Origin of the sequence: Labrenzia sp. CP4 (genome assembly GCF_001579905.1) — a bacterium.
GTDB classification, from domain to species: Bacteria; Pseudomonadota; Alphaproteobacteria; order Rhizobiales; family Stappiaceae; genus Roseibium; species Roseibium algicola.
This window is the reverse complement of record NZ_CP011927.1, coordinates 2201005-2427724: the sequence shown is the minus strand read 5'-3', so window position 1 is coordinate 2427724 and position 226720 is coordinate 2201005. Positions and strand designations below refer to the sequence as shown.

Below are 226720 nucleotides of genomic sequence, written 5' to 3'. Positions count from 1 at the left end.
CTCTGCGCCGGCAGGATGGAGGATTTTGCAAGGTGGTCATCACCGGCCAAGGCAAGCACCCCGCCGTTGCGGTCGGTGCCCGAAGCGTTGGCCTGGCGCAGCACATCGCCGGCACGGTCGACGCCCGGCGCCTTGCCGTACCAGATGCCGAAGACACCGTCGTAAGAGGTCGCCCGTCCAACACCGCCCTCGCCGCGCAGCTTCTGGCTGCCCCACACTGCGGTCGCGCCCAGCTCTTCGTTGACGCCCGGCTTGAAGACGACGTCATACCCCTTGAGGTGGCGATGAGCCCGCATCAGCTCTGTATCGTAACCGGCAAGCGGCGATCCCCGGTAGCCGGAAATGAAGCCGCCCGTTTTCAGGCCGGCCAACTGGTCCATGCGCGCCCGATCGAGCGCCAGCCGGACAAGCGCCTGTATGCCTGTCAGATAGACCCGTCCTTCCGTGGCGACGTATTTGTCCTCCAGGGTAACGGTTGGCATGTGCACGTTCATCCGAATTCCTCCTCAACCGACATCTGGGGCAATGTCCCCCGGCGGCAACCTCACATAATAGGTAATATCATCCTTTTCTCAGGCAATTTCTGTGCTATCGTCACGGCCAATCACCCAGAGGCAGAATAAAAATTCCTAAAATATCCAATGACAGATAAATATCTTCTCGACCCGTCGGACATACGTGTTCTGCGTGTACTGCAACGGGATGCGTCGCTCTCCATTGCCGAGGTGGCAAAGGAAGCGGGCATGAGCCAGACGCCTTGCTGGCGCCGGATCAAGCGCCTCAAGGAACAGGGAATCATCCGCCAGATCACTGCCATCATCGACCGCGAATCCGTGGGTCTTGGCTTCGTGGCCTACTCGTTCGTCAAGCTTGCGGTTCCCAGCCGCGAGAACATGGAAACCTTCGACAAGCTGGTCCACCATTGGCCCGAGGTCGTGACGTGCGAGCGCATCACCGGTGCCGTCGACTATCTTATCAAGGTTGTGACGGATGATATCAAAACCTACGACAATTTTCTGCGTTTGAAGCTGCTGGACAATACGCTCGTGTCCGATGTGCAGTCTCGCATCGTCGTCAATACGGTGAAGGATACCGTCGCCCTGCCTTTGCGCGAGAGCTGACATCCGACCTTGATCGGCCACCAGGTTAGACGCTCAGGTGGCGAACCGCAACGCAGACAGCCCCGCCGGGTCCAGGAAAGGCTGCTTGCCCGCAATCATGCTGGCCAGTAGCCGTCCCGTCACCGGCCCGAGCGTGAAACCGTCATGGGCATGGCCGAAGTTGAGCCACAGGCCCGGGATCTTTGCAGACGGACCAACCACGGGCAGCGAATCCGGCAAACATGGCCTGCTTCCCATCCACGGCTGTTCCTGTAACGCCCGTCCAAGCGGAAAAATTTCCTCGGCCCGTCGTTTCGCCAGCTTGACGATCGCCGGATTGGGCGGGGCATCGCGCTCGGCCAGTTCGACGCCAGTGGTCAGGCGAATGCCATTATCCGTCGGTGTCAGGGCGAAGCCGTTTTCGACATCCACAACCGGTCGTGACAGGGACGCCCCGGACAACGGACGATAATGCATGTGGTAGCCACGCTTGACCGCAAGCGGATAGGTTTCTCCAAGACGTGCCAGCAGATCCGCGGACCAGGCGCCGAGGGCAACCACTGCCTGGCGGGAAAACAATGTGCCGCGTTCCCCCTCGATTTGCCAGCCGCCACGCTCCTGCTTCAGCTTCATCGCATCGGCGCGGAAATACCCGCCCCCGTCATGCACGAATCCTCGCCAGAAAGCATCGACCACGGCACCGGGATTGGACACCGAACAACTTTCCGGCCAATGAACGCCCCTCAGCCCCTGCGCCGTCAGGCCCGGCTCCAGCGTTCCGATCTCGCCAGCCGACATTTCCCGATAGGAAACGCCAAACACCCGCGCGTATTGTCGTTCGCTCTCGCTTGCGTGGAAGGCAGTCTCCGAGCGGTAAAGATGCAGCCAGCCGCCCTGGCGGTAAAAGCGGTTGGCATTGGTCGCATGCGCCAGGTCCAGATGCTCCTCGACGGCAAAGGCTCTCAACGGAGCAATCGCCCGCGAATAGGCCTCAACCCCGCGGGCGTTGCCTGCTGCGTGGAACTGGCGCAGCCACGGCAACATCCGCAGTACGGTGGCCATGTCCAGCGAAACGGCACTGGAGCGGCCGAAAAGGATCCCCAGAAGCGTGAGCGGATGCGTCGGCACCGCATGCGGTACGAAGCCGTTGCGCTGGACAATCCCGGCATTGCCGAAGGAAGCTTCCTCGCCCGGGTGCTTGCGGTCGATCAGCGCAACGGACAGGCCCAGCCGCTGCAGATGCAGTGCCGTCGACACGCCGACGATACCGGCGCCGAGCACCATCACGTCGAAGGATTGCGTTTGCCTGGTTTTTGCTGTCATGCCTGTTCCGGACGGTGCCCTAATACTGGCGTCCGAGGTCCGGATCCTTTAAGAGGCGCGGAAGTGCCTGCCACAACTCGCGGTTCAAAGGACAACTTAAGATGATTCGATGGTGTGGTGCAGGCTTGGCATGGATCGGGCGCAACGGAACGGCCGCCCTTGCTGTGAGTATCTTCATCGGCATGGCCTTGCCGGCGCTGTCCGCCTATCTACGGCCCTACCTGACCGTTGCTGTCTTCAGCCTGTTGACCCTGGCTTTTCTGCGGGTCGACACCTTCGCGATCCGCATGCGCCTGCGTCGCCCCACGCTTCTGATTGCCGCCCTCCTGTGGATGATGCTCGGCGCCCCCCTGCTGACGTGGCTGCTGATCGATCTTTCCGGCCTGAAGGCTCTTGGCCCCGATGTGATGTTGGCCCTCTTCATCGCAACCGCCGCTCCCCCAGTGATGGCGGCTCCTGCCTTCATCTATTTGCTCGGCCTTGATGGCACCCTCAGTCTCGCGCTTTCTGTTGCCGCTCTGATCATCACCCCGCTGACGGCCCCCTTCATCGGCGAGTTGATGCTCGGGCCTGCCCTGCCGCTCAGCGTCGGTGGGCTAGCCATCCAGCTCTCCCTGCTGCTTGCAGGCGCCTTTGCGGTCTCGATTGCCTTTCGCAAGCTGGCCGGTGAAGAGCGCCTGGCTCGCTCCTCCCACCACATCAGCGGTCTCAATGTGCTGCTGCTGCTGGTCTTTGCCATAGCTGCCATGGACGGTGTCGCCGCAAGCTTTGCCGCAAAACCACTGTTCACGCTGGGCCTTACCGCCATCACCTTCTGCCTCGCACTGGTACAGATTGCGCTCAGCCTGTTGCTGTTCTCACCGGCGACCCGAGAAGACGCCTATGCAATCGCCCATACCTGTGGCACCAGAAACATGGGACTGATGGTCGCCGCCTTCGGTGGCACCCTGCCGGAATTCACCTGGCTCTGGTTCGCTGTCGGCCAGTTTCCGATCTACATCCTGCCCCTGTTCCTGAAACCGTTTGTACGAGTGTTCTGCCGTCTGAACGTGAAAACTGTGACGTAGCACACCTGACAGGCGAACGTGCTAGGCTTACCACTTGCCAGGTCAAACACTTCGCGTGAGGAAAGTGCCGTGTCCGTTCTGCCATCCACCGTCAAATCCCTGTGCTCATCGGCGGGCCGCAGTCTTCTGTGTGCCGCAACGCTCCTGCTTGCCGGCGCGAGCCTTGTCCCGGCCGCAATGGCTGGAGACACCGCAGAGCTTCAGCTTCTCGGCTTTTCCAGGAACGGCGATTTCTTCGCCTTTGAGCAGTTCGGCGTCCAGGACGGATCCGGCTTCCCCTATTCTGAGATCTTCGTTGTCGACGTGATCGGCGATACCTGGGTGCCGCCGTCCCCCTTCCGCCTGCGCAAGGATGTTGACCCGGGTCCGGGCGATGCAGCCGACAACGCCCTGTCGGAGACCAGGGCGGAGAACCGTCTTGCCGCCCAGCCGCTGCTTCAGGACAAGGCCATTGCCGGTAAAGGCCAGACGGTCGGTTTCAATCCTCGCACGGAATTGACATCCGATCCCCACAAGATGCTGGTTGCCACCCGTACCGCCTTCCTGTCCGGTGACGATCCAATCGACCTCACCCTGTCGGAATACCCCCTGCCGAATGCCCAGTGTCAGAGCTACGGTGCCGAGACCAAGGGGTTCCGCCTGACCATGGTCCACAATGGCGTCACCCGCATCCTCAACGAGGACAACAGCGTGCCTGAAAGCCGCCGTTGCCCGCTGGCTTACCGGATCGAGCGCATCGTCACCCATTTCCCCGATGAAGCCCCGCCCGTCTTTGCCGTGCTAATCCAGATGGACAGCCTCGGCTTCGAAGGACCGGACCGCAGATATCTGGCGATAACGGGACGTCTTTGAGCTTCTAAACCGATTGAGGCCGGCTCGGGTATCTTGCCCAGTCGCATCAGAAGTGCTAGCGCGGCGGCAACATCAGAAAACGGGACGATAACGGCCCGTCTGGCCTGTCCGGGAGTTTGCCATGCCGCGCGACGTCAAGATTGCCCCCTCCATCCTCGCCTCCGATTTTTCCAAACTCGGCCAGGAAGTCCGCGACGTGGTGGAAGCGGGAGCCGACTGGATCCATCTCGACGTCATGGACGGCCACTTCGTGCCGAACATCACCTTCGGCCCGGATGTCATCGCCAAGCTGCGCCCGCACACGGACAAGATCTTCGACACCCACCTGATGATCGCTCCCTGCGATCCCTACCTGGAAGCCTTTGCAAAGGCAGGATCCGACATCATTACGGTTCATGCCGAGGCCGGCCCGCATCTCGACCGGTCTCTGCAGGCAATCCGCAATCTGGGCAAGAAGGCCGGTGTCTCTCTGAACCCGTCGACCCCGGAAAGCGTCATTGAATATGTTCTCGACCGGCTGGATCTCATTCTGGTGATGACGGTCAACCCGGGTTTCGGCGGTCAGAAATTCATCCAGTCGCAGGTCGAAAAGACCCGCCGCATCCGCCAGATGATCGGTGACCGTCCGATCGACCTCCAAATCGACGGTGGCGTCACCCCCGAAACCGCCCCCCTCGTTGCAGCGGCTGGTGCCAATGTGCTGGTGGCAGGGTCCGCAGTCTTCAAGGGCGGCACGGTGGAAAGCTATGCCGGCAATGTCTCCGCGATCCGCAAGGCCGCGGAAGAGGCTTGAAGGCGGCGCTAGCTCTTATCGAGTGCCCGGGTCATACGTCGTGGACTAGGCATCCTAAAGGCAACCGTTTTTATAGAGGAAACGCCACCACAGGCTGAGCAAGCGGCCCATCCTTCGAGACAGGCCTTTGGCCTTCCTCAGGATGGGGTGGAGGGAGGCATCAAGGCTGGGAGGCTGGGAGGCTGGGAGGCTGGGAGGCATCTTGCACCTCAGACTTCCCACACAAACACCCTCATCTTGAGGAGGACCGCCAGGTCCGTCTCGAAAGATGGGCCACACCCCCAACCGGCCCGACCACTATTTGTCCAAGCCATGATATCCAGCATCGATGAAGGTTACTTTCTATATCCTCAGATGTTCGAACGGCAGCTATTACACAGGCGTCACGCGAAAGGATCTCGCGAGCCGAGTTAGTGAACATCAGCAAGGCACGTACGACGGTTACACAGCGCGCTACCGACCGGTTGAACTGGTTTTCAATTGCGAGTTCGAGCAGCTTACAGACGCGATTGCCTGCGAACGCCAGGTAAAAGGATGGCGGCGTAACAAGAAAGAAGCCTTGATCAAAGGTGAGTTCGACCTGCTTCCCGCATTATCGAAACGGGGTGAAACCGCATCAAAAAATTGAGCAAGCGGCCCATCCTTCGAGACAGCGCTTCGCGCTTCCTCAGGATGAGGTGGTGGGAGGCTCTGATGGGCTGAAGCTCTGAAGCTCTGAAGCTCTGAAAGTAATTTCACCTCAGACTTCCCACACAAACACCCTCATCTTGAGGAGGACCGTCAGGTCCGTCTCGAAAGATGGGCTACAGGTACCCGTTTCACCCACGACTTCCGGTCGCGAAGCAATTACTTCCGCAACGCGTCTTTCCGTCGAGACATTCCCTCGGTTAAGCTCTCCCCGTTAAAGACTGGGGGAATCGTCTTGGCGCATATGCAACGCAGTATCGGTCTGCTGAGCCTCACCTTTGTGGCGATCAGCGGAATTCTCGGATCTGGCTGGCTGTTCGCGCCCTTGATGGCTGCGCAAGCTGCCGGGCCGTCATCACTCATCGCCTGGATGATTGGCGGCTTCGCGATGCTGCTTCTTGCCGCGACCTTCGCCGAGATCGCGGCGATCCTGCCGGTTGCAGGCGGCATCGGCCGTGTGCCTCATTTTTCCCACGGGTCGGTCGTCTCCATGACAATGGGCTGGACGGCCTGGGTTGGCTACAACACCACCGCCACCATCGAGGTGGAGGCAGTACTGCGCTACTCCAAGAGCCTTGCCCCCTGGCTTTACGGGTCAGACGGACTTCTCAGCCCTGCCGGTCTGGCGGTTGCCTGCGTCCTGCTGGCGGTCTTCACGGTACTCAATGCCTTTGGCGTCCGCTTCTTTGCCCGTCTCAACACGGCGCTCACCTGGGTCAAGATCCTTGTTCCGGCCGGACTGGCCGCCGTTATCCTCACCTCCGAGTTCCGATACGCCAATTTCAGCGAATACGGTGGCTTTGCCCCCGAGGGGTTGAAGGGCATCCTGTCGGCGATCTCAACCGGCGGCGTGATCTTCGCCCTGATCGGCTTCCGCCACGTGATCGATATGGCCGGGGAAGCCCGCAATCCGAAGGTGAACGTGCCGCTGGCGCTGGTGATCAGCCTGGTCGTCTGCCTACTGATCTACGGCGGCCTGCAGCTCGCCTTCCTGGGCGCCCTTGATCAGTCACAGCTCAAGCAAGGCTGGGCGGCGCTCAGCTTCCCGGGCGAGCTGGGCCCCATGGCGGCCCTTGCGACCGCCGTCGGCGCACTCTGGATCGTCAGCATTCTGGACAGCAGTGCCCGCATCTCCAGCTTTGCCTCGGCGCTTGTGTCCGTCGGCTCGAACGCCCGCCTCGGCCTTGCCATGGCCCAGAACGGTCTCTTTCCGAAGTTCATGGAAACGCTTTCGGCGCGCGGCGTGCCGCTGTTCGCTTTGCTGATCAACTTCGTTGTCTCGGCTCTGTTCTTCTTCATTCTGCCATTCAACGAAGTGCTCGCCCTCAACACGTCATCCATCGTATTGTCTTTCGTCGTCGGCCCTGTCGCCGTGCTGGCCTTCCGCCAGCTGATGGCCGACGCCCCGCGAGCCTTCGTGCTGCCCGCTGCGCCTGTCACCGGGTGTCTTGCCTTCGTCGTCGCCAGCCTGATCATCTACTGGAGCGGCTGGGACACCATGCTGCATCTGGGCGTCTGCCTGCTCATCGGTTTCCTGCTGATGATCTACCGCAACAGCAGAGGCGGCTTCGACAGCCTGGACTGGCGCGAGGCGGCCTGGCTTGCTCCCTATCTTGCAGGTCTTGTGCTCATTTCCTGGCTTGGTTCCTTCGGCGGCGGCGCGGGCTACCTGCCGGTTGGACCGGATATCGCCGTGGTTTCTGCTCTCGCAGTTGCGGTCTACATCCTTGCGGTGCGCCTTCGCCTTCGCCAGGACAAGTTCGATCTCTACATGGCCGAGGAAAAGGCTGACGAGCGGATGGAATACGGCGACGGCGCGTGAGGCCTTTCAGGATCCAGCCTAGCTGAAACGGCGGCCCGGCGCGGGTTTCCCCGCCTGCCCTGGCAGCTTGTCCTTCAAACCGGAGGGATAGAGCTCAAGCCCCTTGGCGGCCAGTTCGTCAAGCGTGATCCAGCGTGCCGTCCCGACCGTGTCATCATTCACCTCGTAAACGATGGTATCGGTCCGGTAGTAGCTGTTGTCGGTAAAATGGGCGTGGCACAGAAAAACGATCTCATGGCCTGCGACGCCATGATGATCGTAAATGTTCTCCATGACGATATACTCGTCCAGCAGAGTGATCCTTGCTCCCAGCTCTTCCAGGAACTCGCGCTGGAGGGTATCGCGCCAGGGCTCGCCAAACTCCACGGTGCCGCCGAGCGGCCGCATGCCGGTGATACGTCCCGTATCGTTCCGCACGTCTGACAGAAGCAGCGCGTCATCCTGCCAGATCAAGGCAAGAGCCTTGACCGCAATCGTGTTAGCCGGCCGCCAGATTGTCATTCGTGTCTCCTCAAAGACAGTCGCATCGCGCTCGTGTGCACCGTAAAATTCACATTCGGGCACTTTGCTGCAAGCAAAAACCGCGTCTCCGCATTGAAGGGGCAGCGCCCCTCTGCTATTCCGCAGCCAGATTTTCCACATACGAGGTCCATTCGCCGATGATCCCGCGCTATTCCCGTCCCGACATGGTTGCCATCTGGTCGCCGGAATCGAAGTTCCGCATCTGGTTCGAGATCGAGGCCCATGCCTGCGACGCACTGGCCGAGCTCGGGGTCATTCCGAAAGAAGCGGCCAAGACCATTTGGGAAAAGGGCGGCAGCGCCACGTTCGACATCGACCGCATCGACGAGATCGAGCGCGAGACCAAACACGACGTCATCGCCTTCCTGACCCATCTGGCGGAAATCGTTGGCCCGGATGCCCGTTTCGTGCACCAGGGCATGACCTCGTCCGATGTGCTCGACACCTGCTTCAACGTCCAGCTGGTCAAGGCAACCGACATGCTGTTGGCCGACATGGACGCCCTGCTTGCCGCGATCAAGCGCCGGGCAATGGAACACAAGGATACCGTCTGCATCGGCCGCTCCCACGGCATCCATGCCGAACCGGTAACCTTTGGCCTGAAGATGGCCGAAGCCTATGCCGAGTTCGACCGCTGCAAGAAGCGCCTGCTGGCAGCTCGTGAGGAAATTGCCACCTGCGCCATTTCCGGTGCGGTCGGCACGTTCGCAAACATCGACCCGGCCGTGGAAGAACACGTCGCCAAGGCCATGGGCCTCCAGGCCGAACCGGTCTCCACCCAGGTGATCCCGCGTGACCGTCACGCGATGTATTTCGCAACCCTCGGCGTGATCGCCTCCTCCATCGAGCGCGTGGCAACGGAAGTCCGCCACCTGCAGCGTACCGAGGTTCTGGAAGCGGAAGAATTCTTCTCCAAGGGCCAGAAGGGCTCGTCGGCAATGCCGCACAAGCGCAACCCCGTCCTGACCGAAAACCTGACCGGTCTTGCCCGTATCGTCCGCGGCTTCTCCATTCCCGCAATGGAAAACGTGGCTCTCTGGCACGAGCGCGACATTTCGCATTCTTCCGTCGAGCGCATGATCGGCCCGGACGCGACCATCACCCTGGATTTCGCTCTGGCCCGCCTGACCGGTGTCATCGACAAGCTGCTGGTTTATCCGGAGCGCATGATCGGCAACATGGACCGTCTCGGTGGCCTCGTGCATTCCCAGCGTATCCTGCTCGCTCTCACCCAGGCTGGTTCGTCGCGCGAGGACGCATACCGTCTGGTCCAGCGCAACGCCATGAAGGTCTGGGACAGCTACCAGGTGGCAGGGGCCGCCTCGGTCGACTTCCTGACCGAACTTCTGAACGACGCGGATGTGCGCAAATATCTGTCCGAAGAAGAAATCCGCGACCGCTTCGACCTCGGCTACCACACCAAGAATGTCGATGTGATCTTCGAACGGGTGTTCGGCGAAGCATAAGTCTTCCGCCATTTGGCGGCGTAAATTTGCTTTCCGTCGTCATCCCGGCCAAGCGAAGCGCGAGCCGGGACCGGGGAGCCACAGAATTTTGTATTCGCACAGGAAGTTTGACCGATAGACCTCGGCTCCCCGATCCCGGATCTCCGCTTCGCTGCGTCCGGGATGACGATCCGAGGTCTGTAGTCGGGCTTCGGGGAGGCATCGGCCTCCCCTTCTCTTTCCGCGGAAGGTAAAGCGATGTCCGGCGAAAAATCCCTTGTTGCCTGGCAGCGCATCGAAGCGCTTTTTATCCTGATTGCTTCATTGGTCCTCTATTTCTGGACAGGGGCACCGTGGCTGACGTTTGTCATCCTCATTCTGGTGCCCGACCTGTCGATGCTGGGCTACTTGGCCAATCCACGCGTTGGCGCCCTGATCTACAATCTCTTTCACACCTACATCGGCCCGGCCCTCCTGATGGGGCTTGGCGTCCTGCTCACGGATTATGATCTGGATCCCTACGCCTTCTGGGATTTTGCTCCGATCGCGATCATCTGGACCGCCCACATTGCGTTCGACCGGGTTCTGGGCTACGGCCTGAAGAGCCCTGAAGGGTTCAAGATCACTCACCTTGGCCGGATCGGCCGTCAGGATAGCTGAATCATGAAAATCGCCGTCGTCTCGGACATTCACGGCAATGTCCTGGCCCTTGAAGCCGTGCTTGCAGACCTGAAACTGGAAGCACCGGACCTGATCGTCAATCTGGGTGACTGCATTTCCGGTCCGCTCTGGCCGGAGGAAACTGCCGCCATCCTGCGTGAGACTGCCTGGCCGACCGTTCGCGGCAACCATGACCGCATCGTCCTGGACGATCCGATCGACAAAATGGGACCGACCGACGTCTTTGCCGCTGAGCGTCTTTCCCGGGCAAGCCGCGACTGGCTGGCAACAAGCCAGCCGACCATACGCCTGACGGACGAGATTTTCCTGTGCCACGGCACCCCGGATAACGACGACCGCTACCTGACTGAAAAGGTGGACGGGCCGAAGGGACACCTGCCGGACGAACAGACCTTGCTGGACGAGTTGAAGGGCGAAACCGCTCCCGTCATCTGCTGCGGTCACACGCACATTCCCAGGGCCATCCGCCTCCAGAAAACCGGGCAGATCCTGCTCAATCCGGGCAGCGTCGGCTTGCCGTCCTACGAAGACGACCATCCGCACCGGCATGTCATGGAAGCCGGCAGTCCGCATGCCCGCTATGCCCTGATGACAAACAATCACGGAGCATGGAACTTTCAGGAAAAGATCCTGACATACGATTGGGACACAGCCTCCGCCGAGGCGGAAAAGAACGGGCGTTCGGGTTGGGCCCGGGCCCTGAAACACGGTTTTTACGGCCCACTTTCCTGAGATCTTCGCGATCACAAATGACGGAGCATGACCATTTCGGGGAACGAAGCCGGGCGCTCCACGTTTTATGTCCATGATTAGCATGGAGTATGTGATGTCGATCTGGAAATCCGTTTTAAGTCACGCCGCCATCGGTGGTCTTGCCGTGAGCCTGGCTTTGCCGGCCTTCGCCGCTCCACTGCCACTGCTCAAGACCGCGCCGGTGCCGGTTCAGACGCATTCGGAAGCGCCGGCGAACGTCCTCAAGGTTGACCACAGAAGAGGTCATAACCCGCATCGCGGCTACAACAATCGTAACGGACGCCACTATTACAACGGGCACCGGGGTTACCGGAAATATCGCCAAGGCTATCGCCAGTATAACGGCTGGTGGTTCCCGCCGGCAGCTTTTGCCTTCGGCTTCGGCGTTGCTCCCGGCCCCCGCTATGCGGCCCCACCACGCTACGCAGCTCCCCCGCGCTACGCCGCCCCGCCTCGCTACGGCCGTGGCTACAGCCCCGCGCACTATCAGTGGTGTGGTCAGCGTTATCGGTCTTACCGCCCTGGCGACAACAGCTTCCAGCCCTATCACGGACCACGCCGTGTATGCGTCTCGCCCTATGGGCCGTGATTTAAGCTGACGGCGACAAACATCGAGCCGGTCCTTTGGGCCGGCTCCTTTCATTTGCCTCAGCCGTCACCTCGAAGGCTTTGAACGCAAACGGCGCTGAGGTCCGAAGGCCGGTAGCTTGCCGGTTCCTTTTTCCAGCCTTCCGAACATCCGGCACATTCCTTGCCGCGATTGACAAGTGCCCGGAAAAACTGCGAGACAGCGGCACATCTTCGACAGCCACGCAAAAGGTGTAGCCCGTGAAAATTTCAGACACCGATATTCTGCTTGTTCCAGGTTACGGTCAGACGCTGCCGGGCCATTGGCTGTTGCGCTGGCGCGACAAGATGCCTACAGCCCGGGTCGTGAAACAGGCAGAGCTGCATCGTCCGAACAAGAAGGAATGGCTGGAAACGCTGGTGAAAGCGGTTGATGCCGCCGAACGGCCCGTTGTGCTTGTCGCACATTCGCTTGGCTGCATCCTGGTTGCCCACGGTGCTCATGCGCTGAAGGACAAGATTGCCGGCGCCTATCTCGTTGCTCCTTCCGACTGGGACCGCGAGGGGCTGGTGGCGGAATTCGATGGCGGGGACTTCAAGCCCATTCCCGAACATCCGTTGCCCTTCCCCGCGCACCTTGTCGCCAGCCGGGACGACCCATATTGCGACTACGCCCGTGCCGAGCATTTCGCCAAGGTCTGGGGCACCACCTTCCAGGACGCCGGAGCCGCCGGTCACATCAACCTGGAAAGCGGCCACGGTCCTTGGCCGGAAGGCATGATGTCCTTTGCCCATTTCATGAAGAAGCTCGGCTGACGGCTGTCAGGTCCGTGCAGAGGAAGCGTCCATCAACGCTCCGAGGCGCGTGGCCACCCAATAGCTCACCGGAATGGCGATCGCGGCGCCTGTCGCCGCACCGCCGACCAGCAGCAGAGCATTGAATGTGCCGACACCGTAGATCGATAACGGAACCAGTGCACCAAGGCCGGCAAGCGTCGGGCCGATGATGATGAACAGGATCATTGCCAGTTTCCACATGAGGATCTCCCATCGGGAAAGCGGCGGTTCTCCGTCCTGAGCTACAGCGGCAACAGTGGTTGATTATGAGACATAATCAACTTTGCCGTTGAAGCTCAGAACCGTCGCGGTTTCGATATCTGAATACTTTCGCAATATCGAAACTATGACATTGACCCAGGTCAAGCTTCCGCAAGAAGAGCAAATCAATATCCGGCTGCGGGTCCTGTGCCCTGCTCCGCCAGCCAGGCCACTTCCTTGAGCGCAGCCCTGGCGGAATGATCAAGAAAGAGCGTATCGACGCCGTGTGACATCAACCGGAACCCCTGATTATAGGCTTCCTCGACCTTGTCGGCGTTGAGGCAGAAAATCCCGGCAAGTTTCCCGGCCGCGAGCGCCTTTTCCGCAATCTCACCGGCAACTTCGCCGGTATGTGCCCCGTTCGGATCGAGCGAAGCGCCTTTCGACAGCGCAAGGGAAAGATCGCTCGGACCGACAAACACGCCATCAAGACTGTCGACGCTCAGGATCTCGTCCAGCGCGTCGATCGCGTCCTGGGTTTCGATCATGGCAAAGGCAAGGGTCTGTGCATTGGCGTTTTCGAGATACTGGTCCCGCGTCTGGCCGCTCAGCATGGCTGCCCGGAACGGCGACCAGCTGCGGTCGCCGATCGGCGGATACTTGACAGCCCGCGCGAAGGTTTCCGCGTCCCGAAGGGAATTGATCATCGGCGCGATGATGCAATCGGCCCCCATGTCGATCAGCCGTCCCGCAAGGGCGTTGTCACCGACGGGAATGCGGGCAATGCGGTGCGCCCCGGCAAGAGCAATGGCTGCCATCGCCTCGCACGCCGATGCAAAATCATACATGCCGTGCTGAAGATCGAGCGTAACCGCCTCGTATCCCGAGCGCGCAAACAACTCCGGAACCATGGGCGCGGACAATTGGGACCAGCCGGTAATAACGGCTTTTCCGGAACGCAACTTGTCGGCAAGAAAGGCATTATCTGACACGGGTCGTCTCCTCCGATAGAGGAGGTATCAAATCCGTCCGCCGACACAACCGCAAGCGCTGTTTTTGCAATTCTGGGAGCTTGGTTGACGCAAAGGGAGATGGGGATTTTCTTCTTCCAGGCCGGAAAAGCCCCAACTTGCCAATCATGATGCCCGTCAAAACAAAAACGCCCACCGTTTCCGGCGGGCGTTTGAAACTGACAATCGAAGAAAGCTTCGATCAGCCTTCTTTCTGCAACTGGTCGACAGCCGTGTGCATCAGTTCGTCCATGGTGCGACGAATCTGATGATCGGACTGCTCGACCTTGTTTGCGTCGAAATCTTCGCGAAGCTTGCGGAAAACGTCTTCCTCGCCCGGCTCTTCGAAATCGGCCCGGACAACTTCCTTGGCGTATTCGTCGGCCTTCTCGCCTTCAAAGCCCAGAAGACCTGCCGCCCACAAACCCAGCAACTTGTTGCGGCGTGCGGTTGCCTTGAACCGCAGCTCCTCGTCATGCGCAAACTTGTTTTCAAACCCCTGCTCGCGCTTGTCGAATGTGCTCATACTCATCGTCTCCTGAACTGCGCTGATGCACTTCCCCCCATATGGGGCTGATTTGGTCTCTTGCATATCCCCGCAAGCCGATCAAATCAACGCAGTACGTACACTCATGCGTCAAAAGCATAACCGCCCTGCGAACTCTCCGGAAACATAAGATTGTACTTTTGCCCGGCTTCGGTTAAGTTCCGCGCCGCAAAACAGGGCCTGCTGCCTTCAAGCATCGGCCGGTTGACGACAAACGTCCCGGTGGATTTTCAGACAAGGTAAGCATGTTCCGTCAAAGGTTTCTCTAAAAGACACGGTATAGCCTATGAACCGCCGCCGGCGCATTTACGAAGGTAAGGGCAAGATCCTTTACGAAGGTCCGGAACCGGGAACCCTGGTTCAGCACTTCAAGGACGACGCGACTGCCTTCAACAACAAGAAACACGAGATTGTTGACGGCAAAGGCGTGCTCAACAACCGGATTTCCGAATATATCTTCAATCATCTGAATGCCATCGGCATCCCGACTCACTTCATTCGCCGCCTCAACATGCGCGAACAGCTGATCCGGGAAGTCGAGATCATTCCGCTGGAAGTGGTCGTGCGCAACGTCGCCGCCGGTTCCATCGCCACCCGTCTGGGCCTGGAAGAAGGCACGCAGCTGCCGCGCTCCATCATCGAGTTCTACTACAAGAACGATGAGCTCAACGACCCGATGGTCGCCGAAGAACACATCACCGCATTTGGCTGGGCCACCCCGCAGGAACTGGACGACATGATGGCGCTTGCCATCCGCGTTAACGATTTCCTGTGCGGCCTGTTCCTGGGCGTCGGCATCCGTCTTGTCGATTTCAAGATCGAATGTGGCCGTCTGTTCGAAGGCGACATGATGCGCATCGTCGTCGCCGACGAGATTTCCCCGGACAGCTGCCGCCTGTGGGACATCGAGACCAACGACAAGATGGACAAGGACCGCTTCCGCCGCGACATGGGCGGCATGCTGGAAGCCTACCAGGAAGTTGCCAAGCGGCTGGGGATCATGATCACCAGCGAACGTCCGGCAGGCTCCGGACCAACCCTGGTCAAGTAAGACGCGCTGCTGATGCAGTATTGACACAGGCCGGCGCAATCGCCGCTAACGGCCCTAACGTCAGTATTGCAACCAAAGGTATTGCAAACTATGACGCCCCCTTGTTCAACGAGGGGGCGTTATGTCTTTTAGATTTTCTTTCATTTTCAAGGCCGTATCGATTGCACTTCTGTGCGGCTTTCTTGCAGCCTGTCAAACCACGGGCCTGAAGCCCGGCAGCATTTCCTCCAGCTTTGCACCCAAGGGTTGGGCCAGCAAGCAAAACGGCAACAAGGCCGTCTATGTTTGTCTGCCATCCACCTGCAAATCGCCTGAAGTTGTCGTTGTGGGTCCGATCGAGGTCAAGGGCGACACGGAAACAGCCATCCGGCAAAACCTGATCTCTGCCGAATTGATGAATGCCGTCGGCAACATTGCGAACGTGGCCTCGAAGGGGCAGGTCCGTCTCAAAACCAATCGCCGTGTCGTCACCAAATCCTATTCCGGCTTCGACATGACTGCCAGGTACCGGACGGACAAAGGCAACGTCTATGTTGCCGCACGCATCATCATTCAAAACGACCGCGGCAGCACCGTTGCCTCCTTTGCGACATCAAGCTCCAGGGCAAAGACAAATCTCGACCGCTTCCTGAAGCAGACAACGATCAAACGCCTACCATAAATCGCAGGTTTTCTGCACACAGGCCTTTCGCAAATGGGGCTCCTCGTGTATGGGGAGCCCCAAAGTCATTCAACTGCAGAATCTGCAGTCTGCTGCGGGGATCCCAATCATGAAAGCACGTGTGATCGTCACCCTGAAAAACGGTGTTCTCGATCCTCAGGGAAAAGCCATCGAAGGCGCGCTCGGCGGCCTCGGCTTCGGCGACGTCGGCTCCGTTCGTCAGGGCAAGGTGTTCGATGTCGAACTGACCGGCACCGACAAGGACGCCGCCAAGGCTGAACTGGAGCAGATGTGCGAAAAGCTGCTCGCCAACACTGTCATCGAGAACTACGCGATCGAGATCTCCTGACCGAAACTTCGACACCGGGGCACCACCGATGGATGACGATACCCGCACGGCCCTGATCTTCATGGCCACCAAAGCGGCGATATTCATCCTGGTGCCCGCAATCGCGGCATTGATAGCCGTACTTGTTCTGCTCTGAACCGACTGGATTGCCCACATGAAAACCGCAGTCATCGTTTTCCCCGGCTCCAACCGCGACCGTGACATGTTCCACGCACTGGAACTGATCACCGGCACCAGGCCGCAGAGCGTCTGGCACACGGAAAGCACCCTGCCGGATGTGGATCTTGTGGTTGTTCCCGGCGGCTTTTCCTACGGCGACTATCTGCGCTCCGGTGCAATTGCAGCCCGCTCCCCGATCCTCAAGGACCTTGTTGCCAAGGCCGAAAGCGGCGTCGCCGTCCTTGGCGTTTGCAACGGCTTCCAGATCCTGACCGAGGCAGGCCTGCTTCCCGGCGCCCTGATGCGCAACGCCGGCCTCACCTTCGTCTGCCGCGAAGTCCTGATGGAAACGGTCAACACCGCGACGAGGTTTTCCTCGAAGTTCGAAAAAGGCCAGGTCTGGCGTTGCCCGGTTGCCCATCACGACGGCAACTACTTCGCCGACGCTGACACGCTGAAGCAGATCGAAGACAACGGCCAGGTCGTTTTCCGCTATGCGGGCGACACCAACCCGAACGGCTCCATCAACAACATTGCCGGCATCATGAATGCCAAAGGCAACGTTCTGGGCATGATGCCGCACCCGGAAAACCTGATCGAGCCGCTCAATGGCGGCCTCGACGGGCGCCTCCTGTTCGAAAGCCTGCTGGAAGCAGCCTGAAACCATCCGGGAGGCGGATATGACGGACCTGACACTCGACAAGGACGCCAGAACCCGCCTCGCCTCCGAGATCAAGCATTATCTCGAAACAGACCTGGACATCGACATCGGCAACATGGATGCCGAATTGCTGATCGATTTCCTGACGCCATCCCTCGGGGCCAGGTTCTACAACCTCGGCCTCAAGGACGCCCAGGCGCTGCTCGCCCGCAAGGTCGACGACATCAACGACGAACTCTACGCCCTGGAAAAACCGGTTCAGGATCGCGGTTGAGCTGCACTGGGCGACGTGGCGTGGTTAGTGCCATCCACATCGACTTCCGCTGCGCCGGGCGACCCTGCCCCAACCTCCTTGTCATCCCCGCGCAGGCGGGGATCCAGTAACCGGCTGCCTAGACCGCTTTGCCCATCCCTTCAACTCTGAAGGCTACTGGATCCCGGTCCTGGCGCTTTGCGCCAAACCGGGATGACAAGCGGGTTGGGAAAGTTGCTGTAGCCTGATCATCGATCAGAGAATGCGGTACCCTCTCGCGCTCCAATCCGCCAGCGCCTCACGAACCAAAGCCGCCCTCACCTTCCTTGTCATCCCCGCGAAGGCGGGGATCCAGTAACCGGCTACCTCGGTCACATCGCATTATCTTGCCAGCTCCCGCGACTACTGGATCCCGGTCTTGGCGCTGCGCACCAAACCGGGATGACAAGCGGGTTGGGAATGTCGCTGTAGCCTGAACATCGATGAATGAATGCGGTCCCCACTCGCGCACCAATCTGCCAGCACCTCACGAACCCGAGCCGCCCTCACCTTCCTTGTCATCCCCACGAAGGCGGGGATCCAGTAACCGGCTGCCTCGGTCACATCGCATTATCCTGCCAGCTCCCGCGATTACTGGATCCCGGTCTTGGTGCTACGCACCAAACCGGGATGACAAGCAGGTTGGTAAAGACGCAGTTGCCTGAACATCGAAGTGTGAATGCGGTACACTCTCGCGCTTCAATCTGCCAGCGCCTCACCAACCAAAACCGCCCTCACCTTCCTTGTCATCCCCGCGTAGGCGGGGATCCAGTAACCGGCTACCTCGGTCACATCGCATTATCTTGCCAGCTCCCGCGACTACTGGATCCCGGTCTTGGCGCTGCGCACCAAACCGGGATGACAAGCGGGTTGGGAATGTCGCTGTAGCCTGACCATCGAAGTGTGAACGCGGTACACTCTCGCGCTTCAATCTGCCAGCACCTCACGAAACCGAGCCGCCCTCCACCTCCCTTGTCATCCCCGCGAAGGCGGGGATCCAGTAATCGGCTGCCTGGACCGCTTTGCCCATTCGTTCAGGCCTGAAAGCTACTGGATCCCGGTCTTGGCGCTTTGCGCCAAACCGGGATGACAAAAACGGGGGCTAGTGAGGTTCAGCGAACAAACGGTTCAGGCCGCCTGGCTGCGCTTTTGTTTGGGGGAATAGCCGAAACGGCGGGAGAAGGCCCTGGAAAAGGCCGCCGGACTTGCGAAGCCGCAGAGGCTCGCGACGGCCTTGACCTGCCTGCCTGTTTCCAGTTCCGAGCGGGCAATATCCAACCGCCAGTTCGAGAGATAACCCATGGGTGTCGTCCCGACGAGTTCCTTGAACGTCACCGCGAACTGGGTGCGCGACATGCCGGCGGTCTCGGCCAGTTTTTCCAGCGTCCAGTGTTCTCCGGGCACCTCGTGGATTGCCACCAGGGCGGCTGCGATCCGCGGGTTTGCAAGACCGTTCAGGAGGCCGGTATCGGCCTTGCCCTCTTCCATGGCATGACGCAGCAGGCGGATCACCACCACTTCGCACAAACGCTGGAAGGCAGCCTGCCCACCGCACCTGGGCATTGTCGCCTCCTCGATCAGCGGCGTCACGACAGCGGTGAGATATGGATCTTCCGACATCGGCACGGAAATGCATTCCGGCAAGGCACTGACCAGCTGCCTGCCGACACCTGATATCGTGATCCGGGCAGCGACAAGCGACGTTTCGTCGGGGGCTGCTTCCATGCCGGCAAGCACGGCAGATCCGTCCCGCTCCGGGCAGAAAACCAGTCTCTGCCCTCTCTCAGGACTGTCATAGACCCTCAGGTTGGCATCGCTTTCGCTCCCGTCCGCTGCCAGTGAAATGTCCACCTGAACGCGGAGCCGGTCGATGAGCGAAGACAGCCGGTCCAGCCTTCCATTAAAGGACGTGCGATATGGGACCGACATTTCCGTACTCCTGAGCATATTTTTTGAATGTTTATAGCGCTTGCGTTCACTACCTTACAGCCATCCGCAGGGAAAAGTGAAGCCTTGCCTAGCCAAATGAGGAAAACATGCTCGTTCCACGCCAACCGGTACCCGGCCTCACGGTCGAAACCCTGAGCTCCGGCACCTTTGATCTGTCCAAGGATAACGCCGACTTTGCAACGCTGGTAGTGTTCTACCGCGGCCTTCATTGTCCGATCTGCGCCACTTACCTTAAGGAACTCGGCCGTCTGACCGCCGACTTCGCGGCCAAGGGCGTAAAGACGATCGCTATTTCGTCGGACGACAAGGACCGTGCGGAAAAGATGGCGGAAAAGGTCGGCCACGCGGATCTGCGCTTTGGCTACGGCCTGCCGCTGAGTGTTGCGAGGGAATGGGGACTTTATGTTTCAACCAGCCGCGGCACCACCTCGATCGGCATCGAGGAGCCTGCGCTGTTTTCCGAGCCTGGTGTCTTTCTTGTCAGACCGGACGGCACGCTCTATTTCGCCTCCGTCCAGACCATGCCTTTCGTGCGTCCGCACTTCCAGGAAATGGTCGGTGCACTCGATTTCGTTCAGAAGAACGACTATCCGGCACGCGGCGAATATACCGGTGCGGTCTGACAGCACCTTGATACGGAATTGAAAACAAGGATGCCGGACACGGGCTGCATCGTGTCCGGCATCAACAAAGACTCGCCAGGGGTAGCAGGTCCTTGTTTGGTGGGATCGCCAAAGATCTCCGCATCAATACCGGCCCTTGCGCCGGCTTTCGGTATCCCAGAAGGGGCGCATTGCCTCGGCAAGCGCAGCTTCCCGGGTCAGTCCGAGGTCCTCAAGGGCCGCGTCTGACAATTCCAGAAGTTCCAGGCGGGTCCGGCGCCTGACAAACCAAACCTTCAGATAGCTGAAAGCCGTTTTGGTAAAACCGCCGGGAATCCGGAGCCGCGATATCGGGCGCCCGGATATTGTTTCGATTGAACTCATTTGAGACATCTCCAGGGTGACAATTGCATCAATTGGGCGCATTGTTGCGCTACAATCATATGAATTGACTCCATTCGGGATGCAATATATTAAATTGTCACCATGACAAATTGGCACCCAGAGATTCCCGAGGGCCAAGGGCCCCTCTACATCCGGCTGGCGGACCGCATCGCCGAGGATATTGCCACTGGCGCGCTTGGTGCCGGTTCCAAACTGCCGCCGCAGCGCGACCTTGCGTATGATCTGGGTGTCACTGTCGGCACCATAGGACGCGCCTACGCCCTGATCCGTCAGCGTGGCCTCGTCAGTGGCGAAGTCGGGCGCGGCACATTCGTGCTCGGCAGCACCTATGAACCGTCACTCGAAGAAGACACCAAACCGGACCTTGACCGGCCGACACAGCAGACCAACGGCTCAGCCGCGCATGACATGGCCGCCTCTTCCTGGACGCAAGGCGCGATGCACATGCCTAAGGATGTCGCCTTTGGCGGCACCAGGGTCATGGTGCCTTCGCCGGAGGCAATCCGCTTCGACAGCACATCCGCACCCGAGATCGGCCAGGCCGGCGTCATTGGACGGCTGACGGCAGACATCACCCGTGATGCGCCGTACGAAATTGCCAGCTACACCCGCTCCGTGCCCGAAAGCTGGCGCCAGGCCGGGCGGATCTGGCTGTCCCGTACCGGCTGGCAGCCGCCGGAAGGCAGCATCGTGCCGACGACAGGCGCCCAGGCGGCAATCATGGCAATCATCGCGGCAACGACCGCGCCTGGCGATCAGGTCGCCTTCGAGGAACTGACCTACAGCTCGATCGCCCGTGGCGCGGCTCTCTCCGGCCGCAGGCCGGTGCAGATCGCGCGGGACGACGAAGGTCCCCTGCCCGAAGATCTCGCAAGGGTCTGCGCGCAGAAACACCCGAAGCTGCTGTTCGTGATGCCGACCATGCATAATCCGACCCTCGGCATGATGGGTGAACAGCGCCGTGCGGACATTGTAACCATCGCCCGCCAGTACAATCTCTGGATCATTGAGGACGAGGTCTACGGTTCCTTGCGCGAAACCTCGCCGCCCCCGCTCGCCGCACTGGCACCGGAGCGTACCTTTCATGTCGGCTCGCTGTCCAAGTCCGTGACGGCAGGCGTACGCGGTGGCTGGGTTTCCAGCCCGCTGTCTCACGCACAGCGGATCTACACCGCCCACAAGATGCTGACCGGCGGCATATCCTTTCTCCTGTCGGAATTGTCATCCCGGCTGGTTCTATCTGGCGCTGCCGACGAATTCCGTCAGAAAATCCTCGCGGAAGTCTCCGCCCGTTTCGAACTGGTGCAGAAATATCTCGGTGCCTACGACATGTTTGCCGCCGCCGACGCGCCGTTTCTCTGGCTGAAGCTTCCCGAACCCTGGCTCTCCGGCACTTTCAAGGCGGCAGCCGCCGCCACCAATGTGCTGATCGACGATGAAGACGAGTTCAAAACCGGCCGATCCGGCAAGGTCTATCACCGCGTTCGTATCGGCATCACCAACCCGATGACCCGGCAGGAAACCGCGAAGGGTCTGCTGATCCTGCAAAATTTGCTGGAGGACAGCGGCGCCTGCTACGACAGTTTCGAATAGCGACCCTTTGAAGGCGGAGAAACATGTCTGAAACCAGCTTGCTCTTCTTGATCCTGCCAGCCTTCGCAGTCGTCTTCGCCCTGTTCTGGTCGCTGATCGTCTTTGTCATTGCCCATACAGGTGGCTGGGCGGGACTGGCAAAAGCCTACCCGGCAACCCGGAAGCCGGAAGGCCGCACCTGGAACTGGCGCACCATCCGCTTCGGTCTCTTCGGCAACTACCGCAACAGCGTGGATGTGACCCTGTCCGATGCAGGGCTCCACATGTACCCGATCTTTGTCTTCAGGATCGGCCACAAGCCGATACTCATCCCCTGGACCGCAGTCTCGGACGCATATCGCCGCGATCTCTGGTTTGCGCCAACGCTGACACTTTCAGTTCCTGTGACGGGAAACGACAATGAAAGACGGGTGTCCTTTTACGGTGCGGAGTTCGTCGAGGCGATCGAGGACTGTCTGAGGCGCAATGGCAACGGCAACGCTCTCCGCAAGTAAGCAAACCGCCGGTTTGCCTGCCTCACATCGCTCGATACCGGAAACACGTTTTCCTTGTTCTGCACCGGCGCTGCTGACAATGTGAACTGACTACCGGGAGGTTGTGATGACAGGGTCTGTGCCTTTGTGGGTGAAACTGGCCGGCGTGGCAGCGGCTGTCTATTGCATCGCAGTCTTCGGAACCGTCTACCGCTACAATCAGTCCATCCTGGAAAGCGCCAGCTTCGCCGAAATCACCGGCGGAGGCTTCATCTACAACTACCGTATCGCCGACATTCGGGCGGGCATTACGGTTGGCCTCGTAAAACCCCTGCCCCTTGGCACCCGGCTCATTGCCGAGTTTGAAAGCCCGCAAGGTGGCAAGATCGAGGTCGAAAAGGCCGTTTCCCACGCCAAGCGCAACTACAGCTTCGAAACACCGTCCCTCAGCGATGTTGAAGCCGAACGCACCTATGCGGCAGTTCTTCATGTCATCGACGCAAAGACGGGCGAGGAAATAGAGCGCCACGAAAAGGGTCTCAAATCCAGTGTCGCGCCGAAGGCGATGCCGGCAAAACCGCTTACCATCGGCCCTGGGTATCACGTCAATCCGGATGTCCGGCCGGCGCCAAAGGGCTAGACCGATAGCCGCCACGGGAAGTCCTTTTGCTATCGCGCGAAAAAAGTGTGCGCGGCACCTCAAGAGCCATTGTGCGGTGCAATCCGGCACACCATCTGCCAGCGACGTGTCCTCGGGATCTCCAAAATGACTGTCTTTGAAATTGCGCTCGGCCTGGTTCTCCTCGTGGCCGGTGGTGACGTGCTTGTGCGCGGTTCTGTCGGCCTTGCAAAGCGCTTCGGCATCTCCGAACTTCTGATCGGCCTGGTCCTTGTGGGCTTCGGCACGTCGACACCGGAACTGATGACGAGCGTGCTGGCGGCACTCAACGGGTCTGCCGGCCTTGCGGTCGGCAACGTCGCCGGCTCGAACATCGCCAATATCCTGCTCATTCTGGGGCTGACGGCCGTCATCTCACCGTTGTTGGTCGACCCCAAAGCGTTGCTGCGCGATGGTCCGGCCAACGCTCTGGCAGCCCTCGCTTTCACGGCCCTTGCATTGTCCGGCTTGATTGGACGGGAAGCGGGCCTGGTCCTGATACTCGCCCTGGCGGTCTATCTTGTTGTCACCTACCGGATGGAAAAAGGCACGCAAACGCCTTCGGCAGAACTGCACAGGGGTGAAATCCAGCTGGTCGCTCCCAAAGCCGGACAGCTGAACCTGCTACTCAATCTGGCGATGGCATTTGGCGGGCTGGTAATGATCCTGGGTGGAGCACACTTTCTGGTGTCCGGGGCGACCAGCCTTGCGCAGGCAGCGGGCATCAGCGACGCGGTTATCGGCGTCACCATCGTCGCGGTCGGCACGTCCCTGCCTGAGCTGGTCACCTCGGTGATCGCAGCTCTCAAGCGTCAGACAGATATTGCTCTTGGCAACATCCTTGGCTCCAACCTCTTCAATATCCTGGGCATTCTGGGCATTACCGCGGTTATCACCCCCCTCCAGGTCCCGCAGGAAATCATGAGCTTCGACATCTGGGTTTTGTTGGGGGCTACAGTGATCCTTCTGGTCTTTGCCATGACGGGGGGCCGTATCTGTCGGCGCGAGGGCGCCATCATGCTCCTGGCCTATGCCGGCTATACAGGTTCCGTCCTCCGCAACGCCCTCGGATGAACCTCCTCAGAAAAGTCGGACCTAGCGCAAAGGGGAGATCTTCTCCTGCCTGCCCAAACCGGCGGAGACTTTACTCCGCCGGCCAGAAGGACAGTTTCAGCGATTGCTTCTGACGGGGACCGCAATCGGGCGGATCGGCGAGCCGGTGGCGCCACGCAGTTTCAGCGGCGAGGTAATGAAGGCAAATTCATGCACCTCGTCCCTTGCCAGGTCTTCCAGCCACAAGAGCTCAATAAACGAGATTCCCTTTTGCGCCAGCAGATAGGAATGAACAGGTGCGAAATTGTCCGGGTTGGTGGACGGGAAACTTTCCAGACCCAGGTTATCCGCGCCCAGCACCATCGCCTTTTGCTCCTCGGCCAGCCACCTTGCGGCATCAAGGCCAAGCCCTGACTGGCTGAACAGCACCAGTTTCGACTTGTCCGGCCAATGCTGCATCTGGCCGGTACGGATGAGCACCACATCACCTTCCTGCAAGCTGGTTCCCTGCGCATCCAGCGCGGTTTTCAGATCATCCACCGTAATGGCGTAGGACGCCGGCAGCACATCCACACCCTTGGCCTTCGCAACGTCGATCAGCACGCCGCGCGCAATGATGGGTGGATACTTGTCCGCACCCGATTTCGCCCACCCGCGCGCGCCCTGCGCCTCGTCGGCGCTAACGTTGTTCCAGATTTTCCCGTGAAGTCCGAAGTGACTGAGCGTGTCGATATGGGTTCCCGTGTGGGTATTCATCGAAATCGCTTCGCTGGAATGCGAAAGGAGCTCCTTGCTGCCATCCCCGCGCGCCGGCGTATCAAGCATCATCATCTGGTAAGTCGGATCTCCAAAGGCGGCACTGCAACAATCTGGCATGCCGACAAAGAGATCCACACCGAGATCATAAATCCTGCCGGCATCGATGCGCTGCAAGATCTCCAACCGGGAGGCATCGCTCATCATGTTGAGCGTGCCGATCTCGTCTTCCGGTCCCCATGGACTTTCACCCACCTGATCGCCTTCCGCGAAAACCGGTGAACCGGCAAGGGTCGCGGCCATGAGTGTGGCGGCAAAAAGCTTTCGGGTCTGATTCATCAAGTCTTGCACCAGTGGAATTCCTTCCTCTCAAAACCCCGTGCATGCAGGAACGACCGGCAAGGCGATTCCGTTCGTGGAGGATTGCTCCTCCACGTTTCAGCAGGACGGATTGCCTGACAGGGTTTTCGGTTTTCAGAACAGGCGCATTCGAACACGCCCGGCATGATTAGGACAATTGCCCTAAAATCCAATTAGGACAATCGTCCAAATCTGTCAAGACCGCACCCAAATGCACTGAAACACCCGCATTGCAGCCATCTCCGCTTTGCCGGTGAGACTTTTACGAACCGTATTTGGCCTTGATTCCGGGCTTGAATTCGAACTTGTGCCGGTTGGAATGCACTGCGCTGTCAGGTGGAAGAACGTCTGCAAGGCCAATCGCGTCGCCCGCGATCAAATTTGTCGAATTTCTTTGCACCGCAAGGCTCCCAAATTGGGGGACAATCTGCTAAACGGCGGCATCATCGTCTGCCCGTGCCGTCGCGGCCCCACCCATTGGCCAGAAACACTGGCCAAAAACAGTGAAACGTCATGATCCCGAACGACATCAAGATCACGCCCGACCTGATTGCTTCCCACGGTCTGAAGCCGGATGAATATGAGCGCATCCTGGAACTGATCGGCCGCGAGCCGACCTTCACCGAGCTGGGCATCTTTTCAGCCATGTGGAACGAGCACTGCTCGTACAAATCCTCCAAGAAATGGCTGAAGACCCTGCCGACGGAAGGTCCGCGCGTGCTTCAGGGCCCGGGTGAAAACGCGGGTGTGGTCGATATCGGCGATGGCCAGGCCGTGGTCTTCAAGATGGAGAGCCACAACCACCCGTCCTACATCGAGCCTTATCAGGGCGCTGCGACCGGTGTCGGCGGCATCCTGCGTGACGTCTTCACCATGGGCGCGCGACCGGTTGCGGCGATGAATGCCCTGCGCTTCGGCGAACCCGATCATCCGCGCACCCGTCACCTCGTTTCCGGCGTCGTTTCCGGTGTTGGCGGCTACGGCAACTCCTTCGGCGTTCCGACAGTCGGCGGCGAAGTCGAGTTCCACGCCCGCTACAACGGCAACTGCCTGGTCAACGCCTTTGCGGCAGGCCTTGCAAAATCGGATGCGATCTTCCTGGCCAAGGCCGAAGGCGTCGGCCTGCCGGTCGTCTATCTCGGCGCCAAGACCGGCCGTGACGGCGTCGGCGGCGCGACCATGGCTTCGGCGGAATTCGACGATACGATCGAAGAAAAGCGCCCCACCGTTCAGGTTGGCGATCCCTTCACCGAAAAATGCCTGCTGGAAGCGTGCCTTGAGCTCATGGAAACCGGCGCGGTCATCGCCATCCAGGACATGGGTGCGGCCGGTCTTACCTGTTCTGCCGTCGAGATGGGCGCCAGCGGCGACCTCGGCATCGAGCTGGACCTCGACAAGGTGCCGGTGCGCGAAGAACAGATGAGCGCCTACGAAATGATGCTTTCGGAAAGCCAGGAGCGCATGCTCATGGTTCTGCGTCCGGAAAAGGAACACGAAGCCGAAGCCATCTTCAAGAAATGGGGCCTCGACTTCGCCATCGTCGGCAAGACCACCGACACGCTGCGCTTCATCGTCAAGCACCAGGGCGAAGTCGTCGCCGATCTGCCGATCAAGGAACTCGGTGACGAAGCTCCCGAATATGACCGTCCCTGGGTCGAGCCGAAAAAGCGCCCCGTTCTGTCCGCGTCCGAAATCGAGGAACCGGCGGACTATGCCGAAGCTCTCAAGACCCTGGTCGGCAACGCCAACGGCTCGTCCCGCCGCTGGGTCTATGAACAATACGACACGCTGATCCAGGGCAATTCGGCCGCGACGCCGGGCGGTGATGCCGGTGTCATCCGCGTGGAAGGCACCCGCAAGGGCCTGTCCTTCTCCGTTGACGTGACACCGCGCTATTGCGAGGCGGACCCGTTTGAAGGCGGCAAGCAGGCCGTTGCCGAAGTGTGGCGCAACCTGACCGCCGTCGGCTCCGAACCGCTGGCTGCAACCGACAACCTGAATTTCGGCAACCCGGAAAAGCCGGAAATCATGGGCCAGTTCGTCGGCTGCATCAAAGGCATCGGCGAAGCCTGCCGGGAACTCGAGTTCCCGATCGTTTCCGGCAACGTGTCACTGTACAACGAGACCCATGGCGAAGCGATCCTGCCGACCCCGGCCATTGGCGGTGTCGGACTGCTTCCGGACGTCACGGTGCGCGCAGGTGCGGCCTTCGTAAACGAAGGTGACGCAATCCTGCTCATCGGTGGCAAGGGCACCCATCTGGGCGCATCCCAGTATCTCGCGGATATTCTGGGTCGTGAGGAAGGCGCTCCGCCGCCGGTCGACCTGGCGGCAGAAAAGCGCCGCGGCACGCTGGTTCGCCAGCTCATCGGTGCGGCTCGTCTGACGGCTGTACACGATATTTCTTCCGGCGGCCTGGGTGTCGCTCTCGCCGAGATGGCGATGTCCAGTGGCATCGGCGCAACGGTCAAGATCGATGGGCCGGCCCATGCCGCGCTCTTCGGTGAAGACCAGGGACGCTACGTCGTCACCGTTTCCCAGGACAAGGTGGAAGCCGTTCTGGAAGACATTCTGGACGGCGGTATCGACGTTCAACAAATCGGCACCACCGGTGGCACGGATTTGACTGTTGAGGGCATTCTCACCATATCCGTTGCAAACTTGAAAAAAGCGCACGAAGATTGGTTCCCGAATTACATGGCAACGGCATAAGCCGTTTGACCTTCAGGAACTTAACAACAGGACGGACGCACGATGCCGATGAACGCAAATGAGATCGAGACCCTGATCAAGGCGGCTTTGCCCGATGCTCAGGTCGAGATCCGGGATTTGGCTGGAGACGGCGATCACTATGCAGCGAATGTTGTCTCGGAATCCTTCCGGGGCAAGAGCCGCGTGCAGCAGCATCAGCTGGTTTACGAGGCACTGAAAGGCAACATGGGCGGCGCTTTGCACGCCCTCGCCCTTCAGACCAAGGCACCGGATTGAGTTGACACATTGCCGCGCAGGCAGCGCGAGCACTTGAATCTGCCGCCGGATCTCGCCAGATAGGCGGCAAAGAGACAAAGGACGGACCCATGAGCATCCAGGACTGGATCAAGAACGAAGTCGACACCAACGACGTTGTGCTTTTCATGAAAGGCACGCCGAACTTCCCGCAGTGCGGTTTTTCCGGTCAGGTCGTACAGATCCTTGACTATGTTGGCGCTCCTTACAAAGGCATCAACGTTCTGGAAGACGACGATCTGCGCCAGGGCATCAAGGAATTCACCAACTGGCCGACTATTCCGCAGCTCTACGTGAAGGGTGAATTCGTCGGCGGCTGTGACATCATCCGCGAAATGTTCCAGAATCAGGAACTGCAGGGCCTTCTCACCGAAAAAGGCATCGAGACCACTCAGCAGACCGCCTGAGCCGGCTGCAGGTTCCGATCGAGGCTTTCAAGGGGCGGTTCTACCGCCCCTTTTTCGTGTCTCAGGGTGCTGCAATGGTAGTAATCCGGAAATGGAGAGCCGGGTTGCGGCATGAAACGACCGGGATCCCTGACCGCAGGTGGCTCTCCGATCCCGGCTCGCGCTTCGCTTGTCCGGGATGACGATGGTGAGGGAGAGAGCCGGGCGACGGTTCAAGATGCGCTTTTTGGTGTGTTGAGTTGCGCCTCACCTTCCCGTCATTCCGGACAAGTGAGGCAACGCCGAACGCCGATCCGGAATCCAGACATTTTTCGCGCCCGAGGCGCGGCCTTCCATTGAAATAAAGAGTTCGCTTTGCTCACGATGACATCTGGTTTCCGGATCGGCGCGCAGCTTCGCCGGACTTGTCCGGAATGACGGGTGCCATAAGGCACTCCGGAACCATTCGCCGGGTAAATCAGAATGATGCCAATCGGGCTCAAACCCCGTCAAAACCACTTGGACTTGCACTTTATCCAATGTTAACCGGAATCGGTTGCGGTCGAATGCAGGCACCATCTCGGCAAAAATTGCCGAATCACCTAAGCTGAACGCAAGGTGAATGCGGATTTCAGGGTGAGTATAGGTGCGTTCCGCCATTCTCCGACCATATCGCAGGGCTCTATCAAACAACGGAGCCGGGAAATGGGACCGGGGACAATGAACAAGATTGCAGTTGCTGCCACCTCCACTTTCGTTCTGGCACTTGTCGGAGCCGGCATCGTCATGTCCGGTGGCGTAAAGACCGACGGCGAACTGCGCCGCGTCGACTGCCAGGCGCTCACCATGTTTACTCCAGCCAAAGCCAAGAGTGCTGAAGAACTTTGCGCCAACTACGGCGGTGTTGCACTGAAGGATGCCGAGCCCAGCAAGGAAGGCCTCGTAATCCTTGTCCGCAACCAGCCGATGGGCGGATTTGACGGAGAACACACCGTCCGCTGAATTCCGGCGCGCTTCAGGCTGAGCGTTCGCTCGCTCAGCACTTGGCAGATGGTGACAGGCATCCCCCAAAACGGGGCCGCATCCCTAATAGATCTGTGAAACAAGAGCGGAAAACGACTTTGTAAGCTGGCCGACTTGAAGAATTCAGGTCTTTTGCTCAGTCATCCCGCGTCGTGACCGCATGCGCTGCCACAGGCCCGGCGACATTGTGCAGGTCGACCGATCCGAGCGGGATCGACGGCAGCCCTGCTTCCAGGGCCACTTCGGCCGTCGCAACGATCTCCTGCCCGATAACCTTGCCGTAATCCCCAAGTCGTGCCGCGATGTTGGCTGCATGGCCAATTACCGTGAAATCAAGCCGCTCCCTTGATCCGACGTTGCCGTAGGTGACCTCACCAAAGGCGATGCCGATGGCACAGTGCATGGAGATGCCCTGTGTGTCCGGGTCTGGCACCTTCAGACGGCGAACGATCTCCTCGGCACTGGCAACTGCTTGCCGGCAGGCCTCTTCCAGGCCGACGCCCGCTGGGAAAATCGCCAGCACTGCATCGCCGATAAATTTCAGGACCTCGCCTTCATGCGCGTTGACGATGTCGGTCGTGACTTCGAAGAAACGGTTGAGTTCACCGACATAGGCTTGCCGGCCAAGCTCCGTTTCGAGCCGAGTGGAATGCCTGAGGTCGCAGAACAGGATCGCCGCGTCGATGACATCGCCGTCCCCACGCCGGATATCGCCGCCCAGAACCCGCGCGCCTGTCCGCTTGCCCAGATAGGTTTCCAGAAGGGATGTCGCGTTCGATGTCAGAGCAAATACCTCGAAAAGCCGGCTGATAAGGGCCGAACATTCGAACACCAGTCCGAGGTTTGCCGTGGTGAAACCGGCAGGATGATCCGAAGCGAGGGTCATCACATTGATCCGCCCGTCGGAAAAAGGCAGCGGCATGGCGACATAGTCGGTTACGCCCTGCTGCCTCAGGTCTTCCATGATCGGGAAATTGAACTCGTCGGGGTTCGAATCGATCTTTTGCCGAATGCCTCCCAAACCGTCGGCCACATGCTGAAGCGGGCTCAGGCGAAAGGCCGGGCTCTCCAGTGTCTCGTAGGACGGAGCAAAGCTCTGCACGGTATCGTCGTCGCGCGTCCACACATAATGACGGCCGGCAATCATCGGGTGCAGTGACCAGATCAGGATGCTGATTCGGCAGACGGCTATCCCGTCCTCCACCAGTTTCCGGCCAAGGGCGGCTGTAAGTTCTTCCGGCGTTTTCGCGGCCCAGGCTTCGCGCAGCAGCCAATCGACCGTAGGCCCTGTAATGTTCCCGACAGGCAACGGATCAATCGGGGCGCCCTGAAAATCGACCCGGCTCGCCACTCCCGGCATAAAGGCCACAAGGCCATCAACAGCCTTACCTTCCGGCAACGCATTGAGATAACTCCAGGCGCCGTTCTCCAGCGTTTCGTTGCCGACCCGGACGTGGCTGTAGCTAGCCGTTCCCTTGAACGGGCAGAAGGTTCTGCGCTCCGGAGCCGGTTCGAGGTCTGCCAGAACGTCGTCGCGCGGGAAATAGATCGCAGGTGCAAGCCGGGTTTCATACATCACCCGCGCCTTTGAAGACCGCGCCAGCAACTGGTCCCCCCGCCAGGCCGTCACTTCGCCGGCAAGCGGCTCCACAAGGATCCCGTAGTCGTTCGAGGTTTGCTGCGCGTGCACGGTCATGAAAAAAGAGATATGGAACACATGGCGAGCTGTCCAGTGCACATGAACGCGCCCCCTCTGCTCACACCTGTGTGGCGCGCCCCAGTCGCCGACACTTGCAAAAAACGCATAGGTGGTACCCGGGGCAGACTCCGTGGCAAGCCACGGTTTGACCTCAATTCGCGATTACGCGCTTGTGAGCAGCCAAGGTATGGAAATTGAGACCCCTGTCGGGTACTGAGATTGAATGCGCAACGTCTTGATCACATTGTTGATCTGCTTTTTTGCCGGGGTCACAACCGCCGCAGCCTACACGCATGTTCCAAAGAGCATTCGCGCTCTGGAACGCTCGATGGCGGTGGAAACGGACCTGGCCGCAAAGACGGTGCAATTTACCGCGCATCATGCCCAATGTTGCCAACCGGACAGCCAGACCGGAAAAACCACCAAACCCTTCGGGTGCGGCCCGGATTGCCTGTCTCATTTCTCCGTTGTGGCGCTGCAATTCCAATCCGCGGTGACCGGGCCGGAAACCACGTCACCTCCCGTCCTGACGGACGCTCTGCCGTCCGCGGAAGATCAACCTCCCATTAAAGGCTGACAATCCAACGGAACACAAAGTTCCGGCTTAGCCAACACTATTGGAAGGTTGAACGACATCTTGCCGGGGCACAATTGACCGGCATGAGAACAGTTCGCCTGAAAGACAGGAAAAAATCATGAGTCTTCAGGAAAACGGTACACAGGCATCCTATGCCGCGCCTGCATTTCGAATTCGGAAACATCTGAACAGGAACAATCTCTTCATGTTCGGCTGCTGCCTGCTGATGGCGGTGGTGACCGGTCTGCTGATCGTTTCTGCACCGACCGGACTGACGGCTGGTGAAGCGTTGCTGCTGGCCGTGCCGATGTTCGGCTGCGTCGCCATGCATGTGATTCTGCATCGTGTCATGGGCAAGCCATGCCATGTGTACGCACGAAAGGAGGCCGACCATGTCTAGGAGACCTTTCGCTTTTGCACTTGCCGGTGGGTTCCTGGCCTTGTCCTCGGTCGCCTGGGCTGCGGAAGACAACACAATCACGGTCTACAAGTCACCCTGGTGCGGTTGTTGCGAGCTGTGGACCGAGGCTGTCGAGGCTGCCGGCTACAAGGTCGCCGTTCACGATATGGAAGACCTGAGCTCCATCAAGGCGCAGGCAGGCATTCCGGACGACATGCAGGCCTGCCACACGGCGGTGACCGGCGGTGACCGGAAATACATCATCGAAGGACACGTGCCGCTGGAAGCGGTTGAAAAAATGCTGTCGGAGCGTCCGGACATTCGCGGCATCGCGGTTCCGGGCATGCCCCAGGGGTCGCTCGGCATGGGCGACGACCCGACGGCGCAATACACGGTTTACACCCTCGGCCAAAATCCGGCCGATCCTCCCGTCCCTTATCTAGAAACAGGCCAGTAGCCTTCAAATGACGAACCTTACAAGAAGATCATTTCTTGCCGGGTCGGCGAGCCTTACAGGGCTCGCCGTCAGCGGCTGTATGACGACCGCTCCCCAGCAGCCACTTGCCCCCTGGCAGGATCCGTCTGTCCTTGCCATGTACCGTGCGATGCCGGAAGAGCAGTTTCCGATCCCTGCTCCGGATTTGAAGAAGGTACCGGAACGCTACTACCGCAAACAGGTCGATTATCAGACCAGCGAGAAGGTCGGTACGCTGGTCGTCGATACCAGCAACTACTACCTCTACCTCGTCCAGGAAAACGGCAAGGCGATGCGCTACGGCGTCGGCCTGGGTCGTGCCGGGTTCGAATGGTCCGGCCGTGCGCGGATCGCCCGCAAGGCCGCCTGGCCCAAATGGACACCGCCGGAAGAGATGATCCAGCGGCAGCCGGAACTGGAAAAATGGAGTTGGCGTAACGGCGGCATGCCCCCGGGCATCGAAAACCCGCTGGGTGCAAGAGCGCTCTACATCTTCCAGGGCAACAAGGATACGCTCTACCGCATCCACGGCACGGGCGAATACTGGACCATCGGTTCTGCGGTTTCCAGTGGCTGTGTCCGCCTGATCAACCAGGACGTCATCGATCTTTACAGCCGGGTTGCTGACGGATCCCAGATCGTCGTTTTGTAAGGTTCAAGACACGCTTGCAGAAAAGGGGCCGGCCAGCCGGTCCCTTCGCCATCTCCAGCCATCAGCAATGGCTGGTGCGTCCGCTGCCTGGTATCAGCCTGTAATGGCTTTCAGTTCCAGAAAGTCTTCCAGGCCGAATTCGCCATATTCGCGGCCATTGCCGGACTGTTTGTAACCGCCGAACGGCACATCCCAGTCCGGGCTGTTGCCGTTGATATAGACGCTGCCCGCACGCAGTTTGCGGGCTACGCGCTTCGCCCGTTCCGGATCGCCGGTCTGGATATAGGCGGCAAGGCCGTAAGGCGTATCGTTGGCAATCGCGACAGCCTCCTCTTCCGTGTCGAACGGGATCATCACCAACACGGGCCCGAAGATCTCGTTACGGGCAATCGACATCTGGTTGGTAACATCGGCAAAGACTGTCGGCTGAACGAAATACCCTGTCTCGAACCCCTTCGGTTTGCCTGGACCTCCGGCAACAAGGCGGGCACCGTCTGCCAGACCGCGCTCGATATGACCCTGGATCTTTTCGTATTGCAGGTCACTGATCACCGGCCCGATGTGATCTCCCTCCTCCGCCGGATCCCCGACCTTGGTTTCCGCTGCAATCTTTCCGGCAAGCGCAATAGCCTCGTCATAGACGCTTCGCTCCACGAGCAGACGGGTCGGTGCATCGCAGGACTGGCCCGTGTTGGAAAAGCAGCCCGACAGCGACGTGCGCAGGGCCGTTTCCAGGTCCGCATCCGCAAAGAGCAGGTTGGCCGACTTGCCGCCGAGCTCCAGAGCAACACGCTTGACGGTCGGTGCAGCATTCTGACTGACCGCGACGCCGGCACGGGTCGAACCGGTAAAGGACATCATGTCGATATCCGGATGCGAGGACATTGCAGATCCGACGCCCGGCCCATCGCCATTTACCAGATTGAAAACACCAGCCGGGCAGCCGGCCTCATCCAGGATCTCGGCGAAGAGAAGCCCGGAGAGAGGCGCAATTTCACTTGGCTTCAGCACCATGGTGCAACCAGCAGCAAGCGCGGGCGCGACCTTTGCCGCAATCTGGTTGATCGGCCAGTTCCAGGGTGTGATCAAGCCACAAACGCCAATCGGCTCGTGCCGCAGCACGCTGCCGCCACGCGGGCTCGGACGTTCGAACACATGATGCTTCAGAGCTTCCAGCGTCGCTTCCAGGTGGCCGGATCCGGCAGGCGTCTGGCTGCCGCGCGCAAAGCTGCGCGGTGCCCCCATTTCAAGCCGGATCGCTTCGTCCATTTCCTCCGACCGGCGATGGTAGATCGCGATGACACGCTCAAGAAGCGCGGCACGTTCCTCGACACTTGTTTCCGACCAGGTTGCAAATGCGGCCTTGGCTGCGGCAACCGCCTTGTCCACATCGGCGGCACTGCCCAGGGAGATCACGGCAACCGGCTTTTCCGTTGCCGGGTTGATCACCTCGAGCGTTTTTGCCTCGACCGGATCGACCCAGGATCCACCGATATAGAACTGCCGCTTTTCAATCATCCGCCTGCTGCTTCCCGTCTGTTCAGTTTCATGTCGTCGCCACTTCTTGGCATAACCTCATATCCGGCTTCTTCCGGCTCCTCGTCAACCATCTCATCCGGAAAACCCGGTGCCCGGATATCAAGACCGGTTGCATCTTCAAGACGTTTGATGATGTTGGGCGACAATTCCCGCGGACCATAGCGGTTGATCCCGTCTGCAAAAATCCGGTTGAGAAGCGGCGACACTTCCAGCGGCACCTGATGATCGTCTGCGATTTTCTGGAACAGGCCGATGTCCTTGGCAACAAGATCCATGGTGAAGGAGATGTCGCGCGAGCCGTTGAGGATGACCTGGCTCTCCGTTTCATGGACGAACGAGTTACCTGAGGAAATCCGGATTGCCTCGTAAGCCGTGCCAAGATCCATTCCGGCTGCCTTGCAGGTGGTCAGCGCTTCGACCAAAGACACCAGATTGGCAGTGGCCAGATAGTTCGTGACGACTTTCAGAACGGATGCCGAGCCGATTTCGCCGGTGTGCAGCACGCGCCGCCCCAGAACGGTCAGGAGCGGCAGCATGCGCTCGAAGGTTTCCCGCGGACACCCGGCAAAGATCGAGATATTTCCGGTAGCAGCCCTGTGGCAGCCGCCCGAAACCGGGCATTCGATCGCCTCCGCTCCTCTGGCGACGACAAGCCCTGCCAGACGGCGCACTTCGCCGGCGTCCGTTGTCGACATTTCCGCCCAGATCCTGCCCGGGCCAATACCTTCCAGAATACCGTCCGGACCTTCCACGACCGCAGCACAGGCTGCCGGACTGGGCAGGCAGGTGATGACGACATCGCAGCTTTCTGCAAGCTCCTTCGGGCTTTCACCGCGTCTGGCTCCCCTGGCCGCAAAGCTTTCCATAAGCAGCGGATTGAGGTCCAGCACCATGACCTCAAGACCGTTGCGCAGCAGGCTGCCAGCCAGTTTGCCGCCGACATTGCCCAATCCGATGAAACCGACCTGCATGAGAAGCGCCTTTCGTGAAACAGGGTTTCATGCCTTCACTTTGCGCCTCGCCTATGAAATAGAGAAATGATATTAATTCAGCTAATTACCAAATTATTTTTATGAATGAAGAGAATGTCGGCACTCCCCAATCTCGTATGGCTGAGAAGCTTCGAAGCCGTCAGCCGGCTGGGCGGCTTCACCGCAGCGGGCGCGGAACTCGGCCTCACCCAGGCCGCTGTCAGCACGCACATCAGCGCACTGGAAAGCCAGCTCGGCCATCAGCTTTTCGAACGCACGACGCGAAAGCTGGAGCTTACCGCCAGCGGCCGGGCATATCTGCCGTCGGTACGCAAGGCCTTGCAGGACCTTGCCGTCTCCACGGACAGCCTCTTCGGCAACCGAACGGCCGGCTCCGTAACCATTCGGGCGCCGATTTCCGAAACTGTTCTCATCATCGCCCCTGCCCTGGCGGAGTTTCAGAAGACCCATCCTGAACTGGACATTCGGCTCTTGTCGGCAATCTGGGCCGACACAGCCCTTGAGACCGGCACCGACATCGAGATCCGCCTCGGCACAGGCAATTGGCCAGGTGCGCATGCAGAACCGCTGGGGCCGGAAAAGATCGTGCCGGTGTGTCATCCAGCGCTGGCCGAAAGATTGAAGGATCCGGCGGATCTGATGGATCTTCCACGCATTCACATTCTCGGCTTCGACGATCACTGGCCACGTTTTTTCGAAGCTCAGTCCCTCACGCAGCCATCCGGACACTCGGGCGTCACTGTCGACACCTCCCTCGCGGCGGTTGAACTGGCGGCTGTCGGCGGCGGTGTCGCCCTGCTGCTGGGCAAGGTTGCAGCCCGGCTGGCGGGAAGCGGACGGCTGACGACCCCTCTGGACCCGGGGCTGCCTTCCATGCGCACCCATTACCTGCTGAACCGGGACAATTCCTCACCGCGAAAACCGGCGGTTCAACGGGTGGAAACCTGGCTGCGAGACCTGTTTGCAGCATAGGCCGGTGGCTATTCCGGTGAGGTCAAGCGCTCACCTGCGCGCTGGAAGTGGGCAAGAGGCTCATATCGATTTCAATAGGTGCACGTCTCCGCGTTCACAGGCACTCACCCCAGCGAAAAACCGATAAGATTTTGAAATACATTTCTTTTTAGAGGTCCAATCGCAGGGCATACTGCATCCCGGTCTTGTCGCTGGTGCGACAAACCGGGATGACAAGCCAAGGACGTGTGACAATGACTGAGCAGGCTGAGCTGCGAGATCATCCCTGTCAGTGCCCCCCTCGTCATGCCATGGCTCGACCATGGCATCCATGCCGATGCAAAACGACACGGCAACGCCTATCGATTTGGAAAGGCCAGGGAATGGATTGCCGGATCAAGTCCGGCAATGACGGGGAGCGTGGGGGATAAGGAATAGGGCTATCTGAACGCCGTTGTTACCGCGGATGCGCCTCAGAAGGTCACTCCGCTGCGAACAGCTTTGCCGTCATCGCCAAGCTTGCGCCACAGGGTTCTTCTGCTTCGCCGCTCACCTCTACCCCGCCCTCGGCAGGGCGCAGGTTGACGAAGTCGTAGAGCGAGCGGTCGAGGAGATGCGACGGCCGGGTGTGGCCGAGGGCGCGGGCCATGACGCCGAGGCGTCCCGGCGTTGCCTTTTCCCAGCCCTGCAGCATGCGTTTGACTTCCTCGCGCTGCAGGCCGTCCTGCGAGCCACAGAGATTGCAGGGAATGATCGGGAACTGCATGCCATTGGCAAAGCGTGCGATGTCGCTTTCAGCAGAATAGGCAAGCGGGCGGAGCACCAAAAGATCACCCTCGTCGTTGATCAGCTTGGGCGGCATGGAGGCCAGACGGCCACCGTGGAAGAGGTTCATGAAGAACGTCTCCAGAATATCTTCCCGGTGATGGCCGAGCACGATGGCCTCGCAGCCCTGCTCCCGTGCGATCCGGTAGAGAATTCCGCGGCGCAGGCGCGAACACAGCGAACAATAGGTGCGGTGCTCGGGGATCTTGTCGGTGACAATGGAATAGGTGTCTTCGCGCACGATGATGTGCTCGATACCGTTGTCCTCGAAGAATTTCGGCAGGATGTCCGCCGGAAAGCCGGGCTGCGCCTGATCGAGATTGCAGGCGATCAGGTCGACCGGCAGCAGCCCCCGCCATTTCAGTTCGACCAGCACCGCCAGCAGCGTGTAACTGTCCTTGCCACCCGACAGGCAGACCAGCCACTTCGGCCGCTTTTCCTGGGAAGCCCCTTCCGGCAGCATCCCGAAGTCGGCAATCGCCTCACGCGCCTGGCGCAAGAGGCGCTTTCTCAGCTTCTTGAACTCGACGCTCGCAGGTGCATTGCGAAGCAACGCGGGTACGTCGATGTCGGTACTGTCGGCAATATCGTTCATTTGAGAAGCTCGGCGGCTTGTTGGGTTCGCTGTCTTTGCGCTGACATAGCGGATCAAGGCTGCCGGGAAAAGGGAAAAGCCGTGCGTATCAGGGGATGGCAGTTCGCTCACTGGAGCTGTTCTTGCCATTTCCCAGCGTATTGCTTCAGCCGAGAGAGACGTTCGCCGCCGCGTCCGCGTGGGCCAGCCTGCTGCCGTTTTTCCGTATCACCCTCCGCTACCAGCAACGCGGCGCCGATACTGGTTCCGGTGAGCGACCCAGCCGATGCTTCAACCGGCCGCCCGGTCGCAGCCTCCAGCATGTCAAGGTAAAGCCCGTTTTGCGCGAACGGCCCCTCCACGACAATTGGACCTTCTGCACCGGTCATCGCCAGGCACTCCGCCGTCACCAGCGCCAGATAGAAAGACAAAGCCGCAAAGCACTCGCCGTCGGTCAGGAGCGTCTCGTCCACGCTCCAGTGATACTCGCTGGCCTGGAAAGGGCCGGAACGTGGGTCGACAGCGGGAAAAAGCATGATCTCGCGAGAAAGCACGGTATCAATCTGTTCTTCCGAACAGCCCTTTTCACGTCCCTTCAGGATCATGTCGAACTCACGCCCCCCCATGAACCTTGCCGAAGGCACAGGATCAGCGAAAGCGTTGACGTTGATCAGCGTGTCGCGGCACGGATCGAGGAGCACCCGACCACCTCCTATCGCCAGCACGATCACCCAGGTGCCGGTGGAGACGACCGAAAACGGAGGCTGTCGCAGGATCAGATGCGGATAAAGCGACGCGTTGGAATCGTGAATGCCGCAGGCGACCGGAATATCCTTCGGCAATCCGGTCCGGGCCACAACCTCCGGCAGGACGGACCCGAGACGATCACCCGCCTTGCGCACGGGAGCCATCTTCTCCTCCAGACCGAGGCGGTTCACTAACGAGGAGAACCGGTTTTCGGACGGGCACCACAGGTCTGTATGACAACCGAGTGAAGTTACCTCGTTGGAAAGAACGCCGGTGAGCTTGTAGGTCCAGTATTGCGGATAGGTCAGAACTGTAGCAACCCGGTCAAGCAGACCCGGGTCCGTTTTCAGTTGCCAATGGAGTTGCGCGCCCAGATTGAGGCCCATGCCAAGCCTGGGTGACCCGGTTTCCGCGAATTCCGGCCGGATCACATCATAGGCGGTCGCCAGGTCGTCCGGGCCGGAGAATTCATAGTCCAGCATTGGCGCGGCAAGGCTTCCTTCCGCGTCCAGAAGAACGGCGCTGGCACCATGCGTCGTCACCGACAGGGCATCGATACCATGGGCCTTGTGCAGCTCCCTCAGCGCGTCGCAGATGAAATCCCAGTGGCCTTCCAGGTCGAAATGCGGATAGGGCGGCCCCGGCAGGACCGTGTTGGGCCGCGTCAGGACGCCAAGTTCCCTGCGCTGGTCCAGATCGACCACGGCGACCTTGGCGTTGGTCTTGCCAATATCGATGACGCCCACATTCCGGATCGCTGCCATCAACGCTCAATCCATGTGAAAGACGGTTGTGAGCGGTGTTGCCGCTGGTTCGTTGTCCGGCTTCGTCGCCATAACATCGGCCATATGTGCCCACCATTTCCGCATCACCGGGTGGTTCGGCAGATCGTCCATCTTGTGACCATCCTGGCGCCAAAGCACGCCGAAGAGGATGTCGGTCTCGGGATCCAGATGAATTGAATAGTCGCTGATGCCCGCGTCTTTCAACAAGGCCACCAGTTCCGGCCAGATTTCGTCATGGCGCTTCCGGTATTCCGATTCCATGCCCGGATTGAGCTTCATCTTGAAGGCATATTTTTCCATGGTTCAGGCCTTCCGTTTTGCGAGAACCCGGTGGGCGATGCGCGGCAAGGCAATGACGGCAATCAGCAGCAGACCGATGAAGATCGACATGACGATGCCCGGTACGTTGAGCAGGCCAAACCCGAAGGTGACCATGCCCATGACGAAGGCAGCGATCACCACACCCGGAATGGAGCCGGAGCCACCGAGAATATTGACGCCGCCCAGCACCACCATTGTCACGATCTCAAGCTCCCAGCCGAAGGCAATCGATGGTCTTGTCGCCCCGAGGCGCGAGGTCAGGCAGATGGCGGCAACACCCGACATAAGGCCCGTGAGCAGGAAAAGTGCGAATTTGACCCGCGGCACGCGAATACCGGAAAAAAGCGCGCCGACAGGGTTGTTGCCGACGACATAGACCGCCCGGCCAAAGTTCGTCTTGTGCAGGATGACGGCAAAGACGATGGCCAGCAGAGCGAACAGGACGAACTCGAAAGAGATCACCCACCAGACGTAGCCCTGACCGAAAAAGGCAAAGTCGGACGGATAGCCGGTGTAGGCCTTGTCGCCGAGCACGATATAGGAAATGCCGCGGAACAGGCTCATGGTGCCGATGGTCACAACGATGGACGGCAGGCCGAAGCCGGTCACCAGGAAGCCGTTGAAAGCACCGCACAACAGCCCTGTGCCGAGGCCGATCATGACCAGAACCGGCGTATCGGCCCCCATCTGGACGGCAAAGCCCATGGCCGTGGACGAAAGTGCAATGATCGAGGCAACCGAAAGGTCGATCTCGCCGGAAATGATCAATAGCCCCATGGCAAAGGCAATCATCGCCTTTTCGGTGAAGTTGAAGGTCGCGTCGGAGAGGTTCCACGGATCAAGGAAATAGGGCGAAGCAAAGCTGTTCAGCGTGAAGACGGCGACGGCGACCACGAGTAGCAGCAGTTCCCAGCTCACCAGAAACCGCTGCAGCGGTGACTTAAGCCTGTCCGGGATCTGGCGCCCCTGCGCGCCGGTGTCTGGGGTGGCGAGGCTCATGCTGCGTGCTCCGCTTTTTTCAGGATCACCCGGCCCTTGGTCCGGTTGGACGTGGCGTTGAAGGCTACGGCGATGATGATTGCGCTGCCGGAAATCGCGAGTTGCCAGAAGGGCGAGATATTGATCACCGGAAGGGCGTTCTTGACGATACCGAGGAACAGCGCACCGAGCAGAGCCCCGCCGACAGACCCGATGCCGCCGGCAATCGAGATCCCGCCGATGACACAGGCCGCAACCACCTCAAGTTCGAAACCGCCGGCGATATCGACATAGGCAACGGCATAGCGGGCAACCCAGAGATAGCCGGTGAGACCGGCAAGCGCGCCGGAAATGACATAGGCCGCACATTGGGTGAGGCCGACATTGATGCCCGTATAGACCGCCGCGTGCGGATTGCCGCCCACGGCAAAGAAAGCCCTGCCGAGCGGCGTGCGCCCGACCAGAACGATGAACCCGATCACGACGGCGATCGCTATCCACGACAGAACCGGCAGACCGAGCACGACCTCACGCGGGAAGGCCTTGAAGGCGTCACTCATCTCATGGGCGTTGATCCACTCCCCGCCGGAAATGACGAAGATGATGCCCCGGTAGATGGTCATGGTGCCAAGGGTGACGACAATGGGCGGAATATCCAGCTTCCAGACAAGCAGTCCGTTTGCAAGCCCCATCAAGGCCCCAAGACAGATCGCCAGGGCCAGGATAACCGGCACCGGCAGACCGGGCATGGCCATGTTGAGCATGGCGACCACCATGCCGGTGAGCGCCAGGTTCGCGGCAACGGACAGATCGATACACCGGGTGAGGATCACCACCATCTGGCCGAGTGCCAGAATGATCAGCGGAGCCGTGTCGTTGAAGACATTTGCCAGGTTCGACGGAGCGACGAAGCCGGGAAAGCGAGTGGCGATGGCCAGCACCAGAACCAGGATGGCTCCGGCGAGAATGGTCTCGCGCGATTTCATCAGCGATCGGATCATGTGCGCACCTCCGTGATACCGGCAGCCGCCCGCACCAGATGTTCGGGCGACAGGTCTGCGCCTTCATATTCGGCGGCGATACGCCCTTCCCGCATCACAATCACCCGGTCGGACATGCCGAGAATTTCCGGAATTTCGGACGACACCATGATGACCGCCAGACCTTCGGCGGCCAGTTCCGCCATGAATTCATGCACCGCGGCCTTGGACCCGATGTCGATGCCCTTGGTCGGCTCGTCCAGGATGATCACCCTCGGCTTGGTCGCAAGCCATTTGGCGATGACAACCTTCTGCTGGTTGCCGCCTGAAAGTTCACCGATATCCTGGTCAAGAGCTGCTGCGCGCAAATCCAGCCGCCGCGTGTAGTCACGGGCCAGCTTGAATTCCTCCGCAAGCCGCAGGAACCCCTTGCGCGAGGTTTCCTTGAGCGACGGCAGCGAGACATTCTGGAAAATGGGCAGGCCCTTGATGGCCCCCTGTTTGCCCCGATCCTCCGGGACATAGACGATGCCCTGCCGGATGGCCTCGTTCGGATCGCGAATGACGGCGATCCTGTCGTCTATCCGGATTGCCCCCTTGGAAGGCCTGGTCACGCCGAACAGCGCCTGCATGAATTCGCTGCGCCCGGCCCCCACGAGGCCGTAAAACCCAAGGATCTCTCCCGCACGAAGCGTGAAACCGATGTCCTCGAATTCCGTCGGGTGGCAATAGCCGACAACCTTCAGCACTTCCTCACCCAGTTGCGGTGCCCGTTTCGGGAAAACCTGGTCGACCGACCGGCCGACCATGAGCTTGACCAGCTCCTGTTCGGAAACAGCCTCGATCTTGCCTTTGCCGACCATCTGGCCGTCCCGGAAAACCGTGTAGCGGTCCGCGATGCGGAAGATCTCGTCAAACTTGTGGCTGATGAAGAGGATCGCCTTGCCTTCGGCCTTCAGGCGTTCCACCAGCTCGTAGGTTTCCTCAATTTCCTTGTGGGAGAGCGAGGCGGTCGGCTCATCCATGATGACGATCTTGGCGTCGATGGAGAGCGCCCGGGCAATCGCCACCAGGTGCTTGTTGGCAATACCGAGATCCTTCAGCGTGACATTCGGATCGATCCTGGCGCCGATCCGGTCGAGCAGCGCTTGTGCCTTGCGCAGCATTTCCTTGCGGTCGATCAGCCCGAAACGGGTTTTCGGCGCATGGCCGATGAAAATGTTTTCCGCCACCGACAAATCATCGAAAAGGACGGTTTCCTGATGGATCGCCGTCACCCCTGCCCGGCCCGCGTCCTGGGCAGTGGGAAAGGAAACCGGTGTGCCGTTGATCGCGATTGCGCCCTCGTCCGGCTGATAGATGCCGGTCAGGATCTTCACGATGGTGGATTTACCCGCGCCGTTTTCCCCCACCAGGGCAGTAACTTCCCCCGGGAACAGCTCCAGCGATACTTCGGAAAGCGCCTTCACGCCCGGGAACGACTTGGAGATACCGCTGAGCGTCAGTACCGGCCCCGCGCCGTCATCCGTTTGCGGATGCGTGTCCGCTATGCCCTGCGTGTTCGCAAGCATGACCATTTCCCGGAGCCTGGAGTTTCGTTGCTGGTTTCAAAGACCCGGTGCGCATGGCACCGGGTCTGACATGTTTCTATCGTCCGGTCCTGGCGACCAGCTTAGAAAATGTCCTTGAAGTCGTCGATGTTGGAGCTGTCATAGACGAACGGGTCCGCCATCGCGCCTTCGTTGCTGTCGTTGAGCGTCAGCGTGCCCATACGGCCCATCGGAATTTCCGCACCCGGCTTTGCTTCCGCGGCGCCGGTGGACAGGTTGTAGGCCAGCATGGTTGCCGAATAGCCGAGATCGATCGGGTTCCAGATCGCGAAGGACTTGGATGCACCGGATGCGATGTGGCCAGCCATTTCTGACGGCAGGCCGAGCCCGGTCACGTTGACCTGTCCTGCTTTTTCGGCGTCGGAGACCGCCTGAGCTGCGGCAACGATGCCCACGGACGTCGGCGCGATGATCGCCTTCAGGTCCGGATAGGTCTGCATCAGGCCCTGGGCTTCACGGTAGGACTTGTCGGCAAGGTCATCACCATAGACGGTGGCGACCACGTTGATGCCCGGATAATTGTCCTTCACCTTGTTCATTTCCTCGATCCAGATGTTCTGGTTCGTGGCGGTTGCGGACGCGGACAGGACGGCGACATCACCGCCATCGGGCAGATGATCGGCGGCCAGCTTGATGATCATGTTGCCGATCAGCGGATTGGACGACGGATTGAGGTGAAGCTGGCGACCTTCCGGCGCAACGCCGCTGTCCCAGGAAATCACGGTAATGCCGCGGTCCATGGCTTTCTTCAGTGCCGGAACCAGGGCGTCCTGATCGTTGGCGGAGATTGCAATGGCATCCACCTTCTGGGCGATCAGCGCGTTGATGACCTCGATCTGACCTTCTGCGGTCGTGTCGGTCGGGCCGGTGTAGATGATCTCGACATCGCCGAGTTCCTTGGCAGCTTCTTCAGCGCCCTTGGCGGCAGCTTCAAAGAAGCCGATGCCGAGCGCCTTGACGACAAGGGCGATGCGTTTTTCCGCGGCACTGGCCGGTGCGGCGATGCAGACGGCGGCGACTGCTGTTGCCGCCAGAAGTGACTTGAGCAATTTCATGGTCTTCCTCCCTAAAGTGCTGCCGGCCCCTCCCAAGGTCCGGACAGTGTGCCGGCTACCCGTTCGAGGTTGCCTTGGTCTGTGCGGCGCTTGTTTCCGCCACGATCAGATGGATGTCGGCCTGTTCCAGCATGTTGGCCGCGCTGTCTGGGATCCTGTTATCGGTGATGACGGTGGAAATCCGCTCGAGCGGGCACAGGATCAGGCTGGAACGTGCGCTGAATTTCGATGAATCCGCCAGAACCACCAGTTCATCCGCCTGGCCGATCAGCTTCTGCTCGGCCTGAATGAGCAACGGATCGGCCTCCATGAGCCCAAGCGGCCCAAGCCCCTGAGCGCCCATGAACATGCGCGTCGCGTAGAAGTTCCGGGTCACGTCATTGTCGAAGGGGCTCAGGATGATGTTCTGTTCGCGATAGATCACCCCGCCCGAGAGCATGATGGTGTTCTTGGAATTCTTGAGGAGATGCTCGGCAATCGGAAACGAGTTGGTGAACACCTGGCAGCGCTTGGTTGCCAGTGGATGCACCATCTGAAAGGTGGTTGTGCCGCCGTTGATGATGATGGCATCGCCATCCTCGCACAGCTCCACCGCCTTTTGCGCGATTGCGCGTTTCTGAGCGATGTTGATCGTTTCGTTGACACTGAACGGACGCCCCGCCAGACCGACGAACTGCGGCGGATGAATGCTCTCCGCCCCTCCCCGCACACGGCGCAGCTTCTTCTGCACATGCAGCTGGGCAATATCACGACGGATGGTTGCTTCAGAGGAATCCGTCAACGCCACCAGTTCCTGTACCGTCACGACCGGACGATCCTGGACTGCGGACAATATGATCCTGTGGCGTTCTTTCTCGTGCATCTGGTCCTCCCATTGATCAAACGTTTCCACCAACACCGGTCAATGTCAATCATAAAAAATCATAAATGATCATTTTGCAGCGCAATATGATTGATATTGATCGTTTTTGATTGACAACCTGATCCGTTCAAGCGAGTTTCTAAACAACGAGACGCAAGCCGTCAGGCTTACCTGGGAGGAAAAGATGTTGAATTCCGCTGCCGGTTCCCGGCTTGCAAACCTGTGGGATGACCAGAAGGCTTCCGGCATGAGCGAAGCGGAGCTGCTGCTCTATCGCTCCAACCTCCTGGGCTCCGACAAGCGCATCACCAACTACGGTGGCGGCAACACCTCCGCCAAGGCGATGGAAAAGGATCCCCTCACCGGCGATCAGGTCGAGGTACTGTGGGTCAAGGGCTCGGGCGGCGATGTCGGCACCATCAAGATGGATGGCTTTGCGACACTCTACATGGACAAGCTGCGGGCACTTAAAGGGCTCTATCGCGGCGTCGAGTTTGAAGACGAGATGGTCGCCTGCCTGCCCCATTGCACCTTCAACCTGAACCCGCGCGCCGCCTCCATCGACACCCCGCTTCATGCCTATGTGCCGAAAAGCCATGTCGACCATATGCATCCGGACGCAATAATTGCCATTGCCGCGGCAAGCGACAGCAAGGCAATCACGCAGGAGATCTTCGGCGCCGACATCGGCTGGCTGCCCTGGAAGCGCCCGGGCTATGAACTGGGCCTGTGGCTGGAAAAATTCTGCCTGGAAAATCCGGATGCCCGCGGGGTCGTTCTGGAAAGCCACGGACTCTTTACCTGGGCTGACGACGCTAGGACCTGCTACGAAACCACCCTGGAGATCATCAACAAGGCGATTGCCTGGTTTGAGGAAAAGACGGCAGGAAAAGATGCCTTTGGCGGCTCGAAACTCCGCGCCCTGGCCCCATCCGACCGGCGTGCCGTTGCCGCCCGCCTGATGCCCGCAATCCGGGGGATGGTTTCCGGCAAGCAGCATATGGTCGGTCATTTCGACGACAGCGACGCTGTCCTGGAATTCGTCTGCGCCAATGACATGGAAGCCCTTGCCGCCCTCGGCACAAGCTGCCCGGATCATTTCCTGCGCACCAAGATCCGCCCGCTCGTGGTCGATTTCGATCCTGCCACCCCGGACATCGAGGCAACGCTTGCCGGGCTCGGTCAGGCAGCGGAAGCTTACCGTGACGACTATGCGGCCTATTATGACCGCTGCAAGCACGACGACAGCCCTGCCCTTCGCGACCCGAACGCCGTTGTCTACCTGGTGCCGGGCGTTGGCATGATCACCTTCGCCAAGGACAAGGCGACCGCCCGAATTTCTGGCGAATTCTACACCAACGCCATCAACGTCATGCGCGGCGCTTCCAGCGTCTCCACTTACCGCGGCCTGCCGGAACAGGAAGCCTTCGACATCGAATACTGGCTTCTGGAGGAAGCCAAGCTGCAGCGCATGCCCAAACCCAAGAGCCTTGCAGGCAAGATCGCGCTGGTCACTGGCGGCGCCGGCGGCATCGGCTCGGCCACTGCTGAACGCTTTCTGCGCGAAGGCGCCTGCGTGGTGCTGGCCGACATCGACGCGGACGCACTCGGGGCCGCCGCCGACAATCTCACCGCACGTTATTCCAGGGACGTCGTGCGCACGGTGACGATGGATGTCACCAGTGAAGACGCAGTGGCAGACAGCTTTGCCAGAGCTGCACTGGAATTCGGCGGTGTCGACATTCTCGTTTCCAACGCCGGCATCGCGTCTTCCGCCCCGATCGAGGACACCACGCTCGACCTGTGGAACCGGAACATGTCGATCCTGTCGACCGGTTATTTCCTGGTGTCCCGTGAGGCCTTCAAGGTCATGAAGACGCAAGGGGTCGGCGGCTCCATCGTTTTCATCGGATCGAAGAACGGCCTCGCCGCGTCTCCCGGCGCCAGCGCCTATTGCACAGCCAAGGCTTCCGAACTGCACCTCGCCCGCTGCCTTGCCCTGGAAGGCGCACCAGAAGGGATCCGCGTCAATGTGGTCAATCCGGACGCTGTCCTGCGCGGGTCCAAGATCTGGTCCGGTGACTGGCTGAAGGAACGCGCGGAAGCCTACGGCAAGGACACGTCGGAGCTGGAGGAACACTACCGCCAGCGCTCGCTGCTGAAACTGTCCGTGCTGCCGGAAGACATCGCCGAGGCAACCTACTTTTTCGCCTCCGAGTTTTCCGCCAAGTCGACCGGGAACATCATCAACGTCGACGCCGGCAACGTTCAGGCGTTCACGCGGTAGCAGTCCTCAAGGTAATCGAACCACATCTTCCCTCATCCTGAGGAGGACCGTCAGGTCCGTCTCGAAGGATGGGCCACACGATCAGAGCTTGCCGCCCATCCTTCGAGACGCGAGCGGGCTCGCTCCTCAGGATGAGGAAGTGGTTTGGGGGAAGTGATCTTGGAACAAACGGATCGAAGAAAATCCGGGAAAGGATCTTCTCATGATGATCGACACATCGCTGGTCGCCGGGGAAAACGAGACCCGCACAGCCGACCTGAAGCGTGACTATGAAACCCTGGGCGAAAGGCTCGACCGGCGCGGCGTCTCCATCGATGCCATCAAGGCGAAGGTCGCCACCTATGGCGTCGCGGTGCCGTCCTGGGGTGTCGGCACCGGCGGCACGCGCTTTGCGCGGTTTCCCGGCAAGGGTGAACCACGCCATATCTTCGACAAGCTGGAAGATTGCAGCGTCATCCAGCAGCTGACCCGCGCAACACCCAACGTTTCGCTGCACATTCCCTGGGACAAGGCAGACCCGGCGGAGCTGAAGGCCAAGGCAAGTTCGCTCGGGCTTGGCTTTGACGCCATGAACTCCAACACCTTTCAGGATCAGGACGGCCAGCCTCTTTCCTACAAGTTCGGCTCGCTCAGCCATACGGATGCCGGCACGCGCAGGCAGGCTGTCGAGCACAATCTGGAATGCATCGAGATCGGCAAGGCCATCGGCTCCAGAGCCCTGACCATCTGGATCGGCGACGGATCGAACTTTCCCGGCCAGGCCAATTTCACACGTCAGTTCGAGCGGTATCTGGACGCCGCAAAAGCCATATATGCGGAACTGCCGGACGACTGGCGGCTGTTCACCGAGCACAAGATGTATGAGCCGGCTTTCTATTCCACCGTGGTGCAGGACTGGGGCACCAACTACATGATCGCGCAGGAACTGGGCGAGAAGGCCTACTGCCTTGTCGATCTCGGCCATCATGCCCCCAACGCCAATATCGAGATGATCGTTGCCCGGCTGATCCAGTTCGGCAAGCTCGGTGGTTTCCACTTCAACGACAGCAAGTATGGCGACGACGATCTGGATACGGGCTCCATCGACCCGTATCGGTTGTTCCTGGTGTTCAACGAACTGGTGGACGCCGAAACGCGGAAGGCGCCCGGCTTCGACCCGGCACATATGCTCGACCAGTCTCACAATGTCACCGACCCCATCGAAAGCCTGATGGTCTCTGCCATGGAGGTGCAGCGTGCCTATGCCCAGGCACTGCTGGTCGACAGGTCTGCCCTGGACGGATTTCAGGACACGAATGACGCCTTGATGGCGACGACCACGTTGAAAACTGCTTTCCGCATCGATGTCGAGCCGATCCTGGCTATGGCAAGACTGGAAAACGGCGGCGCTGTCGACCCTGTTGCGGCCTACCGGAGTGCCGGATACCGGCGGAAGGTCGCGGAGATCCGCCCGGAAGTTTCCGGGGCCGGCGGCGGGATCGTCTGACCCAGGAGTATTGACCAGGAAATACAGGCTGGGAGGGTTTCCCCTTCCCGGTCAGACAGAGGCGCGAATGAGCGAAACCAGGGCCTCGACTTCCGGGTCGAATTCATCCTTGTTCGGGATCAAAAGCCCGTATCGGCTCATGTGCTCTTCCAGTCTGACCGGCAGAATGCGGATCAGGCCGTTTTCCTGATAGTAGTCGGCAACCGATTGCGGCAGAACGGCCAGCATGTCGCTTTTTCCGACCGCCAGCGTCGTCATCAGCATCGACGACGTTTCAAGGCCGTAATGCGGCGCGGGCAGATCCGCATGAGCAAAAGCAAGCTCGATCGACATGCGCATCGGGCTTGGCCTTGGCTGAAGGATCCAGCTGAAATCACCAAGGTCCACCAGACTGAGCTGCTTGCTTGGCACCAGAGGATGCGACGGCGCCGCCACGACAGCGAGCCTCTCCTGCCAGAGCGGTTCGAACCGAATGCCGGTCATGTCGAGATGTTCCACCGGCCGCCCCAGCACGATATCCAGCGCACCTTCGTTGAGCGCGGAAATGAGATTGTCGGAAGTCGACACCATCAAGCTGATCTGTGGGCCGACATTGGTTTCCATCAGGTTCATCAGAAGCTCGGATACCTGCCCCGGCAAGGCTTCCATGATCGCGCCAAGCCGCACCTTGCCATATTCGCCGCGCTGCATCGCCGACAATTGCGCCTTCAGCCGCCCTGTCTCGGAAATGATCTGGCGGGCATGCCGGGCGACCACCACGCCATAGGCCGTTGGTTTCATTCCCCTGGAAAGACGCTCGAACAGCGTGACCCCGAGCGTGTCCTCCACTTCCTTCAAAAGTTTTGTCGCCCCGGGCTGGGAAAGGTTCAGCTCGCGCGCGGATTCGTGCAGATTGGTCGTCACTTCCAGGCTCGCCACAAGGGCAAGCTGTTTGAACCGCAGGCGAGACAGGATCGCCATGTCGAAGGTTCCATGCATATCGATCGATCCGCTCAGTCGTTGGCGTACCCGCTTGGCGGTCTCAATCGATACCGGATTTTTTCCTTTCCAGACAGTCAAATACCCGGCCTCATGTCTATAGGTGGATCAAACGACGGCTGATCGCCCCGGAGTTTTCCTCACTGCCCCCAGCGCAAAACCAGGGGATCGAGCCGGTGCAGAAGCGTCAGTAGCCTCTCGCGCACCGGCTGCGGCAGCGGGTCGATCGGATGCCGGCAGAAATCGGATTTGATGACACCGCCTTCGACCATCGCCGCCTTGCAGGAGCGCCAGCCGCACAAGCGGTTCTCGTGATTGATGACGGGCAGAACCCGCGCATAGGCATCTGCTGCCTCGTCGGTTTGGCCCGCGTGATAGAGCTCGATGACGGGCTTGATCTGGTCGACGATCATCCCCGAGGTCATCGATCCGCGCGCGCCTGCGTCCAGATCCGCCAGCAGCGTGATGCCTTCTTCGCCGTCAAATGGGCCTTCGATGGCAGGGCCGCCTTCAGCAATCAGAGACCGCAACTTGTTGGCAGCCTGCGGGCATTCGATCTTGAAGAGCTTCACCATCTCGATCTCGCGGGCCATCTTCACCAGAAGCGGCACCGGCAAGTCGACGCCGGACAGGGGCGCATCCTGGATCATGATCGGAATGCCGACCTCGCCAACGGCAGCGAATTGATCAAACGTCTGCTGGGCGTTCCCTTTCAAAAGAGCACCGTGATAGGGCGGCATCATCATGACAATGGCTGCGCCAAGCGACTTGGCAAGCTGCGCCCGCTCTACCGCGATCCGTGTCGCGAAATGGCTGATCGTGACGATGACAGGAACGCGGCCGTCGATATGCTCGATGCAAAGCCGTGTCAGCAACTCGCGCTCTGCATCCGACAACAGGAACTGCTCGGAGAAATTCGCCAGGATGCAGATGCCATCCGCACCCTGGTCGATAAGGCAATCCAGCACGCGGCGCATGCCCGGTTCATCAATCGAACCGTCTTCGTGAAAGGGGGTCGGGGCGACAGGCCAGATACCAGAATAAGGGGTCATAGGGCTACGTGCTTTTGTCTTTCAGGATATTGGATGAGCTTCCTGCCCCGGCTTGCGGATAGGAGCAGGAAATCCGAAAGGTCACTCGGTGATGTCGAAGTGCTGGAGATGCTTGTCCGAGATCGTGATACCGAGGCCGGGCAGATCGTCGTCGAGCTGCAGATAGCCGTCCACGGCTTCCGGGTCGCCTTCGAAGATGTAATAGAAGAGCTCGTTGCCGACCTCGACGTCGAACACCGGAAAATACTCGCTGATCGGGCAATTCGTGTTGGCCATGGTCAGATGGTAGTTGTGCATCTGGCCCGCATGGGGAATGACCGGGATCTGGGCAGCTTCGGCGATGGCGTTGATCTTCTGCGCCGCCGTGATGCCGCCAACCCGGTTGGTATCATACTGCAGGATGCTGACGGCCTTGCGGTTGATGAGCTCGGCACAGCCGATCACCGAAAACTCGTGTTCGCCGCCGGAAATCGGCACGATGTTCATAGCATTGAGTTCGGCATACCCTGCAACGTCATCCGCAATCACGGGCTCCTCGAGCCAGCGTGGCTCGTAAGGAGCAAGTTTCGGCAACATGCGCTTGGCATAGTCGAGGTTCCAGCCCATGTAGCATTCCAGCATGAGGTCATTGTCGTAGCCGATGACCTCGCGAACCGCCTCGACCCGCTTCAGGTTTTCCCGCATGCCCGGCATGCCGTCCTTGGGGCCAAAGCCAAAGCGGGACTTGAAGGCCTTGTAGCCGCCCTTCATTGCCTCCTCGGCTTCCTTCTGCATTGCCTCGATCGACCCAGCGTAGAGCTTGGAATAATAAACCGGGATCTTTTCCTTGGTGCGGCCGCCCAGAAGCTTGAAAACCGGCTTGCCGACCAGCTTGCCCATCAGGTCCCAGATCGCGATATCGATGGCCGAGATAGCCGTCATGCCGATCCCCTTGCGCCCCCAGGCGTGGCTGCGCCGGTACATCTTTTCCCAGATGTAGGCATAGTCGAACGGATCTTCGCCGATCACCAGTGGTGCATACCAGTCGTCGATGGCCTTCTTGACGACCGAGGGAGCCAAGGCGGCGTTGCCGATACCGATGGTGCCGTCTTCTGTCTCGACTTCACATGTCAGCCACTGGTGAAAGCGGAAGGACGACATGGCATCGCCCTTCATCCACAGGGCATCGGAAGCGTTGGTGCAGAAGTTGCCCTGCGGCGGGACCGTCGGACCTTTCCAGGTCCAGACGCGCGTGCGTACGGATTTGATTTTCATATGACTGATCCACTCAATTGGAAATTCGGGAAGTCCGGCGCCGCGTTCCCATGGCGCAGGCAATGTTCCAGGCGTTGCGCATCGGGCCGACATTGGCCGTTCCCTTGCCGCGAATGTCGAAGGCGGTTCCATGTGCCGGTGTGGTGATCGGGATTGGCAGACCACCTTGCACCGTCACCCCCTGCCAGAAGCCCAGCAGCTTGATCGCGATCTGCCCCTGATCGTGATAGAGCGTCACGATGGCGTCGAGTTCCTTGGCGACCGCTTTCAGGAAAATGGTGTCGGAGGGATAAGGCCCTTCCACAGGCAGGCCCAGCGCCTTGGCACGTTCGACTGCGGGCGTGATGATCTCGATTTCTTCCGTTCCGAAATTGCCGTTGTCGCCATTGTGCGGATTGAGGCCGCAGACACCGATCCGCGGGCTCTCGAACCCGGCATCCTTCAAGGCTGAATGGATCAGCCGTGCAGCCTCGATGATCTTGTCTTCGGTGATGAGGTCAGCCACATCGCGCAGGGCGATGTGGCTCGTTACCCGGCTGGTCCATAGACCGTCCATCACATTTAGTTCCGAGATGCTGCCATTGTGGCCCAGCCGGTCGGCAAACCAGTGCAGCTCGTCCGACTGGCTCATGCCGGCCGAATGAAGTGATGCCTTGTTGAGCGGGGCAAAGACCAGCGCATCCGCGTTGCCTGCCCGAACCATGTCGACGCCCATGCCAAGCGTTTCCAGGCAATGTGCGCCACCTTCCGCACTCACCTCGGCACGTTTCCAGCCACCTTGCGGAGCCTTGCCAACCTGCAGGAATGCCGGAACCCCGGCCCCTTGCTCAGGCAGCACAGCCGATGAGACGAGCTGATAGTCGAAACGGACACCGGCGATCTCCATGCCTGTTTTCAGCTCTCCCTCGTCTCCAAGGATCAGGATATCCGCCGCCTGGCGGGCTTCCTCCTCGGCGAGAAGCCGGGCGACCAGTTCAGAGCCGATACCCGCCGGATCGCCAAGGGTCAGAACCAAACGCGGTTTGGGCGTCGTCATTGAATAAACTCCGTCAAAGCAAGGGAAACCTGGGGAACGTAAGTCACCAGAAGCAGGATCAGGGCGAGCACGCCGATGAACGGCAGGTTGGCACGGGACGTTTCCCAGATGCCCGCCTTGGCAATCGAGCAGGATGTGATCAGCACCGAGGCGACCGGCGGTGTCTGCTGACCGATGGCAAGGTTGAGTGTCACCATGATGCCGAAATGGATCGGATCGATGCCAACCGCATTCACCAGCGGCATGACCACCGGTACGACCAGGATGATTGCTGCCGCCCCGTGCAGGAACATGCCGAGCACCAGCAAGAGCAGGTTGAGCAAGGCCAGCACGATGAAGGGATTGGTGGTCAGTTCGGTGATCTGCGCGGCCAGTTGCTGCGGCACCTGGGCCTGCGTCAGGAACAGCCCGAGCGCGGCGGATGTTGCCACCAGCAGCATGACCACACCCGTCTGGCTGATACCTTCCAGCATGGTCTTGCGCAGGCGCCGGACATCGAGGTCCCGGTAGATGAACAGGCCGATCACCAACGCCGCCAGTACAGCCAGCCCGGCGCCTTCCGTTGCCGTAACAATACCGGAGAATATGCCGCCCAGGATGATCACCGGCATGGTGAGTGCCCAAAAAGCTTCCCGGAAGGTTCTGGCAACGTGGCGAAGGTCGAAGCCTTCGGCGCGCGGCAGGTTGTAGCGAACCGCCAGAATATAGGTGACGATCATCAGCAGTCCGCCGCCGAGAACGCCCGGAACGATACCGGCCACGAACAGCTTCAGCACCGAAGTTTCGGCAATTGCACCATAAAGGATCATGGGAATGGACGGCGGAATGATGATGGCAAGGGACGCCGAAGACGAAGTGATTGCCGCCGCAAGCGTCCGGGAATAGCCGCGTTTCTTCATTTCCGGGATCAGCACCGTACCGGTGGCGGCCACATCGGCCACGGCTGACCCGGAAATTTCGGCAAAGACCATCGAAACACCGATGTTGACCATGCCCAGCCCGCCCCGGACAAAGCCGATGAGAGCGGTGACAAAGTTGATCAGCCTGACGGAAATGCCTGACGTGTTCATCAGGTTGCCGGCAAGGATGAACAGCGGGATGGCGATCAGCGGAAATGAGGTCGAGCCCGAATAGAGCGCGATAGCCATGTCGTAGAGCCGGTCCGTACCCGAAGTCAGGACGAACCCACCGAGAGCGACAATCCCGATTGCCACGGCAATCGGCACGTTGATCAGGATCAGTCCGATGAGGACGATTGTTGTCAGAAGAAGGATCATCGCGTGCCCTCCCGCGCGTGCATGGCCTGGGCCTCTTCTTCAGCCTCGGCAATTGCGTGTTCGATTTCCGCGTGTTCCCGATCAACCCCGGCGGCAGCGTCGCGCAACGTGCGTGGCAACGTCAGCAGCGTTCCGATGATCATGAGACCTGAGGTGATGGGGATGACCGATTGTACGATGTCGAGCGTCATCCACGGAAGGCTGAGGAGTGAATCCCACTTGGCAACCGCCAGAACCGCATAGCCGTACCAGGCAACAATTGCGAAGAAGGCGATGACGAGCAGCTCCGAAAAGGCCGTCAGAGCCACCGCCAGCCCTCTCGGCATGGCAGTCACCAGGCCGGAAAATGACATGTGATGCCGCATGAAGACAGCGTAGGTCGCGCCGAAGTAGGTCAACCACGCCAGCATCACGCTGGCCAGTTCGTCGTACCAGGACGGCGAAGCCCCCAGATAGCGCATTGTCGTCGAGTAGATGACCGCTCCCGTCAAGGCGAGCAGAAGTGCGATGCAGACAGCCTCGATTGCGCGCAACAAAAGGCGCTCGAACAAAGCAATCATGGCTCCTCCCAGAGAAATTGCCGGCCGGTTGACCCGGCCGGCTGTTTTGTCAGTTGCTTGTTTGATCAGTCGGCAAGGCTCTGCGCCAGCCCCACCAGCTTGTCGCCACCCTCGACCTTTGCAGCAAAGGCTTCGTAGATCGGCGCAGACGCTGCGATGAAAGCGGACTTGTCGGCCTCGTTCACCTCGACCCCGGCGGCACGCACCTTGTCGACCAGCTCCCTGTCCGCGGTCTCGCCTTCATTGAGCGACCAGTCCTGCACCGAAGCTGCAACTTCGGATACGGCCGTCTTGACGTTTTCCGGCAGCTTGCCCCAGGTTCCGGCACCCGTCGTCAGGTAGGTCGGCGAATAGACGTGACCTGTCAGGCTGAGATACTTCTGAACTTCCTGGAAATTGGCGCCGACAATGTTGGTGAGCGGATTTTCCTGCCCGTCCATGGTGCCGGTCTGCAAGGCCACGAATACTTCCGAAAATGCCATCGGAGTCGGGTTGGAGCCCCATTCCTTGAACATCGCGACGCGCCACTCGGAAGACGGTGTACGGATCTTCAGCCCGTCCAGGTCAGCCGGAGTGTTGATCGGGCGGGAGTTGTTCGTGATCTGGCGGAACCCGTTTTCCCAGGTCGAAATCACGTGAAGACCGGCGGCTTCCGCCTTGGGCGCCAGTTCCGTCTTGACCAGATTGGCGTCGATGGCCTTCAGATGCTCGCGGTCCTTGACGAGGAACGGCATGTCGAACAGGGCGAATTCCGGCGCCACGTTGGTCATGATGGACGAAATCAGGGTGAACTGCACGGTGCCGAGACGCAGCTTCTGCATCAGCTCCTTCTCGTCGCCCAGCTGTGCGTCGGCATAGAATTCGACCTTGTCGGCATCGCCGAGACGCGCCTGCAGCTCCTCGGCAAACTTCTGCGCGCTGCGGCCCTGCAAGCTGTTGGAAGCTGCGCCAACGGCAACGATGTAGGTCTCGGCCTGCGCGGGCAGCGCACCGAAAGCAAAGACGGACGCGAGCAGGCCTGCACAAAGGCCCTTGTGTATCTTGTTCATTGATGTCTCCTCCACTTGACGGGACCGACGACCGGCGACGGACGTCAACTCCCACCTAAGGGAACCTAGTGAAAGTCCGTTGCCAAGAATAATGGGAAGACAGGATCGACCGATAACCAAATGGAATTGATCACACCTGTTGCGAAAACCATGAGAGCAAGTACCAGCACCTGCTGCAAGCCCGATAGCGGCGGTTTCCGCCCCTTGTCCCAAGCCTAAATGCAGCGTTCTGTAGCCTGATCAACCGAACTTTGGCACAGTCTGGCACTGCCAGAAATCAACCGGAAGGCCCTTGGCGTGAAAGCCCAGTATGTGGAACTGATCGACGCTGTCGCGACCCTTGGAAGCCTGGCCGCGGCCGCGAAGGTCCTTGGGAAATCTCAGCCCGCAATCACCAAGGCGTTGAAGAAGATCGAGGGCGATCTCGGCGTTGTTCTGTTTCACCGGGTGCCGAGCGGCATCGTGCCGACACTGGAAGGCCAGACCGTCATCGACCGCTGTCGCCGCATCCAAAGCGACCTGAAAAAGCTTTCGGAAGATGTCGCCCAGTCACGCGGGCAATATGTCGGCATGATTTCAGTGGTGGTCTCGCCACTCGCCGCACTGAAGATCATTCCGCCTGTGCTGCGCCGGTTTCAGAACCGGTTTCCGGGCATCGAGCTGATCATTACCGGAGGCCACGCCCCGAAGGCCTTTCACGCGCTGAGGTCGGGCGAAGCGGATTTCGTCATCGGCCCGGCTCCTGACGGACAGCCCAAGGCAGGGCTTCATGTCGAACCGCTGCTGACGACATCGGTGACCTTCCTTGCCGGCCAGCAGTCCTACCTGAAGGACCTTTCAAAACCGCAGGACCTGTTGAACGCACGTTGGGCCGTTATCGGCCCGAGCAGCCGCCGCCCTCTTTTTCAGGACTTCTTCCGCCTGCACGGCCTGCAAGGGCCCGCCCCTGTCATCCGCTCCGATTCGATCCTCAGTATCCTGTCCGTTCTGGAACAGTCCGACATCGTCTGTTCGTTTCCATCGCTCATTGTGGACGAGGTCAGGGAACGGTGGTCCGTGACGGCGCTGCCTGTCGACCTGAGCATGCTGACGGTGGATATTGCCCTGACCTGGACCAAGGAAAGGCTGCTGACGCCTGCGGCCCTCGCCTTTGCAGACATCGTTCGCGAGGAAGGCCGCAATTGCGCTCCCCAGACATGAATGGATATAACCTGAAGTTATATCCATGAGTTCGAGTTAATTGAGGGATATACCTCCGGAGTGCTAGTCTTCCCCCCAAGAAGGCCGCAGAAGCGGCACCTTGGGAGGACATCTGAGTGAATATCCTGTTCGTCATGTACGACCAGCTGCGCTTCGACTATCTGAGCTGCGCGGGACACCCGTATCTGCACACACCGAATTTTGACCGGGTTGCCGCCAGGGGCGTGCGCTTTACCAATGCCTATGTGCAATCCCCCATATGTGGCGCCAGCCGGATGAGCTTCTACACTGGGCGCTATGCGTCCTCCCACGGGGCACAGTGGAATGGCTTCCCGCTCCGGGTCGGCGAACACACGCTGGGGGATCACCTGCGCAAGGCCGGCATGGACTGCTGGCTTATCGGCAAGACGCACATGAAAGTGGATGCGGAAGGCATGACCCGGCTGGGGCTGTCCCCGGACAGCATCATCGGCGCCCGGCAGGCCGAGTGCGGATTTGATGTCTGGGTTCGGGACGACGGGCTCTGGGGCGAAGGGCCGGACGGCTTTTATGACGAAAAACGTTCGCCTTACAACGAATACCTCAAGTCCCGCGGCTATGCGGGAGAGAACCCCTGGGCGGATTTCGCCAACGCCGGTGTCGAAAACGGCGAGAAGGCGTCCGGCTGGATGTTCGACAATGCGGACAAGCCCGCCAATATCCGCGAGGAAGACAGCGAAACACCCTGGTTGACGACCCGCACGATCGAATTCATTGAACAGGCAACTGCACCCTGGTGCGCGCATGTCAGCTATATCAAGCCCCATTGGCCATACATCGTGCCGGCGCCCTACCACGACATGTACGGGCAGAACCACGTTCCCGCCGCGATCCGCGCCGATGTCGAGCGCGACAACGCCCACCCTGTTTACGCGGCCTTCATGGCCAACAAGATTGCGGCCGCCTTCCAGCAGGACGACGTGCGCCGAAAGGTCATCCCCGCCTACATGGGCCTGATCAAGCAATGCGACGACCAGCTCGGCAGGCTCCTGGACTACCTGGAAGAGACCGGCCGGATGGAGGACACGATGATCGTGCTCACCTCCGACCACGGCGATTATCTCGGTGACCACTGGCTCGGCGAAAAGGACCTGTTCCATGAGCCTTCCGTCAAGATCCCGATGATCATCTATGATCCGCGTTCCGAAGCCGATGCCACAAGAGGCACCACCTGCGACGCGCTGGTGGAGGCGATCGACCTTGCCCCGACATTTCTGGAAGCTGCCGGCGGGGTCGAAGCCGGTCACATTCTGGAAGGCCGCAGTCTGAGCCCCTGGCTGCGCGGGGAGACGCCCGACTGGCGAGAGGCGGTCATCAGCGAATACGACTATTCCGTCACCCCCATGTGCGCCTCCCTTGGCGTCAGCACCAGGGATGCCCGTCTCTTCATGGTGTTCGACGGCCGCTACAAGCTGATCCATGCCGAAGGCGGTTTCCGGCCGATGCTGTTCGACCTTGAGAACGACCCGGAAGAATTCCACGACCTGGCCAAGGCCGACGGCCATGAGGCCGAGATCGCCCGCATGTACGACCTACTGGCCCGCTGGGGCCGGCGTATGTCGCAGCGTGTGACGCGGTCGGATGCCGATATCGCCGCCATGCGCGGCAAGTCCGCCCGGCGCGGTATTCTTCCGTTCCTGAAGGATGGATCGGAAGTGCCGGAGGAACTGACCGAGGCCTATCGCGGCCCGGCCCTGCAGGATCATGTTTCGCCCGAAAAGGGAGGACGTTGAGGTGAGCACGGCAACAGGCGACACCCCGGCCATTGCCCGTAGCGACAAGTGGATTGCCGACTGTCTCGCCGTGCTTTTCGTGCTTGTGATCGTTACCTATGCGGCCTCCGGCCCGATCACGGATTTTGTCCGCTGGTTCATCGAAACCACAACACAAGGCTTCGATGAACTGTCGCGCCGCGATCAGCGCGCCCTGTTGCGTGATCATTGGATGGGTGCCGGTTACCGCTCGTTCGAACGATCCTTCCTGCTGCCAACCGGGCTGATCATCGGCCTGCCAATCGTCTTTTCCTTTGCCATCTGTCTGCTGACGCTGCACCGGGGCCGCGCCTGGCGCTGGCTCAACTGGGCGCTGACGCTGCTTGCGCTCGCCGCCTTTGTGTCCTGGATGCTGAAGATCTTCGCGACTGACGGCGGTGCGCTGCCAAGTGCCAGCCCCATCGACTTCGTGATGTTCCCGATCGCCACCGCCATTACGCTCTATCTGACCTGGCGCATGTTCGGCGGCTTCATCGTCGCCTTCTGCCTCTTCTGGGTGGTCTATTTCTTCATTCGCGGCTACCTGCCGGACTGGACCGGCATTCTGGCGGGATCCGACTCCACATTCGGGCAGAGCCTGCGCGCCATGGTGTTGAACTTCTGGGCCCAGACCGGCGGCCAGTTCGGTCAGCCCCTGCAGGTCGTCTCCGGCAGCGTGCTGATCTTCATCGTATTCGGTGCGGTGATGATGGCCTCGGGCGCGGGCGACCTGCTGATGAAGATTGCCAACCGGCTCACCGGCGGGCTTGTCGGCGGTGCCGCTCACGCGGCGGTCGCCTCCTCCGCCCTATTCGGGACGCTTTCCGGCGCCGCGATTTCCAACGTGGTCTCCACCGGCGTGATGACCATTCCCGTCATCAAGAAATCCGGCTTCAAGCCGGCGTTCGCCGGGGCTGTGGAAGCTGCCGCTTCCACGGGCGGTCAGATCATGCCGCCGGTGATGGGGGTGGTCGCCTTCTTCGTCGCCGGACAGATCGGGCTGGAATACCGCTACATCGTTGTGGCCGCCATCCTGCCCGCGATCATGTTCTACTTCGCCACCTTCCTGACGGTCTATTTCGAGGCCCGGCGTCTTGGCATCGGGGCCCTGCCGAAAGAGCAACGGCCGCCGCTGACAGGCAAGGAATGGGTGCAGTGCCTCGTGTTTGTCGTGCCACTGGGTGTGCTTACCTATTTCCTGTTCAGCCAGCCGTCCGTACCCAAGGCAGGGTTCTACGGCTTTGTTGCCGCCATCGTCTCCGCGCTGGTCCTGTTCCGCGAATTCCGGTCCCGCACACGCCTCTGGCAGGCGTTTGTCAACGCGGGTCGCATGGCGGCTACGATCGTCGTCATCGTTACAGCTATCGGACTGATCGTCGGCCTGATCCAGGTGTCCGGTTTTGCCGGTCGCCTTGCGCTGTTGCTGACACAGCTGGCCAGCGGGCCGCTGCCGCTCGTACTGGTGGTCGTTGCCCTCGGCGCCATCGTGCTCGGCATGGGTCTGCCGCCTGGCGCGACCTATTTCATTATCGTGATCGCGCTCTCTTCCGGCATTGATGCGGTTGGTATCCCCGAACTGACGCTGCACCTGTTCGTGGTCTTCTTTGCGGTCATGTCCACGGTTACCCCGCCCGTTGCGCTCGCCGCCTTTGCCGCCGCCCCGATTGCCGGGGCAGACCCGATCCGCACGGGTTTCGAAGCCGCCCGGATCGGCATTGCCGGCTTCCTGATCCCCTTTGTCTTCGTCTATCACCCGGCAGTTCTCTACAAGCTGCAGGTGCTGTTCGCCTGGTTCGGCACCGGCGCGCCGGACAGCAAGGCGATGGTCGATCTCGCGACAGTCTCCTGGGGAGCGTTCTTCTGGATCATCGCCGCTTTTGCGCTCGCCATGTGGTCGATCGCTTCCGCTTTGGCCGGGTTCGACCGGGGTCGCCTGCCGTACTGGGAGCGTATTTTGCGCATTTGCCTCGGCCTGCTGGTTCTGGTGCCGAACGTGACCATTGCCGGTGCAGCCGCGGTTCTGACCCTCGCGGACCTCGCCTTTCACGCAATGCGGCACCGGAGCCCAGCCGCCGCGCCCAATCCATCACAATGAAAAGAGCATTTTTCCACGGGAGGACGGAATGAAACGATTTGCCTTTACAGCCCTTGCGGGCCTGATACTGGCCGGCTCTGCGTCGGCTCAAGATACCACGCTCAAGATGCAGACCATCGAGCCAAGCCTCGGTCAGGCAATCACCATGGCGACCTTCGCCAATATCGTGACGGACAAGCTTGATGATGTTTCCATCGAAGTCGCCGGCGGCGGCGCGGCAACACTGCACCAGATGGAAACCGCTCGCGGCAATCTCGACATGTACATGATCTCGCCGACCATACACATCCTGATGAGCAACGGTGCGGCCATGTACAAGAACGAGCCGGAAGCCCCGGAACTTGCCAAGAATGTACAGGTGCTGATGTGGTTCCCCTACGGCCAGTATCACTTCGCCGTTCGTGGTGACAGCGACATCACCGTTCTGGACGACATCGAAGGTGCAACGGTCTTCCTCGGACCGCAAGGTGGCGGTGCGTACAACGCAGCCAAGGGCTGGATCGAGGCCACCACCGGACTAGTCGCCGGTCAGGACTACGACGCCATCAAGGCAAACTGGGCAACCGGCTTCCAGTCCTTCCTGGACGGCAAGGTGGAAATGTATGTCAACGGCTGCATCGACCCGTGCCAGCAGTTCATCCAGTTCACCGAAACCGAGACAGTCCGCTTCATCGGGCCGGAAGACGATCAGGGTGAAGAAGTCGACAAGTTCCTCGGCAAGTTCCGCCAGCGGGCTGAAATTCCGGCAGGTCTCTACGAGAACCAGGTGAATGACGGTCCGGTCATGTCCAACGACACGGCTGTCGGGATCGGTGTGCGTGCGGACCTTGACGAAGAACTCGTCTACCGGATCACCAAGGCCTTCTGGGAAAACCTTGGCAGCATCACAACCGATGCCCCCTGGGCCAAGGCCTTGTCGCCAGAATATGCCGCGCAGACACTCGGCACGGCCACGTTCCACCCGGGCGCTGCCCGTTACTACAAGGAAATCGGGGTTCAATAACCGGCGTTAGCCCTGACCGACGAAATGCGGCCGGGCAAATCCACCAAGACCGGGGGTCTCCAGCCGTGAGCGCAGACCCCCGGTAAAGTTGCATCTATCGGTTTTCCGCCAAAACGTTGTACCCTTGTCAAAGCCGGCTGGGGGGCAGCGGAAGATACCTGAGACTTTTTACGCGGAAGGTATTGATATGACTGTAACTCTGGATATTCAGCAACCACAGCCGTTTGATCTGGTTGGATCAAGAATACTGATCGCGGGCAATGCGACCGCATTCGAAGGAACCTTGAGCATTCGGGTTTCCGAAGGACATGACGAATATGCCTCCTTCACCCAGGTCGGCTCTCTCGGCCTCAAGCAGTTCCAGGGATATATCGATATCCCGGACACCAACCAGTTTCAGCTCAATCGCCTGTTCCTGACCCTGGCCGACGACACCGGCAACGAAAATGGCCCGTCCGTCGTCATCCCTGTCCTGTTCGGCCCCAGGATCCTGGCGGGATACGGTGGCTGGCAGCCCTACACGGTGAAGTCGGGCGATACCCTGACCAAGATCGCGCAAGACCAGTATGGCACTAGCGACTATCAGCCGATCTTCGATGCCAACCAGCACATCCTGAGCAGTCCAAACGTTATTTTCCCGGGTCAGGTTCTTCGAATACCGCGCAACGACATCTGACGCCCGGCATTCGTTGCAAACAAAGGCCGGCAAAAAGAAAAGGCCCGCCAGAGGCGGGCCTTTCCGTCAAACCGTATTCGGCGCTGATTAGCGCGAATAGAACTCGACCACCAGGTTCGGTTCCATCTGTACCGGGTACGGTACGTCAGAGAAGCCCGGAACGCGGGAGTAGGTCGCGGTCATCTTGTTGTGGTCGACGTCGATATAATCCGGAACATCACGCTCTGCGGACTGGGTTGCTTCCAGAACCAGGGCGAGCTGCTTGGACTTCTCACGAACTTCGATCACGTCACCCGGACGGATCTGGTAGCTCGAGATGTTGACGCGCTTGCCGTTCACCTTCACGTGGCCGTGGTTGATGAACTGACGTGCTGCGAAAACGGTCGGGACGAACTTCGCACGGTAGACGATGGCGTCCAGACGGCGCTCCAGCAGGCCGATCAGGTTTTCGGAAGTGTCACCTTTCATACGGGACGCTTCAGCATAAACCTTGCGGAACTGCTTTTCGGAAATGTTGCCGTAGTAGCCTTTCAGCTTCTGCTTTGCGCGGAGCTGAACACCGAAGTCGGACAGCTTGCCCTTGCGGCGCTGGCCGTGCTGACCCGGGCCGTATTCACGCTTGTTGGCCGGGCTCTTCGGACGACCCCAGATGTTTTCGCCCATCCGGCGGTCAATTTTGTACTTAACGCTATGGCGCTTCGACATCGCGGTTTCCTTTGAATTCGCGTTGTTATTTAAAAGGAAACGCGCCCTCCTTTATCGTCACAACCCGCCTTGCGACGGAAAGGTCAGATCGACAGGGACCCGGCTAGACGGCGCCGGCCGGATGCCCACGGGTGCGTAGATCCGGAAGACATTGCCTGCCGGACCGCGCGGAGATACAGGCAGAGCCTTGAAATGTCAATCCGTGCACCCGGCCCGCTTCGGAAAAGACCCGCCGAACCCGGCCAATTCTGCTTATTTTGTCGGACAAGCAGGCATATTTAACGGTTCAGATGGAATTCATTGCCATAATTTATGACGTAGCGTCCACAAAATGGGGAAAACAATGCATACATTTAGAGATTTTTAATTGCAGCTTTTCACTATGCAATCGCCGTTGCAACCATAGCGAATAATATCAGTGCAACGGACTGTTCCGAGACCCCATCAAACAACGGAAGCTTATCGGCCGGACCTCGGCAATAGGATCTAGAATGTCAGCGAATCGTCAACCAGTTCTTCAGACAGTTCCGGAAGCGCCCGGCTTGCTCTGTCGTACGCCGAAGGACACGCTGGCGAAACTGGATTATGCCCTTCAGCCGGTCGTCGATATCGGCACCGGTGTTGTTTACGGCTATGAGGCCCAGATCCGGAACTGCGATCTTGTCGGTGCGCAATCTCCTGACGAACTGATCGATTTTGCCCACGCCGAAGGATATCTGCCCCAGTTGGAGGCCCATCTTCTGGCAAAGGCGATGAACCGCTTCGGCAGGTTGAAGATCGCCCAGGGCACCAAACTCTATTTCAAGCTGGATGGACGCGACCTCGGCCAAGACAACGATCCGCGCATGCGGCTGGCAGGACTTGTGGCGGAAGCCGGCTTGCAGGTGAACCAGATCTGTCTGGAATTTTCCGAGCGGCATCAGCAGACCTTCACCGACGTTACCCACCACGCCGTCAACGACCTGCGCCAGTTGGGCTTCCTGATCGCGCTTGACGATTTCGGCCGGGGCTCTTCCGAGCTGCGTCTGCTGCACGACATGTCGCCCGACTACGTCAAGATCGACCGTTTCTTCCTGAACGGCATCGATTGCGACGCCAGGCGCAAGCTGTTTGTCACCACGGTGGCCAACCTGGCGCACGTGCTGGGCGCAAGGGTGATTGCCGAAGGTGTTGAAACGGAGAGCGAGTTCAAGGCCTGCCGGGAAGCCGGCTGTGACCTGATCCAGGGCTACTTCGTCGCCAAGCCGTTCCAGGAAGCTTCTTCCGCCAAGCTCTTTTATGACCATGTGCGCGCGCCGGGTGTCGGCCGCAAGCGCCGGGAGGAGCTGGACCGGATCCGCAACGAGCTGATCAAGGTACCGACCATCCAGTCGAACGCTTCCATGAACGACCTGCTCGACATGGTGGTCCATAACCAGGAGGCCAGTGTGGTTCCGGTTGTAGATGCCAACAACGAGCCGCGCGGCCTGATCCACGAACGCGACCTGAAAGCCTATCTTTATGCGGGCGCACCGGACGACGACGATGCCAAGGCGGCCCTCGATTTCCCGCTGCGCTCTTTTGTGCGCGCCTGCCCGATCGCCGACATCGATTCCAATGCGGACATGCTGCTGGTGACCTTTGCCTCCTCGATCAATTCGGATGGCATCATCATCACCGAGAACTTCCGCTATGCCGGTTTCCTGTCAGCCACCTCTCTTCTGAAGATCATTCACGAAAAGCGTCTTCAGGAAGCGCAGGACCAGAACCCGTTGACCCGCCTGCCGGGCAATGGCGCCATTTCCAAGTTCATTGCCGAAAGCGGGCGCAAGGGCACGTACGACCGGCACATGTGTTATTTCGACTTCGATAATTTCAAGCCGTTCAACGACACCTATGGCTATCGCCAGGGCGACCGGGCGATCATTCTGTTCAGCGAACTGCTGCAGCGCCATATTTCGGGGTCAGGCACGTTTTACGGCCATATCGGCGGCGACGATTTCTTCGCCGGTTTCCAGAATGTCGACCAGACAGATGTTGCTGCGCGCATGCTGGCGCTGAAACGTGCATTCCGCCTGGATGTCGAAAGCTTCTATGAGCCCGAACACCGGGAACGCGGCTTCATCGAAGCCCAGGACCGCTTCGGCACGACGCGGCAGTTCCCGCTGCTGCAGTGTTCCATATCGATCCTCAGCCTGCCCAAGGGCCTGACGCTGCATCCCGATACGCTCAACCACGAGATCATGGAACTGAAGCGCGCAGCCAAGCGCTCCGACGACGGCCTGGCCGTCAAATGCCTGGCTGCGTGAGGCCAAGCCACACTTCTACACTTCTCAGGGAACACGTTGCACGTTCTCACCTGACCGGCGGGACACAGCTCTGAGCGCACCTCTCATAGGGGGGCACGTTCGGGATGATGCCTTGTGCTGCTGTGTGGCTCGATCCGGGCGACCGATGGCCAGGGAAAAAGGCCCGTGCGACTACGCTGCCAATCAGTCCAGTACCAGGCCAAACCCGGCCAACAGCCGTGACACCCCCGCATCCTTCGTGCCCGAGGTGAAGACAGCCCGATCTGGCAGATGGCGGGAAGGTTCACTTGCAGCCCCCTCCCCAAGAACTCGGACCAACTGGCGGGCGATGGCTTCCGCCGGATCCAGCCAGTCGACCGGCCAGGGAGCAATCCTGCGGAAACGGTTGGCAAGAAACGGATAGTGGGTGCAGGCCAGCACGACGATATCGGTCCGCTTGCCGTCCTGTTCCAGGAAACAGTCAGAGATTTCCGGCAGAAGGTCTGCGTCGGAAACAGTGTCGCCACGCAGATGTTTTTCGGCCAGTTCCGCCAGCTTGTCCGATCCGACAAGCCGGACATGGCACTGGCTGGCAAAACTCTCGATCAGGCTTCGTGTATAGGTTCTGCGCACCGTGCCCGGCGTTGCCAGAACCGAGATCAGCCCGGAGGAGGTGCGCTCCGCCGCCGGTTTAATTGCCGGAACAGTGCCGACAAAAGGCACATCCGGGTGCGCCTCGCGCAGCGCGTCTCCAGCCAACGTGAAGGCTGTATTGCAGGCAATCACCACCGCCTTGGGGCCGTGTTCGGCAATCAGATCGTCGAAAAGGGATACGATCCGTTCTTTCAATTCCGCTTCCGGCCAGCGGCCGATGGGAAAGGCCGCATCGTCGGCGACATAAAGGAGCGGCTCATAAGGCAGCAGATATCGCGCTTCGCGCAGCACCGTGAGCCCGCCAAGACCTGAATCGAAAAAGAGTACCGGCCCCGAACCCTGCAAGATCTGCCTCTATTCTTCGCTGCCTGAACCTGATCTGTCCTTGCGCGGTCGCGTTTCCCGTTTTTCCAGCGAGGCCACGACACCGCGCAGCGCGCGCACTTCCTGGTCGGTCAACTCCGCCTTCTGGAAGATGTTGCGCAGCGTGCGCACCATATGCGGCCGCCGCTCCGGCGGACGGAAGAAGGTAGCCTTGTCGAGTGCCCCTTCCAGGTGCTCGAAGAAACGTAGCACTTCGTCCTTCTTCGCCGGTGGATGCACTTCTTCCGACAGGATAAAGGGCAATGCACCGGACGTCGCGGTCTTGCGCCATTCATAGGCACACACCAGCACTGCCTGCGCAATGTTCAGCGAGGCAAAATCCGGATCTACAGGCAGCGTGACGATCTCGTCGGCGAGAGCCACTTCCTCGTTGTTGAGACCCCAGCGCTCTCGGCCGAACAGATAACCGGTCGCGGCACCCTGTTCTCCAAGTTCGACGGATTTTTTGGCAGCTTCATCCGGCCCCCGCACAGGCTTGGGCACTTCGCGCGAGCGGGCCGTGGTGGCGAAGACGAATTGCAGATCGGCAATAGCCGCCTCGACACTGTCGAAAACCTGCACCTTGTCGATGACGTGATCCGCCCGGCTTGCCGCAGCTCTTGCCTTCTCACTCGGCCAACCGTCGCGCGGGTTGACGATCCGCAGATCCACCAGACCGAAATTCGCCATCGCCCTTGCCGCCGTGCCGATGTTCTCGCCAAGCTGCGGTTCGCAAAGGATCACCGCCGGCGGCTTGGCCGTCACGGCGCGGGCTTCGTCTCTGATGTGTGCATTTTTGCTCATGAAGCGGGGATTTAGCGGAAGCAACGTCGGATGAAAAGACCGAAAGGCCTGCACCACAGCTGCGGTCGGCCTCATTCCTCCGATAAATGCGATGATTTTTGAGGTCCGTCTGCGTTCCGTGCATCTTGGTCTTGTCAGACGCATCTCCGCCACTGCTCGGAAGGTCTCTCGTTTTCCGAGGGGAAGCCGGTTCGCCGGCACCACAACCTGGCGCTGGAAAGCGTCAAAGCCTGAGATTGAAACATGTGCGTGTGGGTGACCCAACGCTTTCCCAAGGCCGGGAAGTCCAGACATCCTGAAATCACGCGATTACCCCTACGATTAAACAACACTGCAAATATTACCCAGGCACACAAAAATCTTATTGTTAATATTTGAGATAAATTGCAGGAAAGATACAATTTCAACTTTACACACCCTCAATAAGTGCATGGGATACTGCTTTTCACGCTTCAATTAAGGTGTATTTCGTGCAGAAATCAGCAATCCTCTTCCGGACTTATTGTCCAGCGGTTTCAATGCTTTGCGTTGCCGTGCTGTTCAGTGCGGGGCTGCTTGTGACCAAGAACGCCGGTGCGGTGGGACTGCAGGCAGTGGCTGTATTTCCGCCCTGGTTTTCTGAACGACAAAGCTTCACTTCGGTAGCGCTCACCGGAGCTCCCATCGCAGCACCCGGACCTTTCGACTGGATGGTGGTTGCAATTCCGCAATCCGCGCAACAGTCGCAAAGTCTGAAATCTTCCAACGCACTCTTTCTGCTCAATGCCGAATTTGCCCGGTTGTGCGGTATCGACCAGCACAGCCCCAGACTATCGGAGGCACAACCGGTCGAATGAAACCTTCGTTTCTGAATAATTTCTGGGTCGATGTTTCGGCACTGAACGTGCAGCGGCTTCGCCAGGCTGTGAGCTGGATACTCGTCTGGTACTTCTGGCTGGCTGCAGCAATAGCCGTTATCGCATCTTATCTTACCGGCGGCTCAGTGCTTTTTGTTGCCCTTCCTCTGGCCCTGATCGGTGCCGTCACGACGGCAACTGTCATGGCCGACGCGTCGGCCTTGCGCACGCGGCTGATCGTGACCGTCGCGATCAATTCCACATGGATGTTCGGGCTCTACGTCGCCTCCGACATCCACAATGGCGAGTATATGCTTGAAGTGCATATGCTCTATTTCATCAATACGTCGATCATCATTGCCTATGTCTGCTGGCGATCGGTGCTGATGACAACTGTTGCCGCCCTTGTCCATCATTCGGTGCTGACGCTCCTCCACCCGGAACTTGTCTGGCCTTCCTCCAGTTATTCCTGGTGGCATCTGATGAACCACTACATCCTGGGAACGATCAATTGCCTGGGGGGCATCTATATTGCCGCTTCACTCAAGAGATTTCTCGACCACATGGAAAGCGCAAAGCTTGAAGCGCACCATCGCTCTATCCACGACGATCTGACCGGCCTGCTGAACCGCCGCGGACTTCGCCACGCCATCGGAAAGTTGCACCAGGACGACGGCACCCTGCCCGACATGACCCTGTTCCAGATCGACCTGGACGGTTTCAAGAACATCAACGACACAGTCGGCCATGCAGCCGGCGACAAGCTGCTTGTGCTGGTGGGGGAAAGACTGAATGCGATTGCTCCCGTCAACTCTATCATCGCTCGTATTGGCGGCGATGAATTCGTGGTGGCGTCTCCTGCGATCGGCGCAGACCAGCAAAGCGATTTTCTTGAGGGACTGAAAAGCTGGATGCAACGCCCCCATGTCGTCTCGAAAACCAAGCTTCGCGTGGGCGCCTCGGTTGGCGTAACCCATTCCAGCATAAGCGGCGGCAAGCTCGACAGCATGATGGTCGACGCGGACATAGCGCTTTACGAGGCCAAGAAGGCCGGGAAGAACAGGGCCGTGATGTTCAATCCGGGCCTGAAGAAAGATGCGCAGCATCTGATGAAAACCGCCGAAGCGGTCCTCTACGGGTTGGAGAACGACGAGTTCGAGCCTTATTTCCAGACCCAGCATGACACCCGGACAGGTGCTGTTGTCGGGATTGAAGTGCTCGCCCGCTGGAACCATCCCAAGCAGGGCATTCTGGGTCCCGCAGCTTTCCTGGACGCGGTTCAGGAAGCGGGCAAGGCGGCTGCCTTCGACAGCCACATCATGTCGAAAGCAATCGATCTTATCCTGGCCCAGGAACGCACGGGGGTCGTTTTTCCGAAGGTGAGCTTCAACGTCAGCTACCAGAGGCTGGCCGAACCCGGACTTGCCGAATACATCCAGAACCTGCCGAAGGTCCGTGCCGAAATCGCATTCGAGCTGGTCGAGTCGGTCTTCTTCGATACGCTGTCGGACGATGAAGTCGAAACCGTCAACGCCCTGCGCAAGCTCGGCATTCGAATAGAAATCGACGATTTCGGCACCGGCCACGCATCGATTATCGCGCTGACAAAGCTCAAACCCGATCTTCTGAAGATCGACCGGGCCCTGATTTCTCCACTGTCCAGCAATCCGGAGCAGTTCAAGCTGATCAAGACAATCGTCGACATGGCACACGGGCTCGGCATCGAAGCCCTTGCCGAAGGGGTCGAAACGGAAGACACGATCAACAAGCTGCGCATGCTCGGTGTAAACTACGTTCAAGGATATGCCTTCAGCAAACCAATGAACATTGTCGACCTGCAAGGCTTCCTCGTTCGCAAGTCAGCCTGACGCGGGCGGTCCTTTCCTTCAGCTAACGGATATTCCGATCCAGATCGGAAAGCTTCGGCAGATCGTCCATAACTGCCGGCCAACCTCCGCCGGAACGCCGGTCTGCCCGGTTCAAATCAGGCCATGGCCGATGCCGCTCCCTCCACTCCTGATTGCCTTTTCCAGCGGCTTTGCTAGAACACCTGCGGACTTCACACCCTTCGCCTTCCGGAGGGCTTTCAATTGATTGCGTACAATTGTATACGCATGTCGAAATTCATCGGGAGCGGTCCCGCACCACTCCTTTGACCAATGTTCGAACGCTAGGAAATGTGACTGTCATGGCCGACATTATCTACACCAAGGTCGACGAAGCACCGGAACTGGCCAGCGCCTCGTTCCTGCCGATCATCCGCTCCTTCACCAAGGCAGCCGGTTTGACCGTCGGTACCAAGGATATCTCCCTCGCAGGCCGTATCCTGGCGAACTTCCCCGAGTATCTGACGGACGCACAGAAGCAGTCCGACGATCTTGCGGTCCTCGGCGAAATGGTCAAGCAGCCGGACGCCAATGTCATCAAGCTGCCGAACATCTCGGCATCGCAGCCCCAGCTCAACGCCGCCATCAAGGAACTCCAGGCCCAGGGTTACAAGCTGCCTGAGTATCCGTCCGAGCCGAAGACGGACGAGGAAAAGACCGTCAAGGCCAAGTATGACGCGATCAAGGGTTCTGCCGTGAACCCGGTGCTGCGCGAAGGCAACTCCGACCGCCGCGCACCGAAAGCGGTCAAGGAATACGCCAAGAAGAACCCGCACCGCATGGGTGAATGGCTGCCCTCTTCCAAGACCCACGTCGCCACCATGGGTGAAAACGACTTCTTCTCCAACGAAAAGTCGGTGACCGTTTCTGCCGGATCCGCAGGCAAGGCGAAGATCGAATTCGTCGGCAAGGACGGAACTGCAACGGTTCTCAAGGGCGACTTTGCCCTGGACGAAGGCGACGTCGTCGACGGCACCTACATGAGCGCCAAGGCGCTGTTCGCGTTCCTGGAAAAGGAAATCCAGGATGCCAAGGACATGGGTATCCTGTTCTCGCTGCACATGAAGGCAACCATGATGAAGGTCTCCGACCCGATCATCTTCGGTTACTGTGTGCGGGCGTTCCTGAAGGACGTCTTCGACAAGCACGCCGCAACCTTTGCCGAGCTCGGCGTCAATCCGGACCTCGGCATCGGTGATCTGGAAGCCAAGGTCGCCACGCTGCCGGCCGACAAGGCCGCCGAGATCAATTCCGACATCAAGGCCGCTCTCGACAACGGCCCGGCCATGTACATGGTGAACTCCGACAAGGGCATCACCAACCTGCATGTCTCTTCCGACGTCATCATCGACGCCTCCATGCCGGCCCTGATCCGCGCAGGCGGCAAGGGGTGGGGCCCGGACGGCAAGGAAGGCGACGCCAAGTGCGTGATCCCGGACAGCTCCTATGCCGGCGTCTACTCCGCCGTGATCGACTTCTGCCGTGAAAACGGCGCGCTCGATCCGGCAAAGATGGGCACCGTGCCGAACGTCGGACTGATGGCCCAGAAGGCAGAGGAATACGGCTCGCATCCGCAGACCTTCAAGGCTCCGGCTGACGGCACCATCCGCATCGTCGATGCTGCCGGCAACACCCTGATCGAACATGCCGTCGAAGAAGGCGACATCTGGCGCGCATGCCGCACCAAGGACGCCCCGATCCGCGACTGGGTCAAGCTCGGCGTCACCCGCGCTCGCCTGTCCGGCATGCCGGGCGTCTTCTGGCTGGACAAGACCCGCGCTCATGATGCGGAACTGATCAAGAAGGTGGAAGCCTATCTGCCGGAACACGACACTTCCGGTCTCGACCTGCAGATCATGGCTCCGTCCGATGCGGCGAAATATTCCACCGAGCGTATCGCCCGCGGCGAAGACACGATCTCCATCACCGGCAACGTGCTGCGTGACTACCTGACCGACCTATACCCGATCCTGGAAGTCGGCACCTCGGCAAAGATGCTGTCCATCGTTCCGCTGATGAACGGTGGCGGTCTTTTCGAAACCGGCGCAGGCGGCTCCGCTCCCAAGCACGTTCAGCAGCTGATGGAAGAGAACTACCTGCGCTGGGACAGCCTGGGCGAGTTCTGTGCCCTCGGTGCATCGCTGGAACACCTGGCCAACGTCAAGGACAACGACAAGGCACAGGTTCTGGCGGACGCGCTTGACAAGGCCGTCGAGAAACTGCTCGACAACGACAAGTCTCCGTCCCGCAAGGTCGGTGGCCTGGACAACCGCGGCAGCCACTTCTACGTCGCGCTTTACTGGGCACAAGCACTGGCCGCACAGGACAAGGACGCCGAGTTGAAGGCGCATTTCGCACCGATCGCCGAAGCGCTCTCTGCCAAGGAAGATGCGATTGTTGCCGAGCTCAACGGCGTTCAGGGTTCACCCGCCGACACCGGTGGCTACTACCATGCCCCGCAGGAAAAGGTGAACGCCGTCATGCGTCCGAGCGCAACGCTCAACGCCATTATCGGTTGATTTGCAAATACACCCTTGGGTAGAAGTAGGGCGGCTCCGGCCGCCCTCTTTTTTTGCGCCAGGGAGCTTATTTCAAATGGTCCTTCAAAACGAGAACCATCAGCCGGTTGTCCGGAATGGAGCCGGGGAAGAGTTCGCGCTCTTCTCGGCAACAAACGACCCACAATCCGCCAAATGGTGGCCGGACACGAGCTTTCTGGTGCATGCGCTCAGCGATGGCGATTTTTCGACCCTGCGCGGTGCCATACAGCTCATGGACGATGAGCACGAACCAGTCTTTCTGACCGGGCCCGGCAGCGTCACGAACGAACTTTATGCCCGTCTGGAACACCTCGGCTACATGAGGACCACGGAAAAGCCCCTGCCCGAAGAGATGCAGGGGCACCTGATCGAGCGCGGGCTGACCGACTACGGCAAGGAACATATCGCCGACTTTGTAATCGCCCAGCGCATCCAGATGGAAGAGCTGGATGGCAACAGGGAAACGCTGGAAGACTTCTGCACGAAATTCGACAATCTGCGGGAGCATCACACGGGTTTCCCGCTCGAGGCGCTGCACACGTTCCGGATGTTCTTTTCCGATCCACGCTACGATTTCGATCTGGACCAGTCTTCGAACTATCTTTTCCGCCTCTACAAGATGTTCGGCATTGTGGAGATCTCCGACGAAGGTGTCGCACGCGCGAGCCGTTTCGGCTCCATGAATGTGCCGTTTCTCTTCGATCTGCTTCTGAACGAGCGTGGGGCAACAGTCAGACACTAGCCCCGAAAAGCGTTATTGCCTGGGTGCAGGAGATCCCCGGGGCTTATGACGATCGGTTGCCTTAGTTGACCTTCCCGAGCCGCAGATCCGGGTCCGGTTATTTGTTGCGCTTCGTGCGGGGAGACGATTTGAGGCTGGCAACGAAAAAGGGCGGCTCACCGAGCCGCCCGTTTTTACCGACACCGCTTATCCGCGAATGAATGCCAGAACGTCGTTGTTGAACTCCTCGGCCTGCAATTGTGCAAGACCGTGGCCACCGCCAGAATAGATCTTCAAGGTGGCATCGTCGACGATTTCCGCCGCCCGGTGGGCAGAAGCCTTGATGGGCACGATCTGGTCGTCGTCGCCATGCACGATCAGCGTCGGCACCTTGATGGCCTTCAGGTCACCGGTGTAATCGACTTCCGAGAACTCGCGGATACAGTCGTACTGACCCTTGATGCCGCCGGCCATGCCCTGCAGCCAGAAGCTTTCCTGCAGACCCTCGTTGGTGTCGACCCCATCGCGGTTGAAACCATAGAATGGCACCGTCAGGTCCCTGAAGAACTGCGACCGGTTGTAGGCGGTCCCCTGGCGAATACCGTCGAACACGTCCATCGGCGTGCCGTCCGGATTGTCTGCCGTTTTCAGCATCAGCGGCGGCACAGCACCGACGAGAACGACTTTGGCGACCCGGTCATTGCCATGCCGGCCGACATAATGGGCAACCTCGCCACCACCGGTGGAATGACCGATCAGGATCACGTTCTTCAAATCCAGATGCTCGATCAGTTCGGCCAGATCGTCCGCGTAGCGGTCCATGTTGTTGCCGTCCCAGGGCTGGCTGGAGCGGCCGTGGCCGCGGCGGTCATGGGCAATCACCCGAAAACCGTTCTGGCCGAAAAACAGCATTTGCGCGTCCCAGGCATCAGCCGACAGCGGCCAGCCGTGGGAGAAGACGATCGGCTGACCCTGCCCCCAGTCCTTGTAGAAAAGCTCTGCGCCATCGGATGTCGTGAAAGTCGTCATTTTCAGATTCTCCTGTTCAAGCAGTTGTTTTGCGGCACCGAACCTCGGCGCCATCACCAGACCGAGCCCAAGGACACCGCCGCCAATCAGCGCCTGGCGACGGTTGACCTGCGGCCCAACGATCTTGTTTCCCATCGGATGATCTCCATTTAACTCGTGCACGATTTAATCGTGTGCGATGTATATGTATCGGCAAGTTCGCTCTGTCAACGCTTGCCAAGAAAAAAAATGCTGCTTAGGAACGTTTCATGTCAGAACGCACTGAAAACAAAGGCGCCTCGAAGCCCTTGAAGAACGCCGGCCCGGACGCCTTGGGCGGAGATCTCGACGATTTTCTCTGTTTTGCCGTCTATGAGGCCAATCTGGCCTTCAATCACCTTTACCGGTCTTTGCTGGAAGAGCTCGGCCTCACCTATCCGCAGTATCTGGTGATGACCCTGCTTTGGCGCAGAAACGAGAGAACGGTCAAGGATATCGGCGACGCGCTCAGCCTGGAATACAACACGCTGACACCGATGATTAAGCGCCTGGAAGCAATGGAGCTTGTCTCCCGCGTCCGCGATCTGGAAGACCAGCGCGTCGTCAATGTCTGCCTGACAGCCAAGGGTAACGCGCTTCGGGAAAAGGCGGCTGCCGTGCCGCAATGTGTTGCCGAGGCATCCGGTCTTTCGGAACAGGCTTTCGAGGATTTGAAATCCGCCCTCGACACATTGCGGTCCAACCTGAAATCCACGGGAGACCGGACTTGAACAACCTCACAGGCAACATCACCGCCATCCTGTTTGACAAGGACGGCACCCTGCTGGATTTCGACGCGACATGGGCACCGGCCTATCGCGAAACCTCGCTCCATGCAGCCAGAGGCGACCGCGCCCTGGCCGACAGGCTCCTGGAACAGACCGGCATGGATCTGGTGACCGGAAAGTCCGCGGCCGGGTCTCTGCTTGCAGCCGGCAACTCTGCGGAAATCGCGGCTGCCTGGATTGCCTGCGGTGCTGATTTTCAGGAAGGCCCGCTGACCGCAGACCTCGACCGGGTGTTCATCGGCTGCATGCATGATGCTGCGCCCCTTACTGGCATTCCGGAAGCTGTCGAGACCTTGAGCGGAGCCGGGTTCACTTTGGGTGTTGCCAGCAGCGACAGCGAAGCGGCCATAAGGGCCTTTCTCGCCGGCACCGGGCTTGCGCCCCGTTTTGCCTTCGTCACGGGTTACGACACGGGTTTTGGCCCGAAGCCGGAACCGGGCATGGTTCGCGGCTTTGCCGAGGCAACAGGTCTTGCGGTGGACCGGATCGCCGTTGTCGGTGACAACACGCATGATCTGGAAATGGCCCGTTCGGCGGGCGCCGGACTTTGTATCGGTGTCCTGACGGGCACAAGCGCGCGCCACGACCTGGAAACCCTGGCGGATGCCGTTCTGGAGAGCGTTGCCGATCTGCCGGCCTATCTGGCCGCCAACTGATTCACATCAGGCCAGCACCGCCGCGCCTTGCCGTCGCACCTGTCCGGGCGTCTGGTTGAATTGACGCTTGAAGGCCCGGTTGAAGGCGGCTTCCGAGCTGTAGCCGATATTTTCGGCAATATCGATCAGGGGCAGATCCGTCTCCCGAATGTCGCGCCGTGCCCGTTCCATGCGCCAGTGGGTGACATAGGCCAGCGGCGTCATGCCGACGAGGTTCGTAAACCTGTCTGCAAAAACCGTCCGGGACATGCCGGCTTCCCGGGCAAGGCTCTCCACCGTCCAGGGCTTTTCCGGCGCCAGATGGATCTTGGACATGCTGCGCCCAAGCTTCGGGTTGAGCACCGCCGCCAGGCATCCGGCCCTGTCCCCCTCCCTGTCGACGAACGTTCGCACCACCTGGATGAAGATGATCTCCGTCAACCGGTGGATGATCGCCTCGGACCCCGGCTGCCCGGCGCGCACCTCGCTGGCAACAAAACGCATCACTGCTTCCAGCCAGAAGGCGTTCATCGTCTGTGTGTTGGGCAGATGAATGACCGATGGCAAGGCATCGAGCAGCGGATGGACCGAGCCTTCCTCGAATTCGAAATGGCCACAGAACAGTTTGCAGGCCAGTTCCTCGTCCGGACCGCCGTAATAGAGCGCACCTTCCCCCGTATAACCGGATTGCCGCACGACCTCGTCCACTTCGGCGGCGGGACGGCCCGGTTCATCGCTCAGGATATGAGCGGCCCCGTGCGGAATGACGGCCAGGTCACCGGTCGCAAGGCGGATCGGCTTGTCAACACCGTCCACCGCGAGCCAGCAGCCACCACGCATTGCCATGTGAAACCGCGCGACATTGCCGAAAGCCGGCACCCGCACGGCCCAGGGCGGCGAAAAACAGGTATGGAAATAGACGGATCCCCGTAGCTTCAAGGCATCCAGGATCTGGGTCAGGGCGTCATGTTTCATGAAAGGCCGGTTCCGGTTGAAGTCTCATTCCCGCATTTTTGCCTCAACACCGCAAAGCGCAAGGCTCCCGGACGATCGGTCAATTTTCAGGGACTTTCGTGCATGGATAGAACCGAAGTCGACCAACATCTTTGGGCTCGTGGGCAATCCGCCCGCAGGAAACCAACCTGGAGCACCTGAAAGATGTCTGTTCGCTTCGTCACCAAGACCATGCACGCCTATCTCGATTATCCCGTCGCGATCGGCCTTATTGCCCTGCCCGTCTTCCTTGATCTCGGCCAATCCAACCCGATCGCCTTCTGGCTATCCTTCCTGACAGGCTTTGCGGCCCTGGCCCTGACGATCCTGACGGATCACCAGACCGGCATCATCCGCATTCTGCCCTATTCGGTTCATTTGGCGGTCGATTTTGCCGTCGGCATCGTGTTCCTGGCAGCTCCCTTCGCACTCGGCTTCACCGGCCTCGACTTCGCCTATTACCTGATCAACGCCATTGCCGTTCTGACAGTGGTCAGCCTTGCCAAACCGCAGGAAACGGTTGCTCAGGCCGCTTGACAGCCCCCGTCAACGCACAATGACACCGGCCCTCACGCCGGTGTCTTTTTTTGAGCTGCAATCCGGACGATCTGCAAATCCTCGGGAACTTGCGAACATGGAGACGCCTGAGCTTCGGACGCAAGGTAGAGACACCGGAGCAAATCCGGTCTTCAACCTTCAAACCCTTTCAGGAGTAGAACATGTCCTTGATGAAATCCGCCATTGCCGCCACGCTGCTGTCTCTTGCCGCTCTCTCTGCCCCGGCAATGGCCGCGGACGAATACAACACCTCCAGTGGCCTGACGGCCGCCGGCAGCCCGCTCGGTCTTCATGGTGTCGATCCCGTGGCCTTTGTCAGCCTGGGCAACCGGATTGACGGAACCGCGCAATATACGGCCGTCCACGACGGTGTTGCCTATTACTTCGCATCCCAGGAAGCCATGGATGCCTTCACCGCGCATCCGGATCAGTACCTGCCGCAAAACGGCGGCTTCTGCACCTTCGGTGTTTCAGTCGGCAAGAAGTTCGACGGCGATCCGCAGTTCGCGGCTGTTGTAGACGGCAAGCTTTATCTGTTCCTGAACGAGGCCATCTTCCGCGAGTTCCAGAAAGACCAGTCCGGCACGATCGCCAAGGCGGAAGCCAACTGGAAGAAGATCCGCTCCACCGAGGCAACGAAGCTCTGATTGTTCGTTGTCAAGGCGTCGGAACGACAAACAATAAGGGCGGCCCCAGGGCCGCCCTTCGTGACTTGATTTCGGCAAAAGCCCGAAGACTTAAGCCGCGTTGTGCAGCCGATTTTCGAAAGCAAGGTTCCGGGTCAGCGGTGCCAGTGTCTTGGCAGCGGCCAGAACAGCCAGATCAGCCAGCGGCTCGCCCAGGATCACCAGCATGTAGGCAAAGCCGAAGGAACCGACGGAAGCCATGTTCTCGGCACCGAAGCCCTGGCCGTAGAATGCCCAGAAAGCAACCCAGCCAACGATACCGGCCTGGAACGTGGTGGAAAGAGCCAGTGCCTGAACGTAGGAAACGTCAACATAGGCGGTCTTTTCCGGAATGATGCGGTTTGCCAGCATGCTGACAGCCCACAGCGGCACGAGCAGCGTGGTGACGTTGATGCCGTACTGCGGCAGGTCGAAAGGAGCAACCAGCGTCCCCTGGAGCAGAAGGCCTGCAGCAAGGCCGATTGCTGCCGGACCAGCGCCGAACATCAGGAACAGGGTGGAGCCCAGGATAAAGTGCACTTCGGAAACACCGACCGGGTAATGCGGCAGGATTTCGAAGAAGCAGAATACGGCAACCGTTGTGATGACGGAGCGGACGGCAAGGCTGAGAACGCCGCTTTTGCGGATCGTGTCGAGAGCCATTTTGCCCAGAAGGCCGAAGGAAGCAGCCGCGGTACCGTAGCTGAGTACGATTTTGGCACCGTCGACGATGCCCGGTTCGATATGCATGTCATTTCTCCTTTGCGCACCCTCCGTGCGCGAGCAGATGGTGTGAACCGGCCCCGATGGGACCGCTGGATGGCAGGTTTCCTGGCTCGCGAGTCTCTGCGCTGCCCGCCTTCCCGGATCGCTCCAGTGGCTTGAAGGGCTTTGCTCGTCGCATACAGTTGCGGGGGCAGCCACGGTATTGGTCCCTGTTGGGTACGCCTCACCGTGTTCCCATTTCATCCGCCCTTACGCTTGTTCGGGCGAAACCATCGCATCGTCTAGATTTGCAAGGATTGGCGATATTCTGCAAGCGAATTTTCGCCATATTCGGTCTGAATACGACATTGCACCGAAATTTTGCCGCCTGAAGATCCCCTTCCAAATCAACCGGATCAGCATCACCTACAAGCTTCAGATCTCAAAAAACTTCTTCAGGAAATTGCGTCAGCCACCTGAAAAATCTGACCTTTGAAGCATCCAATCAAAGATGAAAATCAAAACCTTTGTTTATTAAACTTTTCTGTATTTAGGGTAATTGTGATTTTTACTTGCAGAAACCCTAACGAAAGATAACTTCACTCGCATACAAAGCACATCATGAGAGTTTGCAATGCCCTTTACCAAATTGGGAACGCTTATCGCTGGTGTCGTCTTTTTCCTTGGCTGCATTCAGCTGGCACTTCTTGCCGGCGTAACTCTTGGTGCAGTCACTGAACCAAGACCGGGTTTTTTCCTTGGCAATTTGACACGCGAACAGGCGCTGGACAGCGGACTATTGAAGATCATGGCCGCCGTGGCATTCGGCGTGATCACCGAGATCAGCCGCTCGGTTGAAAAGAAGTAGACCACAACCAAAGACTTGCCGCAGGCGGTGACCTGTGAAAGTCTTCGGCCATGTTGAAATCGATTCCCCTGACCGCTCTCGCGGTATCTCTCCTTGCTGCCACCGTCACTCCTGGCTGGGCGGCACCTGACAAGCTGTTCGGCGCCATCAACGAACGTCTGTCGTTCATGCAGTCGGTTGCAGCCTGGAAAGCGGATAACGACAAACCTGTCGAGGATCTGCCGAGGGAAAAGGTGGTGCTGGATGCTGCCCGCGAAAAGGCAGTCGAAAACGGCCTGTCGGCTGACAATGTCACCTTGTTTTTCCAGGCGCAGATAGATGCGGCCAAGGACATTCAAACCTGCTGGATCGAACGCTGGGAGAGCGGCGAAGCTCGTCCGCAGAACGTACCCGACCTGATCAAGGATGTCCGTCCGGAGCTGTTGCGCCTCGGCAACGAGATCCTGACGCTACTCGCAGAAAGCCCCGTCGAGGCCTCTGACCAGCAGGCCTTCACGGAGGCGCTGACCGTGGAATGCCTGTCCGACGGATCAAAGAGCGCTCTGTTTGAAGGTCTGGTCGACGTACACGACTAGACACATACGGCCATCAGGACATCCCTCATCGGAGTTCAGGAGGCTGCCTGCCTCCAGGGCTCGGCCACAGTCGCCACTTCTTCTCGCTTCATGACCATTCGCGAGAACTCGCTAAACGGCACCGCCGGGCTCCACAAGTAGCCCTGGCCGAGCGTCCCGCCCCACAGATTGATGTAATCCATCTGCAACTGGGTCTCGACCCCTTCGGAAACTGTGTTGAGATTGAGCTGCCTCGCCAGCATCAGGATCAGCTCGACGATGGTCCGTCGATCCTCACAATTGGCAATGTCCATGATGAAGGACCGGTCGATCTTCAGCGTGTCGAACGGCATGCTCGCGAGACTGTGCAGCGAGGAATAGCCTGTGCCGAAGTCGTCGATTGCAAATTTGACCCCTTCTTTCTTGATCGGAAGGATCTGATCGAGAAGGTTCTGCGAATAGTCGACAAGGCTCGATTCCGTCACTTCCAGTTCCAACTTCTCCGTCGAGAACCCGCTCTCGCCAATGATCCCGAGCATTCTGCCGGTAAATCCCTTCGCCTGCAGCTGCGCCGGCGCAACGTTCACGGCGACAGATACATCGACGTTCTGCCGGTGCAGGGATTTCATGTCGGAGAGCGCGGATGCCAGCACGAATTCTCCGATCGGAACGATCAGACCGCATTCTTCTGCCACGGGAATGAACTTGTAGGGCGGTACGGACCCGAGTTCGGCATCGTTCCAGCGCAGCAGCGCTTCCGACCCGACAATCTTGCCGGACGAAATGTCGACCTTCGGCTGGTAGTGAACGGATAGCGTGCGGTCTCTCAGCGCGCTTTGCAGCCTGTGCCGGATCTGTTCGCGCTCGGTCATCCGTTCGCGAATGATATCGTTGTAGGCGATCGACTGACCCCTGCCGGCACCCTTTGCTTCATACATGGCCATGTTGGCGTTTCGTAGAACTTCCTCGGCCGTTGTACCGTGCTCCGGGTATCTCGCGATCCCCGCGCTGACGGTCAGCGAAAGGGAAAGCCGGCCAATTCTGTAGGCCCCGCCCAGCCGCTCGACCATCGTTCTGGACAACTTGGCAAGCGTCTGCAGATCATCGACGCCGGGTAACAGTACGACGAATTCGTCACCGGAAAACCGGGCAACGCAGGGGGGTTTTGACGTCAGTGGCTTGGCCAGCTCGTCGACCAGGACGGCCAACCGGTTGCCGACCAGCCGCAACAGCTTGTCGCCTACGGCATGTCCGTGCATGTCGTTGATCAGTTTGAAGCGGTCCAGTCCGATGTAAAGAACACTGCCAGTTTCCTTGGGGCGCAGATCGATCAGCGTCATGGCGACATTGTCCAGCTTGGCCCTGTTGGGCAAACCGGTAATGCGATCGGTGTAGGCGAGTTCCTCGATCCGCAGAATATTCTCGCGCAGCTTGACCATCATTCCGCGGAACGCGGTTTGCAGGTCACCCACCTCGCCTGGTGCATCAGTTTCCAGATTGCAGTCGAGGTAACCGGCTGCAGCCTCATTGGCTGCCTGCGTCACGCGGCTGACACCTGCCGTTGCCCGGTACATCAGGGCAGCAATCACCGGAACGAAGGCAAGTAGAAGAACCGCCAGGATCAACACCACCTGAACAATCTTTTCCCTCAGAACGCCCGCAAGCTCGTGCTTCGAAATGCGCACCAGCACGGACCCTACCACTTCCCCGCTGCGGGAAACCGGCAGGATGTATTCGATCATATCGGCGGTTTCCGAATACTGAGCCTTGCCCGACTGCGCGACATTCAGGGCGCCTTCGTTGAACTGCACGGCACTCGAGGGTTCTGCGGAGGTAAAATCGCTGGCGAACTCCTGACCGAAGCGGCTATAGGCCTTGGCTGCGATAATGTATTTGTCACCCGCAATCGCATTCAACAGCCGCTCGACTTCACCATAGTTCTTGTTGGCGATTTCGCGCGCCGCGATATTGGTGACAAACAGCGCCTTGTCGTGAGCAGTCCGAGCAAGGCGTTCCTCGATCTTGTCCGTCTGGGTCAGATAATCGATGCCGATCAGAACCAGCGAAAAAGCCAGCAATCCGAACACGCCATAAAGCGTTGCCCGCACAAAGACGCGCTTGAACAGCGCGTTTCCTCTTGATCGAACGGTTTCGAGCACGAAACAAGCCCTTTCGGTCCATTGCGTTGCCCGGGTCGAAGTGCGACCCGATACCAGCAGTGTTTCGGCACCGGCCTCAACAAATTCTGAACCTGAAAGAGGAAACACGGCCCTATTCTGGAACTATTGAACCTACGAGCATCTATTTCTTTCACACCGGCCAAATTGCTCGTCAAATTTTCCTAGGCACTACTGAATTCACGAGAAACCTTGTGCGCGTAGAATTACCAAGCCGGACCGGCATCTACGGAAGATTTGAATCGATCACACTCTCAACTTGGCCCGATTTCTGTACCGAAAGGTGCGATTTTCAACCAACACCCCAAATCGACGCGCGTCTGAGTAGCTTCCGAACATACTGTTCTCGGCGTTGTTGGTTCGTGGGCAATTTTCGTGGTTTGTTGTCGAGGAAGGGCAACTATAAATAGTTTTCACTTTACCGGGACCGGATTCGGCATATTGGCACGGGCGCAGTGCAGGCGCGGCCCTACGTGGACACCTGGATTGCAGAAGCCCAGTTGCCGCGCGGTGAACCTGGTGCGGCCTTCAATCGCCAGATCGAAGTGCGCCGGTTCGCCCGCCGGTTAGGATCTGACCTGCAGCTCTCGAATGTCCTGCCCCATCTCAGCAGTTTTCTCGCGATTTAGGTCCGGCGCTAGATAGATTGCCGTTGTCCAATTCCACTTTCAAAGGCACTATTTTCGTATCTGGAATATCAATCCTGGGCGGGAGGCCAAGGACATGTCCGGCAATGGGAAACACGATTCCTGGAGTGCAGGTCGCAGTTACGATCACTACATGGGCAGATGGAGCCGATTGATCGCAAGAGAGTTCGTGTCCTGGCTCAACGCGCCTCTTGATGCAGACTGGGCGGACATAGGGTGCGGCACCGGAGCCTTGACCGAAACCATACTCGATATGGCCAAGCCAAAATCGGTTGTCGGTTTCGATCTTTCGGAAGGCTTCGTGATGCATGCGCGGGAAGCGATCACCGACGCGAGAGCCCGCTTTGAAGTCGGGTCTGCACAGGACCTGCCGCTTCCCGACAACTCCGTTGACGTATCAACGTCCGCGCTCGCGCTCAACTTCGTTCCGGACAAGCTGCAGGCGCTGGCCGAGTTGCGTCGCATTACCCGCCCTGGCGGAACAATATCCTTCTATGTCTGGGACTACCCGGGAGGCGGCATGGGCTTCATTGACGCCTTCTGGAAAGCAGCCGCTTCAATCGACCCCGCAGCCGAAGAACTTGATGAGGCGCTTCGGTTTCCCTTTTGCACTCCGGACGGGCTCCGCCAACTTTGCACTGAAGCCCGGTTGCCGGGGGCCAGTGTTCACACCCTTGAAGTCGACACCGTGTTTCCGGGGTTTGAGGAATTCTGGCATCCGTTCACGCTCGGGGCCGGGCCTGCGCCCGGCTATTGCATGAACCTGTCACGGGAAAAACGTGATGAGCTGAAAGCAAAGCTCCAGGGTCAACTCGATACCGGCGGAGAAATCCGCTTGCCCGCACGCGCCTTTGCCGTCCGCTACCAGCAGCCGTGAACACGCAGTTCATCCAGAGCGGAATTTACACGCAAGACCAACGGCAAGCACAGCAAGCGCGAAACACGAACTCGCAGGATAGAGCAACGCTGCAGCCGCAGCATCCCGGTACAGAGCCTCACTACGACCAGCCGCCAGAACCTGGAAGAAGATCTGGCCCTGCACCGCGATACCAAGCGCCATGCCGATCTGCTGAAAGGCCTGGAGAACTCCGGACCCCGCTCCGGCATCCGGTCCGGAAACCCGCGACAACACGAGCTGGAACAATGCTGGAATCATCGTTCCGGTACCAAGTCCGACAATCAGGAATGGCAGCGCCAGCAGGCTTGCCGATAGTCCATCGGAAACAAGCAGGCGCACCGCCACCAGACCGCAGAAGACCGCCAGCATGGCAAGGCTGATCCTTGCCGCCTGATAGCGGGCTCCGAGGCGGCCTGTCATCGCGGATGCAAGGATGACACCAACCGGATGTGGCGCCAGGATGAGCCCGGCTGTCATGGGCGATAGTCCAAGGCCTGCCTGCAGGAAGAGCGCCATCATGAAGAACATGCCTGCAAGACCGGAAAAGAACAGCGCGACAAACGCGACACCCGCAACAAACACGCGGTCCCCTGTCAGAAGCACCGGCAGAAGCTGCGCCTGGCCGAGGCGAGCCTTCTGAACCTGCAACCGGTAGAACAGGACAGCCAGAACTGCGCTTAGCCCCATCAAGGCAAAACACCAGAACGGCCAGCCGAATTGCCTGCCTTCCACAAGCGGAAACACCAGCGCCAGCACTGCGAGGGCAAAAAGAAACGTTCCGGACCAGTCCGGCGTCACCCGGCTTTCGGTTTCAAGGTGCGGCAGAAAGCGAAGAGCGCCGGCCAGCGAGATCAGCCCGACAGGCAGATTGATCAGAAAGATCGGCCGCCAGCCCAACCCGAAGATATCGGCCGCCACAATTGCCCCGCCCACCAGCGGCCCCGCCACGGCCCCAAGTGCGCTGACGGAGCCGAACAGGCCGATGGCCTTGCCTTTTTCCTCTGCCGGAAAGATCACGTGAACAATGGCGAGTACCTGCGGCACCATCATCGCCGCGCAAAGCCCCTGCAGGCCGCGGGCGGTAATCAGGGTGCCTATATCGGGCGCCAGGCCGCATGCCAGGGAACTGGCGGTAAACCCGGCGACACCCCAGCGGAAGACCCGACCCCTGCCGACCACGTCTCCAAATCGGCCGAAAGGCAGCAAACCGGCGGCAAAGGCCAGCACATAGACAACCAGCACCCATTCCAACTGGGTGTCCGTGGCGCCAAGTCCTTGGCGGATGGACGGCAGCGCCAGATTGACCACCGACACATCGAGAATATTCATGAACATGGCAAGGTAGAGCGCCGCGAGCGCCGCCCAGCGATTGCGCCTCTCCCTGGTCGCACCGTCAAACAAAAGAGACATTCAGAACTCCTGGCAAGGCGTGAACTCGATTTTGTTACTTATAAAGTTACATATTCACACACGTCAATCTCATGTGTCTTGAATTGTCACGTAATCGAATCCGGCATAAGGTTTTCCAAACGGAGATTTCCATGCGAACCGACAGCCGATTGCCGCGCGTGCTTCACGTGCTCCTGCATCTGGACCAGACTGAAGACCCGGTGACGTCCGACCAGATCGGGAAGATGCTCAACACCAACCCTTCCCTGGTCCGGCGCACCATGGCGGGGCTGCGGGAAGCGGGTTTCGTCGGGGCCACCAAGGGTCATGGCGGCGGCTGGGTGCTGGCCAAGCGCCTGGACAGCATCTCGCTGGCCGAGGTCTATGCTGCCCTTGGCTCACCGCAGCTTTTTGCCGTCGGTCAATCCGCCGACGCCCCCACCTGCCTTTTGGAACAGGCGGCCAACCGGGCAACTTCAGCCGCGCTGAAGGCGGCACGCGAAACATTTCAGGAGAAGCTTGGGCAGGTCACGGTGGCCGATCTGGTACGGCCGCATGCGCAGGAAATCCGGGAGCATCAGGAAAAACTTTAGGTCCGAATTTTAGCCGCAAACCTTGGGCAATCTTCGGAACACCTGTGAAGACATCCATTAAAGAACCTTCTTCAAGGCATGGTCCGGGGCAAACTGAACAGCCCCCTTGCCTCGCGGCGCAACATTGTATACAAGCGCACACAATAGAAATCAGGTACAACTCGCACCATTCAGATTTCCGTTTCACCTTCCCATTTTCCAGACCCGCGAGGCAATGCGTCCCATGGCAAAGATCAAAGTCGACAATCCGGTCGTCGAGCTCGACGGCGACGAGATGACCCGGATCATCTGGGCCTTTATCAAGGACAAGCTGATCCACCCCTATCTCGACATCGACCTGCTCTACTTCGATCTGTCGATCCAGAAACGCGACGAGACCGACGACCAGATCACGGTCGATGCGGCCAACGCCATCAAGGAACATGGCGTCGGCGTCAAATGCGCCACGATCACACCGGATGAAGCACGGGTTGAGGAATTCGGCCTGAAGCGCATGTACCGTTCGCCCAACGGCACGATCCGCAACATCCTTGGCGGCGTCATCTTCCGTGAGCCGATCATCATGCAGAACGTGCCGCGCCTCGTGCCGGGCTGGACCCAGCCGATCATCGTCGGCCGCCATGCCTTTGGCGACCAGTATCGCGCCACCGACTTCCGCTTCCCCGGCAAGGGCAAGCTGACCATCACCTTCACCGGCGAAGACGGCCAGGTGATCGAACACGAAGTCTATGACGCGCCGTCCGCCGGCGTCGCGATGGCGATGTACAATCTCGACGACTCGATCCGCGATTTTGCCCGCGCTTCGCTGAACTACGCGCTCAACAGGAAGGTGCCCTGTTACCTCTCCACCAAGAACACGATCCTGAAAGCCTATGACGGCCGCTTCAAGGACCTGTTCCAGGAAATCTACGAAGCCGAATTCAAGGACCAGTACGCGGAAGCCGGCATCTGGTACGAACACCGGCTGATCGACGACATGGTCGCCTCCGCTCTGAAATGGTCCGGCGGATACGTCTGGGCCTGCAAGAACTACGACGGTGACGTCCAGTCCGACACGGTTGCCCAGGGGTTCGGCTCGCTCGGCCTGATGACGTCCGTCCTGATGACACCGGACGGCAAGACCGTGGAAGCGGAAGCCGCCCACGGCACGGTCACACGCCACTATCGCCAGCACCAGAAGGGCGAGAGCACGTCGACCAACTCCATCGCCTCGATCTTCGCCTGGACCCGCGGGCTCGCGCACAGGGCCAAGCTCGACAACAACCAGGAGCTTGCCCGTTTCGCCCAGACGCTGGAAAAGGTCTGTATCGACACGGTGGAAGCCGGCCACATGACGAAGGACCTTGCCCTGCTCGTCGGTCCGGATCAGGCCTGGCTCACCACCACCGGCTTCCTGGACAAGATCGACGAGAACCTGGCCAAGGCCATGGCTGCGAACTGAAGAACTGGCTTTCCAGGCTGAGGTAGCGACACCGCGGACATTGTCCGCGGTGTTTTGCCTTTCGGCCCAACAACAACCTGCCGATTGTCCCTCTTCCCGGCCCGCGCTAGACTCACCTGGCCGGTAGCCAGAGGAGAGGACGGTGTTGACGATCCGCGAATTGAAGACGCCTCTGATCGGCCCCCTGGGCCTTGCCTTGCAGGCGGGTGAAGCCGTTGCGATTTCAGGTCGCTCCGGCGCGGGCAAATCCCTGTTTCTCAGAGCAATTGCCGATCTCGATGAAAGCACCGGCCACGTTGCCCTGGATGGCACGGAGCGCGAAGCCATACCGGCTCCTGAATGGCGCCGAAAGGTGGCTTACGTACCTGCCGAAAGCGGCTGGTGGGCGGACCGTGTTCAGGATCATTTTGCCGAAACTTCCGACCTTCCCAACGTGCTGGACCAGGTTGGTCTTGCCGATGCGCTTGCCTGGGAGGTCTCCCGACTTTCCACCGGTGAGCGCCAACGCCTTGCCCTTGTGCGCGCTCTCCAGACAGCACCGCAGGTTCTTCTACTGGATGAACCCACCTCCGCGTTGGACCCGCCCTCCGTTGACCTGGTCGAAACTCTCCTGAAACACCAGCTTGCTGCCAATCGCGCCCTTCTGATCGTCACGCACGACCCCGGCCAGCCCGCACGGCTCGGGGCACGACGGCTTGTCATGGAAAAAGGCCAGCTGAAGGCAGGTGCTGGCCAGGAGGCGCCCGCTTGACCGGTTATCTCGCCCTCACCTATTGGGACCTCGTGGCCGCCTCGGTGTTCCTGCTATTGAACGCGGTTTTTTCGATCGTGCTTGACCTCGGCCTCACCCGCACGCTCATCATTTCAGCCTTGAGAATGAGCGTGCAGCTGATCCTGGTTGGGCTTGTCCTCAAGGCAATCTTCTTTGCCGGATCCCTGTTGTGGACACTGCTGGCTGCTGCAGTGATGCTGGCTTTTGCAGGGCGCGAAATCTGGGCGCGGCAGGACCGTCGCCTGGCTGGCCTCTGGGGCCCGGGGCTGGGCGTCGCCGTCATGCTGGTCGCAGGCACCCTCGTCACGATCTACGCCCTGGCAGGGCTCATCCGCCCCGATCCGGTCTGGATGCCCCAATATGCACTGCCGCTTTTCGGCATGGTGCTCGGCAACACCATGACCGGGGTCAGCCTCGGCCTTGATACGCTTCACACGTCGCTTGCCCGCGGGCGGCGCGATGTGGAAGCCCAGTTGCTGCTGGGGCGCACCCGCTGGGAAGCGACACGCCCCTTCTCCCGTCAGGCATTGCGGTCAGGTTTCACGCCGATCATCAACGCCATGGCGGCAACAGGCGTCGTGTCGCTGCCCGGAATGATGACAGGGCAGATCCTGTCCGGGGTCGATCCGCGTGAAGCAGTCAAATACCAGCTCATGATCATGTTTCTGCTTGGCGGCGCTACCGGCCTCGGTGTCCTTGGCGCTACCTTCGCCAGTGTGTGGCGCCTGACCGACAACCGTGACAGGCTGCGTCTCGACCGTTTGAACGGAGGGTCTCGATGATTGAACTTTATGGCGCGGACTATTCGGTCTATGTGCGCTCGGCCCGAATGGCACTTATCGAAAAGGGGATCGCCTACGAGCTTGTCCCGATCGATGTGTTTGCCCCGGGCGGACCGCCGGAAAGCTATCTTGAGCTGCAGCCTTTCGGCAAGATCCCCACACTGAAGCATGGCGACTTCACCCTGTTCGAAACAGCGGCCATCCTTCGCTACATCGATGAAGCCTTCGACGGGCCTCCGCTTCAGCCAGCCTCTCCGCAACCACGGGCGCGCATGGCTCAGCTTCTCTCCATCCTCGACAATTACGCCTACAAGACCCTCGTCTGGGACATCTTCGTCGAACGGGTGTCAAAGCCCTCTGGCGGCGCCCCCGCGGATGAAGTCAAGATTGCCTCGGCGCTCGGCCGGGCAAGAACGATCGTCAAAACACTGGAAGCGCTTGTGACGGAAGGTCCGTTCCTGATGGGGGATCAGCTCACCCTCGCCGACTGCCATGCCGTCCCGATGCTTGCTCTCTTCGAGCTGTCAGAAGAAGGCCGGCTGCTGCTGCGTTCGGCGCCGAAGCTGTCTTCATGGCTACAGATGTTCAAGGAACGCGACAGTTTCAGAAAAACCGGATTGCCTGGTTGAGCGCGATTACGCGTCAGGCCTATATCTTTTCCGCAGGTCAGATCCACTGCAAACATGTTAGTCTTTTGCCGTTCCACGACGCCCGTTGTTCCATTTATCTTCAGGCAGGCACAACATTGAATCATTTTATGAAGAAGGGGATTTTTTGATGAGGTTTCAAAAGCTTGCAATTGTTTTCTTGAGCAGCCTTTTGCTGATGTGTGCCGGTTTGTCAGCATCGGCACAAACCGTCCACGAGCCTTCCCGCGGCACTGCCGAGCGCAAGGACATACTCGATGCAATGCGTCCGATGATGGAGGCAAGGGTGGGGCCGCCGGTCGAGTTCGTCGTCAACTGGATGCGTTCAGGCCATGGCTGGGCTTTCGTCCAGGTTTCGCCGCAGCGCCCAGGTGGTGGCGCCATTGACCTGTCCCGCACGACTTTCGCCTCGCAGGCGGACTATATGGATGGCCTCGTCACCTTCGCCTTGATGCGTTACCAGTTCAACCGATGGAACCTGGTCGACTTTGTCGTCGGCCCGACAGATGTCTTCTGGCAGGGCGATCCGCTCTACGCCCAGGTGCCGCGCGGCCTGACACCCTACTGAGCGCCTTTCTGACTGGCCTACTTTGCCGGATCCTTCTGCGTTCCGGCAACTTCCTCCATCATGTCATCTTCAGAGTCGGCTTCGTCCTTGGAATCGTCCCCCTGGAAAAGCTCCGGCTCCTGGTCAGTGTTCTCTGAGGATGCAAACACGCCCGACTGCTGAAGTTCCTCTTCCGCCAGCTCGCCCAGCACGCGTTTTCCCGCCGCCACACGGTCGCGCGCTTCATCCATGATCTTCTTGGCCAACCCTTCATCCCTGTCCATCAGGTGTTTGAGGGCTTCCGCTTCCAGCACCAGAAGCTGGCAATCCTTGTAAGCGACCACTTTCGCGGTTCTGGGCGTCTGATTGATCAGTGCCAATTCGCCAAAGAAACTGCCTTCTCCCAGATAGACCGTGTCGTGCTGCAGCCGGATTTCGACTTCTCCGTCGGCGATGAAATACATCTTGTCCGCAACATCGCCCTGCTCGGCAATCGTGCCGCCCTTGCGCACGCGAAGCGACTGCAGCAGCTTCGCAACTTCGGCAATCTCCGTCGCCTTCAGGTCTTCGAACAGGGGTACGCGTGCCACCATCGACCAGGTGACGACAAAATCCCGGCTATGGATTTCCCGGGCAAAGGCCGAAGCAATGATGCCGACCGGCAAGGCTATCAGCCCGTAGCCCATCAGCATGACGATGCCCCCAACCGTCTTGCCGAGATTGGTGACCGGCACGACATCGCCATAGCCGACGGTCGTCACAGTGGTAATCGCCCAATAGATGCCGTGCAGAATGCTGCGGAACTTTTCCGGCTGGTCGTCATGCTCGATCAGATACATCAAGGTGGCAGCCATCAGGATGACACCGCAGATGATCATGCTCGATCCGAGCAGTGCCCTGCGTTCGTTGCCGACAGCGGAAATCAACGAACGCAACGCCGGTGAATACCGGGCCAGCTTCAGGAAGCGCAGCAGCCTCAGGATGACGACCATCGTGACCGCCTGATTGGGCAGGAACACCACGAACAACAGCGGCAGGGCCCCGATCAGATCAATGATCGCATCCGGCTGGATCGCATAACGCAGCCTGGAAAACACCGGCCCGTAACGGCGCAGCGGCGGATGGAGATCGGCCACGTAAAGACGCATGACATATTCGGCCAGAAAGACAAGTCCGCTGCCCAACTGGATCAGACGCAGGTGCGTGCTCAGGATGTCGCGGATTTCCGGCACGGTTTCCAGCACCGCAAGCGCGATGTTGATCAGAATGAGGACGATCAGGAAGTTCCGCAGCACGCGCGCGCCGATGCGGCGTTTGCCCGTGTCCTCAAGCACCTCATAGAGCGCCCGTTTGAATTCGTGGCCGGACACCGAGCCCCCCGTTTCTGATTTTGCTCGCGTTTTCATGAATAGCCGAAAGACAGGCTACGACAAAGCTCTCCACGCGGACAGCCCTCACCATGCCGCACGAAGCTGTGCATAGGGGTGAGCGGAACGTGATTGGGCAATTTTGTCGCAGGCCCCATCTCCATGGATAGCCAACCGAACGGAAGGAGGACACCATGACCATAGACACCGACAAGGTTCGCGCCGCAGAAACCACGCCTCACCACATCGTGCTGAAAATGTTGCTGGTCTCGACGTTCTTCGCAGCCGCCGCCCTGGCAGTGACTGCTTTGCTGAACTGAACCAACCGGCAAGCCACCAGAGGCAGCCCTGACCAGGCCACCTCAAACGAGGCCCCCTCCATCGTCATCCCGGCCAAGCGAAGCGCTAGCCGGGACCGGGGAGCGACAAGCTTTGCATGAATGTTAGAGGCCATGCCGAGAGCAATAGGGCTCCCCGATCCCGGATCTTCGCTTCACTGCGTCCGGGATGACCAAAGAGGTTTGTTTGAACTCGGTAGCGAGGAAGAGACCTGATGCCTTCTGGCGAGCGGGAAAAGCGCCAGTAGGGCCGCCTTCCCCACAAAACAACCAATATCCCCTCCGTCGTCATCCCGGCCAAGCGAAGCGCGAGCCGGGACCGGGGAGCGACAAACCTTGCAGGACCTCAAGAGGCCATGCCGAGAGCAATAGCCCCCCGATCCCGGATCTTCACTTCACTGCGTCCGAAATGACCAAGGAGGGGCTTGCGTAATTTCGCCCCGGGACGTGCCCGAGCATCTTAAACGAACAAGGGCGGCCCTGATGGGACCGCCCTTTTCAATTTTGATTGCCCGAAGGACCGTCAGAGCCCCGTAAGGTGTGCCTCGATTGCGGCAACGGCTGCGTCGGCCTTGGACCCATCCGGTCCACCGGCCTGCGCCATATCAGGCCGACCGCCACCACCGCGGCCGCCGAGCGCTTCCGAACCGATCCGCACCAGATCCACGGCGCTGACCTTGTCGGTCAGATCCTGCGTGACGGCAGTCACGATGGCGGCCTTGTCGTCTTCGGCAACGCTGATCAGAACGACCACGCCGGACCCGAGCTGGGTCTTGGCCTCGTCGGCCATGCCTTTCAGATCCTTCGGGTTGATCCCCTCGACGATACGCGCCATCAGCTTGAACGCGCCGGCGTCCTTCACCGGCGTGCCGCCTTCCGCGCCACCGCCCATGGCGAGCTTCTTCTTGGCATCCGCCAGTTCGCGCTCCAGCTTCTTGCGATCTTCAACCAGCTGGGCCACGCGAGCCGGAACATCTTCGGCGCTGATCTTCAGCAGGCTGGCCAGTTCGCGCATGCGCTTGTCCTGGGCATCCAGATATTCACGGGCTTCTGCGCCGGTCAGCGCTTCGATCCGGCGAACGCCGGCAGCAACCGCACCTTCGGAAACCAGCGTCACCAGACCGATGTCGCCGGTACGCTTCACATGTGTACCGCCGCACAGTTCAAGCGAATAAGGCTTGCCCTGCTTAGGGCCATGGAGAGCGGTCCCCATGGACACGACGCGAACCTCGTCACCATATTTTTCGCCGAACAGAGCCATGGCGCCAGCTTCGATTGCGTCGTCGACCGCCATCAGGCGGGTATCGACGGGCGCGTTCTGCAGCACGATCTCGTTGGCAAAGCCCTCGACCGTTGCCAGCTCCTCATCGCTCACCGGCTTGGGATGCGAGAAGTCGAACCGCAGGCGCTCCGGCGTTACCAGCGAGCCCTTCTGAGCGACGTGATTGCCAAGCACCTCGCGCAAGGCCTCATGCACAAGGTGCGTTGCCGAGTGGTTGGAACGGATCGACTTGCGGCGGGAATGGTCGACCTTCAGTTCCAGGGCAAGGCCCGGAACCAGCTCGCCTTCTTCCACGGCGACCGAATGAACGAAGAGACCTTCGGCCTTCTTCTGCGTATTGGTCACGGCAACCTTGACGCCATTGGCCAGCATCCAGCCGGTGTCGCCCACCTGACCGCCGCTTTCGCCGTAAAACGGCGTCTGGTTGAGAACCACGAAACCGCTTTCACCTGCGGACAGTTTGGCAACTTCCTTGTCGTCAGCAGCAAGACCGGCAACGACGCCTTCGGCCGTCTCGGTCTCATAGCCGAGGAAGTCCGTGGCACCGTGTTTTTCCTTCAGTGCGAACCAGACTGCTTCCGTCGCGGCGCTGCCAGACCCTGACCAGGCCGCACGGGCTTCCGCTTTCTGGCGCTCCATTGCAGCATCGAAGCCATCCGTATCAACGGAAATGTCGCGCGTTCTGAGCGCGTCCTGGGTCAGATCCAGCGGGAAGCCGTAAGTATCGTAGAGCTTGAACGCGGTTTCCCCATCCAGACGCCCCCCAGCCTCAAGGCCTTCGGTTGCGGTGTCGAGCAGGCCGAGGCCACGCTCCAGCGTCTTGCGGAAACGCGTTTCTTCCAGCTTCAGCGTTTCGGTGATCAGATCTTCAGCGCGGCTCAGCTCCGGATAGGCACGGCCCATTTCACGCACCAGCGCCGGAACCAGCTTGTGCATCAGCGGTTCGCTCGCCCCAAGAAGATGGGCGTGGCGCATGCCGCGGCGCATGATCCGGCGCAGTACATAACCGCGCCCTTCGTTGGACGGTAGTACGCCATCGGCAATCAGGAAGCTCGTGGACCGCAGATGGTCGGCAATCACGCGGTGGCTGCCGGTGGCGTCGCCTTCTGCTTCCACACCCGTGGCGTTGACGGACGCCGCAATCAGCGCCTTGAAGAGGTCGATGTCGTAGTTGTTGTGGACGCCCTGCATGACAGCGGCGATACGCTCGATGCCCATGCCGGTGTCGATGGACGGACGCGGCAGGTCGAGACGCTTTTCCGGCGTCTGTTCGTACTGCATGAAGACGAGGTTCCAGATCTCGATGAACCGGTCGCCATCTTCTTCCGCAGAGCCCGGAGGGCCGCCCCAGATGTGGTCGCCATGGTCGTAGAAGATTTCGGAACAGGGGCCGCACGGACCGGTATCGCCCATGGACCAGAAATTGTCCGACGTCGCGATACGGATAATCCGGTCTTCGCTGAGACCTGCGATCTTCTTCCAAAGATCGAACGCCTGATCGTCTTCGGCAAAGACGGTTACCAGCAGCTTGTCCTTCGGCAGGCCGAATTCCTTGTTGACGAGGTTCCAGGCCAGTTCGATCGCCTGGTCCTTGAAATAGTCACCAAAGGAGAAGTTGCCCAGCATCTCGAAGAAGGTGTGGTGGCGTGCGGTGTAACCGACGTTATCGAGGTCGTTGTGCTTGCCTCCGGCGCGAACGCACTTCTGCGCCGTGACCGCACGGGAATAGTCGCGCTTTTCCAGACCGGTGAACACGTTCTTGAACTGGTTCATGCCCGCGTTCGCAAACATCAGGGTCGGATCGTTACGCGGCACCAGCGGCCCGGACTCGACCACTTCGTGGCCGTTTGTCTTGAAATAGTCCAGAAAGGCAGAGCGGATTTCATTTACGCCGGTCATTCGGATCTCGCATCGGTCACAGCCCCGCATATGAGGGCCTGTTGAAAATCTTGAAGGCGCTGGATCTGGGTCGCCGATCCGCGCCGGAACAGCCTTTTAACTTTCACCTCCAACCCTGTCCAGCGGTTGCACGGACCCGACCCAACGGAAAGCTGCCGGGAAACAGGCGATTTCCGGAATGAAGGCTGCCGTCATGCGCCGGCCAACTCCTCCGACAGGATCTGACCTCTTCCAATTTCGCTCCGTTGCGGGTCCCGAAAAGCAAAAGGCCCCCTTCCGGAGTGCGGAAGGAGGCCCTTGGAAGACCGGACAAACGTCCGGAGCTCTTGCAGACGGAGACCGGAAGCTGAGGATCAGTCCTCTGCTTCTTCCGATGCAGCGTCCGGATCGATGATCGCATCGGCGATCAGGCCGGCGTTCTGGCGGATCGCCAGTTCGATTTCATCGGCAATTTCCGGATTATCCTTCAGAAACTGCTTGGCGTTTTCCCGGCCCTGGCCAAGACGCTGGCTGTTGTAGGAGAACCAGGCACCCGACTTTTCAACGATGTTGCCCTTGACGCCAAGGTCGATGAGTTCGCCGGTCTTGGACACGCCTTCACCATAGACGATGTCGAATTCCACCTGACGGAAAGGAGGCGCAAGCTTGTTCTTGACGACTTTCACGCGGGTCTGGTTGCCGACGACTTCGTCCCGGTCCTTGATCGCACCAATACGGCGGATATCCAGGCGGACGGACGCATAGAACTTGAGTGCGTTACCGCCGGTCGTGGTTTCCGGAGAACCGAACATCACGCCGATCTTCATGCGGATCTGGTTGATGAAGATCACCATGCACTTCGACTTGGAAATCGACGCGGTCAGTTTGCGAAGAGCCTGGCTCATCAGACGGGCCTGCATGCCCGGCAGGCTGTCGCCCATCTCGCCTTCGAGTTCTGCCTTCGGCGTTAGTGCCGCAACCGAGTCGATGACCAGAACGTCGATGGCGCCGGACCGCACCAGAGTGTCGGCAATTTCCAGCGCCTGTTCACCGGCGTCCGGCTGGGAGATCAGCAGATTGTCGATATCGACGCCAAGCTTGCGCGCATAGATCGGATCCAGCGCGTGCTCCGCATCGACAAAGGCGCAGATACCACCGGTCTTCTGGGCTTCGGCAACCGCATGCAGGGCAAGTGTGGTTTTACCCGAAGACTCCGGCCCGTAGATCTCGACGATACGGCCGCGCGGCAGACCGCCGATCCCGAGCGCGATATCAAGTCCGAGCGACCCGGTCGAGACGGCTTGCACCTCAACCACTTGGCCCTGACCCATCTTCATGATGGAGCCTTTGCCGAAGGCGCGTTCGATTTGGCTGAGCGCTGCGTCCAGCGCTTTTGTCTTATCCATCTGGCTGCTTTCTACGAGACGAAGTGTACTTTGCGACATGGCTTACGCTCCTTATTCCACGATGGACGCGCCGTTTCAATGAGAGCCTTTGTACACATTTTGTTCTCATTTGACAAGTCGGCAAAACCGATTGGTATTAAAATGAAAATGGCTGTTTGTTTCCAATATGTTCTCACTTATTGATTTTAGAACTTACCTTGCGTAATCTATTGATCGGAACATCCCGTGATTCCGCGATCGTGCAGAATCACCGTCGTTTGCCTGCCACCAGTTGCCGCCCCAGCCTTAATCTGCTAGCCCGCCTCTTCAACGGTTGCCAGTACCGGCGCATCGAACGCTTCTGTTCTGATCCCGGCTTTTCATGAGACAGTCCAGAACGTGACTTCAGACATCTCCTCCCCCGTCATCGCAATCGGTGCGATCCATTACGATACGATCGCCCATGCCAGCGAGCCGATCCGCCCCGAGACCTCCACCCCTTCGAGGCTGAATGCAAAGCCGGGCGGCGTTGCCACGAACATTGCCCGTGCGCTGGTTCGGCTCGGAGTTGGAACACGCCTCGTGGGAGCGGTTGGAGAAGACGGCGCTGCCGACATGCTTTCCCGCCAGCTCAGCCAGGAAGGGCTCGAGCTGCATGTGAAGGCCCGGAATGGTTTCGCAACGGGCCAGTACCTCGCGCTGCATAATCCAGCAGGTGATCTTGCGGCCGCCTGCGTTGACGACCGTGTTCTGTCCGAAGCCCCCGAGGATCTCTTCGACGGTATCGTCATGGATCTCGCAGCAAACGCGACGGACGATACGATCTGGTTTCTGGATGCCAACCTGCCCGCTGCAATGCTGGTCCGGCTGACGGGGCGTGCCTTGCCCGGGCGTCTTGTTGCCAATGCCGTTTCGGATGCCAAGGCAATCCGGTTGCGTGGGGTTCTCGGCAAACTGGATTGCCTGATGCTGAACCGCGGCGAAGCGGTCACGCTTACCGGGCTTTCCCGCAGCACGTCTTCCGAAGACCTGGCGGCGGCCTTGTCGCAGACCGGTCTCAAGAGTTTTGTCCTGACCAGTGCGGCATCTGATGTGCTGGTGCTTGAAAGCGGGAAACTTCACCGGTTCGCACCGCTTCAAACAGATATCGTCGATGTCACCGGAGCAGGCGATGCATTAAGCGCCGGAACGGTCGCGGCGCTCGCCAGAGGCTATGGCCTGACGCAAGCAGTCCCTCTTGGCCTTGCAGCTGCAGCCCTGACCCTGCGCAGCACCGGCGCCCTCGCGGAAGAGCTCTCCTGGGATACCCTCGCCAACTTTTGACCATATGGACAAATTCCAATCTTGGCGCTGCTCCGCCTTGCGCCTATAAGACCCGCAGAATTGACCCGGCCCGAGCAGCCGGACGAAAACAGAAAGGCATACGCCGTGACCACTCCGACAACGCCCTCCGCCATCAGAGATCTGATCGTTTACAGCGATGAAGTGCGCGAGGCACTTGCGAACGGCAAGCCGGTCGTTGCGCTGGAATCGACCATCATCACCCATGGCATGCCTTTTCCGAAGAACGTTGAGACCGCCCGTGAGGTGGAAGCCGACATTCGCGCGGAAGGCGCCGTTCCGGCCACCATCGCGCTGATGGACGGCAAGATCATGGTGGGCCTTTCCGATGAGGATCTCGACCGCCTGGCACAGGCCAAGGACGTGATAAAGTGTTCACGTGCCGACATGACCTTCGCACTTGCCACCGGACGCTACGGCGCGACAACCGTCGCCGCCACGATGATGGCGGCGCATGCGGCGGGCCTGAAGGTTTTTGCCACGGGCGGCATCGGCGGCGTTCACAAGGGCGCGGAAGAAAGCTTCGACATTTCCGCCGACCTCGACGAGCTTGGCCGCACGCCGGTCTGTGTGGTGTCCGCCGGTGCCAAGGCATTGCTCGACATTCCCAAGACCCTGGAAGTTCTGGAAACCAAGGGCGTTCCCGTCATTGCTTTCGGCACGGAAGAACTGCCGGCATTCTGGTCGCGGGCCAGTGGTCTCAAGGCCCCCTACTACCTGAATTCGGCAGCCGAAATCGGTTCGCTCCTGAAGATGCGGTCCCGTTTCCCGGATCATGGCGGTGTCCTGATCGCCAACCCGGTACCGGAAGCCGACCAGATCCCGCGGGATGAAATGACCGGCTACATTGATGCAGCTATTGCGGATGCCACTGCGAAGGGTGTTCGCGGCAAGGACGTGACCCCGTTCGTTCTCGGCGCCATCCTGGAGTTGACCGGCGGCCGCAGCCTCGACACCAATATCGCGCTGGTGCGCAACAATGCCCGCCTGGCCGCGCGTATTGCCGCTGAACTGGTCTGACGGCACATTTTCTCCAGAAACCAACTGGACCCAAAAAATTCGCCTGGCTTTCAATCCGTTTGAAGTGAAAGCCCGGCAGTCTTGTCAGGACGGTTTGTTTTCCACCGGTTGAGGCACTTCCGGCGCCTGACGGCGCTCAAGCGCCGCCGCCAACCGGTCGATATCCTTGAAATGCAGGTCCCGCTGCGGGAACGGTATCTCAATACCCGCCTTGCCAAGCTCGTTGTAGACCGTGAAGTAAAGGTCCGACTTGGTAATCATCACATTGCCGATGTCTTTCAGGAAACATCTCAGTTCGAAATTCAGCGAACTGTCCCCCAGCCCGATGAAAAGAACCTGCGGCGTCGGATAACGCGCGATAGTGCTATGCCCGCGTGCCGCATCGAACAGGATGGATTTCACCTTCTCCAGATCACTGCCATAGGCAACGCCAACCGGCAGGATGAGCCGGCCCGACTTGCTGGTCAGCGTCATGTTCTTGACCGTGCCGGCAATCAACTCCGAATTCGGAATGATGACGTCATGGCGGTCGAAGGTTTCGATGCGCGTTGAACGGACAGAGATCTTGCGGACATATCCGGATTGCCCGGATACTTCTATCCAGTCCCCTTCCTTGATCGGCCGTTCGATGAGCAGGATGATGCCGGAAACGAAGTTGGAAACGATGGTCTGAAGACCAAAACCGATACCGACCGAAAGGGCACCGGCGACGACCGCAAGACTGGACAGGTTCAATCCGGCGGTGGAAATCGCAATCAGCGCCGCCAGCGTTAGCCCGACATAGCCGGTGCCCGTTACAACAGCATTCTGAGCGCCACTGTCCATCCGCGTTTGCGGCAGCACGGTCGCCTTCAGCAGGTTCTGCAGCCAGCGCGTCACGACAACGCCGATGCCGAAAATGGCAACCAGGACGATGAAGGAGTCCAGCGACAGGTGAATGTCGCCCAGCTGTACCCCGTTTGTGAGCAGATACCAGACCTCGACGATATCCGTTCCGCGTGCGCCCCAGGTCATGGCGATCAGGGGCGCGAATATCAGCGTCAGAAAACAGATCAGCCCAAAGGCGACGAGGACGGGAGCGGGCTCGTCTTCCCGCTTGCCGATAGCCGTTTTCACGACAACGAGAATGAGATGGTAAAGCATGAAGCCGAAACCGAGCTCCGCAACCGTCATGATTACCGGCAGGATCGCCACCCGGGCAAGCTGGACATAACCCACCAGCGTCACGCAGACGGCAAGAACGGCGGATGTCTTCATGAGCAGCGACAAGAACAGCAGAAAGCCGGATTCCTGGGGCTTTACTGATGCCTCCTCGGGTTCTTCCGCTGTCTGCTCGCTCTCCACCGCATTGCTTTCAACGGACTTGTTGGATCTGATGACGCTGGCCAGAGACCAAAGCAGTGCCGCCGCCATCGCAATGGGGGGAGCCGAAAGCACCGAAATCGCTGCCGTACCGAAGGCGTTATCGAGTTCGAATGCCTCGACCGCCACTTCAAGGGCCATGAAGACGCCCAGTCCCTGGCAGAGACGCAACCCGAGTTTTGCTTCCCGGTCCCCCAGCTCCAGCAGACGCCAGCGATCCTGCCCGGGGGCAAAGATCGTGTGCCCCAGCCAGTTCGCTATGATCATCACGAGAGCCATCACCGGCACGGCGATCACTGCCGTGCGGACCGAGTTCGGATAGATATCGAGAATGGGAAAAATGGAGACCAGGGCGACTGCACCAATGGTCGGCAGCACGATGAAGCTGGCATTGTAGAGCACCGCCAGCATCAACGCCTTTGCACCAGTGGCCGGCTTTTCGCAATAGAGCTTCAGAACCCGCGAAATCGGATGCTGCAGAACCGTCAGGAACAATATCCCGAAAATAGCCAGACCGAGGGAAAGCGGCACCGTCTCATGCAGTTTCTTCGAGACGCTTGGGCGGGCCAGCTCGTTCTGCACACCGCGTTCGAAACGCTTTATGAATTCCCCTATCTCCTGAAAGCCCGCGGCCCAGGTCGACGGCGCAAGCGGCGAAGGATACCTGTCCAGCAGTGTCGAAAGTTGCCGTGCGCGAAGCTGCCTGTCGACCTGGCGAATGTAGAAGATAGCCTGATTGTTGATTTCGCCGGCTACACGGACCGGTGCATTTGCGGTCGCCAGCGCATTGGTAAGCTCCAGACGTCTTGCGGCAACTTCTTCAGCTTCCTTCTGCCCGTCTGCGGGCGGTGCACCGAGGCTGTTCAGCTGGGCTTGCAGGGCGCTGGCCCGAATGTTCCCGCGGTCGATGACCGCCGCACTGGCGTCCCGAACTTCGACGAGCTGAGACCGGAGCTGATCGAGGGTCTTTGGAGAAACGCTTCTTTCTTCCAGCGCCGTTGCCGCCCGGTTGAACAATTCGGTCGAGCGCGCGATGGGCTCCGGCGGAACCTGCCCGGCCTCCTGTGCAAGCAGCGTTCCGGCCGGCATGCCGCCGGCAAAAGTGATGGATAGGGCCAGAACCAGCAGGATACACTTGAGAAACTTCATGAAGACGCCATCACTTTTGGGACAAGGCCCCGAGTCCGGTTCGCAGGCCGATTGCTTCGCCAGGGAAGCCAGGTGGGCTTCAAGGCATATGCATCCATCCACGGTCCGATTCGAGCAATCAGCTTATTTGCGAATTTCGGCAGATCTTTCACCATGGAAACACATTTGTCGCAAAACGGGCCTAAGGAAAGGCTCTGGCAGGTTTCAAGGCTGCCCGGCTTTGGCCCGAAATCCGTGCCAAGCCGTTGACAGAGCGGCGTAAGCCTGCCCTAACATGCGAAATTATGACGTTAACAGGACGTTGCGGCAAAATACCTGAAAACAAGCCGCGTCCTTCAAGGAGGTCAGACATGACAGACGCGGCAACCCCAGAAAACCCGCAGACTGCAACGGCTCCGGCAGGAAGCTTTTCCCCGCTTCAGTACCTCGACCGTGCGCTGTCGACCCTCCGCGACATCGGCATCACGCCGGAAAGCGAGCAGGACGCACCGATCAACGCCCTTCTGGAACAGATTACCGACCTTTCTCCCGACAAGGTGCTGATCATCACCCGGACCCTGGCCCAGGCTTCCAATTTCAACGAGGTTGTTCGCTCGCAGGTTCAGCAGATGGATATCGGCGAACGCTACGAGCAGATCACCGAGGCATTCAATTCCATCCGTGATGACGCGAAGGCGCTGGTCGATCAGCTGGCCGATGGCAAGATCTCCTTCACCGAAAACCTGTCCAACAAGTGGCGCGACTTCCGCCGCGGGACCATTTCCGATCGTTTCGATGATATCCGGGGTACCTACAAGGACGTTGCAAAGGCAACCAAGGACCAGATCGAGCGGGAACAGACCATTCTGGAAGCCTATCGCGATTTCCGCGGTGCCTTGAAACAGGCGGAAGTCACCGCGCTGGAACTGCTGAATATCGCAACAGGCAAACTGGACGCCGCCAAGGGCGCCCTTGAAGCTGCCTCCGGAGAAGTCGAAGCCTACACCGGTGACGACCCGGCGCAGAAGGCACGCCTTGAACTGGCACGCGACGAGAAGCTGCGTGAAATGCAGGACGAGGAAAAGCGGTATCAGATCGCCAAGGACCTCTCCGACAACCTGACGATCGGCTACAACACGTCAGAGGTCATCATGGCGCGCCTGGTCCAGACGACCAACGCCAAGGAGCGCGTTTACGCCCAGTCGGTCAGTTTCTTCTCCACCAATGAATCCGTTCTCACCGCACTCAACGCCTCGTTCACCGGCCTGCAGGGCCTGCACGAAAGTACCGAGACGCTGAATGCCATGAAGGACGGCATCAACAAGAGCCTGGAAACGCTGGCGGACATCGGCGACGAAGTGCAGAAGAAGGCACTCGAAGCCGGCTATGGACCGACCGTTGCCGCAGCCTCGGTGAAAAAGCTGGTCGACTCCGTCGTCAACTTCCAGGTCCAGTCGCGTGAAATCATCGACGAAATGCGCGAGATGTCGACCAAGAATTCCGAGGAAATCCGCAACGCCGTGGAAGACGGCAAGCGGCGGCTTGCCAAGCTGACCGCCCAGGGCAAGGCCCTTTGATCTGACGATAATCCGGCAGGCCGGACCCTCCGGCCCGCCCTTTTTCAAGAAGACATGCATTCATGGCAAGCAAATCCGACGCCCCGCTTGACGATCTGATGATGGCGATGGACGTGGTCGACACGCTGCGTCATGAAGAAGGTCAGGTGGCCCGCGAGCTGAAGACCGATGAACGCGATGCCGCCATGGTCGAGCGGCTGCGTCAGGTCTATGCGTCCCAGGGCATTGATGTTCCGGACCATATCCTGAAGGCGGGTGTCGAGGACCTGAAGCGCGACCGCTTCGTCTATTCTCCACCTTCCGCCGGTTTCCAGCGCACCCTGGCGATGATCTACATCTCGCGCAGCACCTGGTCAAAATGGCTGGCGGCCGCCGTTGCAGTCGTCATCGTTTGCATTGCGGCCTGGTACTTCATCGTCAAGCTGCCGGCGCAACGCGCGGAAGCGGACCTGCTGGCAAGGCTTCAGGCCCTGCCCGCGACCTATACCGAATTGGTCGGGCGGATCGATTCCCTGACCGAAAATACCGAAATCGAAGCCAACGCCGCACGTCTGGCCACCGACGGCAACCTTGCCCTTTCGGACGGCAACAACGAGGCAGCCTTCAAGGCGGAGGCCGACTTGCGCGATCTTGCCGGACGGCTGCAGGAAGTGTTCGAGGTCCGGATCATTTCCCGCGAAGGCGTGCCGACCGGCGTTTCCCGCATTCCCGAATCCAATCCAGACACCGAGAACTACTACATCGTGGTCGAAGCCGCGGACGCGGACGGCAAGATCCTGGAGCGCAGGATCGTATCGGAGGAAAGCAGCGAGGCCGAACTTGTCGACAAATGGGGCCAGCGCGTTTCGGAAACCATCTACAACGCCGTTCGGCGCGACAAGATGGAAGACGGCATCGTGCAAAAAGGTGTCCTGGGGCAGAAGCGGCGCGGAGAGCTGGATATCAAATGGCGCAGCGGCGTTCAGGACGGAGCAATTACGAAATGGTAGCGGTTAGGATTGCACCGCCTCACCGGGAGGCACCGGCATGCTGACGGGACGCCAGACCCTGGGCACCATCGAGCAGTCGCTTGCCGATTTGCGCCGTGAAGAAGCCGAGCTGAGCAAGCGGATCGAGCGTTCGACTCGTGCTTTGACAGACCTGCAGGAACGCCAGAGTGAAGCCTACCGGGACCTTGCCCGGTTCCGACTGGATACCGACAGTGCCGGAGCACTCAACACACGCCTCGACAGCGCCGCGAGGGAAGCCCGCAAGCTTCTCGACAAGCGCAATGCGGACTACAAGGTCCTGACCGACCAGTTGCGTCAGTGCGAAAGCGACCGCAGCCAGTTGCAGAAGAAGCGCGTCGAGCTCGATAGCGCCCGTGATGCCGCCGAAAACCAGATGGACGAGTTGATGGAGGCTGTCGACGGCCGTCTGGAAGGCGATGCCGGTTATCAGGCACAGCGCGAGAAGACAGAAGCCGCTCTTGCGACTGCGGAGGCAGCCGCCTCCAAGGCGGCTACATCCGAAAAAGACCGAAAGGAAAAAGGCAAGGCCTATGAGGCCGATCCGCTGTTCATGTATCTGTGGCAACGCGGTTTCGGAACACCGGCGTACGCGCACCGCGGTCTTGTGCGCTCGCTCGACCGATGGGTGGCCGGCCTTGTCGGTTTCAACGACGCCCGCGCCAATTTTGCCATGCTGACCAGCATTCCGGACCGGATGGCGCGCCATGCGGAGCGCTGTGCCGAAATCGCACTGGAAGAACAGGACAAGCTCGCGGAGTTCAGCCGCAATGCGATGACCGACGCTGCCGGAACGGATCTTGTCGGCACCATCGAAACCCTGAGCGCGGACATCGACCGTATCGACGGAGAACTCGACAATCTGGACAGGCGGATCGAAACGCTGTCCTCCGCCCTCGCCGAATTTTCCAGCGGGGAAGACACCGACTTCCAGAAGGCGGAAGAGCATCTGTCCGTTTCTCTGCAGGCGGATGACCTCAAGGATTTGTGGCGCGCCGCGCTCGATACCCCCTCGCCCGAAGACGAGAAAATCGTTCAGCGGATCGAGGATCTGAAGGAGCGCATCGACCAGGTCACACGCGAGATCCGTCAGGACAGGGAACTGCAACGCGATATTGGTCGACGCCGCGCGGAACTTGCAGACGTCATCAAGCGTTTCCGTTCCAGCGGCTATGGCAGCTGGGAGTCCACCTTCTCTGACGAGAAGCTGACGACTGTCCTGTTGGGCGAGTTGGTCAAGGGTGCGATTACCGGTGCCGAATACTGGGCTCGCGCGGAGCGTTCGCACAAACACCGCAAACCGAAGGGACGCCAGGTCGCGTTCCCCAACGGTTCGGGTCTTCCCAAGTCCATGGGAGGCTTCGGTGGCGGCTTTGGCGGAAGTTCCGGCAAACGGTCCGGTAGCAGTGGCGGCTTCGGCGGTGGTGGTTTCAAAGGCGGTGGAAGTTTTGGTGGTGGCGGTTTCAAGACAGGCGATACATTCTGACCTTCACCGTTTGAAATCCCTGCCCCCGTGAGGCCACAAGGCTTCGTTAGGAGTGTTATGTCAGTTTACTGGCAGAAGATGGTGGCGGTCACATGCAGTTTTCTTGTGCTTTGTGAAGACGTGTTCTAGACCGGCTCTTAAGTTGACCATTTTAACCTTGGGACTGCCCATGCGACGTATCGTTTTATCCGCTTTTTGCGCTCTTGCTCTTGCCGCCTGCCAGTCCGGGTCCTCTCAGCGCCCCACACAGCCGGATCAGCCAAGGCTGGACGTGCCAGCCGGCGCGCAATCGGTAAATATCGCAGCCGATCCGGCAAGCGTGCGGTCCGCACTGGTCTCCAGTGCCCAGGAACGCGGCACCGTCGTACTGCAGGACCAGCCGAACATGGTGGTTCTGGAACGCCCGATGACCGGCGCGAACCCAGCGCTCGATTCCGAATTCGGCCCGTCCGACAACGGCCAGCGCGTGATCCGCATCCGGGTTCGCTTCACCGGAACGCCTTGCCAGACGCTGGCTGTTCAGGATCTTGCCGTGATCAACAACGTGCGCACGGCACTTGAGCAGAGCTTCGTTCTGCCGGGCAACCCGAACACGATGCAGAGCCTTCAAGGTCTGAAGTCGCGCGCCGAACAGGGTAGCTCCTGTCCGCCGGTTTCCTCCTGACGCATCAACAGTCAGTCTTGAAAATGACGAGGCGTGGCCGGGTTTCCGGCCACGCCTCTTTCATGCCGGCCTACTCCGAAGCGGATCACAGCAGTGGGAGACTTCCCTCACTCCGGACGCATTCACCGGCATGACTGTCGACGCGTCAGGCAGGCACAGCTTCAGCGGCGAACTGCTTCAGGAACTCTTCGCTGGGCGGGATCGGCTTGATCACGTCGATCAGCACTCCGTTCGGATCACACGTGATGAAATGGCGCTGGCCAAAGGCCTCGTCCCGCAGCACCTGCAGAATGGGTAACCTGTTCGCCTGGGCGGCCTCATAAACCGCATCGACATCCTCGACCTCAAAATTGATCAGAAGCCCTCCTGCGCCCCGACCACGACCGGCTTCCGGAATGGTTTCGTGGTTCTGGTCAAGGATCGCGAGATTGACGCTTTCGTCCTCCTCCGACTGCAGGTGCATGTACCAGTCGGCTTCAAACATCGGCTTGAAGCGGAAATGTTCCGAATAGAACCGGGCAGTCTCCGCGACCTTGTCGGTCATGAGGACCGGATAATATTGGGTGCATTTCATCGTTTTTCTCCTGTTCCTCGCCAATTTCGGATGTGGATTGCCTGTTCCATCCGGCTTCCGGCTGTTTCCGAGGCTTTCCAATCGCAATAAAAAGACATACAGTCTGTATGTTTTTTTCAACTAACATACAGGCTGCATGTATGCAAGGCAAAAACTCCGAGAAGTCAGGTGAACGCCGTACACAGGCGGAAAGGCGCGCGGAAACGCGCAAGGCCCTGCTGGATGCGGCAAGGGCGCTGATCGTTGAAAAAGGCTATGCGGAAACCGGAACACCTGAGATCGTCAAGGCGGCAGACGTCACCCGCGGCGCGCTCTATCATCACTTCGCCGACAAGGCTGACCTGATGCGGGCGCTGGTCCACCAGGAATCGGAAGCGATCGCGGCGGAAATCAACAGCCAGACGAACACGGGCCAGACACCGCTCGATGCCTTCATGTCCGGCGCCAGCGCCTATTTCTCGGCCATGTCCGTTGCGGGCCGGGCAAGGATCATGCTGCTGGAAGGACCGACGGTGCTCGGGCTGTCGGAAATGGCGGAGATCGATCGCCAGACCGGTGGTGCCACGCTACTGGAAGGCCTGCGGCATGCAGCCAATCACGGTGCACTGAAAGATATTCCCCTGGAGCCTTTGGCGGACCTGCTCTCTTCCGCGTTCGACCGCGCGGCGCTGGCAATTGCAAATGGCGGTGACAGGAAAGCGTATGAAGCGGCGACCCGCAAGCTATTGGCCGGCATCCTGGCAGACTGGCAATCGGCTCTGATGTCGTGATCCTTCAAGACGGCCTTGCACCAACCTTCTATGGCTGGCGCCAAACCAACCGACCGGGAGACCCAAGTGATTCTGAGATACACCATCCTCTACGTCGAGAATGTCGCCGCCGCTCTCGACTTCTACGAAAAGGCCTTTGGACTGGAACGTCTGTTCCTTCATGAATCCGGAGACTACGGCGAACTCGCAACGGGCGAGACAAAGCTCGCGTTCTCATCCAAAGCACTGATGAACCAGCTCGGAAAGACACCGGGCACCCCCGAACCGAAGTCACCTGTGTTCGAACTGGCGTTCGAGACGGATGACGTTGCAGCCTCGCTTGCCCGTGCAGTCGCCGCCGGTGCAAACAAGTTGCAGGATGCACGCGAGGAACCCTGGGGGCAGATCACATCCTATGTGAGCGATCCTTTCGGCTACCTCGTGGAGATCTGCTCGCCGATCCAGTTGCCCAGTGCTGGTTGAGACAACAGCGACAGGCTATCGGGGTCCCGGCGCAATTGCGCCGGTGACCGTCCGAACCAGCGCTGCAGGTCGCGCGTCATATGGGCCTGATCGCTGAAGCCGCACACAGCGGCGATCTCCACCAGCGGCACTTCCGTCGTCAGCAGTCCTGCAGCCCTGCGCGCTCGCGCGAGCAAGCGCCAGTATTCCGGTGGTGGCAGGCCTTGCTCCCGAAACCGCCTCTGCAGTGTTCTCACCGACACGCCTGCCTGTTTCGATGCCCGCTCGACGGTCGACTGTGGCAACGTCAGGGCAACGATCACGTCATCCAGGTCATTGGTCTCGTCAAGTACGTTGCCGAGGATGTCTTCCACTCGTTCGCAGTCGCGTTCAATGGCCTGAAGAACCTCGTCCTCAACGACGCCACCCGGGCGCAACCGGAACCCCGTGATATGCGTCCCGGCCGCGAGTTCGGCGATGCGCGGCTGGAAATCGAGGTCCGTCAGCAGAACCTTTTCCCGCTTGCCCTGCTCACGCACCACCAGCACATCCCGGCAGCCATCCGGAAAGATCAGCGCATTTTCCGCTGTGTCGATCCGGTGATGCCATTTTTCAAATCTGACGGTGCCACTCATGCCCAACCTTTAGCAGGTGGCGGCAGCGCACGCGAGATTGTTCAACCTGGCGTGAGCAGCTGCAAGTAAACATCGATCGAAAATTCTGATTGAAAACACTACTTTCAATTCCCCTGGTCAAATGTCATGAAACATGGACCTACCCACTACTGACCGGTTCGGAGCCTTTGTGATGATCGAAAAGCTCGAGATGTTTCTTGCCGTGGCCCGGGAAGAACATTTCGGCCGTGCGGCCGAAAGCCTCGGCATCGCCCAGCCGACGCTCTCGACAGGCATCAAGCAGCTTGAGGATCAGCTTGGTGTTCAGCTGTTTTTCAGAGGATCCCGGTTCGGCGGTCTGACACCTGAAGGCCAGCGTGCCCTGGTCTGGGCTCGTCAGATCGTGGGGGATGCCCGCCAGTTGCGCGAGGAGATGCGGTTCTCCCGCGACGGCCTGACGGGACAATTGCGCATAGCCGTCATCCCGACCGCCCTCACATGGGCAGCCAAACTGACGACATGGTTCGGCAACAAGCACCCGAACGTGCGTTTCACCATCTTGTCGCGAAATTCGATGGAAATCCTGTCGATGCTGGAGAATCTCGATATCGATGCCGGCATTTCCTACCTCGACAACGAACCGACCGGCAGGGTCAGCACCGAGCCGCTCTACAATGAAAGCTATATGCTGGTTTGCAATGAAGCTTCGACCTTCGCTGGCAGAAAGTCGGTCAAATGGAAGGAGCTGGCCGAGGAACGGATCTGCCTTCTGACGCCCGACATGCAGAACCGGCGGATCATCAACCGTCATTTCGGTGAAGCCGGAATCATGCCGGAAGCCCGGATCGAGTCCAATTCCACGGTCGTGCTGGTGGCAAATGTGCTGGACGGTGGCTGGATAACCGTCCTGCCAGCGGATCTGGCAGAATTTCTGACAGCCGGAAAACCCTTGAAGACGATCCCTCTTGTCGGCGTTCACACCGGTCACACTGTCGGCCTCGTGGCCCCCTATCGCGAACCGCACACCCCGGTTTTGCGGGCTCTTCTGTCCGAAGCAAGGCGTATTTCCGAGGTCTGACCGGAAGTTAGCCGAAACGGTCAAATGATGTTCGATCATGATTTCCAATCGATCAACGGAAAATCATTATTGATATCAAATCAAACTTAATGGTGTGATACGCCTCGAAATATACGGGAGGACGCGCATGCCGTATGCGACGGGAGAGCCCATGGCCGAACAGATCTCGGCCGTGATGGAAGATTTTATTACCTTGGAAGGTCCACTTCTGCCCATGCTGCACGGCTTGCAGGCGGAATTCGGCTATGTGCCCCAGGCAGCGGTCGAGCTGATTGCAGAGGCGCTCAATCTGTCCAAGGCGGAAGTTCACGGCGTCATCTCCTTCTACCATGATTTCCGCAAGGCCCCCGCCGGGCGCCACGTCGTCAAGATCTGCCGGGCAGAGGCCTGCCAGGCCGTCGGCGGCGAAGCCCTTGGCGAGGCGGTTCTGGCGAAGCTCGGCCTGGACTGGCACGGCACAACCCGCAACGGTGCCGTCACTCTCGAACCTGTCTACTGCCTCGGCCTGTGTGCCTGCGCCCCTGCCGCGATGGTCGACGGCAAGGTCATCGGCCGTGTCACCGAAGATCGCATGACGCGTATCCTCCTGGAGGCCGGAGCATGAAGATCTTCGTTCCCCTCGACAGCGCTGCCAAGGCACTGGGTGCCGATGAAGTTGCCGCAGCAATTCAAATCGAAGCCGGCAACCGTGGTCTCGATGTCACCGTGGTGCGCAATGGCAGCCGTGGCATGGTCTGGCTTGAACCGCTTGTCGAAATCGAAATCGACGGCACCCGCAAGGCCTATGGCGCCGTCACAGCCGAAGACGTTCCCTCTCTTCTGGATGGCACGCTGGAAAGTCTCGGCACGGTGGAAGACATCCCCTTTTTCGCCCGCCAGACCCGGCTGACTTTTGCCCGTTGCGGCCTGATCGATCCGCTCAACCTCGCCGAATACGAAGCCCATGGCGGACTTGTCGGCCTGAAACGCGCTCTTGCTCTCAGTGAAGAAGAGATCGTTGCGGAAGTCACCAACTCCGGCCTGCGCGGCCGTGGTGGCGCAGGGTTTCCCACGGGGATCAAGTGGGACACGGTCCGCAAGGCAGTTTCGGCGCGCAAATACATTGTCTGCAACGCGGACGAAGGTGACAGCGGCACCTTCGCCGACCGCATGCTCATGGAAGGCGATCCCTTCACGCTGATCGAAGGCATGATCATCGCCGGCCTTGCCACAGGCGCCACCAAGGGCTTCGTCTATATTCGCTCCGAGTATCCGGACGCCATCGCAGTCATGGAAGCTGCTGTCAGGATCGGTCTCAAGGCCGGCCTGCTCGGCACGAACGTTCTCGGTTCCGGCAAGGCTTTCGATCTGGAAATCCGCACTGGTGCAGGCGCATACGTGTGCGGTGAGGAAACGTCCCTCCTCAACAGCCTGGAAGGCAAGCGCGGCATCGTGCGGGCCAAGCCGCCGCTGCCGGCGCTTGAAGGCCTTTTCGGCAAGCCGACCGTCGTCAACAACGTGCTCTCGCTGGCAACTGTTCCGGTCATTATGGAAAAAGGCGCGGAGTTCTATGCCAGGTTCGGCCTCGGCCGTTCCAAGGGCACCATGCCGATCCAGATCGCAGGCAATGTACGCTACGGCGGTCTTTTCGAGACCGCTTTCGGCATGCCTCTGGGTGAGCTGATCAACGATATTGCCGGTGGCACCGCCAGTGGCCGGCCGGTCAAGGCTGTCCAGGTTGGTGGCCCCCTCGGGGCATATATGCCCGTCTCCAAGTTCAACACGCCGTTCGGTTATGAAGAATTCGACGGCCAGGGTGGCCTCATCGGACATGCCGGCATTGTCGTCTTCGATGACAGGGTGGACATGCTGAAGATGGCCCGCTTCGCCATGGAATTCTGCGCTGTGGAAAGTTGTGGCAAATGCACACTGTGCCGGATCGGCGCCGTGCGCGGTGTCGAGACAATCGACCGGATCGATGCTGGCGATGCAGGGGCTGTCCACCTCCTGACGGATCTCTGCGACACGATGAAAGACGGCTCGCTTTGTGCCCTTGGTGGGTTCACGCCCTATCCGGTCATGAGCGCCCTTACCCACTTCCCTGAAGATTTTGCCCGCCAGAAGGAGGCCGCCGAATGACGGATCTCGCCAACATCCATGATGATCGCGACATGGGCACTCCGGCAAAGGAAGGCGCTCCGGTCACACTGACCATCGATGGCTTCGAGGTCACTGTGCCGGAAGGCACCTCGGTGATGCGCGCGGCCTCTGAAATCGGTCTTCAGGTTCCCAAGCTTTGCGCAACGGACAGCATCGACGCCTTCGGTTCCTGCCGCCTTTGCGTGGTCGAGATCGAGGGCCGGCGCGGCACACCTGCCTCCTGCACCACACCGGTTGCGCCGGGCATGGTCGTTCACACCCAGTCCTCCAGGGTCAAGCAGATCCGCAAGGGCGTGATGGAGCTCTACATCTCCGACCATCCGTTGGACTGCCTGACTTGCGCTGCCAATGGCGATTGCGAGCTGCAGGACATGGCCGGCATGGTCGGTCTGCGTGATGTCCGTTACGAGCCGGGCCGCAACCACTTCGAACAGCGTACCTCTGTTGGGCCGAACCCGGAGTATATCCCGAAGGACGTTTCCAACCCCTATTTCGCTTATGACCCGGCCAAATGCATCGTCTGCTCGCGTTGTGTTAGGGCCTGCGAAGAGGTTCAGGGCACCTTTGCCCTGACCATCGAGGGCCGTGGTTTTGAAAGCCGTGTTTCGCCGGGGGCGGCGTTCGACGATTTCCTGTCTTCCGACTGCGTGTCCTGTGGCGCCTGCGTGCAGGCCTGCCCAACCGGCACGCTTCAGGAAAAATCCGTCATCGAACTGGGAACGCCGGAACGTTCCGTCGTCACTACTTGCGCCTATTGCGGCGTCGGCTGCTCGTTCAAGGCTGAACTCAACGGCGACGAACTGGTGCGCATGGTGCCTTACAAGCACGGCAAGGCCAATCGCGGCCATTCCTGCGTCAAGGGTCGCTTCGCCTATGGCTATGCGACCCACAAGGACCGGATCCTCAACCCGATGATCCGCGACAGCATCGATCAACCCTGGCAGGAAGTTTCCTGGGACGAGGCCCTCAGCTTCGCCGCCAACCGCCTGCGCGGCCTGCAGGAAAAGCACGGCCGCAAGTCCATCGGTGTGATCACCTCCAGCCGCTGCACCAACGAGGAAACCTTCCTTGTGCAGAAGCTGACCCGGGCGGTCTTCGGCAACAACAACACCGACACCTGTGCCCGTGTCTGCCACTCGCCGACCGGCTACGGCCTTGGCCAGACCTTTGGGACCTCTGCAGGAACGCAGGATTTCGATTCCGTCGAACATACCGACGTCGTCATCGTGATTGGCGCCAACCCGACCGACGGTCACCCGGTCTTTGCCTCCCGCCTGAAGAAGCGCCTGCGTGCCGGTGCCAAGCTGATCGTTATCGACCCGCGCCGCATCAATCTGGTGAAATCGGCTCACATCGAGGCGTCCCACCATCTGCAGCTGCGTCCCGGCACAAACGTTGCCGTGGTAACCGCCCTCGCCCATGTCATCGTCACAGAAGGTCTTTTCAACGAAGACTATATTCGCGAACGTTGCGACTGGGACGAGTTCCTGACCTATGCCGACTTCGTTCGCGATCCGCGCCACAGCCCGGAAACCAGCGAAGGCCTGACCGGCGTTCCGGCGGAAGAGCTGCGCAAGGCGGCCCGCTTGTTCGCGACCGGCGGCAATGGCGCGATCTACTACGGCCTCGGCGTGACGGAACACAGCCAGGGCTCGACCACGGTCATGGGCATCGCCAACCTTGCAATGCTCACGGGCAATGTCGGGCGAAAGGGTGTTGGCGTGAACCCGTTGCGCGGCCAGAACAACGTCCAGGGCTCCTGCGACATGGGCTCCTTCCCGCATGAACTTCCGGGCTACCGCCATGTGAAGAACGAGGACGTCCGCGCGATCTTCCAGGACATCTGGGGCGTTGAGATCGATGCCGAGCCGGGCTTGCGCATCCCCAACATGCTGGATGCCGCTGTCGATGGCAGCTTCAAGGGGCTCTATTGCCAGGGCGAGGACATTCTCCAGTCGGACCCCGACACCAAGCATGTGGCGGCCGGCCTTGCAGCCATGGAATGCGTCATTGTTCACGACCTCTTCCTGAACGAAACCGCCAACTACGCCCATGTCTTCCTGCCCGGTTCCACGTTCCTGGAAAAGGACGGTACCTTTACCAACGCCGAACGCCGCATCAACCGCGTGCGCAAGGTGATGGCGCCGCGCAACGGCTATTCCGACTGGGAGATCACCCAGATGCTCGCCAACGCCATGGGTGCAGGATGGACCTATAGCCATCCGTCCGAAATCATGGCTGAAATCGCTGCAACCACGCCCTCCTTCGCCGGCGTCACCTACGATCTGCTGGAGGAAAAAGGGTCGGTGCAATGGCCCTGCAACGAAGCCTCGCCGGATGGCACGCCGCTCATGCATGTCGATGGTTTCGTGCGTGGCAAGGGCCGGTTCATTGTCACCGAGTATGTGGCGACGGACGAGAAATCCGGACCTCGCTTCCCGCTGCTTCTGACCACCGGCCGTATCCTGTCCCAGTACAATGTCGGTGCCCAGACCCGGCGAACCGACAACGTTATCTGGCACGATCAGGATCTTCTGGAAATCCACCCGCATGACGCGGAAAACCGCGGACTGAAGGAAGGCGACTGGGTGAAGCTGGCATCGCGTTCCGGAGAGACCACCTTGCGGGCCCATCTCACCGACAGGGTCAGTCCCGGCGTTGTCTACACCACCTTCCACCATCCGGACACCCAGGCGAATGTCATCACGACCGACTTCTCCGACTGGGCCACAAATTGTCCGGAATACAAGGTGACGGCGGTTCAGGTCAGCCTGTCCAACGGACCGACCAACTGGCAGGAAGACTATGCCGCCCAGGCAGCTATGTCCCGGCGGATCCTGCCGGCTGCGGAGTAACTGGTGATGGATCGCCCGCTCTCCCGCTCCATGCCGGGCCGTGCCGTCCACGCGGACGGCCAGGTGGCGGTCGCGAGAAGCCTGCCGGAGGAAAGCCCTGTTGCGCTCGTCTTTGATGGCACCACGCAGGCGGTGATGATGGCAACGCCTGGCGATGTTGCCGACTTTGCCGTCGGATTTGCCCTGAGCGAAGGCATCATCAGCTCGATCACCGAAATCGAAGCCTTCGAGGAGGTCTCTCATGACCGCGGCATAGAGGCTCGACTTTGGTTACGCGCAGACCGCTCGAAACGGCTTCTTGCCCGCCGCCGTGCCATGGCCGGTCCGGTTGGTTGCGGCTTGTGTGGCATCGAAAGTCTGGATCAGGCCCTGCGACCTTTGCCGAAGGTCGACGCAACAACAGTCCTGTCCCGCCAGGATGTGGCCAGAGCGACCGATGCGCTCAGCCGGCTGCAGCCGCTTCGGGACCAGACGCGCGCCACCCACGCCGCCGGTTTCCTCCAACCGGGCAAGGGCGTGGTCGTGGCGCGCGAGGACGTTGGCCGCCACAATGCGCTCGATAAGCTGATCGGCGCCCTTGCCCAAGCCGGGACCGACCCCGCAACCGGCGCTTTCGTCCTCACCAGCAGGCTGTCGGTGGAACTGGTGCAGAAATGCGCCTTCGCCGGCTGCCCGGCCCTGATTGCCGCCTCGGCCCCGACGTCGACCGCACTTCGCCTCGCCGACGAGGCCGGCATAACGGTCGCCGCATTTTCAAGGGACGGCGGGTTTGATCTTTACGCGCATCCAGAGCGCGTCTTATCCGGAGTTGCAGATGTCGCCTGAAAAGATGGTCTATATGGCCAACCAGATCGCCACCTTCTTCAAGACCCAGCCAGGCGTTGACCAGGCGGAGAAGGTCGCGAACCATCTTAAGGACTTCTGGGAGCCGCGCATGCGCGACCAGTTGAGAGCCCATGTGGAAGCCGGCGGTGCCGGTCTCGACGCGGTCGTCCTGGAAAGCGTGCGCAGGCTCTGACGGGAGGGTTTCCCTCTTCTTTGCCACGATACTGAAATTCGGAAAATCTGCCGCTGCGAATATGCGGCCCATCCTTCGAGACGGACCTGACGGTCCTCCTCAGGATGAGGTCGAAAGTGAGATTTCGGCCTCGCAACAAATACAACCTCATCCTGAGGAAGCGAGAAGCGCTGTCTCGAAGGATGGTCCACAAACTCCGGCCTCTTTTCAAATAAGACTACCCGCCGGCAGATACCCCGGCCGCTCCGCTGCCCGCAAGCGTCCCATCCCCGCGCCGTTCCCGCCCCCGGTAACGGACAAAGGTCTCCAGCCCGACCAGGGCATTCGTTTCAGACCCCTGAACCGATCTCGCCAGCAGTCCGGCGAGATGCGCTGCCGCCGCGCTGGCGCCGCGAATATCCTCTCGTCCCGCCGCGATCGGGCAAGCGCCATACGCTGCGTGCGGCAGGTCCAGCCGCGATAGGTCATTCGGCCTGCAGCGGGCATCCCCCTGCACTGACAGGACGCCTGTAATTGCCGCCGGATAGGCGTTCCCACCGCGCGCCGGAGCAGAACCGACAATCAGACTACCCGCCTGCTGTAGCCGGGCCACTGCCACCGACATCTCGATGGAAGATCGCACCATGCCGAAGGCACACAGGACAATGTCGGGTGGATCTTCGGCAAGCCAGCTCAAGGCAGCGCAGATGGCGTCAAGCGTGGTCGAAAGCTGCCCCGGAAACACAACAGCGTTGAGAAGCAAAACATCTTCCGCATGAGTGCACACGGTCTGCACCATCGCCTCCGCATGCCCTGAGGCAAGTTCAGCGCCGTCCGGCCTGCAGAACCATTCCTGTCCAGCCAGGCCTGGCCAGTCCCCCGGCAAGGCACCGTCTATCAGCCCGACCCTGATCAAACCCCGACCTCTCTTGCTTGCAGCACCAGCTCACTGTCAAAGATCCCATACCGTTCCGTGTCCCCATGCGTGACGACAAGGCGGGTACGATCACCAAACCGGGTATCGATCCGGGTCATGATCCGTGACACCCGGTCCGCATCAACCTCCGAAAGGCTTTCATCCAGGATCAGCACCTGGAACGGCTGCAACAGGGCGCGGGCAAGGCACAGCCGCTGACGTTCTCCGCCGGAAAGGTCAAGCCCTCCCTCGCCAAGAACCGTTTCAAGTCCCTTGCCAGAAAACCGGTCCTCCAGCTCCACGAATTGCAGAACGGCATGCATGTCTTCCTCGGCTGCCTCAGAAGACCCGAGACAGAGATTGTCCGCCACTGTTCCGGAAAAGACATGCCCCTTTTGTGGCACAAGGGCGACAACCGTGCGGAGATCTTGAAGAGAGAGATGACGTAAGTCCGTACCATCCAGAAGGATCGTTCCGGCCTTCGGGTCGTCATGGCGTTGAAGCAGCGACAGAAGCGACGTCTTGCCGATGCCGGATGGACCGCACAGCCGGACTTTCTGTCCTTTGGGGACGATGAGGCTAACATTCTCAAACAGCGGCACGCCGCCATCCGGTGCATAGGCAACACCTGCCAGCACCAATTCACCACCACCGGCAGTCAGTGGCACAGGTGATAACGGGTCCTGGACATCCGGTACGGCACTCATGATCCGGTCGAGCCGGTCGAGCGCCGCTTTCATGCGCGCCTGTCCGTGCCAGAGGGAAATGAGCGACTGCATCGGCCCGATCAGGAACGCGAGGTAGGCGGTGAAGGCGATCAGAGACCCGAGCGGCATGGTGCCGTCGATCACCGCGAGCCCGCCAATCAGAAAAACCGCACCACGCAGGAGCGCCGTCAGCACCATAGGCACCGCGCGCGTTACTTCGTTCCACATCTGCGCAGACATCAATGCTGCGACAAGGCCCTGTTGCCGTGTTTCGATCCGTTTTGCCGCAGCTCCGGTCGCATTCAAAGCCCGCAGCGCGGAAAGCCCGGTAATCGTCTCCGCAAGCCCGGATGCGAGCACACCGCGCGCTTGCCGTACCTCAGTTGCCTTCGCTTGGGTGACGGGTCGTGCACGGGCGAAAAACAACAGTTCGACCGGTGCCAGTGCCAGTGCAAGAAGAGCCAGCTTGGGCGCCAGCACAAACAACATGACCAGGCCGCCCACCAGTCTCAGAAGGCTGCCACCGCCGTTCACCAGCACGGCAAACGTGAATTGCTGTACTTCCCCGGCATCGCCATCAAGGCGGCTCATGAGTTCGCCGATGGATTGTTTGGCCTGCCAGCGGGGCGACTGGGCAAGGATCCTGTCGACGGCCGAACGGCGCAGGTCCTTCAGCAGCCTTGCCGAAAACCTCAGGTGCAGCAAGGAATTCAGTGCGCCCAGCGCCAGTGCTGCCAGGCCAACCCCAAAAAGGATGGCCACAAAAACCACAAGTGCGTGCTTGTCGCCAGCCATCAGGCCCCGATCGATGACAAGCTTGGTCAAGTAAGGCGGCACAAGCGCCGCACCTGCCGCCACAAGGGACAACAGGAACAGCATTGCCAGCGGCCAGCGGTATGGCGCGACCAGCGGCACCAGCCACGCCGCCTCACGGGTACCGAAGACCCGGTTGAACAACCCACGCAGCAGCGAAGGCCGGGACGACATGGTCCCGGCCCGGTCTGCTCCTCTCAAGGAAACTGCCTGTTTCATCCGTGTTCCTTGTTTGCAACCTCCCCATTGTCGTCCCCGCGAAATCGGGATCCCGGTAATCACCGGCAATGAGATTGGAGCACTTCAGTCGCCATCGGGAATACCGGGTCCCGATTTGCCGCTGACGCAGCAAACCGGGACGACAACCGGGATCCTCGCAGGTTCGGTTCTCTCCTAGCTTCCGGTGCTGATCACCTGCATCGTACCGGCGGCCATGTCGCCGCCCGAAGGCAGGAGGATTTCACCGATACGTTCCAGGGTTTCTGCATCATAGACGCCAATGTCGTCATTGGTGCCGCCGACATAGATCTCCTTGCCGTCGGACGAGATGTTCACACAGTAATAGGTGTGTGGCAGGTCGACCCGCTTGATCAGCTCTTTCTTCTCGACATCATGCTTGGAAAGCTGGGTATAGACACCGTAAAGCTTGCTCTTGTCGTTGGGGTCACGCACGGCGGAGAACATGATCACTTCCAGGCTGGCGAAATCCTGGATATCGCTTTCCCCAGTCGTCAGATCGACCGACTGGTACCCCCAGACGAAATCGGCGATCTCGCTCATCGACTCATCGGTGAATTTGGCGGCCGAATAAAGCAGCATGAACTCGTCTGCCTGTGTACCGATGGGCCAGAAGGCAAGGACGTCCGGCGGAGAATAAGTCGGCCGGTCCCAGGTGGCATTCTTGATCTTGATGGAGATTTCGCCGGTCTTCGGGTCAATCGCATAGATCTCGTGCCCGGCGGCATAGAGCATGCCATCACGCCCGGTTGCCATCACCGTCATGCGGCGGGGACTCGGGAACGTGCGGGCCGGTTTGGCGTCAAGACCGGCTGCTGTCTCATAGACCGCGATTTCCGGTTCAAGAACCTCGTATCGGTCGGCAAGCAGGCGAACCGGATTGCGCACCGTGTAGACCTCCTTGCCATCCTTGGAGACGGCCAGCGAGGCGATCGACTTGCGCCGGATGTCGCTTTCTGACTGATGCGCGGAAAACACTGTCTCGCAGGTGGCAAGGTCAATGCCGAAAACATCCTCCCAGCGATTGCCGAGGATATAGGCGATCTTGTTGTCCGGCGAGACGACGATGACACCGGGGATCAGGTTGAAGTCGAGCTTGCAGTCGGTCTCTATCGTCCGTGCCTTGGCGTCGATCACGTAAAGCCGGTCGGGCTTTGCGGCCGTGACAATCAGATCCTTGGCGAGGGCCGGCAGAGCGGTAAGGCTCAAGGCCAGGGCTGCGCTTGCCGCAGCAATAAGGTTTCGCATCGGGTTTCTCCGAATATCTTGAAGGGCGTCAGCCGGTCAGGTTTCGCTGTCGGACGGGAAAACCGTTCCGAGCGAGCGCCAGTCCTTGCCGGCATTGTCGGCATCGGCGTTCCAGTCCCGATAGGAATTGATGGTGTCCGGCACCTGGGCCGGCCACCAGCAAGGGTCCGAACAGCCATAAAGATCGGCCTCCATCGGTTGGCACAGGGCGGCGACACCGCCGAACGGGTCGACTTCCCAGCCGGGATCGAGGGTCGATGTGCAACCAACCACAACGGTCTGCATGGCCCGCACTTCGTCCATCTTGTCGGTTTCGACCGCAGTGACGACGCGGTCGGCTTTCTGGTTAAGGGGTTTCAAATGTCTCATTTGCCGAATGCCCTCCGAGGCATGATGTGATCCGAAAAGAAAGCCGGAGCGCCGGCGATCAACTCGCCATAGACGCCGATGCCGAAATCCACCCAGTCGCGCATGAGGTCGCAATAGTGGTAGGTCGGCTTCATCGGATCGGAGAAATGGGCGTAACTCTCGTGGTAGCAGCCACCCGCACAGATGTTGCGGATGCGGCAGGTGGAGCAGCCCTTGTCGGTGCGATCCGCCCGGTCTTCGATGAAACGGGCAAGCTTCTGCTTTTCAATTCCGCCGTCGACCGTGCCATAGGTCTCCATGTCGGACCCGGTGAACCGATGGCAGAGATTGAGACCGCCCTCGTGATCAACTGCCAGCATGCCGAGCCCTGCCCCGCAAGGCAGTGCCTTTGACCGGCCTTCGTAAAGGTCGTTCATGAGCTGGTGCATGTTGGAAAAGCCTATGTTGCGGCCAAGAAGCGCTTCATCCCGGTAGTGCCGTCCAAGACGTTTCATCTCGTCGAACACTGTCTGAAGCTCGTCGCCGGTCAGGTTGAACGGCGCGATGGGACCGGAGGTCACCGGCGAGAAGCCGACTTCATGAAAGCCGATTTCGTTTTTCAGGTGATCCCAGATCTCGTAGACGGCAGTCACACCATGGGTCAGCGTCACTCGCCCGCCGACCGGGCGGGAGGTGTAACGCTCCAGCAGCATCCTGGTCTTGGAGGCAACGACGTTGTAGGTGCCCTTGCCGCCGACTGTCTTGCGGTTCTTGTCGTGAAGCGCCTTCGGCCCGTCCATCGAAACGGTCAGACCGAACCGGTGGGCATTGAGCCAGTCGACGATCTCCTCGGTTAGAAGCGTCGCGTTTGTCGTCAGGGTAAAGTCGACGCGCTTGCCGAGAGTGCCGAAGCGGTCTTCCGCATAGGCAACGACTTCCTTGATCAGGGCCAGGTTGCTGAGCGGTTCGCCGCCGAAGAAGACAACATTATAGCTGTCCCGGTCGGGGCTTTCCGCCAGCAATAGTTCGATCGAGCGCTTCGCCGTCTCGAACGCCATGCGCCGGCCCTTGGACGGCGTATCCAGATCCTCTTTGTAGCAATAGGTGCAGGAAAGATTGCAGCCCGTGTTGACGTTGAGAACGATCGTCGTCAGCGGGAAGTTCTGGATGTGGATAGGCGGCCGTTCCGCCCGTGGCGGGCGGCCGTCGGTGATAATGTCGAGATCGAGAAACGAACGGATCCGTTCTGTTACCTCAAGCGGATCGACCCGGCCGCTGAACCGTTCCCGGACATCGGCTTCGGAAACCCTGGTCCGGTCTCTGAAGAGGTCAATCACGTCATTGTCGAGCCGATCGATCTCGAACAGAGATGTCGTCGGCACGTGGAAGAGCAGATGGCGTCCGTCCACTTCGACCCGGTGCGCATTCTGCGGCTGAAAAAAGAGATATCCCATGATTACAAACTCCTGTTTCAGCGGATCGGGGGATCGTTCCAGCGCTGCACCGTGACGATGAGCTGACCTTCGCCGGTCGCTTCGCCGCTGGTTGCCAGCACCTTCAGATTGCCCGCATTGTTGGTGGAGAACGGACGCTCGGTATTCGGACCTGCAACGCCTGGCATGAAGATGCCGAGCGTTTCATCCATCACACCTGCATATTCCGTATCTTTCAGGTGCTCGGCCTCTTCGTTGAAGGGCGCAACCGACCAGGATGCCGGCACGGAGCCGATACGGATATCGTCCTCGGTCCCCGGCTGACCGTCCGGACCATTCCAGTAACCGACCGCATCGAAGCGAGCGGGAACCTTGCCGGCAGACCCGCCACCGCCGCCGACACGGGCAACGGCAAAGGCCGGCTCCACCTTGAGGCTGTCGACATGGCTATAGACCGCCAGCGTCTCATCCGTGGTGGCGTCTCCGGACGCAACCGTGATCAGGCCATCGGTATCCGCCGCGGGAGAGACTTCAATTGCGGATCCATAAGCGTTGGTAGTGCCGCCGGTGGCTTCAAGCGCACCGCTGAGTGCAACATCGCCAAGCCCTGTGCCGACGATCTGGACCGTAGCGCTGCTACCGGCCGGAACCGTGGACGGCACGACGCCGACGATCGCAGGAGTCCCGCCAGCCTTGGCCGCCTTGAAGGAGCCTCCCAGACTATCTTCGGCATGCAGGAACTGGCGGCCGCTCAGGCTGCTGCCATCTTCGGAGATCGCCAGGATCTGCCGGTACTTCGTTCCGCCGATGTCCAGGTTGGCGCGCCATTCGTAGCCGGTATAGACGTTCAGCTTGCCGGAAAGGGTCAGCTCCTCGCCACCGACGGTCATCAGCGTACCGGAAACCGTATAGGGCTGGCTGTCACCGGAAACCTCAAGCGTGCCATAGGCCTCGCCCTTCTCCGGCAGGCTGGTTGCGAACACCCAGCTTCCAGCGGCCTCCGGCTTCTGTGCCTCCAGCCACGTGTTCCAGGCGTCGGACTCGAGCGGATAGCGCTCGGCCAATAGCGGCACCACTTCCTCGCGGGCCAGTTTCAGCCATTCACGATCACGCCCGAGCGCCTGATATTCCAGAGTTGGCCATTGACCGACATGGAAATCGATATGGAGCGCCCATTCCTCCTGGGTGCGCCGCTGAAGCTTGAAACGAGCGGCTGAATGGCAACGGGAGCACATTTCGCCGAGCGGAGCCTCGACCTCTTCCATATGCGCAGGTTCACGTTCCAGAACGTAACGCAGCCCTTCAGTCTCGCTGGGGGCAAGACCTTGCGTGTCCGATAGGTAGTGTACCAGCTCGCTCTGCACGGCAGGCTCTATTTCCATGCCATGGAAGAGCCGCATGCGCACGATGGTCATCAACCAGCCTTCGGGCGTCTTTCGCTGACCGCTGATGCGGCTGAGCGCACCGTTGTCGTCGGCCATGTGACAGCCGCTGCAATTTTCTTCCAGAAGCGTGGCACCGTCCTGCGCCCCCGCCGGAAGAGGCATCAGAAGCATGAGCCCGGCAAGGCCGGCCAGATGCCCCTTTCGCATTCGTTTGATCATGCTGTTTCCCTCGTTTTGGTCTGCTGTTGTTTTGTGCGGCTCAGCGAGCCATGCAGAAGTCCGCGGCTCTTTAGCCAGCCGAAGGCGGCCTTGAGCGCGGGAGACGGTGCGCCTGGCGGTGGCTGCGCCAAGGCGGAAGACGGAAAGAAAGGCTTCAGGTCGCCCACCGGAATGCCCGCGACATAAGCAACGCCGCCGGGATCCTGCGGCGTCACCAGCACTTCGCGCTCGACCAGGCGGTTACTTTCGACGACAACGCGCTTGTGCAGGCTGGTCTCGTACACGGTCGGATGTGACGGTTCGTCATCCGGCCATGAGACCCGTTCCGCCCAGTAAGGATTGCCGGAAAGGCCTGTTTCTAACCGGTAGAAATCGCGCCCTGTTCGCGCCTGACGCCAGAAGGTTTCCACGACGCGGTCCCGGTAGAACCGGGTGGCAAGATGGCTTCCTTTCTCCACGTTCTCGAGAACGGTCAACACGCTCGGCACCGCAGAAAGCGCGGACGACAGGGCCCAGAACAGGCCGTGACCGGACAAGGGATCGATAGCAACCGCGGCATCGCCAACAGGGATGACCGGCAGCTTCAACCGTGGAGCTGCCAGAACAAGACCGGCCGAGCGGGCAATCAATGGATCCTGGAAGACGAGGTCAGAGAACCGGCCAGCAAGTTGGTCCTGGGAAAGGAACCGGGCCATTCGTTCCCGCAAGGCTGCTTGTCCGGCTCCAACGAGATCATCCGCGCCAACGGAAATCTGCAGCCAGCGGCCAAAACCCGGATCTTCCGCCACCCAGAGCCAGCCTTCAGGGGTGGCCTCCACATGGGTACCGGCGGCACCTGCAGCTTGCGTGGCCAGTCCTGCAATTGCCAGGGTCTGTGGTCCCTTGAGGCGCTGGGCGGTAGAAGTCTGCCGTCCGCGTGCGTCGATCAACAGGCGAGCGCGGATCTCCTCACCGGTCGTAAGCTTCAACACGACGCCCTGCTGTTCGTCGGATTCCAGGATCCGGCCAAGGCGTGCCTGCCGGGTCTGTGCGCCTGCCTCAATGGCCGCACGCCTCAAGGCCTCGTCGAAGACATGGCGTCGAACCAGCCGCTCGCCATTGGCCGTTCCGGTGAGGCCAGCCCATGTCACGTGTCGGGGTAAGGGGGCGCTGGCAGCACCCAGCGTGTTGCCAAGTCCCTTGGCAATAAGAAGCTGCGCCACCCGCTCGCCGAGGCCTTCCAGCCTGGGCCGGCAGGTTGCCGGGTCGATCAGGAGCACGCTGAGCCCGGCACAGGCCAGCTCACGCGCTGTGAATGCACCGGCGGGTCCACCGCCGGCCACCGCCACATCGATGCAGGTCACCAAATCTGTTCCCTCGTCCGGACGCCCAAGTTTTCAAGGTGCTGAACCGGATCTCTCTGTACCTGCCATTAGAGAGAGGGCTTTTTCGTACTTCTCGACAATTTCGGCCAATCTTTGCCGGCCTATTGAAATCCCGAACTGGTCAATTGCAACAACTCCGGAACTCTGCTGTAGTTGAAGCTTCCACTTGCCGTTTACTGCGGCAGGTGGGCCAAGCGGGACTTTCGGGAGAGGCGGGGGTCATGCCAACAGGTGCCACGATCATCGCAGGTGCCTTGAGCGGTCTGCAGTCAATGCTGATCGACAAGGGGCTGGAGCCGGCAGCTCTGGGACGCCAGAGCGGCGTGCCTGTCGACGCCTGGCAGGACGCACACTTCGAAATCCCGCTTTATGCGTTTGTCGAGATCTACGAGCACGGCGCCGCCATGCTTGGCCAACCCGGCATCGGCTGGCAATCTGGCCCCAGGCTCAACCTTCACGACCTGGGCGAACTGGGCGAAGCCCTTCTGACTGCGTCCACCGTCGGTTCTGCGTTGCGAACGTTCGAACGCTTCATCAAATTCATCCAGAGCGAGACGGATCTGCAGCTGACCGTCGAAGACGGCGTTGCCACCCTCACCTACCGTATCCTCAATCCGGATATCTGGCCGCGCAGGCAGGATGCGGAATTCACGCTTTCCGTCCTGACAGAGCTCATCCGGCGTGGTGCCGGACCCAACTGGCAACCGGACCTCATCTGCTTCGAACACACGGCGGCGCGCCCGCTGTCGATCTGGGCGGAAACCGCGGGCAGCTTCTGCCTGTTCGACTGTGAAACGAACGCGCTCAGCTTTCCTGAAAAGGTCCTGTCCGCCTCAATGCCGCGCGACAGTGGCGGTGGCCATCGCAACGCCCTTGCCAGCTTGAGCGAGGCACTTGCCAACAAGGCCCGCACCAAGTCTTTGACCGCACGCACACGCACAGCCATCTACGAAGGGCTCGGCGCCGGGACGTCCGACCAGGAAGCCGTTGCCCGGCGCCTCGGCTTGTCGCGCCGCAGTCTGCACAGACATCTGGGTGAGGAAGGCTTGCGCTTCTCCACGCTTCTGGACGATTGCCGATACCGCATAGCCCGCCATGCCCTTGTCGACACCAGCCATTCCCTGGCGCAGATCGCTTTCGAACTGGACTATTCCGACCAGACCGCCTTCGAGCGGGCGTTCAAGCGCAAGACCGGCATGACGCCGAAGCAGTATCGGCAAAGCTACGGCCGAACGCCTGCGCGGTAGCTGACGCCTGAAAGACAGACCAACGACACGTATCTCGCCTCCACGCCACTTACGGCGCCCCTGCAAGTTCGGGATGCGAATAGGCCTGCGGATAAGGCATTGGCCGGAACGGCCCTAGCGGCACGACGTTGTTCCAGGAGCGCCCGAAATACCCCTGCCTGCAATGGACCAGCGAAGAACTGTCGGCAACACCCGGCAAGGCATGCACCCGACACAGCCAGTGCCAGAGATTGGGATAGTCCAGGATCCGCGCGCCGTTCAGCTTCATGCGCACAAAATAGACCGGGTCGTGCCGGTAAAGCGTCGGAAACAGCCTCAGGTCGGCTTCCGTAAAGCTCTCCCCGGTGAGAAACGGTCCACCATTCGCTGCCAGCCGGTCTTCCAGCTCTGCCAGCATGGTGAAGTAACTTTCGTATGCTGCCGCATAGACGCTCTGATCGGAAGAAAAACCGGCCTTGTAGGCACCATTGTTTATGCGTGTGTAGATTGCCTCGTTCAGGGCATCGATCTCCGACTGCAAATCCACATCGTTCGGATAAAGGTCAGGCCTTTTTTCCTGAACTATCGCACTGCCCAGCGCCCCGGCATGCGCGTTGAGCATGCGGATGATCTCGGCGCTTTCGTTGTTGACGATGCGCTGTTGCTTCTTGTCGTGAAGAACCGGGACGGATCGTTCATCAGACCCTTCGGCCCGGTATATCTGTTGCACCAGGCGCAGCCCCTCGCCCGTCGCCGTTTCCTCAGTGCATTCCGGCAATGGCGCACCCGTCAGGCTCGCAATCCGTCCGGGATTGAATTCCCAAAGGTTCTCCCCTGCCGGATCGTCTTTTTCAGTCCGGCCCGGAAAGGCGACATCCATGGAAACACCGGACTGAAGCCCGAGGATGTTTCGGGCAAGGGTTACACGGTGGCACCAGGGGCAATTGAGCGCGACAAAGAGATGATATCTCCCGGGTTCGGCCGGGAAATCCGCATCGCCGATAGCAGACCGAAAGCCGCTGACACCGCGCACGAACTCTCCTTGCGCACGTCGGCCGGCCGCATCAGACTGGTTTTCTTCCTTGGACAAATCGGCATTCGGCTTGGGCATCGTTTTCCTCCGGGGCTGTCAGTCTAGAACCAACAAGCGGCCGGGAGCAAAACCGCACCCGGCCGCTTGTTGCTGTTATCCGCGCAGGCGATGGTGAAGAATGATCGGCACTGCCAATTCCTCTTCATCACTCAGGTGGCGCGCCAGCAGGCTTTCAATCGTCCCGGTTACCGGCTGCAGCTTGCCGGCTTCCTCGCGGGCCTGCGCTTCGTCCAGCTGGACCAGCTTGATGGCGCGATTGGCGGTTCGCGAGAGCTGGAACAGCATCGCGTCCAACGCCTCGTGGTCCTTCTCTAGGATCTCCAGTCCCTTCTCGAAACGCGGGTCGGCCTCACAGAGTTCCGGAAAGTAGCTCTTGTCTTCCCAGGTGTGGTGGCCATGGAGATTGCGTACCAGCAGATCGCCGTAACGAGAGAGCCTTGCAGCAAAATCGTCCGGGTCTCTCAGCTTCTCCAGATAGGCTTCCGTTTCGAGACGAACCAGTTCCGCCAACTGCCGGAACATCACATGTGCCCCCAGCCAGTTGCTGGTTTTCTCCTTGAAACCGGGATGTGCCTCCCAGGTATCGCGCGGATACGCATCCAGCAGAATGCGCATGTCCGCGGGCATTTCCGTGGTGCGAATTTCAATATCTGCGCTCATGACGTTTCCAATCTGATTGTTGGCGGGCCGGATAAGAAGGCACCTGGCGTGAAACGATCCGGCACTTCAGGTCTTGCCACAGATAGGAAGTTGCATTTTTCATAACCAGATATCAAAATCAGAGATCAACGTTCTGATTTGGAGAACACTTGGGACAGATAGAAGACCTGCGCCTGTTCGTTCAGGTGGTTGCCAGTGGCAGCATCTCGAAAGCCGCTGGAGAACTCGGCATTGCCAAGTCGGCCGTCAGCCGTCGCCTGTCCCTCCTGGAAGATCGCTATGGGACCCGTCTTGTCGACCGCTCGCCCGGCCATTGGGACCTGACCGAGCCCGGGCGCGAACTCTTTCAGCGCGCGAGCCGCGTCGTCAGCGATGTCGACGACATCGAGGACGATTTCCAGAGCAGCGGAACAGCCCCTTCCGGGCCCTTGTCGATTTCGATACCCAGAGATTTCGGCCACGGTTTCCTCAATGCGGCTCTGATCGATTTCCAGGCTCGCCACGCGGATATCCAGCTGACCGTGGATTTCGATGACCGGCTGGTCGATCTGGCCAGAGAGAACTACGACTTTGCGATCCGTATCACCGAAACGCGGCCCGAAGATGCCATCGCTCTGAAACTGGGTACCGTGGAGCATTGCCTCTTTGCCAGCCCCGACTACTTGCGCCAGCACCCTGCACCGCAATCGATCGAAGATCTGCAGCAGCACCGGCTTCTTCATTTCGGCTGGGCCAGGCGGACCGTTTGGGAGTTCCAAACGCAAAAAGGAAAGCGCCAGCAACTTGAGTTTCAGCCCGCACTCAATTCCAACAGTGGCGCGTTCCTGCTGGATGCAACCATCCTGGGGCATGGCATCAGCCGGCTGCCGGATTTCATCGTGACGGGCGCACTGGCAGCCGGACAGCTGGTGCCCCTGCTACCGGACATCGCTGTGCTGGCATGGGGCATCTATCTGCTCCACGCCCGCGAACGCCGCCTCAACCGTCGCATGCGCCTGTTTGCGGAGGAGATCCGGGCAGCTTGTCTTTCCGGCCTTGGCAACGAGCCGCAAGTCCCTGCCCCGGACTGAAACCCTTCCGCACTGAACTCGTTGCAACGCGAAGTCTAGATCAGCCACGCCCCACGAACGGCATGCCGGTTGCCATCACCGTCAACGTCAGCACATTGGCATCCAGCGGCAGGCTGGCCATGTAAGTGACGGCATTGGCGACGTGGGCAGGGTCAATGGTCGGCTCGGAAGCGGTTTCGCCATTTGCCTGCAGCACACCACCGCTCATTTTGGCCGTCATGTCACTGGCCGCGTTGCCGATGTCGATCTGGCCACAGGCAATATCGAAGGGACGTCCATCCAGTGCGGCCGATTTCGTCAGGCCGGTAATGGCATGTTTGGTCGAGGTGTAGGGAGCCGAATTCGGTCTTGGCGTCGTGGCCGAAATCGAACCGTTGTTGATGATGCGCCCGCCTCTAGGTTCCTGCGCCTTCATCATCCGGAAGGCCTGCTGGGTGCACAGGAAGGCACCAGTCAGGTTTGCAGCCACGACAGCGCTCCATTCCTCGAAAGAAATATCTTCCAGTGGAACGGACGAATTCGAGATCCCTGCGTTGTTGACCAGGAGATCGAGCCTGCCGAAAGTCTTCGAGATCTCGTCAAAAAGCATCTTCACAGATGCCGGGTCACCGACATCCGCGGCAATCCAAGAGACTTCATTGCCGCTGTTGCGGGAGAGTTCGGTCGCAGTCTTTTCCAGGACATCCTTGCGGCGGCCAGTGATCAGAACCCGCCAGCCAGCGCGGCTCAAACCAGCGGCAACTGCCTTGCCTACCCCCGTGCCGCCACCGGTCACAAGCGCGATCCTTCCTTTCACGTCAAATCCGTCTGCGGTCATGGATTTCTGCCTTCCAGTTCATCTTCGATATGTATGCGGATGATGTCGTCAAAGCTCGTTTCCGCCTGGAACCCAAGCTCCAGCGCACGCCTGGCATCGAAATTCCTCGGCCAGCCCTCAACGATCCGTGCAATAGCCTCATCCGGTTCCCGGCGGATAAGCCTGACAGCCTTTTCCCCCGCGACCCGCCGCAAGGCCTCGATCTGCTCCCCGACAGTGGCGGAAAGCCCCGGCAGCGTGACCGTTCTACGTGGACCGATGCCAGCAGCGTCCATCCGTGCGGCATGAACGAAAAAGCCGACCGCGGCACGTGGGCTGGCAAACCAGTGGCGTACGCTGTCATCCACCGGCAGAACAGCTTCCTGCCCGGCAAGCGGTTCGCGCATGATGTTGGAGAAGAACCCCGAGGCCGCCTTGTTTGGCCTGCCCGGGCGAATGCAGATGGTTGGCAGGCGCAGACCTATGCCGTCGAAAAAGCCCTTGCGGGAATAGTCGGCCAGCAGAAGCTCGGTGATCGCCTTTTGCGTGCCATAACTTGTCAGCGGCGTTGTAAAGAATTCATCGCCGATCTTTTCGGGAAACGGCTGACCAAACACTGCAATCGACGATGCGAAGATCACCTTCGGAAAATACGGCTCGCGAGCGCCTTCGATCCGGATCGCCTCAAACAATTCGCGGCTGCCGTCGAGATTGACCGCATAGCCCTTTTCAAACTCCTGCTCCGCTTCGCCGGAGACGATCGCCGCCAGGTGAAAGATGACATCGGGGCGCGAAGCGACCAGCGTCCGGGCGGCTCCTGCCTTCGAAAGATCCACGGTGACTGCCTCGGCAATACCGGGCAGCGCCGCTGGTGCGGTTGGCGAAACAGCATCGGCCAGCGTCAGCCGGGATACCTCAAACCCAAGAACCTCCGGCTGCGCAGCCAGCTTTTCAACCAGCTTGCGGCCAACCATACCGGCAGCGCCGATGACGAGAACATGCATGGAGGGTCTCCGCGGAACTTGATGGCAGGAACGTTCCTCGGGAGACTTGCGGAGATTGGACGGAAGGGCAAGGCGGATTAAGCGGAAAGGTGTTCTCCCGGCCGAAACACAACCTGAAAGACTTTACATTCGGCCAGTGAGCGGCCCGCAACAAAAGTGATCCCCCTGAGCCGCTTGCGCAAATCAGGGGGACAACGCGGTGGCTCAACCCGCCTTGATGAAGTTTTCCAATTTGCCCAATGTCTGCTGTCCAAGTTCCACAGCGCCAAAGCCCTTGGCTTCCTGGAATTCCGCAGCAGTGCTGAAGACCATGCCGAGCGTGACCTTCGTTGCGCCGTTCTCTTCCTCGAACGAGGCCCAGGCGTCGGCATGCTTCGGGCCATTCTCGCCCCAGAGCAGCGTATAGCTGAGCCGTTCATTTGGCCGAACGTCCGTGTAGAGATGGTGGTTCGGAAAAACCGTACCGTCAGGTGCGATCATGTCGAACACCCACTCGCCGCCTGCGCGCAGATCAATCCGGGTGGTGCGGCAGGAGAAGCCGTCCGGCCCCCACCATTGCGGCAGGGTTTCGGGGTTCATCCAGGCACCCCAGACAACGGTTCGTGGTGCACGGATCACCCGCTGCAAGATCATCGTGCGCTCGGCAGCGCCTGCCAGATTGTCCAGGCCAGCATTGAAGCCGTCCCGATATCCGCCTTCCATATTCGCGGCCAGCGAAGAAAGCTGCACGGTCACGGACAAGCGGCTGCTTTCACCCAGATCTGCGATCGACGCCGTAACCATCGCGACGGACTGAGTTTCTCCTTCGCACGAGATCACCTCGTAATTCACGCTGCGCAGAGGTGGCTGAAGGTCCAGCCAACCGCATTCGCAGCGCATATCCGGCTGACCATCCACCTTGCAGAGCGAAATTTCGCGTCCGCCTACCCTGGTGTCGGCTTCGAGAAATTCCACGGTAACGGCAGGTGACGGTGCCGCCCAGACAGCCCTTGCCGCCGGAGCGGTCCAGGCCTGCCAGAGGGTTTCGGCAGGGGCGGCCATGTCGCGCTCGAAGACAAGCGTCGCAAATCCGTTTCTTCCCTCGCCAGCCGCGTTGGAGGCAGTGTTGTTCAGAACCACGCTCTGCGTCATTCTCCGTTCTCCTTCATCACGTTCATTACAAACGCATCCAACCTGTCGAGGCGAGCCTCCCAGATGGCGCGCTGTTCATCGATCCATGTCCGCACCGGCTCCATGGCCTCCGGAACGATGGCGCAGGTGCGTATGCGTCCGTCCTTGGCGGTGGTGATGAAACCTGCCTCCTCCAGCACGGAAAGGTGCCTCATGACCGTCGGCAACTTCAGCCCGGTCGGCTCCGCAAGGTCCGTCACCCGCGCCGGGCCACTTGCGAGCCTTGTCAACATCGCGCGGCGCGTCGGGTCGGACAGCGCGTGGAACAACAGGGAGAGATCAGGATCATGCTTAGCCATATTGCTAAGTATTTCGAAATTCACATCAGGCGCAAGAAAAACTTCGTCAATTGGCTAAGTTTTAGCCTGAAACAGTCAGCAAGACAGAAACAAAAATCTTTCAAATCATATATTTAGAACCGAACTCTGAAAACTAGCTGCAAGGACGAAACTGGCCATTCTGCCGTCCATCCCCCTGGCTGCAGAAGCCAACGTGCTTCGCACCCCGTCATCCCATCAGCAAAACCCGAGCCGGCATCCACAGCCCCATGGCCGTCATCATCAGGCTTTCGGTCAATGAAACAAAGCCGAGCGGAACGGAAGAACTGCCGCCAACGCAGGCGCATTTCAGCTCCCGTTTCTCCAGATAAACCGCCTTGAATATGCTGATAGCGCCAATCAGACCAATAAAGAAAGAAACCGGCGCCGACAGCCAGACCAATGCACCGGCCGTCATCAGGATACCGGCGAAGGCTTCGGCATAGGGATAGATCCTGGAATAGGGAACCCAGCGCCGCGCCAGCAGGTCGTAGTTGAGAAACATCGTGGAAAAACTCTCCACGTCCTGCAGCTTCTGGATTGCGAGGATTGTCATGGAAAGCGACACGAACCATTCCACGGCCCGCAAGCTGAGCAGCGTTCCATATTGATGCCAGGAGAGGCCAAGCGCCAGAAGCAGGGCCACTGAAAAGATGGCGATCACGGGCCGATAGGTCGTGTCGCTACGCTCTTCCTCTGGCGGATCAAGTTTGAAATAGACGCGCAAAGAGTCATAGCCCCCGATCCGCTGGTTGCCGACGAAGGTTTGTGGGGTCGTCTCGACGCCGTGTTTTTCCATGAAGGCGTCTGTCTCCTCACGGGTGGTGAGGTGATGATCTTGAACCTCGAAGCCCTGCCGTTCCAGAAGGTCCTTCGATTTCAGGCCATAGGGACAGATGTGCCCGGGCATGACCATTCGGTAAAGCCTGGCGGTCTTTTGCTCGTCAGTGCCGTTCATCGGAAAAGCTCCTCAGTCAAACGGGGCCCGACCGGGAAACGACCACTCACTTCGGCATGATATTGATTGCGCGAGCATGCCTGTTCCGCACCGGCCGGCTGTAGTTTTCTGACAGGCAAACGCGGCGAGCCACGGATGGTTGCGAGGATCAGCCTAAAGCTGGATCTATCGCGCTTTCCAGCACGTCATAAACCTGGCCCTCGCCCATCTGGCTGACATTGAACCTCAGGAACCCGGTCATCGTCTGCGAAACACTGAAGACGTTGCCGGGGGCGAGCACGACGTTCCGGCGCAGCGCGGAGCGGGCAATGGCGGCGGCATCCCGGCCGTCCGGCAGACTGCACCAGAGGTAAAAGCCACCCTTGGGGCTGAGCCAGGGCGTTATACCGAGCCGCTCCAGCCTGTCGGCAACCTCACGCCGCTTCTTCGCAAGGCGCACCCGCAAGGCTTCCATGTGCTTGCGGTAACTGCCGTCGCTCAGGACGCCATAGACAAGATCGCTCGCGACAGGTCCTGGGCCACCGAAATTGGTGGCCACTTGCAGGTCAACAAGAGCCTCGATCCAGTCCGTTCGAGCGGCAATGTAACCGCAGCGCACGGACGCAGACAGGGTCTTGGAAAAGCTGCCGATGCGGATGACACGCTCCAGTCCATCGAGAACGGCAAGTCTTGGCAGGGGTTCCGGCGCAAAGCTGCCGAAAATATCGTCTTCTATCACCACCAGGCCGTGGGCTGTCACAAGGTTCAGGACCTTGTGCGCAACCTGGGGCGAGATCGTCGCGCCGGTGGGATTGTGAAGGCCGGAATTGGTGATGTAGAGCTTGGGCTTGTGCCGGGTCAGCGCTTCTTCGAACAGCTCGGTATCCGGTCCGCTGCGCGTGAACGGCACACCGGCAACCTCCACCCTGTGCGCCTTCAACAACGCCTGAAAGTTGAAGTAACACGGGTCATCGACCAGAACCGTGTCCCCCGGCCGCAAAAAGAAGCGGCAAATGAGATCGATGGCCTGTGTTCCCGATGGCGTGAGCAGCACTTGGCCAGGGTTCACCTCAAGGCCTTCTTCCGAGAACTGCCGGGCGAGCAGGTGGCGCAGGTTCAAAGCACCCCGTGTTTCGCCATAGTCGAACAAGTGGCCACCGCCGGTACGCGCCAGCGCTCGCAAGCCACGCTGCATGGCCTCGCTTGGCATCCAGTCCGCCGGCAGCCAGCCGCAGCCGGGTTTCAGAACATCCGGCCCGGCATCAAGCGACTGGCGCGACACCCAGAACGGGTCGATTTCCCGGTCAAGCTGCGGCCCGACGTCGGCGACCGAGAACGGACGGGCAGCATCGGCAACAAAAAAGCCGGAGCCTCGACGGGCATAAATGATGCCCTCTGCCGCCAGCCTGTCGTATGCGGTCACGACTGTTGACGGTGACACCCGCATTTTTGCGGCAAATCCGCGGATAGACGGCAACTTTTCACCAGGTTGCAGCAAACGGCTGGCGATCTTCCGCTTGACGGCTTCCATTACCGTGGCCGTGCGTGTGTCCTGTTCCATTCGTTTGTCCGCTGAAGTGTATGGCAAGTGTATACAGTACAGTTTTGCTAAATTGTATTGCACTGTCTCTGTCCTGACCAGCCCCGCCGGATTATTCCTGCCCCTTCAACGTGTCGTCCTGGACGTTCAGGAAGAGGCTACGTTCGGCAAGCCTCGCTTTTGTCTGCTGGCCTCTCGGCTTCGCAGGAGAGCAGGACGGATGCCGCAGCCTCCCTGACAGGCGTGTGAACCTTGAAAAACAAGACAGCAGAAAGACCAGACATGCAGGCATCGATGGCAGGATGGGGCAGCGGGCTCCTGGGCGTCCTCATTTTCAGCGGCTCCCTGCCGGCAACACGGGTTGCGCTCAGTGGTTTCAACCCGATGTTCCTGACGTCCGCCCGTGCCGTTGTTGCGGCACTCCTTGGCATTGCGTTGCTGCTAGTGCTGCGGCAGGCGTGGCCGGAGCGGCGCGACGTGATCTCGCTGCTGATTGTTGCGGCCGGTGTCGTCGTCGGCTTTCCGCTGCTGACGGCACTTGCCCTGCAACATGTCACTGCGGCCCACTCGATTGTCTTCATTGGCCTTCTGCCCCTGGCAACCGCCCTGTTCGGCATGTTGCGCGGGATGGAGCGTCCAAAGCCCCTGTTCTGGGTTTTCTCCTGTACAGGCAGTGCGGCTGTCGGCGCCTATGCACTGTCTCAAAGTGCGGACCTTTCACTCAAGGGCGACCTCCTGATGCTGGCGGCGGTCATTGTCTGCGGCTTCGGTTATGCAGAAGGTGGGGCCCTCTCCCGCCGTCTTGGCGGCTGGCAGGTCATTTCCTGGGCACTTGCACTTTCGCTTCCCGTCATGGGTACGCTAGCACTGCTGACATGGCCGGACAGTTTGACAAGCATCGAAATGCCTGCCTGGGTCGGGCTCGGCTACGTCTCGATTTTCTCGATGCTTGTGGGCTTCATTTTCTGGTACCGGGGCCTCGCCATCGGCGGCATTGCAGGTATTGGCCAGTTGCAACTGCTGCAGCCCTTTTTCGGGTTGATGCTGGCCAGCCTGCTGCTGCATGAACCGGTGTCTTCAACCATGCTCCTCGTCACCACCCTGGTGGTGGGCTGCGTTGCCGGCGCCAAGCGCTTCGCCTGAAGCCTCTTCTTTCCGGCCCGCCGCACACGTCTTGCCTAACCGGAATTCGCTTCCGCCCCCCTGAGAATTTTGCATTATGGTTCCGTATCGTGAAATTGCCTCCGCCGGGGCGTACCGGCGGATTTCGGCTGAATTGACTTAAAGGAAAAATGACATGGGTTTCTTTGATTTCGTGAAGGATGCGGGCAAGAAGCTGTTCGGCGATGACGAAGCGCCGGAAGCAAGCGCTGGAGCCATCGAAAAGGAAGTTGCCGACCTCGGCCTCGATGGCGACGTCAAGGTTGAAGTCAGCGGCGACACCGTCAAGATCGCAGGCGCAGCCCCTACCCAGGAAGCCCGTGAAAAACTGATCCTTGCTGTCGGCAACGTGCTTGGCATCTCCAAGGTCGAGGAAGAAATCACCGTCGAGAGCAGCGAACCGGAAGCCAAGTTCCACACGGTGGTCAAGGGCGATACGCTCTGGAAGGTTGCCGAGGCGGCCTATGGCAACGGCGCAAAGTACCAGGCGATCTTTGAAGCCAACAAGCCGATGCTGTCCGATCCGGACAAGATCTATCCGGGTCAGGTGCTGCGCATCCCCGCCCTCTAAGTCCGAATTTCCGCAAGCCACGGCTTCCCCGTGGCTTGCCTCCTTTTCCGGGTGTTACCCCTTGCGCTCCATGTCCGCCCGCAGGGCCGGCATCGCTCAGAACCTCTCTCCAGGCATATTTTCCGAGACGCCCGGTCCCATGCCTCCTGGGCAACCTCATAGCTGCGCCCTCGACTTTTCCGCTTTTCAAACGGCAGTACAAACTGCCGGATAGAAATCTGAGTATTTTTTTCAAGTTTTTTACAAACCAGCCTCGACACCACCCGTAGAAATATGATTATAAAGCTCAAGTTTTCTCATTCAGTGGATTTGGGGCGGTTTTCGGATGGTGCGCCGGCTGAGCCACAGGCTTGTCCAATCGGTAATACTGCTGTTCCTGGTGTCCGTTGCCGGCTTCGCCCTGTTGCGCCTGTTGCCGGGGGATTTTGCTGAAGTACTGCTGTTGTCCCAGATGGACGGCACCTTGCCGGATGCGGCTGCGGTCGACAGATTTTCAGCCGAAAACGGCTTTGACGATCCCCTGCCCGTTCAATACCTGCGCTGGCTCGGCAATGTGCTGACAGGGGATCTGGGCACTTCCTTCGTCACCGGAGAAAGCGTTTCCGCCGATATCCTGTTGCGGATACGCCAGTCACTGATCCTGGCACTGCTGTCGATCGGCCTTGCCCTTGTCCTTGCAGTGCCGATCGGCTGTTTTTGTGCCTATCACGCCGGAGGCCTTGCGGATCGTCTTTTGGCGGTGGCAAGCGTTGCCGGCCTGTCCATTCCCAATTTCTGGTACGCGCTGCTGCTGGCGCTTCTGTTCTCGCTTACCCTCGGCTGGCTGCCGAGCTCGGGCCACGGCACGATTGCACATGCGGTGCTGCCGACGCTGGTCATCGCGACCACCATGACCGGCGTGATTGCGCGCTTCGTGCGGGCCAGGCTCTTGGACGAGTTCCACCATGCCTACATCCGCACGGCCAAGGCCAAGGGCCTCAGCCAGACGCGGATCCTGCTGCATCACGCCCTGCCCAACATCCTGCCTTCGCTCCTGACCCTGACCGGGCTGCAATTCGCCCGCGCCTTTGACGGCATGATCATCGTGGAAACGATCTTCGCCTGGCCGGGCATCGGCAGCCTGCTGGTCGCTTCGCTGCTCAACCGTGACTACCCGCTGATACAGATCTGCTTCCTGGTGATCGCCTGCGGCTACATCATCATCAATCTCCTGGTCGATTACCTGGTGACGCTGGCTGACCCGCGCGTTCAGGAGGCGATCTGAATGGCAAGATCCCGACGCCTGTTTCAGACAAGACCTGATGCACAGAGCCGAGAAACGCGTGCAGGACTGCTGGCCCTTCTCATACTTCTGATCGTGCTGGCACCGCTCGCAGCGCCTTACCCGCCGGACCAGATAGACATCCTGAACCGTCTTGCGCCTCCGGGCTGGCAGCATTTTCTGGGCACCGACCAGATGGGCCGCGACGTCTTTTCCCGCCTCCTTTACGCCGGCCGCCTCACAACCGGCGCGGCCCTGCTGGTGGTGCTGGCGTCCGCGCTCACCGGCACGCTGCTCGGCTGCGTCGCCGGCTATCTCGGCGGCTGGCCGGATCAGCTTCTGATGCGCTTTTGCGAGGGACTTTCTGTCCTGCCAGCACTGGCGATTGCCATGATCATCGCCGGTGTCATGGGGCTTGGCCTTGCCGTCGTGCTTCTGGCGCTGACTGCCGTGCACTGGACCGAATATGCCCGGCTGGTGCGCAACATGATCCTGGTGGAAAGGGCCAAACTTTATGTGCAGGCGGCTGAAGCGCTCGGTTCGTCACGCAAACGCATTGTCCATCGCCATCTGCTGCCGAACATTACCGCGCCTCTCCTGACCATGGCCGCCTATTCGCTCTCCTGGGTCATCCTCGCCTTTGCCGGGCTCAGCTTCCTTGGCCTTGGCGTGGAACCTGGAACAGCCGAATGGGGACGGATGATCGCCGATGCGCGCAACCACATGCGCAGCCATCCGCATCTCGTCCTCGCCCCGGGCCTGACGATCACCGCCTTCGTCATGCTGGTGAACCTGCTGGGCGACGGCATCGGCGACCGCATGCGCGCCCGCCACACCAACCTTTTGACCCTTCGAAAAACAATCCTCAAACCAAGGAGCTGATCCTCATGATCTCCCGCAGAACCCTGGGCCGTCTTGCCGTTTCCGTGGCAACGGCCGCCATGCTGAGCCTGCCGCACGTGCCGGCGCAGGCCGAAGGCAGTTCAACACTGACCGCTGCCACAATGTGGGAAGCCCTGCCGCTGTCGATGAAACCGCGCCGCAGCCGGTTCTTCAACGAAAGCGAGATACTGGACACTCTGGTAAAGCTCGATTTCGACATGAAACTTGTGCCCGGTCTTGCCACGTCCTGGGAACGCGTTTCACCCAATGTCTGGCGCTTCCAGCTGCGCGACGGCGTCACCTTCCATGACGGCAGCGCTTTCGACGCGGAAGCCGCAAAGTTCTCGCTGGAGCGGGTGATCGCGTTGCTGCCCTATGCATCCGACCTGCTCAACATCAAGGAAATCCGCGCCGTTTCCGGCCTAGAACTGGAAATCGAGACCAACGAACCTTTCACCGCCCTGCCAAACCAGCTGACCGACGCCATCACCGTCATCTACGGCAAGGCCTCGTTCGACGAGAACGGCGAGTTCGTGAAGCCTGTCGGCACCGGTCCCTGGGTGTTCAAGGAGTACCAGAAGCAGGACCGCACCACCGTTGTACGCAACGATGACTATTGGGGCGAAGTGCCCAAGCTGGAAGAAATCGTCTACCGCTACATCCCGGACCACAATGCCCGCGCGCTGGCGCTGGAAACCGGCGAGGTCGACTTCGTCGTCCACCTGTTGCCTTCCGATGTGGAACGCATGAAGGCCGACGAGAAGTTCGAAGTCTATGCCGAGCCGAGCGCAGGTCTCTATTACGGCGCCTTCAATGCCGGTGAAAACAGCGTGCTGCATGATCCGAAGGTTCGCCAGGCGGTAAACCTGATGGTTGACCGGGAGATCCTGGTCAAAGGCGCGCTCGACGGCATCGGCAAGCCGGCCTGGACTTTCTTTCCGCCGGAATTCCCGTGGGCCGCACCGGAGCTTTCAGCCTATTCCTTCAACCCGGAAAAAGCAGCCGGGCTTCTGACCGAGGCCGGTTACGAGAAAGACGGCACCACCTGGCAGAAGGACGGCGAGCCTTTGAGCCTGCGTATCCTCAGCTATTCCAGCCGCGCCGAAATGGCCACGATCAGCGAGACAATGGCCGCGCTTCTGCAGCAGCAGGGCATTGCCACGAAGCTGGAAATGTACACCTGGGAAGGCATGCTCGATCTCGTCAAGCAGAGCGACTATGACGTTTCCGTCGTCTTCTGGACCCCGGAAATGACCGGTCATCCGGATCTGCACCTGAAGTCGCAGTTCCATTCCAAGGCGGGCCTCAACTACCAGAACTGGGCGAACCCGGAATTCGACGCGCTTGTCGACAAGGGCCGCACGCTGGAAGAAGGTCCGGAAGCTCTGGAAACCTATGCCAAGGCACAGGAAATCCTGCAGACCGACGCGCCGATCATCCCGCTGGTTCACAAGATCTATGTGGCTGCCTCTAGCGAGAACGTCAGCGGCTACAAGGTCCATCCTTCCGGCTTCTTCTACAATTTCAAGGCCGTCAGCAAACAGTAACTGCGCCTGACCTTTGCCCGGACGGTTATCCGTCCGGGCCTTTCCGGGAGACCCGAATGGCATCCTGCCTTTTTCTGAAACCGATCAAGGGCGCCGGCAACGACCTGCCCGATGTTGGCGATTATGTGCCCGACATCGACGTGATCGGCCATTACGACCTCGAAACCGCCGACCTGTCGCGTTACCCCGCGCTCTGCCTGCCCGCCCATCTCGACCAGCGATTTTTCGGCAGCCTGACAGCGAAGATCGAACAGTTTCTGGATGCTGGCGGCACTCTGGTATTCAACGGCCATGTTGCCTGGCCAATGCTGCCCGAATTCCAGCCTTTCGTTCCGCTGAACCGCTTCTCGCTGGAGGACCTGCAAATCCACCGGTTGACCGACCACCCGGTGTTCGAAGGCGTTTCAACCGAGGAATTGACCTATCGACGGGGCGTTGCCGGCTTCTACGCCCGCGGTTTCAATCCGCCGCCGGAAGGCGCTGTTAGCCTCCACGGTGTCGGCCCGGACCACCTGCCCTGCGACTGGGTCTATGAGCGCCCGTCCGGCGGTCGCATCTTCATGCATGCCGGCAATGATCTTTGGATGTACGTCGGCTCCAGCGACACAACGGCGCGCATTGCCCCGCAGCTCTGCGCCTGGGCCAGCGGAAAAGGACCCCAGCAATGACCACGCTCGCAGTGCTCGACGCCGGCACCTACTACCATCATCGCACCATTTACGAGCCACGCTACCGCGACTTTTTCGACGAGGTCATCTACACGCGCGACCTGCCGGAAGCGGATCTCACCGGCGTCGACACCCTGCTTGTCTCATGCCGCACCGATCCTTCGGTGCTGCGCCCCCGGCGCGAACAGATCGCCGACTTTCTGGCAAGCGGCAAGACCGTTGTCGCCATGGGCTCCACCGGCCACCCGGACTGGTTGCCCAATGTGAACTGGACGGACACACCGACCAATTTCTGGTGGTGGAAGGAAGGTGGCGAGATCGGCCTGAAGTTGGCAACGCCCGACCATCCCCTCTTCAACCAGCTCTCCCTGGCCGACGTCACCTGGCACTATCATGGTTATTTCCAGGTGCCGGACGGGGCGCAGTCGCTGGTCGATGTCGGAGATCTCGGCTCGATCTTCTACGAGGACACGGTTTCCACCCCCGGCCGCCTGCTGATCACGTCCCTCGACCCGATGTACCATCACGGCAGCCACTTCATGCCGGCGACAACCCGGTTTCTGGACGGGTTCCTGCCGTATCTGAAAGAGACTACCGCAGAGCTTGCGAAAACGACATAGGCCTCCTGCGCACAGCCCTTTTCGCTCTGGTCCCGATGCGCTTCAAGTGAAGCGGCATTGTCAGAATTCGTCATGATTGTTCAGAATTGGTAGGTGGAACCAGCCAGACAATCCCCGGTATTTTCGAATATGTTGAGCGGCACTCACCTGTGTCGACGAAGTACATCAGGAACATACCGAGGAGTGGCGGCAGAGAAATTGGTTTCCGGCAATACCCAAGTCGCGGCTGGAAAAGACCATTCTCGTCCCCCCCACACGCAGATCCTGCGCTTAGACCGCCTCTCTTTTCCTGAAGATCTGACGATGGCGCGTGTGTCCCACGCCGCTCTGGCCGGCGACGCACTGCCAACTGGCGGTGCGTTCGCTGCCGGCACGGGCTCGTTCGTGGAGCTCTCACCTCTTCACAGGGTACCCCCAGTCCGCGCCGCGCTGCCTCGTCAGCGGATATGGCCGGCCCTATTCTGCCAAACCTTCGCTCTCCAGGGCATCGCGAACGGACTGTCGCGTTGCAACGTCGTTGGAATGTCGTTGCAAGGCTGGCCAGTCCGCAATCGAAAGCTTCTGATCGTCAAGCCAACGGCAAACGGTAAACAGATAGGCGTCGCTCAGCGAAAAGGCTGGGCCCATCAGGTATCTGTGCTGTTGGAGATGTCGCTCAATCACATTCAGCCGCAGCGACAAGTGCGCGCGGCCTGGAGACAGAAATGCCTCCGGCGTCTTCGGGCGAAACAGCGGACTGAAGCTTTTGTGAACCTCGGTTGCAATGTAATTCAGCCATTCCAGGGCTCTCAGGCGCTCCAGTGCGGCGTCCGGCAACAGGCGGGCCTCGGGACGGATCATGTCGATATATTGCAGGATCACGGGGACTTCGGTCAGAAGTTGGCCCTCCTTCAGTTCGAGTGCCGGAACGTACCCTTTGGGATTGATCTGGCGAAAGTCGTCCCCTTCTTCAGTCCGTCGTGATTTGTAATCGACTTTTATCAATCGAAATTCCAGACCGGCCTCACGCAGAGCGATATGCGGTGCCAGCGAGCAGGCTCCCGGCATGAAATAGAGTTTCATTCCGATTGCCCCCCAGCTCCCATGTCAGGAATGCCATCCAGCAGGACCAGCGCAACGTCATAAGCCCGGCCGTTCGCTTCCTCCATCCTGTGTCCCGAGCCATGCAGGTCAGCAGCCAGGAACTGATCGCCGGGTGAAAGCAGCCGTGTGTCTCCATCGCTCGTTTCAATGCGGACCAAGCCACCGAGAACGGTTCCAAGAACAGGTGCAGGCGCGCAATGCCATTCGTCCTTGTACCCGGGGGGGTGATGCATCATGAGAACGCCGGTTGCATCCATGGTTTCGGTGACACTGTAGCCCTTTGGCGAAGGTGGCGTGAAATCACCCTCCGAAAGCGTCCAGAACTCATCCGAAAAATGGGAGCCGCCGTTTGCGCATGCGCAGATTTTGACGAATTTCATTCTCTTGGTTCCTGTTCGAAACGTGTTGCGCCCGTTGCAGCCCGGGTTACCGACATGCCGGGCTTGCACCGGCCCCGGGCGGCTACATCAAGTGGTTGCGTTTGCAGGGACGGACCGTCCGTTGTCGGCATGAACCTTCCGCGCTCCGTGGTCGTCAGAAGGCACGCCACGCGTCGTATCAGCGGCGATCCCGGCGGCAATCCTGTTGGCTGCGATCCCGGCGGCATCAAAGTAACCGGTGAAAATCGGCTTGAACCCGGTGAACCAGAGCCCGGGATTTTCCGGATCACGCTCGCCCATTGGGTAGTTCGGCACCCCATTGGTGTCGAGCACGCCGAGATGTCCCAGCAGCGGCTCCAGCCCCGTGCGATAGCCCGTTGCCGCGATGACAACGTCGGGTGCGCAGCTTGAGCCATCCGTGAGGATGACGTTGTCCCCCTCGAAGCGGTCAACACCGGGAACGACCCGGAACCGCCCGGCCTTCAGGGCGGCCACAAATCCGTCATCGATCGCAAAGGTGACACCGTCCCGCAGAAGCCGGGTCCCGCCTCCTTCTGGATGGGTGGTCAGCCCGTATCGGCGAAGATTGCCAAGAAAAACCCGCTCGGTCAGCCGAAAGGCCGGATCCAGGACCCAGGCCGGAAGGGCCGCGAAGACCCGGGCCAGTCGGTGCAGCGGAAACCCGAAGATGCGCTGTGGTACGACTGCAGGCCCGTATCGGACAGACACGATGACCTCTGCCGGTTGGTGCCGCGCGAGATGGTTGAGCGCGTCCGTACCCGAGTTCCCGGCGCCGACGACCAGAACACGTTTGCCGTCGAAGCGGGACACATCACCGAGGTCGGCCGAGTGCAGAAACTCACCCGAAAACTGGTCGCGCCCCGGCCAGTCCGGAATGTGCGAAATGCTTTCGCGGCCCGTCGCGATTACCAGATTGTCTGCCTGATAGTCACCGGTCGCGGTGGAGACGTGCCACCCGTCTGGCGTACGGGCGACACTGGTTACCTTGCCACTGTATCGGACCTGTTTGTCCAGTCCCGCAACATAGGCTTCAAGAAATTCCACTACGGTGTCACGCTTCAGAAAGACGCCATCGGTCTTGGGCGCCTTCTGGCCGGGCAGGCCGGCAAACTTGCGGTGTATGTTGAGCCGAAGCGCCGGATGCCGCGCCCGCCAGGGTTCAGCAACCCGGTCCCGTGCTTCCAGCACGGTGACCGGCAGGCCACGATCGGAAAGAGAGCGTGCCACGGCAAGACCCGAAAGTCCTGCTCCGATGACAAGCGTGCTGCTGTGTTGTTGGGACTTCATGATCAGTCCTTTCGGTGTCTTCTCAGCAAATGCTGAGGAAATTCAGGGTCACGCAGATGTGCGTATTGTTCGAGGCCCAAATCCTGCAGGAGATGGTCCGAAAGCCGCGAGAGGTCTCCGAAATTCCGGCGAAAGCGTCGTTGTTCGCGCGCTTCTCTGATCCGTTGACAAAGGCTCTGCACGCGACTTGAGACAGTCCTGTGCACCCCGTCGACGAACGGCGATATCATCGTCATGTCATGTGTCCTTGTCGGTGCCCGGTCAGATCCGGGCTGTGAAATACGCGTTGATGGGATCGTGCGGCAGCCGGTGGGTTTCGACCGATGCGAAGCCGGTTTCGGCAAGGTACTCTTCGGCCGTCTCCACTCCCCACATCGCCCCCAACCCCGGACCACCCTGGCCGATGGAGACGGGTGTGCAGTGCATGCTCGAGATCGTGTACAAGAGCGGCGCGAAGGGATTTGCGATGTTCTTTTCAAGATCGCGCGACCCACCGATATCCTGCATCAGGAAGACGCCGCCCGGCCGCATTGACTGCCGTACGAGACGCAGAAACGCCTTGGGATCTGCCTGGTCGTGAACCGCATCGAAGGCGGTCACCAGATCGAACCGGCCCAACTCGTTTGCGGCCGACAGATCACGCGCTTCGAACTGCAGGTTCTTCAAACCCTTGGTTCTGGCTTCAGCGGCCGTCTCTGCGAAAGCGTCCTCGCAAAGATCGAAACCGTGAAAGCGACTGTTTGGATAAACGCTCGCCAGCGCCATCATCGCCAGACCTCGTCCGCAGCCGAAATCGGCCACGTCGATGCCGTCCTCCAACCGTTGGATCAGGCCCGGGACCACCGGCAGGATAGCGCTCACAAGGTTGGCGACGACCAACTGCGCACTGTCCTCGGCCATCACCTCGTGAAAGCGATCAAAATGGTGGTAACAAAGGCCCTCTCCACTGCGGAACCGCTCCAGTAGTTCGTTTTCGATGGACGCCGCGATGCTGATGAACTGGGTCGTGACGGCCATGTTGTCCGGGCTGGCGCTACGGGTCAGAAATGCGGCGTGCTCCGGCGGCAACGTGTAGCTTTTCGCCCGCGGGTCATAGTCGACGACACCCGCCGTCACCATCACGCCGAGCCATTCACGCAGGTAGCGTTCGTTGACAGCGGCCTTCTGCGAAAGCACCTGCGAATTGAGGCCGGGGTTGGCCCCAAGCGCATCGAACAGTCCTGCGCGGTGCCCGAGAGAGGTCATGATCGCGAGTGCCGCTTCGTTCAGCGTACCGACAAAGCGTTCGGCGAAGGCTTCGGCTTTCGCTTCGTTGAATGCAAGATTTGGGTTCTGGTAGGTCATCCGATGCTCCTGAGGTGGTAATGTGCAGTACGATCTGCCGCTGTCCTGACCATGGAGATGGACCAAATACGCCAACTGCGTTAGAAGCGAAAAAGAATGAAACGGTGATAATCAGACTAAAGTTGAGGGGTTTTGTGCAATATGAGCTTGAACACGACCGTTATAGGAACACGCTTGACCGGAACGTCCGTGCTGTTCTCGATCCTTGACGTGCTGGCCTCTGTGGGCCGCGATTGGGAAATGTTGCACGGCTTGCCTGCGCAATCGCCGGTGTTTCAGGTCAGCCTCAGAACCCTCGATGGCGCACCTTATTGGGACGTGAACGGGCGCAAGATCACACCTGACGGGATGCTGACCGAAGCGCCGGAACCCGAATTGATTATCGTGTCCGATTTGCACCTCGACCCAAATGGCCACCTGCCGGAAGAGTTTAACCCGGTCGCGGACTGGCTCAGTGAAGCCTACGCACGCGGCGCGATTGTCACCTCCGTCTGCTCTGGCTCGATCCTTCTGGGTGCAGCAGGATTGTTGGACGGTAAGGAAGCGACGACGCATTGGGGCTATGCGGATATGCTTGGACGAAACTTCCCGAAGGTGAAGGTTTGCCGTGAACGCATTCTCGTCGCGGCAGGGGACGGTCACCAGGTGGTCACCGCAGGTGGTGCCTCGGCGTGGGCTGATCTCATGTTGTATCTGATCGGACGGTTCGCCGGAACAGAAGAAGCCCGCAGGATCGCGAAGATCTATTTGATCGATCCACATGACCAGGGCCAACTGACATACGCATCCCTTGCCTCCGGGCGACAACATGATGACCAGCTGATTGCAGAGGCGCAGGTCTGGGCCGCACGAAATTACCACAGATCAAGTCCCGTAACCGCCATGGCGGTAATGGCCCAAATGACCGAGCGAGGGTTTCTGCGTCGCTTCAGGAAGGCGACCGGACAGGCGCCAGCCGACTATGTGCAGACTTTGCGTGTCGAGGAAGCCAAACAGCTGCTGGAGACGACGGCGATGTCGATCGAGGAAATCTCAGCCGAGATCGGATATACCGAACCCTCAAGTTTCCGATCGGCATTCCGAAAGCGCGTCGGGACCTCGGCGTCTGCTTATCGAAAGAAATGGCAAGCGTTGGTTCCGGTTTCATCCTGAGTTTGGTCCCCATCCCTTACGAGCTGGGCCACCAGGTTTGCATCGCCATCTCTGCTGTTCCAGGCAACTGTCGTTCATGCGCTTCGCAGCACGTGGCGAAATAGGCAAAGCAGTCTTTCGCTGCGAAGGACACCAACAGTATGTCTGGCTCGGGAACCGGTCGTCAGGCGGCCTGCGGCAGCAGGCAGGCGGAGGGGTTGGACGGCAGCTATCCATTCGGCTACCGGCTGGAGCTACGCGACGACACCAGATTCCTGATTGCCATCCGGGCTGCCGTCTTGCTGACCGTCAAGGCTAGCCGCTTTGTTTGACAAATCATCAAATATTGACGTTACGGAAGTTATCGAATAAGTTGTAGATATAAGATTTATATCGTTTTTAAATATGGAGTTCGAGATGACGTGGAATATGCACACGTTTTTTGCAGTACTCTTTACCGCGACGATCGCCTTCACGACCATGTCTACGGTTCCGGTTGAAGCCTGCAACCCGAGATATCAGCGCTGTTAGTACAGCTGGTCTGGAGCCTTGTCCGTTTCAAAGGTTCGGCACGTTCAAGGCTTTCTCGAACTGGTGAGGTAAGGCGTGTCGTTCTGGTCGGGAAAGAAAGAGTCGCTCAATCAAAGCCTGGTGGAGATCACCTTCAGAGCGGTGCTCTCCGGCCTTGTGATCGTGTTTTTCGCACAATTCCTGATCGCCAGGGTCGACAACCAAATCGAAGTCGCGTCGAAACGCGATGCGCTGAACACCTTCAGGAACAGCCATTTATCCAAGCTGACCACGCGGTTTTCAGACGCTTTTCTGGCCCTTGATTGTACGCGAAGCGTTAGCACCCTTTCGACGAATACCTGCAAAAGCGATATCGCGACCTTCCTGACGGAGTTGAATACGATTTTCCTGGAACTCAAGGCGATCTACCCGACTTCCGGGTTCCCGAAATTGGTCGAGCTGCAAGACCAGGCAGAACTGATGTACTCAACACCGTCGCAAGTGACCCAGCAGAACATAGACGGCTTCGCAGCCACCTTTGGAGCATCGCTGCACGAGATGGCGCAGAACTTCAGATAAGAAAGGATGCCTGATCATGAAATGTATGTTTCACAGCTTGCTTTTTATCTGCTCAATTTCTGTCGCATGTGCTCAGGACCCGACCGGCGATATCCCCGAAGGAGCACGCTGGGTCGTTGGCGGCACATTCGCGCTGTCCAAAATTGGCGACAACGAGCTCAGAGGCAGCAAGAGTTATTCGGGCGCAGAAAAGGAGGCAAACAGACTTGCGACTTTCCTGCCCGGAATGACGATCATGTTCAATCTTGAAAGAAGCACAGCACCGGGACGATCGGAGTACCTCGAGGGCACCACACACTACGGGATCCCCGTAGCGGTTCTGGCCCGCGATATATCGGCAAACGACTTTGGAAACCGCGACACGACAGATGTGGTCACGCATCAATCCTATACGGGATGCCGGGATCTTGCCTGTACGCTGGAGGCTGAAGTCGGCATTGGCTATTCCTTCAAGATTGAAGAAGAAGACGATGAAAGGCTGGTTCTGTACAACCCGCAATCGGAACTGCGGATCATACACACTCTGGACGCTTTCGATCAGAATGAAGCGCGGGGATATTCCACACGCGTCAAGGACAGAGTGCACCCGCGCCTGAAGGTTCACGACGGATATGCTTCAGAGATTTCAACCGGTTGCGGGCTGACACGCCCGGTTCAACCGCTGATCAAGGTCGCGAAAGATCAATACGATACTCTGCCTCTGACCTGGGACGTCAACAGCCTGAACTGGTCGTTGAAAGCGCTGGAGCTGTTTGATGTCGGCAAGGTCGAGTTGAACGCGGAAGGTACGCACTACGTCGGACGGCTGAATTCCGAGCTCGGGGTCGGTACCGAGTCCGATGAGGGTCCCGTGGCGCTTGACTTCACTGTCTTCGCCTATCGCGATTCCGAATGGACAAATCCGGACTTCTACAAATTTGGCGGGTTGGCGCAGACCGTTACCTGCCGCAAACGCAACCCGATCGCCGGTCAACCACTGCCGCGCTACGTCAAGAACGCCTTTCTCTATTTCGATATTCAGGAAGGCGAGCAACCCCAGGACTTTCCGCTGGACCCTGTCCAGTTGCCTGACCAGTTCAAGGACAACAAGGAACTACAGGACGAATTGCGAACCTATCTGCCCCGCGCCTTTTTCTACAGCGTGAACAACGCAAGGCAGTACAAAGAGCTGTTTGAATACATTGTGGAGGACACAAACATCGCCTTTCCGTCGGCAGTTGCCAACGTGATCGCGCGACTGAACGCCACATGCGGACCTCAGAGCCGTGCTGAATGCGCAGATATCGTGGATCGTGTCGGCGCTTTGAGAAACGACTAGAACATCTTGCTTTTGCTGCGTGCGGGGCAAGGGGACCAAAGCTTAGGTCAGGCCAACGTCGTGCCGGGGCGGCAATATCGGCTTTCATCACGTTCGAAGTTGCCAGTTCCGGGCCCCTTCCAGCCAATTGGCTCGCTTTTTCTCGTCATACCCGTGCCGACCCTGTACCCTACCCTCCATCCTCTAGACGGGATGATCCGGTAACGCCCATCACGGGAGGCGGTCGTGATTCAGCTTGCTTCGGTTTTTGCAAAACCCCTTTTGGGGAAACTTGGTGTCAGTGATGAGGCGAGGGAGCGGTTTGTGGCGTTACAGAAGGCCGTGACAGGGGATACGGGCACGGCCTGGATTCCGCTGTCCCGACCTTCCGCAACACTCGATTTTTCCACGCACCGGCAGATGGCATCCGACATCCACAACACCGGTGCAATCGGCCCGGAAAAGGAACCGGTCACCTGGAAGGAGTTCGTCTGGACGTCGGACCAGACAATCAAGGACTGTGTCCTGCACAAGATCTCCTGGCGGTTCTACGAGAACGGGCTGATTTGCCTGGAGGTTTGTGGCAGCAAGGATGCGGTGGGGCTGGATGGCAGTGACCTGATCGGCCACCGGCTGGAGCTGCGCGACGACACCGGCTTCCTGATCGGCATCTGGGCCGCTGCCTTCCTGATCGTCAAGGACACCGAGCGGCGCAGTTTCCAGACGTCGACCGAGGATGACCACAAGCTGTTGAAACTGCATTTCGGCAAGCTGGCCGAACAGCAGACCGGCATCGCTTTCCGCATCTGATGCTGCCAGAAACTCGACCGGTCTGTCCCGCCAAACGCTTCCTCAGGCGGGGATCAGCGTTTCGGCGATGGCCCTTGCGGTTCTGGAGGCGGCCGGCATGCCGCGCACCTGTGCGGTGGCGATGGCGCCTTCCTTCAAAAGGGCAAGCTGTTCGGCAAGGGCTGCCGGATCTTCAGCGCCAGCCTGACGACACAGAGGCTCAAGGTAATCGACGATCCGCTGTTTGTGCTCGGCCGCCGTCCGGTGGATCGGGTGCTGGTGGTCGCCGAATTCGCTCGCCGCGTTGATGAAGGCGCAGCCGTTGAAGCCGAGCCCCTTGAAGGCACGGCCGTTGAACCAGTCCTCCAGCGCGTCGAACATGGCCAGAAGCCGCTCTCGCGGCCGCGGCGAGGCTTTTTCCATTTCGCCCATCAGCCAGTTGCGGAACTGCTCGTCCCGGCGGTTGAGCGCGGCCAGAATAAGCTCCTCCTTCGAGCGGAAGTGCTTGTAAAGCGTCATCTTGGCCACCCCCGCCTCGGCGAGGATCTTGTCTATTCCGGTCGCATTGAACCCGCGGGTGTAGAACAGCCTGAGCGCTGTATCCACGAGCTCGTCTCGGCGTGATTGCACCATCATCTCCATATACAGACAGGTTTGTCTACTTTACTATCCTGTTCGCCCCCTTCTCGTCCATCCACACAAGAGGTTATCACGGCTTATTGACATATAGACAGACCTGTCTGTATAAATTTCCTCAACGTCACGTTTTCGATCAGGAAGGCGGTAGTCATGTCCGGAAGTCAGATCGCGGATCACATTCTTGCAGACACCGGCGTTTGTTCCGGGAAACGGTCTCACTGGAACTACGTGGCTCTTGCCAGCTGGTCTGTATCCGGTGCGTGCTCTGAACTGGCGCAAGGCCAAGCCCCTGTCTTGGCGCACCGTGCAGCAAGAGGGGGCTGACGATGGCGAGTGTCATTGCCGCCTTTGCGCACACCATGGCCGCTACCGCAGGACTGACCATGACCAGCGACGGCAAGCTGGTCGCAGCAGATGGAACCGTGCGCCATGAGGTGCGCACCGAGGACGGCCGCATACCGGACACAGCCCACTTCGAGCTGCTCGACTGGATACGCAGCTGGTATCCGGATGAAACAGGTCTGGTGTTTGCCTATGCGCAGAAAATCAAACCGGACGATCTCGGCGTTCTGGGCCTTGCCATCAAGACCGCGCCCACTCTTCGCACCACACTGCAATTGATCGAGCGCTACTTCCGGCTGGTGACCGACACCGCGGTATATTGCCTGGAGGAAGACGGGCCACTTGCCGTCTTCTCCATTGCCGGGCAGACTTCCCCTCAGCCGATCCTGCATCTTCGTAACGAGTGCGCCCTTGCAGGCTTTGCTCATAATCTGGTGTCTCAAGTCGGGCCGCGCCTGAAAATTGAGGCTGTCACCTTTCGCCATCCCTGCCGGGGCGATGCAGAGCGCTACGCGGCGTTTTTCGGCTGTCCGGTCCGCTTCGGTGAAGCGCAAGACGCAATTATAATGACCCAGCCAATGCTGGACCTGCCGAACCGGCTTGGAGATCAAGGCGTCTGCACTTTCCTGACCGATCATCTGGAGACGGAAATCGACGCCCTGCCTGCCGGCAGCGCGTTGACGCGCGATCTTCTGAACCGCCTGACGAAAACTCTCAGCAGCGGCGTACCTTCCGCGGCAGCCGTCGCGCGTGATCTCGGCATGAGCGAGCGCACCCTCTATCGCCGCCTGGCGGAAGAAGGGCTGACCTACCGCGACATGCTGCGCGAGGCACAGACGAAGCTGGCTCGGGAGCTGCTGGCAGGCAGCAGCTGTTCCATTGCCGAAATTGCCTTCCTCACAGGCTTCTCCGAACAGAGCACCTTCACCCGTGCGTTCAAGCGCTGGGTAGGCCAGCCACCGGCGCAATTCCGGCAACACAGCGCGACCGTCTGAGAACACACCCGCCCGACGCACTGGCTCACGGCAACGGTCGCGGCCAGATCTGGCAAAACCCGAAACAGTCGCAAATCCCGGATGAGCCCGGCCAAACATGGCCGGGCTCATCCTGTTTTGCTGTCTCTTGGTGGGTCAGAATTGGCTTGGCAGATAGGGCCAAAACAGTGGCAGACCCGGCCGATACCGAGAGGGCACTCCCGGCGTATTCAAAAGTCATCGAACGACGGAGCGGTCATCACCGGGCACTTTCCCGCAGCGCTCCAGGGCTTTTGAGACAAGGAGCGCCACATGATTATCGAACAGATCACGGCCCGCAGTCCGGCCAGGCATGACCATGCACCTTCGACTTTTCCGGCAGCGCTGCCGCATTCGGATAACGTGGCCGACAGCAACGCCTATGGCCGGACGCTTTCCATCGTCGCCCACGACCTGCGCGGTCCTCTTGCCAACCTCTCGCTGTTGATTGAGCACATTGCCCAATGCGCAACCTGGGAAGGTCAGCCCGCCATTGCGGATAACGCCGCAAAGGCCGACCGTATCCTCCAGCACCTGACCGGCAGTCTCAGCGCCCTGGTCAAGCGCGGCAAGGAGGGACGGGATCCGCTCTCCTGTGTGATGCGGCCAGTTGATCTGGCCGAGGTTCTGGCGCTGGCGGTCGCCGTCAACCAACCGCTGGCTCGCCGCCATGCGGTCAGTCTGGAAATTGTGTCCCTATCCCCCTGTCTGATCTGCGGCGATGCAGAGCTGTTGTTCGAAGCCTTCGACAATCTCATCGGCAATGCGGTGCGCCACAGCCCGGACGACGGCACAGTTCTTTGCGCTATCTCCCGGGAAGATGACGGTAATGTCTCCGTACGTGTCAGCGATCAGGGCCAGGGCTTTACCGCTGCCGATCTTGCCCGGGCCTTCCGTCCCTTCACCCAGCTTTCCGCAAAGGCCGCCCGGCCTGGGCCGTCCTCGGGACTTGGCCTCTGGATCGCCCGGCTGATCGCCGAACGCCATGGCGGCAAGATTGCGGCTCAGAACGGAGGCGGAAGCAGCGGTAGAGGCGCGGTTCTGACCGTGCGCCTGCCGACCTTACCGGTAAATGATGCGAAACCGGCTTCAGTCCGCCGGAAGGTTCCAGAGCGTGCCAGCAAGGCACCGGACCACGCAACTATCTGACCTCAGCTTTCTGACCTCAGCTTTCTGGCACCGGCATGCCGGTGCCGCCCCCATGGAACGCGGCCAATTCCGACGCCAACCCGGCCCTGCGCCGGGAACAGGAGAGCCGTGCCTTCAGGCACCCGGTGATCGGCCGCGAACCTGACAGCGCTTCAAGTTGATGCGCTGCCCATCCCAAACCCTGTCCAACACAAGCAATGGAGACTTCATATGGACAACGAACATGACAAGACCTGCGCCTGCTGCGTAACACCGGAAACGGTTGATCACGCCCGCCGCCGCCTGCTTGCCGGGGCAGCCGGTGCGGCAACCGTGGGTGCCGTCGCCATGGCCACCGGTTCCGCCACCGCTGCAACAGAAGAAGCCCGTGCGCTCTATGCCGATCCGGAAAAACCGGGCCTGCCGCAGATCGACATGGAAATCGAAGCCGGCCGCACCGCGCTTGTCGTCACCGATCCGCAGATCGACTTCCTGTCCGAAGACGGCGTCACATGGGGTGTCGTTGGCGAAAGCGTCACCGAGCAAGGCACCGTCGACAACATCGAACGCCTGTTCAAGGCGGCCAAGGCTGCCGCGATGCCGGTGTTCATCTCGCCCCACTACTATTATCCGCACGACCACAAGTGGCAGTTCGAAGGCACCTTGGAAAAGACCATGCATTCCATCGGCATGTTCGATCGCCCGGGCCCGCTCTCCTTGGAGAATTTCGAAGGGTCCGGCGCCGACTGGATGCCGCAGTACAAGAAATACATCGAGGACGGCGAAACCGTCATCTGCTCACCGCACAAGGTCTACAGCCCGGCGCAGAACGATCTGAACCTGCAGCTGCGCAAGCGCGGGATCGACAAGGTGATCCTGGCCGGCATGTCCGCAAACCTGTGCACGCAGGCCCATCTTTATGAGCTTCTGGAACTCGGCTTCGAAGTGGCCGTGGTTCGCGATGCGACCGCAGGCGCCAAGGTGCCCGAAGGCGACGGCTACCTCGCCGCCATCATCAATTTCCGCATGGTCGCCAACGGCGTCTGGTGGACCGACGACGCAGTCGAACGCATCGCCCGTTCCGCCTGACCACCAGCACTCTCCTCAAAACCGACTACCCCAACCCAAGACTGGATCAAACCAATGAAACTCAAATTCGCCCTTCCGGCCCTGGCCGCAGCCCTTGTTCTGTCCACCGCCGCCCTTGCTGCGGACGAATACAACGTTGCCAACGGCCTCACCCTCAACGGCAATCCGCTCGGCATGCACGGCATCGATCCTGTTTCCATGTTCGCAGGCGCGACCCCGGGCCTTGGCGATGCGGTCCACACCTCAAGCCATGATGGTGTCGACTACTACTTCGCCACGGCCGAAACCAAGGAGCAGTTCGACGCTGCTCCGGAAAGCTTCCTGCCGCAGTTCGGCGGCTTTTGCGCCTTCGGCATCTATGTCGGCAAGAAACTCGATGGCGACGTCCGCTTTGCCGATATCGTCGACGGCAAGCTCTACCTCTTCGTCAACGCTGTCATCTTCGACAAGTACCTGGAGCAGAAGGACGAGGTTCTCGCCGGCGCTTACGCCAAGTGGCCGGAGATCCGCGATACAGCCATTGGCGATCTCTGATCACCCATGAAGCCAAACAGGGACGAGCCCCGACCGGGGGGCTCGTCTGCCGTTTTGGTGGTCGACAGCCTTATTGAGCTGTCCAGCCACCGTCGACGGGGATTGTCACGCCCGTCACGTTGTGCGCCACCGGGCTGCACAGCCAAAGCGCCAGCGCACCGATTTCAGACGGGTCGGACGTGCGGTGGGAAGGCTGTTTTTCCGCCAGAAGATCTGCAACGCCCTTGTCGCGATCGCCGCCATGAAGGGCGGCGCGGGCTGCCACCTGCGGCTCGATGATTGCGGTTTCCGTCCAGCCGGGCGCGATACAATTGACCGTCACCCCACCCGAGGCTCTGGAACCACTTGCCGCATATTCAAGCGCGGCCACCTTGCTCATACCGACGACACCGAATTTCGAAGCCACGTAAGGCGCCTTGTTGACCGAGGCGACCAGCCCGTGCACCGAGGCAATGTTGATCACACGGCCAAAACCGCGTTCGGCCATCGCCGGCAGGGCAAGACGCATCGTATGGTAGACGCCTGACAGATTGACGCCGATGATGGCGTCCCATGTGGCAGCATCCGCCTCGGCAAAGCTGACAGTCTTCTGGATACCTGCATTGTTGACCAGGATATCCGGGCCGCCCCAGGCGGCAACGTCCGCCATCATCGTCTCGACAGCCGCCACGTCGCGCATGTCCGCAGAAAAGAACCGGGCGTCCGGTGCCCCGGCAGCCTTGATCTCTGCCACAGCCGCTTGCGCCTCTTCCGGGTTCGCCAGACCGTGGACGGCAACGCGTGCCCCTGCCCCCGCCAGTGCCTTGGCAATCGCCAGGCCGATCCCCTGAACGGACCCTGTGACGAGAGCTGTTTTTCCGGTGAGATCTGTCATGCCGTTTCCTCCGCTTCGAGCTGTTGTCTCAGGTCCGTTTTCAGGATCTTGCCGTAGTTGTTCTTCGGCAGGGCAGCCGGGAAATGATAGTGTTTCGGCCGCTTGAACCGGGCGATCCGGTCCAGACAGAGCTTGTCGAGCTCAGCCTCGCTCACGCTCTGGCCCGGGTGACAGGCAACAAAGGCGACAACGATCTCTCCCCACTCCTGGTCCTGCCGGCCAACGACTGCCACCTCGTGCACAGCCGGGTGTGTCAGCAGCACCTCTTCGACCTCGCGCGGGTAGATATTGGAGCCACCGGAAATGATGACGTCCTTGGACCGATCCTGCAGCGTGACGTAGCCGTCCTCATCCATGCGGCCAACGTCTCCGGTCCACAGCCAGCCGTCACGGATGGTCTGGGCTGTTGCCTCCTCGTTTCGCCAGTAGCCCTTCATCACCGTATCTCCGCGCACGGCAATTTCCCCGACTTCGCCGCGGGGCAGCTCCCGGCCATCACCGTCGACGATCGCAACCCGCACGACGGACTGGGCCGTGCCGACGGAATTCAGCCTCTCGCGCCAACGTGGATGGCTGCGGTCACAAACTTCGGCGCGCGGCAGTGCGGTGATGCCCATCGGGCATTCGCCCTGACCGTAGATCTGCACGAACCGTGCACCCATCACTTCAACCGCTTCCAGAATGTCCGCCTCGTACATAGGCCCGCCGGCATAGACGATGGTCCGCAGTCCCCGGCCAGTGCCCCCCGAAGCCTTGGCGACATCCACCAGACGGCGGACCATGGTGGGCGCGGCAAACATGGAGATGGAGCCGATCACAGGCGCGATCTGCAGGATTTCGGCAGCGTCAAACCCGCCGCTGACCGGTACGACGTGACGCGCCCCTTTCATCACGTGCATGAAATTGTAGAGCCCGGCACCATGGCTCATCGGCGCGGCATAGAGGATCGCATCCTGCGGCTTGACGTCATCGACATCGACAAAGTAGCTCAGCGCCATCGAAGCGAGATTGCCGCAAGTCAGCATTACGCCCTTGGGCCTGCCGGTGGTGCCGGAGGTATAGAAAAGCCAGGCAAGATCTGCAGGATCCAGAGGTTCCGGCGTGGTGTGCGGCGCTGCCTGGCACATGGCGCCGAATTCAGGGCTGTCGAGCGAGACAAGACCCACGCCCTCCGGCAGATGCGGCGCCACCAGCTCGGCGGTCTTTCTGTCGGCGAACACAAATTCTGCACCGGAATTTTCCACCATCCAGGCGGCTTCCTTTTCGTGCAGCTTGGCGTTTATCGGCACGGCTGCGCCGCCACGCCACCAGATGCCGTAAAGCGCTTCCAGATAGCGCGTGGAATTTGCGGCAAACAGTGCGACCCTGTCTCCCTTGCCGATGCCATAGCTGGCAAGCGCGGCGCTTATGGCCCCGGCACTACGAGCAAACTCCAGATAGTTTGCCTTGCGCTCGGTCCCCTGCAGCAGCGCCGGGCTCTGCGGGTTTCTCGCCGCGCTCCGGTATAACCATTCTGCCGGATTCATCCTGTTTTTCTCCCCCCGATACGCCGTTTGGTGCAGTGCGACCGCGTTGGTCCGCCATCCCGCTTTTCTCATCCTGAGGAAGCGCCGAGCGCTGTCTCGCAGGACGGGCGGCATATTGCGGACAAGCAGCCCATCCTTCGAGACGCGAGCAAGGCTCGCTCCTCAGGACAAGAATGACCGACCGGGCATGCCCTCCTCCGGACACACCCTAGCCAGTCTCCTCCCGGCACCTCCCTCGTCCCTTCGGCTCGCTGGTTCTTCCGGACCAGATGTGGTTTCCAGAAAAACGGCCGTGCGGGACAGCTATCTGATACTCTTCAGACCCTTAGAGCGAAAATTCCGTCAAAACACGTAACGGGGAGCCCATGGACGACTTCGCAGCGCTTGCTTTCGACAATGCGCCCGTCGGCCTGGCCTTGACGGAAGAGCGGCAGATCCGGCGCTGCAATGCGCGTCTTGCCGATATGTTCGGCTTTGAACCGGAGGAACTTTCCGGGGCCTCGCTGTCTGTCCTTTATCCCTCTTCGGAAGAGTTTCTCCGCATCGGCAAGATCGGGCTGGAACGGATGAAAGGCAGTGGTCGCTACCGGGATGAACGCATCATGCGTCGCAAATCCGGAGATCTGTTCTGGTGCCGCGTGCGTGGCCAGTCTCTCAACCTTGACGCCCCGTTCGCACGGGCGGTCTGGAGCTTTGCCGACATTTCCGAAGACCGGCCACTGGCTGAAATGAGCCTGCGAGAACGCCAGGTGGCCAAACTGCTGGCCGAAGGAAATACAACCAAGGAAATCGCCCGCCTGCTCGGGCTGTCACCGCGCACGGTCGAGGTCCACCGCGCCCGGCTGATGAAGAAATTCAGCGCCCGCAACAGCCTGGAACTCATCGCCCATATTGCGGGCATTCCGCTTTAGCGCCACTCTTGGGCAACAACTGCCGGGAGAACTGCGATGGACAAATGGGTGCGAGATGCTGTCGCCAGGATTAACGCGGATGCGCATCGGTCCGCCGACACGCATCTGTTCAAGCTGCATGGCCTCAGTTGCGCCGGTGTCGATATCTATCTGAAGGATGAAAGCACCCACCCGACCGGCAGCCTGAAGCACCGTCTCGCCCGGTCGCTGTTTCTATATGCGCTGTGCAACGGCAGGATCCGCGAAGGCACACCGGTGATCGAAGCCTCGTCGGGCAGCACGGCCGTTTCGGAAGCTTATTTCGCGCAAATGATCGGCGTGCCATTCATTGCCGTGGTGCCGCAAAGCACCGCCCACAGCAAGATCGAGCAAATCCGGCTCTACGGCGGTGAACCGCATTTCGTCGGATCAGCGCCCGAGATGCACGGCGCGGCGGTGGACCTTGCCGAACAGCTCGGCGGGCATTTCATGGACCAGTTCACTTATGCGGAGCGGGCAACCGACTGGCGCGGGAACAACAACATTGCCGAAAGCATCTTCAATCAGATGGAATTCGAGCCACATCCTGTGCCGAAGATGCTGGTGATGAGCGCCGGCACGGGTGGCACGTCAGCAACGCTTGGCCGGTTTATCCGCTACCGGGGCTACGACACCGGCCTGACCGTGGTCGATCCGGAAAACTCGGTCTTCTATGATGCCTATCGTACCGGGAACCATGCTCTCACCGAAAACTGCTCAAGCCGGATCGAAGGCATTGGCCGGCCAAAGGTGGAACACTCGTTTCTGCCGGACGTCATCGACGACATGATCAAGGTGCCCGATGCCGCAAGCGTTGCAACGATCCTGTGGCTGGAGAAACTGATCGGCCGCAAGGCGGGCGCTTCCACCGGCACAAATCTCTGGGGCGCGCTGCAAATCGCCGGCCGGATGATCGACAATGGCGAGACAGGCTCGATCGTCACGCTGATGTGTGACAGCGGCCAGCGTTATCTCGATACCTACTACAATCCGGACTGGGTCACGGCGAAGTTCGGCGATATCTCGCCCTACGAAGAGGAACTGGCACGCTGGGTCTAGACAAGGAGCAGGCCTGGGGAAGAAGGCAGGCCATAGGAATGTCGTTCACTTTCACCGCAGCTAGCTCGCCACCCGCATCCTGTAGGCTTCATACGTCAGGACGTTTGCCCCGCTCTTCTTGGCTTCATACATGGCCTGGTCCGCGTGGGTGATCAGCGATTTGGCATCATCTGCATCATCGGGATAGAACGACACCCCGATGCTGATGCTGATGTTGATATCCTTGCCCTTGATTTCCATCGGCCGCGAGACCTCCCGGTAGATGCGGGTGGCACAGGCCAGAACATCCTTCTCTTCCGCGTAATCGCCGATGATCACGGCAAACTCATCCCCACCGATCCGGGTCACGACATCCCCTTCGCGCGTGCAGCGCTTGATGGTGGAGGCAACGGCCTGGAGCAGAGCGTCACCCACCGGATGCCCGTGGCTATCGTTGACCGGCTTGAAGGTATCAAGGTCCAGCATCATCAGCGCAAACTTGCGGTTATCCCGGTCTGCTATGGCAACGTTTTCCGCAAGGCTCTGGCTGAAATGTGCCCGGTTCGAAAGGCCTGTCAGATGGTCGGTCATCGCTAGCCGCCTGACAGCTTCTTCCGTCTTCTTCAGACGGGTAATATCCGAATGGGTGCCGGACATGCGCAAAGGCTCGCCGTCTTTCGTCCATTCGACCACACGTCCCCTGTCGAGAACCCAGACCCACCTGCCCTCCTTGTGGCGCATGCGAATTTCGTTGTCGTAGGCTTCCCTTGCTCCGGAAAACACCTCTGCCAGCTTCTGCTCAGATTTTTCCACATCGTCCGGATGGGTCAGCCGGTACCAGGTCTGTCGGCTGAGCGGCTGCAACTCGGCCAGCGAATAGCCGAGAATTTCAGCCCAGCGTTCGTTGTAGACCACCTCCCCGGTCTGAACGTTGCATTCCCAGGTCCCGACGTTGGTGCCGAAGATGATCTCTCGCAAACGCTGCTCCGAGGATCGCAGCCGCTTGTGCGCGGTGTGTCTTTCAAGCAGCAGAAAACTGACGACGACAAGCGACAGACCAAGCGTACCCACCAGGCCCAGCATCCACTGGTTCCGGGCGTTATAGGCAGAGGAAAGTTCCGCGCTCTTGCTGTCGACCATTTCCTCCAGGCGGTTCTTGTAGTGCCACAGTTCTTGTTCCCGCTGCCGGTCGTCGGAAATATCGTGCACCACGGAAAGCAAAGCCTTCCTGCCGTTGTAGTCCACCGGAGTTGAATGAACTTCCACGCTTCGAACGGAGCCATCTCCCAGCTTGTGGCGGAAGATGAAGAAATTTCGGTGTTCAGCCTTGGCAAGTTGACGTTCGGCTTCAACCTGCTCGGCCGTCAGCTGATTGATGTTCTGAATGGACATGCGGCGCAGCGTATCCCGGTCGAACCCGTAGAAGTCTGCCGCGGCATTGTTGGCATCAAGAATGCTTCCGGTATCCGGATCGATCAGCATCATGGTTGCGCTGTGACGCAGAAAGAACTGATCATAGGACAGGGATGCCTGCTCGGCCTGGGCAGGCGTCGCCAGCCAGGACAAAAAGACAATCATTGCCGTTTTCAGCAGTATTTCCCCAAATTTCGTCAACATTTACCGCCTTTTGCTGCAGTAAAGACTCATCAGATTAAATTTTCGAGAACAAAAAACGTGCAATTGACCGACTTCCGCAACGACACGCGTATTGGTTTACCCAACGGGAAAATCGGTCAAATGTCGCCTCGCCCCATTCCGGTCCCACTCCGCCAGTATTCCGGCTTCAGATTTATGGGAGCTCTCACATGAAGCGGCGTACATTCCTGTTCGGAACCGGACTTCTGGCAGCAGGAGGCGCGTACGCGGCACACACCGTCCCCGCTTATCGGCTGCAAACCGGGTTGCAGCTCGTCAGCAAGGCACTTGCCGGACCGTCCACGCCGCCCACTGAAGCAACGGCAAACAGTTTTGCTTTGCCCAATCCGTGGGCGGGACAGCTGATTGAGGCAGCAGAAAGCCAGATCGGCGTTACGGTGGTCTACGATCCGGCCTATGTCTCGCTCCCGTTTCCAAATGGCGACCTGCCGCGCGAACGCGGTGTATGCACCGATGTGGTCGTCAGAGCTTACCGCGACGCCTTCGGTTACGATCTCCAGTCGGCCGTTAATGCGGACATGAAGTCGGACTTTTCGTCCTATCCAAAGATCTGGGGTCTCAAACGCCCGGACAGGAACATCGACCACCGGCGGGTGCCAAACCTGCAGACCTTCTTCAGACGAAAAGGCGCAGCTCTTCCGGTCACTGCAAACGCCAAAGACTATCAGCCCGGCGACGTCGTTTCCCAGATGCTGCCTGGAAACCTGCCGCACATGGCGATTGTCAGTCACCGTGCCTCCGCAGACAGCGAACGACCAATGGTGGTCCACAACATTGGTGCTGGAACGCAGCTGGAAGACCGGCTGTTCGATTTCGAAATCACCGGCCACTACAGGTTCAAACCCGCCTGAAGATCCAGGGCTGAAGTTTGCCTTTGACGGGGGTCACCCCTCCGTAAGCGTCATCAGAATGTCCGCATACCAGGCGCAATTGAGGCCTAGCGCCTCATCCAGCACGAGATCGCGCGTTCCGACATCGAGGCGGGCGGAGTGAACGCCAAGCAGTTTCCACGGCAGTTCGCTTGCGGTGTCTGCCGTATTGCGCATGACCACCGGAGCCCCACTTGTGCCGCGATGCGTGCGGGCATCGGTCAGGAAATAGCCCATGCCCTGAAACCGAAAGCCGAAGGAGGAAGCCACGACCGCGTGGCGGACGACCGGCATGTGATGGAGCGTGTCATGAAACCCGAGCGGAAAACCGACAACCAGAATGGATGATCCGATCTCGACATGCTCTTGCGGGTCACTCAGGTGTTCCGGCCCGAAGGCCCGATAGACGATATTTTCAGGTAGCGCCGCCCGGTCAATCTCGATCACCGCAACGTCGATATCGCCTGCGGTATCCTCTCCCTGGCGCCAGAGGCTTTTGCCATCCCGGAAAAGCGGGATCGAAAAAGCGATGGAGTCGGCCAGGTTTTCAGGGTCGTTGTGGAGTTCGATTTCGATACGGGAGGGATGATGCCCGCTTGGCTCATCCACCATGACATGCCGGCTGGTAACGAGAAACAGGCGCTCATCACGCGCAAAGAAAAAGCTGCTGGCGTTCGTGAGATAGGTCTGGTCATCAAAGGTGGAAATACGGGGCGAGGTCAGCAGGACAGCGTCGATCATCGTCAATCGGTTCTCCAGAAATAGCGGGAAGCCTTGCACACATGGACAGGCTGCTTGCTCAGCCAGCATAGGGCAGTATCGGGAAAACGACAGAGCTCCGGGTTTTGTTCCCCTCAGGAGACAGTCTCGGTGCCGGAAACCTGCGGTGGCCGGGAAGCGGCCCAGGCCCCCTTGTCGCGCAGATCCAGGATAACCTCGCGCAGCAAAGCGTGCACCGCTTCCAGCGCCCGCGTCACGGGTCGTCCACCCGGCGACATCAGATGAGCCCCGCGCCAGAGCCCCGGCGCGGCAATGCGGCTGATACGAAGGGAACCTGCTGCCACTTCCTCCGTCACCGCGTAAAGCGGCAGGATCGACGGGCCGAACCCGGCCGCCACCAGGCGCTTGATGTTGTTGAAGGAGTCGATTTCCATCGCGATTTCTGGTGCAAAGCCCAGCGCCTGGAACGTCCTGTCAATCAGCACCCGCAAGCCGTGCGCTCCGCTCGGCAGCACCATTGGCACGTTGTCGAGTGCCTCCATGTTCATTTCCTGCGGACGTTCGGCATCGGCGGGCCACAGAACCACAAGCTCTTCTTCAAGCAATAATTCAGACCGGATACGTGCATCCTTGGAACGGCTGTAAAGCACGGCAAGATCGATCTTGCCTTCGCTCAGCCAATCACCAACAAAACCGCTCATGGCCTCGGTAATATTGAGCGTGATCCGCGGAAAGCGCTCACGCGCCGCCAGGATCAACGGCAGAGACACCATGGCACTGATCGTGCCCGGCAGGCCGATCCGCACGATGCCGGACGGATCGGTTTCCAGATTGCGGATATCGTCTTCCGTGCGCGCCAGATCCTCGAGAATTGCCCGCGCCCTTTGCAGCAGCAGGTCTCCCGCCTCCGTGGGCGTGACACCGGAGCGACTGCGCGTCAGCAGCCTGGTGCCAAGCTGCTCCTCCATGTTCTTCAGGTGCAACGACAGGGCCGGCTGCGCCACATGCAGGCTTTCGGCAGCCCGGGTGAGCGAACCCTGCGCGACAATTTCCTGAAAATAACGGAGTTGGCGGATGTCCATGGCAACAAGTTACCATATGAAAATTATATGGTAACTATCCAAAACATATATTTGTTCAATAGCAATTCAGCGGCTTAACTGCGGTCAACGAACACGCAAGACGAAAAGCCCACATGACAAGCCAACCTGATAGCTACCAGGACATTCGCGACGGCATCCGCGCGCTATGTGCCCAGTTTCCCGCCGAATACCACCGCAAGATCGATGAGGCCCGCGCCTATCCGGAAGAATTTGTCGACGCCCTGACACGCGAAGGCTGGATGGCCGCACTTATCCCGGAGGACTACGGCGGATCCGGTCTCGGGCTCACCGAAGCTTCGGTCATCATGGAAGAAATCAACCGTGCAGGCGGCAATTCCGGCGCTTGTCACGGCCAGATGTACAACATGAACACGCTCGTGCGGCATGGCTCGGAAGAACAGCGGCTGAAATATCTGCCGAAGATCGCAAGCGGCGAATTGCGGTTGCAGTCCATGGGCGTGACCGAGCCGACGACGGGCACGGACACCACCAGGATCAAGACCACTGCCGTGAAGAAGGGCGACCGCTACGTCGTCAACGGCCAGAAGGTCTGGATCAGCCGTGTGCAGCATTCCGACCTGATGATCCTCCTGGCGCGCACAACGCCGCTTGCCGACGTGCAGAAGAAATCGGAAGGCCTTTCGATCTTCCTGGTCGATATCAGGCAAGCCATGAAATCAGGCATGGAGGTTCGCCCGATCCTGAACATGGTCAACCACGAGACCAACGAGCTCTTCTTCGACAATCTGGAAATCCCGGAAGAAAATCTCATCGGCGAGGAAGGAAAAGGATTCAAATATATCCTTACCGGCCTCAACGCCGAACGCACACTGATTGCCGCCGAATGTATCGGCGATGGCTACTGGTTCACCGACAAGGTGACTGACTATGTGCGCGAACGGGAAGTCTTCGGTCGCCCCATAGGCCAGAACCAGGGCGTCCAGTTTCCGATCGCTGAAGCCTATATCGAGATCGAGGCCGCCAACCTGATGCGCTACAAGGCCTGTAGCCTGTTTGATGCCGGCGCTCCCTGCGGTGCGGAGGCAAACATGGCCAAATACCTGGCCGCAAAGGCAAGCTGGGAAGCGGCAAATGCCTGCATCCAGTTCCATGGCGGCTTCGGTTTTGCCTGCGAATATGACGTCGAGCGCAAGTTCCGCGAGACGCGGCTCTACCAGGTAGCACCAATCTCCACCAACCTCATCCTTTCTTATGTTGCCGAGCATGTGCTTGGCCTGCCGAGGTCGTTCTGATGGTGTTGCCGCTGGAAGGATTGAACGTCGTCGCCATCGAACAGGCGGTGGCCGCCCCCTACGCCACGTCCCGGCTTGCAGATGCCGGAGCGACAGTCACCAAGGTCGAACGGCCCGAAGGTGATTTTGCCCGGGGGTATGACGACGTTGCCAAGGGTCAGTCGAGTTACTTTGTTTGGCTGAACCGGGGCAAGGACAGCATCACGCTGGATCTTGGTTCCGACACGGGCAAGGAAAAGCTGGCGCAGCTGATCGCAAACGCCGATGTCCTGATCCAGAACCTCAAGCCTGGCGCCTTGGCGCGCCTTGGTTTTGATCCGGACAGGTTGGTGGTGGATTATCCGCGCCTCATTACCTGCTCCATCAGCGGTTTCGGCGAAACCGGGCCGATGGCCGACCGCAAGGCCTATGATTTGCTGATCCAGGCCGAAACCGGTCTTTGTTCGATCACCGGCGGACCGAACGAACCCGCGCGTGTCGGCATTTCCCTTGTCGACATCGCCACCGGGGCAACGGCCTATACCGCCATTCTGGAAGCCCTGATCCAGCGCGGGATCACCGGCAAGGGCACGCAGATCTCGGTCTCCATGTTCGATGTTCTGGCCGACTGGCTGACCGTCCCCCTTCTCAACCACGAAGGCGGCAAGAGCCCCCAGCGGGTCGGCCTCGCCCATCCTTCGATTGCGCCTTATGGCGTCTTCCAGCCCAAGGAAGGTCCGGCAATTCTGATCGCCATTCAAAGCGACCGGGAATGGAGGACCCTTTGCAGCGACTTCATCGAAAAACCCGAACTCGGCGCCGATCCAAGGTTCGCAACAAACGTCGCGCGGGTGAACAATCGCAGGGAAACGGATGCCGCTGTTGGCGAAGCCTTTGCGAAATTTGATGCCGAAACGGCCATCAGGTTGCTGACGGAGGCTAATATCGCATTGGCCTCGGTCAACGATATGGAAGGCCTGTCGACCCATCCGCACCTGAGGCGTATCACCGTCGACAGCCCGAATGGCCCGGTCTCCTTCCCCGCCCCTGCAGCCATCTTTTCGGGCGAACCGCGCAGCTACGGCCCGATCCCGGCCCTCAAGCCCCTGGAGGCGTGATCATGGACCTCGACATCGACCACCTGCGCAGCTGGATAGGGCGCGAAGACAGCGCCTCGGAGATCTTGAGCCCCACACTGGTTCGCCAGTTCAACGCGACCTTTGACCGGACATCAGGTGAAGCTCCAGGTGATGTCGCGCCGCTGCTGATCCATTTCTGTCTTGCTCAGCCGGCCGTTCAGACAGCCGGTTTGGGGCCGGACGGTCATGCAGCCCGTGGCGGCTTCCTGCCGCCCGTGCCCCTGCCCCGGCGCATGTGGGCAGGCGGCGAGTTCACCTTCCAGGGTGACATCCGGATTGGCGAAGAGGTCCGGCGGGTTTCAACCGTCAGGGATGTGGTCCTGAAACAGGGCCGCACCGGGCCACTCTGTTTCGTCACGGTCAATCATGATGTCACTTCTGACGGCCAACCTGTCTTGAGCGAGCGTCAGGACATCGTCTACCGGGAGGCACAGAACGTTGCGGGCATGAAGACGACCCCGGCGCCTGCGACGGCTGGAGACGACGTCATGCAGATCACGCCGTCGGCTGCCTACCTCTTCCGCTATTCGGCCATGACCTTCAACGGGCACCGCATCCACTACGACAAGGACTATGTCCGCGACGTGGAGGGCTATCCAGGGCTTATTGTTCACGGTCCCTTGCAGGCAACATTGCTTTGCCAGTTCGCGGCGGATCTCAAGGAAAGAGCACCGAAAACATTCCGGTTTCGAAGTCTGTCGACCATATTCGACACTGCAGACTTCTCGGTGAACGCGCAAACGGAGGGAGAAACCATGAAGCTCTGGACCGCGCAGCTTGGCGGCCCGGTTGCCATGGAGGCGACGGCGGCATGGTAACGGCAGTCAGGACACCTCTGTTCGTGCCGGCAAATAGGCCCGAACGGTTCCCCAAGGCAGCCGCAACCGAAGCCGACGCGATCATCCTGGATCTGGAAGACGCGGTCCCCGCATCGGAGAAAGAGGCCGCTCGCACCAATCTGACAACCGGCTTCACTGAAAAACCGGTCATCGTGCGCATCAACGCCGTTGGGACTTCGTGGCACCCGGAGGATGTCATGGCTCTTCGCAAGCTGGCACCGGATGCCGTCATGCTGCCGAAGGCGGAGGCTCCCGGAGAGATTGCCACGCTCCACACTGCCCTGGGTGGCTCGGTCCCGGTTATCGCGCTGATTGAAAGTGCCAGGGGACTTGCCAATGCCAGGAGCATTGCAAGCACCGATGGGGTGGTTCGACTGGCTTTCGGGTCCATCGACTATTGCGCCGATCTTGGCTGCTCGCATTTGAAAGACGTGCTCTTGCCCGTTCGCTCCGAACTGGTTCTGGCGTCCCGGCTTGCCGGCATCGCGGCCCCGATCGACGGCGTCACAGCACAGCTCGACAACCCTGCGCAGACATTTGAAGACGCCTGCCATGCACGGGATCTCGGTATGGCCGGCAAACTCTGCATTCACCCAAGACAGCTTGCCGAGATCAAACGCGCCTTCGCCCCGAGCCTCGACGAAATCGAGTGGGCCAGGCGTGTTCTCGCCTCGGGTGATGGCGCAGCCAATGTCGATGGCGCAATGGTCGACGAGCCGGTCCGCATCCGTGCCCGGACAATCCTCGCCTCCGCGCAGGAGGCCGATGCATGAGCCTGCCGCAGATCGTCCTGATCCCGGGGCTCCTGAACGATGCGGATCTCTGGCGGGATCAGATCACCGGTCTCGCTGACATCGCTCGGCCCCGGGTTGCCGACATAACACGCGGTAGTTCGCTGGGGGCTCTGGCGGAAATGGTTCTGGCCACCAGCGAGGACCGCTTTGCGCTCGCCGGGTTTTCGCTCGGCGGTATCGTCGCTCAGGAAATCCTGCGCCGCGCCCCGGAACGCGTGACCCATCTCGCCCTCCTCGACACCACCATGCTGCCTGACACGCCGGAACGCGCCGCAGAGCGCGAACAACTGATTGCCCAGGCGTCGAAACCTGGCCGTTTCCACGGTTTCGGCAGAAAACTCGCCCAGTCCTATCTTGCCCCGGAAAACCGGGACAATGCCGACATGATCAATCGGGTTCGTGCCATGACGCAGCGGCTTGGTCCAGACGTCTTCATTCGCCAGACGCGCATTGCTCGCCCCGACAGCCGCGCGTCGCTCACCGGCATTACCTGCCCGACACTGGTGCTGTGTGGCAATCATGATCAGTTGACGCCGCCGGAGCTTCATCGGTCCATGGCCAGCCTGATCCAGTCAGCGGACCTTGTTGTCCTGGAACACAGTGGCCACCTGACACCGCTGGAAGAGCCGGAAAATGTTACTGATCACCTGAAACGCCTGCTCCAGCGCGACCCTGTCAGGAAGTGACAGCAGGCAATTGAAATTCTAGCGTGCACCGGGTGCTCTATACCTATATCTTTCCCGAAAATTAGTCGGGAAAGTTTTTGAATGCCAACGATTTACCAGCTGAAGTCCCGTTTTCAGGACCTGCTTCGCCCCGTGTGCAGATCGCTTGCCGCAAACGGGGTGACGGCCAATCAGGTAACCCTGGCCGCGCTTGGCCTGTCGATTGGCGAAGGCCTGCTGCTCTGGATCTTTCCCGGCGCTTTCCTGCCCTTGATCCTGTTGCCGCTGGTTCTGTTCATCCGCATGGGCCTCAATGCGATCGACGGCATGCTGGCGCGGGAACACGACCAGAAATCCGACCTTGGCGCGGTGCTCAACGAACTGGGCGATGTGCTGTCAGACGCTGCGCTCTACCTGCCCTTCGCACTCCTGCCTTTTGTCGATGGGCCGATTGTCGTCGGACTGGTCGTACTTGCCATCATCGGCGAAATGACCGGCGTGATCGCAGTCCAGATCGGCGCAAGCCGCCGGTATGACGGCCCATTCGGCAAGAGCGACCGGGCAGCCCTGTTCGGTCTTTGCGGGTTCCTGATGTCCTTTGGCCTGACCGCGCCTCTCCTTTATCAGATCCTTTTCGGTGCCGGGCTGGCGCTGTCCGCAGTCACCATCTTCAACCGCGCCAGGGCGGCAATCAGGGAGAAACAATCCGCATGAACCTCCTGACCATCCATTGGGCCCTGATCGGCATCTGGGCCGTGCTGTGCGTTGCCAGCGCCATCGTCTTCGTGATTTCGAAACGCTCCGCCAAGAACATGAGCGAACTGGTTCAGCGCACCGTCAGCTGGTGGGTGATGGTGGCAATTTTCACCGTCTCCTTCCTGGTCAGCAACACGGTCTCGATCATTGTTTTCGCCCTCATCAGCTTCCTGGCGCTGAAAGAGTATTTCTCGATGATCCCCACCCGCCGGGCTGACAGGCGGGTGCTGTTCTGGGCGTATCTGTCGATCCCCGTGCAGTACTTCTGGGTCTACGACAGCTACTATGGCATGTTCGCGGTGTTCATCCCGGTCTACATGTTCCTGTTCCTGCCCTTCGTCAGCCTGCTGACCCAACAGACCGAGGGCTTCCTGCGCGCTGTCGGCACCCTCAACTGGGGGCTAATGCTATGCGTCTTCTCCATCAGCCACGCGGCTTTCCTCCTGATCCTGCCGGCGACCGAGGCCAACAGCACCGGCGGTCCGGGTCTGCTGCTGTTCCTCCTGTTTCTGACCCAGTTCAACGACGTTGCCCAATACACCTGGGGCAAACTGTTTGGCCGTCACAAGATCATTCCGGGCGTCAGTCCCAACAAGACGTGGGAAGGCTTTCTTGGCGGCGTTGCAACCACTTTCGTTCTGTCCCTTCTGACCGCACCGCTGGTCACGCCCTTTGACATGATCCACGCCGCTGCCGCCGGCCTGCTGATCCCGGTCGCGGGGTTCGTTGGTGATGTCACCGTCTCGGCCCTGAAGCGGGATCTCGGCGTCAAGGACACCGGCAGTCTTATTCCCGGTCATGGTGGCATCCTCGACCGGATCGACAGCCTGACCTACACCGCGCCGCTGTTCTTCCACTTCACCCGCTATTTCTATTACTGAAGGGGGATGTCAGGATGACCGCTCCCACTTTGCGCACGCAGTCGCCTCTTCGTCACCGCAGTCACTCTCTCCTCCATCGTCACCCCGGACGTAGCGGAGCGGAGATCCGGGGCCGGCGAGCCAAAGCGTCGAGACTGTTTTCGTTCAATTTGCAGAGGCCGGCGGCTCCCCGATCCCGGCTCGCGCCATGCTTGGCCGGGATGACGAAAAAGAGCCTTGGCGTTCCTGGAAAGACCAAGGCCGGGAACATTCACTGATGCTCCAGAAGATCTTCTACATATTCGTCAAGATCGCGGTCCTGTTCCTGCTCGGGCTGAACGTGCGTCGCAAGGAACTGCTGCCGGCCAAAGGTCCGGCGATCATCGTTGCCAACCACAACAGCCATCTGGATACGATGGTGCTGATGGCCTTGATGCCCCTGTCGAACCTGAAGGACATAAAGCCGGTTGCGGCGGCAGATTATTTCTTCTCCTCCCCTCTCAAGGCCTGGCTGTCGGAACATGTCCTCGGCATTATCCCGGTGGAGCGTGGCCGGAAAGAGAAGAATGTCGACCCGCTGGAAGGCTGCTACGAGGTTCTGCGTCAGGGCAAGGTTCTGATCCTGTTTCCGGAAGGTTCGCGCGGCGAACCGGAACAGATGACTGATCTCAAGAAAGGCGTATCCTTTCTTGCCGAACGGTTCCCGGAAGCACCGGTCGTGCCCGTCTTCACCCACGGCCTCGGCAAGGCCTTGCCGAAAGGATCATTCCTGCTGGTGCCGTTCTTCTGCGATATTTTCGTCGGGGAACCAATTACTTGGAACGAGGACCGGACTCATTTTATGACCGGATTGAAGGAGCGCTTTAACGCTCTCTCGACGGAAAAGACCTTTGCATCCTGGGAATAGTAAGTTGGCACTTTTCTGCCTGGCTGCGCTCTGGAGCTTTGCCGAGGCAACGCTGTTCTTCATCGCTCCCGACGCGCTTTTGAGCATCATCGCGCTTCGCTCGCTTGGCAAGGCCATGATAGCGGCACTTCTGGCGTCCTTCGCGGCCGCGTTCGGCGGTCTGCTGGTCTGGACCTGCGCACAGCATTTTCCGGAAGAAACACTTCAGGTGCTGCTGCTGGTGCCCGGGATTTCCGGATCAACATTTGAGATGGCCAGGCAGCTGTTGCAGGCAGGCCTGTTCGAGGGGTTGCTCGGTGGAGCCTTCAGCGGCATCCCTTACAAGGTTCTTTCGGCCGAAGCGGGCTACGCATCGATCCCCGCACAATCGCTTTTTCTTGTCTCGCCGGTGGCGCGGCTACCAAGGTTTGTCCTTGTCGCCTTGATTTCCTGGTCAGTGTCCCGGCTTGTCGGCGCCCGTCTCAGCGACAGGAGAAAGCTCGCCCTTTGCCTTGCAGTCTGGCCATTTGTCTATGCCAACTATTTTCTCACCGCGGGCTGGTGAGCGGACACGCGCCCCCTCATCCCACTTGTGACAGCAGCACCCCGCCAAGTGCCGCCGTCAGCAGCACCCAGATCAGCCCCATGTGAAATCGCAGGAGCAACAGGCCACACAGGGCCGCGAGGACCGGCACGCGCCAGTCTAGGCTTGCAAGGTCCGGGATCCAGAGTGTCACGACACCCCACTTTGTCGCCGTGACCTCTTCGAAGAAAACATGCAGCGCGAACCAGACCGACAGATTGAGCACGACGCCGACCACCGCCGCTACGATGGCCGAAAGTGCCGACTTGAGCCTCGGCTGCGCCGAGATCCATTCGATGTAAGGCGCCCCGGCAAAGATCCAGAGAAAACAGGGAGCAAAGGTCGCCCAGAGCGCAACCAGCCCCCCTGCGAGACCAAGCAGAAGCCCACCTTCGTGAAAGGCCGCCAGAAAGCCGACGAACTGGGTCACCAGAATGAGCGGCCCCGGCGTTGTTTCCGCCAGACCCAGCCCGTCCATCATTTCACCGGCGCTCAGCCAGCCGTGAATGGCGACGACGTCCTGGGCCATATAGGCAAGCACCGCATAGGCGCCGCCAAAGGTGACGACAGCGAGCTTTGAAAAGAACCAGCCGATATCCGCCAGCAAGGGCACGTCGCCGGCCAGATCCAGCAGCGCCAGCGGCGCGAGCCAGATGAAGGCCCAGAGAAACACCGTGCGGAGCGTTTTCGCAATTGGCCTGCCAATCGCAACACCAGGCTCACCGTGGCTTTCAGTCTGCGTCGTGCTGAACGCAGCACCGTAAAGCCCGGCGGCCAGAACAATCAGCGGGAACGGCAGGGCCAGAAAGAAAATTCCGACAAAGGCCAGAGCTGCAATGACCCATTGCCGCCTGATGGTGAGTGCCCGTTTGGAGAGGCGCAGCAACGCCTCCAGAACCACGATCAGGACGGCTGCCTTGATGCCCAGAAACAGCTGACTGACCAGCGGCACATTGCCGAAGGTTCCGTAAACCGCGGCAAGTGCGAAAATTGCGAGTGCACCGGGAACGACAAACAGAAGGCCCGCCAGCAAGCCACCGGCAACGCCGCGCAGTTTCCAGCCACAGTACGTCGCCAGTTGCATGGCTTCCGGACCCGGCAGCAACATGCAGAACCCGAGAGCGTTGACGTAGCTTTTTTCCGAAAGCCAGCCGGTCTCATCAACCAGCTTGCGGTGCATCAGCGCGATCTGTGCGGCCGGACCACCGAAAGACAGCAGACCAATGCTGCCAAAGACGGACATCAGCCGCCGCCAGGATGCTTCCTGGTCGAAAGCTGTTCCATCCTTGCCCGGAGCGCCTTCACCAGGTGCATGATGTGCGGTCAACGTGTCAGCCCTTTTCGTCGCAGACAGCCTGTCGTGACCTTCCTCTAACGCATTCGGGATGGAAGGGTAACTGCATTCCTTACCCGAATGCCGTCAGACCTGAACCGGTGCAACACAGTGGCAGGCGGTAGCGACCAGAGCCTGTATGAAGTGCTATCCCTTGACCGGATAGCGGTCAGGCTCCTCGAAGACATCGATCACCTTGGTTCCGGCCTTGATGATCGCACTGTGCTCCGCCCCACTGGGAATATCGTAGATAGCGCCCGGACCCATCATCCTTGTTTCACCAGCGATGGTGAATTCGATCTCGCCGCTCAGGACAGTGCCCCACTGCGCCAGATGCGAATGCGGCGGCAGGACCATGTCCTTCACGAAATCGAAAAAAACGACCAGTCCGGCGTCCGAGCGCACTGCGTAGGATCTGACAACGTCCTCGGGAAAGGGAACATCGAGAGCGGGAAACTTTCGGATGAAATCTGGAAGCTGCATGGACCTCTTGCCTCAAACGGATGGTGTTGAGGCAAGTCTGGACCAGGTCGGCCTATCCGTTCAAGACATCCTTCACAGTCGTCGCAAGCTGCTTCAGCGTGAAAGGCTTGGGCAGGAAGAAGAACTGTTCGCCCGGTGGCAGGTTTTCCTCGAAGGCGTCCTCGGCATAACCGGACACGAAGATGATCTTGAGGTCCGGACGGGTCTTGCGCAGCTCGACCAGAAGCGTCGGCCCGTCCATTTCCGGCATGACCACATCGGAGACCACGAGATCGATCTTGCCGTCTGTCTCTTCCATGACCTCCAGCGCCTCGTTGCCCGAGCCCGCCTCGTAGACGGTGTAGCCGCGCGACGCGAGGGCACGGGCGCCAAAGGCACGCACGGCCTCCTCGTCTTCCACCAGCAGGATCGATGCAGAACCGGTCAGATCCTTGACTTTTTCCGGCTCGACTTCCTTCGGCTCCGGCTTTTTCTTCTCCACGACCTTCGGAATGTGGCGTGGCAGGAACAGACGGAACGTCGTGCCGACATCGACTTCGGAGGTACAGAAAATGAAACCGCCGGTCTGTTTGACGATGCCGTAAACCGTCGACAGGCCAAGGCCCGTTCCCTTGCCGACTTCCTTGGTGGAGAAGAACGGATCGAAGATCTTCTCCATCACGTCGGGCGGAATGCCGTGGCCCGTGTCGTCCACCTCGACAAGGGTGTATTCGCCCGGTGGCATGCCGCGGATGTTGTCGAACTGTGTGCTTTCGGCTTCGTTGACGTTGCGCGTACGGATAGTCAGACGGCCACCGTCGGACATTGCATCGCCCGCGTTTACCGCCAGGTTGACGATCACCTGCTCCAGCTGGTTCAGGTCGGCCATCACCGGCCACAGGTCCCGGCCGTGGATCACCTTCAGTTCCACCTTCTCGCCCAGCAGGCGGTCGAGCAGGATGGAGAGATCTGCCAGAACGTCGTTCAGCTCCAGTTGCTGCGGACGCAGCGTCTGACGACGCGAGAAGGCCAGAAGCTGCCGCACGAGGCCGGCTGCACGGTTGGCGTTCTGCTTGATGTTCATGATGTCCTGGAAGGACGGATCGGTCGGCCTGTGGCTTGCCAGAAGCAGATCCGAGAAGCCGATGATCGCAGTCAGGACGTTGTTGAAGTCATGCGCGACACCCCCGGCCAGCTGGCCGATGGCCTGCATCTTCTGGCTCTGGGCGAACTGGGCTTCCAGGGCTCGCTGCTGGGTGGTTTCAAGCGCGTAGACGATGGCGGCCTCGCCGTCACCCTCACCTTCCTGCACTGCGGAAACGTAGAAGGTTGCGGAACGCGGGTCATTGCCCTCGACCAGGGGAATGTCTATCGGCGCAATCTCGCCGATCCCGTTGGCAGCAGCCTGGAGAGATTTCGCCAGTTCCTGCCGTCCGCTCTCGGCCACATAAGCCTCCAGCTTGGGAGATTCGTCATCCGTGTCGACCGCACCGAACAGCTTCAGGAACGGCGCGTTGGTTCTCAGGACCCGGCCTTCCTTGTCGAGCGAGGCAATGGCGATCGGCGTGTTGTTGAAGAAACGGGCAAAGCGGACTTCCGCCGCCCGAAGTGCCTCGGAGGCTTCCTCACCGCGAGACCTGTTGAGAACCAGTGTGCGGCTGTCACCCGGCTGGCCGTTTTCACCGAAAGGCACACGGTGGAGCAGTCGCACCGGCAGGCCGCGTCCGTTGCGGGTGACGAAGTCGAGATCAAAGGTTTCGCTCTTGACCTCGCCCGCCTGACCCTTGATCGAGCGGATCAGCTCGGTGCCGTCACCGCGCACGATGCTCGAAAGATCGAGGTCGCCCGCGTCGAACTGGGCAAGATCGTAGCCAAGCCAGTCGGCCAGAGTGGCGTTGAGATAGACGATGCGGCCTTCCGCATCACAGGAGAAGAAACCGGCCGGCGCGTGATCCAGGAAATTGATGACGCGCTGCAGTTCCTGAAACGAGTTTTCCTGTTCGGCCCGGTCGCGGGTGATATCGGCCAGCTGCCAGACCGCCATGGGCTTGCCGCCGCCGCGTTCCTTGGACACCTGCAACGGGCGGATCGACACCCGATACCAGCGCGCCGCGCCGTCGGCCCTGCCGAGCGGGAACGGCATGCGAATCTCTTCTTGCGCCCTGCGGCTGTCGCGCATGGCCTGGGACAGGCGGAAAATGGCGTCGGCGGCATCCGGATCGGAGGAAAACACACGCTCGACCACACGGATGTCGGCAGCGGTTTCAGCGCCGGTCAGATCTGCATAGGCCTTGTTGGCATAAACAAGCCGGCCGTCCAGATCGGTAATGAGCGCTCCGTCTTCAAGGGTGTCGACAAAAGCGGAGGCAAGCGGATTGGCTTCGCCAGGGCGGGCTGACAGGCGCAGAAAGCCTATGGCTCCGGCAAACAGGCAGAAAACGCCGACGACGGCCAGGATACCGAGCAGCGCAAGAATAAACGGCTGCGCCACTTCGCGATCCATGACCGCAAAGGCAGCAGCAGCGCCGACGAGCAGCAGTGCGAGGCCTATGAGAAGGCCTATATTACCGGAACGTTCCGGGCGGCTGATCATCGGCCCGCTCGGCGTCCCGTCCATGTCACTCATCAATCCTGTCTCCCGGGCCCGATTCGGTTCTTGAAGGGGCCGTACATAAGCATTCTGTGCTTAATAGCCGATTTCAACTGATATGCGACCAAGTCCTGTTGAAATTCACCTGTTTGCCGCGGACTTTTTCAGTCCGCTATCCTTGAGAGCAACTTAGTTGGCACGCCAGGATGCGCGCTTGCGCATGCGGAAGACGAAGCCGATGACTTCGGCAACAGCCTTGTAGTGTTCTTCCGGAACTTCCTGGTCGATCTCGACTGTCGCATAAAGTGCGCGGGCCAGAGGCGGATTTTCGACGACCGGAATATCGCTTTCCTTGGCGAGCTCACGAATTTTGAGCGCGACCGCATCGGTACCTTTCGCAAGGCAGAGCGGTGCTCCCATGCCTTCTTCATACTTCAACGCCACAGCATAGTGCGTCGGGTTGGTCACGACCACTGTGGCCTGCGGCACCGCCGCCATCATGCGCTTGCGCGACCGCTCCATGCGCAGCTGGCGGATCTTGCCCTTGACCTGCGGATCACCTTCGGTCTGTTTGTATTCTTCCTTGACCTCGCGCAGGGACATCTTCTGCTTGTTGAACCATTTGTTGCGCTGGTAGATGAAGTCGGCCGCGGCAACCACCGTCATCACAGCCAGCACGGCAGCCAGAAGCTGCAGGATCAGGATTCGTGCCTCCTCCAGGATGATGTTCGTATCGGCGAACACCATAACTTCCGCTTCGTCGCGGTGCGGCCACATCACCGCCACCATGATGGCGCCGACAACGGCGATCTTCACCATTCCCTTGGCAAAGTTCACCAGACTGTCGGCGGAAAACAGCCGCTTGAAACCGGAGGCCGGTGAAACCTTCGAGAATTTCGGCTTGATCGTTTCCGCGGTCAGCAGTGGCTGGTGCTGGACGAGATTGCCCGCCACAGCCATGATCACCAGCGCCAGCAACGGAATGCCGACGATAAGAGCCACCGACTGCCCCGTGTCCCGCCACAGAGCTTTCAGTGCGTAGCCGTCCACCGCAATCTGGTGGGCATGCTCCATGTAGCCCTTCATCAACTCGCCCAGCGACACGGCGGTGCTGGGCGCAAAAATGGCAATCATCAGCGTCGCACCGGCCAGTGTGAACCAGGTGCTGACTTCCTGAGATTTCGGTACGTCCCCCTTGTCATGCGCCTCTTTCAGGCGCTTGTGCGTGGGGTCCTCTGTTTTTTCCGAGTCGTCGGTATCGTCAGCCATAGCGCAGCGCTACCCCACGATGAACTTGCCGAGCGATTCCTGAAAATGATCCAGATAGAACATCATCAGGGTTGCGATCAGCACCATGAGCAGGAACAGCCCGATCGCGATATTCACGGGCATGGCGATAAAGAAGATCTGCATCTGCGGCATCAGCTTGTTGAGCAGGCCGAGGCCGAAATAGAAAACCAGACCGACAACCAGAAAAGGCGCGCTCATGCGCACCGCGATGGAAAACACATGCGCAACGGTTTCCGTCGCGTTCTGTGAAAAGTCGCCGACCGGCGGAGCAAGGCCAGGCGGAAAGATCGTGAAACTGTCGTGGAGCGCCGCGATCACCAGGAAGTGGCTGTCGCTGACGAAGACCAGCGTAATACCGAGAATGGACAGGAAGTTGCCGAACAGCGCCCCCTGCTGGCCCTGGTTGGCGAAATCCGTCCCAAGCGCGAAGGCAAGGCCGGACTGGTTGGCCATGATCATGCCGGCGATCTGCAAGACGGACGTGATCATCTTGGCGCACAGGCCGATGCCGAAGCCGATGGCCAGCTCTCCGAACAGGAGCGCAATCATGCGATAGGTATTGGACGTCAGGTCGGCAGGGTAATACTGCGAACCGACGGGATAGAGAACAATCGTCAACGCCAGGGCAATGGTCAGCCGAAACCGTGTCGGGATCGTGCTTTCGCCCAGAGCCGGCAGCAACATGACCATCGTGCCCATACGTGCGAACATCAGCATGAAGATGGCTGCGATGTTCGGCAGATAATCGAGCTGGATGGTCATGAAGGTCCACGTCCTAACCGGTGGTCAGGATCATTTCGGCAACCCTGCCCATGAAGGCCTCCAAAACCTGGCTCATGAAGGGCAGCGCAATCAGGATCGTCACGAAGATCGCGAGGATCTTGGGAACGAAAACCAGCGTCATTTCCTGGATTTGCGTCAGAGCCTGGAACAAGGCGATGACGACACCCACCAACAGACCGATGACCATGACCGGTCCGGCCACCAGGATCATGGTCCAAACGCCTTCACGGGCGAGATCGAGAACTTCACCAGCGGTCATCAAAGGCCCCCTTGCCGCATCGGATCAGATCGGCATCCGCATGATTTCCTCATAGGCGGAAATCACTCGATCGCGAACGGCGACCATCGTTTCAAGAGCAACTTCCGTTTCGGCGATCGCGGTGACAACGTCGACCACGTCAGCCTTGCCCTCGACAAGGCCCACAGCCTTGTCATCTGCGACACGGCCCTTGTCGACGACACCGCCGACAGCCTCTTCCACCAGCTTGGTAAAATCGAGACCGGCAGCTTCGGGAGCGCCCGCCTTGTCCTCGATCGCACGCGCCTGCTGCTGCAGCTTGGCGGCCATCTGGTAGGCATTATTTGCGATCGACGGAGTAGACATGACTAAGGCTCCCTTCCCGGATTAGGACTGCCGCTCAGGCGCGCAGGATATCGATGGTCCGCTGCAGCATCCGCCGCGTGGAATCGATGACGTTCAGATTGGCTTCATAGGATCGCTGCGCTTCGCGCATGTCCGTCGTTTCGATCAGCGTGTTTACGTTGGGCTGCAGCACGTAACCGTTGGCATCGGCTGCCGGGTGCCCGGGCATGTGCACCGAACGGAAGTCCGTGTTGTCTTCCGCTATCTTACCCAGCTCGACCATATCAGCGCCCATTTCCCTGTCGAAATGGCTCTTGAAGGTCGGGATCTTGCGCCGGTACGGCAGTTCTTCAGGCGTCTTGGCAGTGGAGTTCGCATTCGCGATGTTCTCCGCGATGATGCGCATGCGCCCGTTCTGAGCTCTCAACCCGCTTGCCGAGATGAACAGGGATTTGATCAGGTCCATGTTATCGGTCCTCTAGCTTGTGCTGCCTTGCCTCATACACTCTTGGAAAGCGCGGTCCGGATCAGACCGAGCCCCTTGGTGTAAAGCGTTGTCGCAGCCTGGTAATCCATCTGGTTCTCGGTGATGTGCATCATCTGCTCTTCCAGATTGACGCTGTTACCGCTCGGCGTGACTTCGAAGGTGTCGTCTTCCTCGATCTTGGCCGAACCGGTATTTCCCAGCTTCCCGGGAATGTGCCCGGCCACCGTCGTCGTCGTCGCCAGGTTCAGTGACTGCCGCCCGATGTGATCCTTGAAGGTATATTCCTTCACGTCCCGCGCCATGTATCCGGGCGTATCCGCGTTGGCGATGTTCTGCGCCAGCACGCTCTGTCTCGTCTGGTGCCACTGCATCTTGGATTTCAATGCCTGGAACAGCGGCAGATCCGTTATGGCCATTCCGATTCACCATTCGTTAACCAACCCGGCAATGATTGCCGCTCAAATGGTTAATGAAAAGTTAACAGCCATTTACCTCTTCCGGCCCAAACCCTTCAAAAACCAGTGGAGGAGGCAACTTTCCTTTGCATTTCGCAAAAAGAGAGGCGCCGCCAACAGGCAAAATTTGCCTGCCTCTGTTAACTTTAAGTCCTAGAAAGATTCGAAGCAGATCAGCAAGCGGCTGAACCGGTACCGACGGGGCAAAACATTCCCGCCGCAACGGGGAAAAACAAAAAAGCCGAGAGGTTTGCGAGACAGGAGCCTGCACAGGCTCAACCGCCGGAATTACTGGGGATAAAGGCAAACCTCCCCAATTGAGGCAAAAAACCGGAGTAACCGGCACACGCGATCAAACCGCAAGCGGGGCGGCACGAGGGTAAGATGTATAACTGGATTGAGACCACATTCAACGTGAGCGGGGGCATCACGCAGGCTATTGCAGTCATACTGGCTTTGGCCGTCGTGCTGCTGCTGTTCGGACTGTTTATTTTCATTCTGAAGCGCCTGATGGGAGCAAGTGCTCCGCAAAGCCGCAACCGGCAGCCCCGGATTGCCATCATGGACAGTGCTTCTGTCGACGCTCGCCGCCGGCTGCTGCTCATTCGCCGGGACAACATCGAGCATCTCATCCTGGTCGGCGGCCCGAGCGACGTTGTGGTGGAACAGAATATCGTTCGCAACACCCCGCTGGCCCAGGCCCGGCCCGGGCAACCGTCTCCTTCGAACATGCCGATGCCGGTCAAGGCCGCAGTCGCCCCCGGACCGGAGATCCCGGCCCGGCCTGACGACTTCCTCGAAGAACAGGAAGTCGCAGCACCCGCAGTCCAGGCACGTACGCCAGTTCCGTCTGCCGCACCTCTAGCGCAGCCATCTCCACCGGCGCCACAGCAGGTCGCCCCGGCACCGCAACCTGCCGCTCCGGTGGCACAGCCATCCGCACCGGCCTCACCTTCGTATCAGGCAGCAGCCACCCCGGTTGCCACGCCGGCAGCCCCCAGTGTGAGTTCGGCTGCACAGCAACGCAATTATTCGGAACCCACTCCCTCCCGGCTTACCGCCACGCGTGCGGCCGAGAGTGCCCCGGCAACCGTACACGCCCCGACGCCCCCGGCCCAACAGGCAACGCCACCCAAGACCACCCCCGACAAGCCGGAAAGCGGTGGAGGACTGGGCCGCGCGAGCGATCTGCTACGTGCCGCCACTCAGAACGGCTTCAACCGGGCCGCCACTAAACCAGCCGCTCCCGCGCCTGCTACACCGGAAGTTTCGCCTCCGCGAAGCACCGACGAAGGCAAGGTCGACATTGCTGCTGCCCTGGAAGCTGAGATGCAGGCAAGTGAACCTGCAACAGCACCCGTAAAAGCGCCGGAAGTGCGTCCTGCCGTTCCGGCTCCCTCTGCGCCGCAGGAAAGCAAGACAGCTTCCACATTGAAGTCCCTGGCACGCCCCTTCACGGCCCGTGATCGGCCTTCCTATGGCGGAACGATCTCCCCGCCCGCTTCCGGACCGGCGGCACGGGCCAAAACCGCTCTCTTGAAGCCGGTTGAGCAGGTTCTGCCGGAGCACAAGGTGGAGCCGGTGCTCGTTGCCGCAACCTTGACCGCAGCATCCACAGCTCAACAAGCCCCTGCGCAGGAAGCTCCGGCGGAAGAAAGCATGCCGAAACCGGACCAGCCCGCCGACCTTGGCCAGGCGATGGCGGACACGGCGGACGAAAACGTCCAGATGGCCGATGCACAACACTCTTCAAGCGATGTTTCAGAGCCCGAAGTGACTGAAGCAATCGAACCTGCCGACGTCACGGCGGATGATGAAGCCCGGACAGCGGCTTCCTTGGAAGAGGAAGGCGCCACAGCCGAAACGCAGTCGGTCGCAGAAGCCGCCCCTTCCAGGGAACTCTCGCTGGATATCGGCGATCTCCTGGAAGACGTGCCGGAAGCGTCCACCCCGGCTCAGGACAAGCCCGAAGCGTCTTCCGCAGCGGAAATGCCAGCTGACGAGGCATCTGCCGACGAGGCTGAAGAGGCGCAGGAAGAAACCGCAAGCGCTACTGCAACGGTCGCGCCGTCTGCTGTGGCATCGGTATCAGCCCCTGCCCCGGTAACCAGCGGTCCCGTGACGAGCTCTGCGCCACCGGTCAAGGCGCCTGTCAGGCCTTCCGCCGGTTTGGGCGACAGAAATCCCATCGAGGAAGAAATGGCGAAGATCCTGGACGAACTGGGTGGACAGTCAAACGGATGATGCGCTTGCAATCGCTCCTGCGGCCTGGCGGTCTGATCCGTCTGATGCTTTTGCTGACCGCATTGCTCGCGGTTCTGGCCGGACCGGCTGCTGCGCAGGAAATCTCGGTCGGTTTTGGCGATGATACCACCTTGACGGAACGCGCCGTCCAGATGGTTGTCCTTCTGACCATCCTGTCGCTGGCGCCTTCCATTCTCGTCATGGTGACCAGCTTCACCCGTATCGTGGTGGTGCTGTCGCTCTTGCGGTCTGCCATCGGCCTGCAGACGGCCCCGCCCAACATGGTGATGGTCAGCCTTGCACTGTTCCTGTCGGCCTTCATCATGATGCCTACCTTGCAGGCCTCCTATGATGCCGGCGTTCAACCGCTCATCGACGGGGACATAGAATTCGAGCAGGCCTTCGAGCGTGCCTCCGATCCGTTCCGGACGTTCATGCTGTCCCAGGTCCGCGAAAAGGACCTCGCCCTGTTCGAGGAACTCTCCGGCAGAGAAGAAGCACCGGAAGGCCCGGAAGACCTTTCCATGGCCACGCTCATTCCCGCTTTCATGATCTCCGAACTGCGGCGTGCTTTCGAAATCGGCTTCCTGCTCTACCTGCCGTTTCTCATCATCGACCTCGTGATTGCATCCGTCTTGATGTCCATGGGTATGATGATGTTGCCGCCGGTGGTAATCTCTCTTCCGTTCAAGCTGATCTTCTTCGTACTTGTCGATGGCTGGAACCTGGTGGCGGGCTCGCTGGTCAAGAGCTTCGGCGGCGGCTGAAACACCCGGCCAAGTCGTTAAAAGTAGAAGAAAATTAAGATAGGACTGTAATAGTTACAGCCGTGCGGGCCCGAATTGTGCCCCTTCGTTAATAGCGGCAGGACAGTGTTAAGAGAACAATTAGAACAGCTCGCCCGGATCAAAGAACCAGAGGCGAGATCAAAACTCATCCGCACGCTCGTCGGCGAATATGCGCGGTCGGAAGACCACGAGCCGACGGAGATGGAGCGGGAACTGTTTTCGCGAATTGTTCTCTCGGTTTTCGACCAGCTGGACCGCGCTGCACGCTACGAACTTGTCGTACGCCTTGCAAAAACCGACCGCATCATCCCCGACCTTGCGGACCGGCTCGCCCAGGAAGATTACGAACTGTCGGAACCGGTGATCGAATGCTCGCCGATGATCAGCCAGAACGGTCTCATGCAGATCGCCAAGAACGGCGGCAATGACAAGCGCAAGTCAACGGCAAAGAGACCTGATCTTTCCGAAGAGATGACCGACACGATGATTGCGCGGGCCAGCCGGGATGTGGTCCACGAGCTCCTCCATAATATGGCAGCGCCCTTTTCCGTCCGAGGCACACTCGCCCTGCTGATCTTTGCAAACACGGAAGCAGACGTGCTCGCCGGCATTGCAAGGCGTGCACTGGAAGACGAAGAGTTTCTCCAAACCCAGATGGACATTCTGGAGACCAACTGTCCGCTGATCCCGCCTCCTCTCAAGAAGGCACTGGAAACCGGCGAACTGCAGCGCCTGGCGAAGACCATCGAAGAGCGACACGACGGCAGCATCGACCTCGATGGCATCACCTATTCGCGCCACGAAGCCAGCATCCAGATTGCCAACGGCGAGTTGTCCTTCGATGCAATTCTGCGAACTCTGTTCGAAGAAGGCCGCCTTGATGCGGCCATCTGGCTGATCAGCCGCAAGATCAACCTCGCCGACGAGGTTGTTTCCGACACGCTGAAATCCGATGCGGATGGTGCGATCATGCGCCTGATGCTGCAGACCGGCATCCATGAAAAGACCTATCGCGACTTCCTGAAAGCACGCTGCGAGTGGCTGGACCGAAGCACGCGGTCCATTCCCGAACTCGTCATGCGCTACAAGTCCGAACTCAAGAAACCGCATAAGAACCCTGGTCAGCCGCCGTCACAGTCGCTTCTGAAGGCAGTCACCTGACACGAGTGCGTGGTCAGCACACCGCCCTCGGCAATGTCATGATGCCAGAAGATTTCTGTCCAGAAATGTCAGCAGGTTCTCGTGATGCAGATTTTCTGCAGCACTGGTCGTGATATGGTCCTGGCCTTCGTAGATATGAACCTCCGGCTTCCGGCCATGGGCAAGAAGCCGCGCTTCCAGACGCTTTGTCATGTCCACTGACCAGACCCGGTCGGCCGACCCGTGACTCAGGAAAACCGGTCCGTCATAGCGTTCTATTTCGATCTGTTTCGTAGGAAGAAGGTTCTCGGAAGACCCGCGCCAGGACCATGCCCGCTCACCGGGGTCCCATGGCTGCCAGCCTGGATCTCCAGCGTCGCGGTAAGCCTTGCTGTCGAACGCCCCGCACACAACGTCTGGCGGACTGTGCACAGCCACCGCGTCAGGCAGGCCGTCAAGACCTTCTTCCGCCATCAGGGCTGTCAGCAAAAGGGCATGTTCAGCCCCCCGCGACACGCCGTAGAATGCCGCCTTTTCACCAACGGCCTCAAATGCACGCAGCGCCCGGAAGGCTTCCAGACTTCTGTCCAGTGACACGTTTTCAATGCTGCCGGCATTCCAGGCATTGCCCCCCTTCGAATAGCCGAAAGGAAAGGCCAGATAACCATGTGCTGCCAGGAGAACCGCATTTCGATGGCTCCAGCCTGACCATGCCCCCTCTGAGCCATGAAACACCATGACGGCAGGAAAGGGTCCCTCGCCTGCAGGACCATAGGTCGTGCCCCATTCCGGGATAAGACGCCGGACGATTTTCAAGGACATGAAGGAGTTCCTTTTTCCGGTGTTCCAAAGCCAACGAACAGACACATCCACCGCTGCAAAGCGGAAAGGTGGGGCCATGAGGCCGCATAATCAGGTTCTTTGTGAGAACGTGCAGCGGATCGCGACACGTGTGGAAGGGTGAACGACCGCAACTGAACAGGAGTTGGCACCGGTGCGCAAGTCCCCCTGCAACCGGACAACTTTCACACAGCGTCAGCTTCAGCCGGCGTTTTCTTCGGTGACGGGTGCAGCGGCAGACTGATCCGGGCTGCGATCGGGAGACATGTACTGACGCCGGTATTCTTTCAGGAAGGTTTCCAGTGAATCGACATCGGCAAGCCTGTTGGCGACTTCGAGGAACTCGACACCCTGCGCCTCGATCGGCCGGGTCACGACCTCAAAGGACATTGCCTCGGGGCTGTCGGACATCTTGGACATGTACTTTGTCTGCAGGCGTTCCAGGCTGAGCTGGTCGCCCGCCAGCGAATAGGCGATGGCCGCCCGCAGGATGTCGCGGCGTTCAAGATCATCTAGCGGAATGTTGTCGGACCAGCGCGAGCCATGCATCGCTTCCAGCTGCTCACCCGCATCCCGCCAGCTTTCGGCTGCCCAGAATGTATCTGCCCGCAACCGATCGACATCCGAACCGCGCATGTTGCGAACCAGTTCCAGCGCAAGATCCGGGCGCCCGCTTTCGGTCAGGGCACGGGCTTCAACGATGTTGCGCTGACGCTCCAGGGTCGACGGAAGGCTCGCCTGCCGTGTCCGGTTGAGCACCCGCAGTGCTTCTTCAGCCTTGCGATCCATCAGGTAGATCGCCGCAAGATCCGCTGCAATCTGTGCCCGCGCTGCACCTTTCAAGCGGTTGTCAACCTGATGGCGCAGCAACTCGGTTGCCTGGTCCAGCAAGTCGACTTCCACCAGTCTCTTGGCCAGAAGGCGGACCATCTCGTCTCCCTGACGACCGATCGGCACAAGTTCGCGGAAATCATAAAAGAGTGCCAGCGCCTTCACCGGCTGCATCTCGTCCGCCTTGCCGTCCAGGAACAACGCGTTGAAGAGGCCATTCATCTCTTCCTGCAGCAGCCGCGTGGTATCCGCATCGGGTTCAGCCTGAACGGCCGATTTCATGGCTTCGAACGCTTCGCGGTACTGGCCCTGCTCGGCATAGAGCTGTGCCAGGAACCTCAATGTCTTCAATTCGATTTCATCACCACGCCAGGACGTTGCCAGCCCGGCAAGCTGATCGATGGCCTGCTCCATGTTGAGTTCGCCATCCCGGTAACGGATCCGGAGCGCGCGGTATTCCGCTTCGGCCGCCCGCGGCCGGTCGTCGGACCTGGTCACGAGATCGAACACGGTCAAGGCTTCCTGCGACCGGCCGGAGGCATCGGCAACGCGGCCACGCAGGATATCGTAACGGGCAGCCTGCGTCCGCGTCACTTCGGCGGGTTCGATCTCGGCCAGCACGCTGTTGGCAACACCGAAATCATTGACCTCGACCATGGCCTGTGCGGCGGCGAGCTTGAATTCTGTCTGGATGGCTTCCGGGTAGTTGCCGACCACGGCACGTCCGCGCGGCATGGCAATACGGGCGGACGTCCAGTTACCCAGTTTCACATCAACAATCGTCTGCCAGACAGCAGCATCTGGACTGTTCTTCAGGTCTGGTCGGTTCAGATGCGCATAGGCCGCGTCGGGCCGGTTGGCCAGGGTCTGGGCCGCCCCCATCATCAGGTTAAAGGAACTGTCTTCGGCAAGTGCCGGTTCTTCTTCCAGCGCAAGCTTCATCAGCCCCAGCGCTTCCTGCGCAAACTGATGCGCCAGATAGAACCGCGACAAAGCCATCAAGGGCTTGCGGCGCTTGCCTGTCGGCGACTTCGCCAGCTTGTCCTGCAGCTCCAGCAGGCGGGTGCGGTAAGCCCCCGGACCTTCGGTGCTCAGGGAAACGAACTCGATGAAGTTGCTGTCTTCCGGATCGACGATTGTCTGGCTCGATCCGGATCCGCCTCGCAGATGCTGGCTGGAAAGCGCAAGACCGCCTTCCTTTTCGATGATCACGTCATCTCCAAGGATCTTCATCTTCAAGCCGTCAGACTTCGGCACGACGGCAATGCCCTGCGCGGAACTCAGGGCGTCCAGATCGACAAACGTCTGAGGCTTCAACAGACCGCGTGGCGGACCGAAGCCGGTGACAAGAGATATCGTGTCGCCAACGAACGGGTCGGTAATCTGACGAATGTTCTGCGGATCCTGATAAAGCACTCGCAGCACGGAGCCGCCATCGCCTCGCACAGTCCGTTCCAGTTGCAGCGGAATGGAGGGTTCCAGGATCAGGTCGCCGATAACGAGCGACCAGGCATTGCCGTCAACACCCACCGTCGCCAGTACAGGATCGGTCATGTCCATCCGCAGGATCTGGTAATCGTCGAACTGCTGAACCTCGATAGTTTCCGCCGTTTCGGCCAGCGCCGAGACCATCCCCCGAGTGTCGATCGTGGCATCGGTATCGAAGATCAGCCAGATGCTGTCGTTGCGCCGGAACACCGCGCTGGAAACCGGCTCGGAGAACGGGAACACAACGCGGACCGTGTTCCCGATGCGCCGGGCTTCAGCAGAAACGAAGTTGCGCACTTCCTCAGCGAAGTTTTCCGGCGGCTGCTCCGGTGAGGGACGCCCTTGGTTCAAATCCTGGCCGCCGTTGGCGCGCCAGGTCTCCGGTGCTGATTGCTGCGTGCCGGGAAGCTGGATCCCGGCTGGAACGTCGCCGCTACCAAGCGTCGGCGTGTTCAGGATCTGCACTGGCGTTGCGCCATACGGCGCATTCGGCTGGCTACCCCGGTTGATTGTGTCGACCTGCTGCAGTGTCGGAATGCCGTTGTTTTCGGGCGCGGCTTCCTGCTGCTGGTCGCCGATCTGCTGCGTGGACAAGTCCAGCATCGGCGCTTCCCGGACGATTTCTTCATCCTCCGGCAGCACTTCGTTCAACGGCAAAGCACCGGGCTCAGCCTGGGCAACGGTTACCAGACCAGCGTTGGACGGAGCAACGGCGTCGTTCCCGCTTGTTGCTTCGGCCGCGGGAATGGCCGCTGTCGTCAGCAATTCAGCTGCGCCATCAGCCGAAATCGGCAGGACAGCGGCAGCAAGCTCTGGCGCAGGAAGCGTTTCGACCGCCAGGGCGGTCGGAGTGACGTTAACACCAGCGTCAGCGATCTCGGTCCCGCTCCCTGGCCCTCGCAGCGCTTCTTCCCCAACCAACGGTTTGATGCGCGGGACCATGGCAAGCTGAGTTTCGGCAGGAGCGTTCGCACGACCGGCTTCCGGATCGGGCTCGGCCGACAGTGCGGCGGACTGATCAGAATTTTCAACGGCTGACGGCTGGGGCACTTGCGGTGCCTCGGCCCCCTCATCCGTCTTGCCGCCTCCCAGCGGAACAATCGTATAGGCCGGCGATTCATCGGCCTTGGATTCCTTCAGGACCCCGCCTCCGCTCACCGTGCTCCCGCCGGACGTCGGATTCCCGCGCGGGTTCTTGACCTCACGCGTGTCGCGCAGGCCCGGCGCGGTAATCATGTCCTTGCGGTTTTCGTTGTCCTCGACGGACAGTTCCTTGTTGATCAGCGCATTTGCCGGATCATTCACTTCCATGTTTTCCGGCGTCACGTCGATAACGTAGGTCTGCTCCTCCCGGAACGCCCGAATGTCGACCGACGGCTCGACGCGCATAAGGAATTTCAGCTTGCCCTGGTCCAGGAAGGAGGTCGCGTCGATCACCCCTTGGGGCAGATGCGCGCGCAGGTGGGCAATGTCCAGCTGTGCCGGATGGTTGAACGTCACCTTGATGATGTCGTTTTCGCGCACGAAAGCGGTGTCGAACTTGATAGACCAGTCAAACACCAGACGGGTGAATGTCGGATGCTCCCCCACATGCAGCGTCACCTCCGGCCCTTCCTGAGCCTTGAGTCGCGCCTGTTCGAGGGCGCGAACCTTGCGCATCGCCTCTTCGGCACGCTTTGCAAGATCACGCACGACATCGTCGGGAAGTCCAGGCGGCAAGCCCTGCCAGTCCATCGGCAGGATATCGACAAACAGCTTTTCGCCGGCTTCCAGAGTATTGATCTGGAACTGGTTCTTCAGTGCAAAGCGGATGGCACTTCCGTCCGGATCTCGCCGGGCGATGGTCACGTAGTCGCCCAGGTCCAGTGGAACATCGTCAACGTTGATGTCGATCGGATCTTCAAATGAAATCCGCAGGACCCCGCCTGTGATGACCGCATCATAGATCGGAAGCAGCGTGCGGTCCTTGAACGTCAGGACGATACGGCCATAACCCTCCCCCGGAGAAACGGTCAGATCAACCGGTTCCAGATTGTCGGATTGGGCCAGGGCGGCACCCGTGACGCAGGCCAGAACAAGCCAGAACGAAACCAGCAGGCGCGCGAAAGTTCGCACCCTGTCCGAAAACGCGGGAGTTCCGCCGGTCTGGGATGTCAGGAACGGTCCTGGCAAGATGTTCTGTCCTCGGATGACGCCAACACACTATTGTTAGTCAGGTCTTGTTAACGTGCCCTTACGCGATACGCCGAAATCCGGTCTTTCCGGTCAGTTTGACGGAATTTTCGGCAAGGCCTCCGGCGCTTGCGCCTGTGCCTGCACCGGTTTTGTGTCCGCTGAGGGTAACGGAGAGGCGTTCGCGATTGCCACTGTCATGCGCTCGGCCGCTTCAGGATCCATTTTCCCGAGGATATCTGCCATCTTTCGAGGTTTCATCTGGCGCACCACCTTCAAAAGGACCGGCAGGCTCAAGCGATCGAAGATCCGGGCGGCATCTTTCGGCTTCATGCTTTCGTACATGGTCACGAGGCCGGCAATTTCGTTTTCTTCCTGCTCCTGCTTCTGTCCGACAGCTGCCTCGATGCGCTCTTCGAGCTTCTTCAGTTCATCAACGCGCTTTTGAATGCGCTCTTCGGTGGCCTGCAGAAGCTTTTCACGCAGGTCCAGCTGGCCTTCATGCTCCTGCAGAGACTCGCGCCGTCTGCCAAGACTTTCCAGAACAGCGCGCTCCGCGGCCGAACCACCGATTTCAAGACTGTCCGGCAGGGCCGGCTGGTCGGGCAGCCCTCCCCCCGGCGGCGGTGGTGGCGGCGGACCATCCGCGGCCATTTCAGCCGTTGGGTCAGCCATGTCACCGCCGTCAGCCCCCGGCGTTTCCTGTGCGACTGCGCCATTGATGGGCAGGTTGCCGCTTTGCGGGCCCAGCGCGAAGCCAAGCAGCTTCAGGGCCAGCAGAGCGCTTGCCGAAACACCCAACAAAGGCAGCAGTCTCAAGTTCATGCAGCAGCACCGTTCCGTTTACGGAATTGTTCCAGCCGCGCAGTTGCTTCCGCCGCAGCACTGCGAATATCGGAAGCCCGGCTGCTCCTGCGGCGCTCCGGCTCCACGGCCGGAGCTGCCTGGCCATAGCCTGCAGCCTGTTGCGCGTATTGCTGCGGTTCCGGTTGCGGCTGAGCCGCATAAGGATCGCTCCTCGTCACCGCCTCGCGCTGCGGCGCAGCCGAACGGGCCGCCTCCGCAATCTGCGAAATCCGCGTGAATACTATCTCACCTTCGCCCACTTGTTCGGCAAGAGTGTGAGACATGGTTTCCGCTTGCTTAAGACGGCTGCCAAGTGTCTTGTCAGCCTCTGCCGCGGTCGTCTTCAGACCGAGGATGGCACGCTCGGCAATTTCCGTGGCCGTCATGAGCTCCGAAATGGTCGCACGCAGTACCTCTTCGTCGGCCCGCAAGCGCTGCAGACGGCGGTTCAGCGTGAAGCAGTAGCCGATGGTAATCACCAGAAGAACCGCGACCAGTCCTTCAATGATCATTCCGAGTGGCAAAGTGCTCATTGGTCCCCCATTTCGCTTTGCATGGCGCGCTCGAAGGCGGCCAGCGTCATTTTTGGCTTGCGCAAATTCTTTGCGACACGGATGGCAATGGAATCCTCCACCTTGCCGAGCGTTCCCTCGGTCAGTGGAATGTTGCCGCATTTGATCATCACCGGATCGGTCGGTTCCTTGTCGAAGACAAGCGTCTGGCCGACATCGAGACTGAGCACCCGTCCGAGCGGCAGATAGGTCTCGTAAAGAACCGCATCGACCTCGACTTCCGCGGCATGAATTTCGGTCGCCAAATGGCCTTCCCAGATCGGATCCCGGCCGAATTTTTCCCCCATGAACATCTGCAGAAGCAGATCGCGGATCGGCTCCAGCGTTGCATAGGGCATCATGATTTCGACGGACCCGCCCCGGTCTTCCATGTCGATTCTGAGCTCGACGAGAATGGCGGCGTTTGCGGGCCGGGAAATCGCGGCAAAGCGCGGGTTCGTCTCAAGACGTTCCAAGTTGAAATGGACCGGAGAAAGCGGCGCGAAGGCGTGCTCGGCATCCTGAAGGATCAGCGCCACCATCTGCTGGACCAGACCGGTCTCGATCGTGGTGTAGGGCCGGCCCTCGACGCGCACGGCCGATGTCCCCCGACCTCCACCAAGAAGCACGTCGATAATCGAATAGATCAGGCTGGATTCAACGGTGATCAGACCAAACCCGTCCCATTCCTCGGCCTTGAAGACACCGAGAATGGCCGGCAGCGGGATGGAATTCAGATAGTCGCCGAAACGAACCGAGCTGATGGAATCGAGCGACACTTCCACGTTGTCGGACGTGAAGTTGCGCAAGGACGTGGTCGTCAGACGCACAAGACGGTCGAACACGATTTCGAGCATCGGCAGACGCTCGTAGGATACCATTGCCGAGTTGATCAGCGCGCGGATGCCGCTCTGGTCACCAGCAATCGTGTCCTCGATGTTGAAGCCGAGGAGGTTGTCGATTTCTTCCTGGTTCAGGACACGGTCAGCACCGCGCGTGGCATTTTCAAGGTCCGGTTCGCTGTCGTCGATCATGGCTGCCCACTGGGCCGCCATATCGTCGGAACTGCCGGCGCCCTGCTCCTCTAGAGCAGCACCCCACGCCGCGGCGAGATCTTCGTCGTCGTCGCTGCCGGCACCCTGCTCTGCAAGAGCGGCGCCCCAGGCATCGGCCATGTCCTCTTCGGACAGGTCGTCATCGTCGTCGATATCAGCCATTCACAAAGTCACTGGACAAGGATTTCCTTGAACAGCACCCCTTCAACTTTCGCCGGATAAACCGACAGATTGATCCGTCTGAGCAATTCTTCCTTCAGGCGGAACAAACCGGCAGACCCTTCCAGGTCCGCAGGGCGAAGCTCGCGCAGATAGATCTGAAACGCATCCAGGATGCGCGGCAGATACGGCTGGATCTGATCGATCATCGTACGGTTCTCGACTTCCAGGGCAATCCTGACCTTCAGATAGGTCGTGCGCCCTTCCGTCGCCAAATTCACCGTCATTTCCGGAAGGTCATAGAAGACCACCGGTTTTTGCACTTCCTGCGGCGCTTCCGTCTCTCCGGGAACCGGTGCCGGTGCACTCGATCCCATCAGGAAATAATAGGCCGCCCCACCTGCGGCGAGCAGAACCACCAGACCGATGCCGCCGAACAGGATAAGCTTCTTCTTGCGGCCACCGCCACCAGCTTCAGCTCCATCCTCGCCGTCTTCTCCGGCTGCGGCGTTTTCGTCTGTCATTCCGCACTCCGATCTGCAAGCGCTCGCGCGCGCTTATTTATTACTAAAGAGTTAATGGTTAACGAATGGTTACCGAGCCATTAACGCGAGTCACCGGGCAAAAATTGCCAAGTGGTTAACTTCTGCCGGAATCTCTTGCCGCGTGCACCCGCCCCTTTTGATTTTTACCCAGATTTCCCAAGGATTTAAAAACTGGCACGCCTCGTGCATTAACCTTAACGAGCCAGCGGATCTGGGGAGATCGGCCGGCTTACTCGGGGAGCACGAAGGGAACCGTTCACTATGGAGAACGCTCAACTAGTTGCCTTATCAAGGCAATCGATCCTGCGGAACCATCTGGATGTGATCGCCAACAACATGGCGAACATCAATACGTCCGGGTTCAAGTCGCAGAATCTGCATTTTTCGGAATACGTCATGCCGGTGGCAGACGGCTCGGCTTTTGAGCCGCAGGACCGCGCCATTTCCTATGTCGACATGTTCACGACACGGACCGACTTCACGCATGGCCCGATCAAGATGACGGGTAACGAATTCGACCTGTCCCTCAACAGTGATGGTTTTTTCGCGGTCCAGATGCCGGACGGTACCGAAGCCTATACGCGCAGCGGCGCGTTTCGGCTCGACTCGACCGGCCAGCTGATCTCGGCAGACGGCAGCCCTGTCATGACCGACCAGGGTCCGATCTCCTTCAACGATCAGGATGGCCGCGTCGAGATTGCCCAGGACGGCACGATCTCAACCCGTCTGGGCATTCGCGGCCGCATCAAGGTCGTCGACTTCGAAGACGTTCGGACGATGGAGAAGATCGGCAACACGATGTTCAAGGCTGATAACCCGATACCGGCCCAGGAAGTCCGCATGGTGCAGGGCGCCGTCGAAGGCTCCAACGTCTACGGCATCACGGAAGTCACGCGCCTCATCGAAGTGACGCGCGCTTACGACTCCACTTCCAAGATCGTGAAAGACCTGGATGAGTTGCGCCGGCAGGCGATCTCCACTCTCGGCAAGATTCAGGCCTAAGCGCCTTTAAGGGATCACTACCATGAAAGCACTTCATATCGCCGCAACTGGCATGAAGGCCCAGGAACTGAACGTCGAAGTCATTTCGAACAACGTCGCCAACATGCGCACGACAGGCTTCAAGAAGCAGCGGGCCGACTTTCAGGACCTGCTCTACCAGAACCTGCGTCGCATGGGCACGGAAACATCGGATTCCGGCACCATCGTCCCCACTGGTATCCAGATCGGTTCCGGCGTAAAGATCGCAGCCACCGGCCGCATCATGTCCCAGGGCTCTCTCGAGCAGACCGGCAAGGAACTGGATCTGGCCATCCGCGGCGAAGGCTTTTTCCAGATCGACATGCCGGACGGAACGACGGCCTATACCCGTGACGGTTCCTTCGAGCGCGATGCTAACGGGCAGCTGGTGACCATCGACGGCTATTCCGTCAATCCGGGCATCACCATTCCGCAAACGGTCAAGGACGTCACGATTTCCAACACCGGTGTCGTTCAGGGTGTCGACCAGGGCGGCAATACTGTTCAGCTCGGCCAGATCCAGCTTGCCCGTTTCGTCAACAAGGCTGGTCTCGAAGCCATTGGCGACAACCTCTACCTGGAAACAGACGCCAGCGGCGCACCCGATACCAGCAATCCGGGCGACGAGAGCTACGGCACGGTGCAGCAGTATTTTCTTGAAATGGCCAACGTGGATGCAGTCACGGAAATCGCCGACCTGATTTCCGCACAGCGCGCCTATGAGATGAACTCACAGATCATCCAGGCAGCCGACGAGATGTATTCCACCACCACGAACCTCCGCTAAGACCGAGGCTTGAGACGATGAAGAGACATCTGCTGAAAGTCGGGTTGCTGCTGGCGGGCTTGCTTTCCCTGCCTGCCCTGGCGGACGAAAAACCCGTGCTCCGGTCGCAGGTCATGACCCTGTCGGACATCGTGACGGTAGGCGACTTCTATTCCAATGCCGGGCTGCTGGCATCCAAGCCGCTGTTCCGTTCACCGGATATGGGAACCTCCGGCAATGTGCCCGCGGATGTCGTTGCCGAACGCGCTCGCGCAGCCGGCCTCGAGACGGCAGGCACCGATGGCCTGCGAACCGTCGTCGTCTTTCGCGGGGCAACAAGGCTGAACCGGGACCAGCTTGCCGGCCTTGCCCGCAAGGCTCTGGCAGACCGCAATGCCGGCATTGATCCCGAGCGCCTGGATATCCGCTTGCTGCAAGCGCCCGATCAGGTTCTCGCCGATCCCAAGGTACACGATCCGATCCGCATCGACAGGGTAGAATGGTCCCAGTCGAACGGCCGCTTCACCATCCACGCAGCCGTCGCGGTCGAGTTCGGAACCGAGCCTCTGACCCTGACCGGCGTTGCGACGGAGATGGTCGATGTGCTGGTTCTGGTGCAGCCCGTGCGCCGGGGCGACATTGTTCGTGAAGAAGACCTGAACATCATTCGCGAAGCCCGCACCAAGGTACCGGCAGGTGCCCTCACCGAAATGGAAGACATTGTCGGCAAGCAAGCCCGCACCACCTTGCGTGCGAATTCGCCCCTGTCGCGCAATGACGTCCAGCGCCCGATCCTGATCGAACGCGGTGAGAAGATCACCGTCACCTATGTCATGCCGGGCATGAAGCTGACTTCACGGGCCCAGGCCATGGATACCGGCGCCAAGGGCGACGTGATCGACGTCATGAACCTGCAGTCGCGGCGCATCGTGCCGGCGACGATTACCTCCCGCGGCCAAGTACGCGTTCACGCCGCCAATCCGATTGTTGCAAGCTTGAACAGCGAGAAAAACTAAATGCTGAGCACCTTTCCCAGACACCTGCTGGCAAGCATCGCCCTTTCCGCCCTCGCTGCGGGTTGCGGCACTGCCGACAAACTCGCAAATGTTGGCCAGCAGCCAGCCCTGAACGCCATTCAGGATCCGACCACCACTCCGGGCTACCGGCCGGTGCAGATGCCCATGCCGGAACCGCAGCAGGCTCATTACAATCCGAATTCGCTGTGGCAGTCCGGCAGCCGCGCCTTCTTCAAGGACCAGCGCGCCAGTCAGGTCGGTGACATCCTGACTGTCGTCGTCACCATCGACGACCAGGCCGAGATCGACAACAAGACCGAGCGGAGCCGGTCTGAGTCCAGCGGTGCCGATGTTGGTGGCGCACTCGGAACGGCAATCGACACCATCTTCCTGCCGGCAAGTTCTGCCGCCAGCGACCTTGCCAACGTCAACAGCAACTCCAGCTTCTCCGGCGACGGCAGCGTTGACCGCAACGAAGTCCTGCAGACCACCGTCGCCGCCGTGGTGACCCAGGTTCTGCCGAACGGCAACATGGTAATCGAAGGCCGTCAGGAAGTTCGTGTGAACTTCGAAGTCCGCGAGCTGATCGTCGCCGGTATCGTCAGACCTGAAGACATTACGTCGGATAACCGCATCGCCAGCGAGCAGATCGCCGAAGCGCGGATCGGATATGGTGGCCGCGGCCAGATTACCGATGTCCAGCAGCCACGGGTCGGCAACCAGGTGCTGGATATCCTGCTCCCCTTCTGATCCCAAACCTTTCTCAGTCCCCCGGCCGAATCCGGCGACGCGTTCTAGAAGCGTCGCCGGCCCGGCTGATGACGGGCACGATGTCTCGCTCCCCGAGCATCGTGCCCGTTCTCATTTCCAGGCCGGAAAAGACCGTTTAGGGTGTGGCCCGTTACCTGATTTGTCGCTCATTCCGGAAGACCCCACCGCGTGACCACCACCCTCATCGTTCTCGCCCACCCTGCTCAGACTTCCTTCAATGCTGCCTGGGCGCGCGCAACCGAAGCCGCGTGCCGAGCTGAAGGCGATGAGGTGCTTTGGTCAGACCTCTACCAGCTTGGCTTTGATCCGGCGGAGCGCGCAGCGCACTACGCAGAAGAGATCGTAACTGACCCTTACGACGTTCTGAAAACACAGGAAGCTGCTTCGAAAACCGGGAACCTTCCCACGGTCATTACGGAAGAAGTCGAGAAGCTGCGCCAGGCAGACCGGATCGTGTTTCATTTTCCGGTCTGGTGGTTCGCCCCACCTGCCATCTTGAAAGGCTGGTGCGAGCGCGTGCTGGCCAACGGTGGCCTGCACGACACTTCCAACCGTTTCGATACCGGCCATTTCAGGAACAAGCCCGTACTCTTCTGTGCCACGACCGGCTCCAAGGCGAGCGAAAGTGCCCACAACGGCAAGGAAGGCGACATTCAGATGCTGCTTTGGCCACTCGCCTACACACTGCGCTATCTGGGTTTCGATGTTCTGGTTCCCAGGATCGTCCACGGTGTTCACGGTTATCACAAGGGTGCGGCACGGGAAGACCTGGAAACGCGACTTCAAAACGAGATCGAAGGCCACCGGGAAACGATCGCAAGGTTCGAAACGCTGCCGAAGATCAGCTTCAACGCCGACAGCGAATTCGACCGCGCCGGCACCCTTAGCCCGGGCGCGCCATCTTACAGCCACTTCATCCGGCAAGACCCCTGATTTGCGGCAACCGGAAAAGACGAGACCGGATTTGTCCGCCTCCAATCCTCTTTTTCCTGTATCTGCCGGATGACGCTACCGCTTTTTCGGATAGAATACCGTTCATCCTATATTGGCCCAGCGGGGATTCGATGCGCCTCCTTTCTGCATTCGTCTTTGGTTTTGTTCTTCTGTCCGCACCTTCTGCCTGGAGTGCAAGCTGCGGCAATGGACCGGGTGGTTTTGAAGCCTGGAAACAGTCGTTCATTGCAAATTCCCAAAGCTACGGCCTCAAGAAAAGGGTCGTTGAACCGTCGTTGAAAAACGTGAAGTACAACAAGAAGGTGGTCTCGCTCGACCGGAACCAGAAATCCTTCAAGCTCAGCTTCAACCAGTTCTATGCCAAGCGGGTCAACAACGCGATGATCCGGCGTGGCAAGCAGCTCGGCAAGACCTACGCCCGCATCTTCCGTGGCATCGAAAAGAAATACGGCGTTCCCGCACCTGTACTTCTGGCGATCTGGGGGCTTGAAACCAACTACGGCAGCTTCTCCGGCAACATGCCGGTCCTGCAATCCCTTGCCACGCTGGCCTATGATTGCCGCCGGTCCGATTTCTTCACCGCCGAACTGGTCGCCGCACTCAAGATCGTGCAGGGCCGTGACATGCAGCCGGCCGAAATGAAAGGTGCCTGGGCCGGCGAACTCGGCCAGACCCAGTTTCTCGCCACCAGCTATGTCCGTTATGCGGTCGATTATGATCGCGACGGCCGCAAGGACCTGATCCGCTCCATTCCGGATGTGCTAGCTTCCACCGCAAATTATCTTGCCCAGAAAGGCTGGCGCCGCGGCCAGGGCTGGGGCCCGGGCACTGCCAATTACAACGTTCTCAAGCAATGGAACAAGGCCAGTGTCTACGTGGAAACGATCTCGGTCATGGCTGGCCAGATCAGCGAGTAGACCCAGCTCGACGGTCCATAAACCTGCTTGACAAAACTGACGATCCGGGCAGCAATTTGCGTCATACGGTTGTAATCCTTGCGGATCAAAACCGTGTGCCGCGGAAACATGCCGCCCGGCGGGCACCGGCAGCTATCGGTCCGGCACGCACTGTTCCGCAAGGCTAAGCGACACCAATCGCCGAGCGACCGAACAGGAGCCATTTCATGTCCAGTATCAAAGACTTTTCGATTTCACGGCGCACCCTTTTGATGGGCGCAGCGGCAACTGGCTTCACGGCAGCTCTGCACCCCTATTCGGTTCTGGCCAAGGAAGGTACGGCTCACCTTCGCCTGATGGAGACCACTGACCTCCATGTCCATGTTTTCCCTTACGACTATTACAGCGACAAACCTGTCGACACCGCCGGTCTCGCCCGGACAGCCACACTGATCCGCGATATCCGGAACGAGGCGACAAACTCGGTTCTGGTCGACAATGGCGACTTTCTGCAAGGCAACCCGATGGGGGACTATGTCGCCTATGAACGCGGCATGAGCGAAGGCGACCTGCACCCAGTCATCAAGGGCATGAACGTCCTTGAATTCGACGCGGCAACACTCGGCAACCACGAATTCAACTACGGTCTGGACTTCATGATGAAGGTGCTGGCCGGTGCCAATTTCCCCGTCGTCTGCGCAAATCTTGTCAAGGGCAGCATGCTGGCCGGCAACCCACGAGACGACGCCCTTTTCCTGAAGCCCTATGTGATCGTTGAAAAACAGGTCACCGACGGTGCCGGCAAGTCCTATCCGATCAAGATCGGCTTCATCGGCTTCGTGCCACCGCAGATCATGAACTGGGACCGCCGCCACCTGGAAGGCAACGCCAATGCACGTGACATTATCGAAACCGCCAAGGCCTTCGTCCCGGAAATGCGCGAACAGGGCTGCGACCTGGTAATCGCCCTCTCCCACTCGGGGATTGACGCCAACGATTATTCCGAAGGCATGGAAAACGCCTCCCTGCACCTTGCCGGCGTGGACGGGATCGACGCCGTCTTTACCGGTCACCAGCATCTGGTCTTCCCCGGTCCCCAGTATGAGGGACTGCCGGGTATCGACAGCGAGAAAGGCACGTTGTTCGGCAAGCCTGCCGCGATGGGCGGTTTCTGGGGCTCGCATCTGGGCGTCATCGACCTGATGATCGAGCGCGACGGCGACGGCTGGCGTGTCGCCAATTTCATGACCGAAGCACGCCCGATCTACGAAAAAGAAGGTCGAACCGTGACACCGCTGGTGGAGAGCCAGCAGGATGTACTCGATGCGGTGAAGGAAGATCACGAGGCAACCCTTGCCTATGTCCGCCGCCCCGTCGGCAAGACGTCGGCACCCTTGCATTCCTATTTCGCCCTCGTGGCCGACGACCCGAGCGTCCAGATCGTTTCAAAGGCGCAGATCTGGTACATCGAACAGATGCTGAAGGGTACGGAATGGGAAGGCCTGCCGGTTCTTTCCGCAGCAGCGCCTTTCAAGGCCGGCGGTCGTGGCGGCCCGGACTACTACACCGACGTTCCGGTCGGCGATGTCGCCATCAAGAACGTGGCCGATCTCTACCTGTATCCGAACACCATTCGCGCGGTCGCCATCAAGGGCAGCACGGTGAAGGAATGGCTGGAACGTTCAGCCGGAATTTTCCAGGAAGTCGAGCCGGGCAAGGCCGACCAGACACTGATCAACCCGGAGTTTCCAAGCTATAATTTCGATGTGATCGACGGTGTCACCTACCAGATAGACCTGAGCCAGCCATCGAAATACGACGCGAAAGGCGAAGTCCTCAATCCGGACGCCAGCCGCATCGTGAACCTGGAGTTCAACGGCGCACCCCTCGACCCTGAAGCAACCTTCGTGGTCGCGACCAACAATTACCGTGCAGGTGGCGGCGGCAATTTCCCCGGCATCAGCGACGACGTTGTCGTTTTCATCGGCCCGGACACCAATCGCGACGTCCTGGTGCGCTACATTGTCGAACAGGGCACGATCAACCCGTCGGCAGATGCCAACTGGTCGTTCAAACCGATGCCGGATACCAGCGTCCTGTTCGAAACCGGCCCGGGTGGCACGGAACACGCCGCCTCGGTGGAAGGGGTCAAGATTGAACCGGCAGGTGACGGCGCAGACGGCTTTGCCCGTTACAGGATCACGCTTTGAACGTCAGCACCTATTAACAAGCCCCGTCAGCCAAAATAGCGCCACAAAGAAATACAACCTGAAAGAGTTGTTTTTGTTCATTGTGGATTTTAGGGGCTGAAAATGCGCTATTTTTCTCTCGTTATGCTCGCCAGCATCCACCTGCTGGCGAGTGGCATAGACGCAAACGCTTGTATTACCTTCGCTCAAATGGACTTGAGTCACGTCAAATTTGCCGATGTTGTCGTTATTGGAAAAATCCGAAACTACAAAATCGTTGAAGACCCCAAAGTCAGAGAAATCCAGAAAAAGCGCTGTGAAAACAAAAAAAACCGCGGACGACAGATACTGCAAAATGCGGAGCTTTCTTTCTGACTACGCCCAGTTTCAGATCGAAGTGGACACCGTGCTCAAAGGTGAGCCTGATGAGTCAGTATCCGTGACGTGGGACAATTCGACCTTTGGTGAGCCGATCAGCCTGGGCGAAGAAAACGAGCGTTTTCTGATTGCGCTGAGAGCTGCGAATTCAAACATGCCGCCGTTGCGCGGACCAAGTGCCTTTATCTCCGCGAATCCGAGTCCGGAATTGCTGACGGTCTTGCAGGCGCCTTGCTCCTCCCCATTTATTTTCAAATTCCCCGGCGAAACAGCCTCCAAGGTCAAGGACATTCTGGACGGCAAAGATCCTGGCGACGCCGGAAGTACGAACCCAAGAAGCGGCCTCTATTGACGTTGACAGCATAAAAAAACCTTCCCACGAGGGGAAGGTCTTGAAAGTCGTTACGGATCTGCCGTCTGTGCGGCAAACCGGCCGTTTTCTGGAAATCAGTCGTCGCGATACACTTTTTCCCGACGCTCGTGGGCTTCCTGAGCCTCGATCGACAAAGTCGCGATCGGGCGCGCCTCGAGGCGCCGAAGAGAGATCGGCTCGCCGGTCTCTTCGCAATAGCCATAGCTTCCGTCTGTAATGCGTTCCAAGGCATCATCGATCTTCGAGATCAGTTTCCGCTGACGGTCCCTGGCGCGAAGTTCAATGGACCGATCCGTTTCGGACGACGCACGGTCGGCAAAGTCAGGATGGTTCTGGCTTTCCTCCTGAAGATTGGCGAGGGTTTCCTTGCTTTCCTTCAGGATCTCTTCTTTCCACACAAGCAGCTTGTTCCGAAAGTACTCGCGCTGCCTGTCATTCATGAACGGCTCGTCTTCCGAGGGTCGATATTCAGACTCAATTTCAACCGTCATCGATAGCTCCGGATTACCGTTATGCCGGGCGCAATATATAGGCGGTTCCGCCAGCGGACAACGGTTCATTTGCTAAAAATGGCGTCAAGGAAAGTTTATACCTTTCAAGACGTTGCGTAAATTTTGAACACTAAGCCGACAAATTTTATCGATTTGTGTGCACGCTCAATCCTGGAATCGGCCGAGCTTTGCAAGCTCGACTTTGACCCGCAATTCGATCTCCTCGAGCACCGAATCAACCTCAGGATCACCACTCGACTGGCGTTTGGAAACCTGCCTGGCGAGCAGCTCCAGCCGGTCCTCCGACACGTGTCCGGCAAGCAGATCCGCCCGCACCGACTCCAGTGTGTCCAGCAGATTGTGCCCGTGCTTGGTGGCGCGGGATCGGCGCTCTGCGCGGTCGTCAACCTCCTGCAGGGCCAGCAAGGCATCCATGCCCTGAATGGACGCACCGCCCGCGGTCTGGGAAGACTGTGAAACCTCGCCCCCAAGATCCGGTGCGAACTGGTCGCCGTTTGAAGAAACGCTCTTCTTGGCGCCTCGTCCCTGAACGCCGGAAATGGGTTTATTGCCTGTAATACGCATGATCGATCTTCCAGTCGGACTGACGGCAATTCTGGCGCATGGAGTGGCTCTGCCCGTCAGATTCTGCCGAGAAGGGTAAATGAGTCCTTGGGGGTGAGGCAATATTTGCCGACCAACAGGTACATTTCTTTAACCTCAAGCGACAGTTTTGCGTGGATATGCTCGTGATCATACCAGCAAAGAGCCCGGATTTCCGCCACTTTTATGGAAAGAACCAACGCCTTTGTAAAAAGTGGCACGGCTCTCGCATTGCGCATTTCGAATATATGTATCCCGGCAGCAAAGCCGGAAACACGATGGCGGGCCAGATCAGTAATGCAAAAAATTGGTGAAATGATCTGCGGAGGGTTCAAGCGGCTGGCACTTCTGGGTGCTGCCGCCGCCGTTGCTGCAACAACCTTGCTGGCACCGGTACACGCCGCCTCCCGTATCAAGGATATTGCCGATTTCGAAGGCATTCGCGAAAACCAGCTCATTGGCTACGGCCTCGTGGTCGGCCTGAATGGCACCGGCGACTCGCTCAACAATTCGCCTTTCACGCAGCAGAGCCTGCAGGCCATGCTGGAACGTCTCGGCGTCAACACCCGCAACATCGACCTGAATACCAACACCGTCGCGGCCGTCATGGTGACTGCCAACCTGCCGCCCTTCTCCACACAGGGTACCCGGATCGACGTCAACGTCAGCGCCCTCGGCGATTCAGAATCGCTCCAGGGCGGCACGCTTCTGGTCACACCGCTGGTCGGTGCCGATGGTGAAGTCTACGCTATCGCCCAAGGCTCGATCGCGATCGGCGGCTTTTCGGCACAGGCGGATGCCGCGTCGGTTGTTCGCGGTGTTCCCACCGCCGGACGGATCGCCAACGGCGGCCTTGTTGAACGCGAACTGGAATTCAAGCTGGCTTCGCTGACCACGCTTCGTCTCGCCCTGCGCAATCCGGATCTGACCACCGCGCGGCGCATCGCGCTCTCCGTCAACGAACTGATCGGCATGCCGACAGCCGAACCGCTTGATCCGGCAACCGTACGCATCGACCTGCCGCAGCAATATGATGGCAACATCGTCGATCTTCTCACGGACATCGAGCAGCTGATCGTCGAACCGGATCTGGCAGCCCGCATCGTCATCGACGAGAACTCCGGCATCATCGTCATGGGACAGGACGTGAAGGTTTCCATGGTCGCCGTTGCCCAGGGCAACCTGACCGTGACGATTGCTGAATCTCCGCAGGTCTCACAGCCGCTGCCTTTCGCAAACGGCCAGACCGCCGTGGTGCCGCGTTCCGACGTCACCGTGGATGAGGAAGGTTCCAAACTCGCCATCGTTCCACAAACCGTCACGCTGAAGCAGCTTGTTGATGGTTTGAACGCTCTCGGGATCGGTCCACGCGACATGATCTCGATCCTGCAGGCCATCAAGGCCGCAGGTGCCCTCCAGGCCGATATCGAGGTGCTGTGATGGCCGAGCTTGTTTCACCGACATCCTTTCAACAAAGCCCGCTGGACACGCTGCGCGGCGTTGACCGGACCAACAAGACGCGGGTTCGCGAGGCCGCCGAAGAGTTTGAGGCCGTTTTCCTGAACACCATGCTCCAGAACATGTTCACCGGCCTTGAAAACGGTGGCACCTGGGGCAAAGGCCACGGGGCGGATGCCTGGCAGAGCCTTCTGGTCGACGAATATGCACGCAACATCGCCCAAACAGGCGGCATCGGCCTTGCCGACAGCGTGGAACGTGAACTGCTCGCATTGCAGGAGGGGTCAAGATGACCGCACAACCCAACGCATCCACCTTTCCGTTTTCCCTTGAGCGGCCTACCAGCCAGCAGGAAGCCGAGCAGTTTTGCTCTGCCTTGTCCGGCACCATGGAAGCCCTCCTGTCCGTGATCGAAATGGAAACCGATCTGGTCAGGGCCGGTAAACTCCGGGAAGCCGGCGAGCTGCAGCCCGACAAGGCCCGGCTGATCCACGAATACACCCGCGGCATGATGACAGCGAAGGAACACGCGGTCGCCCTGGGCAATCTTTCCCCGGCATCCACCCAGTCGCTGCGTCGCCAGCACAGCGAATTCCAGCCGGTTCTGCGCATCAACCTGGCGGTGCTTTCAACGGCAAGAGACGTTGCCAATAACATCGTTGCAACCGTCGCGAAGGTCGCCGGTGCCAAGAATGCCAATGCACCGACCACCTACGGACGAAACGGTTCTGCGCCAACCGGACCGCAATCCGCTCGGGGCATCGCTGTCAATCAGTCGCTCTGAGGATAGCTGACAGCTAGCAAGAACCACGCCGGGTATCCTGCAACGATGAAAAGCTCCCCGCCGGGAGCTTTTCGTGTATTTATCCCCCTCGCGAAACCTGCCCAGAGGTTTCCCCAAACGGCAGGACGGGACTGCGAGAGCGAATCAGAAACAGGCGCAACCGGATAGATCGCAATCCTTAAAAGTCTAATCATTCCGTTAACAGACGATTCATTCCCTTACGTTATCTTTCCAGATTGATCGGGTAAAAGTTGTTAGTCACCCGGAGGAAAAGATGTTGGACACGGGATTGGCCCGGCCGCCATCGCCGACATATACGGCGATTACGCCGGTAGCGCGGGCTCCGGAGCGCAATGCTCCTTCAGTTGAGACGGACCTTCCGGTCGAAGAGACCGTAAGACCATCTACCGAGACGCAAAACGCACAGCGCAGTGCGAACAACGAGCGCGACCAGCGTTCGTTCGGCGAACGGTTTTCTTCCACGGTCGAACGCCAGAACATCATCGACCCGGAATACGACGCTCTGGTCTATGTCGCGACCAACACCGAAACCGGTCAGGTCGTCCGGCAGATACCTGCAGAGACATTGCTTCGTCTGCGGGCGTACAACGAGTCGATAGAAACCCGGCAGACCCAGCCCCAGGCAGAACCGGTTCAACGCGTTATCTGATCAGGCGCAGCCATCCACATACCCTGCCCGTTTCCCAGCGGCGCCCGGCTGTGCTGCGCCCTTGGCAGTCCCCTGCCTGCACGACTTTCCTCAATCCTCTCCCGCAGGTTTGCTGCCCTCCTCCAGCGACGCCTTCAGCCTCAAACCCACACGGTCTTTGAACTGATCGCTTGCAGCCTCCTCACGCGCGTTCCCTGAAGCTTGCTCTATGAAGCTTGCCGGCAAACCCCGCGTGCAATCGGCCCGGCGCGTCTTGCCGGCGCATCTGTCTATCGTCCTCGATTTCGGCACCTTCACCTGCCTCGTTCCGCACACGAGTTAACAAATCCGTCAGGTTTCAGACCAGCCGACCGCCTTTAGGGGAAATTTGCGCTGCCCGAGCACCTGGCAAGAGGCATTCCCCAAGCTTTCGCTGGTCCTCGTTAAGATCTTTACTCAGCAAAAATTTATCTTTCAAAACAATATACTCAACTTTTTCTGGCAATGATTTTAGTTGCTCGGCTTAGGGGGCTGTTAAGGTTAATTTACGCTAACCATCTTTGTTTAGAACTTCTTACAAGAAAGCGCCGATAGATGTCCCTCGGACCCAGGAAGGGTCCTCGTATCTTGTACTCCTAGAAAGGACACAAAATGGCCGACATTACTCTGTCGAGCGCGGTTCGCGCGAACCTCAACACCCTTCAGTCCACCGCACAGTTCATGTCGGACGTCCAGAACAAACTGGCGACCGGTAAAAAGGTGAACTCCGCTCTGGACAATCCGAACAGCTTCTTCACGGCTTCCGGCCTGACCTCCCGTGCAAACGACCTGTCCACTCTTCTGGACGACATGGGCCAGTCCACGCAGACCCTGAAGGCAGCTGACCAGGGTATTTCGAGCATCACCAAGCTCGTTGAATCTGCAAAAGCAAAGGCCAACCAGGCCCTGCAGACCCAGAGCCAGTACGAGCGCAAGCAGTTTGCTGCTCAGTACAACGACCTGCTGACGCAGATCGAAGATCTGGCGAAGGACTCCGGTTATAAAGGCAAGAACCTGCTTGCAGGTGAAGGCAACGACCTGAGAACCATCTTCAACGAAGACTCCACTTCGAAGCTCGACATTGAAGCTGTTGACTACACCGACACCGCACTGTCCACCGGTCTGAACCTTTCCGACCTCGCAGAAGGCGAAGGCGCTTCCGCATCCCTGCAGCTGCAGGGCGGCAAGACCGTCATCACCCTGCAGGATTCTGGCGGTTCTGCCCTGAACACTTCCTCCACCCTGTCGGACTCCACTCTGATCTCCACGACCCAGAGCCTGTCCTTCGTCAACGACACTGCCACCAACCCGGCCGTGCTCTCCGGTGGTGTTTCCTCGACGGCTTCCGTTCAGGATCTGGTTGATGGCCTCAACGCCATTGCCGGTGTTCGTGCAGAATTCGACAACGGCACGGGCGAACTGACCATCTACTCCGATGAAGACTTTTACATCGGTGGCAACGGTTCTGCGACCACGAGCTTTGCAGGCACCCTCGTCGACGCGACTGCGTTCTCCTCGACCACGGATGCTCTGATCAACTCCGGTTCCTTCTCTGTTGGCGACACTCTGACGCTGACCGACGGCAACGGCTACGAGCTCGGCTCCTTCGAAGTTGAAGACGACAGCACGGTTGATGATCTGGAAAACTTCATCAACGACTTCAACGGCGTCTCCGCTGACTTCGACACTGGCTCTGGCCGCATCACCATCACTTCGGAAACCGACCTGTCGCTGACCAGTGACAACGACGACTTCGCAAGCTCCGGCTTCACCGCAAACACCACCGGTATCGGCATCTCGGCGATCTCCGACAGTGGCTTTGCGACGGATACGGACATCAACCGTACAGTTGACCGGTTGAACACTGCACTGTCGAACCTGAGAACGCAGGCTTCCTCCTTCGGTACCAACCTCTCCATCGTTGAAAACCGTCAGGACTTCACCAAGAACCTGATCAACACGCTGGAAGAAGGTGCAGGCAAGCTGACGCTGGCCGACACCAACGAAGAAGGTGCAAACCTGCTGGCCCTGCAGACTCGCCAGAGCCTGGCTTCTACCTCGCTGTCCTTCGCAGCACAGGCAGACCAGAACGTTCTGCGTCTCTTCTAAGCCAGACATTTCGGTTAGAACGACATTGGAAAGCGGGCCACGGCCCGCTTTTCTTGTTTCCAGATCCTCAAGCGTGTTTCCCGATCCAACCGCTCACGCCCGCGGAAAACTTTAAGCGCATCTGTATCTGGCCCCACCTTCCAGGCACGCACCCAGCCCGAATCCTCCCCTCTTCCCGAACATCGGTTTCAAAGCCTTGCCTGATTCCAATCGTTAAGATTCTGGCTCAGGTGGATATAAACGCAGCTCGCAGCCTGCGCCCATTCCTTCAAATTGCCATGGCTGCTCGGGCCCTCTCTCGACGCCAGAGCAAACATGCAAGGCCGGCTTCGGCCTCCATGACGCCTCACATTGATTTTTTTGGAGATTGCCTGTCCCGCCAGAACCCGACGAGGACAAAACCCGCTGAACTCCGGGCTTTGCATGCCTGTCGCGGTAACCTGGCACCCTGCCCTCGCAGTAAAGACACTGGCACTTTTTGGAACCCTGCCTCGGCACTTGAAGGCAATCGTCCTGACAGTTCAGACAGGGCGCAAAACGGCGTTAACCTCCTGATAACCCTATTTTTCAAGCGTTTAACCATTGATTAAGGTTAACGCTCGATGATCGGTCCCAACCTGCTCAGGAAGAGCAGTTGAAATTTGACCCAGGAAAGGGATAAGTCGATGCGTGACATTACGCTGTCAGCCGCCGTGCGGCAAAACCTCCTCACACTTCAATCCACTGCAGACCTGATGTCAGGCGTCCAGAACAAGCTGGCAACCGGCATGAAGGTGAACTCCGCGCTGGACAATCCGAACAGCTTCTTCACGGCATCCGGACTGAACTCCCGCGCAGGCGATCTCAGCACCCTGCTGGACGATATGGGCCAGTCCCTGCAGACCATCAAAGCCGCGGACAAAGGCATTCAGACCATCACGGATCTGGTTGAAACCGCGAAGGCGAAAGCCAACCAGGCCCTGCAGACACAGAGCCAGTACGAGCGTAAAACCTACGCAGCACAGTACAACGCCCTGCTGGAACAGATCGAAGACGTTGCCAAGGACAGCTCGTACAAAGGCAAGAACCTGCTTGCAGGTGACGGCAACGACCTGACCACCATCTTCAACGAAGATGCGACCTCCAAGCTGACAATTGAAGCGGTCGACTACACCGACACCGCACTGTCCACCGGTCTGAACCTTTCCGACCTGGCAGAAGGCGAAGGTGCAACCTCTTCCCTGCAGCTGCAGGGCGGCAAGACCGTCATCACCCTGCAGGATGCAGGCGGTTCTGCCCTGAACACTTCCTCCACCCTGTCGGACTCCACTCTGATCTCCACGACCCAGAGCCTGTCCTTCGTCGACGACACTGCCACCAACCCGGCCGTGCTCTCCGGTGGCGTTTCCTCGACGGCTTCCGTTCAGGATCTGGTTGATGGCCTCAACGCCATTGCCGGTGTTCGTGCAGAATTCGACAACGGCACGGGCGAACTGACCATCTACTCCGATGAAGACTTCTACATCGGTGGCAACGGTTCTGCGACCACGAGCTTTGCAGGCACCCTCGTCGACGCAACCGCGTTCTCCTCGACCACGGATGCCTTGGTCGACTCCGGTTCCTTTGCGGTTGGCGATACACTGACGCTGACGGACGGTAACGGCTACGAACTCGGTACTTTCGAAGTTGAAGCAGACAGCACCGTTGATGATCTGGAAAACTTCATCAACGACTTCAACGGCGTCTCGGCGAAGTTCGATGACGGCTCCGGTCGTATCACCATCACGTCGGAAACCGATCTGTCGCTGACCAGTGACAACACGGACTTCAACAGCTCCGGCTTTACCGCGGACACGGATGGCATCGTGATCGAAGCGATCTCCGACAGTGGGTTCGCAACGGATACGAACATCAACCGCGTCATAGACCGGTTGAACACCAGTCTGTCAAACCTGCGGTCCCAGGCTTCCGAATTCGGTACCAACCTCTCGACTGTTGAGATCCGGCAAGACTTCACGAAGACCTTGATCAATACTCTGCAGGAAGGTGCAGGTCTTTTGACCCTGGCCGACACCAACGAGGAAGGTGCAAACCTGCTGGCCCTTCAGACCCGTCAGCAGCTTGCTTCCACCTCTCTGTCCTTCGCCTCCCAGGCGGACCAGACCGTGCTATCCCTCTTCTAATTCAAAGAGAATCAGTCGGACGCACGACTCACAGACAAGCATCAGAAACGGCGGGCCACTGGTCCGCCGTTTTCGTTTACGCCGTGAATTACTGTCTAAACCCGAAATTTTTTATCATTGAGAATCAACATCTTAAAAGAAACCTTTTGGTAACTTTTATTTACGGGACGTTAATACGTGCATCAGTGATTAACTTTCCATTTAGATTTACGGCAAAGGTGCATGCTCGACTTGGATTACCCGCATGTTGCCTTTGGCGAGACCTGAATAGGGAAAGCGGTGAAGTCTGATGCCTGATATTGTTCTCTCCAGTGCTGTCCGGGACAATCTCCTGTCGCTGAAACAGACGGCGGATTTGCAGTCGATCACGCAAACGCGCCTGGCAACGGGCCTGAAGGTCAACACGGCGCTCGACAATCCGAACTCCTATTTCACGGCACAATCCCTGAACGACCGCGCGAGTGATCTGTCCAACCTCTTGGACAACATGGGCCAGGCGGTTCAGACGATCCGGGCAGCGGACAAGGGCATCACGTCGATCACCAAACTGGTGGAATCGGCCAAGGCCATCGCGAACCAGGCCTTGCAGACCTCCAGTGAATACGAACGCAAGCTGTTCACCAGCCAGTACAACGATCTGCTCGAGCAGATCGAGGACATGGCACGGGACTCCAGCTACAAGGGCAAGAACCTTCTTGCCGGTGCCGGCAACGAACTGGAAGTTATCTTCAACGAGGACAGCACCTCGAATCTGACCGTTAATCCGGTAGATTTTACAGACACTTCACTAGATGACGGTCTCAATCTGGATGACCTGGATGCCGGAGGCACCGGTACGTCGTCCTTCAACCTCTTCAGCGGCACCACCTCCATTTCCCTGTCGGGCCTGCAGGCGTCCTCGAATCTGACGGACCTCGCCGACTGGGCAACCGGCAACGTTGTCAGCATCACGGATTCCTCCGGCACCACCAACCTGACGGTCGGTACCGACATCACCACGGTGCAGGACTACGTGGATGCATTGAACGATCTGAACGGCGTGCACGCCACTTTTGACGAAGCCACGGACTCCATCACCATCACGTCCGGTCTCGACAACGCTCTCTATATCTCCAAGGACAACACCGGTGGTGGCGCAGCGACGGACGGTGGCGACACCGGCGGCACAACGACCACGATGACGGTGTCTCCTCTCAGTTCCACGGCAACGCTGGTCTCCTCCGGCGGCTTCCAAGCCGGTGACACGATCACGATCACCGACGGCAACGGCTTCGAGCCGGCCTCTCTTGAGATCGACGAAGAAACCACGGTCAGCGATCTCGTGACCTTCATCAACAACGTAAAGGGCCTGGATGCCACCTTCTCGGGCGGCAGCATCAGCCTTATCGGCGAAGTCTCTTTCGACATTTCCAGCAGCAACAGCGACTTCAACCGAACGACGCTCGGATCGACGACAGGAATCGTGTCACTGACGGCAGCGCCGTCCGAATTCAAATCGGATACGGATATCGATCGAACGCTTCAGGCCATCAACGCGGCGCTCGACGAGCTTCGCAATGCGGCCCGTTCGATGGGTACGGCTCTTTCGACTGTGGAAATCCGGACCGATTTCACCCAAAATCTGATCAACACGCTGGAGGTTGGCGCTGGCCACCTAACTATTGCGGACATGAACGAAGAAGGTGCTAACATGCTTGCGCTGCAAACCCGTCAGCAGCTTTCTTCGACTGCTCTGTCTCTGGCCAACCAGGCAGATCAGAGCGTCTTGAGCCTGTTCGGTTAACACCGGCGGCAGTTATCATTAAGGTATCGGGGGCAAATCGTTAACGATTTCGTTAACGTTTCACAGCGATACTTCTGCGTGGAGGTCACGGAATGGCGCTCAAGGTCGAGCTGAAACCGGGCGAGCGAATTATCATTGGGGAAAGCGTTATCACCAATGACAATCAACGCACTCGCCTCTTTATCGAAGGCCAGGCTCCCATTCTGCGAGAAAAGGATATTCTCACGCCGGCCACTGCGGATACACCAGCCAAACGGGTCTACCTGGCCGTTCAGCTGATGTATCTGTCAACTGACTTGGAGAAGATACAGGAGAGTTACTTCAGCCTCGTCAATGACATAGTGAAAGCCGCGCCGAGTACGATCCCTTTTGTCACCAGGATTAGTAACGCCATACTAACCGGCGCCTTCTATAAAGCACTGAAAGAAGCACGTAAGCTCATCGAGTACGAAGGGACGCTGATCAGTCATGTACAAACAGGCAGCGCAGGCTTACCAGAAAACAAGCCAGGTGGCGATGTCACCGAGGGAGCTGGAAGCGAATCTGCTGATGAAGGCCGCAGCCCGGCTTCAGTTGATCAAGGATGAATGGGCAAATTCCTCGCTTGCGGAAAAAGATGACGCCCTGGTGTACAATCGCAAGCTCTGGACAATTCTCGTGACGTCCGCGACCAGTCCTGAAAGCGAACTGCCTCAGGACATCAAGAACAACATCGCGTCGCTGGGCGTGTTCGTGTTCAAGCAGACCATGACAGTCATGACGACTGACGATGAAAACAAGCTCGATACCCTCATCAGCATCAATCGCTCGATTGCCGAGGGTCTGAGGTCTTGATCCCGGCACGACCGGTTATAGAACAGCCTCGGAAAACACGATAGAAGATCAAGAAAGGCCGCCAGGGTAACCTCGGCGGCCTTTCTCTTGACTGCAACGTTCACCTGCCCTCCTCCAGCGGAAACGGAGGAAGCCTCCACCGGAGATCAGCGGGTCCTCAAGCTGCGGGCAGGATTTGCAGCCATGAGATATTCAGCACCAGCCCCGTGCGAGCCCGGCAATCCATTCAAAGCCACCGCGTTGGCCGGGCCTTGAAAGCCCAGCCTTCCGGAAGCCGGCCCTCACGGGACTACAGATTGCCGGCACTCATTTCCCGGGCGATATGATCGGCCTGACGGATGGCTAGTGCCACGATCGTCAGGGTCGGGTTTTCGGCAGCGCCCGTGGTGAACTGGGACCCATCCGACACGAACAGATTGGCAATGTCGTGGGTTTGCCCCCAGCGGTTGACCACCCCGTCCCGCGGATTTTCCGACATCCGGTTGGTACCCAGATTGTGGGTAGACGGGTAAGGCGGCGTCGGGAAGGTCCGGGTCGCCCCGACGGCGTCGTAAATGGCCATCCCCTGCTTGTAGGCATGATTGCGCATTGCGACGTCGTTGGGATGATCATCGAAATGGACGTTCGCCACCGGCAGGCCAAAGCTGTCCTTCACATCATGATTGAGCGTGACGCGGTTGGTTTCCTGGGGCATGTCCTCACCGACGATCCACATGCCCGCCATGTTCTCGTAACCGTCGAGCGCACTTGTGAATTCCCGGCCCCACGCCCCCGGATCAAGAAACGCCGCCATGAACGGCAGTCCAAGAGCCAGGGTTTCAAGTTCATATCCGCCGACAAAGCCGCGGGACGGGTCGTGACGGGCTTCGTCCTGAATGATCCCCGCCATCGTTGTTCCACGCCACATCTTCACCGGCTGGTCGAAAATGGCATAGACCGAGCCTGTGGTATGGCGCATGTAATTGCGACCGACCTGGCCGGAGCTGTTGGCAAGACCGTCCGGGAACATGGAAGACGCTGAATTCAGCAACAGCCTCGGGCTTTCGAAGGAATTGCCGGCAACGCAGACGACACGGGCTTTCTGAAGCTGCAGATTGCCGTCCTTGTCGAAATATTCGACCCCGGTCACCTTGCCTGCATCGTCGTGCAGGATTCGTGCGACATGGGCCTGGTCGCGAACTTCCAGATTTCCGGTTGCCTCGCCCCGCGGAATATCCGTGTAGGCGGCGGACCACTTCGCTCCCCATTTGCAGCCCTGAAAACAGAAACCGGTCTGCTGGCAGGCAATACGCTCGTCGTAGTCGGCCGAGTTGATGGCCATCCGGCCTGTATGGACTTCCTTGTAGCCGAGCGCCTTGGCGCCTTTTTCGAACACCAGGTAGTTGTTGTTGCCCGGCAGTCCGGCCCGCCCCCCTGTGCGCGTCACGCCCAGTTTTGTTTCGGCAAGCGTGTACCAGGGGTCCATTTCCTCCGCATCCAGCGGCCAATCGAGCAGATTGGCTCCCTGGACGTTGCCGTAGGACGTTTTCGCCTTCCACTCATGTGGCTGGAAGCGGATCGACGCCCCGGCCCAGTGAACGGTGGTCCCCCCGACGGCCTTGACGATCCAGGCCGGCAGGCCGGAAAAGTCCTTTGCAACCCGCCAGTCGCCAGACGTGGTTCTGGGGTCGACCCAGGCAAGCTGCCCGAAGCTTTCCCACTCGTCGTTGACATAATCATCCGGAAGATAGCGTCCGCCCGCCTCCAGAGCCACGACACTTACGCCCTTCTGCGCCAGCTCGTTGGCAAGCACACCGCCACCGGCGCCCGTTCCGATCACGACGACAACCGTGTCGTCATTCAGGTCAAATGGTGCAGCCATGGTTTCCTCCCTAAGGCTCAAAGCCAGTTGATGTCGTTGAAGCCCCGGTCGATGTAGCCGCCCAGTTCGTAGGAAGCTCCCTCGTATCCAAACAGCGGCCAGACTGCTTTCTGATTGTAGAGACCCGTTACCAGTCCGCCCCTGACCCTTTGAAAGAACGGGCTGTCCTCCATGGACCGCAGCAGGTCCGCCCTGTCACGTTCCCAGCCGATCGCAAGATAGGAAGCATGCCCTCTCCCCTGGGCAGCTCCGTTCAGGGCCTCGATACCGGCCTCGATATCCTCGGCGTGGTCGGGCGTGTCATATCCCTTGACGGCAATGACATAGTATTCGTCGCCGACATGGTCGTGCGGGTAGATGTCCCGCGCCATCTGCACCAACGTCGCGAAACTGTCCGGCTTGAGTGCCGTCAGCTCCGTCGCCCAGGCGCCGTCCCTTGCTGCCAGAAATCCGGTCCCGGTGACGAAGGCAGCGCCTGCCGCCGTCGCCCGGGCCAGAAGCTGTCGTCTGGTCAGACCTCTCGGACTGTTTTCGGTTTTCATGCTCTCCTCCCGTTCAATTCACTCGTATCGACCGCCGCGCTGAAGCACCTCGATCTGATAGCCATCGGGATCCGCAACGAAGAAGAAGCGCGCTATGACGTCTCCCGCCGGTGCGAAATCGACCAGTTTTCTTGGATTGAGACCTGCTGCTTCGAAGCGTGCGTGTTCGCTGTCGAGGTCATCGACACTGAACGCCAGATGCCCATAGCCGTCGCCCAGGTCATAGGGCTCTGTCCGCCCCTTGTTGACGGTCAGCTCCAGCTCGAAGCCGGAGTCGCTGTTGCGCAGGTAGATCAGGGTAAAATCGGGAAAATCCAGACGATCCGCTACGGTCAGCCCGAATGCTTTTTCATAAAAGGAAAGAGACCTGTGCTCTTCCAGAACACGGATCATAGAATGTATTGCTTTCGCCACGCGTTACTCCGCTCTGCTTGTATTTGCATGACGGAAGCGTAGCGCGTGGCAACTATCGCTCGGGTAGTATGCTTATACTGCGAGCGGTAAAACTTGCGCTGCAGCGCAAAATGTCATTCAGCGGCAATCGAAGCCGCGTGCTGGTTCGACGAAATCTCGAGGAACTTCAGGCAGGCGCAACGCAACAGCGATGTGAAATTCTTCGGTTCACCGCGCAGTTCGATCACTTCTGAATGCAGCGTCGAGATGAAATGCGGTGTCGTCACCCCTTCCGACGCGGCAATCTGATCCAGAATTGCCCAGAAGGAATTTTCCAGTCGGATGCTCGTGCTCTGTCCGTTGAGCCGCAACCGCCGGGTCTGGCTGGCATAGCGTTCCGGATCCTGTCCGGCAAATACGTGACACATCGGCTCTCCCTCCCATGGTGTCGATCTTTACGCGGTATGCCGCGATTTGTTTTTTGAAAAGGGATAATGAAAAGAACGCGCCGTTGCCAAAGGCCCCGGCGGCAAACCGGTTGGAACTGGACACCAGAAGATATCCGTCGGGAAGAAAGGCAACCAGGAGAGTGTTTCCCCAAAGGGGGAATATTTCAAGGCCTTTCCCGGCCCTGACCGGCAGTCCAGGCAGCCGTGAGCGAAGACCGCCCGGGGAAAAGCCGGAAGTTCCGGGTGATCCTAGAGGTAATCGGACAGGGTCAGATTGAACACGATCGACGAGGCCCTGTAGGAAACCTCGATATTGGTCTGCAATTGCAGGATCTCGGCGGCGACCTGATCCTGGTCGATACCCTCGATATCCGCGATCGTGCCTTCGTAGCTGCTCTTCATTTGCACGTGCCGGTCATCGGTCAGCGACACTGTCCGATGCGTGATGGCAATGTCCGTGGCAATATCGGTGATCCCGGACTGATCGACACCTGGCGGCTGCAAGGTCGTGCGCAGATTGGTCGACAGGGTATTGTAATATTCTTCGTCGATCGTCGAGCCGCCCGAAAAATCCGCGGCAATGAAAGCCGCAAGCGACTGGACCAGTTCCTGCAGGGGTGTTTCATTGGCCCGAACGCCGTAGCTTACCGTGAGATTGCTGTCGATCACCGCGTTCTTGTCCGTGCGCGGATCGTCAGTGGCCGTGTTGCGGCCCGTATACCAGGCGACAGTCGTCGATCCACCACCGATCAGCGCGGTTGCGCTGTCGAAGGGAGGTCCGTCGACCCGCTGCGGCTCTTCCCCGCCGAACGTCCTGAAGAACTCTTCTGCCGCCCATTCGTCCGACACGGCGCGAAGGGTTGTCTGAGCCTGGTGCTCGATCTCCGCTTCCAGGGCATCGCGCAGGTTCTGCGCCGTTTCCTCAAGATCGGCGCCGATCGCGAAGGTTCCGTCTTCAGCCGTGCTGTTAGCTGCCGTCAGCTCGATGGAGATCGTCTCGCTGTGATCAGGCGGCAGGGAGAATTCCACCGTGATGGTCTCGCCAAGTTCCGGCTGCCCGGTGAACTGAACGTCGAAGCTGTCCGGATCAGTGCCCGAAGGCCCGGTGATCGCGACGTTGGTCAGGGTCGAGGCAACCGATGCGATGTCGAAACCGAAATCATGTGCACCATCTTCGGCAATGGTGAAGGTGGAATCCGTCGGCACGGGGCCGGCGTAGTTGGTTGTCAGCGCGGAGGTCGATGTGCGGCCATTGTTGCCCGCACCCAGATTTGCCTGGGAATACTCGCTCATGACTGTTTTCAGCCCGTCCCGGCCGTTCGCCCCTTCCAGAATGGCATCGATCTTGGCAACCGGGTCCTGAACGGCATCCGTGCCGCCAAAGACGTAAAATCCGGCGACTTCCGTGTTCAGAATGTTGAGCGCTTCGTTCAACAGAAGTTTGGCGCGGGACTGGGTCTGCGTCTGCCCGTCGTCCTGCAACACGAAATCGTTGGTATCGAGCGCGGATTTCGCGTCCTGCCGGATATCCTCCAGACGCTCCAGCGACATGGTCGAGGTCTGCAGGTGTAAGTTGGCGATAGTGATGGTGTCCTGGTAGCTCTCGATCATGCTGACTTTCTGGGTCAGCTGAATGTCCAGAAGCCGGCGGTCGCCTACTTCGCCGTATGTGGTACCGACCTTGCCTCTGGCGAGCTGGGTTGTCTTGCTTGCCAGCAGATCGTTGAGCTCGCCGAGTTGGCGGGTCAGGTAAGTCCGGGAGGTGGTGATATTCGAAACTGCCATAACGCACCCAACCTTAAACGATGTTCAGGAGCTCTTCGAAGAGATCCTTGATGGTCTGCATGACGCGGGCATTGGCCGCATAGGCGTTTTCCAGCTGAACCATGAAGGCCAGTTCGGCGTCGAGATCGACCGAGTAGCTCTGCTCGTAACGAATGGCGAGGTTCATGGTCAGCGCTTCCTTGGAATCCGCATATGTGGCTGCGTCTTCCGCCTGGTTGCCCTGAAACGCGACGGTCTGGTTGACAAAGCCCAGCAGCGTTCCCTGGAACGGTGTCGACGCGCTGCCGATACCCGAGCCCGGGTCATAGTGTTTCGTGCCGACGCTGAGGGCATCCGACAGGAACTGCGCACGCGCAGGATCGTTGGTCGTATTCGGTGTCGGCGTGGTCTGATAGTTCACCAGTAGCGCGCTATCGGCCAGAAGATCCGGATTAACGCTGATTCCGGAGGCATAGCCGAGCCGCTGGCCACTGCCTTCAAGCGCATCGGTGAAGAGGTCCGTCCCAGCCCTCTGGTCAACGAAGATCGCAAGTCCCAGCCCCTGATCGGAATTCGCCGTCACGGTGACATTCGCACTCAGGCTTTCAACGCTGGTCGGCGCCGTGTTGTCGCCGAGAACCCGAAGGTTGTCCGCCCCGTCATTGCTGACAAGAAGACCGGTGCCGGCAAGTGCTGCGGTGATGTTGGTGATATAGGTTGCCGGAACACCGCTGGAAATGTCGATACCGAAGACCGTGTCGCCCGGATTTGCCGTAGCGGAGTTGTCCAGCGGCAGCAGTGCGGGATCGTCCACGGCCACGAGAGTGACTGTCTGCGGATTGCCGCTGCTGTCGGTGTAATCCAGCGTGATCGTGTTGCCCGGTTGAAGCGCGGACACATCGAGATCGAAACCGCTGTCCAGACCGACGGTCGCAGCTGTGCTTTCAACATTCACATTGGAAAAGGCAAGTGACAGTTCGGCAGCAATCGTGTCGAGCTGCGTCTGCGCCTCGACCAGGATATCATCGCGCAGTTCAGCAGTTGCCTGCATCGAACCTGATTTCGACGACGCGATAAGATCGAACTGGGTGCCGCCTGGTGTTCTCACCATCACCGAGTTGCCTGCCTGGCCCGGCTGCAGCAGATGCGTGGCATCGAAGGTCAGCGTCGATGCCTGGCCGTCGGCGTAAAGCTGGTCGCCGCTGGCGGTGCGGATGGAAATTGAATTGTTGTCGTTCTTGGTGACGTCGATATCGATATAACCGGACAACTGCTCAATCAGCCGGTCGCGCTCGTCTTCCATGTCGGCGGTCGAAACACCGGACTGGGTCGCGTTCTGGATCGCCTCGTCGATGTCTTCGATGCTTGAGAGCAGGCCGTTCACGCTATCTGTCTGGGAAGCCAGTGCGTTGTCCGCTTCCTGGCGCAGGTCCGCGATCTGCTCATAGGATGAGTTGATTTCGCGCGCAAAAGCTTCGGCGGCCGATACCACATCCTTCTGAACGGCATAGTTGCCCGGATCGTTTACCAGGCCGGCAAGTGCAGCTGAAAGATTGCCTGCAAGGGACGACAACGAACTCTTGTCGTCGATCGTGCCGAAGATATCGTCCAGACGATCAGTAAAATCCGCAATCTGCCGGGAGTAGCTGGTGTCGGCGAGAGAGTTGAAATAGTCGGACTGGATCTGCTCGTTGACAATCCGGCGCACTTCCGTCGCATTCATTCCGGCGACGTTGCCGTTGCCGTCGAAATAGACATTCGCCGAAATTATTTTTTTCGAATAGCCGGCCGTATCCGCGTTCGCAATGTTGGACGCGGTGACGTCCAGCTGACGCTGATTGTAGGTGATTCCGAAAACCGCGGTATTCAGGGCACTTGTAAGACCCATGGCGGCTTCTCCTTCCTTATACGCGACCAGGCCAGATGGCCGGCGGGTCAGTGCCCCGCCGGCCTAGGCGGTGTTACCGGACCATATTCAGGGCATCGTCGAGCATTTCGTCTGCTGAGGTGACGATCCTCGAGTTTGCCGAATAGGCCTGCTGGGTGATGATCAGTTTGGAAAACTCGTCCGCGATATCGGCATTGGAGAGTTCCAGCTTCTTGGCCAGGATCTGCCCGCCTCCGGAAAGATCCGCGTCTCCCGATCCGGCCGTTGCCGCAAACGCGGCACCGTCAACGCGCTGCAGGTCCTGCTCGGCCTCGAACGTCGCAAGCGGGATCTGGTAAACCGGACGCTGCTGGTTGTTGGAATAGCTGGCAATGACTCGGCCGGAAGCGTCTACAGCCACTCCGATCAGCTCACCTGCAGGATAGCCATCCGGATCCAGCGACACGGAGCTGGCCCTGCCATCCTTGTCGGAATACTGGGTCAGGGAGCCGTCGGCGAAGGAAAACTCAACGTTCGCAGCCGTCGTGCCGCCGATGGTCAGCGAGGAGATTGTAAAGCCGTCGCCCGTACCGTTCACTGCGGAACCGGCCATGGCACCGGCGGTCAGGGTCGTCATCTCGCCGGTATCGTCGAATTGGACGGTACCAACATCATACCAGGCATCGGTCGCATCGCCACCAGTACCGATATACATCGACCAGGCGTCCTCCACGATGGGCGGGCCAGCATCGTAGTTCGCGGTCTTGGCATAACGGATTTCGACGTTCATCGCCGTACCGTTCTGATTGTAGATCGTTGTGGATCCGCCGGAAATGGAGCTGTTCAGGAAGTCGGTTTCATCTGCAACGGCAACGTTACCGGCACCGACCGAAGCGTTCAGGAGGGCAGTGGTTTCATCCGTGCCATCATAGTCGGTAGTCGCGGGAACCCGTGGCAGGTTGGCCTGGTAGTCCACAGTCGTGGTTGCGGATGCTGCCAGCGGCTGGTTCTCGATCTGGATCACGGCCGGGTTGTCGCCGATCGCATTTCCGGTATTCGGGTCCAGTGGGAAGCCCTGCAGGTAATAGCCGGAACTGTTGATCAGATAACCTTCCTTGTCGCGCTCGAAGTCACCGGCGCGGGTATAGTAGGTCTCATCTGCGAAGGTGGTCGAGCCGTCGACCACGTCGGACGCCTTGGTCACGACGAAATAGCCAGCGCCGTTGATGGCCATGTAGGTATCGACGTCGACCGACGTGATATCACCCTGCACGGTGTTGGTGGCGCGGGAAGTGGCGAAGGTGGTTCCGGAAACCTGCTGGGCCTGCTTGGACCCACCCCCGGAAACCAGATCCGAAAAGGTCGTGTCGAGCCGTTTGTAACCGGTCGTCTGCGAGTTTGCGACGTTACCGGAAATATTCTCCAGAGCCGTAGCCTGCGCAGCCAGTCCGGAGACAGCCGAGTTGATAGCCCCATAAATACCCATTTGCGGTCCTCTTTATAGATCGGGCACTGCGACGCGGGCTTACGCCCATAATCGGCCTTCCTCCGCAAAGGCCGTGCCAGTTTGATGAGGACATAATTTATCTTTTTGTTTCATAGACTTAGGAAATTTTCCTTTTCCAGAAGCGGAAAAAAGAACCCGGCAGGTCACGACCCGACAGGCAAAAACTTCCGCTCTGGCCGGTGGCAGATGTTCAAAATTGCCGTGCGCCGGCACTCCTGCCTTTTACGGGCTTGCACAGCCGCGCGCGGCCTGCCACCTTGCGGCCAACCTAGGAAAAACGGACGGCCAAATGCGCTTTGAAGGAACTGAAAGCTATATTGCCACGGAAGACCTGAGGGTCGCGGTCAACGCCGCAGTCGCCCTGGAGAGGCCGTTGCTGATCAAGGGTGAACCCGGCACCGGCAAGACCGTGCTCGCCGAACAGGTTGCGGTCGCCCTGAAAGCCCCGCTGATCGAATGGCATGTCAAATCCACAACCAAGGCTCAGCAGGGCCTGTATGAATATGACGCCGTTTCGCGCTTGCGCGACAGCCAGCTCGGTGACGAGCGTGTCAAGGACATCAACAACTACATCCGCAAGGGCAAGCTCTGGGAAGCATTCGACGCTGAAGAGCGGCCGGTTCTGATGATTGACGAAGTCGACAAGGCCGATATCGAGTTTCCGAACGATCTTCTCCTGGAACTCGACCGCATGGAGTTCCACGTCTACGAGACCGGTGAAACCGTCCGTGCAAAGCAGCGCCCGGTGGTCATCATCACATCAAACAACGAGAAGGACCTGCCCGACGCCTTCCTGCGCCGGTGCTTCTTCCATTTCATCAAGTTCCCCGATGCCGATACCATGGCGGAAATCGTTGAAGTGCATTTTCCCGGCATCAAGCAACGGCTTCTGTCGGAGGCACTGCGCCTCTTCTATGACGTACGCAACGTCCCCGGACTGAAGAAGAAGCCCTCGACCTCGGAGCTGATCGACTGGATCAAGCTGCTGCTGAACGAAGACATCGATCCTGAAACCCTTCGTCAACAAGATAGCTCCAAACTGATACCGCCGCTGCATGGCGCGCTGTTGAAGAACGAACAGGACGTGCACCTGTTCGAACGCCTGGCATTCATGGCGCGGCGGGAACGGTCCTGAAGATCCGGACCTGCCTCAACGTGAAAGCTGGTCGAGGCTGAGCGCCCGGGCGGCTGACCGGGCAAAACGCGATCTTCGGGTCGGGGTGACAAGGAGACTGACTTGGTGAAACAGGCCACCGCTCTTCTGGTGCTGGCGATGCTCACGCTGCCGATAGCGGCGAGCGGGCCTGTTATCGCACAAGTGCCTCCCGAAAAGGACGCAGGCTGGCAAAGCGATGTCGGCGGATTGCGCCATTTCACCGGCCTGCGCTGCCCCGACATGATCGGCGATTACTACCGCATCAAGGTGATGGAGGGTGATGCCGTCAGCCAGGCGGGATGCATCTACACCGGCCGCGACGGCATTACCGCTGTCCTGCGCAAGCACCTGCAGGGCACCGGCCGCCGCGAAGCGCTGACATTTTCCCGCAATTACAAGGCAGCCGGATTCGAACCGATCAAGCTGACGGGCGCTGCCGCCTCCGGTATCTCGTTCCGGACCCGCAACTGGACGCCGACAAGCCTGTGCGAAACGATGTGGTACTTTTCCGGTGCCACATCGGACTATACATTGTGGCTGTCCTACACGCTGCCGACTCAGGAAGTGGAGATCGGACCGGCAGTAACCGCCTTCACCATGGCGCTTGCCAACCAGAACTGACCGGCAGTCCGGCTTTTGACCCGCCGGCACACTTTCCACTTTCAAGGAACCAGGAAAGACAATGCGGCTCCTTTTGTTCAGACACGCTAAATCAGACTGGGGCGACGCGAACCTGGCCGACATCGACCGGCCTCTGAACAGCCGCGGCAAGACCGCCTCCGTCAAGATGGCCCGCTACATGAAGGAACAGGGCCTGCAGCCCAACCAGATCCTGTGCTCTACTGCACAGAGGACCCGGGAAACCCTGGCCCGACTTCTGCCGACCCTCACACAGGAAACACAGATCCACCTTGTGTCCGACCTCTACCAGCAAAGCGAAGACGACTATGTCGGGCTGATCCGCCGCTATGGTGGCCGGGCCCAGAACCTCATGGTCATTGGCCATAACCCGGCAACCGAGGATACGGCGTTGAGCCTCAGCGGCACAGCATCCAGCGACGCGATTGCCGATATTCAGGAAAAGTTTCCGACTGGCGCTCTTGCCGTGATCGATTTCGACATTGCCGACTGGTCGGAGCTGCAGCCGAAGACCGGCCATCTGGAACGTTTCGTCAAACCACGGGACCTGAAGGAAGACCTCGACTAGAGCATCAGCCGAGTCCCGGATTGTACTTGTTCCCGCCTGCGCCTACATGAACGCGCTGGAGGCCCTTGTGAACCCATTGACGACACTTGCAGAAGAAACCCGGCTGACACTGGCCAATCTTGCCGATGCGGCAACCGATCTGGCAGTGCCGAGCGTCCGGCTGGGCGTGACCGGACTTGCGCGCGCAGGCAAGACCGTCTTTCTGACCGCCCTTGTGCACAACCTCGTTCATGGTGGCCGCCTGCCGCTCTTCAGCGCCGCTTCCGGGCACAGAATGACCGGCGCAAGACTTCAGCCGCAACCTGACGACGCCGTGCCGCGCTTCGACTATGAAGCGCATGTGCGTGCCCTGGTGAGTGAGCGTATCTGGCCGGAATCGACCCGTCAGGTCTCCGAGCTGCGCCTGACCATCGACTATGAGAGCGCCTCCTACTTCCACCGCAAGCTTGGTCCAGGCCGCCTTCATCTCGACCTGATCGATTATCCAGGCGAGTGGTTGCTGGATCTGCCGCTTCTCGGCAAGGACTTTGCCACCTTCTCCGCCGAGGCAATGCGGCGCGCCCGGGCGGAAAACCGGGCGGACATCGCCGCGCCGTTTCTGAAGATCCTGGCCGCTACGGATGCGAACGCGGAGGAAAGCGAACCGGCGGCACAAGAGCTGGCGGCAAAGTTCAAAACCTATCTGGCTGCCTGCAGAGCCGACGCCCACGCCCTGTCCATGCTTCCCCCGGGGCGCTTCCTGATGCCCGGGGATCTCGACGGCTCCCCGGCCCTGACCTTCGCACCGCTGGACATTCCGGCAGACGCAGCCCCGGCCAGGACAGGCACGTTGCGGGCGATGATGGAGCGGCGATACGAGGCCTACAAGACCCACGTTGTGCGTCCGTTCTTCCGCAATCACTTCGCGCGCCTCGACCGCCAGATCGTGCTGGTCGATGTCCTTCATGCCCTGAACGCAGGGCCGCACGCGATTGCCGATCTGGAAACTGCCCTCACCGAAGTTCTCGGAGCTTTCCGGCCGGGCAAACGCAGCTGGCTGTCCTCCATCCTGTCGCGACGGATCGACCGCATCCTGTTCGCGGCGACCAAGGCAGATCACCTGCACAGATCGGATCACGACCGACTGGAGCTGATCCTGAAGAGACTGGTTGCCCGAGCAGAAGAGAAGGCAACATTCAAGGGTGCGGAGGTCGAGGTGCTGGCCATGGCTGCGGTCCGTGCGACGCGTGAGGCGACGGTCAAACATCGCGGCGAAGCTCTGCCTGCGATCCTTGGAACACCGTTGCCGGGCGAACGGCTGAACGGTGACACTTACGACGGAAAAACCGAAATCGCCATGTTTCCCGGTGACTTGCCGGACGACCCTGAATCACTTTTTGGACAAGCTGACTCAGTTTCTGAAGCACTTCGAGCAAGCTTTCAAACCGCTCAGGCAGACCTTCAGTTCCTGAGGTTCCGGCCGCCGGAACTCGACAAGACCGCAGAAGGCCTGACTTTGTCTCTGCCGCATATCCGGCTTGACAGCGCCCTGGAATTCCTGATCGGAGATCGCCTGGCATGACCGGTTCCCAGCCCCCGTCCAATCGCAAACCGACCGCCTTCCGTCTCGATGATTCCAAGGTGCGGATGACCGATGACGAAACAAGGATGCCCTCGGCCGGCGAAGCCCTGGTCACCCAGGCCTTCATTGACGACGAGGAACCTCGCCTTCCCCGCGCCGCCAGCACTCCCAGATCCGGATTTCGGTTCGGCAAGTGGCTGATGATCGGCCTGTCCGGCCTCGTCTCGCTGGCAGTCGGCCTTGCGGTCGACAGCCTGATACGGGATCTCTTTGCCCGGACCGACTGGCTGGGATGGCTGGGTGTGGCTCTTGCCGTTCTGGCGGCACTTGGCCTGCTCGGCCTGGTCATTCGCGAGATCGCGGGCCTCATGCGCCTCGGCCGAATAGACCACCTGCGCGACCGGCTGCAGAGCGCCGCCGAAGCAGATGACGCGAAGGCGGCATCAGTCGGCCTGAAGGAACTGCTCACACTCTACAAGGACCGTCCCGAAACGGCCCAGGGCCGCAAGGCGCTGGCGGGGCATATGCGGGAAGTCATCGACGGCCGGGATCTGGTGAAACTGGCCGAACGCGATCTGCTCAGCCCGCTCGACCTGGAAGCCCGGCGCATCGTGATGAACAGTGCAAAACGCGTTTCCATCGTCACGGCCGTCAGCCCACGGGCACTGGTCGATCTGCTGGCGGTCCTGTTTGAGAACCTGCGCACGATCCGGCGCCTGTCCGCCCTTTACGGCGGGAGACCCGGCACACTCGGCTTCTTGCGCCTCGCAAAACACGTCATGGCACATCTGGCAGTGACCGGCGGCATGGCAGCAGGCGACAGCCTTGCCTCGCAGGTGCTGGGTCACGGTCTGGCGGCTCGACTTTCCGCCCGCCTGGGCGAAGGCGTGGTCAATGGACTGCTCACTGCCCGCATCGGCATTGCAGCAATTGCAGTCTGCAGACCGGCACCGTTCGTGGCCGGCACTGGCCCGACCATCTCGGACTTCATGGGTGAGCTTGTCTCGTTTGCCAAAAAAGAAGACCCGGCTGACAAGTCTTAAAGTTTAGATTTAAAATAATACACGGCATGGTTACGCGCACAACGTAACCAAACCGATTGCTATTTCTACCGATGACACATAAACGTTTCATTCGTTAAGGTTTCTGCGGACGAGCAGTGGCGTCTTCCTCGGAATACAACAATAATAGCCAGGTGAGACGTTAACTTGTGTAGCGACAGGCCGTTGCCAATCCAGACGAAATCCGCCCTTCAGCATCGCCGCCAACTCAAGGCTTTTCTGCTTTGTAGTTGCGCCCTGGTTTTGCTTGGTCCGGAAAAAGGCCTTGCCGGTGACATTACCATCGGCTCAGGCACCACGGTCACCACAACACAGACACTGACGGACGTTGGCGATACCGGCACAGTCGAGAGCGGCGGCACCATCGACGTTACCGATCAGGATGGCCTCGTTCTGGACAACGACGACCAGACAGCAACCAACAACGGCACCATCACAGTCACCAAGACAACCATTGGCACACCTAATTTTGCCGGTATTGGGTCGAACGAAGACGACGCCACCGTTCACAACAACGGGTCCATAACCACTACCGGCAGCCGTGCCTTCGGCATTGCCGGTGACGGGGACGATTTCACGGTCACCAACTCGGGTACCATCACCACAACGGGCAAGGAATCCGATGCAATCTTGTCGCTTGGTGCGGACACGGACATCACCAACTCCGGCACGATTTCCACGACCGGAGAAGCTGCCTATGGCATCAATGCCGAGGGCGACCGTCCGACCGTCTTGAACTCAGGCACGATCACCACGACAGGTGACGACGCCTATGCCATCGACACCGATGAAGACGACGCGAAGATAACCAACACCGGAACGATTACAACGACTGGCGAGGACGCAGACGGCTTCGACAGCGACGGCGACGATGTCATCCTGATCAATACCGGTGTGATGACCATGTCCGGTACGCTGGCAGACGGCATCGACAATGACGGTGACCGCGCCGCGATCACTAACTCGGCCACGATTACTGTTTCTGGGGAAGACGCCAACCCGATCGAATCCAATGGCGACGATGTCACCATTTCCAACAGCGGCACGCTACGTAACACTGGCACGATTTCCGGAGATCATGACGATGTCGGACATGGCATTGCCGTTGACGGCGACAATGTCACGATCACCAATTCCGGCGAGATCTACAGCAGCAACGGTTCCTCGATCTACGTCGATGGTTCTGATGCAACCGTTAGCCTGAACCATGGCACCATACTTCAGGGTGTTCTGACCTTTACCGATCCGACCACCGCAACCCTGAACTACGCGGCCGGGCGAACGGCGATCCTGACCTTCAGCGGCATCCCGGGAACGCTGACGACGGCAGGCCTCACTTCAGCGACCAACGGCAACACGATCACCATCCTCAATCCGGACGATTTCCGGCTGGACACGGTTGCCCAGACCTTCAACACCATGACGCGCGCTGTCACCGGCAGCCTTGAACAGCAGATGGACCTCAATCGACTGGGCAGCACGTCTTTCGTCGCAACCAACGGTCCGGCTCCGGAAGAGCAAAACGCCACCGCTCTTTGGGTTACGCCTCTCGGCGGTGTTCTTTCCAGGCAAGGCAGCGACGGGTTCGACCATACATTCGGCGGCATCACTGCCGGGGCTGAGAAGACATTCGCCGAAGGGCTTGCCGCCGGTGTTGCCGGTGGTTTCACCATCGGCAGGACGACCAGCGACGGCGACATTCACTCGGCCTCCAGCTACAGCATCCACGCCGGTGGCTATCTCAGCCGCTCCTGGCAGGCGACCTTTGCTCAATTCAGCCTTCTCGGCGGCTACCTGAAGAGCGATGAAGACGTCACCGTCCTCAACAACATGGTTGTCGGTGGCCTGCAGGACCTTTCCATCGACTACGACTATGTCTACGTCACGCCCTCCGCGCGTCTCGGCCATGCCTTCGCCCTGAGTGAGGGTACGCTGACACCCAGCGCTCGTGTGCGCTACTCGGGTCTCTGGCAAACGGGCGACGCCGATGAAAGCGCAACCGGCCTTTCGGTTTCCGGCCGGTCGCTGCACGTTCTGGAACTGCGCGCGCAGGCGACCTACGATCATGCCCCCATCGTCCAGAATGGCGGCACGCTCTATCTCAGTGCGAATGCGGGTATCGACGGCATCTTCACGCTAAACGACAGTGTCGACGGCACCCTGCAGGGAGCTGCCTTGAACCTGTCAGTCGACGACGACGATGCGGTGCTCCGCGGTTTTGCGGCAGCCGATGCCGTGTGGCAGGTCAATGACGGCACGAAATTTCTCGCCGGAATAGAAGGCGGTTACGACAGCGCCGATACACTATCCGCATCGGTTCGCCTGGGCGCCAAGATCAGTTTTTGAGGACTTGGGAAAGCCCCCTTCCCTCAAACGCCGTTCCGATGCTGGCCTCCACATCGTCGTGAAACC

221 protein-coding genes and 1 riboswitch (1 of these 222 cut by a window edge) are annotated in these 226720 nt (G+C 59.6%); of the genes, 129 read left to right on the top strand and 92 right to left on the bottom strand.

What is annotated here, in order from left to right; genetic code table 11:
* Positions 1–494: the 5' portion of an indolepyruvate ferredoxin oxidoreductase family protein gene (locus tag ACP90_RS11290; protein WP_062488393.1), read on the bottom strand. The gene continues 3028 nt to the left of window position 1, outside the view; the window shows 494 of its 3522 coding nt (coding positions 1–494); its start codon is at positions 492–494; the stop codon falls past the left edge of the window.
* A gap of 147 nt (positions 495–641) precedes the next feature.
* Between ACP90_RS11290 and ACP90_RS11285 the strand changes: the two genes are divergently transcribed.
* The gene (locus ACP90_RS11285) at positions 642–1121 is read left to right on the top strand and encodes an Lrp/AsnC family transcriptional regulator (protein WP_006939550.1); all 480 of its coding nucleotides are present in this window, start codon (positions 642–644) and stop codon (positions 1119–1121) included.
* Positions 1122–1154: 33 nt separating this feature from the next.
* Here the strand turns inward: ACP90_RS11285 and ACP90_RS11280 are convergent, their stop codons facing one another.
* Positions 1155–2423 (bottom strand): FAD-binding oxidoreductase, encoded by a 1269-nt coding sequence (locus ACP90_RS11280; protein WP_062488392.1) that lies wholly within the window; start codon positions 2421–2423, stop codon positions 1155–1157.
* A 101-nt stretch (positions 2424–2524) separates the two neighbouring features.
* On the opposite strand from ACP90_RS11280, the gene ACP90_RS11275 reads away from it, so the two are divergent.
* The 5 genes from ACP90_RS11275 (at position 2525) to ACP90_RS11255 (ending at position 7644) form a co-directional block, all read left to right on the top strand.
* Entirely contained in the window at positions 2525–3490 is a 966-nt protein-coding gene (locus ACP90_RS11275) for a sodium:proton symporter (RefSeq protein WP_031269250.1), read from the top strand.
* A 69-nt stretch (positions 3491–3559) separates the two neighbouring features.
* Positions 3560–4342 carry a DUF2259 domain-containing protein gene (locus tag ACP90_RS11270; protein ID WP_062488391.1) on the top strand — a complete coding sequence of 261 codons (783 nt, stop codon included), beginning with the start codon at positions 3560–3562 and terminating at the stop codon, positions 4340–4342.
* Between the two features lie 121 nt (positions 4343–4463).
* A complete protein-coding gene (gene rpe / locus ACP90_RS11265) occupies positions 4464–5135 on the top strand; it encodes a ribulose-phosphate 3-epimerase (protein ID WP_062488390.1) in 672 nt (223 codons plus the stop codon).
* Between the two features lie 328 nt (positions 5136–5463).
* Positions 5464–5763, top strand: coding sequence for a GIY-YIG nuclease family protein (locus tag ACP90_RS11260; protein WP_062488389.1), 300 nt, complete (start codon positions 5464–5466; stop codon positions 5761–5763).
* A gap of 303 nt (positions 5764–6066) precedes the next feature.
* On the top strand, positions 6067–7644 hold the full coding sequence (locus ACP90_RS11255) for an APC family permease (protein WP_055655050.1): 1578 nt from the start codon (positions 6067–6069) through the stop codon (positions 7642–7644).
* A gap of 18 nt (positions 7645–7662) precedes the next feature.
* Here the strand turns inward: ACP90_RS11255 and ACP90_RS11250 are convergent, their stop codons facing one another.
* On the bottom strand, positions 7663–8145 hold the full coding sequence (locus tag ACP90_RS11250; protein ID WP_062488388.1) for an NUDIX domain-containing protein: 483 nt from the start codon (positions 8143–8145) through the stop codon (positions 7663–7665).
* A 158-nt stretch (positions 8146–8303) separates the two neighbouring features.
* Here ACP90_RS11250 and purB point away from each other — a divergent pair, with 158 nt between their 5' ends.
* From purB to ACP90_RS11225, 5 genes are all read left to right on the top strand, one after another.
* Positions 8304–9632, top strand: a complete 1329-nt coding sequence (gene purB / locus ACP90_RS11245; protein WP_023000891.1) for an adenylosuccinate lyase — start codon at positions 8304–8306, stop codon at positions 9630–9632.
* A 237-nt stretch (positions 9633–9869) separates the two neighbouring features.
* Positions 9870–10271: a DUF4260 domain-containing protein gene (locus ACP90_RS11240; protein WP_062488387.1), complete on the top strand. Its 402-nt coding sequence runs from the start codon at positions 9870–9872 to the stop codon at positions 10269–10271.
* Positions 10272–10274: 3 nt separating this feature from the next.
* Positions 10275–11024 (top strand): metallophosphoesterase family protein, encoded by a 750-nt coding sequence (locus tag ACP90_RS11235; protein ID WP_062488386.1) that lies wholly within the window; start codon positions 10275–10277, stop codon positions 11022–11024.
* Positions 11025–11118: 94 nt separating this feature from the next.
* Positions 11119–11634 carry a BA14K family protein gene (locus ACP90_RS27960; protein ID WP_082444564.1) on the top strand — a complete coding sequence of 172 codons (516 nt, stop codon included), beginning with the start codon at positions 11119–11121 and terminating at the stop codon, positions 11632–11634.
* Between the two features lie 239 nt (positions 11635–11873).
* A complete protein-coding gene (locus ACP90_RS11225; protein WP_062488384.1) occupies positions 11874–12428 on the top strand; it encodes an alpha/beta fold hydrolase in 555 nt (184 codons plus the stop codon).
* A gap of 6 nt (positions 12429–12434) precedes the next feature.
* On the opposite strand, the gene ACP90_RS11220 is transcribed toward ACP90_RS11225, so the two are convergent.
* The 3 genes from ACP90_RS11220 to ACP90_RS11210 form a co-directional block, all read right to left on the bottom strand.
* Positions 12435–12650 carry a hypothetical protein gene (locus tag ACP90_RS11220; RefSeq protein WP_055655054.1) on the bottom strand — a complete coding sequence of 72 codons (216 nt, stop codon included), beginning with the start codon at positions 12648–12650 and terminating at the stop codon, positions 12435–12437.
* A gap of 185 nt (positions 12651–12835) precedes the next feature.
* The gene (locus tag ACP90_RS11215) at positions 12836–13642 is read right to left on the bottom strand and encodes an aldolase/citrate lyase family protein (RefSeq protein WP_023000885.1); all 807 of its coding nucleotides are present in this window, start codon (positions 13640–13642) and stop codon (positions 12836–12838) included.
* A 220-nt stretch (positions 13643–13862) separates the two neighbouring features.
* Positions 13863–14186 carry a DUF1476 domain-containing protein gene (locus tag ACP90_RS11210; protein WP_023000884.1) on the bottom strand — a complete coding sequence of 108 codons (324 nt, stop codon included), beginning with the start codon at positions 14184–14186 and terminating at the stop codon, positions 13863–13865.
* 307 nt (positions 14187–14493) lie between these two features.
* Here ACP90_RS11210 and purC point away from each other — a divergent pair, with 307 nt between their 5' ends.
* From purC to ACP90_RS11180, 6 genes are all read left to right on the top strand, one after another.
* A complete protein-coding gene (gene purC, locus ACP90_RS11205; RefSeq protein WP_006932454.1) occupies positions 14494–15258 on the top strand; it encodes a phosphoribosylaminoimidazolesuccinocarboxamide synthase in 765 nt (254 codons plus the stop codon).
* Positions 15259–15379: 121 nt separating this feature from the next.
* Entirely contained in the window at positions 15380–15919 is a 540-nt protein-coding gene (locus tag ACP90_RS11200) for a hypothetical protein (RefSeq protein WP_062488383.1), read from the top strand.
* Between the two features lie 106 nt (positions 15920–16025).
* Positions 16026–16268: a phosphoribosylformylglycinamidine synthase subunit PurS gene (purS, locus tag ACP90_RS11195; protein ID WP_062491531.1), complete on the top strand. Its 243-nt coding sequence runs from the start codon at positions 16026–16028 to the stop codon at positions 16266–16268.
* A gap of 28 nt (positions 16269–16296) precedes the next feature.
* Positions 16297–16404: a phosphoribosylformylglycinamidine synthase-associated small membrane protein gene (locus ACP90_RS28745; protein ID WP_023000881.1), complete on the top strand. Its 108-nt coding sequence runs from the start codon at positions 16297–16299 to the stop codon at positions 16402–16404.
* An 18-nt stretch (positions 16405–16422) separates the two neighbouring features.
* Positions 16423–17088 carry a phosphoribosylformylglycinamidine synthase subunit PurQ gene (purQ, locus tag ACP90_RS11185; RefSeq protein ID WP_062488382.1) on the top strand — a complete coding sequence of 222 codons (666 nt, stop codon included), beginning with the start codon at positions 16423–16425 and terminating at the stop codon, positions 17086–17088.
* A gap of 19 nt (positions 17089–17107) precedes the next feature.
* The gene (locus ACP90_RS11180; protein ID WP_006932460.1) at positions 17108–17362 is read left to right on the top strand and encodes a DUF2164 domain-containing protein; all 255 of its coding nucleotides are present in this window, start codon (positions 17108–17110) and stop codon (positions 17360–17362) included.
* A gap of 1146 nt (positions 17363–18508) precedes the next feature.
* On the opposite strand, the gene ACP90_RS11175 is transcribed toward ACP90_RS11180, so the two are convergent.
* On the bottom strand, positions 18509–19309 hold the full coding sequence (locus ACP90_RS11175) for an AraC family transcriptional regulator (protein ID WP_062488381.1): 801 nt from the start codon (positions 19307–19309) through the stop codon (positions 18509–18511).
* 107 nt (positions 19310–19416) lie between these two features.
* Between ACP90_RS11175 and ACP90_RS11170 the strand changes: the two genes are divergently transcribed.
* Entirely contained in the window at positions 19417–19953 is a 537-nt protein-coding gene (locus tag ACP90_RS11170; protein WP_023000878.1) for a peroxiredoxin-like family protein, read from the top strand.
* 123 nt (positions 19954–20076) lie between these two features.
* Here the strand turns inward: ACP90_RS11170 and ACP90_RS11165 are convergent, their stop codons facing one another.
* A complete protein-coding gene (locus ACP90_RS11165; protein WP_208993507.1) occupies positions 20077–20316 on the bottom strand; it encodes a DUF1127 domain-containing protein in 240 nt (79 codons plus the stop codon).
* 102 nt (positions 20317–20418) lie between these two features.
* On the opposite strand from ACP90_RS11165, the gene ACP90_RS11160 reads away from it, so the two are divergent.
* The 4 genes from ACP90_RS11160 (at position 20419) to ACP90_RS11145 (ending at position 24135) form a co-directional block, all read left to right on the top strand.
* The gene (locus ACP90_RS11160) at positions 20419–21930 is read left to right on the top strand and encodes a PLP-dependent aminotransferase family protein (protein WP_062488379.1); all 1512 of its coding nucleotides are present in this window, start codon (positions 20419–20421) and stop codon (positions 21928–21930) included.
* A 23-nt stretch (positions 21931–21953) separates the two neighbouring features.
* Positions 21954–22424 carry a hypothetical protein gene (locus ACP90_RS11155; RefSeq protein WP_062488378.1) on the top strand — a complete coding sequence of 157 codons (471 nt, stop codon included), beginning with the start codon at positions 21954–21956 and terminating at the stop codon, positions 22422–22424.
* Between the two features lie 106 nt (positions 22425–22530).
* Complete coding sequence (locus tag ACP90_RS11150; RefSeq protein ID WP_145915755.1) at positions 22531–23043, top strand: hypothetical protein; 513 nt, start codon at positions 22531–22533, stop codon at positions 23041–23043.
* Positions 23044–23169: 126 nt separating this feature from the next.
* Positions 23170–24135, top strand: a complete 966-nt coding sequence (locus tag ACP90_RS11145) for a calcium/sodium antiporter (RefSeq protein WP_062488376.1) — start codon at positions 23170–23172, stop codon at positions 24133–24135.
* Between the two features lie 96 nt (positions 24136–24231).
* Here the strand turns inward: ACP90_RS11145 and ACP90_RS11140 are convergent, their stop codons facing one another.
* Positions 24232–25209: a cyclase family protein gene (locus ACP90_RS11140; protein ID WP_062488375.1), complete on the bottom strand. Its 978-nt coding sequence runs from the start codon at positions 25207–25209 to the stop codon at positions 24232–24234.
* A 534-nt stretch (positions 25210–25743) separates the two neighbouring features.
* Between ACP90_RS11140 and purL the strand changes: the two genes are divergently transcribed.
* The 3 genes from purL (at position 25744) to grxD (ending at position 28643) form a co-directional block, all read left to right on the top strand.
* Positions 25744–27942 carry a phosphoribosylformylglycinamidine synthase subunit PurL gene (gene purL / locus ACP90_RS11135; RefSeq protein WP_055655071.1) on the top strand — a complete coding sequence of 733 codons (2199 nt, stop codon included), beginning with the start codon at positions 25744–25746 and terminating at the stop codon, positions 27940–27942.
* A 42-nt stretch (positions 27943–27984) separates the two neighbouring features.
* Positions 27985–28218, top strand: coding sequence for a BolA family transcriptional regulator (locus ACP90_RS11130; RefSeq protein WP_006932469.1), 234 nt, complete (start codon positions 27985–27987; stop codon positions 28216–28218).
* Between the two features lie 89 nt (positions 28219–28307).
* Complete coding sequence (grxD, locus tag ACP90_RS11125; protein ID WP_023000869.1) at positions 28308–28643, top strand: Grx4 family monothiol glutaredoxin; 336 nt, start codon at positions 28308–28310, stop codon at positions 28641–28643.
* A 246-nt stretch (positions 28644–28889) separates the two neighbouring features.
* Here the strand turns inward: grxD and ACP90_RS28220 are convergent, their stop codons facing one another.
* Complete coding sequence (locus ACP90_RS28220; protein WP_145915754.1) at positions 28890–29282, bottom strand: hypothetical protein; 393 nt, start codon at positions 29280–29282, stop codon at positions 28890–28892.
* A gap of 60 nt (positions 29283–29342) precedes the next feature.
* On the opposite strand from ACP90_RS28220, the gene ACP90_RS11120 reads away from it, so the two are divergent.
* Positions 29343–29624, top strand: coding sequence for a hypothetical protein (locus ACP90_RS11120; protein ID WP_023000868.1), 282 nt, complete (start codon positions 29343–29345; stop codon positions 29622–29624).
* 157 nt (positions 29625–29781) lie between these two features.
* Here ACP90_RS11120 and ACP90_RS11115 read toward each other — a convergent pair whose 3' ends face one another.
* Entirely contained in the window at positions 29782–31362 is a 1581-nt protein-coding gene (locus ACP90_RS11115; RefSeq protein WP_208992479.1) for a DUF427 domain-containing protein, read from the bottom strand.
* A gap of 205 nt (positions 31363–31567) precedes the next feature.
* Between ACP90_RS11115 and ACP90_RS11110 the strand changes: the two genes are divergently transcribed.
* From ACP90_RS11110 to ACP90_RS11095, 4 genes are all read left to right on the top strand, one after another.
* On the top strand, positions 31568–31921 hold the full coding sequence (locus ACP90_RS11110; protein ID WP_062488373.1) for a hypothetical protein: 354 nt from the start codon (positions 31568–31570) through the stop codon (positions 31919–31921).
* A 118-nt stretch (positions 31922–32039) separates the two neighbouring features.
* Positions 32040–32321, top strand: coding sequence for a hypothetical protein (locus ACP90_RS11105; RefSeq protein ID WP_062488372.1), 282 nt, complete (start codon positions 32040–32042; stop codon positions 32319–32321).
* Positions 32314–32778, top strand: a complete 465-nt coding sequence (locus ACP90_RS11100) for a DUF411 domain-containing protein (RefSeq protein ID WP_055655078.1) — start codon at positions 32314–32316, stop codon at positions 32776–32778. The genes ACP90_RS11105 and ACP90_RS11100 overlap by 8 nt, the downstream gene beginning before the upstream one ends.
* A gap of 79 nt (positions 32779–32857) precedes the next feature.
* The gene (locus ACP90_RS11095; protein ID WP_077292536.1) at positions 32858–33448 is read left to right on the top strand and encodes a L,D-transpeptidase; all 591 of its coding nucleotides are present in this window, start codon (positions 32858–32860) and stop codon (positions 33446–33448) included.
* A gap of 93 nt (positions 33449–33541) precedes the next feature.
* Here the strand turns inward: ACP90_RS11095 and ACP90_RS11090 are convergent, their stop codons facing one another.
* Positions 33542–34966 (bottom strand): aldehyde dehydrogenase family protein, encoded by a 1425-nt coding sequence (locus tag ACP90_RS11090; protein WP_062488370.1) that lies wholly within the window; start codon positions 34964–34966, stop codon positions 33542–33544.
* Positions 34963–35958, bottom strand: coding sequence for an NAD(P)-dependent oxidoreductase (locus ACP90_RS11085; RefSeq protein WP_062488369.1), 996 nt, complete (start codon positions 35956–35958; stop codon positions 34963–34965). The genes ACP90_RS11090 and ACP90_RS11085 overlap by 4 nt, the downstream gene beginning before the upstream one ends.
* 114 nt (positions 35959–36072) lie before the next feature.
* Between ACP90_RS11085 and ACP90_RS11080 the strand changes: the two genes are divergently transcribed.
* Positions 36073–36951, top strand: a complete 879-nt coding sequence (locus tag ACP90_RS11080) for a LysR substrate-binding domain-containing protein (protein ID WP_062488368.1) — start codon at positions 36073–36075, stop codon at positions 36949–36951.
* Positions 36952–37411: 460 nt separating this feature from the next.
* On the opposite strand, the gene ttcA is transcribed toward ACP90_RS11080, so the two are convergent.
* From ttcA to ACP90_RS11040, 8 genes are all read right to left on the bottom strand, one after another.
* The gene (ttcA, locus tag ACP90_RS11075; RefSeq protein ID WP_062488367.1) at positions 37412–38350 is read right to left on the bottom strand and encodes a tRNA 2-thiocytidine(32) synthetase TtcA; all 939 of its coding nucleotides are present in this window, start codon (positions 38348–38350) and stop codon (positions 37412–37414) included.
* A 107-nt stretch (positions 38351–38457) separates the two neighbouring features.
* Positions 38458–39840, bottom strand: a complete 1383-nt coding sequence (locus ACP90_RS11070; protein WP_062488366.1) for an FGGY-family carbohydrate kinase — start codon at positions 39838–39840, stop codon at positions 38458–38460.
* A 6-nt stretch (positions 39841–39846) separates the two neighbouring features.
* Positions 39847–40161: an L-rhamnose mutarotase gene (gene rhaM, locus ACP90_RS11065; protein ID WP_062488365.1), complete on the bottom strand. Its 315-nt coding sequence runs from the start codon at positions 40159–40161 to the stop codon at positions 39847–39849.
* A 3-nt stretch (positions 40162–40164) separates the two neighbouring features.
* Complete coding sequence (locus ACP90_RS11060) at positions 40165–41181, bottom strand: ABC transporter permease (protein WP_062488364.1); 1017 nt, start codon at positions 41179–41181, stop codon at positions 40165–40167.
* On the bottom strand, positions 41178–42161 hold the full coding sequence (locus ACP90_RS11055; RefSeq protein WP_055655090.1) for an ABC transporter permease: 984 nt from the start codon (positions 42159–42161) through the stop codon (positions 41178–41180). Before ACP90_RS11055 ends, ACP90_RS11060 begins: the two co-directional genes overlap by 4 nt.
* A complete protein-coding gene (locus ACP90_RS11050; RefSeq protein ID WP_062491530.1) occupies positions 42158–43711 on the bottom strand; it encodes a sugar ABC transporter ATP-binding protein in 1554 nt (517 codons plus the stop codon). Before ACP90_RS11050 ends, ACP90_RS11055 begins: the two co-directional genes overlap by 4 nt.
* A gap of 101 nt (positions 43712–43812) precedes the next feature.
* A complete protein-coding gene (gene rhaS / locus ACP90_RS11045) occupies positions 43813–44805 on the bottom strand; it encodes a rhamnose ABC transporter substrate-binding protein (protein WP_023000853.1) in 993 nt (330 codons plus the stop codon).
* A 55-nt stretch (positions 44806–44860) separates the two neighbouring features.
* Complete coding sequence (locus tag ACP90_RS11040; RefSeq protein ID WP_062491528.1) at positions 44861–45667, bottom strand: DeoR/GlpR family DNA-binding transcription regulator; 807 nt, start codon at positions 45665–45667, stop codon at positions 44861–44863.
* 184 nt (positions 45668–45851) lie between these two features.
* Between ACP90_RS11040 and ACP90_RS11035 the strand changes: the two genes are divergently transcribed.
* Together ACP90_RS11035 and rhaI are read left to right on the top strand one after the other, a co-directional pair.
* Positions 45852–47954, top strand: coding sequence for a bifunctional rhamnulose-1-phosphate aldolase/short-chain dehydrogenase (locus tag ACP90_RS11035; protein WP_062491526.1), 2103 nt, complete (start codon positions 45852–45854; stop codon positions 47952–47954).
* Between the two features lie 202 nt (positions 47955–48156).
* The gene (gene rhaI / locus ACP90_RS11030; protein ID WP_062488363.1) at positions 48157–49440 is read left to right on the top strand and encodes an L-rhamnose catabolism isomerase; all 1284 of its coding nucleotides are present in this window, start codon (positions 48157–48159) and stop codon (positions 49438–49440) included.
* Between the two features lie 51 nt (positions 49441–49491).
* Here the strand turns inward: rhaI and ACP90_RS11025 are convergent, their stop codons facing one another.
* The 7 genes from ACP90_RS11025 to ACP90_RS10995 form a co-directional block, all read right to left on the bottom strand.
* A complete protein-coding gene (locus ACP90_RS11025; RefSeq protein ID WP_208993506.1) occupies positions 49492–50418 on the bottom strand; it encodes a LysR family transcriptional regulator in 927 nt (308 codons plus the stop codon).
* 140 nt (positions 50419–50558) lie between these two features.
* A complete protein-coding gene (locus ACP90_RS11020; protein ID WP_062488362.1) occupies positions 50559–51470 on the bottom strand; it encodes a dihydrodipicolinate synthase family protein in 912 nt (303 codons plus the stop codon).
* Between the two features lie 81 nt (positions 51471–51551).
* Positions 51552–52724 (bottom strand): L-rhamnonate dehydratase, encoded by a 1173-nt coding sequence (locus ACP90_RS11015; RefSeq protein ID WP_062488361.1) that lies wholly within the window; start codon positions 52722–52724, stop codon positions 51552–51554.
* A gap of 13 nt (positions 52725–52737) precedes the next feature.
* Complete coding sequence (locus ACP90_RS11010; RefSeq protein WP_062488360.1) at positions 52738–53760, bottom strand: 4-hydroxythreonine-4-phosphate dehydrogenase PdxA; 1023 nt, start codon at positions 53758–53760, stop codon at positions 52738–52740.
* Positions 53757–55037 (bottom strand): TRAP transporter large permease, encoded by a 1281-nt coding sequence (locus tag ACP90_RS11005; protein ID WP_023000845.1) that lies wholly within the window; start codon positions 55035–55037, stop codon positions 53757–53759. Before ACP90_RS11005 ends, ACP90_RS11010 begins: the two co-directional genes overlap by 4 nt.
* A complete protein-coding gene (locus tag ACP90_RS11000) occupies positions 55034–55597 on the bottom strand; it encodes a TRAP transporter small permease subunit (RefSeq protein WP_023000844.1) in 564 nt (187 codons plus the stop codon). Before ACP90_RS11000 ends, ACP90_RS11005 begins: the two co-directional genes overlap by 4 nt.
* 65 nt (positions 55598–55662) lie before the next feature.
* Positions 55663–56646, bottom strand: a complete 984-nt coding sequence (locus tag ACP90_RS10995; protein WP_023000843.1) for a TRAP transporter substrate-binding protein — start codon at positions 56644–56646, stop codon at positions 55663–55665.
* Between the two features lie 297 nt (positions 56647–56943).
* On the opposite strand from ACP90_RS10995, the gene ACP90_RS10990 reads away from it, so the two are divergent.
* The 5 genes from ACP90_RS10990 to ACP90_RS10970 all read left to right on the top strand — a co-directional run bounded on the left by ACP90_RS10990 (position 56944) and on the right by ACP90_RS10970 (position 63410).
* Positions 56944–57846: a LysR family transcriptional regulator gene (locus tag ACP90_RS10990; RefSeq protein WP_062488359.1), complete on the top strand. Its 903-nt coding sequence runs from the start codon at positions 56944–56946 to the stop codon at positions 57844–57846.
* Between the two features lie 116 nt (positions 57847–57962).
* Positions 57963–59618, top strand: a complete 1656-nt coding sequence (locus ACP90_RS10985; protein WP_062488358.1) for a sulfatase-like hydrolase/transferase — start codon at positions 57963–57965, stop codon at positions 59616–59618.
* 1 nt (position 59619) lies between these two features.
* Positions 59620–61731, top strand: coding sequence for a TRAP transporter fused permease subunit (locus tag ACP90_RS10980; RefSeq protein WP_062488357.1), 2112 nt, complete (start codon positions 59620–59622; stop codon positions 61729–61731).
* 28 nt (positions 61732–61759) lie between these two features.
* Positions 61760–62734 carry a TAXI family TRAP transporter solute-binding subunit gene (locus tag ACP90_RS10975; protein WP_062488356.1) on the top strand — a complete coding sequence of 325 codons (975 nt, stop codon included), beginning with the start codon at positions 61760–61762 and terminating at the stop codon, positions 62732–62734.
* Positions 62735–62921: 187 nt separating this feature from the next.
* Positions 62922–63410 carry a LysM peptidoglycan-binding domain-containing protein gene (locus tag ACP90_RS10970; protein WP_055655105.1) on the top strand — a complete coding sequence of 163 codons (489 nt, stop codon included), beginning with the start codon at positions 62922–62924 and terminating at the stop codon, positions 63408–63410.
* A gap of 87 nt (positions 63411–63497) precedes the next feature.
* On the opposite strand, the gene rpsD is transcribed toward ACP90_RS10970, so the two are convergent.
* Positions 63498–64115, bottom strand: coding sequence for a 30S ribosomal protein S4 (rpsD, locus tag ACP90_RS10965; protein WP_023000837.1), 618 nt, complete (start codon positions 64113–64115; stop codon positions 63498–63500).
* Between the two features lie 491 nt (positions 64116–64606).
* Here rpsD and ACP90_RS10960 point away from each other — a divergent pair, with 491 nt between their 5' ends.
* A complete protein-coding gene (locus ACP90_RS10960; protein WP_062488355.1) occupies positions 64607–66403 on the top strand; it encodes an EAL domain-containing protein in 1797 nt (598 codons plus the stop codon).
* A gap of 183 nt (positions 66404–66586) precedes the next feature.
* Here the strand turns inward: ACP90_RS10960 and murI are convergent, their stop codons facing one another.
* Entirely contained in the window at positions 66587–67381 is a 795-nt protein-coding gene (gene murI / locus ACP90_RS10955) for a glutamate racemase (protein ID WP_062488354.1), read from the bottom strand.
* Positions 67382–67390: 9 nt separating this feature from the next.
* Positions 67391–68203, bottom strand: coding sequence for an RNA methyltransferase (locus tag ACP90_RS10950; protein ID WP_023000834.1), 813 nt, complete (start codon positions 68201–68203; stop codon positions 67391–67393).
* Positions 68204–68721: 518 nt separating this feature from the next.
* Here ACP90_RS10950 and ACP90_RS10945 point away from each other — a divergent pair.
* The 4 genes from ACP90_RS10945 to ACP90_RS10930 all read left to right on the top strand — a co-directional run bounded on the left by ACP90_RS10945 (position 68722) and on the right by ACP90_RS10930 (position 74207).
* Entirely contained in the window at positions 68722–69039 is a 318-nt protein-coding gene (locus ACP90_RS10945) for a hypothetical protein (RefSeq protein WP_062488353.1), read from the top strand.
* Positions 69036–70907, top strand: a complete 1872-nt coding sequence (locus ACP90_RS10940) for a bifunctional diguanylate cyclase/phosphodiesterase (protein ID WP_062488352.1) — start codon at positions 69036–69038, stop codon at positions 70905–70907. The genes ACP90_RS10945 and ACP90_RS10940 overlap by 4 nt, the downstream gene beginning before the upstream one ends.
* Positions 70908–71218: 311 nt before the next feature.
* On the top strand, positions 71219–73444 hold the full coding sequence (locus ACP90_RS10935) for an NADP-dependent isocitrate dehydrogenase (RefSeq protein WP_353612765.1): 2226 nt from the start codon (positions 71219–71221) through the stop codon (positions 73442–73444).
* A 76-nt stretch (positions 73445–73520) separates the two neighbouring features.
* On the top strand, positions 73521–74207 hold the full coding sequence (locus ACP90_RS10930) for a hypothetical protein (RefSeq protein ID WP_062488350.1): 687 nt from the start codon (positions 73521–73523) through the stop codon (positions 74205–74207).
* Positions 74208–74393: 186 nt separating this feature from the next.
* Here ACP90_RS10930 and ACP90_RS10925 read toward each other — a convergent pair whose 3' ends face one another.
* Positions 74394–75215, bottom strand: a complete 822-nt coding sequence (locus ACP90_RS10925; protein ID WP_082809912.1) for an alpha/beta hydrolase — start codon at positions 75213–75215, stop codon at positions 74394–74396.
* Positions 75216–75463: 248 nt separating this feature from the next.
* On the opposite strand from ACP90_RS10925, the gene ACP90_RS10920 reads away from it, so the two are divergent.
* The gene (locus tag ACP90_RS10920) at positions 75464–75964 is read left to right on the top strand and encodes a MarR family transcriptional regulator (RefSeq protein WP_062488348.1); all 501 of its coding nucleotides are present in this window, start codon (positions 75464–75466) and stop codon (positions 75962–75964) included.
* The gene (locus ACP90_RS10915; protein ID WP_062488347.1) at positions 75961–76677 is read left to right on the top strand and encodes an HAD family hydrolase; all 717 of its coding nucleotides are present in this window, start codon (positions 75961–75963) and stop codon (positions 76675–76677) included. Before ACP90_RS10920 ends, ACP90_RS10915 begins: the two co-directional genes overlap by 4 nt.
* Before the next feature lie 6 nt (positions 76678–76683).
* Here the strand turns inward: ACP90_RS10915 and ACP90_RS10910 are convergent, their stop codons facing one another.
* A complete protein-coding gene (locus ACP90_RS10910; RefSeq protein ID WP_062488346.1) occupies positions 76684–77631 on the bottom strand; it encodes an AraC family transcriptional regulator in 948 nt (315 codons plus the stop codon).
* A gap of 183 nt (positions 77632–77814) precedes the next feature.
* Here ACP90_RS10910 and ACP90_RS10905 point away from each other — a divergent pair, with 183 nt between their 5' ends.
* Both ACP90_RS10905 and ACP90_RS10900 read left to right on the top strand, forming a co-directional pair.
* Positions 77815–78186, top strand: a complete 372-nt coding sequence (locus ACP90_RS10905; RefSeq protein ID WP_062488345.1) for a hypothetical protein — start codon at positions 77815–77817, stop codon at positions 78184–78186.
* A 182-nt stretch (positions 78187–78368) separates the two neighbouring features.
* On the top strand, positions 78369–78854 hold the full coding sequence (locus tag ACP90_RS10900) for a YHS domain-containing (seleno)protein (RefSeq protein WP_023000823.1): 486 nt from the start codon (positions 78369–78371) through the stop codon (positions 78852–78854).
* A 90-nt stretch (positions 78855–78944) separates the two neighbouring features.
* Here ACP90_RS10900 and ACP90_RS10895 read toward each other — a convergent pair whose 3' ends face one another.
* Positions 78945–79622 carry an energy-coupling factor ABC transporter permease gene (locus tag ACP90_RS10895; RefSeq protein ID WP_023000822.1) on the bottom strand — a complete coding sequence of 226 codons (678 nt, stop codon included), beginning with the start codon at positions 79620–79622 and terminating at the stop codon, positions 78945–78947.
* Positions 79623–79675: 53 nt separating this feature from the next.
* Positions 79676–79887: riboswitch (cobalamin riboswitch) on the bottom strand.
* Positions 79888–80211: 324 nt separating this feature from the next.
* On the opposite strand from ACP90_RS10895, the gene ACP90_RS10890 reads away from it, so the two are divergent.
* Both ACP90_RS10890 and aroQ read left to right on the top strand, forming a co-directional pair.
* Positions 80212–80445, top strand: coding sequence for a hypothetical protein (locus ACP90_RS10890; RefSeq protein WP_023000821.1), 234 nt, complete (start codon positions 80212–80214; stop codon positions 80443–80445).
* Between the two features lie 50 nt (positions 80446–80495).
* Positions 80496–81020: a gamma subclass chorismate mutase AroQ gene (aroQ, locus tag ACP90_RS10885; RefSeq protein WP_062488344.1), complete on the top strand. Its 525-nt coding sequence runs from the start codon at positions 80496–80498 to the stop codon at positions 81018–81020.
* A 35-nt stretch (positions 81021–81055) separates the two neighbouring features.
* On the opposite strand, the gene ACP90_RS10880 is transcribed toward aroQ, so the two are convergent.
* A complete protein-coding gene (locus ACP90_RS10880; protein WP_145915753.1) occupies positions 81056–83158 on the bottom strand; it encodes an EAL domain-containing protein in 2103 nt (700 codons plus the stop codon).
* A 491-nt stretch (positions 83159–83649) separates the two neighbouring features.
* Here ACP90_RS10880 and ACP90_RS28420 point away from each other — a divergent pair, with 491 nt between their 5' ends.
* Together ACP90_RS28420 and ACP90_RS10875 are read left to right on the top strand one after the other, a co-directional pair.
* On the top strand, positions 83650–83805 hold the full coding sequence (locus ACP90_RS28420) for a hypothetical protein (RefSeq protein WP_158514175.1): 156 nt from the start codon (positions 83650–83652) through the stop codon (positions 83803–83805).
* 94 nt (positions 83806–83899) lie between these two features.
* Entirely contained in the window at positions 83900–84700 is an 801-nt protein-coding gene (locus ACP90_RS10875) for a class I SAM-dependent methyltransferase (protein WP_062488342.1), read from the top strand.
* A 9-nt stretch (positions 84701–84709) separates the two neighbouring features.
* On the opposite strand, the gene ACP90_RS10870 is transcribed toward ACP90_RS10875, so the two are convergent.
* Complete coding sequence (locus ACP90_RS10870; protein ID WP_062488341.1) at positions 84710–86131, bottom strand: MFS transporter; 1422 nt, start codon at positions 86129–86131, stop codon at positions 84710–84712.
* A 131-nt stretch (positions 86132–86262) separates the two neighbouring features.
* Here ACP90_RS10870 and ACP90_RS10865 point away from each other — a divergent pair, with 131 nt between their 5' ends.
* The 6 genes from ACP90_RS10865 (at position 86263) to ACP90_RS10840 (ending at position 90913) form a co-directional block, all read left to right on the top strand.
* On the top strand, positions 86263–86703 hold the full coding sequence (locus ACP90_RS10865; RefSeq protein WP_062488340.1) for an Rrf2 family transcriptional regulator: 441 nt from the start codon (positions 86263–86265) through the stop codon (positions 86701–86703).
* A gap of 223 nt (positions 86704–86926) precedes the next feature.
* Positions 86927–88144: an NADP-dependent isocitrate dehydrogenase gene (locus ACP90_RS10860; protein WP_062488339.1), complete on the top strand. Its 1218-nt coding sequence runs from the start codon at positions 86927–86929 to the stop codon at positions 88142–88144.
* 142 nt (positions 88145–88286) lie between these two features.
* The gene (locus ACP90_RS10855) at positions 88287–88895 is read left to right on the top strand and encodes an ABC transporter ATP-binding protein (protein ID WP_062488338.1); all 609 of its coding nucleotides are present in this window, start codon (positions 88287–88289) and stop codon (positions 88893–88895) included.
* Positions 88892–89698 (top strand): ABC transporter permease, encoded by an 807-nt coding sequence (locus tag ACP90_RS10850; protein WP_023000812.1) that lies wholly within the window; start codon positions 88892–88894, stop codon positions 89696–89698. Before ACP90_RS10855 ends, ACP90_RS10850 begins: the two co-directional genes overlap by 4 nt.
* Complete coding sequence (locus ACP90_RS10845; protein ID WP_062488337.1) at positions 89695–90327, top strand: glutathione S-transferase family protein; 633 nt, start codon at positions 89695–89697, stop codon at positions 90325–90327. The genes ACP90_RS10850 and ACP90_RS10845 overlap by 4 nt, the downstream gene beginning before the upstream one ends.
* Before the next feature lie 148 nt (positions 90328–90475).
* Positions 90476–90913 (top strand): hypothetical protein, encoded by a 438-nt coding sequence (locus tag ACP90_RS10840; protein WP_062488336.1) that lies wholly within the window; start codon positions 90476–90478, stop codon positions 90911–90913.
* Between the two features lie 17 nt (positions 90914–90930).
* Here ACP90_RS10840 and ACP90_RS10835 read toward each other — a convergent pair whose 3' ends face one another.
* Positions 90931–92262, bottom strand: coding sequence for a cyclic nucleotide-gated ion channel (locus tag ACP90_RS10835; protein ID WP_208984201.1), 1332 nt, complete (start codon positions 92260–92262; stop codon positions 90931–90933).
* Between the two features lie 191 nt (positions 92263–92453).
* On the opposite strand from ACP90_RS10835, the gene ACP90_RS28740 reads away from it, so the two are divergent.
* Entirely contained in the window at positions 92454–92579 is a 126-nt protein-coding gene (locus ACP90_RS28740) for a hypothetical protein (RefSeq protein ID WP_023000808.1), read from the top strand.
* A 541-nt stretch (positions 92580–93120) separates the two neighbouring features.
* Here the strand turns inward: ACP90_RS28740 and alaS are convergent.
* Positions 93121–95778 (bottom strand): alanine--tRNA ligase, encoded by a 2658-nt coding sequence (alaS, locus tag ACP90_RS10825; RefSeq protein ID WP_062488334.1) that lies wholly within the window; start codon positions 95776–95778, stop codon positions 93121–93123.
* A gap of 353 nt (positions 95779–96131) precedes the next feature.
* Entirely contained in the window at positions 96132–97202 is a 1071-nt protein-coding gene (recA, locus tag ACP90_RS10820; RefSeq protein ID WP_031269221.1) for a recombinase RecA, read from the bottom strand.
* Positions 97203–97541: 339 nt separating this feature from the next.
* On the opposite strand from recA, the gene ACP90_RS10815 reads away from it, so the two are divergent.
* The gene (locus tag ACP90_RS10815) at positions 97542–98465 is read left to right on the top strand and encodes a PfkB family carbohydrate kinase (protein ID WP_208993504.1); all 924 of its coding nucleotides are present in this window, start codon (positions 97542–97544) and stop codon (positions 98463–98465) included.
* Positions 98466–98570: 105 nt separating this feature from the next.
* Complete coding sequence (locus tag ACP90_RS10810) at positions 98571–99503, top strand: pseudouridine-5'-phosphate glycosidase (protein WP_062491524.1); 933 nt, start codon at positions 98571–98573, stop codon at positions 99501–99503.
* An 84-nt stretch (positions 99504–99587) separates the two neighbouring features.
* Here ACP90_RS10810 and ACP90_RS10805 read toward each other — a convergent pair whose 3' ends face one another.
* Positions 99588–102014, bottom strand: coding sequence for a DUF3772 domain-containing protein (locus ACP90_RS10805; protein ID WP_062488332.1), 2427 nt, complete (start codon positions 102012–102014; stop codon positions 99588–99590).
* 350 nt (positions 102015–102364) lie between these two features.
* Between ACP90_RS10805 and ACP90_RS10800 the strand changes: the two genes are divergently transcribed.
* From ACP90_RS10800 to ACP90_RS10785, 4 genes are all read left to right on the top strand, one after another.
* The gene (locus tag ACP90_RS10800) at positions 102365–103570 is read left to right on the top strand and encodes a hypothetical protein (RefSeq protein ID WP_055655151.1); all 1206 of its coding nucleotides are present in this window, start codon (positions 102365–102367) and stop codon (positions 103568–103570) included.
* A 62-nt stretch (positions 103571–103632) separates the two neighbouring features.
* Positions 103633–104559 carry a DUF6384 family protein gene (locus tag ACP90_RS10795; protein ID WP_062488331.1) on the top strand — a complete coding sequence of 309 codons (927 nt, stop codon included), beginning with the start codon at positions 103633–103635 and terminating at the stop codon, positions 104557–104559.
* 37 nt (positions 104560–104596) lie between these two features.
* A complete protein-coding gene (locus ACP90_RS10790; RefSeq protein ID WP_062488330.1) occupies positions 104597–106063 on the top strand; it encodes a hypothetical protein in 1467 nt (488 codons plus the stop codon).
* Positions 106064–106232: 169 nt separating this feature from the next.
* Positions 106233–106727: a hypothetical protein gene (locus tag ACP90_RS10785; protein ID WP_023000797.1), complete on the top strand. Its 495-nt coding sequence runs from the start codon at positions 106233–106235 to the stop codon at positions 106725–106727.
* A 145-nt stretch (positions 106728–106872) separates the two neighbouring features.
* Here ACP90_RS10785 and ACP90_RS10780 read toward each other — a convergent pair whose 3' ends face one another.
* Entirely contained in the window at positions 106873–107301 is a 429-nt protein-coding gene (locus ACP90_RS10780) for a VOC family protein (RefSeq protein ID WP_062488329.1), read from the bottom strand.
* 140 nt (positions 107302–107441) lie between these two features.
* Between ACP90_RS10780 and ACP90_RS10775 the strand changes: the two genes are divergently transcribed.
* Positions 107442–108071: a TetR/AcrR family transcriptional regulator gene (locus ACP90_RS10775; protein ID WP_062488328.1), complete on the top strand. Its 630-nt coding sequence runs from the start codon at positions 107442–107444 to the stop codon at positions 108069–108071.
* A gap of 66 nt (positions 108072–108137) precedes the next feature.
* Positions 108138–108533: a VOC family protein gene (locus ACP90_RS10770; RefSeq protein ID WP_031269217.1), complete on the top strand. Its 396-nt coding sequence runs from the start codon at positions 108138–108140 to the stop codon at positions 108531–108533.
* Here the strand turns inward: ACP90_RS10770 and ACP90_RS10765 are convergent.
* Positions 108485–109147: a helix-turn-helix domain-containing protein gene (locus ACP90_RS10765; RefSeq protein WP_062488327.1), complete on the bottom strand. Its 663-nt coding sequence runs from the start codon at positions 109145–109147 to the stop codon at positions 108485–108487. The genes ACP90_RS10770 and ACP90_RS10765 overlap by 49 nt on opposite strands.
* A 172-nt stretch (positions 109148–109319) precedes the next feature.
* Between ACP90_RS10765 and ACP90_RS10760 the strand changes: the two genes are divergently transcribed.
* The 6 genes from ACP90_RS10760 (at position 109320) to ACP90_RS10735 (ending at position 116216) form a co-directional block, all read left to right on the top strand.
* The gene (locus ACP90_RS10760) at positions 109320–110204 is read left to right on the top strand and encodes a LysR family transcriptional regulator (RefSeq protein ID WP_062488326.1); all 885 of its coding nucleotides are present in this window, start codon (positions 109320–109322) and stop codon (positions 110202–110204) included.
* Between the two features lie 151 nt (positions 110205–110355).
* On the top strand, positions 110356–110808 hold the full coding sequence (locus ACP90_RS10755; RefSeq protein WP_062488325.1) for a formate dehydrogenase subunit gamma: 453 nt from the start codon (positions 110356–110358) through the stop codon (positions 110806–110808).
* Positions 110805–112322 carry an NADH-quinone oxidoreductase subunit NuoF gene (locus ACP90_RS10750; RefSeq protein WP_062488324.1) on the top strand — a complete coding sequence of 506 codons (1518 nt, stop codon included), beginning with the start codon at positions 110805–110807 and terminating at the stop codon, positions 112320–112322. The genes ACP90_RS10755 and ACP90_RS10750 overlap by 4 nt, the downstream gene beginning before the upstream one ends.
* A gap of 32 nt (positions 112323–112354) precedes the next feature.
* Positions 112355–115198 carry a formate dehydrogenase subunit alpha gene (gene fdhF, locus ACP90_RS10745; protein ID WP_208993567.1) on the top strand — a complete coding sequence of 948 codons (2844 nt, stop codon included), beginning with the start codon at positions 112355–112357 and terminating at the stop codon, positions 115196–115198.
* A 6-nt stretch (positions 115199–115204) separates the two neighbouring features.
* On the top strand, positions 115205–116023 hold the full coding sequence (gene fdhD / locus ACP90_RS10740; RefSeq protein WP_062488322.1) for a formate dehydrogenase accessory sulfurtransferase FdhD: 819 nt from the start codon (positions 115205–115207) through the stop codon (positions 116021–116023).
* Complete coding sequence (locus ACP90_RS10735; protein ID WP_062488321.1) at positions 116013–116216, top strand: formate dehydrogenase subunit delta; 204 nt, start codon at positions 116013–116015, stop codon at positions 116214–116216. Before fdhD ends, ACP90_RS10735 begins: the two co-directional genes overlap by 11 nt.
* 217 nt (positions 116217–116433) lie before the next feature.
* Here ACP90_RS10735 and ACP90_RS10730 read toward each other — a convergent pair whose 3' ends face one another.
* The 7 genes from ACP90_RS10730 to ACP90_RS10700 form a co-directional block, all read right to left on the bottom strand.
* Positions 116434–117111 carry a hypothetical protein gene (locus tag ACP90_RS10730; protein WP_062488320.1) on the bottom strand — a complete coding sequence of 226 codons (678 nt, stop codon included), beginning with the start codon at positions 117109–117111 and terminating at the stop codon, positions 116434–116436.
* A complete protein-coding gene (locus ACP90_RS10725) occupies positions 117108–118850 on the bottom strand; it encodes an ABC transporter ATP-binding protein (RefSeq protein WP_062488319.1) in 1743 nt (580 codons plus the stop codon). The genes ACP90_RS10730 and ACP90_RS10725 overlap by 4 nt, the downstream gene beginning before the upstream one ends.
* Before the next feature lie 174 nt (positions 118851–119024).
* Positions 119025–120116: a quinohemoprotein amine dehydrogenase subunit beta gene (gene peaD / locus ACP90_RS10720; RefSeq protein WP_062488318.1), complete on the bottom strand. Its 1092-nt coding sequence runs from the start codon at positions 120114–120116 to the stop codon at positions 119025–119027.
* Positions 120117–120152: 36 nt separating this feature from the next.
* Entirely contained in the window at positions 120153–120485 is a 333-nt protein-coding gene (gene qhpC, locus ACP90_RS10715; protein ID WP_006932572.1) for a quinohemoprotein amine dehydrogenase subunit gamma, read from the bottom strand.
* Positions 120482–121918 (bottom strand): quinohemoprotein amine dehydrogenase maturation protein, encoded by a 1437-nt coding sequence (peaB, locus tag ACP90_RS10710; protein WP_062488317.1) that lies wholly within the window; start codon positions 121916–121918, stop codon positions 120482–120484. Before peaB ends, qhpC begins: the two co-directional genes overlap by 4 nt.
* Positions 121919–121935: 17 nt before the next feature.
* Positions 121936–123501, bottom strand: a complete 1566-nt coding sequence (peaA, locus tag ACP90_RS10705; RefSeq protein ID WP_201030464.1) for a quinohemoprotein amine dehydrogenase subunit alpha — start codon at positions 123499–123501, stop codon at positions 121936–121938.
* Positions 123498–124844 carry a lycopene cyclase family protein gene (locus ACP90_RS10700; protein WP_208993503.1) on the bottom strand — a complete coding sequence of 449 codons (1347 nt, stop codon included), beginning with the start codon at positions 124842–124844 and terminating at the stop codon, positions 123498–123500. The genes peaA and ACP90_RS10700 overlap by 4 nt, the downstream gene beginning before the upstream one ends.
* Positions 124845–125086: 242 nt before the next feature.
* Here ACP90_RS10700 and ACP90_RS10695 point away from each other — a divergent pair, with 242 nt between their 5' ends.
* On the top strand, positions 125087–126112 hold the full coding sequence (locus tag ACP90_RS10695; RefSeq protein ID WP_062488315.1) for an AraC family transcriptional regulator: 1026 nt from the start codon (positions 125087–125089) through the stop codon (positions 126110–126112).
* Positions 126113–126161: 49 nt separating this feature from the next.
* On the opposite strand, the gene ACP90_RS10690 is transcribed toward ACP90_RS10695, so the two are convergent.
* Both ACP90_RS10690 and ACP90_RS10685 read right to left on the bottom strand, forming a co-directional pair.
* A complete protein-coding gene (locus tag ACP90_RS10690) occupies positions 126162–127202 on the bottom strand; it encodes a glutathione S-transferase C-terminal domain-containing protein (RefSeq protein ID WP_062488314.1) in 1041 nt (346 codons plus the stop codon).
* 75 nt (positions 127203–127277) lie between these two features.
* Positions 127278–127844, bottom strand: a complete 567-nt coding sequence (locus ACP90_RS10685) for a hemerythrin domain-containing protein (protein WP_062488313.1) — start codon at positions 127842–127844, stop codon at positions 127278–127280.
* 149 nt (positions 127845–127993) lie between these two features.
* Here ACP90_RS10685 and ACP90_RS10680 point away from each other — a divergent pair, with 149 nt between their 5' ends.
* Entirely contained in the window at positions 127994–128914 is a 921-nt protein-coding gene (locus ACP90_RS10680) for a LysR family transcriptional regulator (protein ID WP_062488312.1), read from the top strand.
* 40 nt (positions 128915–128954) lie between these two features.
* Here the strand turns inward: ACP90_RS10680 and ACP90_RS10675 are convergent, their stop codons facing one another.
* The 6 genes from ACP90_RS10675 to ACP90_RS10650 form a co-directional block, all read right to left on the bottom strand.
* Positions 128955–129731, bottom strand: coding sequence for an SDR family oxidoreductase (locus tag ACP90_RS10675; RefSeq protein WP_062488311.1), 777 nt, complete (start codon positions 129729–129731; stop codon positions 128955–128957).
* Positions 129728–130714, bottom strand: a complete 987-nt coding sequence (gene denD / locus ACP90_RS10670; protein ID WP_062488310.1) for a D-erythronate dehydrogenase — start codon at positions 130712–130714, stop codon at positions 129728–129730. The genes ACP90_RS10675 and denD overlap by 4 nt, the downstream gene beginning before the upstream one ends.
* Before the next feature lie 204 nt (positions 130715–130918).
* Positions 130919–131845 carry an SRPBCC family protein gene (locus ACP90_RS10665; protein ID WP_062488309.1) on the bottom strand — a complete coding sequence of 309 codons (927 nt, stop codon included), beginning with the start codon at positions 131843–131845 and terminating at the stop codon, positions 130919–130921.
* A complete protein-coding gene (locus ACP90_RS10660) occupies positions 131842–132183 on the bottom strand; it encodes a metalloregulator ArsR/SmtB family transcription factor (protein ID WP_023000773.1) in 342 nt (113 codons plus the stop codon). Before ACP90_RS10660 ends, ACP90_RS10665 begins: the two co-directional genes overlap by 4 nt.
* 208 nt (positions 132184–132391) lie before the next feature.
* Positions 132392–133159 carry a glutaredoxin gene (locus ACP90_RS10655; protein WP_286145753.1) on the bottom strand — a complete coding sequence of 256 codons (768 nt, stop codon included), beginning with the start codon at positions 133157–133159 and terminating at the stop codon, positions 132392–132394.
* Positions 133160–133307: 148 nt separating this feature from the next.
* Complete coding sequence (locus tag ACP90_RS10650; protein ID WP_062488308.1) at positions 133308–134699, bottom strand: PLP-dependent aminotransferase family protein; 1392 nt, start codon at positions 134697–134699, stop codon at positions 133308–133310.
* 261 nt (positions 134700–134960) lie between these two features.
* On the opposite strand from ACP90_RS10650, the gene ACP90_RS10645 reads away from it, so the two are divergent.
* From ACP90_RS10645 to ACP90_RS10615, 7 genes are all read left to right on the top strand, one after another.
* A complete protein-coding gene (locus ACP90_RS10645; protein ID WP_062488307.1) occupies positions 134961–135821 on the top strand; it encodes a DMT family transporter in 861 nt (286 codons plus the stop codon).
* A 154-nt stretch (positions 135822–135975) separates the two neighbouring features.
* Positions 135976–136410 carry a peptidoglycan-binding protein LysM gene (gene lysM, locus ACP90_RS10640; protein ID WP_023000769.1) on the top strand — a complete coding sequence of 145 codons (435 nt, stop codon included), beginning with the start codon at positions 135976–135978 and terminating at the stop codon, positions 136408–136410.
* Between the two features lie 325 nt (positions 136411–136735).
* Positions 136736–137674, top strand: coding sequence for an ABC transporter permease (locus ACP90_RS10635; protein WP_062488306.1), 939 nt, complete (start codon positions 136736–136738; stop codon positions 137672–137674).
* Positions 137675–138553 (top strand): ABC transporter permease, encoded by an 879-nt coding sequence (locus ACP90_RS10630; RefSeq protein WP_062488305.1) that lies wholly within the window; start codon positions 137675–137677, stop codon positions 138551–138553. It begins immediately after the preceding gene.
* A gap of 5 nt (positions 138554–138558) precedes the next feature.
* Positions 138559–140100 carry an ABC transporter substrate-binding protein gene (locus ACP90_RS10625; protein ID WP_208993502.1) on the top strand — a complete coding sequence of 514 codons (1542 nt, stop codon included), beginning with the start codon at positions 138559–138561 and terminating at the stop codon, positions 140098–140100.
* 56 nt (positions 140101–140156) lie between these two features.
* Positions 140157–140768: a hypothetical protein gene (locus ACP90_RS10620; protein WP_062488304.1), complete on the top strand. Its 612-nt coding sequence runs from the start codon at positions 140157–140159 to the stop codon at positions 140766–140768.
* Complete coding sequence (locus ACP90_RS10615; RefSeq protein WP_062488303.1) at positions 140765–141388, top strand: hypothetical protein; 624 nt, start codon at positions 140765–140767, stop codon at positions 141386–141388. The genes ACP90_RS10620 and ACP90_RS10615 overlap by 4 nt, the downstream gene beginning before the upstream one ends.
* Before the next feature lie 456 nt (positions 141389–141844).
* Here ACP90_RS10615 and gstA read toward each other — a convergent pair whose 3' ends face one another.
* From gstA to ACP90_RS10595, 4 genes are all read right to left on the bottom strand, one after another.
* The gene (gene gstA / locus ACP90_RS10610) at positions 141845–142450 is read right to left on the bottom strand and encodes a glutathione transferase GstA (protein ID WP_062488302.1); all 606 of its coding nucleotides are present in this window, start codon (positions 142448–142450) and stop codon (positions 141845–141847) included.
* Positions 142447–142851: a hypothetical protein gene (locus ACP90_RS10605; protein WP_062488301.1), complete on the bottom strand. Its 405-nt coding sequence runs from the start codon at positions 142849–142851 to the stop codon at positions 142447–142449. The genes gstA and ACP90_RS10605 overlap by 4 nt, the downstream gene beginning before the upstream one ends.
* 87 nt (positions 142852–142938) lie before the next feature.
* Positions 142939–144159, bottom strand: a complete 1221-nt coding sequence (locus ACP90_RS10600) for an NAD(P)/FAD-dependent oxidoreductase (RefSeq protein ID WP_082809722.1) — start codon at positions 144157–144159, stop codon at positions 142939–142941.
* 261 nt (positions 144160–144420) lie between these two features.
* On the bottom strand, positions 144421–145503 hold the full coding sequence (locus ACP90_RS10595; protein ID WP_062488300.1) for a methyltransferase domain-containing protein: 1083 nt from the start codon (positions 145501–145503) through the stop codon (positions 144421–144423).
* 189 nt (positions 145504–145692) lie between these two features.
* Here ACP90_RS10595 and ACP90_RS10590 point away from each other — a divergent pair, with 189 nt between their 5' ends.
* The 5 genes from ACP90_RS10590 to ACP90_RS10575 all read left to right on the top strand — a co-directional run bounded on the left by ACP90_RS10590 (position 145693) and on the right by ACP90_RS10575 (position 149830).
* Complete coding sequence (locus tag ACP90_RS10590) at positions 145693–146655, top strand: helix-turn-helix domain-containing protein (protein ID WP_208993501.1); 963 nt, start codon at positions 145693–145695, stop codon at positions 146653–146655.
* Between the two features lie 140 nt (positions 146656–146795).
* The gene (locus ACP90_RS28415) at positions 146796–146966 is read left to right on the top strand and encodes a hypothetical protein (RefSeq protein WP_158514174.1); all 171 of its coding nucleotides are present in this window, start codon (positions 146796–146798) and stop codon (positions 146964–146966) included.
* Positions 146967–147240: 274 nt separating this feature from the next.
* A complete protein-coding gene (locus ACP90_RS10585) occupies positions 147241–147723 on the top strand; it encodes a hypothetical protein (RefSeq protein WP_055655204.1) in 483 nt (160 codons plus the stop codon).
* 235 nt (positions 147724–147958) lie between these two features.
* Positions 147959–149041, top strand: coding sequence for a hypothetical protein (locus tag ACP90_RS10580; protein WP_145915752.1), 1083 nt, complete (start codon positions 147959–147961; stop codon positions 149039–149041).
* Between the two features lie 303 nt (positions 149042–149344).
* Positions 149345–149830 carry a hypothetical protein gene (locus ACP90_RS10575; protein ID WP_208993500.1) on the top strand — a complete coding sequence of 162 codons (486 nt, stop codon included), beginning with the start codon at positions 149345–149347 and terminating at the stop codon, positions 149828–149830.
* Between the two features lie 42 nt (positions 149831–149872).
* Here the strand turns inward: ACP90_RS10575 and ACP90_RS10570 are convergent, their stop codons facing one another.
* Positions 149873–150415 carry a TetR/AcrR family transcriptional regulator gene (locus ACP90_RS10570; protein WP_208993499.1) on the bottom strand — a complete coding sequence of 181 codons (543 nt, stop codon included), beginning with the start codon at positions 150413–150415 and terminating at the stop codon, positions 149873–149875.
* Positions 150416–150774: 359 nt separating this feature from the next.
* On the opposite strand from ACP90_RS10570, the gene ACP90_RS10565 reads away from it, so the two are divergent.
* The 4 genes from ACP90_RS10565 (at position 150775) to ACP90_RS10550 (ending at position 154554) form a co-directional block, all read left to right on the top strand.
* The gene (locus tag ACP90_RS10565; protein ID WP_062488296.1) at positions 150775–151785 is read left to right on the top strand and encodes an AraC family transcriptional regulator; all 1011 of its coding nucleotides are present in this window, start codon (positions 150775–150777) and stop codon (positions 151783–151785) included.
* Between the two features lie 291 nt (positions 151786–152076).
* Positions 152077–152952 (top strand): HAMP domain-containing sensor histidine kinase, encoded by an 876-nt coding sequence (locus tag ACP90_RS10560; RefSeq protein WP_062488295.1) that lies wholly within the window; start codon positions 152077–152079, stop codon positions 152950–152952.
* A gap of 210 nt (positions 152953–153162) precedes the next feature.
* Entirely contained in the window at positions 153163–154020 is an 858-nt protein-coding gene (locus tag ACP90_RS10555; RefSeq protein WP_023000749.1) for a cysteine hydrolase, read from the top strand.
* Between the two features lie 54 nt (positions 154021–154074).
* Positions 154075–154554, top strand: coding sequence for a YHS domain-containing (seleno)protein (locus tag ACP90_RS10550; protein WP_062488294.1), 480 nt, complete (start codon positions 154075–154077; stop codon positions 154552–154554).
* 70 nt (positions 154555–154624) lie between these two features.
* On the opposite strand, the gene ACP90_RS10545 is transcribed toward ACP90_RS10550, so the two are convergent.
* Entirely contained in the window at positions 154625–155428 is an 804-nt protein-coding gene (locus ACP90_RS10545; RefSeq protein ID WP_062488293.1) for an SDR family NAD(P)-dependent oxidoreductase, read from the bottom strand.
* Positions 155425–156954, bottom strand: coding sequence for an AMP-binding protein (locus tag ACP90_RS10540; protein WP_062488292.1), 1530 nt, complete (start codon positions 156952–156954; stop codon positions 155425–155427). Before ACP90_RS10540 ends, ACP90_RS10545 begins: the two co-directional genes overlap by 4 nt.
* Positions 156955–157319: 365 nt before the next feature.
* On the opposite strand from ACP90_RS10540, the gene ACP90_RS10535 reads away from it, so the two are divergent.
* Complete coding sequence (locus ACP90_RS10535; protein WP_062488291.1) at positions 157320–157865, top strand: helix-turn-helix transcriptional regulator; 546 nt, start codon at positions 157320–157322, stop codon at positions 157863–157865.
* A 36-nt stretch (positions 157866–157901) separates the two neighbouring features.
* Positions 157902–158942, top strand: a complete 1041-nt coding sequence (locus tag ACP90_RS10530; RefSeq protein ID WP_062488290.1) for a PLP-dependent cysteine synthase family protein — start codon at positions 157902–157904, stop codon at positions 158940–158942.
* 60 nt (positions 158943–159002) lie between these two features.
* On the opposite strand, the gene ACP90_RS10525 is transcribed toward ACP90_RS10530, so the two are convergent.
* Positions 159003–160538, bottom strand: a complete 1536-nt coding sequence (locus ACP90_RS10525) for a sensor domain-containing diguanylate cyclase (protein ID WP_062488289.1) — start codon at positions 160536–160538, stop codon at positions 159003–159005.
* Between the two features lie 188 nt (positions 160539–160726).
* On the opposite strand from ACP90_RS10525, the gene ACP90_RS10520 reads away from it, so the two are divergent.
* Entirely contained in the window at positions 160727–161428 is a 702-nt protein-coding gene (locus tag ACP90_RS10520) for a DUF1287 domain-containing protein (RefSeq protein WP_062488288.1), read from the top strand.
* A 33-nt stretch (positions 161429–161461) separates the two neighbouring features.
* On the opposite strand, the gene ACP90_RS10515 is transcribed toward ACP90_RS10520, so the two are convergent.
* Entirely contained in the window at positions 161462–162187 is a 726-nt protein-coding gene (locus ACP90_RS10515; RefSeq protein WP_062488287.1) for a serine protease, read from the bottom strand.
* 113 nt (positions 162188–162300) lie between these two features.
* Positions 162301–163248 carry a LysR substrate-binding domain-containing protein gene (locus ACP90_RS10510; RefSeq protein ID WP_062488286.1) on the bottom strand — a complete coding sequence of 316 codons (948 nt, stop codon included), beginning with the start codon at positions 163246–163248 and terminating at the stop codon, positions 162301–162303.
* A gap of 113 nt (positions 163249–163361) precedes the next feature.
* Here ACP90_RS10510 and ACP90_RS10505 point away from each other — a divergent pair, with 113 nt between their 5' ends.
* The 9 genes from ACP90_RS10505 to ACP90_RS10465 all read left to right on the top strand — a co-directional run bounded on the left by ACP90_RS10505 (position 163362) and on the right by ACP90_RS10465 (position 171005).
* A complete protein-coding gene (locus ACP90_RS10505; protein ID WP_062488285.1) occupies positions 163362–164522 on the top strand; it encodes an acyl-CoA dehydrogenase family protein in 1161 nt (386 codons plus the stop codon).
* Positions 164522–165619, top strand: a complete 1098-nt coding sequence (locus ACP90_RS10500) for a CaiB/BaiF CoA-transferase family protein (RefSeq protein WP_062488284.1) — start codon at positions 164522–164524, stop codon at positions 165617–165619. Before ACP90_RS10505 ends, ACP90_RS10500 begins: the two co-directional genes overlap by 1 nt.
* 2 nt (positions 165620–165621) lie before the next feature.
* Complete coding sequence (locus ACP90_RS10495) at positions 165622–166458, top strand: MaoC family dehydratase N-terminal domain-containing protein (RefSeq protein ID WP_062488283.1); 837 nt, start codon at positions 165622–165624, stop codon at positions 166456–166458.
* Positions 166452–167252 carry a CoA ester lyase gene (locus ACP90_RS10490; protein ID WP_062488282.1) on the top strand — a complete coding sequence of 267 codons (801 nt, stop codon included), beginning with the start codon at positions 166452–166454 and terminating at the stop codon, positions 167250–167252. Before ACP90_RS10495 ends, ACP90_RS10490 begins: the two co-directional genes overlap by 7 nt.
* Positions 167249–167959, top strand: a complete 711-nt coding sequence (locus tag ACP90_RS10485) for an alpha/beta fold hydrolase (protein ID WP_062488281.1) — start codon at positions 167249–167251, stop codon at positions 167957–167959. The genes ACP90_RS10490 and ACP90_RS10485 overlap by 4 nt, the downstream gene beginning before the upstream one ends.
* 81 nt (positions 167960–168040) lie before the next feature.
* Positions 168041–168652, top strand: coding sequence for a CDP-alcohol phosphatidyltransferase family protein (locus tag ACP90_RS10480; RefSeq protein ID WP_062488280.1), 612 nt, complete (start codon positions 168041–168043; stop codon positions 168650–168652).
* Positions 168649–169575 (top strand): phosphatidate cytidylyltransferase, encoded by a 927-nt coding sequence (locus ACP90_RS10475; protein WP_023000733.1) that lies wholly within the window; start codon positions 168649–168651, stop codon positions 169573–169575. Before ACP90_RS10480 ends, ACP90_RS10475 begins: the two co-directional genes overlap by 4 nt.
* A 256-nt stretch (positions 169576–169831) precedes the next feature.
* Complete coding sequence (locus ACP90_RS10470) at positions 169832–170461, top strand: lysophospholipid acyltransferase family protein (protein WP_062491516.1); 630 nt, start codon at positions 169832–169834, stop codon at positions 170459–170461.
* A gap of 4 nt (positions 170462–170465) precedes the next feature.
* Entirely contained in the window at positions 170466–171005 is a 540-nt protein-coding gene (locus ACP90_RS10465) for a hypothetical protein (protein WP_062488279.1), read from the top strand.
* A gap of 16 nt (positions 171006–171021) precedes the next feature.
* On the opposite strand, the gene chrA is transcribed toward ACP90_RS10465, so the two are convergent.
* The 9 genes from chrA to flgB all read right to left on the bottom strand — a co-directional run bounded on the left by chrA (position 171022) and on the right by flgB (position 178967).
* Positions 171022–172266, bottom strand: a complete 1245-nt coding sequence (gene chrA, locus ACP90_RS10460; RefSeq protein ID WP_062491514.1) for a chromate efflux transporter — start codon at positions 172264–172266, stop codon at positions 171022–171024.
* Between the two features lie 237 nt (positions 172267–172503).
* Positions 172504–172839, bottom strand: a complete 336-nt coding sequence (locus ACP90_RS10455) for a cupin domain-containing protein (RefSeq protein WP_062488278.1) — start codon at positions 172837–172839, stop codon at positions 172504–172506.
* Positions 172840–172891: 52 nt separating this feature from the next.
* Positions 172892–175444 (bottom strand): cell cycle histidine kinase CckA, encoded by a 2553-nt coding sequence (gene cckA / locus ACP90_RS10450; protein ID WP_023000728.1) that lies wholly within the window; start codon positions 175442–175444, stop codon positions 172892–172894.
* Between the two features lie 153 nt (positions 175445–175597).
* Positions 175598–176677 carry a flagellar biosynthesis protein FlhB gene (flhB, locus tag ACP90_RS10445; protein ID WP_023000727.1) on the bottom strand — a complete coding sequence of 360 codons (1080 nt, stop codon included), beginning with the start codon at positions 176675–176677 and terminating at the stop codon, positions 175598–175600.
* Positions 176678–176686: 9 nt separating this feature from the next.
* On the bottom strand, positions 176687–177460 hold the full coding sequence (gene fliR, locus ACP90_RS10440; RefSeq protein ID WP_023000726.1) for a flagellar biosynthetic protein FliR: 774 nt from the start codon (positions 177458–177460) through the stop codon (positions 176687–176689).
* Positions 177461–177473: 13 nt separating this feature from the next.
* Positions 177474–177740, bottom strand: coding sequence for a flagellar biosynthesis protein FliQ (gene fliQ / locus ACP90_RS10435; protein ID WP_023000725.1), 267 nt, complete (start codon positions 177738–177740; stop codon positions 177474–177476).
* Positions 177741–177764: 24 nt separating this feature from the next.
* Positions 177765–178085, bottom strand: coding sequence for a flagellar hook-basal body complex protein FliE (locus tag ACP90_RS10430; RefSeq protein ID WP_031269190.1), 321 nt, complete (start codon positions 178083–178085; stop codon positions 177765–177767).
* A gap of 34 nt (positions 178086–178119) precedes the next feature.
* Positions 178120–178530, bottom strand: a complete 411-nt coding sequence (gene flgC / locus ACP90_RS10425; protein ID WP_023000723.1) for a flagellar basal body rod protein FlgC — start codon at positions 178528–178530, stop codon at positions 178120–178122.
* Between the two features lie 32 nt (positions 178531–178562).
* Complete coding sequence (flgB, locus tag ACP90_RS10420) at positions 178563–178967, bottom strand: flagellar basal body rod protein FlgB (protein WP_023000722.1); 405 nt, start codon at positions 178965–178967, stop codon at positions 178563–178565.
* Positions 178968–179390: 423 nt separating this feature from the next.
* Here flgB and ACP90_RS28530 point away from each other — a divergent pair, with 423 nt between their 5' ends.
* The 3 genes from ACP90_RS28530 to ACP90_RS10405 all read left to right on the top strand — a co-directional run bounded on the left by ACP90_RS28530 (position 179391) and on the right by ACP90_RS10405 (position 183199).
* Positions 179391–181250: a flagellar biosynthetic protein FliO gene (locus tag ACP90_RS28530; RefSeq protein ID WP_082809721.1), complete on the top strand. Its 1860-nt coding sequence runs from the start codon at positions 179391–179393 to the stop codon at positions 181248–181250.
* 44 nt (positions 181251–181294) lie between these two features.
* The gene (gene fliP / locus ACP90_RS10410) at positions 181295–182017 is read left to right on the top strand and encodes a flagellar type III secretion system pore protein FliP (protein WP_055656672.1); all 723 of its coding nucleotides are present in this window, start codon (positions 181295–181297) and stop codon (positions 182015–182017) included.
* A 222-nt stretch (positions 182018–182239) separates the two neighbouring features.
* Positions 182240–183199 carry a DUF2336 domain-containing protein gene (locus ACP90_RS10405; RefSeq protein ID WP_208993498.1) on the top strand — a complete coding sequence of 320 codons (960 nt, stop codon included), beginning with the start codon at positions 182240–182242 and terminating at the stop codon, positions 183197–183199.
* A 36-nt stretch (positions 183200–183235) separates the two neighbouring features.
* On the opposite strand, the gene ACP90_RS10400 is transcribed toward ACP90_RS10405, so the two are convergent.
* The 6 genes from ACP90_RS10400 to ACP90_RS10375 all read right to left on the bottom strand — a co-directional run bounded on the left by ACP90_RS10400 (position 183236) and on the right by ACP90_RS10375 (position 191644).
* Positions 183236–184000: an alpha/beta hydrolase gene (locus ACP90_RS10400; protein WP_062488275.1), complete on the bottom strand. Its 765-nt coding sequence runs from the start codon at positions 183998–184000 to the stop codon at positions 183236–183238.
* 219 nt (positions 184001–184219) lie between these two features.
* Positions 184220–188509 carry a tetratricopeptide repeat protein gene (locus tag ACP90_RS10395; protein WP_208993497.1) on the bottom strand — a complete coding sequence of 1430 codons (4290 nt, stop codon included), beginning with the start codon at positions 188507–188509 and terminating at the stop codon, positions 184220–184222.
* Between the two features lie 93 nt (positions 188510–188602).
* The gene (locus ACP90_RS10390) at positions 188603–189334 is read right to left on the bottom strand and encodes a hypothetical protein (RefSeq protein WP_023000714.1); all 732 of its coding nucleotides are present in this window, start codon (positions 189332–189334) and stop codon (positions 188603–188605) included.
* Positions 189331–189888, bottom strand: a complete 558-nt coding sequence (locus ACP90_RS10385; RefSeq protein ID WP_031269186.1) for a DUF6468 domain-containing protein — start codon at positions 189886–189888, stop codon at positions 189331–189333. Before ACP90_RS10385 ends, ACP90_RS10390 begins: the two co-directional genes overlap by 4 nt.
* Complete coding sequence (fliM, locus tag ACP90_RS10380; RefSeq protein ID WP_228148138.1) at positions 189885–191081, bottom strand: flagellar motor switch protein FliM; 1197 nt, start codon at positions 191079–191081, stop codon at positions 189885–189887. The genes ACP90_RS10385 and fliM overlap by 4 nt, the downstream gene beginning before the upstream one ends.
* Before the next feature lie 50 nt (positions 191082–191131).
* Positions 191132–191644, bottom strand: a complete 513-nt coding sequence (locus tag ACP90_RS10375) for a flagellar basal body-associated FliL family protein (RefSeq protein WP_062488272.1) — start codon at positions 191642–191644, stop codon at positions 191132–191134.
* 282 nt (positions 191645–191926) lie between these two features.
* Here ACP90_RS10375 and flgF point away from each other — a divergent pair, with 282 nt between their 5' ends.
* The 9 genes from flgF to ACP90_RS10330 all read left to right on the top strand — a co-directional run bounded on the left by flgF (position 191927) and on the right by ACP90_RS10330 (position 200007).
* On the top strand, positions 191927–192667 hold the full coding sequence (flgF, locus tag ACP90_RS10370; RefSeq protein WP_062488271.1) for a flagellar basal-body rod protein FlgF: 741 nt from the start codon (positions 191927–191929) through the stop codon (positions 192665–192667).
* A 22-nt stretch (positions 192668–192689) separates the two neighbouring features.
* Positions 192690–193472: a flagellar basal-body rod protein FlgG gene (flgG, locus tag ACP90_RS10365; RefSeq protein ID WP_023000709.1), complete on the top strand. Its 783-nt coding sequence runs from the start codon at positions 192690–192692 to the stop codon at positions 193470–193472.
* Between the two features lie 17 nt (positions 193473–193489).
* Positions 193490–194467, top strand: a complete 978-nt coding sequence (gene flgA, locus ACP90_RS10360) for a flagellar basal body P-ring formation chaperone FlgA (RefSeq protein WP_062488270.1) — start codon at positions 193490–193492, stop codon at positions 194465–194467.
* Entirely contained in the window at positions 194468–195217 is a 750-nt protein-coding gene (flgH, locus tag ACP90_RS10355; protein WP_023000707.1) for a flagellar basal body L-ring protein FlgH, read from the top strand.
* A gap of 189 nt (positions 195218–195406) precedes the next feature.
* Positions 195407–196171 carry an NAD(P)H-dependent oxidoreductase gene (locus tag ACP90_RS10350; RefSeq protein ID WP_062488269.1) on the top strand — a complete coding sequence of 255 codons (765 nt, stop codon included), beginning with the start codon at positions 195407–195409 and terminating at the stop codon, positions 196169–196171.
* Between the two features lie 131 nt (positions 196172–196302).
* Positions 196303–197109, top strand: a complete 807-nt coding sequence (locus ACP90_RS10345) for a lytic murein transglycosylase (protein WP_062488268.1) — start codon at positions 196303–196305, stop codon at positions 197107–197109.
* Between the two features lie 206 nt (positions 197110–197315).
* Entirely contained in the window at positions 197316–199298 is a 1983-nt protein-coding gene (locus tag ACP90_RS10340) for a bifunctional 2',3'-cyclic-nucleotide 2'-phosphodiesterase/3'-nucleotidase (protein WP_062488267.1), read from the top strand.
* Positions 199299–199400: 102 nt separating this feature from the next.
* A complete protein-coding gene (locus tag ACP90_RS28210; RefSeq protein ID WP_145915751.1) occupies positions 199401–199652 on the top strand; it encodes a hypothetical protein in 252 nt (83 codons plus the stop codon).
* Positions 199633–200007, top strand: a complete 375-nt coding sequence (locus ACP90_RS10330; RefSeq protein ID WP_062488265.1) for a hypothetical protein — start codon at positions 199633–199635, stop codon at positions 200005–200007. The genes ACP90_RS28210 and ACP90_RS10330 overlap by 20 nt, the downstream gene beginning before the upstream one ends.
* 95 nt (positions 200008–200102) lie before the next feature.
* On the opposite strand, the gene dksA is transcribed toward ACP90_RS10330, so the two are convergent.
* The 3 genes from dksA to ACP90_RS28480 all read right to left on the bottom strand — a co-directional run bounded on the left by dksA (position 200103) and on the right by ACP90_RS28480 (position 201457).
* Complete coding sequence (gene dksA, locus ACP90_RS10325) at positions 200103–200519, bottom strand: RNA polymerase-binding protein DksA (protein WP_006932683.1); 417 nt, start codon at positions 200517–200519, stop codon at positions 200103–200105.
* A gap of 165 nt (positions 200520–200684) precedes the next feature.
* Positions 200685–201104: a flagellar assembly protein FliX gene (locus ACP90_RS10320; protein ID WP_023000703.1), complete on the bottom strand. Its 420-nt coding sequence runs from the start codon at positions 201102–201104 to the stop codon at positions 200685–200687.
* Between the two features lie 56 nt (positions 201105–201160).
* On the bottom strand, positions 201161–201457 hold the full coding sequence (locus ACP90_RS28480) for a hypothetical protein (protein ID WP_162493104.1): 297 nt from the start codon (positions 201455–201457) through the stop codon (positions 201161–201163).
* On the opposite strand from ACP90_RS28480, the gene ACP90_RS10310 reads away from it, so the two are divergent.
* The 9 genes from ACP90_RS10310 (at position 201438) to flaF (ending at position 210940) form a co-directional block, all read left to right on the top strand.
* Complete coding sequence (locus ACP90_RS10310) at positions 201438–202562, top strand: flagellar basal body P-ring protein FlgI (RefSeq protein WP_023000701.1); 1125 nt, start codon at positions 201438–201440, stop codon at positions 202560–202562. The two genes, ACP90_RS28480 and ACP90_RS10310, sit on opposite strands and share 20 nt — an antisense overlap.
* The gene (locus ACP90_RS10305) at positions 202562–202873 is read left to right on the top strand and encodes a rod-binding protein (protein ID WP_023000700.1); all 312 of its coding nucleotides are present in this window, start codon (positions 202562–202564) and stop codon (positions 202871–202873) included. Before ACP90_RS10310 ends, ACP90_RS10305 begins: the two co-directional genes overlap by 1 nt.
* Positions 202870–203364 (top strand): hypothetical protein, encoded by a 495-nt coding sequence (locus tag ACP90_RS10300; protein ID WP_023000699.1) that lies wholly within the window; start codon positions 202870–202872, stop codon positions 203362–203364. Before ACP90_RS10305 ends, ACP90_RS10300 begins: the two co-directional genes overlap by 4 nt.
* Positions 203365–203638: 274 nt before the next feature.
* Positions 203639–204034 carry a hypothetical protein gene (locus tag ACP90_RS10295; protein WP_062488262.1) on the top strand — a complete coding sequence of 132 codons (396 nt, stop codon included), beginning with the start codon at positions 203639–203641 and terminating at the stop codon, positions 204032–204034.
* Positions 204035–204664: 630 nt separating this feature from the next.
* Positions 204665–206161: a flagellin gene (locus ACP90_RS10285; RefSeq protein WP_055655254.1), complete on the top strand. Its 1497-nt coding sequence runs from the start codon at positions 204665–204667 to the stop codon at positions 206159–206161.
* A gap of 665 nt (positions 206162–206826) precedes the next feature.
* Positions 206827–208323: a flagellin gene (locus ACP90_RS10280; RefSeq protein ID WP_062488260.1), complete on the top strand. Its 1497-nt coding sequence runs from the start codon at positions 206827–206829 to the stop codon at positions 208321–208323.
* A 289-nt stretch (positions 208324–208612) separates the two neighbouring features.
* Positions 208613–210106 (top strand): flagellin, encoded by a 1494-nt coding sequence (locus ACP90_RS10275; protein ID WP_062488259.1) that lies wholly within the window; start codon positions 208613–208615, stop codon positions 210104–210106.
* Positions 210107–210198: 92 nt separating this feature from the next.
* Positions 210199–210693, top strand: coding sequence for a flagellar biosynthesis repressor FlbT (gene flbT, locus ACP90_RS10270; RefSeq protein WP_006932693.1), 495 nt, complete (start codon positions 210199–210201; stop codon positions 210691–210693).
* On the top strand, positions 210575–210940 hold the full coding sequence (gene flaF / locus ACP90_RS27955; RefSeq protein WP_075284275.1) for a flagellar biosynthesis regulator FlaF: 366 nt from the start codon (positions 210575–210577) through the stop codon (positions 210938–210940). Before flbT ends, flaF begins: the two co-directional genes overlap by 119 nt.
* 289 nt (positions 210941–211229) lie before the next feature.
* Here the strand turns inward: flaF and ACP90_RS10265 are convergent, their stop codons facing one another.
* The 7 genes from ACP90_RS10265 to ACP90_RS10235 form a co-directional block, all read right to left on the bottom strand.
* Positions 211230–212801 (bottom strand): GMC family oxidoreductase, encoded by a 1572-nt coding sequence (locus tag ACP90_RS10265; RefSeq protein ID WP_023000692.1) that lies wholly within the window; start codon positions 212799–212801, stop codon positions 211230–211232.
* A 17-nt stretch (positions 212802–212818) separates the two neighbouring features.
* Positions 212819–213343 carry a twin-arginine translocation pathway signal gene (locus ACP90_RS10260; protein ID WP_023000691.1) on the bottom strand — a complete coding sequence of 175 codons (525 nt, stop codon included), beginning with the start codon at positions 213341–213343 and terminating at the stop codon, positions 212819–212821.
* A gap of 18 nt (positions 213344–213361) precedes the next feature.
* A complete protein-coding gene (locus ACP90_RS10255; protein ID WP_031269183.1) occupies positions 213362–213757 on the bottom strand; it encodes a VOC family protein in 396 nt (131 codons plus the stop codon).
* A gap of 113 nt (positions 213758–213870) precedes the next feature.
* On the bottom strand, positions 213871–214164 hold the full coding sequence (locus tag ACP90_RS10250) for a ribbon-helix-helix domain-containing protein (RefSeq protein ID WP_006932702.1): 294 nt from the start codon (positions 214162–214164) through the stop codon (positions 213871–213873).
* 270 nt (positions 214165–214434) lie between these two features.
* Positions 214435–215970, bottom strand: coding sequence for a hypothetical protein (locus ACP90_RS10245; protein WP_023000689.1), 1536 nt, complete (start codon positions 215968–215970; stop codon positions 214435–214437).
* Between the two features lie 13 nt (positions 215971–215983).
* On the bottom strand, positions 215984–217837 hold the full coding sequence (flgK, locus tag ACP90_RS10240) for a flagellar hook-associated protein FlgK (RefSeq protein WP_062488258.1): 1854 nt from the start codon (positions 217835–217837) through the stop codon (positions 215984–215986).
* Positions 217838–217910: 73 nt separating this feature from the next.
* Entirely contained in the window at positions 217911–219302 is a 1392-nt protein-coding gene (locus tag ACP90_RS10235; protein ID WP_062488257.1) for a flagellar hook-basal body complex protein, read from the bottom strand.
* Between the two features lie 310 nt (positions 219303–219612).
* Here ACP90_RS10235 and ACP90_RS10230 point away from each other — a divergent pair, with 310 nt between their 5' ends.
* The 6 genes from ACP90_RS10230 to ACP90_RS10205 all read left to right on the top strand — a co-directional run bounded on the left by ACP90_RS10230 (position 219613) and on the right by ACP90_RS10205 (position 226654).
* Positions 219613–220458 (top strand): MoxR family ATPase, encoded by an 846-nt coding sequence (locus tag ACP90_RS10230; protein ID WP_062491512.1) that lies wholly within the window; start codon positions 219613–219615, stop codon positions 220456–220458.
* A 105-nt stretch (positions 220459–220563) separates the two neighbouring features.
* Positions 220564–221100 (top strand): hypothetical protein, encoded by a 537-nt coding sequence (locus ACP90_RS10225; RefSeq protein WP_208993496.1) that lies wholly within the window; start codon positions 220564–220566, stop codon positions 221098–221100.
* Positions 221101–221161: 61 nt separating this feature from the next.
* The gene (locus tag ACP90_RS10220; RefSeq protein WP_023000684.1) at positions 221162–221686 is read left to right on the top strand and encodes a histidine phosphatase family protein; all 525 of its coding nucleotides are present in this window, start codon (positions 221162–221164) and stop codon (positions 221684–221686) included.
* 46 nt (positions 221687–221732) lie between these two features.
* On the top strand, positions 221733–223247 hold the full coding sequence (locus ACP90_RS10215) for a YcjX family protein (RefSeq protein WP_062488256.1): 1515 nt from the start codon (positions 221733–221735) through the stop codon (positions 223245–223247).
* The gene (locus ACP90_RS10210) at positions 223244–224290 is read left to right on the top strand and encodes a TIGR01620 family protein (RefSeq protein ID WP_062488255.1); all 1047 of its coding nucleotides are present in this window, start codon (positions 223244–223246) and stop codon (positions 224288–224290) included. Before ACP90_RS10215 ends, ACP90_RS10210 begins: the two co-directional genes overlap by 4 nt.
* Positions 224291–224551: 261 nt before the next feature.
* Positions 224552–226654, top strand: coding sequence for an autotransporter outer membrane beta-barrel domain-containing protein (locus ACP90_RS10205; protein WP_062488254.1), 2103 nt, complete (start codon positions 224552–224554; stop codon positions 226652–226654).
* The last annotated feature ends 66 nt before the right edge of the window (positions 226655–226720 follow it).

What these genes read in the sequence shown, in the direction of transcription:
- ACP90_RS11250 (WP_062488388.1), bottom strand. Translation starts at nt 8,145, where the DNA reads ATGACAATCTGGCGGCCGGCTAACACGATTGCGGTCAAGGCTCTTGCC.
- ACP90_RS11145 (WP_062488376.1), top strand. Translation starts at nt 23,170, where the DNA reads ATGACTGTCTTTGAAATTGCGCTCGGCCTGGTTCTCCTCGTGGCCGGT.
- ACP90_RS10390 (WP_023000714.1), bottom strand. Translation starts at nt 189,334, where the DNA reads ATGAACTTGAGACTGCTGCCTTTGTTGGGTGTTTCGGCAAGCGCTCTG.
- ACP90_RS10660 (WP_023000773.1), bottom strand. Translation starts at nt 132,183, where the DNA reads ATGGCTAAGCATGATCCTGATCTCTCCCTGTTGTTCCACGCGCTGTCC.
- ACP90_RS10675 (WP_062488311.1), bottom strand. Translation starts at nt 129,731, where the DNA reads ATGACCGCAGACGGATTTGACGTGAAAGGAAGGATCGCGCTTGTGACC.
- flgF (WP_062488271.1), top strand. Translation starts at nt 191,927, where the DNA reads ATGGAGAACGCTCAACTAGTTGCCTTATCAAGGCAATCGATCCTGCGG.
- ACP90_RS11035 (WP_062491526.1), top strand. Translation starts at nt 45,852, where the DNA reads ATGTTGAATTCCGCTGCCGGTTCCCGGCTTGCAAACCTGTGGGATGAC.
- ACP90_RS10540 (WP_062488292.1), bottom strand. Translation starts at nt 156,954, where the DNA reads ATGAATCCGGCAGAATGGTTATACCGGAGCGCGGCGAGAAACCCGCAG.
- ACP90_RS11275 (WP_031269250.1), top strand. Translation starts at nt 2,525, where the DNA reads ATGATTCGATGGTGTGGTGCAGGCTTGGCATGGATCGGGCGCAACGGA.
- ACP90_RS10945 (WP_062488353.1), top strand. Translation starts at nt 68,722, where the DNA reads ATGCTTTGCGTTGCCGTGCTGTTCAGTGCGGGGCTGCTTGTGACCAAG.
- ACP90_RS10320 (WP_023000703.1), bottom strand. Translation starts at nt 201,104, where the DNA reads ATGCGTATTACAGGCAATAAACCCATTTCCGGCGTTCAGGGACGAGGC.
- ACP90_RS10345 (WP_062488268.1), top strand. Translation starts at nt 196,303, where the DNA reads ATGCGCCTCCTTTCTGCATTCGTCTTTGGTTTTGTTCTTCTGTCCGCA.
- ACP90_RS10755 (WP_062488325.1), top strand. Translation starts at nt 110,356, where the DNA reads ATGGCCGAACAGATCTCGGCCGTGATGGAAGATTTTATTACCTTGGAA.
- ACP90_RS28530 (WP_082809721.1), top strand. Translation starts at nt 179,391, where the DNA reads ATGTATAACTGGATTGAGACCACATTCAACGTGAGCGGGGGCATCACG.
- ACP90_RS10520 (WP_062488288.1), top strand. Translation starts at nt 160,727, where the DNA reads ATGAAGCGGCGTACATTCCTGTTCGGAACCGGACTTCTGGCAGCAGGA.
- ACP90_RS11005 (WP_023000845.1), bottom strand. Translation starts at nt 55,037, where the DNA reads ATGATCCTTCTTCTGACAACAATCGTCCTCATCGGACTGATCCTGATC.
- rhaS (WP_023000853.1), bottom strand. Translation starts at nt 44,805, where the DNA reads ATGAAATTGCTCAAGTCACTTCTGGCGGCAACAGCAGTCGCCGCCGTC.
- ACP90_RS11280 (WP_062488392.1), bottom strand. Translation starts at nt 2,423, where the DNA reads ATGACAGCAAAAACCAGGCAAACGCAATCCTTCGACGTGATGGTGCTC.
- ACP90_RS10550 (WP_062488294.1), top strand. Translation starts at nt 154,075, where the DNA reads ATGAAACTCAAATTCGCCCTTCCGGCCCTGGCCGCAGCCCTTGTTCTG.
- ACP90_RS10595 (WP_062488300.1), bottom strand. Translation starts at nt 145,503, where the DNA reads ATGACCTACCAGAACCCAAATCTTGCATTCAACGAAGCGAAAGCCGAA.
- ACP90_RS11140 (WP_062488375.1), bottom strand. Translation starts at nt 25,209, where the DNA reads ATGAATCAGACCCGAAAGCTTTTTGCCGCCACACTCATGGCCGCGACC.
- ACP90_RS28740 (WP_023000808.1), top strand. Translation starts at nt 92,454, where the DNA reads ATGACCATAGACACCGACAAGGTTCGCGCCGCAGAAACCACGCCTCAC.
- ACP90_RS10285 (WP_055655254.1), top strand. Translation starts at nt 204,665, where the DNA reads ATGGCCGACATTACTCTGTCGAGCGCGGTTCGCGCGAACCTCAACACC.
- ACP90_RS10805 (WP_062488332.1), bottom strand. Translation starts at nt 102,014, where the DNA reads ATGAAGTTTCTCAAGTGTATCCTGCTGGTTCTGGCCCTATCCATCACT.
- ACP90_RS10515 (WP_062488287.1), bottom strand. Translation starts at nt 162,187, where the DNA reads ATGATCGACGCTGTCCTGCTGACCTCGCCCCGTATTTCCACCTTTGAT.
- ACP90_RS10780 (WP_062488329.1), bottom strand. Translation starts at nt 107,301, where the DNA reads ATGAAATGCACCCAATATTATCCGGTCCTCATGACCGACAAGGTCGCG.
- ACP90_RS10625 (WP_208993502.1), top strand. Translation starts at nt 138,559, where the DNA reads ATGATCTCCCGCAGAACCCTGGGCCGTCTTGCCGTTTCCGTGGCAACG.
- ACP90_RS10760 (WP_062488326.1), top strand. Translation starts at nt 109,320, where the DNA reads ATGATCGAAAAGCTCGAGATGTTTCTTGCCGTGGCCCGGGAAGAACAT.
- chrA (WP_062491514.1), bottom strand. Translation starts at nt 172,266, where the DNA reads ATGTCCGTCTTTGGCAGCATTGGTCTGCTGTCTTTCGGTGGTCCGGCC.
- ACP90_RS10295 (WP_062488262.1), top strand. Translation starts at nt 203,639, where the DNA reads ATGTTGGACACGGGATTGGCCCGGCCGCCATCGCCGACATATACGGCG.
- ACP90_RS10890 (WP_023000821.1), top strand. Translation starts at nt 80,212, where the DNA reads ATGCCCTTTACCAAATTGGGAACGCTTATCGCTGGTGTCGTCTTTTTC.
- ACP90_RS28210 (WP_145915751.1), top strand. Translation starts at nt 199,401, where the DNA reads ATGCGCTATTTTTCTCTCGTTATGCTCGCCAGCATCCACCTGCTGGCG.
- ACP90_RS10735 (WP_062488321.1), top strand. Translation starts at nt 116,013, where the DNA reads ATGTCGCCTGAAAAGATGGTCTATATGGCCAACCAGATCGCCACCTTC.
- ACP90_RS10685 (WP_062488313.1), bottom strand. Translation starts at nt 127,844, where the DNA reads ATGAGCGCAGATATTGAAATTCGCACCACGGAAATGCCCGCGGACATG.
- ACP90_RS10665 (WP_062488309.1), bottom strand. Translation starts at nt 131,845, where the DNA reads ATGACGCAGAGCGTGGTTCTGAACAACACTGCCTCCAACGCGGCTGGC.
- ACP90_RS10340 (WP_062488267.1), top strand. Translation starts at nt 197,316, where the DNA reads ATGTCCAGTATCAAAGACTTTTCGATTTCACGGCGCACCCTTTTGATG.
- ACP90_RS10620 (WP_062488304.1), top strand. Translation starts at nt 140,157, where the DNA reads ATGGCATCCTGCCTTTTTCTGAAACCGATCAAGGGCGCCGGCAACGAC.
- peaD (WP_062488318.1), bottom strand. Translation starts at nt 120,116, where the DNA reads ATGCGAAACCTTATTGCTGCGGCAAGCGCAGCCCTGGCCTTGAGCCTT.
- ACP90_RS11095 (WP_077292536.1), top strand. Translation starts at nt 32,858, where the DNA reads ATGACGACCGCTCCCCAGCAGCCACTTGCCCCCTGGCAGGATCCGTCT.
- alaS (WP_062488334.1), bottom strand. Translation starts at nt 95,778, where the DNA reads ATGACCGGCGTAAATGAAATCCGCTCTGCCTTTCTGGACTATTTCAAG.
- ACP90_RS11020 (WP_062488362.1), bottom strand. Translation starts at nt 51,470, where the DNA reads ATGACCCCTTATTCTGGTATCTGGCCTGTCGCCCCGACCCCCTTTCAC.
- ACP90_RS10785 (WP_023000797.1), top strand. Translation starts at nt 106,233, where the DNA reads ATGCGACGTATCGTTTTATCCGCTTTTTGCGCTCTTGCTCTTGCCGCC.
- ACP90_RS11015 (WP_062488361.1), bottom strand. Translation starts at nt 52,724, where the DNA reads ATGAAAATCAAATCCGTACGCACGCGCGTCTGGACCTGGAAAGGTCCG.
- ACP90_RS11120 (WP_023000868.1), top strand. Translation starts at nt 29,343, where the DNA reads ATGAACAAGATTGCAGTTGCTGCCACCTCCACTTTCGTTCTGGCACTT.
- ACP90_RS10690 (WP_062488314.1), bottom strand. Translation starts at nt 127,202, where the DNA reads ATGCCCAAGCCGAATGCCGATTTGTCCAAGGAAGAAAACCAGTCTGAT.
- ACP90_RS10650 (WP_062488308.1), bottom strand. Translation starts at nt 134,699, where the DNA reads ATGGAACAGGACACACGCACGGCCACGGTAATGGAAGCCGTCAAGCGG.
- ACP90_RS11130 (WP_006932469.1), top strand. Translation starts at nt 27,985, where the DNA reads ATGCCGATGAACGCAAATGAGATCGAGACCCTGATCAAGGCGGCTTTG.
- flgB (WP_023000722.1), bottom strand. Translation starts at nt 178,967, where the DNA reads ATGGCCATAACGGATCTGCCGCTGTTCCAGGCATTGAAATCCAAGATG.
- ACP90_RS11235 (WP_062488386.1), top strand. Translation starts at nt 10,275, where the DNA reads ATGAAAATCGCCGTCGTCTCGGACATTCACGGCAATGTCCTGGCCCTT.
- flgG (WP_023000709.1), top strand. Translation starts at nt 192,690, where the DNA reads ATGAAAGCACTTCATATCGCCGCAACTGGCATGAAGGCCCAGGAACTG.
- ACP90_RS10600 (WP_082809722.1), bottom strand. Translation starts at nt 144,159, where the DNA reads ATGAAGTCCCAACAACACAGCAGCACGCTTGTCATCGGAGCAGGACTT.
- fdhF (WP_208993567.1), top strand. Translation starts at nt 112,355, where the DNA reads ATGGGCACTCCGGCAAAGGAAGGCGCTCCGGTCACACTGACCATCGAT.
- rhaI (WP_062488363.1), top strand. Translation starts at nt 48,157, where the DNA reads ATGATGATCGACACATCGCTGGTCGCCGGGGAAAACGAGACCCGCACA.
- ACP90_RS11165 (WP_208993507.1), bottom strand. Translation starts at nt 20,316, where the DNA reads ATGAGTTCAATCGAAACAATATCCGGGCGCCCGATATCGCGGCTCCGG.
- ACP90_RS11180 (WP_006932460.1), top strand. Translation starts at nt 17,108, where the DNA reads ATGACGGACCTGACACTCGACAAGGACGCCAGAACCCGCCTCGCCTCC.
- ACP90_RS10485 (WP_062488281.1), top strand. Translation starts at nt 167,249, where the DNA reads ATGAGCCTGCCGCAGATCGTCCTGATCCCGGGGCTCCTGAACGATGCG.
- ACP90_RS10490 (WP_062488282.1), top strand. Translation starts at nt 166,452, where the DNA reads ATGGTAACGGCAGTCAGGACACCTCTGTTCGTGCCGGCAAATAGGCCC.
- fliM (WP_228148138.1), bottom strand. Translation starts at nt 191,081, where the DNA reads ATGGCCGATGCCTGGGGCGCCGCTCTTGCAGAGCAGGGTGCCGGCAGC.
- ACP90_RS10480 (WP_062488280.1), top strand. Translation starts at nt 168,041, where the DNA reads ATGCCAACGATTTACCAGCTGAAGTCCCGTTTTCAGGACCTGCTTCGC.
- ACP90_RS10875 (WP_062488342.1), top strand. Translation starts at nt 83,900, where the DNA reads ATGTCCGGCAATGGGAAACACGATTCCTGGAGTGCAGGTCGCAGTTAC.
- ACP90_RS10310 (WP_023000701.1), top strand. Translation starts at nt 201,438, where the DNA reads ATGATCTGCGGAGGGTTCAAGCGGCTGGCACTTCTGGGTGCTGCCGCC.
- ttcA (WP_062488367.1), bottom strand. Translation starts at nt 38,350, where the DNA reads ATGAACGATATTGCCGACAGTACCGACATCGACGTACCCGCGTTGCTT.
- ACP90_RS11055 (WP_055655090.1), bottom strand. Translation starts at nt 42,161, where the DNA reads ATGATCCGATCGCTGATGAAATCGCGCGAGACCATTCTCGCCGGAGCC.
- ACP90_RS10305 (WP_023000700.1), top strand. Translation starts at nt 202,562, where the DNA reads ATGGCCGAGCTTGTTTCACCGACATCCTTTCAACAAAGCCCGCTGGAC.
- ACP90_RS10630 (WP_062488305.1), top strand. Translation starts at nt 137,675, where the DNA reads ATGGCAAGATCCCGACGCCTGTTTCAGACAAGACCTGATGCACAGAGC.
- rhaM (WP_062488365.1), bottom strand. Translation starts at nt 40,161, where the DNA reads ATGGAAAAATATGCCTTCAAGATGAAGCTCAATCCGGGCATGGAATCG.
- ACP90_RS11240 (WP_062488387.1), top strand. Translation starts at nt 9,870, where the DNA reads ATGTCCGGCGAAAAATCCCTTGTTGCCTGGCAGCGCATCGAAGCGCTT.
- peaA (WP_201030464.1), bottom strand. Translation starts at nt 123,501, where the DNA reads ATGATCAAACGAATGCGAAAGGGGCATCTGGCCGGCCTTGCCGGGCTC.
- ACP90_RS11000 (WP_023000844.1), bottom strand. Translation starts at nt 55,597, where the DNA reads ATGATTGCTTTGTTCGAGCGCCTTTTGTTGCGCGCAATCGAGGCTGTC.
- rpe (WP_062488390.1), top strand. Translation starts at nt 4,464, where the DNA reads ATGCCGCGCGACGTCAAGATTGCCCCCTCCATCCTCGCCTCCGATTTT.
- ACP90_RS10375 (WP_062488272.1), bottom strand. Translation starts at nt 191,644, where the DNA reads ATGACAGACGAAAACGCCGCAGCCGGAGAAGACGGCGAGGATGGAGCT.
- ACP90_RS11170 (WP_023000878.1), top strand. Translation starts at nt 19,417, where the DNA reads ATGCTCGTTCCACGCCAACCGGTACCCGGCCTCACGGTCGAAACCCTG.
- ACP90_RS11080 (WP_062488368.1), top strand. Translation starts at nt 36,073, where the DNA reads ATGTCGGCACTCCCCAATCTCGTATGGCTGAGAAGCTTCGAAGCCGTC.
- ACP90_RS10555 (WP_023000749.1), top strand. Translation starts at nt 153,163, where the DNA reads ATGGACAACGAACATGACAAGACCTGCGCCTGCTGCGTAACACCGGAA.
- ACP90_RS10765 (WP_062488327.1), bottom strand. Translation starts at nt 109,147, where the DNA reads ATGAGTGGCACCGTCAGATTTGAAAAATGGCATCACCGGATCGACACA.
- ACP90_RS10870 (WP_062488341.1), bottom strand. Translation starts at nt 86,131, where the DNA reads ATGTCTCTTTTGTTTGACGGTGCGACCAGGGAGAGGCGCAATCGCTGG.
- ACP90_RS10235 (WP_062488257.1), bottom strand. Translation starts at nt 219,302, where the DNA reads ATGGGTATTTATGGGGCTATCAACTCGGCTGTCTCCGGACTGGCTGCG.
- ACP90_RS10495 (WP_062488283.1), top strand. Translation starts at nt 165,622, where the DNA reads ATGGACCTCGACATCGACCACCTGCGCAGCTGGATAGGGCGCGAAGAC.
- ACP90_RS11255 (WP_055655050.1), top strand. Translation starts at nt 6,067, where the DNA reads ATGCAACGCAGTATCGGTCTGCTGAGCCTCACCTTTGTGGCGATCAGC.
- ACP90_RS10525 (WP_062488289.1), bottom strand. Translation starts at nt 160,538, where the DNA reads ATGTTGACGAAATTTGGGGAAATACTGCTGAAAACGGCAATGATTGTC.
- ACP90_RS10940 (WP_062488352.1), top strand. Translation starts at nt 69,036, where the DNA reads ATGAAACCTTCGTTTCTGAATAATTTCTGGGTCGATGTTTCGGCACTG.
- ACP90_RS10960 (WP_062488355.1), top strand. Translation starts at nt 64,607, where the DNA reads ATGTCAGCGAATCGTCAACCAGTTCTTCAGACAGTTCCGGAAGCGCCC.
- ACP90_RS10530 (WP_062488290.1), top strand. Translation starts at nt 157,902, where the DNA reads ATGGACAAATGGGTGCGAGATGCTGTCGCCAGGATTAACGCGGATGCG.
- ACP90_RS28415 (WP_158514174.1), top strand. Translation starts at nt 146,796, where the DNA reads ATGTCTGGCTCGGGAACCGGTCGTCAGGCGGCCTGCGGCAGCAGGCAG.
- ACP90_RS10505 (WP_062488285.1), top strand. Translation starts at nt 163,362, where the DNA reads ATGACAAGCCAACCTGATAGCTACCAGGACATTCGCGACGGCATCCGC.
- ACP90_RS10920 (WP_062488348.1), top strand. Translation starts at nt 75,464, where the DNA reads ATGTCAGAACGCACTGAAAACAAAGGCGCCTCGAAGCCCTTGAAGAAC.
- flhB (WP_023000727.1), bottom strand. Translation starts at nt 176,677, where the DNA reads ATGGCTGACGATACCGACGACTCGGAAAAAACAGAGGACCCCACGCAC.
- ACP90_RS11090 (WP_062488370.1), bottom strand. Translation starts at nt 34,966, where the DNA reads ATGATTGAAAAGCGGCAGTTCTATATCGGTGGATCCTGGGTCGATCCG.
- ACP90_RS10510 (WP_062488286.1), bottom strand. Translation starts at nt 163,248, where the DNA reads ATGGACATCCGCCAACTCCGTTATTTTCAGGAAATTGTCGCGCAGGGT.
- ACP90_RS10470 (WP_062491516.1), top strand. Translation starts at nt 169,832, where the DNA reads ATGCTCCAGAAGATCTTCTACATATTCGTCAAGATCGCGGTCCTGTTC.
- ACP90_RS10400 (WP_062488275.1), bottom strand. Translation starts at nt 184,000, where the DNA reads ATGTCCTTGAAAATCGTCCGGCGTCTTATCCCGGAATGGGGCACGACC.
- ACP90_RS11010 (WP_062488360.1), bottom strand. Translation starts at nt 53,760, where the DNA reads ATGACGACGCCCAAACCGCGTTTGGTTCTGACCCTTGGCGATCCGGCG.
- ACP90_RS10565 (WP_062488296.1), top strand. Translation starts at nt 150,775, where the DNA reads ATGGCGAGTGTCATTGCCGCCTTTGCGCACACCATGGCCGCTACCGCA.
- qhpC (WP_006932572.1), bottom strand. Translation starts at nt 120,485, where the DNA reads ATGAGACATTTGAAACCCCTTAACCAGAAAGCCGACCGCGTCGTCACT.
- ACP90_RS10615 (WP_062488303.1), top strand. Translation starts at nt 140,765, where the DNA reads ATGACCACGCTCGCAGTGCTCGACGCCGGCACCTACTACCATCATCGC.
- ACP90_RS10655 (WP_286145753.1), bottom strand. Translation starts at nt 133,159, where the DNA reads ATGAACGGCACTGACGAGCAAAAGACCGCCAGGCTTTACCGAATGGTC.
- ACP90_RS10800 (WP_055655151.1), top strand. Translation starts at nt 102,365, where the DNA reads ATGACAGACGCGGCAACCCCAGAAAACCCGCAGACTGCAACGGCTCCG.
- ACP90_RS10865 (WP_062488340.1), top strand. Translation starts at nt 86,263, where the DNA reads ATGCGAACCGACAGCCGATTGCCGCGCGTGCTTCACGTGCTCCTGCAT.
- ACP90_RS10230 (WP_062491512.1), top strand. Translation starts at nt 219,613, where the DNA reads ATGCGCTTTGAAGGAACTGAAAGCTATATTGCCACGGAAGACCTGAGG.
- ACP90_RS11220 (WP_055655054.1), bottom strand. Translation starts at nt 12,650, where the DNA reads ATGTGGAAACTGGCAATGATCCTGTTCATCATCATCGGCCCGACGCTT.
- ACP90_RS10795 (WP_062488331.1), top strand. Translation starts at nt 103,633, where the DNA reads ATGGCAAGCAAATCCGACGCCCCGCTTGACGATCTGATGATGGCGATG.
- ACP90_RS10975 (WP_062488356.1), top strand. Translation starts at nt 61,760, where the DNA reads ATGAAACGATTTGCCTTTACAGCCCTTGCGGGCCTGATACTGGCCGGC.
- ACP90_RS27960 (WP_082444564.1), top strand. Translation starts at nt 11,119, where the DNA reads ATGTCGATCTGGAAATCCGTTTTAAGTCACGCCGCCATCGGTGGTCTT.
- ACP90_RS10895 (WP_023000822.1), bottom strand. Translation starts at nt 79,622, where the DNA reads ATGCATATCGAACCGGGCATCGTCGACGGTGCCAAAATCGTACTCAGC.
- ACP90_RS10265 (WP_023000692.1), bottom strand. Translation starts at nt 212,801, where the DNA reads ATGGCTGCACCATTTGACCTGAATGACGACACGGTTGTCGTCGTGATC.
- ACP90_RS10750 (WP_062488324.1), top strand. Translation starts at nt 110,805, where the DNA reads ATGAAGATCTTCGTTCCCCTCGACAGCGCTGCCAAGGCACTGGGTGCC.
- ACP90_RS11025 (WP_208993506.1), bottom strand. Translation starts at nt 50,418, where the DNA reads ATGCATGGAACCTTCGACATGGCGATCCTGTCTCGCCTGCGGTTCAAA.
- ACP90_RS10260 (WP_023000691.1), bottom strand. Translation starts at nt 213,343, where the DNA reads ATGAAAACCGAAAACAGTCCGAGAGGTCTGACCAGACGACAGCTTCTG.
- ACP90_RS10845 (WP_062488337.1), top strand. Translation starts at nt 89,695, where the DNA reads ATGATTGAACTTTATGGCGCGGACTATTCGGTCTATGTGCGCTCGGCC.
- purL (WP_055655071.1), top strand. Translation starts at nt 25,744, where the DNA reads ATGATCCCGAACGACATCAAGATCACGCCCGACCTGATTGCTTCCCAC.
- flgK (WP_062488258.1), bottom strand. Translation starts at nt 217,837, where the DNA reads ATGGGTCTTACAAGTGCCCTGAATACCGCGGTTTTCGGAATCACCTAC.
- dksA (WP_006932683.1), bottom strand. Translation starts at nt 200,519, where the DNA reads ATGACGGTTGAAATTGAGTCTGAATATCGACCCTCGGAAGACGAGCCG.
- ACP90_RS10970 (WP_055655105.1), top strand. Translation starts at nt 62,922, where the DNA reads ATGACTGTAACTCTGGATATTCAGCAACCACAGCCGTTTGATCTGGTT.
- ACP90_RS10250 (WP_006932702.1), bottom strand. Translation starts at nt 214,164, where the DNA reads ATGTGTCACGTATTTGCCGGACAGGATCCGGAACGCTATGCCAGCCAG.
- ACP90_RS11160 (WP_062488379.1), top strand. Translation starts at nt 20,419, where the DNA reads ATGACAAATTGGCACCCAGAGATTCCCGAGGGCCAAGGGCCCCTCTAC.
- ACP90_RS11085 (WP_062488369.1), bottom strand. Translation starts at nt 35,958, where the DNA reads ATGCAGGTCGGTTTCATCGGATTGGGCAATGTCGGCGGCAAACTGGCT.
- ACP90_RS28220 (WP_145915754.1), bottom strand. Translation starts at nt 29,282, where the DNA reads ATGGCGGAACGCACCTATACTCACCCTGAAATCCGCATTCACCTTGCG.
- ACP90_RS10900 (WP_023000823.1), top strand. Translation starts at nt 78,369, where the DNA reads ATGTCCTTGATGAAATCCGCCATTGCCGCCACGCTGCTGTCTCTTGCC.
- ACP90_RS11040 (WP_062491528.1), bottom strand. Translation starts at nt 45,667, where the DNA reads ATGCACGAGAAAGAACGCCACAGGATCATATTGTCCGCAGTCCAGGAT.
- ACP90_RS11100 (WP_055655078.1), top strand. Translation starts at nt 32,314, where the DNA reads ATGTCTAGGAGACCTTTCGCTTTTGCACTTGCCGGTGGGTTCCTGGCC.
- ACP90_RS10535 (WP_062488291.1), top strand. Translation starts at nt 157,320, where the DNA reads ATGGACGACTTCGCAGCGCTTGCTTTCGACAATGCGCCCGTCGGCCTG.
- ACP90_RS11050 (WP_062491530.1), bottom strand. Translation starts at nt 43,711, where the DNA reads ATGCTTGCGAACACGCAGGGCATAGCGGACACGCATCCGCAAACGGAT.
- ACP90_RS10790 (WP_062488330.1), top strand. Translation starts at nt 104,597, where the DNA reads ATGCTGACGGGACGCCAGACCCTGGGCACCATCGAGCAGTCGCTTGCC.
- fliQ (WP_023000725.1), bottom strand. Translation starts at nt 177,740, where the DNA reads ATGACCGCTGGTGAAGTTCTCGATCTCGCCCGTGAAGGCGTTTGGACC.
- cckA (WP_023000728.1), bottom strand. Translation starts at nt 175,444, where the DNA reads ATGAGTGACATGGACGGGACGCCGAGCGGGCCGATGATCAGCCGCCCG.
- ACP90_RS11105 (WP_062488372.1), top strand. Translation starts at nt 32,040, where the DNA reads ATGAGTCTTCAGGAAAACGGTACACAGGCATCCTATGCCGCGCCTGCA.
- ACP90_RS10580 (WP_145915752.1), top strand. Translation starts at nt 147,959, where the DNA reads ATGTTCAATCTTGAAAGAAGCACAGCACCGGGACGATCGGAGTACCTC.
- ACP90_RS11175 (WP_062488381.1), bottom strand. Translation starts at nt 19,309, where the DNA reads ATGTCGGTCCCATATCGCACGTCCTTTAATGGAAGGCTGGACCGGCTG.
- ACP90_RS10910 (WP_062488346.1), bottom strand. Translation starts at nt 77,631, where the DNA reads ATGAAACATGACGCCCTGACCCAGATCCTGGATGCCTTGAAGCTACGG.
- flgA (WP_062488270.1), top strand. Translation starts at nt 193,490, where the DNA reads ATGAAGAGACATCTGCTGAAAGTCGGGTTGCTGCTGGCGGGCTTGCTT.
- purB (WP_023000891.1), top strand. Translation starts at nt 8,304, where the DNA reads ATGATCCCGCGCTATTCCCGTCCCGACATGGTTGCCATCTGGTCGCCG.
- ACP90_RS10645 (WP_062488307.1), top strand. Translation starts at nt 134,961, where the DNA reads ATGCAGGCATCGATGGCAGGATGGGGCAGCGGGCTCCTGGGCGTCCTC.
- ACP90_RS10905 (WP_062488345.1), top strand. Translation starts at nt 77,815, where the DNA reads ATGTCTGTTCGCTTCGTCACCAAGACCATGCACGCCTATCTCGATTAT.
- ACP90_RS11200 (WP_062488383.1), top strand. Translation starts at nt 15,380, where the DNA reads ATGTCTTTTAGATTTTCTTTCATTTTCAAGGCCGTATCGATTGCACTT.
- ACP90_RS10725 (WP_062488319.1), bottom strand. Translation starts at nt 118,850, where the DNA reads ATGAAACAGGCAGTTTCCTTGAGAGGAGCAGACCGGGCCGGGACCATG.
- flaF (WP_075284275.1), top strand. Translation starts at nt 210,575, where the DNA reads ATGTACAAACAGGCAGCGCAGGCTTACCAGAAAACAAGCCAGGTGGCG.
- gstA (WP_062488302.1), bottom strand. Translation starts at nt 142,450, where the DNA reads ATGAAACTCTATTTCATGCCGGGAGCCTGCTCGCTGGCACCGCATATC.
- ACP90_RS10475 (WP_023000733.1), top strand. Translation starts at nt 168,649, where the DNA reads ATGAACCTCCTGACCATCCATTGGGCCCTGATCGGCATCTGGGCCGTG.
- rpsD (WP_023000837.1), bottom strand. Translation starts at nt 64,115, where the DNA reads ATGTCGAAGCGCCATAGCGTTAAGTACAAAATTGACCGCCGGATGGGC.
- ACP90_RS10545 (WP_062488293.1), bottom strand. Translation starts at nt 155,428, where the DNA reads ATGACAGATCTCACCGGAAAAACAGCTCTCGTCACAGGGTCCGTTCAG.
- lysM (WP_023000769.1), top strand. Translation starts at nt 135,976, where the DNA reads ATGGGTTTCTTTGATTTCGTGAAGGATGCGGGCAAGAAGCTGTTCGGC.
- ACP90_RS11155 (WP_062488378.1), top strand. Translation starts at nt 21,954, where the DNA reads ATGTCTGAAACCAGCTTGCTCTTCTTGATCCTGCCAGCCTTCGCAGTC.
- ACP90_RS11150 (WP_145915755.1), top strand. Translation starts at nt 22,531, where the DNA reads ATGACAGGGTCTGTGCCTTTGTGGGTGAAACTGGCCGGCGTGGCAGCG.
- ACP90_RS10560 (WP_062488295.1), top strand. Translation starts at nt 152,077, where the DNA reads ATGATTATCGAACAGATCACGGCCCGCAGTCCGGCCAGGCATGACCAT.
- aroQ (WP_062488344.1), top strand. Translation starts at nt 80,496, where the DNA reads ATGTTGAAATCGATTCCCCTGACCGCTCTCGCGGTATCTCTCCTTGCT.
- flbT (WP_006932693.1), top strand. Translation starts at nt 210,199, where the DNA reads ATGGCGCTCAAGGTCGAGCTGAAACCGGGCGAGCGAATTATCATTGGG.
- ACP90_RS28745 (WP_023000881.1), top strand. Translation starts at nt 16,297, where the DNA reads ATGGATGACGATACCCGCACGGCCCTGATCTTCATGGCCACCAAAGCG.
- ACP90_RS10210 (WP_062488255.1), top strand. Translation starts at nt 223,244, where the DNA reads ATGACCGGTTCCCAGCCCCCGTCCAATCGCAAACCGACCGCCTTCCGT.
- ACP90_RS10280 (WP_062488260.1), top strand. Translation starts at nt 206,827, where the DNA reads ATGCGTGACATTACGCTGTCAGCCGCCGTGCGGCAAAACCTCCTCACA.
- ACP90_RS10220 (WP_023000684.1), top strand. Translation starts at nt 221,162, where the DNA reads ATGCGGCTCCTTTTGTTCAGACACGCTAAATCAGACTGGGGCGACGCG.
- ACP90_RS10430 (WP_031269190.1), bottom strand. Translation starts at nt 178,085, where the DNA reads ATGTCTACTCCGTCGATCGCAAATAATGCCTACCAGATGGCCGCCAAG.
- ACP90_RS10930 (WP_062488350.1), top strand. Translation starts at nt 73,521, where the DNA reads ATGGTCCTTCAAAACGAGAACCATCAGCCGGTTGTCCGGAATGGAGCC.
- denD (WP_062488310.1), bottom strand. Translation starts at nt 130,714, where the DNA reads ATGCATGTTCTCGTCATCGGCGCTGCCGGTATGGTTGGCCGCAAGCTG.
- ACP90_RS10275 (WP_062488259.1), top strand. Translation starts at nt 208,613, where the DNA reads ATGCCTGATATTGTTCTCTCCAGTGCTGTCCGGGACAATCTCCTGTCG.
- recA (WP_031269221.1), bottom strand. Translation starts at nt 97,202, where the DNA reads ATGTCGCAAAGTACACTTCGTCTCGTAGAAAGCAGCCAGATGGATAAG.
- ACP90_RS10840 (WP_062488336.1), top strand. Translation starts at nt 90,476, where the DNA reads ATGAGGTTTCAAAAGCTTGCAATTGTTTTCTTGAGCAGCCTTTTGCTG.
- ACP90_RS10950 (WP_023000834.1), bottom strand. Translation starts at nt 68,203, where the DNA reads ATGAGCAAAAATGCACACATCAGAGACGAAGCCCGCGCCGTGACGGCC.
- ACP90_RS10405 (WP_208993498.1), top strand. Translation starts at nt 182,240, where the DNA reads ATGGAGCGGGAACTGTTTTCGCGAATTGTTCTCTCGGTTTTCGACCAG.
- ACP90_RS10860 (WP_062488339.1), top strand. Translation starts at nt 86,927, where the DNA reads ATGGCAAAGATCAAAGTCGACAATCCGGTCGTCGAGCTCGACGGCGAC.
- ACP90_RS10925 (WP_082809912.1), bottom strand. Translation starts at nt 75,215, where the DNA reads ATGACGACTTTCACGACATCCGATGGCGCAGAGCTTTTCTACAAGGAC.
- ACP90_RS11260 (WP_062488389.1), top strand. Translation starts at nt 5,464, where the DNA reads ATGAAGGTTACTTTCTATATCCTCAGATGTTCGAACGGCAGCTATTAC.
- ACP90_RS10605 (WP_062488301.1), bottom strand. Translation starts at nt 142,851, where the DNA reads ATGAAATTCGTCAAAATCTGCGCATGCGCAAACGGCGGCTCCCATTTT.
- fliR (WP_023000726.1), bottom strand. Translation starts at nt 177,460, where the DNA reads ATGACCATCCAGCTCGATTATCTGCCGAACATCGCAGCCATCTTCATG.
- ACP90_RS10300 (WP_023000699.1), top strand. Translation starts at nt 202,870, where the DNA reads ATGACCGCACAACCCAACGCATCCACCTTTCCGTTTTCCCTTGAGCGG.
- ACP90_RS10695 (WP_062488315.1), top strand. Translation starts at nt 125,087, where the DNA reads ATGCCAACAGGTGCCACGATCATCGCAGGTGCCTTGAGCGGTCTGCAG.
- flgH (WP_023000707.1), top strand. Translation starts at nt 194,468, where the DNA reads ATGCTGAGCACCTTTCCCAGACACCTGCTGGCAAGCATCGCCCTTTCC.
- purQ (WP_062488382.1), top strand. Translation starts at nt 16,423, where the DNA reads ATGAAAACCGCAGTCATCGTTTTCCCCGGCTCCAACCGCGACCGTGAC.
- grxD (WP_023000869.1), top strand. Translation starts at nt 28,308, where the DNA reads ATGAGCATCCAGGACTGGATCAAGAACGAAGTCGACACCAACGACGTT.
- ACP90_RS11070 (WP_062488366.1), bottom strand. Translation starts at nt 39,840, where the DNA reads ATGGCAGCGATCCGGAATGTGGGCGTCATCGATATTGGCAAGACCAAC.
- ACP90_RS10635 (WP_062488306.1), top strand. Translation starts at nt 136,736, where the DNA reads ATGGTGCGCCGGCTGAGCCACAGGCTTGTCCAATCGGTAATACTGCTG.
- ACP90_RS10995 (WP_023000843.1), bottom strand. Translation starts at nt 56,646, where the DNA reads ATGAACAAGATACACAAGGGCCTTTGTGCAGGCCTGCTCGCGTCCGTC.
- flgC (WP_023000723.1), bottom strand. Translation starts at nt 178,530, where the DNA reads ATGGACCTGATCAAATCCCTGTTCATCTCGGCAAGCGGGTTGAGAGCT.
- ACP90_RS10500 (WP_062488284.1), top strand. Translation starts at nt 164,522, where the DNA reads ATGGTGTTGCCGCTGGAAGGATTGAACGTCGTCGCCATCGAACAGGCG.
- fliP (WP_055656672.1), top strand. Translation starts at nt 181,295, where the DNA reads ATGCTTTTGCTGACCGCATTGCTCGCGGTTCTGGCCGGACCGGCTGCT.
- ACP90_RS10330 (WP_062488265.1), top strand. Translation starts at nt 199,633, where the DNA reads ATGCGGAGCTTTCTTTCTGACTACGCCCAGTTTCAGATCGAAGTGGAC.
- ACP90_RS11210 (WP_023000884.1), bottom strand. Translation starts at nt 14,186, where the DNA reads ATGAGCACATTCGACAAGCGCGAGCAGGGGTTTGAAAACAAGTTTGCG.
- ACP90_RS11285 (WP_006939550.1), top strand. Translation starts at nt 642, where the DNA reads ATGACAGATAAATATCTTCTCGACCCGTCGGACATACGTGTTCTGCGT.
- fdhD (WP_062488322.1), top strand. Translation starts at nt 115,205, where the DNA reads ATGGATCGCCCGCTCTCCCGCTCCATGCCGGGCCGTGCCGTCCACGCG.
- ACP90_RS10245 (WP_023000689.1), bottom strand. Translation starts at nt 215,970, where the DNA reads ATGGCAGTTTCGAATATCACCACCTCCCGGACTTACCTGACCCGCCAA.
- ACP90_RS10385 (WP_031269186.1), bottom strand. Translation starts at nt 189,888, where the DNA reads ATGAGCACTTTGCCACTCGGAATGATCATTGAAGGACTGGTCGCGGTT.
- ACP90_RS10215 (WP_062488256.1), top strand. Translation starts at nt 221,733, where the DNA reads ATGAACGCGCTGGAGGCCCTTGTGAACCCATTGACGACACTTGCAGAA.
- ACP90_RS10455 (WP_062488278.1), bottom strand. Translation starts at nt 172,839, where the DNA reads ATGCAGCTTCCAGATTTCATCCGAAAGTTTCCCGCTCTCGATGTTCCC.
- purC (WP_006932454.1), top strand. Translation starts at nt 14,494, where the DNA reads ATGAACCGCCGCCGGCGCATTTACGAAGGTAAGGGCAAGATCCTTTAC.
- ACP90_RS11060 (WP_062488364.1), bottom strand. Translation starts at nt 41,181, where the DNA reads ATGAGCCTCGCCACCCCAGACACCGGCGCGCAGGGGCGCCAGATCCCG.
- peaB (WP_062488317.1), bottom strand. Translation starts at nt 121,918, where the DNA reads ATGGGATATCTCTTTTTTCAGCCGCAGAATGCGCACCGGGTCGAAGTG.
- ACP90_RS10775 (WP_062488328.1), top strand. Translation starts at nt 107,442, where the DNA reads ATGCAAGGCAAAAACTCCGAGAAGTCAGGTGAACGCCGTACACAGGCG.
- ACP90_RS11110 (WP_062488373.1), top strand. Translation starts at nt 31,568, where the DNA reads ATGCGCAACGTCTTGATCACATTGTTGATCTGCTTTTTTGCCGGGGTC.